Here is a 230686-nt window from a genome sequence, read left to right on the forward strand (position 1 = left end):
GAATCTGTTGTGAAATATGGCAGACGCTGCATACTTATTCCTGGTGACATTAAAGATTCCGCATTTTGTAAGTCTGCAGTAATACAAACTGTAACAGAACTTGGGGGATTAGATATTTTAATAAATAATGCTGCAGTGCAATATGTTCAAAATACTATAGAAAGTATCACAGATGCTCAACTTGAAGAAACCTTTAAAACTAATATATTTTCTATGTTTTATTTAACTCGTGAAGCTCTTTCTCACATGAAAAGAGGATCATCTATAATAAATACAGCTTCCATCACAGCCTATAAGGGACATGAACTCCTTATAGACTATTCATCAAGTAAGGGCGCTATAGTTACTTTTACTCGATCTATGGCAATCTCACTAGCATCTAAAGGAATAAGAGTAAATGCTGTAGCGCCAGGTCCTATTTGGACTCCACTTATACCTTCTTCTTTCGACACTAATAAAGTAAAACAATTTGGTTCAAATACTTCCTTTGGAAGACCAGGCCAGCCTGTGGAACTTGCTTCAGCTTACGTATTTTTAGGTTCTAATGATGCCTCCTTTATAACTGGAGAAATTATTCATGTAAATGGTGGAGAAATAGTCAACGGATAAAGGATAGCATTTTAGCCTGTATCTATAAAGCAAAATAACCCTAGAGATCATTCTACTTTACAGAATGATCTCTAGGGGATTATTTAAAATTTCATCTTAAATCTATTCTCAAACTCATCCATTAAACTTAATCTAAATTTAGGGTGTGCAATGTTAATAAGTTCCCTTGCTCTATCCCTTAAAGTCTTACCCTTAAGTTTTGCTATACCGTATTCAGTTACTATATAATCCACATCGTTTCTTGACGTTGTTACAGCTGCTCCTTCATCAAGAAGAGGTACTATTTTTGATATAGTTCCACCTGCTGCAGTTGAAGGTAGTGCCATGATGGATTTTCCATTCTTACTCATATTAACCCCTCTTACAAAGTCAACTTGTCCCCCAACTCCACTTATCTGGGTAAGCCCTAAGCTTTCTGAAGCAACTTGCCCAGTTAGATCCACTTGTACACAGGAGTTTATAGATATCATATTATTGTTTTTCATGATAACGCATGGATTATTAACATAATCTACAGGATGTAATTCAACCATAGGATTGTTATCTATAAAATCATATAATCTTTTTGTACCCATCAGAAAAGTTACAATAATCTTTCCTGGATGAAGCCTTTTCTTCTTATTTGTTATTACTCCAGCTTCCACAAGTTCTACTACTCCATCTGATATCATTTCAGAATGTATTCCTAAATCTTTTTTATCTTTTAAAAATAAAAGCACTGCATCTGGAATAGCTCCAATACCTAGCTGAAGAGTTGCTCCGTCTTCTACAAGTGATGCACAATTTTCTCCTATAGCTTTTTCAACATCAGTTATTTTAGGAGGTTTTAACTCTATTAAAGGGTGCGATGCTTCTACTATATAATCCATATCAGAAATATGAATAAAACAATTTCCTAATGTTCTTGGGAGCTTATCATTTACTTCTGCAATTACAAGCTTTGCACATTCTGCGGCAGGTTTTATATAGTCACTAGAAACCCCAAGGCTGCAATATCCATGCTCATCTGGAGGAGTTACTTGAATTAAAGCTACATCTACAGATATATATCCTTTTTTAAATAAGTTAGGGATCTCATAAAAATAACATGGAGTATAGTCTGCTCTTCCTGAAGATACAGCCTCTCTAGTTTTAGCACCAACAAATAAGGCATTGTGCCTGAAATGCCTTTCCATGCCAGGCTTTACATACTCCATTTTCCCCATAGGCAGCATATGAATAATCTCAACATTTTCATATTCTTCCTTATTTTCCACCATAGCATCTACAATTGTGGATGGTTCTGATATAGCATGCCCAATAACTACTCTGTCTCCCGATTTGATTTTACTTACAGCTTCTTTTCCAGAAACTAATTTAGCATTATAGAGTTCTCTCCAATCCATGTAAACATCACTCCCCCTATACTGACATTAATATCATAAATTATACTTCTTTTTGAATTTTATGATAAGTTCACGTTACTTATTCTTTAATTTTAAAATAATTCTATATTTAAAATTAAAATTTTAAAGTACTCATTTATAATTTTATATAAAAAAGAAGCTGATATAAATTTACATCAACTTCTCTTTATTCTTTCCCATATCAAAATCAGTGATATTTCTGTTTGTGCCTATAAGCTAAGAATGAAAGAATATTAGCTATTCAAAGTTTCTTTTACAGCTACTTTATTTTTTTTCATATCTGCTAAAATAAAGTGTAATAAGATACCTATTCCTAATCCCCAAGCTGCGCTTTTTGTTACGATAATTGCACCCATAACCCCAGCGATACCTCTGTCTAAATCAGATTGACACATACTCATGGCAAGTCTTGTACAAATAAAACCTTGAACAAGTAATGTAAGTGCCAATGCTACTGGCAATACTGGTTGCACTAACGAAACAATTGGTATACAAGCTACAGATATAAATGTCATCCATCGGAAGGTTCCCATTCCTCCAACTAAAGAGTCCATAGCGCCTCTACCTTCCTTATATCTCTCCCCAACAGCTGCTGTTACTGCCGCCCACAATGGTCCACATAAAGCAACATATGGATTAAATAATGCTTGAATTATATTTCTAAGTGCACTTACTAAATTAGATCGATTAGCACTAAAGTCAATTTTTTCATCCTGTCTTGCTTCATCTGCCTCCTTTATAAGAGACTCACTTGTTACAAAATCACCAAAAGCGATTATATAAACCATTACTGCCATTGGTATTGCCGCAACAAAAACACTAATAGTTGGAAATCCAATACTAAAAGGACTCAAAGTTTTAAATATTCCCCCCACATTTGGAATTTTGAATACAGTTCCGATTTCTATATTAGGTACTGGCAATTCCTTTGCTATTGGTCCAACGATGATACTCAAAGCAACAGCTGGGAGCATTCCATACTTCCCAATACTATCCATAAATTTGTTTCTTTTCCTTAAACTTTTAAAACTTTCAGAAAACAACAAATAGTACGCAACACATCCGCCAATGACAATTGCAATTGGATATTTTCCAAATCTGCCACCTACTTTAAATTCTCCAATAATAGCAGCAAGACCTGCTCCTAAAAGAATACCTGCTTTAATGGATGTAGGAACAAAGTGTATTACCTTGCCTGCTAGGCCTGTTATACCCATGATTAAAAATATAATTCCCACCAAAAGTTGTAGTGCTATCAACGCTTGAACTCTTTCTGGTCCCTGCATATACCCTGTTAAAAATGCAGTTGTAAGCGGTATAGCTGGTGTAATCCACCCCGGAACAACAGGGTCTCCTAGTAAAGTGTGTAATAGATAAAGGAAACCATTGATAATAACCATACTCCAAGCAATTTCATAAGGTACACCAAGTACATCTTCTAGCACCGGAATTGCTCCGAGGCATGTTGCACACATGAGTATTGCTTGTAGACATTCAGACATCTCCCACTTGTAGTGTATAAATGGCAATCTTATTTTAAACGGTCCCGCGGGAATATATGGTTGTTCTTTTCCATATTCTCTTTGTAAAGCCATGATTAATCCTCCCCATCTTTAAATATTAAAACTTGGCTTTAAATCTTTTCTCAAATTCCTCAATTAAACCAGGTCTAAAATTTGGATGTGCAATGCTTATAAGTGCCCTTGCCCTATCCTTTAAACTCTTTCCTTTAAGTTGTGCTATACCGTATTCAGTAACCACATAGTCTACATCATTTCTTGATGTGGTTACTGCTGCTCCTTCATCTAATAAAGGCACTATCTTAGAAACCTTTCCTTTAGCTGCAGTTGATGGCATAGCCATTATTGACTTACCATTTTTACACATGTTAGCCCCTCTTACAAAATCAACTTGCCCTCCAACTCCACTTATTTGCATAAGTCCTACACTTTCTGAAGCAACTTGACCCATGAAATCTACCTGTACACATGAGTTTATAGATACCATCTTATTATTTTGCATAATAACACATGGATTGTTTACATAGTCTACAGAGTACATTTCAACCATTGGATTGTTGTTTACAAAGTCATATAGCCTCTTTGTTCCCATAAGGAAAGTTACAACGATTTTCCCTGGATGAATAGTTTTTTGTTTGTTAGTTATAACTCCTGTTTCTACTAGTTCTACTACTCCATCAGATATCATTTCTGAATGTATTCCAAGATCCTTTTTATCCTTTAAAAATAGTAGTACTGCATCAGGGATAGCTCCAATACCTAGCTGAAGTGTTGACCCATCTTCTACAAGTGCTGCACAGTTTTCTCCTATCGCCTTTTCCACATCACTTATCTTAGGAGGCTTCAGTTCAATTACAGGATGGGAAACTTCGACCATATAGTCTATTTCTGAAACATGTATGAAGGAATCTCCCATAGTTCTTGGCATTTGATCATTTACTTCAGCAATTATAGTTTTGGCACATTCTGCAGCAGGCTTTGTGTAATCATTGGAAACTCCAAAGCTACAATACCCATGTTCATCTGGTGGACTTACTTGAATTAGAGCTACGTCTACAGGTAAATACCCTTGTTTAAACATCTTAGGCACTTCTGAAAAGAAACAAGGCGTAAAGTCTCCCCTTCCTGATGATACCGCATCTCTAGTGGTTCCCCCTACAAATATGGAATTGTGTTTAAAATATTTTTCCATACCAGGTTGAGCATATTCGGCTTTACCCATGGCTACCATGTGTACAATTTCAACATTTTCATAACTTTCTTTGTTTGCCACCATTTCATTTATAAGTATCGATGGTTCTCCTACTGCGTGTCCAGTTACTAATCTATTCCCTGATTTGATTTTACTTACTGCTTCCTTTGCAGAAACAAGCTTACTATTATAAACTTCCTTCCAACTCACACATACCACTCCCCTTAAAGAATGTTTCATAGATATCTTCTATGTCATTTTCAATACCCATATAATCTTTCTCACTTTTCATAAATAGCTTTTTGTATTTAGCTTTTAAATTTTCATGATTTGCACAGCAACTTGTGCATCCACATAAAACTAACACTATATCATAAATAACATTTTCTTTCCCAAGCTCTATGTTGAATTTAGGATGCCTGTCTTTTAATTTTGAGACTATACTCCCTCTATCATACCTTGGATTACATCCTCCACAGTACTTTATCCCTATATTCAATCCACTCACCTATTCAAAATCTTTCTTGCCATTTGGAGTAATTCTTCGCTAACTCCTTGTTCAACAACTACCTGCTTTATTTCAGGTATTTCTTCTTTAAGACTTGATTCTATTACATCTTCTACAGTATATTTTGCAGAAGGGCATCCACTACATTGTCCAAGTAGCCTTATACTTACCACTCCATTTTTCACACTTAAAAGTTTTACATCTCCTGAATGACCTTGCATATAAGGTCGTATCTTTTCTTCGATGAATTTTTCTACTCTTTCAAACATAATATCAACCCTTCCTTAATCTCAGTTTTTAGTCTTTTATTCTAGCAATAGCCTTTGCTAAAGCTTTTTTATGAGCTAAATTGCTTTGTCTTGCTATCATTATTCTTTGAGCCTGTGGTGACCCTGCACCATGCATGGATTCAGTTCTATATCCCACAGCTGCAGTTCCAAGCGTTAAGTTTTCTATAAGTCTTAATACTCTCATTCTATTTTCTAGTGGTACTGATGATACACCCTTTAAGTATTTCTCTATATAATGTCCTACTTCTGGACTTCTATAATCCTTTTCTGATGGCATAGTAACCATTAGTCCACCAGCAATATCTTCTGCAAGTCTTGCTATTTCATATGGAAATCTAGTTACATTTTGCTTACATACATTAGCAAGTAATAAGTCTATTATATAATTTCCTGATTCAGTTTTGGTTCCTTCTGCAGAACAAGCTATTCCACAAGCATATAGTGTTTCATTTAAATGAGTCATTTCTATTAATTTATCTTTTACATGAGATGCCTTATGAGCTCCATTATAATCTGCAGCAAGAGCAGTTGCACCTATAAGCACATCACCAACACCAACTTTACATCCGCCATAACTTTGTCTGTGATATCCTGCAAATCTTTCAACAAGCATTCCTGCAAATTCAGTTTCTCCATTTAAGAATATTCTATCATTTGGTACAAATACGTTATCAAATATAGTTAAAGCTTCCACTCCACCATATACTTTATTTCCTACATCTATATCTGCTCCCTCTTCTAATTTTCTTGAGTCACAAGATTGTCTTCCTATTATCATTGTTATACCTTCTGCATCTGTAGGAACTGCAAATGCTATAGCATAATCCTTGTCCTCTGGTCTCATAGCTATAGTTGGCATAACTAAAACTTCGTGGGAATTACATATTCCTGTCTGGTGAGCCTTTGCTCCTCTAACTACTACTCCATCAGGTCTTCTTTCAACCACTCTTAAATAAAGATCAGGATCTGCTTGTTTACTTGGTGATAACCCCCTATCCCCTTTAGGGTCTGTCATAGCCCCATCTACTGTTAAATCATTTTTTTGTGAATACTCAAGAAATTTTTTAAAGTTTTCATGATAATTTGTTCCATATTCTTTGTCTATTTCAAAAGTTGTACTATATGTTGCATTAAAGGCGTCCATACCAACACATCTTTGGAAACAAGCTGCTGTCTTTTGTCCACAAAGTCTCTGCATTTTAACTTTCTTAACTAAATCATCGGTACTGTGATGTATATGTGAAAATCTGTTTATCTTTTCTCCTGTCATATGTGATGTAGTTGTCATTAAATCCTCATATTCAGGTAACTGAGCTAATTCATATGTTGCTTTTACTGAGTTTAATGATGGACGAAGTACAGGATTATCTACTGGATTTTCCACCTTTTCTCCAAACATATAAACATTTAAATTAAGCTTTCTTAAACTTTCTACATACTGTTCCCCTGTCATTAGTGACATCTTTAACCATCCCTTTCATAAATAAAATAATTCAAGTTATGCTTTTACGCATTACTAAGTTAAAAAATTAAATCTTTACACTTTATATATTAAGCAAGTAACATGCCAAAGTTTAATTAATAAATTATATATGACAAATAATAATAGAAAATCATTTAAAACAGATAGTTTTATACCTATTTTATATAAAATATCAATTTCTAAAGGAAAAAGAATCGTTGCAAATTTACAACAATTCTTTTTCCTCTCATTGATATTTACTAAAAACGGTTTCACAACGAGCTATTTATTGAATTTTGCAAAAACGCAACATGTTTTATTCTTGCAACATATACTTTTCTCCATACTTCTTACGCTTCCTTACTAAGGTTGATGCATCTATTCCTAAAGATCTTGCCGCATCTCTTACATTTCCATATCGTTCAAAAGCATTATTTATAAATTTAAGTTCTATCTTTTCTATCACTTCTTTAAGATTTACATCTTCCTCACAATCTTTTAATTTTCCATCTAAAATCCCAAGTTTATTATGTATAGGAAGGTCACTTTCAAGTATTTTGTCAGAGCTACTCATTATTACTACTCTCTCCACTACATTTTTAAGCTCACGTACATTTCCCGGCCAGTTATATTCTGTAAAACAATTCATCGCACATTTAGTAAAGCTTTTATTAAGTTCATATTTTTTATTTAAGCCTTTAAGAAAATGCTCAACAAGAGGACCTATATCACCTTTCCTATCCCTTAATGACGGAATAACTATAGGCACTACATTTAATCTATAATATAAATCCTGTCTAAAAATCTTTTTCACTACCATATCTTCAAGATTTCTATTAGTAGCTGCAATTACCCTAACATCTATTTTTATAGATTTTACTGAACCGATTCTCTCAACTTCTCTTTCTTGAAGTACTCTTAGAAGTTTTACTTGCATGTCTAAAGGAAGCTCACCTATCTCGTCCAAAAATATGGTTCCTCCATCCGATATCTCAAAAAGCCCCATCTTCCCTTCCTTATTTGCTCCTGTAAACGCACCCTTTTCATATCCAAAAAGTTCACTTTCGATTAAATTAGCAGGTATTGCCCCGCAGTTTATCTTTATAAATTGTTTCTTGCTTCTTTTGCTATTTTTATGTATGTATTTTGCTACTTCTTCCTTACCTGCTCCCGTTTCTCCTAAAAGCAGGACAGTAGTATCTACATTAGCTACTCTTTTGGCCATTCTGAGTGTATTTAACATATTCTTATCTTCTGCTATGATATCTGTCGAGTTCAAAAGTTGACTTCTCATAGCTTCTATCTCCGAATGATACTTCTTAGATAGCTCTCTGTGCTTGGCCAACTGCTCATTAAGTTCATACAATTGAGTTACATCACGAACATTAGTAACTACCATAGTGATTTGCCCACTGTCATTAAATATAGGACTCCCAGAAACTAGAGCCTTCTTACCAGTTTTAAAAGATTGATTAATAGTTATAGACTTCTTAGTTTTAAGAACCTCTAAGGTTGCAGAGTTAGATATAACTCCATCTCTAACAAGTTCTCTCATATTTTTACCCAGCATATCTTCTCTCTTTAGCCCCGTTATATTTTCATAAGCCCTATTTATTTTTATAGTATTTGCATCTGCATCAGTAATATATATACCATCATATGAAGATTCAATTACTGCATCAAAGTCTATCACAGGCCTACCCCCTAAATATATTTTTATATAAACTTATTACATTTTGATTATCATTATTTATCACTTATATTCATAATCAAATTCCATTTTAAGTAATATTATACATTTAATTTAAGTTTCCTTCAATGCAAAATAAAAATGCAAAGGACTTTTCAGAAGCCAATAGGTAGTACACAGTAAATATATATTTTCTAAAAAAAATATTTATAACTAATTACCGTTTACTAGTATAGGTTTCTAAAATTCTTTGCAATTCTTGAAAATTAAAATTTTTAAGAAAATCAATTCTAAATTTCTATAAGCTCTCCCCAAGGCTTAGTGAACACCATCTTAAAAGTTCATGTATCACCATCATTCCATCCCATGGATAATCATATATGTTCATACTTCCTAATGCTATAACCCTATCTACTCCCCTCTGAGTAACTTCCTCTGTAAAACTCAATGCTTTATTTTTATCACTAAAAGCAATACCTATAGTTTGTATTTTAGAAGTTATCAAGTTTTTTATATCAAACACATCGGATACTTCCTTTAAAAATACAGTTCTATATCCTATGGGATCTTCAAGGGCTGTATTGTCATTTACAAGTATTGTGTAATTAAAGCATTTAGAGTTATAAATCATTTTATCTAAGCTTAATCCGTATTCTCCTCTTTTATTTATTATTTTAGCTGCGGCTCCTTGATCTATATACTTTACTGGATACTTTCTGGATATTTTGTTGAACACTTTTACAAATCTATTACATACCTCATCTAAAGATATAATACTCTTTTCTATGAAAACAACATGGGGTGATGAACAAGCCTTTTGATTAAATGTAATTATATCCATTACAAGTCTCTCAAGGTACTTTTCAAGTTCAATACTTTCTACAGCTTCCTTGTCCATTACTGCAAAAGAATACTTAGGTCCAAATACTATGTCCTTACAAGTCGTCTTTTGTGTAAGCTTTTTTACTGAATTTAGCGCTTCCTCTCCTCCCCAAAATATGCGCGCATCAGCCATAGAAGACATTGCATTATTTAGTTTTATATTATCACTTTTAAAATATACTATTGAAACAGCTTTCAGTAAGTCTTCCCCTTTATAATAAATTCCATTTAAATTTACTTGAACTTCTTTTAATGGCTTTAGAAGTCCTAAGGTTATGCTTATAAGTTCTTTAGGTACTCTGATTAAATTAGAATTTCTGCAAAGCAAAGATTGCACCAGAGAATATACTCCTAGAGTTCCAACATTTCCTGCAATCCAATGGCATATAAGTCCCCTTCTTTGTGCTTTCATATATTTTCCATTTCCAACATCCACAAAGGTATTTAAATAATCCTTATTTCCTATATTTAAATCAACCATTTTATTTATATTATTTTTCTTTAAGTAAAAAGTTAAAAATGCTACTCCTTCTTCTCTTAATAGTTCCCTATCTCTAGAGATTTTTTTGCTGTACTCATCTATTAAGCTTATTATTGCCTCTATAGGAAAATCTTTTATATCTTCTTGACCATTATCAAGTTTATTTTTTATCTCATTAAACTCCGTAAAACATTCAGGGCTTTCATAAAATTCTCCACTTAAAGAATAGCATTCAATCATTTCCTACCTTCCCTTCAGCAAAAGTATCTCCACACCCTCTTACTTCAGATTTTTCCACTCTAGATAAAAACTTAAAGTATTTACCCTTTCTTCCGCATTTACAATCATCTACTCCCATAAATATTCCTATATCCTCTGTAAGTATTGCTTGTGCAGGATAGCTCGTAGAAAGGGTGCTCATTACTTCAATAAGACCTATTTCACCTACTTTAACTTCATATAGAGTATTTAAATCTCTTATTATTATTTCCGCAAAATCCGGTACATGCTTATTCCCACATTCACAGTCTATAAATATTACCCCAAGTTGCTCTACCATCCCATAAAAATCAAGTACATCCCTATAATCCATATTTAGTATGTCACTACAACTTTTAGAAAACTCATCTTTAGACACTTTTTTTTGTTCAAGTTTCTTCCATCCACCACTATGCAAAAGTGTTGCCTTTGGAAAGTTAAAACTGATGTTGTTTTCTTTTAACCTACTTAAAAATTCTGTCCATACTATAAAGGTAAAGCCATATATAATAACTTCCTCATCTCCATAGATTCTTTCAAATTCTTTTATTCTATCTAAGTTTATATTTAGTGTATCTTCATATTTATCCATTGCATATACTATCTTACTTGCAAAATTACTTATCCCTCTTACCGCTGCCCCCCTTGCTGTTAAATTAGAACTATTTTTATTTATATCTTCACTATCTATTATAAGTACAGGCCTTCTCTTTTCTCCCAGAAAATTTCTTAAAGTGGATATAAGGGCCTGAGTTTGTCTTATGGAAGTTTGCCTATCTATATATATTTTACTTGGTATACCTGTGGTTGTAGCACTTGATTCTAGTACTCTTATTATTTTTTCTTCATCGCAACTAAATAACTTAAATTGTTTAAACATATTCACAGGTATAAAAGGTATATCTTCTAATCTATTAAAATAATTTGTATCAAATCCTGCCTTATCATACATGCATCTTAAGTTTGGATTCTTCGTATTATTCTCTAACTGTTCTTTGAATATATCTATCAAAACTTGTTCTTTCTTACATTGATTTTTATTGAATTGCTTATCGAATATAAGAGTTTCAATCAAGTTATCACTTTCCATTTTAGTCACCACCTCTGCAATAACCACCTCTGAGGTTACTCCATTTTATTAAAAGGCCTCTGGCGATTCCACTTTATTACAACTTATTAAAAAGAATTTTCCCAGAAGAATTCTTAGGAAGACTTGAAATAAACTTAATATATTTAGGTACTTTATATCTTGGCAGCTTATCCTTACAGTACGTCTGTATATCTGTAACTGTTATGCTACCCTTGCAGACTACTACTGCTTTTACAGCCTCTCCTAAGGTATCATCTTCCACCCCTATAACGACACATTCTAATACATCTTCAATTTCTAAAATTACATCTTCTATTTCCTTAGGACTTATTCTATTCCCCCCACTTTTTATTATATTTTTTTCTCTAGCTATAATATAAATATACCCGTCTTCATCTACAATTCCTAAATCTCCTGTATAAAGACAGCCGTTCTTTAACACCTTATTCGTTTCTTCCTTATCATTGAAGTATCCCTTCATTATATTTTTTCCTCTAGCAACTATATGCCCTATTTCTCCTGGCTTAACCTCTTGCCCATAGTCATTTATTACCTTAAGCTCTGTCCCAGGTATTCCTTTTCCTATAGAGCCTAGTTTATGCTCTAAAAGATCCGGTGGAAGATACGAAAGCCTTGCTGTAGCTTCAGTTTGTCCATACATTATATAAATGTCTACTTCTTTTAGCATATTCATAAGCTCTTTTATAAATATATTCGGAAGCCTTCCCCCCGCTTGAGTAATATATCTTAAAGAAGGAAACTCACCTTCTTTTATATTAGTCATTTTTAAAAGTATTTGAAAAGTACTTGGTACTCCTGCAAATCCTGTACATTTATACTTATTTATATCATCTATAACTGTTTGAGGAAACATGAATTTATTGTTTATAACTAAACTTCCACAAACTCTAAAGTGAGTATGGAGCAGAGATGTTCCATAACAATAGTAAAATGGGAGTACAACCTCTACTCTATCCTTACTAGTAAGGTTTAAATATTGTACTATTGAATTAGTATTATAAATCAAGTTATTGTGAGATAGCATAACTCCCTTAGGCTTTGCAGTTGACCCTGAGGTAAAAAGAATTACCGCAGTATCTTCCCCATCTATATTAGGCTGATCTTCCTCATTTAAATCATCTTTTATATTACTTTCATATGAAATGTATTCAATATCCTTTTCTGTATATACATTTATTAAATTTTTATTGATTTCCTTTATCTTATTTAAAAGCTTATACTGTATAAAAATATCTGTTATAGACAGTTCATTTATTATATATTCTATATCTTCCAAAGATATAGAAGGATTTATTGGTATACATATTCGCCCACTTTTTATCACTGAAAAATAACAAATTATAAAAAATATTGAATTTTCCGACATCAGGAGTACAGGCCCATTATTCTTGCTGGATTTTAGCATATAAGCTGTGTTTAAAACTTTTAAATATATACTTTTATAGGTTATTTCCTCTTTATCAATTACTGCTATACCTTCACTATCTTTAGCATACTGGAATATATAGTCAGTAAAGGTCATATCTCAACACCATACTTCTTAACTATCTTTTTTATATCTCTGATAGTGTACATTCTAGATGCATCTAAAACATCTATGGATAATCCAAACTTTTCTTCAAGCCCTGTTACAAGTTCAACTTGAGCTAATGAATCCCATGACTCAATTTCATCCGGACCTAAATCATCGCTTAACTCTGATTTATCCTTAATATTAAATACATCACATATTAAATCATTTAACTTATCTAAATTTGTCATAATAAATTCCCCCTAAAATAAATATTAATAATCTTACTAATTAAACAAGCAAATCTTATACCAATTGGTATTATAACTTTATGAATTTTAATTAATTCATAAGATCAACTATACTTTAAACCTAATATTATTGAAAATCTCAATTTGATGAATATAAATTAAAAAGAACTCGCTGCATTTTTGCAACGAGTTTTGCTATATAAATCCCTTAATTGTATAATTACTAGTATAAATAATACAAGCTTGATTGTTGCAATATTACATCAAGATGTAATATTGCAACAATTTCATTTAAAAAATATCATATCCAAGTCCTTTAATATAAGTTTCTTGAAAAAAAACAATTGTATTAAATCTATAGTTATATTATTTACCTTTGTATTATATATTTTCTTACTTAAAAGTACCTGTATATCTAAAACATTAAGCACTTCATATTTATCTAGATCTAAATTATTCTCAGTTTCTTCATATACATGAGGTTGATAGTACCGCCTGGTACCTCCGCAAGGTCCTCATCCCGGGTTTATTTCACTGGCCGTTAAGTCTATTATCAGCGACTTAATATTCATTTTGTCTATATAATTCAATGCATGCTGTGTTATATCTATATTCAAAGTAATCACCTCCCATAAGTTATATGTAATTACTTCTGTATATAGCATTTACCATACCAAATTCTAAAATTTTAACTTGAGACAGTAATTTGGGAATTCACGCTACTCCACTTTCCACACCTATCTCCTAAATTACCTATAATTATACCATCACTTTTTATGCTTATTATTTCGCATCTATTAGGGCAACCCGTGCATTCAAAGCTTTCTGAGTTGAATATGCTTTCTGAAACATTAAATCCTTTAAAGTTAGTGTATCCCTGAGCCATTACTCTTTCCTTGCTCAAAATTGCTGCTCCTATTGCACCCATAAGACCATAATGTTTGGGTACATATATATTAGTCTCTAAGGTTTCTTCAAAAACTTTTCTCATGCCTTCATTTGCTGCAACACCCCCTTGAAAAAATATCTTATCTTTAATTTCTTTTCCCTTTCCAACATTATTTAAATAATTTCTAACTAATGCTTCACAAAGCCCCCTTATTATATCTTCCTGTTTATGTCCAACTTGCTGCTTATGAATCATATCAGATTCTGCAAATACCGCACATCTTCCAGCAATTCGTACAGGATTTTTAGACTCAAGGGCCATTCGTCCAAAGTTTTCTATAGGAACTCCAAGCCTTTCTGCCTGCCTATCTAAAAAAGAACCTGTACCTGCTGCACATACCGTATTCATTGCGAAATCCGTTACTATTCCATCTTTAAGTATTATTATCTTAGAATCTTGGCCGCCTATTTCAATTATAGTCTTCACCTGCGAATCAACTTCAAGTGCTGCTATAGCATGAGCAGTTATTTCATTTTTCACTGAATCTGCTCCTACTAAAAATCCAGAAATTTTCCTGCCACTTCCTGTAGTTCCTACAGATTTTATATCTTCATCTGTATATTTTTCTTTAAGTCTCCTAAATCCATCTTGAATAACTTGTATAGGTCTTCCTTTAGTTCTTAGATATAATCCATCAACTACATTATTTTCCTCATCAATTAAAACTATATCCGTGCTTACTGATCCTACATCAATACCCATATAATACATTTTTCATTCTTCTCCTTTCTAACAAGTCAGCAAAGGCTTCTACTCTTGTATCAAATCCAGCATCCCCAGTCATTTCATCTACTACAAGAGTCATAATTGGGAAATTTCTATCACTAGATATTGTTGGTAAAATCGACTTTGATACAATCTCAGGCATGCATCCCATAGGAAGTATTTGAATAGCACCGTCAAATCCATTTTTATGCGCAAGTACAGCCTCTCCAACACATTCTCTACTATGTCCACCTATGTATAAAGGAAGATATTTTTTAGAAGCTCTTCTAATATCTATAGAATTTAGTTTAAATGGCGATAGTACAGTATTTTTTACCCACCAACTTGGAGTTAAAGTTTTTTGAGTAGATATCCCCATATCCATAAGCTTATCTTCAATATACTGATTTGAAAATGGCTCTAATATAGTATATATTTCTCCTATTATAGCTATCTTTACAGGTTTTTTACACATATTTACCTTTACACTACTCAGTTTTTCCTTATAACGCATAAGCACTTTAATCATTTCCTTGGAGCCAAAAGTATTTAATGCCTCTTTCTTACATTCTCTTAAAATCCTTTTACACTCTCCCCTATTCATCTCATAGCCTGAAAGCATCCTTGTTTTTCTTTCTATGTCATCCATTAACCTTATAATTTTATATCCATTTAAAACTGCTAACATCTTTTGCTTTCTAGATTTTTCCGAACTTTTTCCTACTTCTGCTATTCTATTTAAAAGTTCATCTTTCCCTATACTCCCTGGAGTGTCTATTACTATGAATTTAATATTGTATCCTAATTTTCTTAATATATTCATTTGTAACTCACAGTATTCACCATATCTACAAGGTCCACAACTTCCAGGTAAAATTATAGTATCAGCTCCCTTTTCAATACTTTGTATATATGCTCCCATCATTATCTTAAACGGAAAACACATTTCCTCTGGGGAAATTTTGGAACCAATTTCAAGGCAAGTTTTATTACTTACTGGAGGTAAAATATATTCTATACCTATGTCATCAAATATAGCTTTTGCAGCAAAGCACGTATTCCCAAGCTGTGGAAAAGTTACCTTCATATAACCTCTGCCTCCTTTCTTTTTAGCATATCTGTAAATGCTTCTAATCTTGTAATAAATCCCGCTTCTCCTGTTTGCTCGTCTATTTTAAGTTCTAAAAAAGGAAAGTCTTCTACTCTATTCTTTATAAGATCAACTACTACAGAGTCTATGCCACACGCAAAAGAAGATATATATATTATTCCATCAGCTAGTTTATTTTCAGCCATGTATGATCCAAAACCATATGAATTTCTTGCAAAAGTCCAAAATGGCTTTTTAAATAACTTTTCTGATTCTTTGTTTATATAAGAAATTCCGACATGCTCTTCTGTTATAACTCCTATTCCCAGTTTGTTTAACTTTTCTACTAAATTCATATTAATATAGCTATCATACAGATTATACGGATGCCCTATTAGTGCTACCTTTATTTTAGATTTGTTATTATTTAATCCACTCCTATATCCTTGTTGATTCTTTAATGCGGTATTGAAAGCTTTGTTAATTATTAAAATGTTTTTATTAAATTTAATCCCAACTTTAAAAGCCCATTTTTTTAAATTTTTTAAGTTATCCGCATATATAGGTTCTGATATTATAGGCGGCATATTAGGTATGCTATTTTGAACCATTTCTACAAGCCCACAAAACTTAGGACATATATATTCATTTTCATAAAGCTTCATTATTCTAGGTATAAAGATAAAATCACACTTGTCTTTAAGATAAGCACAGTGGCCATGAAATATTTTTATTGGTACGCATGCTTCGTCTACGCAGTACTTAACTCCTTCATTTAATATGTTCTTATTTGTATCAGGAGATAAAACCACCTCTGCCCCAAGGCTCTGAAAAAAATTAACATAAAACTTATGATATTTATAAAACAAAAGTCCCTTAGGAATTCCAATTCTCAATTTTACTCTCTCCCTCTTTATCGTTTAATTTCTTATTAGATTCTTTACAGTTTTCCATTTTTTATACATAAAAAGGTCCCCAAGCCGTATATATTGTATTTTTACTAATGTCTCTTTATTTTTTATGTAAAAAAGAAAAGCCCATTATGGACTTTTCTTTTCAATATACCTATTCTTCTAAATTAAAAACTTTAGCACAAATAATGCTGCAACTATATATGTTGTTATTGTTACATCCTTGTATTTTCCTGTGAGTACCTTTATTAATACATAAGACACTATTCCAAATACTATACCGTCGGAAATACTATAACTTAAAGGCATTATAATTATTGTTAAAAACGCTGGAATAGCCTCGCTAAAATCTTCTAAATCTATTTCTTTTATAGGCGATAGCATAAATAATCCAACTAATATTAATGATGGCGCTGTAGCTGCTGCTGGTATCATTAAAAATAATGGTGATAAAAACAATGCTATTGCAAACATAATTGCTGTAGATACTGCTGTAAGTCCTGTTCTTCCACCTGCTGCAACTCCTGAAGCACTTTCAACAAATGTTGATACAGTACTTGTTCCAAAGCATGCACCCATAGTAGTTCCTATAGCATCAGATAAAAGAGCCTGCTTTGCTCTTGGAACATTTCCTTGATCATCTAACATTCCAGCTTTAGTGGATACTCCCACAAGTGTTCCTACGGTATCGAACATATCCATAAATATCAATGTAAATAATGCTATTGCCATATCGGCACTTAATATATTATTCCACTCAAATTTCATAAATACAGGTGCCATGCTTGGTGGCGCACTTATAATCTCATTAGGAAACTTAGTAATTCCCATAGGTATTCCTATAAGTGTAGTAACTATAATTCCTAAAAGCAATGCTCCATTTACATTTTTCGCAACCAATGCTCCGGTTATTATAACACCCACTATCCCAAGCAGCGCTGTACCAGAAGTTATATTACCTAATGCAAGTATTGTTCCTCCATCCTTTGGGTGAAGTACTATACCTGCATTTTCAAGTCCTATAAATGCTATAAAAATTCCAATTCCAACAGAAATTGCTTTTTTTATATTAGTAGGTATTGAGTTTATTATAGCTTCTCTTACATTAAATACTGTAAGCAATATAAATATAATCCCTTCTAAGAATACCGCTGTTAATGCAAACTGCCAAGTGTGACCCATTCCTATAACTATGGTATATGCAAAAAATGCATTAAGTCCCATTCCTGGTGCTTGTGCAAATGGGAGCTTTGCGTATATTCCCATAACAAGTGTTGCTATTACAGAAGCTAAAGCTGTTGCTGTGAATACAGCTCCAAAATTCATTCCAGCATCCTTTAATATGTTTGGATTTACTATCAATATATATGCCATTGTCATAAAAGTCGTAATACCTGCCAGAATTTCAGTTTTTATATTAGTTTTATTTTCAGATAGCCCAAAATATGAATCTAAAAAGCTGCCTTTTAATTCTTGTGAATTTCGCATCAAATTGCCCCTCTTTCATTATAATTTTATGTAGTAAATTGTATAATTTCATCGAAAATATGTAGTTTTTTGAAACCACAATTTTATATATTACTAGATAACGAACTATAAGTCAATGCTTTTTTACGAACGTTTTTGTTTATTAACTTCATTATTATTTGCCATAAAATGATAAATGCAAAAGTACTTTTGTTTATACTTTTGCATTTAAACCTATAAAATAATCTTTAACTTTTTTACTTTTTGAATTTACCCTTAGCCTTCCCTTTATTTTTATTCGCTTTCTCATCATTGTTCTCATCTTCTTTATCATCATTATCTTCTTTATTATTTTCTTCATTTGTCTTGATATTATTCTTTTCATCAGTATTATTTTCCATAGCAGGAATATCACTTTCTTCTAAATCTATTTTTTCTAGATTTTTATCAAGACTTTCCTTTATATTATTAACATTATTCACATTTGCCTTCGTGTTAGCTTTACCTTCCTGATAACTATATACCAAGCTATACGTGCCTATAATAATCAAGATAATAATTAAAAAGAATATCAGTAAGGTTTTACGTAAATGTTTCTCTTTAGTAGATTTTGAGACAGATTCCTTATCTAAGAATAATCTAGTTCTTAAAATTGTAGCTTCTATTTCCGAAACCTTATGAATTTCTTTACTCATTTCTTCAATAGAACCATATCTTTCTTCAACCTTGATTTTCATTGCCTTTTTTATTATTTCTCTTATGTCTACATTTACATTTTCATCATAGTTTTCGTCATATAATGGTTCTAATGCTGTAGAAGGCGCTTTGCCCGTAAGCATGAAATATATTACAGCACCTAAAGCATAAATATCTGTTTGTATAGATGATTGTCCAGTACCATAAAATTGTTCTGGAGCTGCATATCCTCTTGATCCAATATATACCGTATCGCTCTCTTGGCCTGGCTTATATACTCTTGAAATTCCAAAATCTATTAAAACTACCTCATCTTCTGGAGTTATCATTATATTAGAAGGCTTTAAATCTCTATGTATAATAGGGGGGGCAAAGCTATGCAAGTATTCTACTATTTTACCCATTTCTGATGCAAGTTTACATATCTCTTCAGTATTTAAACTTCCTTTTCTTTTAACATATTCTTTTAGGTTCTCACCCTCTATATAATCTTCTACCATATATAAATTATCATTTTCATAAAATATATCTATAATCCTCGGAATACCTGGATGTTTTAGCTTCTTAAGTATATTAGGTTCTGCTAAAAAATTCACATTACTTTTCGCTTCCTTTGGGACTTCCTTTATCGCCCATAAAGTATCCAAGTTTATATTCTTGCACAAATATACGCTTCCCATTCCACCTTGTCCAATAATCCTAATAACTTCGTATTTTCTATCAAGAACACTTCCTTGTTCAAGCAAAAAAAACCCCCTCTTTCATTCAAAAATACTCCCATAAATTTATACGGAATTTTTTTGTAATTTAAGGGGGTAATTTATTTTATTTTTTAATTTTAATGAACAAGACCTAGCACTGTTGAGTTATTATGTATAATAACTTCTCCAATCTTTGTAGAAGATATTTGCCCATGCTTTTATTGTAATACACTTTTGGCCATATTTCACCATAGAATTCATCATTATCCCAAAGTTCAGCTTACTTTTCATCTTTTATAATTAGATAAACATTGTTAAAATATATATGCATGATTTTCACAGAGGAGTGTTCATATGAATAAAGCAAAAATACATTATTTATATCATGATGGATTTGCAGTAGAAACACAAAACTTCTTTTTAATATTTGATTATTACTATAATTGCCCTCAGAATTCAGATTTAACATTGAAAAATGGGATTATAGATATGCCTTCACTTAAGAGCAAAAAAAATATATACGTATTTGTATCTCATGCTCATCATGATCATTTTAATGATATGATTTTTAGCTGGAGTGCCATAAACCCAAACATTAAATATATTATGAGCTGCGATGTTCCTTTCCGAGATTATCAGAAAAATTATCATTTTATATTCGCTAACAAAGAGCTTGTCTTTCAAGGGATTAAAATAAAAACTTTTGATTCTACAGATATCGGAGTATCCTTTTTTATAGAAGTTGATGGATTAACTATTTTTCATGCTGGAGATTTAAATTGGTGGCATTGGAAACATACCTGTATAGAAAATCAAGAGACTATGGAGCTAAGCTTTAAGAAAGAAGTATGGAAAATAGCTGAGCATAAAATAAATATAGCCTTTTTCCCTACAGATCCAAGGCTTGAAGAATTTTTCCATATAGGAGGAGAGTATTTCATAAGCAGAGTACATCCTGATTTATTTATACCAATGCACTTTTGGGATGATTATTCTATGCCGCAGAAGTTTTATCATAAAGTTAAAAGTGATAAAACAAACATAGCTAAGATTTCAAAAAGAGGAGAAATTATTGAGTTTTAGTAACCAGTAATCAGTTATGACTGTTTTTCATAGCAAAACTAAATTTACTGGAACTTGGATACTAGCTACTGGTTACTAAAAAAGCACATCTGTCTTATACTGTTGTCACTAAGCGAAGATACCGTAAGTCCAATGAGCCTAATACTATCTTCAAACTGTATTGCATCTAATATCTCGCAAGAAACTTTAAATATATCTTCATCACTATCAATATAATTTATTAGTGTTTTGCTCCTTGTGTGATTTTCAAAGGATGAGGTCTTAATTTTTACTGTTATAGTTTTTCCTAATAACCCCTTGTTTTTCAGATAATAAGAGACCTCATTTGAAAATTCTCTTAAATACCTTTTCATTTCATCCTTATTTTTAATATCATTTTTAAGAGTAGTTTCACGTCCTACAGATTTCCTTTCCCTAGTAATTTCAACTTCTCTTCTATCTATTCCACGTATTCTTTCATAAATTTCTATACCAAACTTACCGAAGTATTCAAAGAAAAAATTCTGGGGTAATTTATAGAGATCTTCTACATTATAAATGCCTATGTTATTTAATTTATCTCTGGACTTTTTACCTATTCCATGAATTTTAGAAATAGGTAACGGGAGCAAAATACTTGGGATCATATCTTTTGTAATTATCATTATTCCATTTGGCTTATTCCAATCCGAACCGAGTTTTGCCAAAAACTTGTTATAGGAAATTCCCATAGATATGGTTAGGCCTATTTCTTTTTTTACTCTAGATTTTATATAATCTACAGCATCCATAGTGTTTATGCTCAAATCTGATATATCTAAATAGGCTTCATCGATAGATACCGGTTCCACTTTAGGAGTGAGCTCATAAAGTATATCAAATACCTTATTAGAAATTTCCTTATATCTTTCATGTCTGGTAGGAAGATATATACCCATTGGGCATTTTTTTCTCGCCATAAATATTGGCATAGCAGAATGCACTCCATACTTTCTTGCTTCGTAAGAGCAAGTTGCAACTACTCCTCTTTCTCCAATTCCCCCTACTATTATGGGTCTTCCTTTTAGCTTTGGATTATCCAATTCTTCAACTGATGCAAAAAACGCATCCATATCTACATGCATTATAACTTTATCCATATATTCACCTATATAAGTTTTATATCTTCGTGTTTTTTAAATTCAACAAGTAAAGTCTCAATTATATTATGTTCTAAAGTTCTAAAACTTCTAGAGCCACAAATAAATCTTAATGTAAGAATAACTTTTCCTTCGCACAGCGAGGTGTATACCGTATGTGAAAGATTTTGATAATAAATTGGTTGGGTTTTAGCTGCCATATCTAAAGCTTCTCTTACTTCCTCTTCCATATTTCCAAGAATATCTTCAGCCTTATCAAGTATTATTTCTTTTGCCTTCTCCCAGTTGCTATCTATAGAAAGCTTTATTTCAATTTCATTCCAACTATATGGAAAGCCTCCTGTTCCATTAATGACCTCAATACTTAGGAGCTTTATATTAGGTATATGAATAAGCCTCCCAGTGCTTTGTCCATATGCATTGCTTGTTTGAGTTACTTCTATTATAGTTGTGTAAAACCAATTTATCTCAATTACATCTCCTATGCTGTCGCCGATTTTAATTCTATCCCCTAAAGTAAATGGTTTATGAGAATTTATAATTACCCATCCTAAAAAACTAGAAACTAGATCCTTTAGTGCAAATGCAAGTCCTGCTGAAAATAATCCTAAAAATGTCATTATATCCTTTGTTTCATATATCCACACAGGAATTAAAATCAATATAAAAACAATCCTTAAAATATTAGAAATTACTTTTTTTGTAGTAAGTATTTTTGTTGACTTCCAACTAGTCTCATCGACTTTCTTTATTATAACCTTATTAAAAGAATATAGCATTGCAGCTATGCCTAAAGTAAGTAGAAATTTAGGAAATACTCCAAGCATTCCAAACTTTAAACTTATATATTCAAACCAATGGCTTAATTTAATCAAGAATATATACACCCCTATCCCCTTATTTTAAATTCTGATTACAGCTTGATTACTATTTTATATAGTTTTATTTTCTCTAAGCATTATTTGAAGAACTAGCCTGCTTACATTTACTAAATCTTTTACCTTTATATATTCATCTACTGTATGGTCCTTAGACATTCCAGTCCCTAAATTCACTGTCTTTATTCCTTTAGAGGCAAATACATTTACATCGCTGCCTCCACCTGTTGATTCTAATTTAAAGGTTACTCCTATTTTATCACAAGCTTCCCTTATTATCTCTAATATTTCATCATCTTCATTTATAATGTAATTACTGTAACTCAGTTTACTTTGCACATACACTTCAGCCCCAAATTTCTCTGAAGCTTTCTTAAAACAATCAGTCATATGCTCTATTTGATTATTTAATTTATCCATGTTTAAACTTCTAGCCTCTGCTTTAATTTCAACATATGGACACACAACGTTTGTGGCTTCTCCCCCAATTATGGTGCCAATGTTTGCTGTAGTTTCCTCATCCACTCTTAAAAGCTTCATGTTTGAAATTGCATATGCAGCCACTTGAATAGCACTTATCCCATTTTCAGGTTCAACTCCTGCGTGAGATGCCTTTCCCTTTATTTTAACTGTAATTTGACTTTCTGCTGGAGCCTTTATAATTACAGCCCCTACCTCCTTTGAACTATCGACTATAAAGCCCTTCTTAGATGCCAATCTTTCGTATTCCACACCTTTAGCACCATAAAGACCTTCTTCTTCTGCTATGGTAAATACTACTTCTATTGGCCCATGAGATAAATTCTTATCCTTTATAGTTTTTATAGCCTCTAAAATAGATGAAATGCCTGCCTTATCATCTCCTGCGAGTATCGTATCTCCACTGCTATATATAACTTCATCTTTAATTATAGGTTTTATGCCCTTCCCAGGCTTTACAGTATCCATATGAGCACAAAATAGTATTGGCTCTATAGTTAAATCTCCATCTAAATACCCATATACATTATTTGCATTTGAACCTATGTTTTGTCCTGATGTATCTGTTTCAACCTTCATTCCTAACTCTTTCATTTCTTTTATAAGAGTTTGTGCCATTTCATTTTCATTAAAACTTTCACTATCAATTTTAACATATTGAAAAAATTTATTAATTAGTCTTTCTTTATTTATCATCTTATTCATCCCCTATTTGCATAAGTAACATTTAATACGGAAAATCCCTTTAAAAGAACTTCCCCGTAGGTTTGTTACTTACTATATATATTCATGATTATTTAAATTTATGCTACTTTTTTATTTTTAACTTTTCTTTCATATCTTCCATAGATTATAAGGGCTGCTATAATAAATACTACTGGTCCTACAATCATCCATATGGTTGATATGTAGTCTCCCTTCATTATCGTCGGCTCTATTATAGTAAATAAATTCGCAAATCCAACAGTCAATGTAACAAGAGCCGTTGCTAAGAATGCTATTGAGTAACTTTTAAAGAATTCAAAAGGCTTTCTTATATTAGTATTCTTTTTAAAAGCAGGAAATGCTATTGATAAAAACATGTATGGTAATGTCATGGCCACATTTGTCATAAGTATAAGCCTTGAAAAGAACTTAGAAGCTCCTTCTCCACCAAAGGATACTAATGCAATCATAACTGCTACAATACCGCATTGAACCCACATAGCATTAACTGGTATATTATCTTTAGTTTCTTCAATTTTAGGAGTCCAAAGTCCGTGTGGAGTTCCATCAATAAGCTGCTTTAAGGGTGAGTAAGAAAGTGCAAAGAATGCACCTGTTAAAGCCAGAAACATTGATAGCCCTACAAATCTTGCTACCCATATTCCAATTTGAACTGATACAACTTCTCCAAGTCCAAAGGCTCTTCCAAATTCATATCCAAAGTTTTTCATTAATATATACGCTACATTTCCCATATGAATTCTATTTGAGGATAAAACACCTTGCCAATTAGTAAATACTCCACATAAAAATATTCCAAGTGAATAACCTATAGAAATTACTATTGCAGCTAAAGTTATTCCCTTGGGGAAATTAACTCTTGCATTTTCAGTCTCATCAACTAAACCTCCTACAACCTCTATACCACCGTAACTAAATATAGCAAATACTAAAAATCCCAAAGAAGATATAGTAGTTTGATATCCAGGGTTTGGCGAACTTATAAATGCTCTTCCTCCTTGAAGCGGCTCAGCTAGTGTTCCTCCATTTGCTATAAAAATTAAAACTGCACCTACAATCAAAACTATATTAAGCGCTGCTACTGCAGTACCTCCTATAGAAGTTATTTTAGTTATTTGTCCTACACCTTTAGATGCAATGCGAGTTACCAATACTACCCACATTATACCTAATACCCCGATAACTTGAGTTGAGTTTAGTCCAAATGCTGCCCACGTAGCTGTTCTATCATCTCCAAATATAGATGTTGAAAAAGGTATCCATATACTTGATGATATATTAACCATCCATACGATATAGGACGCGTACCACATAAATGTTCCTACAAAAGCAAACTTTGGACCGACGGATTTACTCATCCATGAATAAATCCCTCCCTTTTCTTTTTCAAAAGCTGATCCAAACTCTGCCATCATAAATGCAAATGGAATAAAAAATGCAAATGCAGCAAATATATACCAGATAATAGCTCCATATCCCATTAAATAATAAGATCTCGGCATATTTGCAAATCCAAATACAGATGTAAAAATCATCAATACAAGTGCCTTAAGACTTAATTTTTTAGTATTCTTTTTATCCATTTAATGAATCACTTCCTTGCATGATTTATAGAATTTATAATTTAGTTATAAATTAGAACTTCTCAACTTACTGAGGCATTCCTTATAACAAAATGTAGTATTAGCTTGTTCCTCCACAAGGTTTTTATACTTTAAGATTAAGGAAACGTACTTAAACAATTCTTGTTTTGGATTTAATTATTAAATAAATGTTTTTATTATTAAAAATAAAAAGTTGCCATAAAAGGCAACTTAAATTATAATTTTGCAACTGAATTTCTTATTATTAAATTAGTATCTAATATAATTTGCTTAGATGGAATCTCCTCTTTATTTATTATTTTAAGAAGTAATTCTACAGCATTATATCCCATTTCATAAGTTGGCTGAGCTACAGTAGTAATCTTCGGAAATGTCACTTTAGTTAAAAATATATTATCAAATCCTGTTACAGATATTTCATTAGGTACTCTTATTCCTTTATTATTTAAAACTTCTAAAGCTCCTATTGCCATCAAATCATTCTCTGAGGCTACTGCTGTAAACTTTAAATTTTCCTCCAAAAGCTCTTCCATGCACTTTATTCCACCGCTTATCTTATAATCTCCATACTTTATAAGGTTATCAACTATAGGTATATTATACCTACTTAGCGCTTTTTTATAGCCTCTAAGTCTCTTATACTCTCCATACATCCCCTTTTTACCTGATATATAAGCTATTTTTGTGTGCCCATTTTGGATTAAATATTCTACTAGTTTGTACATTCCTATTTCGCCATCAGTAGATATAAATGGAACCTCCTCTAGAGGACCATTTCTGTCCATAGATACAAAAGGTATTTTGTACTTTTTGAATAACTCTATATTTTCTCCTTTATTTTCAAGAGTACTTGTATATATTACTCCATCTACAGACTTTTCCTTTAAAATTTGGATATGTTCTATTTCTTTTTCTTCCTTATCATCGGTATTACAAAGTATGATGTTATATCCATATTTACTTGCCGCATCCTCTGCGCCTCTTACTATTCCAGGGAAAAAGGGATTATTTATATCTGGTAATATAAGACCTATTATATGCGTCTTCTTTGTAACCATTCCCCTTGCCAGGCTACTAGGAATATAATTATGCTTTTCCATTATCTTTAGTATATTTTCTCTCGTGCCCTTACCTACGCCATCTTCTTTGTTATTTATAACTCTTGATACCGTAGCAATAGATACCTTTGCTTCTTTAGCTATATCCTTTATAGTAACACCCATTCTTATTCTCCCTTATTAGCTCTCCTTAAAGCTTCAACAGTCCACTTAGATAACTCACTTATTTTTAAATGTTTCATACCTCTAACATAAGTTATTAAATCATCACCAATTGGATCTATCCATTTTTCACCTATTCCCTTAAATCCATAAATCGCACCATATATACTTGCTATCTGGGCTGCATTACAATCAACATCTTGTCCTGCCATGGAAATTATATTCATAGTTTTTTCAAAATCATTTCCTCCAAAGTAAAGAGCCACTACTTCTGCTGCTGCATTTGGATATGCATGAATCCAATTATACATTTTAAACTTTTCCTCACATTTCTTCCATGCCTCTCTCCAATTGTCATTTGACTTGCACTGATTATATGCAAAATCAATTACTGAATAGTATTCTGAATCCTTAGGAATTGCATTTATAGTCTTATCAAGTATAACTTTTACGTCATTTTCTACAAAAGCAAGTGAAACAAGCACAGCATTAAATATTTCTCCTATTACCCCATTATTATGATGTGAAATAACACCATCAATCCACGCAAGTCTTGCAGCTTCCTCCGCATTGCCGGGAGCCACCATTCCACATATAGCTCCTCTCATCTGAGCACCTATCCATTCACGATAATAGTTATTAAACTCCCCACTTAAAGGAGGATATATCCCTCTTTGAATATTTTTTAAAGCGATATCCTCAGCTGACCATCCTGTAGGAATGAGCCCTACCCATTCTTCTGCTATATCTATTGAAGTCACATTATATCCTTTTTCATAAAATGCCTTTAAAAATGCTAATTCATAAGTTATATCGTCATTATAAGTATTTGGCTTTCTGACATAATTTGTTATATTGCCAAAGGTTTTCTCTATATTTTCTGAAGTATAGCCTTCAATGGCTGTTCCTAACGCCCCGCCACATATTTGAGCTATCCAAGCTGCATGAATTTTTTCTTCAAATCCCTCTGCATATATATTACATTCATCATATTTAGGAAATTTTACAGATTTTTTGTATTCTTCCCAAGAGGAATATGTTTTATATTTAAAGTAAGGCGAATCTAACTCTTTTTTTGCATTGTTTAATTCATAATAAACTCTAGCAGTTATCTTACTTAATTCAATTATATTATTTTCTTCTAAAGCCTTAAGCCCAAGCGGAATTAACTGTTCTGCTCTTTCCACATTGTATCCCATACTTTCCATAGATTGAATTGCACCTATTATTACTCTTTCAGGAGCAAATGAACCTGGTACATTGCTTTTCCAGACAAGCCTTGTAGAAAGTTCTATATGACTTTCCATTTCCTGCGCTCCCGTTTCCCAAGTCTGCTCCTCATCACTTAATACAATAGGTATAGCATTACTCATCAATTCATGTTCCATTTCCCATGCCTTTTTCATAACTTTCCTCCTCTAATAACTTATTTTATTTATTCCTTTTCCTTTATTTACAATTTCATTAGAAGTTCTCTCTACTTCATCCCATAAATAAGTATTTTTTAAAACAACTTTCCCATTTCTTTTTACAAATTTACCTTCTACTATAGAATGCAGAATATTTTTACTTTCACTACTGTAAATTATAGATGCTAAAGGGTTATATGCAGGATATGTATTTGGCATATTCAAGTCCCAAACAAGTAAATCTGCATCATATCCTACTTTAATGTCTCCTGTATTAAAATCTAAAGCTTTATGCCCTCTCATTAACATTTCCCACATGCTCTTAAGCTTAAAGTCCTCCGATTTACCTTCTGCCTTTCCTATAAGTGCAAATAACCTTAACTGCTCTAATGGATTTAATGTATTTGAACTTGCTGCTCCATCTGTTCCTATACATAGTGGAAGTTTACTGTAGCTATTCCATAAACCTCCATAACCCATACCTAGTTTCATATATGTTTTAGGACATACCGCAACGTAAGTGTTGTCATTTATATAATTCAAATCATCTTCACTAATCCATAGTCCATGAGCAATTATTGCAGGAATATCAAAACCTCCTGTTTCACTCAATATTTTAAAAGGGGTTTTCCCATAAGATTTTAAACTTTCTTCTACTTGTTCTGAAGTTTCAGAAAGGTGAATATGAATTCCTACATTTAACTCCCTTGCCCTTTTAATAATTTTTTCAAGTTTTCCATTTGGACAAGTATATGGAGCATGAGGGCCCATTCTTAAGCTTAATCTAGTACTTTGATTTCTTCTCTTTTCTATAAGTGACGCTGCATCTTCTAAAACTTCCTCAAAATTATCAGATAGCCCAAAGATTGTAGGTGCTATATCCCCTCTTATTCCGCTTTCTATAACTGCGTCACATACCTTATCTGCAAAAAAGTAATGATCTGCAAAAGAAGTCACTCCATTATCTATCATCTCACTTATACCAAGTAAGGCTCCATAATATACATCCATAGGTGTTAATTTACTTTCATAAGGAAAGATTTCTTTATTAAACCAATCGTTTATATTTACATCCTCAGCTAACCCCTTTAGTATGTTCATAGATACATGAGAGTGTAAATTCACAAACCCTGGTGTTATAAAATAGCTTTCACACTCTATTATTTCACCGTGTCCTCTTTCATATTGATCCAATATTTTTTCTATCTTTCCATCTTTAACGTAAATACTTTTTCCTCTAAGTGTATTTCCTTCCCCATCAATTATATTAGCATCTTTTAAAATCATATCCCAGGACTCAATCCTATTCATATGAATACATCATCTCCCTAAACATTTCTACGAATTCTTCTCTTTTTACATCCATAGCAACTTCTGCATTAGGTTTATTTTTAGTAACATTATAAATATCAACTACAGTTTTTCCATAAGTAAGTTCACCCTTTGTTTCTACCTCAACATAATATTTACACTTTTCAATAATATTAGGATTAATAACTGAGGCTACTGCTAATGCATCATGAACTATTGCTCCTTCAAGACCATAAAGCTTGCATATCCTTGAACAACACCGAAAGAACTCCCTTACAGTTTCACGAATCCTGTTTTCTTTGCTAGTTATATAGTTTATTTCCTCATCTGAAATTAAAGCCTTATGCGTTGCATCAAGCCCTACCATAGTTACTGGTATTCCTGATTTAAATATCATATCTGCTGCTTCTGCATCCACATAAATATTAAATTCTGCTGATGGCGTAGTGTTTCCTATATAGCACGATCCTCCCATAAGCGTTATCTTTTCAATTTTATGCACTAAGTCCGGGTACTTCATTAAAGCTATTGCAATATTTGTAAGAGGTCCTAATGCTATTATATTAAGCTTTTCCTCACACTTTACAGCCTCTTCGTATATGGTATCCCAAGCACTTTTTTCATAAGGCTTTATATTCCCCTCAGGTAAAACTACAGAATGAAGTCCAGTTTCCCCATGTACATATTCTGCAGTATGAAGCTTTCTTAAAATAGGGTCAGAGGCTCCCTTAGCTACTTTTGTATCAGCTCCTATGTAACTAACGAGATCTATAGAATTTTTAGTAGTCTTTTCTAAAGGTATATTACCTCCTACGGAAGTTACAGCTCTTATGTCTAGTTTATCTGATGAAAATGCTAAAAATAGTGCTAAAGCATCATCTATTCCTGGATCTGTATCTATAATTACAGGTATTTTCATACGAAATCCCTCCTTAGTTGTAATACTTCATAGCTTCTACTAGCATCTCCACAAATCTTTCTCTATCTATATCAAAAGCAACATCTATATTTTTTTCTTTTTTAAGCACATCATAATAGTCAACAACTGTTGCTCCTAATGTATGTTCTCCCTTAGTTTCTATATCCACATGGAGCTTTTTTGTAGTCATTATTGATGGATCAATAACCCAAGCTACTGCACAAGGATCATGAAGGGGACTTCCCTTAAATCCCATATCCATATGAAATTTAGCAAAGAAATCTAAAAGCTCTGCAACCATCACAGCAACTTTCCCACCAACATTTCTTATTCTTTCTACATCCTCATCATAAATTAAAGCCTTATGAGTTACATCAAGCCCACTCATTGTTATTGGTATCCTAGATTTAAACACTATATCTGCAGCTTCTGGATCTACTAGTATATTAAACTCTGCAGCTGGGCTCCAATTTCCACCAAAACAAGCTCCACCCATGAGAGATATTCTTTCTATCTTTTCCTTTAATTCTGGATAACATAAAAGAAACTTTGCTATATTTGTTAAAGCTCCTGTTGGTATTAAAGTAACCTTTTTATCACTTTCTCTAATCGTTTTTGCTATAAGCTCAATTGCAGACATATCCACAGCTTTCAAATCTGACTCTGGAAGTTCTGGACCATCAAGCCCACTATCTCCATGAACCTCTGGTGCGATTATTAAATCTCTCATTAGTGGTTTATCGTCTCCCTTTGCTACAGGCACATCTACTCCTGCAAAGCTTAAAACCCTTAATGCATTGTTTAATGTCTTTTCTTGAGTTTGATTTCCAGCAACTATAGTTACTGCCCTTACATCTAACCTTTCACTAGCAAAAGCAAGTAATAGCGCTATTGCATCATCATGCCCTGGATCACAATCTATTATCACTGGTATTCTCATATTTATTTCCCCCTAATTTTCTTAATCTTGTTAGTTTGCTGGATTGAGTATATAACTAGTCCAAATATTGTAGTTAGATATGGTACCATTTGAACAAATTCCGCTGGTACTCTTAAAGACTGCATTACATTGGATAAGGCATCTGCAAACCCAAATATTAATGAAGCTGCAAAAGTTCCTATAGGCGTTCCTCTTCCCATAGCTTCAGCTGCAAGAGCTATAAATCCTCTTCCTGCAGTCATATCCCTTGAAAACCATGATACATATCCCATGGACATATATACACCACCTAAAGCTGCAAATATACCGCTCATTATTAAAGCTAAATATTGTATTTTTATGACACTTATACCTACTGAATCTGCCGCATTTGGGTTTTCTCCAACAGCCCTTATCTTAAGTCCTAGTGGAGTTCTATATAAAAAGTAATGAACAACTACAACTGATATTAATGATAAGTAAGTTAATATGTTATGTCCTGATAGTATTGGTCCAAGCACTGGTATTTTATTTACTAAAGGAATCCATATTTCTGGTACTACAAGACTTTTTAAAGAAACAGAAATCCCCTTATCCTTAGCTACTAGAAATAATAAAAATACCGTTCCCCCGCTAGCAAGTAAATTAAGAGCAATACCAGTCAGTATTATGTCAGATTTTAAATGCAAGGAAAAATATGCAAGGGCTAAAGAAAGTAATACTCCAACTATTATTCCAGCAACTACTCCAACCATTATACTTTTGCTAAAGGCGCTAGCAATTACACCCGCTAAAGCAGATGAAAGCATTATACCTTCAAGTCCTATATTAATAACTCCCGCTTTATCCGATATTAAAGCTGCTAAAGCTGCAAAAAGTATAGGCGTTGTAACCCTGAGTATTGAATATCCAAAACTAGTTGTAAATATTAGTGAAAACAAGTTATCCATTTACTTTCCCTCCTTAGCAGCCAACTGCTCTTGAGAATACTTAACAATTTTCTTATGTTTCCATTTTGCAAGGAATCTGTTTGCTGCAATTAATATGATTATAATTGCTTGTATAACTGATATTACCTCACTTGGAACATCTGTCATTCTTGCCATGATATCTGCCCCAACTCTTAAGTATGCTAAGAATACAGCTGCTACTGGCACTAAAATTGGATTATTTCTTGCTAAAATAGCTACTATTATTCCATCAAACCCATACCCCGGAAGACTCTGCCACTGAAATCTTTGATACATGCCAAGTACTTCTGTACCGCCACCTAGACCCGCAATAAATCCTCCTAGTAATTGCGAGTATAAAATTACTCTCTTTGTATTAATTCCTGAATACTTTGCAAAGTTTTCATTTAATCCTGTCATTCTAAGGGCATATCCCCACTTTGATCTGTACATGAATAAGTAAGTTAAAATTATAAATAATATTGCTACAAATGTTCCAGCATGTATTCTTGTACCTGGAATTATTTTCTGAAACACTGCTGTTTTATTAAATATAAATGATGCCATAAATCCTGAGTTAGGATCTCTTATAATGTTGTTTATCACATAGATACCTAAATACAAACAAACATAGTTTAGCATAAGAGAAGACACAAGCTCATTCGCATTCCATTTTGTCTTAAGTATTCCTGGAATAAATCCAGCTAATGCTCCTATTAGCCCCCCAAACAATATTGCTACTATTGGATGAATTCCCATAGGAAGTATTACTTTAACTGCTATAAAAGAGGCCGCTACCCCTCCAATAAAAAATGCTCCTTCACTTATCATGTTAAATTGTTTTGCCTGAAACATTACACATACAGATAATCCTGTAAAAATAAATGGAATAGACATTTCTATTACATTCCCAAATCGTCTTATTGAAGAAAATGGTCCTGTAAAAAGTGTGGTTATAGCATTTATCGGCTGTTTACTTATCCCTAAAATTATTAAAAATGCTAAAGTCATAGCAAGTAAAATTGCTACAAAGGTTCTTATTACCTCAAATTGAGTTTCAATCTTTTTACTACTCATTTATAGCCCTCCTTATCTCTTCAGGAGATTGTTTGTTTATTCCAAGCATGTATGTCCCTAGCTCTTCTTCAGTAACCTTTGAGCTATCTTTGAAGTAAGCCACAACTTCTCCTCCATACATTACCATTAAGCTATCACTTAGTTCCATTGCTTCATTTAAGTCTGCAGATATTAATAATACTCCCGTACCTTCATCTCTTAGCTCCACTAGTTTTTTATGAATAAATTCTGTTGCTCCTACATCAATACCCCTAGTTGGTTGATTTGCTACTATAAGTTTTGGATTTGATGAAAACTCTCTAGCTACTACAACCTTTTGAATATTTCCACCTGATAACATTTTTACTGGTTGATCTGCACTATCACACTTAACTCTATAATCTTTAATAAGTTCTCTAACCATGGAGTGTATTTTTGACATACTAAGCAGCACACCTTTATTTAATTCTTTACTATCAAATCTATCTGAAATAATATTTTCTTCTATGCTGGCTTCACCGGCTGCCCCAAATATCATTCTATCTTCTGAAATATGAGAAGCCCCTAGGTTTCTTATTTCCTTTATACTTAAATCTTTAATTTCTTGTCCATCTATAAAAATTTCGCCATCATTATACTTTTCAAGTCCTGTTATAAGTTCTATAAGTTCTCTTTGCCCATTACCCTCTACTCCTGCTATTCCAAGTATTTCACCTTTTCTTACAGTAAAGCTTATATTATTTAATATTGTCTTTCCAGTTTCATCAGTATAATTTATATTATTAACCTTTAGTATTACATTACTTGGGTTATTTTTTTCTTTTTCAATTTTAAGTACCACATCACGACCTACCATAAGTCTTGAAATATCTTCTTGAGATACTTTTGCAACATCATAAACCCCTATACTTCTTCCAGCCCTTAAAATTGTTATTCTATCACATATCTCTTTTATTTCTTTTAACTTATGAGAAATGAATATTATGGTATGTCCCTTTTTCTTTAAGTTTATAAGTTCTACAAATAATTCCTTTGTTTCTTGAGGCGTTAATACTGCAGTCGGTTCATCTAGTATAAGTATCTCTGCTCCCCTAAGTAATGCCTTCAGTATTTCAACCTTTTGTTTTATTCCTACAGGCAAATCTGAAACTTTTGCTTTTGGATCAACTATAAGATTATATTTCTTTGAAATTTCTTCTGTAACTTTTATTGCCTTTTCTATATCAATAAGTCCATTTTTCTTCGGCTCCATACCTAAAACCATGTTTTCTGCAACAGTAAGCGATGGAACAAGCATGAAATGCTGATGAACCATTCCTATACCATTTTTTATAGCTGTGCTTGGAGAATCTATACTTATCTTTTGTCCCTTTAATAAGATATCTCCCTCTTCTGGCCTCTCAAGCCCAAATAGTATTTTCATAAGTGTACTTTTACCTGCCCCATTTTCTCCCATTAGAGCATGTATTTCTCCTGATTTAACAGAAAAATTTACATCCTTATTTGCAACCATTCCATTTGGATATACCTTAGTTATATTTTGCATAGCTAAAATTTCTTCTGACAAACTCTTCACCTCTCCCATATTTTATGTATTAGTTAACTAATGCACTGGAAAATTATCCAGTGCATTATAATATTGTAATTATTTATTTAGCTGTTACTTTACAGAATTTCTTATATCATTAAGAACTTTTGTATCCATTCCAATAGCTGAATCTACTTTTATTTCTCCATCTATTATTTTCTTTGAAGTTTCTTGTACAAACTTTCTCATGTCTTCTGAAACATTTTTATTATAGAATTCATTTTCAGCAAGACCAACTGCTTCTTCCTTCAATCCTAAACTTTCTGCCTTACCCCATGGTAATTTCCCTTGAGTTTCAAGTTCAATTGCTCTAACAAGTGAATTATCAACTCTCTTTAGAACTGAACTCATTATTAAATTTGCTTTTGCAGCATCATCTTTAAATAACATTGCCTGATCTGAATCTACACCTATAGCATATTTTTTCTGTAACTTAGCTGCATCCAATGCTCCAAGTCCCGCTTGAGACGCAACTGGGAATACTACGTCAACCTTTTGATTGAACTGTGCTAATGCCATTTCCTTACCTTTTGCACTGTTAAAGAAATCTCCAATGTAAGATATAGCAACTTTTGTATCCTTATCTACATATTGAGCACCCTTTATATATCCAACAAGGAAGTCATTTATAACTGGAATATCCATTCCACCAACAAATCCTATAACCTTATCTTTATTAGCTTGAGGCATAGTGGAAGTTGTTATCTTAGCCGCTAGAGCTCCTGCTAAAAAAGAACCTTCGTTTTGTTTATAGTTTATTGAATATATGTTTTTAAAATTACCTTTATCATAATTTACTGCTGCATCAAATAATATATATTTTTTTTCTGGATGTTCTGGTGCTATCTTTTCTAAATGCTCTTGCATCTGCCAAGTACCACAAATTATTATATCCCAATTTTCTTCAGATACATCTGCTAAAGTTGGCTCCCATTTTGTCTGATCTGATCCAACTTCTATTACCTTTGTTTCAGCTTTAAATTTTTCTTTAATTTGCTTTAAACCTTCATTTGCTGAGTCGAAGAAAGACTTGTCTCCTAAATTTCCGTTAAGAACTAATACTATCTTTAACGGTTTGTCTTTCCCTGCATCCTTTGCTCCCTGGTCTCCTGAATCCTTGCTTCCGCAACCAGTTAACCCAAGTGCAAGCACCATGATAAAACTTAACATTAAACCAAGTACCTTTTTCATCCTATTATTTCCCCCTATTGCTGAAACGTTTTAGTAAAACGTTTACTTATTTTATCTATATTATATTCATTTATTCATCATATTTCAATGAAAATATTGTAAAAATAACATAAAATTTCTTAAATCTTTATTTTCAATGAATTTTAAGTCTACTTTAAGTTATCTCGAATAATTTGTACTATATAATTAGTCGAAATATGCAGCATTTTATATATTTATATTTTTATCAATTTGTTATAACTGATAATACCTTATTTTATTATATTTTATTTATAAGAAATTACTTTGTTTCCAATAATATTTTATTAATTGCCTAATTTTGTTATAATATTAATATATGTAAAATTCATGACAACTTTAAAAGGAGTGATATTTATGCAATGTCCAAATTGCGACACAGAGATCTTAAGCCTAGATTCTAAATTCTGTAGTTGCTGCGGGTATAAGCTTTCTAATTCCGATAATTTGAATTCAACTAAAATAAAATTTCCTATAAATAAAAAAACAATCATATTTTTAGGCCTGGTATTATTAGTTTTATCCTTTACCATGATTCAATCTTATAACTCTGTAAATTCCAATCCTGAAAATGTCATCAATAGATTTTTTAATAACTTACAGAATAAAAATTATGAGAAAGCTTTTAAAAATTTAGATACTACAAAGCTTCAATCTTCCCCATTTTTAAGTAAGGAAAGCTTTGAAAAAGCTTTAAGCTTAGCTCCTATAAAAAACTTTACTATAGAAGAGGCAGATACCGCTCTTTATAAGACTATTGGCGAAAAAGTCCATACTATGTTTTATAATGTATCCATTTATTCTGATGAGGTTCCAAGCAAAAACTTTATTATAAAACTTACCAAGAAAAATGATGATTGGCTGATAGAACCTTTTCCATTTATAATTAAAAAGTCAATATACATTCCCCAAGATAAAAATATTGAGGTAACCGTAAATGATATAAAATTGGATTTAAAGGATACTAATTCTGATAAAGAATATGACTTCTTTATATATTCTCCTGTGGTGGTTAAGTACCAGGGCTCCAATATCAAGCCCCTGGTTGTGGATATGAATAACTTAAATGATACAAGCAGCATAGTGTTTGAATCTGCACAAATTACAGATTCAAAACCAGATACCCAAGCTTCTAAGGAAGATCCTAATAATAAAGACTTAAATAATAATTTAGATTTTATTTTCCCAAATAGTTCTACTAGAGAACTATCTGTATATGATTTGAAAAATCTAACTAAATACGAATTAGGTATTGCAAGAAATGAGATTTATGCACGCCATGGATATGTATTTAGTCAAGAACCCTTCAAAAGCTATTTTCAAGGCAAAGACTGGTATGTTCCAAATCCTGAATTCAAAGGATTAAACAATGACTTGTATCCCGTAGAATATAAAAATGTACAACTTATATTAGAATACGAAAAAAGTAGAGATTAGAACAAAAGTTCTAATCTCTACTTTTTAATTTAGTATTCTTCTAGCAGTAAGATAATCAGATCTCGTAAGCGGAGATACCTTTATTACATCTCCTGTACGCGGAGCATGTATGTACTGATTTCCTCCTATATACATTCCTACATGATGAGGATCATTCCATGTACCAAACAGTACTAGATCACCAGGCTGAAGCTCTGAACGTGATACCTCAACCCCATTATATATTTGATTGTAGGTAGTTCTTCCTATACTAATTCCAAAATGGGCATATACATACTGCATATATCCTGAACAATCAAATCCGTTTGGAGTTGTTCCACCCCAAAGATATGGCACCCCTAAAAAGTTTTGTGCATAAGCTACTACACTACTTCCTGATACAGATCCATTATTACTTTCACCTCTTGAAGGTGTAGATCCATTATTATTACTATTATTATTTGAACTATTATTTGCTGCTGCTTGTCGTCTTGCAGCCTCCTCTGCTGCTGCTTTTGCATTGGCTTCATTTATTGCTTTAATTGTTGAGTTTACTTCTATTTCCGAAGTACTTATCTTTGATGCATAAATTTTCTTTTCATTATTTAGGTCTTGAATGAGTTTCTTTTGCTCATCAGCAGATTCTTTTATCTCCGATAACTTCTTTTCACTATTATTCTTAAATGCTACTAAGTTTTGTTTTTCCTTATCTAATTCGCTTTTCTTAGCATTTAAAACTTCTCTTTGAGATTCCATTTCAGCAAATATTTCTTTATCATATTTCATTACTCTTCTTACATTTTCAACCCTACTCATAAGATCAGAAAATCCTTCAGCCTCAACAAGTACGTCTAAGTAAGAAGCTTGTCCATTTACATATAGAGCTCGCACTCTTTTATTAAACAAGTCCTGCTGTTTTTCTAAATCCTCTTCTGCTTTAGTTATATCCTTATTTACCTGATTAATATTTGCTTCGGTTTTTGATATTTTACTTTTGTAACCTTCGACCTCTGCAAGTGCCTTTTGTATTTTATTGTCTAAATGCTCTATAGCGATCTCTTTCTCTTCTAATTTTTTTGTTATATCCTCATAGGTCTTCTTTTCTTGTTCTAATCTCTGTTTTTGAATTTGCAGCTGCTTTGATAAAGGTGCTGCAGATACCACACTGCTATTAATGAAAATCACTGTTAGTATACTAGCATAAATTTTTAATTTCTTATTCAAGCTCCCACCCCTTGTCCATGTTTCATTACTTAAATTATACTTAGTAATTACCCCCACATTATATGGAATAATTATGAATATTTTATGTAGAAAATTTTACTTTGATATTATTATATCATTTAAACTAATACTTTTTACATATTTTTTTATTATTTTTGAGTTTTTTTCCATAATCTTCGTTAATATAAGAATATGTGATTTATAAGGTGATTATATGCACAAAAATATGAGAACATATATAGATTTGAATTCAAATCTATATATGTTCTCATATAACTTTACTATTATCTTAATACTCTTCTTCCTGTTATAAAGTCTCCTCTAGTCATTGCTGAAAATTTAACTACATCTCCTGTACGTGGGGCATGTATATATGTATTATTTCCCGCATATATTCCCATATGTGTAGGACCAGAATTTCCAAAAAACACTAAGTCCCCTGGTTGAAGTTCTCCTCTAGATACGGAAACTCCGTTATTTATTTGATCATATGTAGTTCTACCTAAACTAACTCCAAAATGCCTAAATACATATTGAGTAAACCCGGAACAATCAAATCCATTTGGAGTAGTTCCGCCCCATAGATAAGGCGTTCCTAAAAATTTCTGAGCATAAGTTAGTACTTGTCCTGCATCTCCACTAACTGTTCCACCTCTAGAAGGCGTTGAGTTTATTGTATTTTGAACTTTAGAATTGCTACTAGTTGCAGCAACCTGAATATTTGCGGCGTACACCCTGGATTCCTGATTTAGCTTAGCAATTAGCTTCTTTTGTTCATTCATATCTTCTCTTGCTTTTCTGAGCTTACTTTCGCTATCCTTCTTTAAAACTAGAAGCTTTTCTTTTTCATTAGTTAACTGTTTTTTCTTATTATTTATTTGCTCCTTATTAGCCTTAATTGAAGTCAATACCTTCTTGTCATGGCCAAGTATACTTTTAACCATGTCAATTCTTGATATAAAATCTCCAAATCCTTCTGATTCAAACAACACCTCTATGTATCCTGTTTGTCCACTTATGTACATAACTCTCATTCTGTCTTTAAATTTCTCTTGTTGTTCCTGTAACTTTTTTTCGGCTTCCTTTAGTTCTTCATCTGATTTCTTAATACTTATCTCCGTTTCACTTATTCTTTTCTTGTAGCCTTCCACCTCTGATAAAGTGCTTTCTATCTTGTTGTCAAATTGTTCTATTTTATTTTCAGCTTCTTGTATTCTGTCCTGTATGCTTCCTGTAACCTGTCTATTATTTATACGCTGTGTTGAATTAACCCTCGGCGCTGCTTGTACACTACTACTCATAAGTACAACTGTAAGTATGCTTGCATAAATTTTTATTCTTTTATTCAAGACATCCCCTCCTTTTCCTTTAAAGTTTATAGTACGCCATCTTTTATTTTAAAAGATATTGAACAATTTATCAACAAAACCATGTAAACTTTTTAATGGTATGCTTTCCTAATATAGGCATACATACCATCCTATATCGGTAAAAACACCTTAAACTCAGTTCCCTTGTTAACATTACTTTCTACAGTTACCTCTCCATTATGAGCCTCTACAATGCTCCTTACTATAGCAAGACCTATTCCAGCTCCCCCTGTTATGCGAGTTCTTGATTTGTCAGCCCTATAAAAACGCTCAAAAATATGCGGCAAATCTTCCTTAGAAATTCCAATACCTGTGTCCCTTACAGTTAGAACAATATTTTTGTTTTCTTCTTCTAAAATAACATCCACACTTCCGCCTTCTTTTGTGTACTTTAAGGCATTTGATAATAAGTTTACTACTACCTGACTTATCTTATCTTTATCACCAGTTACACATTTACTTAAACTTATATATCTTAAATCTACATTTTTATTCATATATTCATTTTCAAAATTCATTATTATATTTCCTATAAGTTCTCCGATATTAAACTTTGACTTATTAAGTAAAAATTTATCGCTTTCATATCTTGATAGTTTCTCCAAATCTCCAACTAACTTGTTTATTCTTATAGACTCTTCATGACAACTTTTAATTCTTTCAATGGTAGGTTCCCATACTCCATCAATCATTGCTTCCATATGACTTTGAAGTGTAGTCAAAGGCGTTCTAAGCTCATGAGCTACATCTTGAGTTAATCTTTTTCTTAAATACTCTTGATTTTCTAGAGTTTTTGCCAAGTCATTTATTGTATCAATAAGATTTTTAATTTCTATTACATTAGATACTTCATTTATCCTATTTTTATACTCCCCTCTACGAATACCCTTAGATGCATTTATAACTTTATATATAGGTCTGGTTAGTGCAGAAGCCATAATAAGTCCAACCATTATAGCCATTAATAAGGATACCGTTCCTACTCCTATAAACAAAGCATTTAGCTTTTTTAAGAAAGCTAAATCATTATCACTATAATAAAACGGTCCATAATATCCAACTTTTACACTTCCTATAATGTTATTTGCATTGACCATGGGATATTTAATTTCCACGTATTTACCTTTCCAATTTGAATACCTATCCATCATATTCTTTGCCATATTTGTTAGTATTGCTTCACACCGTCCACTATCATAAACACTTGCATCCCATATAATTTCATCATTACTATTTGATATACTTATAATAAGTCCATTTTCTAGGGCTTCAACCCCTACAGCTTCTATAAATGCTAAATTTACATCTCCATCTTTACTAAATTGATCAGTAATAGACGCCACTACTCCCTTTACCTTATTTTCATGGGCGGATAGTACATAGCTTTTGAACTGCTTTTCTAAAAATATATTAGAAAATATACTTATTAAAAACACACATATCATTGCCACCATTATGTAAGACATAACAAGTCTTTTTCTTAAAGTTACCATATCTAAGCTTCACCACCAAACTTATATCCTACTCCATGTACTGTTTTTATGTATTGAGGTTTTCTAGTGTCTCTTTCTATCTTCCTTCTTAAATTTTTAATATGAGAATCTATCACTCTATCAAAACCCTCAAAATCCTCTCCTAATGCTTTACAAACTAGCTCCTCCCGAGTAAATACTTTATTAGGATATTTAATCATAGCTACAAGTATATTAAGTTCTGTGCTAGTTAAATTTATTATTTCTCCATCTCTTTTAACCTCATAGGTTGACGCATCTACAGTTAATTCATCATTATTATAAGAATAGTAATTTGAAAGAAGTCTCATATCTTCTTCAGATCTTCTAAGAAGTGCTATAACTCTTGCAACTAATTGCTTAGGACTAAATGGTTTTGTAACATAATCATCTGCTCCTATATCAAATCCATTTAAAATACTATCTTCCTCCACCTTTGCTGTAAGCATTATAATAGGAACTCTAGATACCGCTCTTATACTTTTGCATACCTCCTCTCCGGTTAAATCTGGAAGCATTAAGTCCAATATAACTAACGAAGGATTTAATTCATTAAACTTCTCTAAAGCTTCTATTCCAGTTACTGCTTCATGCACTTCAAATTCTTCTTTTTGCAAATAAGACTTTACTACCTCCAAAATTTTCATTTCATCATCCACTAGTAAAATTTTCTTTTTATTCATGGTATGTCTCCTTAAACTTTCAAGTTATATATTATATTAAAACACTAATTGCTTTTTATACACAATAATCAAATAATTATATATTAAAATAGAGGTAAGCCTTTAAAGGACTTACCTCTATTTTATGTTATGGGGAGTTTTAGGGTTAATGGGTTAATAGATAATACAATTAATATATCAACAAAATGTGTAGAAAATATGAAAAATCACTTGGTAAAACTTACAACAAAATTGTGATAATGCGTGCAATGCCAGTAGTAATAAGGCAAACAGCAAAAGCAATCCCCGTTGGAATTAGTATCCCAAGCAATGTCCACTTTTTACTTCCTGTTTCCTTTTTTATGGTTAAAATCGTGGTTGCACAAGGCCAATGAAGTAAGCTAAATAGCATCATGTTTAGAGCGGTTAGATAGGTCCAGCCATGATTTAATAAAATTTGTCTGAGCGAATCGATACTTTCAAATTCAACCATGGAACCAGTTGATAAATAAGACATTAAAAGTATCGGCAGTACAATTTCATTTGCAGGTAGTCCTAAAATGAATGCCATTAAGATGTATCCATCTAGTCCTATTAGATGAGCTAACGGCTGGAGTAAATTCGCAGCATGCGCTATTATACTTAAATTTCCAATATATACATTCCCAAGTATCCACGTAACAGCCCCTGCTGGTGCTGCAACAGTTATTGCTCTTCCTAACACAAATATCGTTCTATCAATAATGGATGTATATAAAATTCTTCCGAATTGAGGTTTTCTATAAGGAGGAAGCTCCAATGTAAAACTTGAAGGTACACCCTTAAGCAGAGTTTTAGAAAGCGTATACGAAACAAGCAATGTAACTATCACTCCAATTATAACCATTATAGTAATAGCCAAGGTTGGATAGATATTTGAAACTTTATTATTATTTGTAAGCAAAAATACTGAGGAAATAGCCAGCAGCGTTGGAAATCTTCCATTGCAAGGCATAAAATTGTTCGTTAGTATTGCAATAATTCTTTCTCTTGGAGACTCAATGATTCTGCATCCAACAATACCTGCTGCATTACATCCAATTCCCATACACATTGTTAAGCACTGTTTCCCGTGAGCACAAGCCTTTTTAAAGAGATGATCTAAGTTAAATGCCACCCTTGGCAAATACCCTAAATCCTCAAGTAACGTAAACATCGGAAAAAATATTGCCATTGGCGGAAGCATTACAGAAACTACCCATGCTAAAGTTCGATATAGACCAAGCACTAAAACTCCATAAAGCCAAGCTGGTGCATCAATCTGATTGAACCATTTAGTTAGAACTTCCTCAAACCCAAATAGCAAATTTGAGAGAACTTTTGAAGGTATGTTAGCTCCCGTTATTGTAAGCCAAAATATCATTGCTAATATTAGAAGCATTATTGGGATGCCAAAAATTCTTGATGTTATATAATTATCAATAATTCTATCCCTGCTATTTTTACTTTTATCTTTAATTACATATTTGTCCCTAATATATTCTGCTTTTTTGTAAATTTGATAGGTTATATCATCTCTTATTTCCTTTTTTTCATGAGTTAACCTTAAGTTTTCCGCACTATATAATAACTCTTCAGATATATTTGCATCTATTCCCTTTAAAATCGTACTTGTAATACCTTTATCTCCATCAATAAGACGTAGCGAAAGCCATCTTGAGTTAACAACTTGTACTCTTTCCTCTGCAAATGGCTGCATATGATTGATCATTTCTTCGATATAATCTTGATACATTATCTTTTTAGGGTTTGGTTTTATTTCTTCAGAAGAAACCTTATAAACTGCCTCCTTTAATTCCTCTATACCAATATTACTTCTTGCTGCTGAAAGTAGCACAGGTATTCCAAGTTCTTCTTCTATCCCTTTACTGTTAATTATTATACCCTTCTTCTTTGCTTCATCTATTAAATTAATACATAGAATTACGTTGTCCGTAAGCTCCATAACTTGATAGGCTAAATTCATGTTTCTTTCAAGACAAGTTGCATCCGTTACAACAATAACTGCGTCAGGATTTCCAAAGCAAATGAAATCCCTTGCAACTTCTTCTTCCACAGAAGATGCAAAAAGTGAATAAGTTCCAGGCAAGTCTACTAGTATATATTCTCTATCTTTTACCTTGAATTCTCCCCTTGCATTTGCAACAGTCTTTCCAGGCCAATTTCCTGTATGCTGATGAAGTCCAGTTAACGCATTAAACACGGTACTTTTTCCGGTGTTTGGGTTTCCAGCTAATGCTATAACGTATTGTCCTTCCTTTTTGTCCACCTTGTATAGTTCAGTTAGCGCTTCCATCCCTGTGGACTTATAGGTCAGCCCCATCTTAAATCCTCCTATTAATTGCTGCATAATTTATAGAAATCTTTGATTTCGTTATAAATTAGCACATCTCAATTTATTTGAGATGTTTCATTTAACTAACATTTAAGAAATTATTATTAACGATGCTTCTTCTTTTCTTAAGGCAATCATAGCTCCCCTAATATCATATACTGTTGGGTCTCCTGAAGGCCCTCTTCTTATAACCTCTATATTTGCACCTTTGGTAACTCCCAAAGCAAGCATTCTTTCTCTTAACAATCCTTGTGCGAATATATCTTGAACTTCTACAAAGTTTCCTACCTTTGCATTATTTAAAGTCTCCATCTTTTATGAACCCCTCACTTTTTTATAATTGTTAGCTTAGGCTAACTTTTAATATTAGCTAATGTTATCTTATGCATTTTATTCTATAAGGGTGAGTGATTAAAAAAAATTACTAAAACATTTTATAGGTATTGGGTTTTAGGCAAAAGAGTATCTGAACAAAAAAAATAAGGTGATTTCCACCTTATTTTTTCTTATTCTATATATAATTATCATAGTACAAGAACTACTGTACCTAATATATCTTAAAGGCTTGGTGGTTCACACCTAAGCCTTTAACTACGCTTTTAGCTACTATAAAATAGGGCTTAGAAATTTTAAAATCTAATAACATACAAAAGTCTCTATTTTATTTGTATCAATTCCAAAGTATTTCCAACCAGTTCTAGTCCACATATAGCCTGAAACAGAAGTTCCTCCTACAAAGGTTAAATAGGCCCAAAATGACTGTCCATTTGTAAGCCAAATATATATATATCTATTAATGCATGATTTTACAGCACTAGAATCCACAGCAGTTACTTGAGGTCCTGCACTTTGAGGTTTAGGTGGTATAGTTTTGGGTGGCGGTGGAATTTGAACTTCCTGAGAACTTCCCGGCATACCTGGCTGCTCAAGCTGTCTGTTATATTCATTTCTCTCTTGTATAAATGGGCATCTAAATTGTTTTAAATAATATTGATAATAAGGGCACATGTTCCTATCGGGATAAGTGTATTCTCCATTCTTGTCTAGATCTCTAATATCAAATTCATCATAAAAAATTGACAATTAATAATACACCTCTTTATAATATTTCATTAATATTATATGTAATGATGTAAAAATTGCCCTATATTAAAGTAAACTTATTTCATAAAAACTTCATAAATTATTTATTACAAAGCACCCCATAACTAAATTTTCCTTCGTAATATTTATTCTTTATGTTATAATATCGATATCGTAATATTTAAATATAACAATTCAAAGGATGGTGCACATATGGATAAAATACTACTTGCAGTATTTGCAGCTATTGCCCTTTTTAACATAATTAGAAGAAGATCTATTGTAACCAATGAAAATGTAAAGAATCTTTCTCCTGAAGAAACCTATAGATTTATAAATGAAAGCACAGACGTTATTATATTAGATGTTAGAACAAAAGAAGAGTTTAGTTCTGGCCATATACCTAATGCAAAATCTTTTCCTGTACACGAAATTCCTTCTAGAATTAATGAGCTTGAAAAGTTTAAGAATAAGCCTGTCCTTGTTTACTGTGCTTCTGGTGGAAGAAGCCCTATGGCAATTAAGCATTTATTAAAAAATAACTTTACTAATATATATCACTTAAATAAAGGCATTTCTGCTTGGAAATATCCTTTAAAATAACCTTTTGGATTTTTATAGTACTTTAAACAAATTTATGTATATTTTAAATATTAGTTGTTATTTATCATATTTAAAATTATAATTAATATTATAATAGTAAATAATAACTTTCTCTTTATTCGGACTTTAAACTCTTAATAAAGGGATTTAAAAAACATGATTCTAATTGCAAGGATTATTCTAAGCAAAAGGAAAAGGAGTGCTATAGCTTAATTTTGGTAAGACAAAATTCTGCCCTTCTACCCTTTTGAGGTAGAAGGGCTTTTATTTTTAACTTGTAAATTTAAAATAAAGGAGTGTATTAATAATGAGAGAATATAAAGCAGATGAATTTATAATCCATTCAGAAATACTAAAGAATATAGAAGAAGGTGAAAAACTTTCTAAAGATAAAGAATATGTGAAAACACTTTTGGAAAAGGCTAAATTATATAAAGGACTTACACCTAAAGAAGCTGGGGTTTTATTAAGTGTGCAAGATGAAGATATCCTAGAGGAAATATATAAGGTTGCTAAGGATATTAAAGAAAAGATATATGGAAGAAGAATTGTTATGTTTGCTCCATTATATGTAAGTGATTATTGTGTAAATGGATGCACCTACTGTGGATACAAATGTTCTAACTCCTCCTTTACAAGAAGAAAACTTAGTATGGAAGAAATAGCTGAAGAGGTTAAAATCCTTGAATCTATGGGACACAAAAGACTTGCACTAGAAGCTGGAGAAGACCCTGTAAATTGCTCCTTAGATTATATAATAGACTGCATAAAAACCATATATTCATTGAAGTTTGAAAATGGAAGCATACGCCGCATAAACGTAAACATAGCTGCAACTACTGTTGAAGATTATAAAAGATTAAAAGATGCAGACATAGGAACTTATATTTTATTCCAAGAAACTTATCACAAGGATACTTATGAAAAAATACATCCAAAGGGACCTAAACATAACTATGATTATCATACCACAGCTCATCACAGAGCAAGAGCCGCAGGAATTGATGATGTGGGAATAGGAGTACTTTACGGGCTTTATGATTACAAATATGAAACCATAGCTATGCTTATGCATGCTGATCACTTAGAAAAAGCTACAGGGGTAGGTCCTCACACAATATCTTTTCCAAGAATCAGACCTGCTGAGGGCGTATCCTTAGAAGATTATCCATACTTAGTTTCTGATGAAGAATTCAAGAGAATTGTGGCTGTTGTAAGACTTGCAGTTCCCTACACCGGAATGATACTTTCAACAAGAGAAGATACTGATTTCAGAAATGAAGTTATAAACCTTGGAATATCTCAAGTAAGCTCTGGCTCTTGCACTGGAGTTGGAGGATATACAGATTCTCAAAAAATAGAAAATCAAAAACCTCAATTTGTTGTAGGTGATCATAGAAGCCCCCTTCAAATTATAAAGGACTTATGTAAAGATGGATATATTCCAAGCTATTGTACTGCTTGTTATAGAGAAGGAAGAACTGGGGACAGATTTATGAGACTTGCAAAGACAGGTCAAATATGCAATGTATGTCAACCAAACGCACTACTTACATTAAAAGAATTTTTACTTGATTATGGTGATGAAGAAGTAAAATCTCTTGGAAATAAAGTTATAGCAGAAGAGCTTACAAAAATCTCAAATGAAAAGGCTAAAGAGGAAACAATTAATAGACTTAAAAGAGTAGAAAATGGAGAAAGAGATTTGAGATTCTAATCCATATAAAATAGCAATTATTATAACAAAGGAGATTAATTTATGCTAGATACACCTAAAGCAAATAGGCTTCATATAGGAGTTTTTGGAAGAAGAAATGCTGGAAAGTCAAGCCTTGTAAACGCCCTAACTTCTCAAAATTTATCTGTGGTTTCAGATATAGCTGGAACCACTACAGACCCTGTATTTAAGGCAATGGAGCTTCTACCTATAGGTCCTGTTATGATAATAGATACTGCAGGCCTTGATGATGAAGGCTCTCTTGGAGAGCTTAGAATAGAAAAAACTTTAGATATAATGGATAAGACAGATATTGCTCTGCTTTTATTTCCAGGTGATAGCAGTGAATTTTCTATGGAAAGCGCTTGGCTTAATGAGCTTAATAAGAAGAAAATCCCCGTTATTGGAGCTATAAATAAAATAGATTTATACAAATTAAATCAAGATGATTTACAAAAGGAATTTAATATTCCTTTTGTAAGCATTAGCGCTGAAAATAAAATAAATATCTCTGGGCTTAAGGAGGCAATAATTGAAAATGCTCCTTTAGATTTTGAAAGAGAAAGTATTGTTGGAGATATAATAAATCCTAAGAACATGGTGATAGTGGTTGCCCCTCAGGATATTCAAGCTCCTAAGGGGAGGCTTATTTTACCTCAAGTTCAAGTAATAAGAGATATTCTAGACCATGATGCTATGGCTCTTACTGTAAAAACTACTGAACTTAAAGATATTTTAAATTCCTTAAATAAAAAACCAGATTTAGTTATTACAGACTCCCAAGTATTTAAGGAAGTTAATTCAATACTTGATCCTTCTATTCCTTTAACCTCCTTTTCCATACTTATGGCAAGGTATAAAGGGGACATAAATATGTTTAAATCTGGTGCAAAGGCAATAGAAGACCTAAAGCCTGGAGATAAAATACTCATTGCAGAAGGCTGCACTCATCATGCTCTTAAAGGCGATATTGCTAGAGAAAAGCTTCCTAGCTGGATAGAACAAAAGGTAGGGGGAAAACTTCAAATAGATGTAAAGTCTGGTGATGACTTTCCTAGTGATTTAACAGAGTATAAACTTGTAGTTCACTGTGGAAGCTGTATGTTTACAAGGAAACAACTTTTATCTAGACTTTCACGATGCAAGGAACAAAATGTACCTATAACAAACTTTGGAGTGTGCATTGCTGAGCTTAATGGAATACTTGATAAGGTTACAAAGATGTTTTAAAACAAAAGACCATTCCGGAATCCATAAAGAAATTTATATAACCTTCTTTTAAAAAATTTTATATGTAGATATATATTTTACTCATAGAGAGGATAAATTCTAAGGTTTATCCTCTTTTCTTTCTATTTTGGTTTTTGAGTTTTTATTATATTATTCTACTAAACTTAAATCAATTCGTAGTTCATATTCCCTGTTATCTTTTATTTTTGTGTAGCGTCATATCTCATTTGTAATTTTTATTTCTTCTTCCTATTTCCTATATTCTTTAGTAAATAGGAAAGTCAAATAAACTGCACACATGCAAATTAAGTTTACTAATAATAATTTTTCAAGAGAAATAATATTACCTCCCGTACTACTTCCAATAATATAAATTAAGCTATTATTCATACAATGAAGTATACAAATAGTCCATATATTTTCTGTTTTCATATAGACAAAGCCAAAGAATATAGCATATAAAATACAAACAATCAATTGATTTAGAATAGAATAAAAAGGCATCACTTCACTACAATCAAACATATTTAGTGGTAAATGCCATATGCTCCAGATGACCCCTAAAAGAATAATGCCCTTTCGTTTGCCCAACCGCTGCTGAAGAGCAGTTTGTAGAAAATATCTCCAGCCATATTCCTCCCCTAAAAATAATCCCAACTGGATTATAAACCCGAAAAATACAACAGGTATTGCATTTATAAATATCATTATATCCTTGAAAACACTCACAACTTCTTTAACGCCACCTAAAATAATTGTTCTTAAAACATTTACACATATATATAAAATAACATAATATATCGAATGGATACCTTTATGTTTTTTCTAAAACCTAATCCGAAATTATACATTTTTTCTTTTTCATCTGGTAAAGAATACATGAAAAACAAGGTAATACTTCCCACAATAATCCAACCGTCTATATACATCCCTAGGTCTTTGTGAAATACAAACACCTCTGCTAAAAGAAAGAAAACCGAGATAACAGTAAAAAACAAATATGCTCCATAAAATTTTATTGGTAGAGTTTTACGTTTTTGGTTGTTTAATAATAAAGCTGCCATTACACCTATAGCTGGATAATACATCTGTATTATCCCAAAAGCACTAACTGGATATTTTGTATATGCAAAGGCCATAGCACAGCCCATGCCTATAGTAAATCCAAAGGTTACTAACAAAAATGTAGTAAGATCTTTGTTTGAAATACTGTATTCAGGCATTTTTACCCCACTTTCTTTTTCTATGCTATTAACTCAATATATTCTGTTCCATTTGGTAATTACCTACTTGGATATTATATAATTTATTATAAACTCCATTTGAATTAATAAGCTCTTCATGAGTACCACTTTCTACAATAACTCCTTCTTCTAAAACGATTATATTGTTAGCTTGTCTAATAAAGTTATTGAATCTGTGAGCTATAATAATACCTATTTTATTTTTCAACAAATCATTATACATATTAGACAAGTTGTATTCTGATATAGCATCTAATGCTGCATTAGGTTCATCTAATATATATATATCGGCTTCTTTTGCAAATGCTCTTGCTAAAGCAACCTTTTGCCACTGGCCAATGGATATTTGTTTCCCACCATCAAACCAATACCCCAACTGAACGTCTATATTTTTAGGTTCATTGATTGTCAAGTGTTGTAAATTAAACTTATTACTAATTTCATTAATTCGATTGTCGTTCCTCATGATATCTAAATTGCCGTAGCCTATATTTTCTCTAAAAGTAGTTTCAAATTTAGCAAAATCCTGAAATAAAGTACCTATCTTTTTTAATAACACTGATTTATCTATTTCCTTTAAGTTAATTCCATTTATGTATATACTACCTTCATAATCGTTGTAAAACCCCATCATTATCTTTATTAAAGTAGTTTTTCCACTTCCGTTTCTTCCTATTAGTGCAAAAAATTCACCCTTTTTTATAGCTAAATTAATATCTTTTAATACATAATCTCCATCTTCTCTATACTTATAATAAAGATGTTCTATTTTTATTTCTCTTATTTCATCTATTTTCTTTAAATCCGTTACTTCCTTTTTGTTATTCAAATTTAAAAAATTATATAACTGATCTATAAAAATGCTTTCTTTTTGTATACCTGCAAAAGTTTCTAGTACCTTTTGAATATAAGATTTTACATCTATAATTGTCCTTGTATATGTTATAACATTTCCTATTAATATTGTACCAATATATCCATTATAAACAACATAAGCAAACATAAGTGCACTTAAAATCTGTTCGAATACATCCACAATGGATAAATATACTGTAGACTGCCTTGCAATCTTTAAATCCTGTTCATTAAATTTATTAATATATTCTTTGTATTTATTTATAAAATAATCAAATAATCTATAAGTTTTTAATTCCTTATAGTTGTCACCATTTTTAACAAGATAATCACAGTACCATGCCTTTCTCTCCTCATTAGTCCTTGCCTTTATTATTTCAAATTGCTTTACATTTACGTTTTTAACTATAAAATACTTAATAATCGGAACTACTAAAACTACTAAAACAAGCCAAACCTTAAAATAAAACAAAATAATCATATAAGAAGTCATAGTAATCAGGCTACCTATGATACTGATAAACATGTTAAAATATGATAACAGCTTACCTTCGCTCCCATATTGTGCACGCCTAATCATATCATATGTTTCACTATTTTCATAATCCTTCAGCTGAAGATTCCCTGATTTCTCCAATAATTTCTCTTTAATCATTAAATTAAATTTTAAGCTAAACTTAGTATTAAAATATCCTATTAATCCTTGAAATATAGTTTGGATCAAACCTACTGCTGAATAAAGAACTATGTAGATAAACACTATGCTTAAGTTTTTCGTTCCAAGTTGTATTAAGTTAATTATCTTCTGCATTAACAGTAAAGAAATTGTAGGAAATATACCTGTTACTATAGTAGAAATTAAAGTCACACAGATATATATTTTATCTATTTTACAAATGTATTTTGTTGTTTTAATTAAGTTGTCCCATACGTTTGTAGCGTTTTTTTCTTTGCTCATAATTTCTCTCCTATTAAGCTAAATCTTATATAATGATATTAAATTAAGTTATTATAATTTTTGACTATGGAATAGTTATATTTAACCATACTTAAATACCTCTTGATGCTAAGTATACTCTTATAAAATATAAAATCAGTAAATGTAATGGATAAAAAATATAAAAAAAGCACTTTGTCCTTAGCCCTCTTTCTCCATTGTAAAAATAAATTGTAATCAATGAAAGATAGACAATGCCAAAGCTTGCTGGGACCTCATATAGAAATACAATAACCCCTGATAATATTTGAAGTATCCTTTTTTCTCTAAATATATAAAAAAGAGCTATACAGAGTATGCCATAATATTTAAAATCACATTTTATGAACTTAGCTATTGCTCCAAATACTACTATAGTTGCTATAATGGCAAGTATAGTAGCTACTTTGTTTATTTTTTTATTCTCAATAAGTTCAATTATATACATTGTACATATTCCTAAAAATAAGGTAAAAAATACATTATTTAATCGAGAGGCTGACAAAAATATTTTATTAGCAAAAGCTAAGTTAAAGGGTATTTCAGAAATTAATGCAAAGGTAAAAAGTCTTAATGCGTATTTCTTTTTATTGCTTGTATGAATATATCCTTCAACAAGTAAAAAACAAATTATTGGAAAAGATATACGTCCCACTGCTCTCATTATTAAATAGATGACATTTAAATTGACTCCGTAGTTTATCACTGTATTTCCGGCATAGGGTATTAATTTATAATATATGCCCATCAAAATTAATACTGCTGCAATATGATCAATTATCATGGAAATAACCGCTATAATTTTTAATGTACTGCCTGGTATTCCCTTTTTTTCTGATAGTTCTGTTCTTTCAGTTATAGAAGTATTCACTATTATCCCTCCTTCGAATAATATAAATAGCTTTCTAGATGTATTTATAAGGATTTCAGTTTTTTAGATAAAAAACTCTGAAATCCTACTTCAATGTTATAATTGAATTCATAATAAAATATACTTTTAATCAATCATTAATAACCTTCCATATTCCACATCCTCACAAACGACCCCTAACAGTGACAGAACAACTCCACCTATTCCTTGTAAGAGAGACATGTCATCTTTAAAATACCCTTTAATAATTTTATCCATATTATAATGAGCATTATCATCCCTATGAAGTGCATTAATAACTGCGCTTATATCCTTCTCGATTGTTTCAATAAACCGTTTATCTTTTCTATCTCTATAAGCCATTGTTCTTATAGATAAAACGCTTGAATATCCGTGGCATAGTATTGTCTCGTATAAGTTATATTGATCCACAGGTTGATTGATTATATTAATCAAATCCTTCTTATAAACCTCCTCTTTTTGTGAATATTTCATATATTGAGCCGCTTTTTGTAATCCTCTTGCTATACCTGTGTTTCCGTAACACCAACTTGCCATTACAGGCCTTAATTTATCTGAAAACTCTCCTTTAATGTAACTATCAAAAGATAACTGTGTAGGCCATGTAGCAACATTACCATGATATATTTTGAATTGATCATAAATACCAAACAACTCATTAATTGCACTTTCAATTCCTTCTACTTCTATACCTTTACTATATGCTTTTGTTAAGGCCACTAATGGTCCCAACATACCATGAGATAAACCAAAATTAATATTTCCATTTGGAAACTCAAGTTTTTCATCTTCTCTAAACAGATTTTCCTTGGTAAGATGAAAATTGATAACCGAGTGCTCCATATACTGGTGGTATTTTGTTAATTCAACAAGGTATTCAATTAATTTTTCTAATTGTGATTTCTCTTCAGAACTCCATTTAAAATCCAACAAAAAATATATAAAACCAGATACACCAGCAATGGTATCATAATCGTTCATAGTTATATCTTTTTTTCTTCTTAATCTTTCCGTAAATTTAACAGATTGCTCGAGAAAAAGCTTATTCAATGTATTGGAAAACTTAGATAAATTACCAGTTTTTTTATTAAACAAACTGATACAAAAACACTTGTATCCTAATCCACCAATCATCCCCATATGTTCTTCCGAAATACCATATGTTTCTATATCCTGTTTTAATCCCTTACATAAGTCATACCCCATTTTCTCCCATTTTTCTTTATGCTTTACCAATGGATACGCCTCGGAAATAATCATTAGCAAGTCACAATAGTATATAGGGTTTATTATTTCCAAATCATATTGCTCTCCAACATATTCAAAAAAGCACTCTAGAGACTTATTAATTTCATCCTTTGTATTCGCCGAAATGTCTATATAACTGTTTACATTATTATTTATCATAAATTTATTCCTCCATTACTTTTCACCCCTTGCATTCGCCTGTTCTTAGCTGCAAACTCTTGAAATGATTTACATTCCTTAATCCATGCTTGATTCCAATAGCTCCATTCATGCTCCAACTGCCCTACAGCTATATGCTTATCAATTAGAATATTATGATAATTTTGATAATACCCAAAGTAATCCTCCAACACCCGATTTGTATATCCGTAATTGTTTCCTATAGAATTTAAAAACCTAACTGCACTTGTTTCTATGAATTCCTCAATAGTATCCTTTTTTTTAGTAAAAACAAAGCTATCTAAATTCTTAATGCCTATATTACTTTGCATTTTCTTCATATATTCTCTTACAAGCTCCTGTCCACTATCCATTGCAGTAATCATTGTAAATCCCAACCTTCCAGCATAGTTCATTAAATGAGAGGAACTAAATATTCTATCAGCAAAAGTCTTCATAACGCCCGAGATATTGTGAAAATAAACTGGACTAGCAAAAAACACGATATGTGATTCTAATAGTGCTCTTCTTATCTTCGTAAAATCGTCACATTTATCAATTGGACAGAAGCCCTTATCGAAACAAGTTGAACATCCAACACAGTAATCTACTTTATAATCTCTTAAAAAAATTACTTTCGTTTCATAACTTTCATCCAAAGTTTCAATTCTTTTGAGTGTCTCTCTGGTTAAGAAATTTGTAATGGAATTTTTATTATTACTACCAACAATGGCTAATATTTTACGTTTCACAATAATTTCTCTCCTTACTACATATTCTTTTAATAATAATATGTTCACTCTTGTAAAAAATTCTTTGTAGATGATGCTACTATTCTATTTTTAATAGCAAATTCCTGAAATGACCTGCATTCTTTAATCCAAATTTGATTCCAGTAATCCAATTCAAATGTTTCCTGCTTTTCTTTGCCTAAATCTTGATTAATCATGTTACCATAAAGATTTCTAAAAAAGCCAAATCTCCATTCCAAAATTCTATTTGTATAACCATAGTTATTTTCCAAAGATTTTAGAAAGTTAATTCCATTTGTTTTTACAAATTGTTTCATAGTACTATTCTCATTAGAAAAAACATAATTGTCTAAATTCTTAATGCCTATTGCTTCTTGCATTTTTATAAGATATTTTTTTACATCATCTTGACCAGTACTCTCTGTTGTAGTTAATGTAAATCCTATTTTCCCAGCATAATTCATTAAATGTGTAGATGCAGAAATTCTGTCGAAAAAAGTTTTCATAATACCTGAAACATTATGAACATAAACAGGACTAGCAAAAAATATGATATCCGACTCTAATAACTCATTTCGTATAATTGTAAAATCATCCTGTTCATCCATAGGACAAAATCCTTCATAAAAACATATTTTACAACCAATACAGTAATCTATCTTATAATCCCTTAAACAAATTACTTTAGCTTCATAACTTTCATTCAATGTTTTAATTTCATTAAGCAACCCTTTCATCAGCATATTTGTTAATGACTGTTTATGATTACTACCGGCAATAGCCAATATTTTTCGTTTGCACAACAGCATAGCACCTCTTTCTGTATCATCTTTTAAAATATATATTCATTCTTGCACTAAAAACACTTATTACAATAATAAGTTCTATGACAATGCTGAATACTATTGCTGATGCGGTAAAAAACTCCTTGTACTTACTTTTATCCATTTTAAACTGCTTCGAGATGTTTTTCACACTGCACCGGTGAAACAAAGGTTTAAGAATATTGTCTTTTAAACAAAGCAATAATGAGATTATCATTATTATAAAATTGAACACTAATATTCCTAAATCAACGTGAACATCTGTGACTTGAGGAAATTTCAAAGCTATAGTGTTGCTAAGAATTCCAGGAATTCCGCTTCCCATATTAATTAGATAATGAACACAAATGGGCCATTTTATATTACCGCCCATTACATACAAAATGCCCAAAATGATACCCGACATAGATTTAACAATAATTAGCTGGCCATGTACTATCCCGAAAAGTACGCCAGCTGCGACAATGGCAAATACATCCCCATATTTTCTTAAGTTTTCAAGTACAATCCCTCGATAGATAATCTCTTCCCAAACTACTGGTATAAGTATGCTAATTGCCATTATAATTATATTTGATGAATTTATATTAGTGTTGGAGATAAGTGGCATTGCATTATATAATTTATAATATCCCGTGCCATACACGTAAGTAAACGCAATAAGCCTGTCAAAGCTTATAAAAAATATGGTCAATAGTAGTAGACTCTTAAACTTAAAGTTGACTTTCTTCCTTTTACCAATTAACATTTCTTTTGGATTCACTTTTAGTAAAAATAGAGAAGGTAATAATAAGGCTATAATCCATGCAATACTGCTCGGTCTTCGTTTTACTACATTAAAATCAAGAAACTTTTCTACAAATCTTAATGCTGGTCCATATAATAATAGGCGAGCTAATAAAAAAACACATCCTATCTTATTGGCAGTTGTTTCCAAGGTAACTTCTTTTTTTATCTCCACTTCTCTCCTCCCTTTTTTGCTAAGTAGGTCATCAAAAGGGTCGTAAGCCTATATTTTAATTTAACTCATTTGTTTTATTTCTTTGTTATGTTTAGCAACGCAGTACATTTCCTGGTTCAACACCATAACGGCACGCTGTCATATCACTTGGTGAACAATGAGTTGAAGGATTAGAACATTGAGCCTTGGACAGATCTATAATACTTTCAAGGCAATCACGAGTACTAAGTGAAAGAGTCTCAGATTGACTATTATTAATTCTCACTTTCTTTAAATCCAAATCAAAATCTTTGAAATTACTCATAACAATTCCCCTTTCTAATTTCCAATATTTTTTATTTTTTTATTAACTCTTACGACCCCTTGGATGACCTACTTAATCAAATTTACAATATAGTTATTTTATCTTTGTATGATTCCATTTTTCTATTAAAGCCTGAAGAGAATGCCTTATAATTGATAGATATTTTCTTTCATATTCTATAACTCCAGTCAAACGGTTACAATACATATGAGTCATTGAAAACACTATCTCCTTTTTAGTATTCGTTGTCTTTTTATTTCTAATCTGTTTATCAAGTTGGCTTTTGAAGTCACGTAATGTTGCTTGTCTCTTTTTATATACATCCATTACCTCTAACAATCTGTCGTCAATTTCGTTTAACTCTTCCTTAAAAATACATTCTGCAATTCTAATATAGTTGTCTCTTCCTTTTCTAAATTCATCTCTATGTTGATTTTTTAAGTTCTCTTCATCTAGTATTTCAAATAATTCCTTTTCATCATGAGTTAACTCCTTTAATGTGGTTATCATGCCCACCATGTATGCTAGTTCCCTATCCTGCTCATTATCTAAATCAAATAAATTTAACATAGCTATTACAAAAATACTATCAGTATAAAATACCTTCTCCGCATGTTCTATTAACTCTAAGCCACCATATCTATTGGCTTCTCTTTCATACACATCAAATACAACTCTATTAACTAAACAGTTTTCTTGCAATTGGAAAATCCAAGAATTAATACTATGCAATTTATTTAAAGCTATATTTTGGTTTTTGAATTTGAATCTTAATCGTAAATGTTTCCCACCCTCAGAGTATCTAATAAAGAAAAATTTCTCTGGATTCAGATCATCTAACAATATTTGTAATTGTTGTTTTAACAATTCACTATCTTTATTTCCCAATCCATATAACTTCATGTAAATCCAACCATCATCACATAGACTAAATCTATTGTTTTTATTTTGAAAAATTCTATTGTCTTGTACAAAATCCTCTTCCCTGCTTAATTGCAATGGTTTATTGTTTGTTTTATTTTGAATGAATGAGAAAACAAATTCTCCTATGTAATAGCCTGCTTCTAAATCCTTAACAATAGGTTCCGAAAGCATTTCAGTTTCACACATGTGCAATTCATCCCTCTTCTTAACTGATGAGTATATAGCCTGTAAAGACGCTTCCAGCTTTAAGTCAACTAATAATCGATTATCACCTTCACATAGATACACATATTCATCAACTTGATATATACCTCTTACCTTATCAAAACTCTTTTTAAAAGTTTCAAAACTTTCTATATTAAAGTCTTTAATGCTAAAATTCCAACGCCTAGGATGTATTATAATATTTTCGAATTTAATTCTTGGAGTATAAATATATTCATTTTTATAAAGTTCAAGAATTCTAGCTATTACTTTATCTTCATACTCATCAGAAATCAATCTTAATAAATTTATTATCTTGCTGTTTAAACGAGAGGCTAACATATTATCCACAATTACTTTGCACTTTTTCTTTTTACTTATTGATTTTATGTATAATTCTCTCTCTTGTGACAGTCCTATGCATAAATCATTTAGTGGAATTTCTCCAGAAACAGTTTCATCTGTACAGGCTATTGCTAAATAATATTCATGATTTTTATATCTGTTTGTAATGTTATTTGCTCTTCCGTTAACAGCCATTTCTCTTACTTCTATAATTAAATACTCATTTTCAGTTAATTCAATTTCTTTTTCATATATTTCATTATATTTAGCTATTAATTGTTCGTCAAAAGCATTGTAAAACCTTTGAAATATACTACCCGCTTTATTTGAGCATGGAGGTGCAACAGTAATATTGTAATCCTCTCCACTTAAATCCTTATCATTTCTAGTTATATAAAAACCTATATCGAAAGATTTTGAATCTTTCTTGTCTTTTTCTTTATTGAGTATTGATGAGAAGTCCCCATTGTACAAATTAACTTCTTTGTCACCATTCATCAAGCCCAATATAATTTTGTTATCGATGATTTTTTTTATTGTTCTTTCTCTATGCGTTATACCTTGGTTACTACTCCCCATCAAGTCTAAACCATTAAAAACATTTTTATTAATAATATCAATTAATGGTACTTCAACATTTAAACCAAACCTTTCCGAAAATACTTCTTTAAATTTGTTTAATGTTGAATATTCGGCGGCATCCATAGATATTGTGTTTAAACAATTTACAAAGTGCTCTAATTTATCTTTAATTTTATGTGCTAAGTAGTTTTTTTCTAGCACTAAGCCCTTATTAATTTCTAGATAGTTCCTTGATTTATGAATACTCTGCATTTTATCATAAATAACTTCTAGAGTTTCTGACTTGTTTTCAACTTTACAATATTCCTTTAATAATACTTCAATTTCTGTAAGCTTGACCACAAATTCCTTAACATGCGAGTTATCCTTCAATATCTTAATAACATGCCCTAACCCATCATCACAATAAGCAGGTATTCTTAAATTTGTTATCAAATATTCATTTTCTATTAACTGAAGTAAAGTACGGTCAATTAATTCCTCAGGAGCATCTTCATATGCTGCTCTGATGATATCCTTTATTTCTAAGAAAGGTGTAAAATTTTCTGCTTCTCCTCTAATAAGTTCTATTAAAGCTGTATATTTTATATCATTTTCTTCAACCTGATCCTTAGATTCCTTGAGAATACCACTATTGGAAAAATAAGGGTTTTTAAGTCTTTTACCCCATAAATAACAGATTGGATTGAATTTTACTTTAAGTTTAGAAACTACATTAATATCTTTCTCAAGCTCATGTATCACACGAGCTATCCATAGTGCGTCTGCCCTGACATCTTTAATACATTCATTTTGATTAATAATAATTTCAGTTTCATTAGAAAATTCTCCTAGCCCTACCCCTGCCAACAATCCAAAAGGAGTCGGTCTAGTGGATGCTCTTATCATATAATTTAGTATTCCAGAATTTAAATTCCTAATTTTTTTCTCGCTTATTGGAGGATTTTTTAGGCTCTCATATAAAGTTCTACTTGATACCAATAGGCTTTCTTCAATAAAATTTATTATGTTCTGATTTTTATAAATATAATCTAAAACATTATCACCGATTTTGTTAAAATCCCAAAATACTTTAAGAGGTAAACTTGGTACTCTTACCATAAAAATATCATGACACAAGTATTTCATATCCCTTACACTTCCCTTCTTGTTAACCTATCTATAGTAACTCTTACTACTTGCTGATTTTGTTTCTAATTTTCCCAAATACAAGCATACAGTTAAGAGCTATAAGTGCTACTAATATACAAATTGAGACTTGACACCATCCTAAAATTATCATAGATAATAAAATAATCACTTCAAAACCTAAAACTATTCTGGCTCTTCTTCTATATACTTTAACCTCAATTTTGTCCAAAGGCTTGTTCCTGTCTTCCACAGGTACAAGAAAGAATATGCTTGTTCCTATTACAAATAGGACTATGAAACAAATAGTGCTTGTCCAGATTATAAGCTTTATTCCTAAAAGCGCTGATACTATTAATAATATAGAAAACAAATAGCATCTTAACTGTGTCTTAGTATGATATCCTCCTGCATAGATTCTAAGCGGAATATATGCCATCATAAAAGCAATACTTTGCCAAACCATTCGGAAAACAAGACCAATTAATATAGTAGTAACAACATTGACTACCATTAAAAAGCCTTGCTCTAAACCATATATACATACATCTTTATCTTCACAGGCAATTACTTCATTTTTAACAAACGAGTCTGCTATTCTATGAGATAACCTAAATTTTATCAAAACTTGCGAAGCTTCTTAGCTCCCTTTGGTAACTTAGACTGATGTGAGAAAAAACAGCAGGTAGTATTGACATTCAATGCTGTTATCATAAGAGCAAGACTTGCAATAGTGCTTCCAAACTTTAGCACAAAACTTCTCATAAAGTTTTTCAAAGCTAATACCTCCTATCCGTAGTTTATTTTTGTTGTTTTTATATTACCAGAAAAAATCACATTATTTCGAAACGTGGTATAATTCAGAATGTTTATGGTAAAAATAACAACTTTTGTTTTATATTTTCTTAACAATATTATAAAGCAGTATACTTACCATAAAATCACTATCATCATAATCTATATCTATTATTCCATCATATTTTCTTACAACAGTTTCTACGCTTCTTAGACCTATACCATGATTATCCTTATCTTTTTTTGTTGACTGTAATTTCCCATTCCTTGACAGAATTTTACCAGAATAAGAGTTAGTTATTGTAATGTAAAGAATGTTTCTATCAAATTCAATTTCTATTTTTATCCTCTTATTTTCACTGTCTTTTATAGCATAAATAGCATTATCCATTAAGTTACCTAAAATGACATTTAAGTCAAAGGAATCTATTCTTAACTTGTTCGGGATATTTACAATAGCATTAACTACCGCTCCTATCTTTTTTGCTTCATGTATTTTATAATTAAGAATACTATCTACATCTAAGTTTTGTGAGTTTACATACTGATTTGATACATCTATAAATTCTAAGGTGCTTTTTAAATAATCAAGAATGTCCTGTTTTTTGCCCTTTTGAACAATATCTTGAAATTTGAAAATATGATTTTTCATATCATGCCGCATCATTGCTATATTATCCTGTGATTGCTTTATAATTTCAAATTGATTTATATATGAGTTATTTTGCTGTCTAAGTAATTCCTTCTCATACTTTTCTGCATAGAATTTTATGAGCATATCATACAAATAAAAAATCATTACATTTATACCTAATAAACAAGTTACGCTTAAAATACTAGAAATAGTTTTATAATTAGATAAAAGCAGTGTAGAAGCAATAATAATGCTACCTACTGGAATACAAAAAACCGCAAGCCATTGAAAAATGCTGACATTATATTTATTTTTATGATTTATTGCCTTCTCAAATACAAGCACAAATAGATATAATGCTAAATTAGAAATAATTCCAGTAATTATTTCTATATCATATATTATATTTACTGCTTTCATAAAATTATAGGCTATACCATCTAAGCACATATTTACTGAATAAATTAATGCCGTTGCTATTAATCTGGTTGATAGCTTTCCTGGATATATAAAAGTTAACGCAAAAAATAATAATAAATTAGATGATAGGTTTATGAGAGGTGATTCAAAGAATATATGTACAAGACTATTAATTATAAAATATATAGAAAGCCATTTTATCTCAACTCTTTTATTTGTATTAGTTCTATCAAAAAATACATTTATAAACTTAAAAATTATATAAATACGAAATAAATTTGAAATTAAATATAATATATTATTTACGTTTAAAATATTCATAATTTATCTTTTGCCTCTCTTGATATTAAGTAATTTTTCTCTAATAACTTTTCTGTTATTTTGACTTATAGGCAAACTATCCCCATTTGCTAGTTTTATAGAATCATACTGATACTCTACCACATGAAAACAATTTACAAGATACGATTTATGAATATCCAGGAACTCACTGCTTTCAATTGCCGCTTGTACATCAGAAAGCTTACCATAGTATTCCTTTGAATCACTTTTAGTTATAACTCTAATTTTTTTCCTTTCACTTTCAAAGTACAAAATATCTTTAAGAGGTATTTTATAAAATATTTTCCCAATGTTAAACTCAAAGAATTGATTATCTCTTATAGATAATTCAATAAACTTTTTCATAACTTGTGTGATTTTTTCTTCATTTAATGGTTTTACTAAAAAATTCATAGGTCTTATTTCAAATAAATCCATAGCATATCCTTGCTTTCCTGAAATATATACTATTTGAACGGTATTGTTTTTCATCTCCTCTCGTATTTTTATGCCAACTTCAACACCATTTAATAACTTTAATTCAATATCTAAAAAAATCAAATCAAAGTTTGATTGGTTTAACATATATTCACATAGTTCTTCTCCTGAATAAAACACCTCTACTTCAATTTTTTCCCTGATTTCATTACTGACTTTTAATATTATATCTTCAATTTGACCACATACAGTTGATTCATCATCACATATTGCAATACGAAACATAATAAATTCCCCCCTTCTTCTCTAGCCTATCAAAATGCCTGCATGCATAATATATTAACTCTAAAAAATCTCTTTTACAGCGCTATGATGAAATATAATCATATGTGTTAATATTCTAACATATACCATTATTAATGTAAATTTTCAAATAATACCCAATATCATCTCATATCTTCCTTCCAACTCTATAATTAACGTATATATAAATCCCTTAAACCCTAAAATCAGCTGAAAGAATTAATGATGTTTTATAACATCAGAAGCTTATATTCAAATACTTAAAAAAACTGTTTCATAGCGCATATTCATACACTATGAAACAGTTTTTTCTTAGTTAGTTGCTAGATTTTCTATTCTTATTACATTTTCAATTTTTTCTGAATCCTCTAAAGCACTTATCATTTCAATAGATTTATTGATATTTCCTTCTACTGTACTATGAGTTATAAATACTAGAGATACCTGTTTTTCTCTTTTTCCTTTTTGAATAACAGAAAGAATACTTACATTGTTTTTACCGAATATAGAGGATATCTCCCCTAAAACACCAGGCTTATCCTTTACTGTTACTCTAATATAATATTCACATTGAACTTTTCCCATATCCCTTACTTTTCTACATTGTTCATTTTCTAAATATGGTTCTTGTACAAATCCATCTTTATTTCTTATTATTGAAACTATATCTCCTACCACAGCACTACCTGTAGGAAGTTCTCCAGCACCTCTTCCATAAAGCATTAAATCTCCTACTGCATTTCCTTTTACAAAAATAGCATTAAAGGAGTCATTTACGTTAGCTAGTGGATGCTCAGAAGGTATCATAGTTGGGTGTACTCTTAATTCTAACTCACCATTTACTTCCTTAATTATACCTAATAGCTTTATTACATAACCAAATTCCCTTGCATATTCTATATCAATGGGTTTTATATTAGTTATTCCTTCTCTATAAATTGAATTTACATCTACAATTGTATCAAAAGCTAAAGATGATAAAATGCATAATTTATAAACTGCGTCAAATGCTTCTACATCTGAAGTAGGATCTGCTTCAGCATACCCCTTACTTTGAGCTTCTGATAAGGCTTCACCAAAACTTATTTTCTCATGTGTCATTTTAGTTAAAATATAATTTGTAGTTCCATTTATTATTCCTATTACTTCTTCTATCTTATTTGCTACAAGATTATCATTTAAGCCATGGATTATAGGTATTCCGCCTCCAACACTGCCTTCGTAGTGGAACATTACTCCTTCTTCTCTAGAAGTTTTAAAAAGAATTTCTGCGTTTGTAGCTATAGCCATTTTATTTGCTGTAACTATATGCTTTTTTCTTTTCATTCCTTGTATCATATAGTCAATGGCAGGCTCTACTCCCCCCATAACTTCCACAAGAATTTCAATACTATCATCGTCAATAATTTCTTGAAAATTTGAAGTGAATAATTCCTTTGGCACTTCTAAGTTTCTTTCTTTATTAACATCTCTTACAAGAATTTTGCTAACTTCAATATCATATCCGGATCTCTTTAAAATTTCGTCTTTATTCATATTTAGTATTTTCCAAACGCCTTTACCTACATTTCCAAGGCCTAATAAAGCTATTTTAACTTTTTGCATACATACTTCCCCCAATTCATAATTTACAAAGGTTTATTTAGAAAATGCGTTATATATTGATCTTACTGCATTTTCAAAATTACTATTTTCAACTCCTACGATTATATTTATCTCGCTAGACCCCTGACTTATCATGGTTACATTTATATCTTCCTTAGCTAAAGCTTCAAAAATTTTAGCTGATATTCCTATTGTCCTTAACATACCTATGCCAACTACAGCTACTAATGCTATATCAGGATGTATATCTATAGAATCAGGCTTACATTTAATTTCTATTTCCTTTAATATTCTCTCTAATTTACCATCAAGCTGTGATTGTGCTATCACAAGGGATACTGTATCTACCCCCGAAGGTATGTGCTCAAAGGATACATTATTATCTTCTAATACTGAAAGAATTCTTCTACAATACCCCTGTTCTATATTCATCATGCTTTTTTCAATAGTTATAATGGTAAAATCCTTTTTTCCTGCTACTCCTGTAATACTTCCTGCATAGCTTGCTGGTAATAAATCATTTATTATATAAGTTCCTTCATCATCGGGACTATTTGTGTTTTTAATATTTATGGGAATGTTTGCCTTTCTTACAGGAAAAATTGCTTCTTCATGTAAGACTGTAGCTCCCATGTAAGACAGTTCTCTTAGTTCTCTATAGGTAATATTTTTAATATTCTTAGGATTTTCTACTATTCTAGGATCTGCCATCAAAAATCCTGATACATCTGTCCAATTTTCATATAGCTCTGCATCTACTCCTCTTGCTATAATAGAACCTGTTACATCTGAACCTCCCCTTGAGAAAGTTCTTACCTCTCCATTTGGCATAGCGCCATAAAATCCAGGTATTACTGCCTTATCTATCTTTAGTAACCTTTCACTTACAGCTCTTTGAGTTCTTTCTTCATCAAAATTTCCCTTTTTATCAAAGAAAACTATCTCTGCTGGGTCAACAAATTCATACTTAAGAAAGTCAGCTAGTATAAGCCCATTTAAATACTCTCCTCTACTTGCTGTATAATCAGCAGATGCTCCCTTTGCTATATTGGTTTTTATTTCTTTCAAATATTTTTTGATATCAATTGTTACATCTAGCTCTTCTACTAATTCTAAAAATCTATTTTCAATTACCCTAAATACATCCTCAAATGGAATGCTTTGTTCAACATGAGCATGACATAAATAAAGTAAATCTGTAATTTTATGATCTTCTTTATATCTTTTGCCTGGTGCTGATGGAACTATATACCTTCTTTTTTCATTGGCTAGTGCTATAGATTTTACCTTTTTAAATTGATTACTATCTGCAAGAGAACTTCCCCCAAATTTAGCAACTATTATATCATTCATTGTTATTACCCCACTTTTCAAAATTTAATATGCCCTTACTACAGCCCCTCTTAGATCTAAATTAAGTTCTTTTACTATCCATTCCAAGTTTAAACTCTTTAATGATTGCTTTATACTATTAGTAAATATCATATCTTTTTCTTCTAACAATGCCATTATCGTAGGACCTGCACCACTTAAAAATACCCCTAGTGCTCCTAGTTCTTTACTTGTGTTTACAACTTCATCATAAGACTCAATTAGTTTACCTCTATAAGGCTGATGAAGCTTGTCCTGACACGCTACTTTTAACATATCAAAATTCCCGTTTGTAAGTGATGTTATCATAAGTGATACTCTTCCTACATTAAATATGGCATCTTTATAGGCTACTTCCTTTGGAAGAACAGCTCTGCTCTTTTCTGTAGATAATCTAAAATTAGGAATTAATGCACAAAACTTAATTCCTTCTTTTATGTTTATTTTATCGTAGTACACATTATCATTTTCATAAATTGCTGTGGTCATACCCCCTAGAAGTGCAGGCACTATGTTATCAGGGTGCCCTTCTATTTCTGTAGCTAATCTTAATATATCATCTGTATCTAGTTTATTTCCTGCAATAACATTAGCTCCAAGTACCCCTGCAACTATACAAGATGCGCTGCTTCCAAGTCCCCTTGAAGTAGGTATATCTGACTTTATTATTATTTTTATTCCCTTTTCTTTATAGCCTATTTTTTCAAAGCATCTTTTCATTGAAGTATATACTAAATTTTTTTCATTTCTATACTGTTCTTCACAACCTTCTATAATTAATCCTTTTTCTATTTCTTCTATATAAAATTTGTTATATAAATTCAGCCCTACACCTAAAGTATCAAATCCAGGCCCAAAATTAGCACTTGTAGCTGGTACTACTACTTCTACCATAATATCACCTATACCTTAAGAAATTTTTTTATTTCTTCTTTTATTTCTTTCTTTTTACAAACATTATTATGAAGGATATCTTTGCTTTCTATATTGTTTATAGCATCTGGAATCTCTACTCCTGCAAAAGCAGAAAGTTTATGCACTAAATCGAAATCACTTAGCTCATCATTATCTATTTTTAACGCCTTACATACATCTCTAGGAAATTTGAACGGACTAGCTGTAGACACAACGATAGTTTTTCTATTATCTCCAGTAGCTTGTTTATAATCCCTATATGCCTTATAAGCTACAGCTGTATGTGTATCAACCAAATATGATGTATCTTCGAAAATATCCCTTATAGTTTTATAAGTTTCTTCATCACTAGCAAAATTGGAGTAAAAACTATCCAATTCATTTTTCATGCTTTTATCTATAATATATTGACCTTTATCATTTAGTTCTCTCATAAACCCATCTACTTTGTTCTCATTTTCATTACTAATATGATATAAAAGTCTTTCTAAATTACTAGAAACCAATATATCCATAGAAGGAGAAATCGTTACTTTAAACTCTCTATTTTTGTTATATATTCCTTCATTAAAGAAATCACAAAGTACATTGTTTTCATTAGACGCACATATTAACTTATTTATAGGAAGTCCCATCTTCTTGGCATAATATGCAGCCAATATATTACCAAAGTTTCCTGTAGGCACAGCCACATTTATGCTTTCACCTTCTTTGATCTCTCTATTCTTTAACATGCATAGGTATGAATATATGTAATATACTATTTGTGGTACAAGTCTTCCTATGTTTATAGAATTTGCTGATGAAAGCATGCATCCCTTGTCTTCCAATAATTTATTAAAATCCTTATCATTGAAAATTTCTTTAACAGCCTTTTGAGCATCATCAAAATTCCCATCAATTCCGACTACATAAGTATTTGTTCCCTCTTGAGTAATCATTTGCCTCTTCTGAATAGGACTTACTCCCTTTTCTGGGAAAAACACTATTACCTTTGTGCCTTCTACATCAGCAAATCCTTCTAATGCAGCCTTTCCAGTATCCCCTGAAGTAGCTGTAAGTATTACTATTTCATCTTTTATATTTAACTTTCTAGAAGAAGCCTTCAATAAATGTGGCAATATAGATAAGGCCATATCTTTAAATGCTAAAGTAGGTCCATGGTATAGTTCTAAGAAAAAGTCTTCTCCTATTTTAGCCACAGGAGCTATGTATTCATTTGTAAATTTATCATCATAAGCTTTATAAACGCAATCATTTATTTCTTCATCTGTAAAATCAGTAAAATATTTTTTTAGTATATATACTGATAATTGTTTATAATCATAGGAAATGAGTTCTGAGAAAGGTATATCAATTGTAGGAAATTCTATTGGTATATACAACCCTCCATCATCTGCAATTCCTTTTATAATAGCTTCAGAAGAAGTTATTTCTTTTCTGCCCCTTGTACTTGTATATGCTATTTTCAAGAATATCCCCCCATTAATTGTGTAATTTTTTCTTTTATATTATGCTACAATGTTTTCGTGTAAAAGTCAAGTGTATTTTTATAACGAACAATCTTTTTTTATAATTTTATTCATATAAAAACACCTCAATAAATTGAGATGTTTTAAAAGGGAGAAGGCGACCTTAGGGTAAGGTCGCCTTTTATGGGTTTAATGGATGTTTATGGGATTATTATATTATTGAGCTGTGCTAAATTATAGAAATTATGAATTTCAACAAATTATGCATTGCTCTCTGGTTTAGCCTAACATTTTCTGCATATCTGCTTTAGCATCTCCGCTGATTAACTGTAAGTTAAATACATCCTGTAATACCTTTAATACTCCTGGGCTTATGAACTTTGGAGCTGAAGGTCCTACATACATATTTTTAACTCCTAAGCTGAACAATCCTAATAGTATTGCAACAGCTTTTTGCTCGAACCATGATAATACTATTGTTAATGGTAATTCATTTATATCACATTCAAAAGCTTCTGCGAGTGCAATAGCAATTTTTGCAGCTGATCCTGAGTTATTACATTGTCCTAAATCTATATATCTTGGAATATCAGTTCCTGGAACTGTTCCAAAGTCTATATCGTTAAATCTGAACTTACCACAAGAAGTTGTAAGAATTACACAATCCTTTGGTAATGTATTTGCCATTTCTCTATAATAATCTCTTCCTTTAGTTGGAGCATCGCATCCAGCTATTACAAAGAATCTCTTTATCTTGCCAGCTTTAACTGCATCTATTATTTCTGGAGCTATATCTAAAACTGTGCTGTGATGGAATCCAGTTGTAAGTACCTTGTCAGATTGAATGTTTGCTTTTGGTAGTGATAATGCTTTTTCAATTATTGGAGTAAAGTCATTATTTACTATCTTTTGAACCTTTTCAAGTCCTGCTGTTCCATAAGTCCACATTCTATCAGAATAGCTTCCAGTAGTTATTGGCATCAAGCAATTTGTAGTACCAAGAATTGCTCCTGGGAACTCTTCAAATAATTTTCTCTGGTCAAACCAAGCTTTACCTACGTTACCCTTTAAGTGAGCATATTTCTTTAATTCTGGATATCCATGAGCTGGTAACATTTCTGAGTGAGTATATATATTTATTCCTTTTCCTTCTGTCTGCTTTAATAATTCTTCTAAAGCATAAAGGTTATGTCCTGTAACTAATATAGCATGTCCTTCAACTTTATCTTGTGAAACTACAACAGGTGTTGGAGTCCCAAGTTTTGAAGTGTGTGCTCTATCTAATAAATCCATTACTTTAACAGTCGCAGTACCAACTTTTAGAACCATGTTTATGTGCTCTTGTAAGTTGAAGTTTGAATTTGTAAGTGTAGTGTATAATGCTTCATGCGCTATAGCATCAACTTCTGGATCAATATATCCTAATTCTCTCGCATGAGTTGCATAAGCTGCTACCCCTTTAAGTCCAAGTATCATTATGTCCTGTAAACTTGATATGTCAGGGTTCTTTCCACACACACCAAACTTAGTACATCCTGTTTGTGGTGTTTGTTCACATTGATAGCAGAACATTGGATGTGGTTCCTGCACCACTGCCTTATTTAAAGATTCATTTTCTTCTTTGTTCTTAAAAAATCCAAACATATTATATCTCTCCTTCTGATTTAACTATTTATTTTAATTTTTTTAATTTCTTTATTTCCTCGTTGTCTACAAGATATATAATACACTGGATTGTATACAAAATCGGTAACGTATGAAACTAAAATTAAAATTTTATACTTTTTTAGTATAGTTTTTTATCGAATACATTAGTTCAATTATTAATTAATAATTACTATTTAACGAAAGAAAATCGGCTCTTACCGATTTTCTTCTTACACTATTTTTTATTCTTATTATTATCAGCATTACACAACATTTTCACTCTATATAAATAGTAGTTTTCCTCGCGTATCATATGATCTGGAATTATTGGTGGTAATGCGCCCATTATGCTACAGCATTGTCTTAAATCCTTAACTTTATCTAAAAACTCCACAAACTCAGTTAAAGTTTTTTCTACCTGTGTATTTAAGTATGCTATTGCACCGTCATCTAGCTTTGTTCTTTCATACATCTTATACATTTCAAAAGCCTTCTTAAATAGTCCATCAAACTTCTTCACAAATTTTCTTGCCCTTTTGGTAAATTCCACTTCTACTGCATCTAAATCACAAGCTACAGCACTTGCATGTCCAGATGCATCTGCAAGCCATATCTTATGAAGGCGCAAATTTTCTAAAGTCTTATCAAAGCTTGTATTATCTTTTATTATATATAAGACTTTATAATACTCCATAGCTTCATTTATCATATGATTTAGAAAGGATGGTGTTAAATTTAGTCCAATATCACATTTTAAAAGCTTAGTAAGTAGATCTGTCTTAAACCTTATAAATTGTTTAAGTACCTTCATATTATCAGATAATACTTTTTCTAGCCTCTTACCCTTATAATTATCTTGTAACTCCTTTGCTTCTTTATTTAACTCATCAAATGACTTCATAAAATACTCTGTACTTTTAATAGCCTCTACTTCTTTAGGCGATAGAGCATTATACTGAAAAAGTGCGTGGTCTCTCATTATTCCAGTCCAAAATTCTATTTCTTTTTTTACATCAAACATAAAAATCCTCCATATAATTATCCACTAATCATTATATGAAGGACTATTATTCTATATGAATACAATTAGCTATCTACTATCACCCATGAAAAATAATGTAACAGTACCTGGTCCTGTATGTGATCCTATTCCAGGCCCAATTTGATTTATTATAAAATCTTTTACTTTAAATTCTTCAAGTATCATATTTTTTACTAATTCAGCATCTGAGGCACAATCACTGTGACTTATAAAAATCACTTGCTCTTCTGGATTAACAACCTTTTCTCTAAACTTATCAACTAGTGTTTTAAGAGCCTTTTTTCTTCCCTTTACTTTAGCTACAGGTATAAGCCTACCTTCATCATCTACGTTAATCACAGGCTTTATATTAAGTAAGGTCCCAACTACTGCTTGAGTTCCTGATATACGGCCTCCTCTTTTTAAATGATTTAAGTCGTCTGCAATAACCCAATGATTTACCTTTAACTTATTTTTTTCTACCCAATTTACTATTTCCTCCTTGGAGCATCCCTTTTTAAGCATATCATAAGCATAATAAACTATTAGTCCTTCACCCAAGGATGCACTTTTAGTGTCAATTATAGTTATATCCGCATTTTCATATTCCTCTAATATTTCATCTTTAGCTATATTCGCACTATTTATACTTCCGCTTAAAGCTGATGAAAAAGCTAAATAAATTACCGACTTATTTTGTTTAACATGCTTTAAAAATTCCTCTTTGTATACCTCTGAATTTACTTGGGCAGTAGTTGGCATTTCACCCTCTCTTACAGCATCATAAAACTCTTTATATGTTACAGTTTTACCAAAGTCATCAACGAACTCTATTTCATTAAGCTTAACATTTATTCCAAGCGCTGGTATATTATTTTTTTCAACAAAATCTCTCGGTAAATCACTACAAGAATCAATCACTATAACTGTATTCATTAGGACTCCCCCTTATCTCTCTTCTATAATTATACTATAATTCACTCATGCACCCCATCTATTATAACTTATATTCATACAAAATTATATTATACACCCACTTATCTTACTAAATACATATAAATTTACCTACATTGAATAAAATTTTATATAACATATATTATAATTCATCAAGCCTTCTCTCTAGAGATTTAATATATTCCTTTAGCTCGTCTATTTGATCTTGCATCTGCTTAGTATTATCATTATTGCTGGAATCATATTCATCATTTTCTTCACCTTGTTGATTTAATGATTGTATAAGCAAAATGTTTTCACTTATAACGCCTAGAATGTTCCCTACAAATTCCTGCTCATCAGAAGTTAAATTTTCAGCAATTATTATACTTATAAAAGCAATCCATATAAGTAATTGATTGGGATTAATACATTTCTTTTCTGCCATATATTTTTACCCCTTTTATTATACCTATATTTTATATTATTTAAATTTTATTAAAGAGTTCTTAGTTATCATTATAAGTTGTAGAGAATTGTTGTTCCCACCTTGATTGCAACTTCATAGTATATATATAATGCAAAGCATTTCAGGAGGAATTATGAATATAGACCTAGTTTTTGAAGGTGGGGGAGTTAAGGCTATAGGTTATGTTGGGGCACTTCAAGCGTTAGAGGAAAATAATTATACGATAAAGCGATGCGCAGGTAGTTCTGCTGGAGCTATAATTTCTGCTCTAATTATAGCTGGATACACTTCTGAAGAGTTAAAGGACGTAATTGATAATACAGATTTTAGGTTGTTTAATAAAAATACAAAAATAGGAAAGATACCTATTGTCGGGAACTTTATTTCCTTACTAGTGAATAACGGAAAATATGATGGTTCTATAATCGAACAATGGATGGATACCTTACTTAGAAAGAAGGGAATAACAAAGTTCAAAGACGTTATTGTAAATGGTAAAAGCACTTTAAAAATAATAGTTGCAGATATAACCAAGAGAAAAATGATAATAATTCCAGATGACTTGCCTGAATATGGACTCGATCCTTTAGAATTTAGCATTGCTAAAGCTATCCGAATGAGCTGTTCCATTCCATTTTATTTTACTCCTGGCAAATTGGAGTATTCTAACTTTACAAGCTATATTGTAGATGGAGGTTTGCTTAGTAACTTTCCAATATGGATTTTCGACTCAGATAATACTAATTATCCTACCATAGGAATTAAAATTAAAGACTTAGATAGTTATACTTCTCAAGGCAAGACAGGTATAATATCTTTTTTAAGAGATGTGATTGATGCGCCAATAAACGTGGACCCAGAAAACTTTGTAAGAAACAAAGATAGATTAAGAATTTTAATCATTGATTATGGTGCTAAAATAAAAGCTAGCGACTTTAAAAAAATAAATAAATATATAGCCCCGCTAATTAAAAATGGATATGATCAAACTTTGAGTTTTTTAAAAGTTCGATGTCGCTTGAATAATTGATAGTCCCTAGAAGATGAGTATTAACTAAAGGATTTGCTACAAAGTTTATGCTTGATAATTTTAAAAGCCTAAATAATTTATACGTATATGCATTATTATAGGAATGCATCGCTGTGGTATGACTGGCAGTTACCTTAGGCCCAATACTATACTCATAGGCTTTAGCTGCCACAACTTCTAAAAACCTAGATTGTTCATCATCAATTTCATCACAATGTACATCTATGAGTTTATTGTATTTTATTGCAAGTTCAAATATTTTCTCTATAGACTGTACTCCATATTCTCTCGTGAACTCAAAGTGAGGAATCGCCCCTATAACATCTGCCCCTAGTTTTAGAGATTCTTCTAAAAGTTCAAATCCATTTGGATAAGAAAGTATTCCCTCTTGAGGAAAAGCCACTATTTGAAGAGTAACATAGTCCTTTAGTTCATCTTTAACTTCAATCAAGGCCTTTAGAGCAGTTAATTTTTCATCTGTAACATCTACATGGGTTCTTATATATTGAATTCCATTTGCTATTTGCCATTCAATCGCCTTTTTTGCCCTAGCTTTAACATCTTCGGCTGTAAGATATGGCTTTCTCTCTGCCCAGCACTGAATTCCTTCAAATAAAGTTCCACTTTCATTCCATCTAGGCTCTCCGGCAGTTAATGCTGCATCTAAATGCACATGAGGTTCTATGAATGGTGGCATCACAAGGCCGCCTTTTGCATCTATTATATTTTCATCTTTTGAATCTATGTTTTTATGAATTTTATTTATAATTCCATCTGTTATTAGTATATCACAATGTCCTTCTCTTCCTTCTTTCATTTGACACCGCTTGAAGCGAAAAATCCTTATCATAATTTTTATTACTCATAAAAAAACCCTCCTTAATTTTCATATCAGCACCATTAAGGAAAGAGTGATTATAAAACACAAAAGCTTCCTTTCAGGAACCTGAAAGGAAGCTTAATTTTATGCGTTATAAATCACTTAACTTATCAATAATTTAAAAACATATTAAAATATTGATATAACTTTATGTATAATACATTCCGCTAACCTTGTCAGTCTCTCTGGACCGAATTAAAGGTACTGATATCTACTTTTAACCATTATTTCACAGAAAATAAAAATTGTCAAGATAACATGTTTTTATCATTAATTAAATTTATAAATCATTTCTACATGAGGAATTCCATCCTCATTGTAGATTTCTGAACACTCTTTAAAACCAACTTGCTCATATAATCTTTTCGCATATACCTGAGCTGAAAGTTTTATACATTTTTCTCCCATTTCATCTTTAATTATTTCAATTGCCTTTTTAAGCATTTTTGCAGCAATGCCCTTTCTTCTATATTCTTCGCTAATAAGTACTCTTCCTATGGCAGCTTCATTATAAGACACTCCTGGGTACAAAAGTCTACAGTAGGCTGTTATACGCCCTTTATCCTCTGAATACAGGTGTAGTGACTTCAAGTCCTTATCATCGCACTCTTCGTAAGGACAGTTTTGCTCCACTACAAAAACATTTATCCTTTCTTTCAAAATTTTATAAAGATCATGTGGAGTAAGTTCATTAAACTTTTTTACTATCCAATTCATCTTAATATCTCCTTATGTATTTAAGCACTTTTAATATTAATTTTAAGATTTATATATAAAAGTTTCAAGCCACTTGTGAGATGAATTATATCTTACAAGTGGCAATAATATATACTAATGAAAGCTTCTCCAAAATTCTCCTTGCGTATCAATTATATTCATAATCTGATCAAATGGTATTTTAAAAGTAGGAAATCCCGCTACAAAGGGAGCTATTTCATAAGGAGCAAAATAAATATATAAATTGGTTTCATCCACAAAGAATGATTGATTTGGCGCAATTCCCTTATAAGCATCTGGAAATAAATATGAATACTGTTCGTCATTTTTTATTTGATTTCCTATGATGTCACTAATAATTTTTACATAGTCACTGTTAGGCTTAAATAAATTTTTCAATTCATAAAAGCTTCCATTAATAAGATTTATATGAGGATAATTTTTTGTAGGCATACCATGAGCTGCTCCAAAATAGTACTGATAATCATTAAGCTCTAAAACAGCCAAGCTCTTTTTAAAAAATTCTACCAAAAAATCTCCTGTATAGTTATAATCAAGTTTAGCATCACTGTCTATATCCTTAACTTGAGACAATTCCTTTAATCTCTTATTTACTTCCTTCTCTACATTCTTGTCATCCATGTCCTGTACTTGTGGATAATAAACTAAATAATTTACATTAGGCTTAAATTTTTCTTCTATAATTTTATATTTATTATTTAAAGGAATTATTGTATTTTGTCTCCATATTACTTTCCCTGTTTTATCTAAGTAAAACATTCTATAATCTATATTTGCCTTTATTAAATTTTCATCCATAGATACCGTTCCGCCACCACTTAACACGGGTAGGTTTTTTACTTTATTTCCAGTTCTATCAATGAAAAATGTATTTTTATCGTCACTTGCTGAAGCTAATCCATCTTTATAATTTGAAACATTATTATATATAAACTCCGTAAGAAACTTACCATTAATATCTGCAATTGCATATTTCGAACCTATATAGGGCTTTTCAGGGTCTATTGCTTTTCCTACATCCACCATTCCTTCCCCTAGCAAGTTTACATCATTATACTCTGGCTTTATTATAAATTTTCCTTTTTTATCTATAAGTCCATATTTATTTTTAAAATCTTCAGAAGTATTTACCACAGCTCTTCCTTCCTCAAAAGCTTGAACTCCTGAATATTGAGGTACTATAACAACTTCTCCGCTCTCATTAATAAACCCAAAATCACCTGCTGTATTTTCTTTAAAGGCTAAAAGTCCATCTCCTAAATCTCCTACAAAGGTATAATTATAAATTTTAAGCATCTTCCCATTAATGTCTATAAGAGCATATTGATTTTCTCTAATCTTAACTACGGCTTTGCCTTCTTTAAAGTCGCTAGCTGATTCATATTTAAGCGGTATTACTTCTTGTCCTCTCGCATCTAGATATCCGTAAAGTAACTTACCCTCTGCGTTTATATTATAAACTATAACCCTTCCTTCATTGTAGCTGCCTATATAACTATATCCCTTAGGGGTTAGTACTTTGCCCTTTGTATCTATTACCTTAAATATCCCATTATCAACTACCTGTGCAAGCCCTTCTGAAAACTCTGTAATTGTTTCATATTTTGGTGGTATAACAAAATCATTAGATTCATTTATAGCTCCAGCTTTGCCGTTAATTTCTACAACAGCAAGACCATTATCTTCAAAGTCTTTAGCATAGTCATATTGGGGTTTAATTACAATATCGCCTTTATTATCTATATATCCCCACTTTACTCCATTCAAAGTTTTAATAGATACAGGATATAACTTTGAAACTCTATTTCTTGTCATTAATAATGCTTTTTCTCTTAACCTAAATAATTCTTCTTTAGATGGATATTGATATTGAAGTTTCATAGCTGCATCAATAGATTTCAATGCCGCCTTTGGATCTCCGGCTTTTATTTGAGAATCGACCAAGTAATACCAATAGAAGCTTGCTTCGGGCATTTCCTTTACTTTTTCCTTATAAAATGTAACTACCTTCTTAAAATAATAAGGATATAAATCTGGTGCAGAAACTAATTTCCCATTATTCCATCTATAAACTTCAATTTTATATGCTTCTCCTGTATCATGAATCCAAACTGCTATTTCATACTTTCCGTCTTTTCCATTTTTACTTGATATATCTTCTATTTCAATCTTACTATACTCCAAGCCCTTAACTGCATATTTAAATCCTTGTTCTGTCCATTCTAAAATATCTAACATTGCCCATACTGCTCCAAATTGCCATCCTATAATTAAGTTATTAACTTTACTGTTTGTAATTGGGAGAGCATTGAGATAGTTTATATCAAATCCTTTCCCCTTAATACTTGAAAGTATTCTCCACTTTCCAGAATAGTTTTTTAGCACAATAATATGATTTTCTCCATCTAGTTTGTAAGCACCAACTAATTCTTTTCTTCCATCTCCATCTAAATCTGCTGCAATAATTGCGGGCCTCCTATAAGGTAACTTTAAAAATAAAAGTTTCGACTGAGGTGGTAAAAATTCTTTAAAAAAATTAATTAAATACGTCTTACTCCACATCATAGCAAAAACTTTCTCCTACATTTATTTCAAAATATTATATGAAAAAGAATTTAATGTGTGATGACATATTTATGAATTTATTCGCATAAAATATTACACACTTTTTTGCTGTTTTGAATAAGATACTAGTGTAGTTAATATATAAGGAGTGAAATTCATAATGTACTATTTAGACCCTGATCCAATGTCAATGGAAATCTTTGATGACGCTGATGAGACTTATGAAAATGAGGAAGTAATGCCCGTGCAATCTCCTATAGATATGCGTGGCGGAAAATGCAAACCAAAAAAAGCTAGATTTGAACAATCCCGCGCAGCTTGTGCAAATATTAACGTTAGATGTACAAAACTAGGTCAGGCATATGTTCCTGATCAACCTTATTGTAATTTAGTATCTCTAAAAAAAGCATTACGTATGGGAACAATATTTGCAGATCTTTATGATCCTTACTTTGATAAAGATAGTAAATGTTAAAATCGAAGTAACAATTAATTTTATATTTTAATTATATATTTAATAATTTTAATAGGAGGAAATACAATGTCCGATTGCATGAGCAGAAAAGACTTGCTCGATAAAATTAGAGAAATAGAATTTGCTACTCTCGAATTAAACCTATATTTAGATACCCATCCTACCAATAAAAAGGCTTTTGATGACTTTAATTATTATGCAGATAAATTAATGAAGCTAAAAATGTTATACGAAAAGGAATATGGTCCTTTATTAAACTTTGGATTTTCGCAGAATAAAACTTCTTGGCAGTGGGCAAACGAACCATGGCCTTGGGAAACAGGTGAATAGGAGGGGTACGAAATGTGGATTTATGAAAAAAAACTACAATGTCCTGTAGACATAAAAAATTGTAAAGATGTAAAATTAGCTAAGTATCTAATAACCCAATATGGCGGACCTGATGGAGAATTAGCTGCAGCTTTAAGATATTTAAATCAAAGATATTCCATGCCTACTGGAACTACTAAGGCAGTATGTAATGACATTGGAACGGAAGAACTAGCTCATCTTGAAATTATTGCTACAATGGTTTATCAATTAGTTAATAATGCTTCAGTTGAGGAATTAGAAAAGGCCGGCTTAGGTGGTCATTTTGCTGATCATGATAAAGCATTATTCTACGTAGATGCAACTGGAAATCCATGGACTGCAACTTATATTCAGGCAAAAGGAAATCCAGTAACAGACTTACACGAGGACTTAGCAGCTGAAGAAAAAGCTCGTGCTACCTATGAATGGTTAATTACATTAAGTGATAATGAAGATGTAAATAAGGTTCTTAGATTTTTAAGAGAACGTGAAATAGTTCATTTTCAAAGATTTGGAGAAGCTCTAAGAGAAGTTCAGGAAACTTTAGGAACTAAAAAATACTACTAAGTTAGTATAAAATTAGTTAGATTTGAGTTTAAGGCCGTATACATATTCTTATGTATACGGCCTGTTCTTTTTTAAATCACTTTTGCAACTTTCCCAATATCTTGGGCACAACTTGTTAGCTGCTCTGCTGAAGCTGCAATTTCTTCTGTGGCAGATGCTTGTACAAGAATCGATTCACTTGCCTCATTTATTTTATTAAATAAATTATTCATGTCCTTATTAATAACATTAAGTATTTCTTTAATTTCTTTTACCGAACTTGCACTACTTTCAGCTAACTTACGAATTTCCTTTGCTACAACAGCAAATCCTCTTCCTGATTCCCCAGCTCTTGCTGCTTCTATAGCTGCATTTAAGCCTAAAAGATTACAATTTGCTGCCACTCCATTAACAAAATTCAATATTTTACTGGTGCTTTCAATATGCTCCATAACACCTTCCGATAGACTTTGTATATATGCGATGCTCTCAGACAATATTTGCGATGAAGCTGCAATCTCTTCAGACGTAGAAGCAAGCTGTTGTGATGAAGAGATAATAGTTTCAGTTGACTCCAATAAAGTATGTTGAGTACTTAAATTAAGTGCAAGATTTATTGTACCAATTATTCTGCCATCATCACTTTTTATAGGTACTCCTGTGGTTTTAAATGGAACACCATAAGCTTCTTTTGCTACTTCCCCGCTTTTAGGCTTACCTGAATTTAAAACCTGAGGTATGGTACTCCCCTTTGGAAATGGCTTTCCTACTATATCTCCAATATTAATTTCCTCACCAGGAATAGAGTATATAAATTTTTCCTTATCAGTCATTGATATTGTATTATCGAGAGGGATTAAATCATGAAATAGCGGTATAACTTTTTCTATTATATTAAAAATTAACTGATTTTCTTCCTCACTATATCCCACATTAGATTGGCTCATTTTTATATACCTCCGTCCACTTTAATATTTTTATAACATTCCCCAATTTAATTATAATGAATCAGCATCTAAAGAACATCTAATTATTCAAAAACAGCCTTTTTATATGTTTTATGCATAAAACATATAAAAAGGCTGTTAACAAAATATATTGTCAACAGCCTAAAGTAATTATATTTATCATCAATTTCTATATACTAATTTTTAAAACTATGGATTGGAGCCGGAATTTGACCTCCTCTTTTAATAAAGTCACTACTACTGAATTTGCTTACCTGCATAACAGGAGCTCTCCCTAAAAGTCCACCAAATTCAACCATATCTCCCACCACTTTCCCAGGAGCAGGAATTATTCTAACAGCTGTAGTTTTATTGTTTATAACTCCTATGGCAGCTTCATCTGCAATAATGGCAGAAATAGTTTCAGCTGATGTATCTCCAGGAATTGCAATCATATCAAGACCTACAGAACATACACAAGTCATAGCTTCTAACTTTTCTAAGTTTAATGCTCCCTCTAATACTGCATCAATCATTCCAGCATCTTCACTTACAGGAATAAATGCACCACTAAGACCTCCAACTCTAGATGCAGCCATAACTCCGCCTTTTTTTACTGCATCATTTAACATTGCTAAAGCAGCAGTAGTACCTGGTGCACCAGCTCTTTCAAGTCCCATTTCCTCAAAAATATGAGCCACACTATCTCCAACTGCTGGAGTAGGCGCTAGTGATAAGTCTATTATTCCAAAAGGAACCTCAAGTCTTCTAGAAGCTTCTGCTGCGACCAACTGCCCCATTCTTGTAATTTTAAAGGCTGTTTTCTTTATAGTTTCAGCAACTACATCAAAGCTCTCCCCTTTAACAGACTCAAGCGCTTTCTTTACAACACCAGGTCCGCTTACCCCTACATTTATGACGCATTCTGCTTCTCCAACACCATGGAAAGCGCCTGCCATAAATGGATTATCTTCAACTGCATTCGCAAATATTACAAGTTTAGCACATCCAAGGCCATCCGTATCTTTAGTAAGTTCTGCTGTTTTCTTTATAACTTCTCCCATATCTCTTACTGCATCCATATTTATTCCTGCTCTACTTGTAGCTATATTAACAGAAGAACAAACCTTTTCTGTTACGCTTAAAGCCTCTGGAATAGATGCAATTAACTTTCTGTCTCCTTCTGAATAACCTTTATGTATTAGAGCTGAGAAACCACCTATAAAATTAACTCCCACAGTAGAAGCAGCTTTGTCTAATATTTTAGCAAATTCAACATAGTTTTCATCACCAGAGCACCCAGCAACTAAAGATATAGGAGTTACAGATATTCTTTTATTTATGATAGGAATTCCGTATTCTCTTTCTATTTCATTTCCAACACTAACTAACCTTTCAGCATATCTTGTAATCTTATCATATATTTTTTGACGAGCCCTTTTTCCATCTGAATCACAACAATCCATTAGAGAAATTCCCATAGTTATAGTTCTAATATCTAGTTTTTCTTTTTCTATCATTTTAATTGTTTCAATTATTTTGTTTTGATTAATCATATCTGCACCTACCTTATATATTATGCATTGAATTGAATATGTCTTCATGCTGAATTTTAATAGATAAATTCATTTCTTTGCTCTTTAAATCTAAAATATCTTTCAATTCCTTAAAAGACTTTGATGAATTAGATAGGTCAACTAGCATAATCATAGTAAAATACTCTTGTAAAATCGTTTGACTTATATCTAGAATATTTACATTAGCTTCGGCTAATACATTGCTTACCCCTGCAATGATGCCTGTTCTGTCTTTTCCTAAAACAGTAATAATAGATTTCATAAGTATGCCCCCTTAAATTTTTTATAATATTTTGTTTATAAACTTAATACCCCACATCTGCATAATAAGTATATGTATATACAGCAAATACTTATTACCGCATGAAATGTATACCATATATAATATATTAATTAATTTTAAAATACAATATGTTTAAAAAATTCTACAAAACTTTTCTACTCAATATGTTAGAGATTTTAAAATTTAATATAGTAATAACCGCCATAAGTCAATCATATCCTTAATTCTTCTGGTTCTAATATTATGATTAAATCTTTGTAAATTTGGCAAATATATTATACATAATTGTGTTATAATATATCACTGAACGGATTTAATGTTTATTGTAAAACAAAAGAAAGAGGTGCTTTATCATTAAAAAGAAATTTGAAATTAAAAATAATGAATATGAAATAAAAGGAGATATTGCCTACTTAAAATTAGTTAAAAAAGACGGCGCAATAATTGATGCTAAAATAGATGCTGAAGATTTACAAAGAGTCCTTGATAGAGGTGGCTGGGCTGCTCAGTGGCATAAAGATTTTAACAGTTATTTAGCTATGCATTACATACCTCAAGAAAAACAAAAGGAAAGTTTACATTCATTTATTTTAGGTGTATCTACTAAAACTCCTATAAGACATTTAAACGGAGATACTTTAGATAACAGAAAATCTAATTTAGAAATATACAATAAAAATTCCTACAATGACTATAAAGAATTTGATGAAACTGCTGAGATAGTACTTAGAGACAACAACGGTATTGAGAAAGGCCGCGCTATAATTGATAAGAAGGATTTATATAGAGTGCTAAACAATGGATATCCATGGGTTTATCATAGAATAGGCGAAAAGCCTTGGGCTGTTGCAAATACTCCTAAGGGCCGAATCCACTTAGATAAATTTATTATGGGAAATAACCAAGATATAACTGTTCACCATATAAATTTTAATACCTTAGATAATAGAAATAGCAATTTAGAAGTTGTAAACCTTCCTGAAGAACAATCAGAATAATTACATATAAAAATCTTCCAGTTAATATTTTAAATCAATATCAACTGGAAGTCTTTATCTTTATTGAATTTACCATGTTACAACTACAGAAACACCATACAGATATGAGTTTATTGTTACATAATTTTCAGCATATCCTTGGCAGCATTTCTTCTTCATACATATTAAGTATTCTAGTCCCACCAGCTTCAGTTTTCAAGTAAAGTTTATCCTTTCCATCATTTATAACCGCTCCTATGATCTTAGCATCTTCTCCTAAAGAATTTTTCTTCATTACATTTAAAACTGTTTCTGCATCTTCATTCGACACTATCAATACAATTTTTCCTTCATTGGCTACATATAGTGGATCAAACCCTAGCATTTCACACATGCCTAAAACTTCTTTTTTTACAGGTATTTCTTTTTCATAAAGCATTATACTAATGCCTCTTTGCTCCGCTATTTCATTTAAGGTGGTAGCAAGTCCCCCACGAGTTGGATCTCGCATTATTTTCACATTTTTACTTACACTTAATATATTCCTTGTAATATCATTTAATGGTGCACAGTCACTTTTTATGCTTACATCAAAACCTAGTTCTTCTCTTTCACTCATTATGCACATTCCATGATCTCCTAGAGTTCCACTTATTATAACCTTGTCCCCTTGTTTTATTTTTTCTATTCCCAAAACCTCTTTGTTATCTTCCACTATTCCTATGCCTGTGGTGTTTATATATATTTTATCTCCCTTGCCCCTTTCTACAACCTTTGTATCTCCTGCAACTATATAAACATCAGCTTTCCTTGCAGTTTCGGCCATAGATATAACTACTTTTTCTAAAATATCTATAGAAAGTCCTTCTTCTAATATAAATCCTGCCGTAATATATAAAGGCTTGGCTCCACTTACCGCTAAATCATTTACAGTACCACATATAGAAAGCTTTCCTATATCCCCACCTTTAAAGAATGTAGGGCTTACCACAAAGGAATCTGTAGTTACCGCTATTTTGCCGCTTAACTTATGTAGTATGCTCGCATCATTTTGTTGAAGTAGTATATCATTTTTAAAATAGTGATAAAATATATCTTTAATAAGATTGTGAGTCTTTATTCCACCGCTTCCATGAGATAAAGTAATTAAATTCATACTTTTTCCACCTCATATACCTTTTATTTGAATTATCTATTTATCTAATCTAAATTTATAATAAATACCACATGCCCCCTCTTGTGATACCATGCAAGCGCCTACTGGGTTTGATGGATTGCACACCCTATGAAACAATTTACAATCTGTAGGTTCTTTAATGCCTTTTAATACTTCTTCACAAATACAGCCTGTGGCTATATCTAAATTTACCATGTTTAAGTTGAACTTTTCCTTTGCATCATAGTTTTTATATTCTTCATTAAGTTCAAGGCCTGTACCATCTATATATCCAAGCCCCCTCCAACTACTACCTGATGAAGTAAATATCTTACTTATAATATGTTGGGCTTTTTCATTCCCTTCATATTTAACAAACCTGCCGTATATATTTTTAATTTCACTTTCTCCTTTAGCTATAATATTAGCTATCATATAAATAGCATATATTATATCATTATATTCAAATCCTGCTACTACACATGGGATATTAAACTCACTAGATAAAAACTCAAAGGCCCTAGCCCCTATAATCGCACTTACGTGGCCTGGACACAAAAATCCATCTATATTAATTTCTTTATCTTCTACTAGCTTTTTCATAACATTTGGCATGGTTTTTATGCATTGAAACACACTAAAATTACTTATATTTTCATCTTTAGCCTTTAAAATAGAAAGAGCTATAATTGGCGCTGTAGTTTCAAAGCCTACACCCAAAAACACTACTTCCTTATCCAAGTTTTGCCTTGCAATTTTTAAAGAATCCAATGGAGAATATACTACTTTAATCTCTGATCCTAATGCTCTTTGAGTTTTAAGAGAACTTGAACTTCCTGGAACATTTATCATATCTCCAAAAGTTGTAATTATAACATCCTTTCTCTTAGAGAGCTCTATGGATGCATCTATATAACTTTGTGGGGTTACACATACAGGACAGCCAGGTCCCGATATAAGTCTTATATTTTTAGGCAAAAGTTCTTTTATTCCATTTTTACATATAGACATAGTATGGGTACCACAAACCTCCATTATAGTAATGTTATTATCCGTTAAAGCTTCTATTTCTTTTATAACCCTTTGTGATAATTTGTAGTTTCTAAAATCATTTATATACTTCATAACAATCTCCAATCCCTAAGTTAACTATTTTTAATAAGTCTAAGCACTTCAATTGGCTAAAAACTAGAAACTAGAAATTAGTAATTAGCGATTCAAATATCCTTAGAGTCTCCTCTGCTTCTTCCTTATTAAGCTTCTCTATAGCGCATCCTGCATGAAGAAGTACATAATCTCCTAAGGTTATATCTTCTATTAATGAAGTATTCACTTTCTTTTTTACTCCTATAAAGTTTACTAAGGCCTCATTTTCATATATCTCTATAATTTCCACAGGAACTGCTATACACATAAGGTTATTCCTCCCTAAACTTTGAATTAGCTATAACTATTTGCCCAAGACATATTCCACTGTCATTACAAGGTATGGATTTATGGGTATATACTTCAAAGTCTTTATAATTTAATTTTTCATATACCCCCTTAAGAATTATTTCATTTTGAAACACTCCCCCGCTTAATACTACCTTATTTATATTTAAAGCCTCTCGTAAAATACTGCACATTTTCACTGTAAAGTCTATTACAGTATTGTGAAACCTTTTAGATATAATATCAAGCCCTACTCCATTATTTATATCCTGAATTATCTCCTGTATTGCTTTGCTTGTGTTTATTATATAATCCTTATCTTGATATATTATTTCATAATCGTAGCTACCTTGTTCATTTTTATCAGCAATGTTTTCCAAAAATATTGCTGCTTCCCCCTCAAAGGTCACTTTGCCTAGAAACCCTAACATTCCAGACACTGCATCAAATAATCTTCCCATACTTGAACATTTAGGAGAGTTTATATTATTTTTTATCATGGTAATTATGGATTTTATATTATTATCCTTTAAAACTTTAGGAATATTTTTCTGTATGCTATTTATATCTTCAACATAATTTTTGGTACTTAAAATATCTTCATTACTTATTAAAGCCCTAGATTCACTATTCTTATAAGCTTCATAAATATAGCTCACAGCCATCTTCCAAGGTTCCTTGGTTGCTGTATCTCCTCCTGGCATTTGTGCATAATTCAAGTGTGCTATTCTTTTAAAATCCTTATAATCACATATTATAAATTCCCCGCCCCAAATGGTTCCATCTGTTCCATAGCCTACCCCATCATAAGCTATTCCAATAACCTTTTCTTTGATATTATTTTCAACCATACAACTTACTATATGGGCATGATGATGCTGAACTTCCATATTTATTGTGTTCTGATTCTCTACATATTCTCTACACCAATAACTTGGATGCATGTCATAAGCTATTATTTTAGGCTTAATATTGTATATACATTTAATATGCTCTACATTTTTTTCAAAGTTATCATAGGTTTCTATATTTTCCATATCACCTATATAAGGGCTTACTATTATATTTTCATTTTTAGATAGGGCAAAGGTATTTTTTAACTGAGAGCCGCAAGCCAAAATATCCCTTATCCCCTTTTGTTTAATATAAATTGGCGCATATCCCCTAGAACTTCTAATTACCCTTTCTTCATTCAAAATAACTTTGACTATAGAATCATCCACAGGCATATGTATATCTCTATTGTGCAATAAAAAATAATCTGCAATATTCCTTAGCTTATCTAATGCCTCAGAATTCCTATATATCATTGGAAGACCAGCTGCATTTGCACTAGTCATAACTAAAACTTCTATGTCATACTCAAATAAAAGATAATGGAGTGGGGTATAGGGTAACATTACTCCAAAACATTTATTATTAGGTGCTATATTTATTGGTAAATTTTCTTCTCTTTTACTTAATAAAACTATAGATCTTTTATTGTCTTTTAATGTACTCTCTTCTTTTTCACTTAAATAGCAATGATTCTTTACAGTTTCAACATCTTTTATCATTAATGCCAATGGCTTCTTAGGCCTATTCTTTCTATCTCTAAGCAGTTTAATAGCTTCTTCGTTTTTACCATCACAAACTAGGTGAAATCCACCTATGCCCTTTATAGCGATTATCTTTCCTTCTTTAATAAGTTTAATAGTTTCTTTTACTTCATCACCCAAATATATTCTTTCACCTTTGTTATTTATAAGTTCTAATTTTGGCCCACACTCTATGCAGGCATTAGGCTGAGCATGAAATCTTCTATTTAGAGGATTTGTGTACTCTTCATAACAAGCATCACACATTTGGAATTCATCCATGGTGGTAACTACTCTATCATAGGGAAGCTTTTTTATTATGGAAAATCTAGGGCCGCAGTTTGTACAATTGGTAAAGGCATATCTGTATCTTTTGTTTTGACTATCCATTATATCCCTTAAGCAATCTTCACATATGCCTATATCTGGTGATATATATGTTATTGCATTTTCTTCTTCCTTACTATCACGTATTTCAAAACCCTTATAATATATATTTTCTCTATCCTCCACAGATATTTCATCTATTTTAGATAAGCTTGGGGGAGAATCCTTTAGCTTCTGTATAAAACATAAAACATTATTCTTTTGCCCTTCTATGTCTATATACACCCCCCTTGAACTATTATTTACCCACCCATTTAGATTGTTATCTTGAGCCAGCTTATACACAAAGGGTCTAAATCCAACTCCTTGGACTACTCCTTTTACGGTTATATATTTTCTTATAACTTCTTTCATAAGCCCTCCATTCCCTAACTCATTATTTCGGTTACTTATTAACAAAAGGCTTTTATTTAAAATCTATTTTTGATTTATCATCGACTTAATATAATCACATAAATTATCGATTCCTTCTCCGGTTGTACAAGAAACTTCAAAAATTTTTATATCCCCATTTATTGATTTTGCATCTGTATAAAACTCTTCCATATCAAAGTTTGTAAGTTTTATCATATCCATCTTATTGAGTATCAAAATCTTTGAGCGTTGAAACATGGCTGGATATTTTAGCGGTTTGTCATTTCCCTCTGTTACGCTCATAACTATAACCTTCATATCTTCACTCAAGTCAAAGGATGCAGGGCAAACTAAATTACCTACATTTTCTATAACTAAAAGGTGTAACTGATTTACATTTATTTCCTCAAGGGCTTCTTCAACCATAGATGCATCCAAATGGCAGGCTCCCCCTGTGTTTACTTGCACCACATCTACCCCTTGTTTCTCTATTCTTTCTGCATCCTTAGTTGTGTATAAATCACCTTCTATTACAGCCATATTTATCTTTTCTTTAGTCAGCTTTATTATTTGTTCTAGTACTGAAGTCTTTCCAGAACCAGGAGATCCTAACAAATTTATAGTGAACACACCTTTTTCATTTAAAAGCCGTCTATTTTTTGCTGCTATGCTATCATTATTTTTAAGAACCTTTTCACCTATAAACACTCTCTTCAAATTTACTCCCCCTCTATACTCTCTAGGTATAATTCATATCCCTTTACTATATTGCATCCAAAGTTATTGCATTTAGGGCAAAGCCTATTTCTATAGCTAACTTCAAACTCCTCCTTACAGTTATCGCAATATGAAGTAGCTTTTATTTTTTTTATAAAAAGCTGTGCATTTTCACATATGCCTTTTTCCTTCATTGCTTCAAATGCAAATTGTAATAAGGAGTCCTCAATACAGGTGAACTCCCCTACTTGTAGTATTATTTTATCTACTTTTTTTATATTGCTTTCCTTAGCATTCTCCAAAACAATTTGAAGTATTTCCGAAGCCACTGACACTTCATGCATTTTAATCACCCGTCCTAAAATCAACTAAAATCCTCATTATCTTTTCTAACACATTCCTGCATATGTCGCTGAATTTCAATTTTAAAGTATCAGAAATATCGAAATTAAAGTCAATATCACTGGCTTCAATTCCAATAATAATTCCATCCACATTTTTTTTATAACTTATCAACATATTAACAAGATTTAATCCATGTTGAGAGACACAATTTAAGTATCTTTTATATTCATTAAAGGAGAGTGTTGTAATGCTGCCCGGATTTACTCCTAAAGCTGTACTATCTAGAATTATTATAAAGTCATTATTATCAATATTATCTAAACAGTATATAAAATCCGTTTCTCCAATAATCACTTCTATTTCCTCATTTACTTCTCTATCTCCCTTTAGTGTTTTAATATCCTTATCTATATTTTCTAAAACCTTAAGTGCTATTCCATCATCCCCCATAAGCCTATTTCCTATGGCAATAATCTTTATCATACTTAAACAATTTTTATAGTAATATCAGGATTATTGTTACTTATAACATGGGTTGCACAGGAAACGCAGGGATCAAAGGTTCTAACTATTCTTCCAATTTCTACAGGATTTTTGCTATCTTCAATATGAGTTCCTATTAATGCTTTTTCCACCACACCTTTTACTCCCCTTGAATCTGTAGGGGATAAGTTCCAAACCGTAGGAGTTATAATGGAATAATTTTTAATCTTTTTATCATCTATGGCTATCCAATGACCTAATGCTCCTCTTGTGGTATCTCTAAGACCTATGCCTTGAGCCTTATCTGGAATTTGATGCTGAGTTTGATTTGTAGGCTCCATTTTTAATTTATCTAAAAGATTTAAAATTATATCACATACTTTATCTGCTTCAAGTACCCTTGCAATGGTTCTATCCATAGTGGAAATTCCTCTGGTATATCCCCCACTTAAATACATTCTAGCTAAAGGTCCCACCTCCACTGGAAATCCTGCATATCTTGGTGCTTTAATAAAGGTATATGCGTTTTCCTTATACACGTTTGTCTCAGTATATTCTTCTTCAGGTCTTATATTTTCTCTATTTCCTTCATACCAAGAATTATATACCCCTTCTGTAATATACTTTTCATTTAAAGTATACCTTTTTCCACCAATTAAAATCTGTGGCTTCACATATACAAAAGGCTCATCAAAGGAATTATCAAAAACCCCATAACTCATAAGATTTCCAAAGCTTTCTCCATTATAAAAATAATCATTATAATATTTAGCTATGATGTCTACGTCAGTAATCATTACATTTGTTATAAAACTTTTGATTCCTGATATTAAGGACTTTATCTCAATAAGCTTTGAAGCATCTATATTTACTGTAACTCCTCCTACAAATACTCCATGATTGTGAGGAGCTTTTCCCCCTAAAATAGCTAAGGCTTTATGCGCATCTCTACTATATCTTATTGACTCTAAATAATTTTCACTTAGCTTTTTATCTAAAACTTCAGGAAGCCTATAATCTACTCCTCTTTCCTCATAGGCTGGATTAACTTTAAGACCTCTTACATAGTCTGGAAAGGTAAATTGATAAAAATGCCTCAAATGATTTTGCAAAAACTCACATCCATGGATTATCTCCCTGACCATAGAGTCATTGACATTTGGTACTATATTTAACGCATCTTCTACTGCGGTAGTAGATACTATAGAATGTGCAGCAGAACAAATACCACATATTCTTTCAGTAAAATATGTTGCATCAAGCGGGGATCTCCCTTGAAGCATTTTTTCAAATCCTCTAAAGAGCATTCCACTAGACTTGGCATCTATTACCTTATGATTTTCTACAGTAACTTCTATTTCTAAAAATCCACTAATTCTAGTAAGTGGATTTATTACAATCTTTTCCCCCATAAATCCCTCCTAAAGTTTTAATATCTAACGAATGGTTCCATGGAATCTGGAAATCCATTTCTAGCACACCCTATACATGGAGTATTATTACCTATAGGCCAATTTATACTTTCATTCCATCTTCTTATTGGGCAATCTGTTCTAGTTATAGGCCCCCTGCATCCAAGCTTAAACATACATTCCTTATCTCCTAGCTTCTTTGCAAATATACCTTTATCAAAATAACTTCTTCTTTCACATCTATCATGAATAGTCACCCCATAAAAAAGTACAGGTCTATTTTCTCTATCAAGCTCTGGTCTTCCAAAGGATAATATATGAGCTATAGTTCCTACAATCCACTGAGGATGACTTGGGCATCCTGGAACTCTTATAACTTTTCTATTTTCCAAAAATTCAGGTACGCTTTTACTTTCAGATGGATTTGGTCTTGCAGCAGAGGGGCCTCCATAAGCTGCACAAGAGCCCACTGCCAAAACATACTTGGCCTTTTCTCCTGCCATTTTTACAGCCTCCATACCTGTTACAAGCTTACCGTTATATCTAGCCACTACATCATAAAGTCCATTATCCTTTGTAGCAACTGCACCTTCTACCACTAAAATAAATTCAGTATCTAAAGTTTGCAAAAACTTTTCAAAAGCTCTCTTACCCTCTTGTACCATAAGACTATTATTATAAGTTAAATTTACCATTTCACTTAACAAATAAATCGCATCCGGATCTTCTGCATTTAGCAATGAGATAATGTTTCCAGAACACCCACATGCCTCAAGCCAAATAAGGTTCATCTTTTTAAATTTACCTTCCCTTATTCCTTGAATTGTAAAATCTATAACTTTCCTTGGAATTCTGCCCTTGCCCTCCATAATGGGACAGATTTTGTCTTGCATTTCACTCCCCCTCTCTAGGATCTAAGGATTATGTTTTCTAGATTTATTGGCACCAACTAGAAATTAGTGATTAGTGACTATGGATCCTTAACTTCTCAAAATTCCTACCTTAGGTAAATTTCTTAAAACTTCTAAATTTCCATGACACCCTTGAAATGCTCCTGTTAAATCCTTTCCTGCAACTAATTCAAAGTGAGTAGCTCCTCCCCAAGTTTTTTCTAAACTTACATCATAAACAATTCCATTTACCGCTACATAAGCAGGTCTCCCCATAGAACCATCATAGGTTGCTAATTCCTCTAAAGTAAATTCCCTTTGCGGAGTATCACTTACCTCTCTGCTAGTAGCTCTATATTGATTAAATTCATGTCTAATGAAATAATCAGAAAACCTTTCTAAATCACTTATTTCCTTCTTTAGCAAATAATCATAATAGCACTTTTCAAAGGGACATGTAGAAAAATATATTTTCTTGTGTAAATATCTAATCTTATCTGAAGCCTTCCATATCTTGTTTTCTAAATCAGGGAACTCATTCATTAATTATTCACCTCATAATAGCTACTATATAAAATATACTTATCTAATAAAAACTTTATACCTCATGCCATGTTAAATCTCATGCATTAGTTTTTTCATCACATGTATTGACAGATTTTAAAATTGAAACTATAATTTATAACATAATTTAACTTTTAAAGTTGCAATGATGAGAAGAGTAAATTACAAGAAACCTGCAGAGAGGAATTCCATTTGGTGTGAGGAATTTTGAGTAGAAAGTAATTGAAGTGCATCTCTGAGCACTGAATCGAAATCTAGTAGACTTCAGCGGGAATGCCCGTTATAGCATTGAGGTATGTTTGTACCAATACTAAAAAAGAGTTATCATGTATCTTGTTTTTACATGATAAACAGAGTGGAACCGCGGAAGTATACTTCTGCCTCTGTAATGGAGGCAGGAGTTTTTTTGTTTTTTAAAATCCGGAGTTTGAAAAGCAATAATATATTTAAATTCATATTAGATACTCAATAATAAATACCCAATATGAAAGGATGATTTTTTAAATGAATAAAATATCAAAAAGAATATTAAGTATACTTGCTACAGTTACTGTAGCATCAGCTATATTTGTTGGCTGTGGAACAAAAAAAGAAGAGTCAACTAAAGCTTCACTACTAGATCAAATAAAAAAATCTGAAAAAATGAAAGTTGGTCTTATGGGTACATATCCTCCATATAACTTTATGAATGATAAAAATGAAGTTGATGGATTCGATGCAGATATGGCGAAAGAAGTTGCTAAAAGAATTGGTGTACAAGCTGAATTTATAACAAATGACTGGTCTAGCATGATTGGTGGACTTGAAAAAAGTAAATTTGATATAGTAATAAGCCAAATGGCAATTACCGATGAAAGAAAAAAGACAATGGATTTCTCTAAGCCATACATAAAAAATGAGGTTAACGTAATTGTTAAAAACGATAATACAACTATTAAATCTATTGATGATTTTAAAGGAAAGAAAATTGGTGTAGGTCTTGGTACTAATGATGAAAAGTATTTAAGAGATGTTGTAATGCCTAAGGTAGGTACATTTGAAATTGTAACTTATAATGATGTAATAACTACATTACTGGATTTAAATACTGGAAGAATTGATGCAACAGTTAACAACCTTTTTGCCATAAAGCCTGTTGTCGATAAAAACAACCTAAAGATTAAAGCTGTAGGAACTGCTATAAAAGCCGACTTTGCAGGAATGGCTATGAGAAAAGAAAATCCTGATTTTTTGGCTGCTGTAGATAAAGCGTTAGAAGATATGAAGGCTGATGGAACATATAAGGCAATATTTATGAAATGGTTTGGAGTTGAACCTAACATGTAATACTTTAAGTAATTAAGGAGGTCATCATGGAATTAGTTATAAATGAGTTTGGATTTCTATTAAAAGGTGCATATTATACAATGTTTATAACCCTTGTTTCAATGTTTTTCGGATTAATCATTGGTCTGTTAATTGCAGTTGCTAGGTTAAGAGGAAATGGATTAGTTTCTAGGCTTGCTAAAACCTATGTTTCAATAATTCGTGGTACTCCACTGCTAGTTCAAATATTTATAATTTATTTTGGACTACCTGACTTTGGAATATCCCTTGACCCATTAACAGCTGCACTTATTTCACTAAGCATAAACATTGGTGCTTTTTTATCTGAAACTATAAGGGGAGCAATACTTTCTGTTCCTAAAGGTCAAATGGAAGCTGCTGTATCCTTAGGAATGAGTTACTCCCAAGCAATGAAAAGAATAATACTTCCCCAAGCAAGCAGAATAGCAATTGCGCCTATGGGAAATACATTCATTGGTATGCTAAAGGAAACCTCCTTAATTTCTACCATTACAGTAACTGAATTATTACGAGCCTCTCAGCTGCTTATATCAAAACACTTAGTAGTAATGCCTTTTTACATTGCAATTGCAATAATGTATTGGGTAATGAGTACAGTTTTTTCTACTATACTAGATAAAATTGAACAGAGGATGGCAATTAAGTATTAATCATAGATAATGATATATATGAAATAGTTGTTGTGTAAAGTTCTGCTAGATTAGAGCTTTACACAACAATGAAACATTGACTATTAAGTTATAAATATCTATGCTTACTTTAAAACTTACCTTAAATTATATTTGTAATACTTTCTTGTATAATTTCTTTTATTCTATCTAATATAACTTTTCCTTTAGGAGAAAATAAGTATTTATTTTGTTCCAAAACCTTTAACATATCATCTCTGTTAAACTTGCAACCTTTTAGTACATTCTCAGTTATATCAAATTCCTTTGTAAACAGAGAATCTGTATATATTTTGCAGTGAGTTATTTTACCCTCTTCTAAAGAAATATTTAATTCTATTTTCCCTTCATCAAATGCTTTATCTATAGCTACATTAAAACTTGGACTATTTCCATAAATCCACTCATCACTTGAATATTTTTTTATGAAGTTATTAAGATCTAAATTTTTTTCATCCACATAACCCACATTATTTATGTGTCCATAATGTTTTTCATAGGATTTTACTACAGATTCCTTAATGTAATTTATTGTTAAACCTTCCTTATGATTCTTTAAGTTTGTAATTCTACTTTTTACAGAATCTATTCCCTTTGATGTTAACTTGTGAGTTGATGGAGTTAATATTTCAGTTACCTTTTCTACATCTATGTCATAAAGTAATGTTCCATGATGATAATATCTACCTTCGTCCGTATAAAAAGCATTTCCTGATATTTTTTTACCATTAATTAAAATATCATTTCTCCCTGAAAAGGTTGCTTCTATATTCAAATTATTTAAGGCTTTTATAATTACTGAAAGCTGTTTATTTAAATCCTCATTTTCCTCACAAGTTATAAAGGTAAAATTTAAATTCCCTAGATCGTGATAAACAGCTCCCCCACCAGATAATCTTCTAGCTACCTTTCCATTGAATTTTGATAAAAGCTCTAAGTTGCACTCTTTCCATGGGTTTTGATTTCTGCCTATAACTACTGTATTTTCATTTCTCCATAAATAAAGTATTATTTCATCCTTATTTACATTATTAAACAAATGCTCTTCTAGGGATAAGTTAAAGTATGGATTATAACTTTCTGAAACCACTACTGTTCTTTTAGCTATCAAAATGAATTGCACCACCTTCTAAGGACAATACAGCTTCATGAATAGCTTCCCCTGTAGTTGGGTGAGCAACTATAGTTTCCTTTATCTGCTCTTCTGTAATGTTATTTTTAATAGCTAAGGTTAACACCCCAATTAAATCTGAAGCATTAGCTCCTACTATGGAAGCTCCGATAAGTTTATTTGTGTTACTGTCTTTAATAACTTTTACAAAACCCTTGTCTTCACCATGAGTTAAAGCCTTCCCATTAGCCATAAATGGGAACTTACCAATTTTAATATTAATTCCTGCAGCCACTGCCATTTTTTCTGTCATTCCCACTGTTGCAACTTCTGGAGTAGTATAAACTACACTTGGAACCGCAGAGTAATCCATCTCGCTATTTTTTCCTAAGATATTGTCTACAGCCACAATTGCTCCATGAGATGCTACATGTGCAAGTCCTATTTTATTATTTACATCCCCTATAGCATAAACATTTTCAACATTTGTTCTTAATTTATCATCAGCCTTTATTCCCTTTTTATTTTCATTTAATTCTATACCAACTTTCTCAATTCCTAGTCCCTCAATATTTGGTTCTCTTCCAATAGCCACCAAAACCTTATCACAGGTTATAAGTTTTTCCTTGCCGTTCATATCAAAGTACACAATAGCTTTATCATCTTCGCTTTCTTTAACACTTGTTACTTTTGATGATGTAAAGAACTTTATGCCTTTTTCTTTTGCTATAGATACTATTTCATCAGATACATCTTCATCCATTGTGCAAAGAATGTTCGGCATATATTCAACTACTGATATATCCACACCTAAGTTAGAATATATAAATGCAAATTCCATTCCGATAACTCCACCGCCGATAATTACCATACTCCTAGGCAACTTCTTCATATCCAATGCTTCAGTACTATTTATAACCTTAGTTCCATCAAAACCATCTATGTTAATACTTGCAATTTTTGAGCCCGTTGCAATAATTATATTTTTCGTACTTATAGTAACTTCTTCCCTTTTTCCCTTTACAAAAACCTTATTTTTATCTAATATTTCTCCTGTTCCTGAAATCTTTTCTATAGAATTTTTCTGTAATAAAAAATCCACTCCACCTGTAAGTTTTTTAGCTATCCCATTTTTTCTTTCTATAACTTTTTCCATGTCTACCAATGCATCTGATACCTTAATTCCAAATTCTTCACTGTGTTTTATATTATCAAATACCTCAGAGGATCTTACCAATGCCTTTGTTGGTATACATCCTACATTTAAACAAGTTCCTCCTACTTCTTCCTTTTCAATAATAATAGTTTTCAAACCTTGTTTTGCTGCATATATGGCTGCCACATATCCCCCTGGCCCTGCTCCTATAACTGTTAAATCACACTCTAGTTCCCTTTTTACAGGTTTTAGAATTGATCCAAAATAGTCAAAGTTAGATTTTTTAGATTTATTATCTGGTAACTTAGTCTCTGCAGTTTTCTTTATTGCATTTGTATTTTCACAATCTTTTTCTTCTATAACTCCATCTATACGAGCCACTATATCTCCTATATTAACTGTATCTCCTTCTTTAACTTTTAGGCTCTCTAATACTCCAGCACAGTTTGATTTTACTTGAGCATTACCCTTATCACATTCAACTTGGAAAATAACCTGTCCCTCTTTTACTTCATCACTTACTTTTACGCTCATTTTACCCACTTTCCCACTCTTACTATGCCCAGCCAGCTTTTCTATCTTTAAATCTACCATTACTCTTTCCTCCCTATTTAAACAGTTATTAATTCATAGCTACGAATTCAAACCTTTTACTAAAAACTATTTGCATTAGACATATGACCCTGCAAATCTATACTTATAATCTAGATTTACAGGGCCACTATTTATAGAATAATATCTACATTCGTTAAACTATATGTTATTTAAAATCCTTTTCAAATTCATCTATTGAATCTTTAAGTAAAGTTACACTATATGCCATTGATGGGCCACCACCAAATGCAACTGCAACCATTGCAGCTTCCATTATTTCTTCTCTAGTAGCACCTGCTTCTAATGCTTTAAATACATGAAATACTATACAGTATTCACAGCGGTTATAGGCTGCTATTGCTACGCTTATAAGTTCTTTTGTCTTAACGTCTACAGCTCCTGGTGTATAAGCAGCTCCTAAAAGACCCATGAATGCTTCTACACTTGCCCCATTTGTTACTCCTACTTCTTGTAATCCTCCCATAAAGGCATTTAACATTTCTCTTGGATTTTTACTCATAATAAATCTTCCCCCTATTTTAAACATTTACTTTACACGCTAATACTTGCCATGGCAAGTACTTCCGTATAAATTATACCACCTCTCAGTGGTATAAACAATACTTATTTAAACAAAACTGTTACTTATTTAACATTCTTTTTTGTATTTGACACAATTTTGTTTAGAACCTCTTTAAATATATTTAAATGTTCTTCACTTATCCCTTCAATTCCTTCCTTTGAAAAACTTTCACCTATAGGAAGTATTTCTTCTCTTTTATATTTTCCAAGCTTAGTTAAATATAACCTAGTTATTCTTTTATCACTAGTATCCTTAAGTCTTTCTACCGTACCTTCCTTTTCCATTCTATCAACTAATCTAGCAACAGTAGATTCTTTTAAATCCATTTTTTCTCCCAACTTTTTTTGAGTTATTCCTTCTTCTTTTCCTATATAATAAATAGCTATCCACTGTACTCTTGTGATACCACAAGCTTCTACTTTACTACTAAAAGCATCCGTAATTTCTTTAGTACTTCTACTAGTTATAATTCCAATACAATCATCTAAGTCAAACATTAAACCTTTTTCACCTCAATTATTTATTTTATACACTATTATATAGATACAATATATTTACTTGCAACATTAAGTCTAGTTATAATTAAACTTTTTAAATAAATTCAGCTTATTTCACCTTTTTACTTAACTGCTCTTTGAATTCTAACTTTTTTACCTTTAATTGTTTTATCTTGAAGTTCCTTTAGTACAATTTTCCCTTTTCCCTGAAGTATATCTACATAAGAAAAGTTATCTTGAACATCTATAATTCCTATATCTTCAGCGCTAACTCCTTCAATACTTGTAATAGTTCCAACTATGTCTCCTGCTCTTATCTTTTTCTTTTTTCCCGCATTAATATGTATCTTTGTAATTTCTTTATTAAGAGATGCACTTTTATCAACTTTTAATTTAGGCTTAGACTTTGATTTTTCTTTAAAAATTTTCTTACCTTCTTGAACTTCTTCTTCAGATGGAATTTTCCCCAATTGAATCTTATACCCTACATAATCTTCTATAGTGCTTAACATTCTCTCTTCCCTTGGAGATACAAAGGTTATAGCTTTGCCTTTATTACCTGCACGACCTGTTCTTCCAATTCTATGAACATAGCTTTCCTTTTCTACAGGAGTATCATAATTAATTACATGGGTAATATCCTCAACATGGATTCCTCTAGCTGCTACATCTGTTGCTATTAGAAAGGTAAATTCTCCTCTTTTAAATTGCTGCATGATGTCAATTCTATCCTTTTGTTCCATACCTCCATGAAGTGCCTTGCAGGAGTATCCTCTATCTTTCATATCCCTAACTAAATTATCTACTCCTTCTTTTGTACTACAAAATATAATTGAACTATCAGGTCTTTCAGTATAAATAATTTTATTTAAAAGCTGAAGTTTATCACTTTGAAGAGTTTCATAATAAACTTCTTCGATTCTTTCTGTAGTAATACTTTCAGGATTAATTTCTATAGTTATAGGACTCGCCATATAATTTTTACATAGCAATTCAATTTCCTCAGGCATTGTAGCTGATAGTAAGACTGTAACTCTATTTTTAGGCATTCTTTCTATTATAGCTGTTACTTGATCAATGAACCCCATATTGAGCATTTCATCTGCTTCATCTATTATAAGATATTTTATTTCTTCTAAATTTATATTTCCTCTTTCTATATGATCCATGGCTCTCCCAGGAGTTCCTACAATTATATGTACTCTTTGTTTAAGTTCCCTTTTTTGAATTTCCATAGGATGTTTACCAAACACTGCTACAGCTCTTATTCTCTTAAGTCTTCCTATATTGTTAATATCTTCTTTTACCTGTATTGCAAGTTCTCTTGTAGGGGTTAGAACTAATGCTTGAGGTTTATTTTCCTCCCATGTTATTTTTTCACAAATCGGTACTCCAAAAGCTGCAGTTTTTCCACTTCCCGTTTGTGACTTTACTATTATATCCCTATCTTCAAGTATTAAAGGGATTACCTTTTCTTGAACCCCTGATGGATTTTCATAGCCCATCTTATTTAATGCTTCAATAATTTCCGAACTTATATTAAAATCATCAAAATTTAATTTATCCATATTATTATTCCTCTCTATATTATATTATCATCATTTATTATAACCTATTAATACATTGGGTATATAACAATTTTACATATTGTACTATGATTAACTTGTAGAAATCCTTTTTAGTTATAAATAAGTACTTTGGAATTGACTTCAGATTATTCCTCTATTATCATATTTTAGAGATAATTTATCTTAAAAATGATATACTAAGTATAAGTAAAACTTATCTTATTACACAGGAGGAAATTATGATAGATTCATTTGATAAATTAGGATTAAATAGTAATCTAATAGAGGGATTAAAAAAAGCAGATATAATAAATCCTACCCCAATTCAATCAAAGGTTATACCAATAGCCTTAGAAAAAAAGGATTTAGTAGGCCAGTCTCAAACTGGTAGCGGTAAAACTTTAGCTTACTTATTACCTTTATTTCAAAACATAGATAGTTCTAAAAGAGAAATGCAAGCTCTAATTCTTGCTCCAACTCATGAGCTTGTTATGCAAATAGATAGCGAAATAAAACTTTTATCACAAAACTCAGAAGCAGGCATCACTTCAACCCCAATTATAGGTGAAGTTAATGCAAAAAGACAGATAGAAAAGTTAAAAGAAAAACCTCATATAATTGTAGGTTCTGTAGGAAGAGTACTAGAACTTATATCTCAAAAAAAAATAAAAGCTCATACAATTAAAACAATTGTATTAGACGAGGCAGATAACTTACTTGCTAAGGATAAATTATCTACTGTAAGAAATATAATTAAAACTACTTTAAGAGATAGACAGCTTATGGCATTTTCCGCAACAATTCATGAAGAAACATTCGCGCTAGCAAAAGAACTTATGAAGGAGCCAGAAGTTCTAAGAGTTGAAGATACTGATACAGTTAATGAAAATATTGAACATATATACTTTCTTTCAGATCCAAGAGAAAAAATTGAAACCTTAAGAAAGTTAATAGCTTCAATTAATCCTAAAAGAGCTATCGTGTTTTTAAACAGAAATGAAGAAGTGGATTTAGCCACTATAAAGCTTAAATACCATCACATTAACGCTGAAGGAATTTATAGTAATACCTCAAAAGAAGATAGAAAAAAAGCCTTGGAAGGCTTTAGAAGTGGAAAGGTTCAACTTTTAATATCATCAGATATAGCTGCTAGAGGACTAGATGTAAAAAATGTAACTCATATATTCAACTTAAACTTACCGTCAGATCCAAAGGAATACCTACATAGATCAGGACGAACAGGAAGAGCTGGCGATTTTGGTACATCAATATCTATAATTTCACCTGTGGAATTATCCTTAATTAAAAAATATGAAAAAAATCTTAATATAAAAATCCAACCTAAGAAAATACTTAGAGGAAGGATCTTGGATGTTAACTTACATACTAACTAATAACGAGAAGCATACCTTAATTTAATAAAAAACATGGTAGAATATAATGATATGAATTAAGGAAAAATATTTTTACATATAATATAAAGCGAGGTAATAAACTTGATAAACATAGGAAACTTTAATAAATTAAAAATTGTAAGAAGACCTGATTTTGGCTATTTCTTAGATGCAGGTACAGGAAAAACATCAGATGATATTTTGCTTCCAAATGGCAATGCTCTTAATATGGAACTTAGCATAGGCGATGAGGTCGATGCATTCATCTATACAGACTCAAAAGACAGAGTTATTGCCACATTAAAAAAACCTCTAGCTGAGGTAGGTGAAATTGCTTACTTAAAAGTTGTTGCTAATACTAAAATAGGAAGCTTTATTGATATTGGGTTAGAAAAAGATATCTTGGTTCCACTTAAAGAAAAACTTTATGGACTACAAACCGATAAGAATTATTTATTTTATATATACTTAGATAAGACTAAAAGAATAGCAGCTACTACAGATATAGATAAATACTTACAAACTGAATCCCCATATAAAGTAGGAGATACTGTTAAAGGTACAGTCTATGGCTTTCAAACTAACCAAAGTGTTATGGTAGCAGTAGATAACTTATATCAAGGAGTAATCTTAAGACATGAATATTTTACTGAAATAAATGCTGGTGATATACTAGATTTAAATGTAATAAAAATTTATGAAGATGGCAAACTAGGACTCACTCCAAGAAAACGTGCTAAGGAAGAAAGAACTGAGCTTCAAGACACTATATTAGAATATTTAAAATCCCATGATGGATTTATGACTTTTAATGATAAAACCTCACCTGATGACATATCTAAAACCTTTGGTGTGAGCAAAAATAACTTTAAAAATGCTCTAGGTGGGCTTATGAGAAAAGGATTAATAACTCAAGATGAGAAAGGAACTTCACTTAAGTAAAACAAAAAGGAAATTGCACTGCAATTTCCTTTTTAATCCATAGAACAATTCAATATTATCTAGTTTATATACTCAGAAAATATTTCGTCGTAAATTTTGCCGTTTTCCTTATCTACTCCATACCATCCCATAGTTGCAGTGTGAGTCTGCATATTTTCAAATACATGTATAACATAAAAACTTCTTCCATCATGAGTACTGTCATGATCGTACTGATAAATCATATTTTGAGATGTACTTGGAAATTTACTTTTAACTATTTTAATTGCCCCTTCTACAGTAATTCCTTTTTGTGACTCTTGCTGCTTCTTAATTTCTTCTTGTTTTTTCTTCTCTATTTCAGCTTTTAAAGTTTGTCCCTCTTTACTCTCACTGTCAACTTTAAATACTTCTTGCAGATATTTATTTGCATCATCAAGCTTGTTTTCCTTTAATGCCTTATCTGCGTTTTTAATATTTAATGTAGCATACTCTCTCTTACATTCAAGAATCTTCTCTTGAGCATCATTATACATTTTTTTATCTTCTTTTGTTATCTTACTAAACTTTTCTATTGCCTCTAAATATTTTTTTTCATTTAAAAGTTTTATTCCATCATTATATATAATTTTTTCTTCCTTTAAGGTCTCAGCTGCTTTGATACTTCTTCTTACATTTTCATCATCCTTATAATTTAATGATTGCTGAAAAACCTTTATAGCATCATCATACTTTCCTTCATCCATATATCTATTAGCAGTTTTAATTAAATCACTGTATCCTTGATTCTTATTAAACTTATATATTCCAGTTCCTGCTCCTGCTAAAATCACTAAGACTATAATTCCTAAGATAATTTTAGACTTTAAAGTATTTAATTTCATAAATCGCACCCCCTATATTGACTGTATAATACATATTATAATTCTATCATACAAAAACAAAATTGCGAAGGAATTTCCCTAAATATAGTAACAAATTATCGAGCTTCTTCATATACTATAACAACAACATATTACATAGTTTTGAACATTTTTGTAAAGGAGGTATTATGGATAAATCCCTCTATACTCGTTATATAGAAAATTTTCGCATAAACTTATTAGATTGTAAGTTTCTTGGTAAGGGTCATAATGGCATAATTTATATGCTCCCTGAAGATAAAGTCATTAAAATTTGTTTTAATCCTGAAAGTTGCAAAAAAGAGTACGATATCCTAGAAAAGGTAAATGGAAACAAGTATTTTCCTAGAGTTTACGGCATGTCTGGAAATTATATGATACGAGACTATATCGATGGAATACCCTTAAATAAATATATAAAGCGTTTTGGATTAAGTAAAGAGCTGTCATTAAATCTCATAGATTTATTAGAGGAATTTAAAAAATTAGAATTTTCCAAGCTTGATTTACGTTGTAAAGATATAATAGTAAAGCCTGATGGAGAAGTCATGGTCATAGATCCTAAAAAGTTTTATTCAAAGAATAGAGATTTTCCAAGGCATTTAACAAAAGGACTTTACAAATTGCATGTACTTAAATCCTTTATGAAGAATCTCAAAGAAGTACGACCAGATCTATACAATCAGTGGAATAAAAAAATAAATGATTATATTAAAATAATAAAAAGGAAAGCACATAAATAATGCTTTCCTTTTTATTTATGTGCAATTCTTATATAAGATATTAAATATTCATTAAAGGACCATTTCTTCTCCTCTTTTAGCTATCTCCACAACTTTGGTTTCGTAATTTTTCACTTTAGACTGGAACTTCTTTATAACTTCATAATTTCTGCCAAAGTGCATGGGTATTAATATCTTTGGACTTAGCTCTTTTATAAAGTATTCCCCACCCAAATAATGGCTTTCTATAAGTCTTGGATCTACTGGAAAAAATACTATATCTACTTTGTTATCTTTAATGCTTTCAATTTCTTGCTTAAATATCTTTTCTTGGTTTTGATTAAACTCCTCGGATTCATCGAACCAGTGCCACCAATTTAAATCCCCTGCATGAAAAATATTCACACCATCCACTTTAAGCCAAAATGATACCCCTGCATCTGTAGATCCATAAGTCTTAATTAAAACACCCTCAATATTTAAAGTTTCATAAGGCGCTACTATATTTATACTTTGATCTTTATCTTGTATCTCAATATCACTACTTAATATATACGTTATATCTTTCCTTTTCTTTCTCCACTCTAAAACACAAGGATTAAAATGATCTTCATGTCCATGAGATATGAAAACTAATACTTTTTTATTAGTAAATAACTCTTTTTCTGTAATAACACCATTAGTTATATCATTTTGTCCTCCGTCAACGGAATCTAAATAATAATCAAATATTAATAAATAATTTTCTGTTTCAATTAAAAATCCGCTGTTAAAAAGATAGTTTACTTTTATATTATATTTTTCCACAAAAACTCCACCCTTCCTAATAAAAATTCATATTCATTCAGACATTTTCTTTTTCTTATAACAAGGTTATAATGTTTTATATAAATATCATCCCAAAGGAGTGAATTATAATGAAATTTACATTCGACCACAATAACATCAACGTTTTAGACCTTGAAAAAAGTATTGATTTTTATAAAGAAGCATTAGGTTTTGAAGTAATGCGCACTAAAGAAGCAAGTGATGGAAGCTTTATATTAAAGTTTCTAGGCGACGGAGTTACTTCCCACAGTTTGGAATTAACATGGCTTAAAGATAGAACTGAAGCTTATAATTTAGGAGAAAATGAGTTCCATCTTGCTGTTAGGGTTGATGACTTCGATGCAGCTTACGAACATCATAAAAAAATGGAATGTATTTGCTATGAAAACAAAGCAATGGGCATATATTTTATAATTGATCCAGATGGTTATTGGACAGAAATTCTTCCTAAAAAATAGTGATTATAAAAGGTTGCAGAGCAACCTTTTATATCTCTCTTTCTACAATTTTTATAATTTCATCCTTGCTCATATGATCTACATCCATATTTTTTATAATCTCTAGTAGCTTATCCTTTTTAGATAATTTAATCTCGTCACCTTCTCCTATTTCTATCACTTGATTTGGTGCAATTATTTCTGAATCAATATTTTCATTTTCAATGAGTTCTTTAAAACTAAACATACTTTCTGCATCTCCATGAACTAAAAATACCCTTTTAGGCTTTTTTACAAATCCCGTAATCCATTCATAAAGACCATTTCTATCTGCATGCCCCGATAATCCATGTAAATTATAAATCTTTGCATTTACTGCTATTTCCTCACCAAATACTCTAACCTTTTTAGATCCATCAACAATTGTTCTACCTAAGGTACCTTCTGCTTGGTATCCTACAAATACAATTGAACATTCCTTTCTCCATAGATTATGTTTTAAATGATGTTTTATTCGTCCTGCCTCGCACATACCACTTGCAGATATTATTACAGCTCCATTTTGAATTTTATTTAGCTCAGATGACTCCTGCTGAGATTTTGTAAATACTAACCCTTTAAACTCTAAGGGATTATCTCCTCTTTCCAGGTATTTTTTTGCTTCTTCATCATAATATTTTTCATGCCTTTTAAATATGCTGGTAGCTTCTGTAGCAAGTGGGCTATCTACATAAACCGTACAATTTTTTAATTCATTATTTTCCACATATTTATTTAGCATATATAACACTTCTTGAGTTCTTCCAACTGCAAATGATGGTATGATTACATTTCCTCCTCTTTTTACAGTATCCTTTATAATAGATGCAAGGCTTTTCATATCCTCTTCCATTTTTGTATGAAACCTATCTCCATAGGTTGTTTCCATAATTACATAATCTGCATATTTAATTTTGGAAGGATCTTTTAATATAGGAAGTCCCTTATTTCCTATATCTCCACTATAGACAAGTCGTATTTCTTTATTATCTTCTTTTGCAATTAGTTCCACCATTGCAGAACCTAATAGATGTCCTGCATCCCTAAATATTATTTCAAGTCCATCAAATAACTTTATAATATTATCATAAGGGTATCCCTTAAAAAAAGTTAAAGATTCTACAGCATCATTACTAGTATATAAGGGATCAATACCTTTCAACCCTTGTCTTATTCTTTTTCTGTTTTTCCACTCCGCTTCAGCTTCCTGTATATACCCACTATCTGGGAGCATAACAGAACATAGGTCCTTTGTGGCATCTGTACATATAACCTGTCCCTTAAATCCACGTTTATAAAGTAATGGTATTCTTCCTGAATGATCTATATGTGCATGAGATAATATTACATAATCTACTTCATTTGCATTAAAGGGGAAGTACTCATTTTCTTTTTCAATAGCCCCATTGCCTTGGTATAGACCTAAATCCAAAAGTATTAATTTATCTTTAATCCTTAATATATGACATGAGCCAGTAACCGTTCTGGCTGCTCCATAAAATTGAATTTTCATATCGAGCACCTACTTTCTTAGCAAAATAAAAACATTATATATATAATATTAATTCACTAATAAGTTTGTGTAAATATAAATGTATGACTTATTTAAATTTTCATTTAATTTTCAGATTGTTATATCCTGTTCATTTAATTTCTTAATAATAAAAAGCCTGGTAATTTACCAGGCCTTAATATAAATTTACATTGATCTTCCAGGAATTACTGCATCTAATATTCCAATTGCTAGTGCTGCAAGTAAAGCACCTATCATAGATACACTCATGTTAGGAACTATAAACTGTGTTATATATATTATAACAGCTGCAATTAGAAATCCTTTTATACCTTTTCCAAAAGGTGATGCATCTACTCCCATAGCTCTTTCTACTCCCCAGTCTATTAATGTTATAACAACTGCTGCTATTATATAAGACCATAATCCTATGATACTAAATCCTGGAGTTAAAAATGATGCTATAGCTAATATAATAGCAGTAACTATGAGCCTTACTATTATACTCCCTGCACCTGAACCTGTACGTGTATCTTCTCTTCTTCTTTCTTCATCTGCCATAAATTATTCACTCCCTCTAATTAAATGTTAATTTGATATACTATTAATTTGCCCATAAAGATGTTTTTTTATTATACTTACTTTTCCCTAAAATTTTTATTTTATCCTAAATTTATAAATATCAATAAATTTATTAAGAAGTTTTTATGAAAACTTTGTTAAATAGTTGACAATATATATTTTTTTTGATATTATAATACTAACAAGACAGAATAAACAAACAAAACAGAATAAACAGATAATTTAAGGCAATATATTATATTACACTTTAAAATTTGGGAGGAATTAATTATGAAAGAAGTAAAAGTAAGAGATTTAATAGGATCAGAACTAAAAAATGAAGATGCAATAATACTTAAAGGTTTAATAGCTGAAAACTTACAGAATAAAATAATACTTGATTTTGAGGATACAAAAACTATACCTGGAACATTCTTTGCTAGTCTTTTAACTGATTTAATCAGTACAAAAACTAGAGATTATGTTGCTTCAAACGTAGTCGTTAAAAATTTATCAAATGAAAACGACTTTAAAAAAGTTCTTTTGGGTACATCAGTGTGTTAATAAATAAGATATCTCAAATAATTATAAAAATATGTGCTGAATATAAGAAGTAGATGTGAAATTATATTATAAAATTTCACATCTACTTTTTTAATTAAATTTTTCATAATTTAAGAACATTATTTACTATACTATAAAGCCAGATATAATTTCCTCAAGTTTTCTTGCCATATCTGATAATCCTTCCATAGTCTTTTCTATTTCAGACATGGTGCTTAATTGTTCTTCTATACTTGCACTCATGTTTCCAGTGCCCTTTGCAATTTCATTTGAAGAAATTCCAATGTTTGTTATAGCTCTTTCTATCTCCTTGTTACTTTCCAACTGTTCTTCATTTGCAGTATCAATTTGTTCCATTTCATTTACTATATCCCTCTATATTGTGAATTATATTTTGTATGCTTTCTCCAACTTCTGAGGCCTTTATAACTCCAACAGCTACCTTCTCCTTAACTTGATCAACGGACCCAACTGCAGATTCTGTTTTAACCTGAGTTTCTCTTATAAGTATTGAAATTTCACTAGCTGCTTTATTAATTTCATCTGCTGCTACATTAAAATCCTCTTCCTACTTCACCTGCACGAGCAGCCTCTAGAGCTGCATTTAAATTGAATTAAATCCTATAATCACAAGAAAAGTTAAGAAGCTAACTGAAAGTATACTAATTTTTTGAGCTAATTTAATATTCTGTAAAAATTTCATATTTGTTTCCCCTTTAAATCAATTTATCTTCTTTGGCTTTTTCTACATCAAACCAAAACATAACCCCGCCTTCTTCATTTATTACTCCATAATCGTTTTGATGTAGTTCTTGAATTCCCTTAACAATAGAAAGCCCAAGGCCCGATCCACCATAACTTCTAGTTCTAGCCTTATCTACCTTGTAAAAACTAGTCCAAATTTTATCTAATGACTCTTGCGGAATGTGTTTACCTGAATTATATACAAACACCCTTATCTTATCTTCCATGGATTTTACTTCAACTGAAATAATTTTTTTATCATCTACATGATTTACTGCATTATTAATATAATTTATAATTACCTGTTCTATCCTTACCATATCTGCATAAACCAATATATTTTCTCTCTTTAATACTTGTAAATTGACTTCCTTTTGATCAAAAACAGTTGTAAATTTATTAAGTACTGAAGTAATCATAGATGAAATATCAAATACATTTTTCTCTATTTCATAATATCCTGACTCAATTTGTGATAAATTTAAAAGATCCTTTACTAGTTGATTCATTCTAGCTGATTCATTCATAATTACATCGCAATAAAACTCTTTGCTTTCTTCATCCTCTATTACATTGCTCTTTAACCCTTCTGCATATCCCTGAATTAGCGCAATAGGAGTTTTTAATTCATGTGATACATTAGATACAAATTCTTTTCTCATTTCATCTATTTTTCTTTCCCTTTCTATATCTTCCATCAAATTCTGGTTTTTTTCATTCAACTCTGATATAGTATTATCTAATTTATGAGATAAAAAATTTATATTCTTACTAAGTTCTCCTATTTCATCTTCACTTTTTATATTACTTATTTCAGAAAAATTCAATTTCGCCATGTTTTCAGTAATTTTATTAAGTTCTAAGATTGGACTTGTAAATTTTCTAGCAAATAAATACGACCAAATACTTCCTAAAATAATTACTATAATTCCTGTAAACATCATAAAACGATTAGCAATGGATGCATTTTCAGCAATAGCTGGCATTGAAGTTCTAACAATCAAAAAATCCCCTGTTTTTAATACAGTTATCATAGTCAAAAAATCAATTTTCAGCTCAATATCTTTTTGAATCTGGAAATAAGTTTGCTGCCTTTTAGAAGAGTCTTCTAGACCATTTGGATAAACTTCTTGATTTTTATCTGGTATACCCTTCCCGATTTCCTTACGAAACTCCCCTTGAACAAATCTATTTTCATTTATTATCCTAGCAAAGGTACTATACTTAGGCTTTCCTTTATTATTAACAATTAATATATTAGCCCCTGTAGAATTTTCAAACATCTCTAAATCTAAGGCAATATCTCCTGGATTTCCTGTATATATTTCATTTATTTTATTGCTATTTTTTATAAGTTTATCTTTCTTTTCTGACATATAATATTCTTCAAGAAATTGTGTATTGAGCAACCAAAAAAACAGAACAAAAAATATAACCAATACATTAGTTGCAATAAACAGCTTATATCTTATAGACTTTTTCATTTTTTCACCTCGAACTTATACCCAAATCCTCGTACTGTTTGAACGTAATTCTCCTTTCCCAAAAGCTTAATTCTCAATCGATTAATATGCGTATCTACAGTCCTCAAACCACCAAAATAATCATATCCCCATACTTGATTTAATATTTGCTCCCTACTAAGAGCCTTTCCCATATTTTCAACAAGATATAATAGCATTTCATATTCCTTTGGACTTAAATCTACCTGACTTCCTTCAATAAATACGGTTCTAGCTTCTTCATCAACGATTAGTCCATCAAAAGATTTTACGCTATCTTTATTCCCTTCACTTCTTCTTAAAACCGCATTTACCCTTGCAACTAAAATATTAGGGCTAAATGGCTTAGTAACATATTCATCTACCCCAAGCTCAAACCCATAAAGTTCATCAAATTCTTCGCTTCTTGCTGTAAGCATAATAATGGGCACCTTTGACACCTTTCTAACCTCTCTACATACTGTCCAGCCATCATATCCAGGCATCATTACATCTAAAATCACAAGACTTATATCTTCATTTTCTAAAATCATTTCAAGTGCTCGCTTTCCATCTCCTGCTTCAAGCGTTGCATATCCTTCTTTTTTTAAAAAATCCTTTACTAACTTTCTTATAAGCATTTCATCATCTACAATTAATATTTTCTTTGCTGACAAAATTTATCCCTCCAATAAAAGCATATATATTATCGTCCTTATTTTTTGAATTTCTATATTTTTCTATACTTTATTATACATTAACTTTGTTACAGCATTATAACAATTATCATCACTTGTACTAACTTCGTACTTTTCATAAAAAAGACCCATGAAATAAATTCATGAGTCTTCCACGCTTATCTATATATAATTTGAAGGGGGATTCAAACTATTCATTAAGTACTAGCATTTATATTCTAATTTCCAGACTGATTTCCAGTTGTGTTTGTATCCGTAGCTATTTTTTCTTTTTTATCTTTCACTCTTTCCATCTTAGGCATAGCAGCTTTAATTGCATCTACCTCTGTCTGTGTAAGTGTTCCATTATCCACTAGTTCCTTGAATATATCAATTCTTTCCGTATCCTTTTTACTTTCAAAATATGCCTTTCGCTCATCTTCAGTCATATTTTTAACCTTTTCCATTTCAGCTTTCATTGTTTCGCTTTTTTCATTCATAAAGCTAATTATCTTATCTTCTTTGGCCTGTGTTATTCCACCTGATCCTACTAGGGCATCTAAAGTTGTTTTTAAGCCTTCAGAGTTGACTTTTATTTTATAACCAAATCTTTTTCCCGAATCCTTTTCTTGTGGGAATGAAGCTTTTATCTTATCAGCCTGATCCTGACTAATAACTCCATTATCTACTAATGTTTTGAAGATATCAGTTTTTTTTGTATCCTTTTGACTTTCAAAATATGCCTTACGTTCTTCCACAGTCATATTTTTAACCTTTTCCATCTCAGCTTTTCTTTCTTCTTTCTGTGCATTTATAAATTCAGTAATCTTATCTGATTGTTCTTTAGTAATTGTTCCTGATTCAACAAGACTTTCAAGCTGTGTCTTTATATTTTCGCTAGAAATAGCTCTTTTATTGCCTACTTTACCTTGAGTTATAGTAAGCTTTCCATTACTTGCTGCTGCATCGTCACTTTTAGCTGAAGCGGATATTCCTGCTGATAAAGTTAGCCCTGCTGCAATCAATCCTGTCATTACTTTTACCATTAATTTTTTACTTCTCATCTTTTTATACCCCTTTCGGTTTTTAGTAGTTGTTTTCTTTGATGTATTTATTATATGGAAGCAATGACACATTTTTGTTACATCTATTTATAGATTTGGTTAAAGGTTGAAACTTTAGTTTGGCAATTCAACAATAAAAGATGCATCAACATTAGCATTGCTTCGTGCATATATTTTTCCATGGTATCTTTCTACAATTGATTTAGCAATTGCAAGTCCTAAACCATAACCACCACTTTCTCTAGCACGTGAAGAATCTGCACGATAGAACCTTTCAAATATTTTATCAATACTTTCAGATGGAATACCTGACCCAGTATTTCTTATTGTAAGTTGTATATTATTTTTTTCATAATTTAGATATACAGAAATGATCCCATTTTTAGGGGTATTTTTCACTGCATTATCCATTAAAATAGTTACTAATCGCTGAATATCTTCCTTATTTCCATTTAAGTATATATCTTCTTTTATCTCTGTTTTAAGTTCTATATCGCTTTCAAATATAAATGCTTCAAAGGATAGTAGAACACCATCTAAGACTTTACTGAAATCAAAGTTTGCAATATACAAAGGCTGCTCCAATGAATCTATTTTAGCCAGAGATAGCATATCATTTATCAGATTTGACATCCTCTCTGTTTGGGAGTGTATAAAACCAAGCCACTTTGCTTGAGATTTTACATCCATATCTTCGTTTGCTGAAATTACAGATAAATTAGTTTTTATTATTGTAAGTGGTGTCTTAAGCTCATGTGATGCATCCTCAATAAATTGCTGCTGTTTTTCAAAAGCTTCCTTTATTGGTTTAATAGTGCTATTAGCTAAGTGTAGACTAATTAAATACAATAAAATAAGACTTGCTCCACCTGTAATAATAAATATAATCAGGATACTTTTTAGGTTCTCTTGTTGAGGACTTCTATCAACAAAAACTATCTTTTTACCAAATGGGCCTTCTCCCTTAAGAAAAGAATAATTAAAGTCTCCTACCTTGATTTTTGCAGACATTTTGCTTGATTGCATTGCCTTAGAAACTGCTTCTTTGATACTTTCTTCTTCCATAGTCACAAAAGAAAAGGACTTAACTATATTCCCTCTATCATCCATATCCACAACTAAGCTAGTTGTCATTCTAGGATCCCCTGGAGATCTCTTCGGAGGTTCATTTATGACTTTTCTAAGGGTGAAATTTATTTGACGCTCCCCACTTACTGCTGTTAATACATAAATCACAGTAAAAATAGCCACAAAAACGAAGGAAAGAAGAGACATATTTATAATCACAAACTTGTGTTTTAACTCTTTAAACATATTTATTCCTCCAACTTATATCCTACCCCTCTAATCGTAGAAATTTTAGCCTTTGATCCTACATAGTTTAATTTCTTACGTATAAAAGATATATAAACTTCAATATTATTGTTTTCTACTTCAGATTCAAACCCCCATACTTTAGTTATAAGTTCTTCCTTATTGACAACTCTTTGGGGCCTTAGCAAGAAATATTTAAGTATTTCTATTTCTTTAAGGGCAAGCCTTACATTACCACTTTTACTTTCTAATATATAGGTAGATAAATTAAGAGAGAAATCTAAAAAACTTAACACATCATCATTTATAATTTCTCCCTTTCTTCTACACAATGCTCTAAGCCTTGCTAAAAGTTCCTCTGGTTCAAAAGGCTTTGGAAGATAATCATCTGCGCCAAGATCCAATCCCCTTACCTTATCAGCCACTTGCCCTTTAGCAGTGAGTAAGATCACAGGTGTATATATATTTTCCTCTCTTATTTTTTTTAATACTTCTAATCCATTTAGCTTCGGAATCATTATATCTAAAATTATTACATCATAAATATCTGTCAGAGCATAATCAAGCCCATCTTCTCCATTAAAAACTGCATCAACTAAATATTTATCTTTCTTTAAAATTTGAGTTAAAGCTTCTGATAATTGTTTCTCGTCTTCAACTAAAAGTAATTTCATAAATCCATTACACCTCTTATTTTTGAACTGTAGGCCAATTATAACATACAAACCTTAAAGTAAATTTAAATTTCATTATTGAGTGCGAATTGTAATAATTATAAATAAACCATTAAACATTGAGTGCTTAATGGTTTATTCATTCTTAAATTTAACTTTAAGGCATTTAATACTTAAATCTTAAATTGGTTTATTGAGTTAATCATATCCTGTGCTTTAATATTTAAACTTTCTGATGATAATGCCACCTCTTGTGAAGAAGCACTTGATTCTTCAGCAGATGCTGAAATTTCTTGTGTAGCCGCTGAAATGTCTCCTGACTTTTGAATAGCTCCCTCAATATGGCTTACTATTCTTGCTTTTTCTTCATCTATAGTGCTAATATTACTAGCAATTATTCTGATTTGAGGAAAAACATTTTCTATATTAATCATTATATCTTTAAATGAATCTAGTGATTTAGTAATAATATTCATTTCTTCATTTAATCTATTATTCATGCTCTCAGAAATATCAGTCACTACTTCACTTTCTCTAGATACACTTTTTATTAAACTATTAATATTTGCAGATGATTCTTTAGATTGTTCTGCTAACTTTCTAATTTCCTCTGCCACTACTGTAAACCCTCTCCCAAACTCTCCTGCGCGAGCTGCCTCTATAGAGGCATTTAAAGCAATAAGATTAGTTTGATCTGCAATAATATTTATTAAATTTGTAATTTCGTTTATTTGTAATAATTGCTTACTAAAACCTTTTATTTTTTCGCTTACATTATTAAAGGATAAAACAATTTCCTCTAATGCACCTTGCAAAACTTCAAGCCCCTGATTACTTAGCTTAGCTTTTGAATTAATTAAATCTATTTTATTATTAACTTCATCAACTGCTTCTGTTACCTCATGTATTTTATAACTGAAGCCATTTAATGTGATACTTATACCCTCAAACTCTTCTGCCTGGTGAACTGCATTGTTAGCTACTTCTTGCACAGAGTTAGCAACATCTTCAGATGCTGATGTCATCTCTTCCGCCACAGCAGATAATTTCTCCGAATGTTCTACTACACTGTTTGACGTATCCTTAACAATAATCATAGAGTTTCTAAACTTACATCTTAAGTCATTTATGGACTCAGCAATTCCTTCAAATTCATCCTTGCTTTTTATGCTTAAGCCAATTGTTAAATCACCTTCTGATATCTTATTTAATGCATACCTAATCTTTTCAGTGTTTGAAGTTATTTTTTTAGAAAATAAGATACTAGTTAATATAGATAAAATTATAATAACTATTGATGCTACTATTATGGATATTAAAAGTCTTGTCCTAATATTTATAAATGTAGATACATCTTTATCAGCACCAACAACAGCAATTATTTTACCATCTGAATTTTTTATTGGTGCATAGGCTTGCACAAACACTCCATATGCATCCGCAATGGGCTTTTCAGTATGAACGGTTTGTCCATTAAGGGCACTCTGTATTTCTTCTACTAGATCATATTTCTCTCCAAGTTTACTTGGATTAACTAGAGAGCCATCCACCACAAAATATGCATTATTATCTTCTCCTTTAGCCATAGTATACACATATTTTATATCCTCATCATTCTTAAACCTTATCAATGCGTCCTGAATTTCTTTATATTCAGGAGCGTCCATCGTTTTACCATTGATCACCTTATCAAGTTTATCTCCATTAATAACTTTAGCTGCTTCACTAACAGAGTTTTTAGCATCATCTTGTAACTTAGAAAATTCCATTTTAAAAATAACTGTATTCAAAATTATTAATATAATCATAGAACTAATCGATATTGCCCCTATTACTTTTAGAATCTTCACTCCAAGTTTATTCATTGTCGCTTGCCCCCCAGCATAAAAAACTTATCTTCAAATTTAGTAAGACAAGTCTATCATAAAAATATTATATTAAAATAAATTATTTCTTAAGTAATTCTTAAGTTGCATTTTTTCTACAATTTTCTTCCTTATTCGAGTTATATTTTACATAATCGTCATAAAAAATTAAAACTTTAAACCTTTTTAATTTTCAAATCCGATTTATCAAAAATCTCCTCTCCCGTATTTATCAACTTCTACCATTACATTGACCTGTATATTTGATTCCAAAACTATTTTATTCCAGTCATTCCCCATCCTTCTTCCATATTTAGCTGCTGCTACTCTTCCAAGGTCAAGACAATCTACCTTAAGTTGATTCTTCATTTTATCTATAAATTCATTACACTGTTTTTCTACTTGCTTTTTCATAGCATTCTCAAACTCTTTTCTAGAATTAGAGCCTTCTAGCAGATTAGTATATAATGTATTAGAAACAACTTCCCCTTTTAGATTTAAATCTATAATAAAATTATATTTATCACCTTCCTTAAAGCATCTAACTTTCTTCTTTGTTTTAGCAGAAAGATCTATGTATTCCTTTGAATTTTCTTGGATTGTAATTATTCCTCTGACCTTATTATATTTAAGCATGTTCAATATTCTCGAGTCTTTCATATCCGCTTTTGCTAACATTTTATCTCCACTAAATAAGGCTTCACCAGTAATCACAATTCCTTCCTCTGTGAGCTCAATATAAGGAAGTACAACACTTCTTCCCTCAGAGTCCATCTTAACAAAAGTATTCACTGCATCAAACTCGTCCGGAAAAAAATTTGTCCCTCTCTGATTTATGATCATCCCCTCAATAAAGTCTGCTGAGCTTGCATATCCTGGTATACTGTATTGAAGTATGTCTTTACTACTATTTCTGCAAATTACAAATATACCTGTATTATTAACGTGTGGATTTTTAAAAATTATATCAACACTGGAGGCAATACCGTGCATTGCATAGTTTTCATTCAACATGTAAATTTTTTCTAGACCTGAGATTGCCATCTTATCTGCAAGTTGCTGTCTGCTTTCCCTTGCCGCTGCAATAGTATCTCCCTTTGAAGTTATAGTTTTGCTTGAACGCCCTTTTTCTTCAAACACATATGTGCTTCTTGTAATTATATATGTATAATCATTGTCAACTGTCCTTTCAAGATCAGCACCTAATGCAACCTCAACATCCATCTGTTCAGCTGGCTCAACTTCTGATATTACTATAAATAAGCTCACTAAACTAATAATTAATAAAATATGAGATATTTTTTTAATTCTAGCTAGTTTCATCTTTAACACCCTTCTTTATAAATATAAAAAATGCTACTACTGTTATATAAATTAAGTTAAATATAGTTATTTTACCTATTATCATTCCTATTACTTTATTCCTAACTGTAGATTCTCCAATTACTAAAGTAATTGGTACAATTATTAAATATAAAACACCTATTATATTTTTTCTTTTTACTTTCTTAAATATATTTCCGCATATAAATGCAGAAGCAAAATAATAATTTGTTGAACTTTTCAAAGCTACAAAAATCCAAAAAAACGCAAAGATAATTCTGAAATTATTAATAACAGTTAGCCTTAAACTTTCACTTGCAGTTATCAATGGCCAATATGACTTCTCTACAATATCTGCACTTAAGTAGTATATTGTTACTGCTGTAGTTAAGGTATAGATTAGTACTGCTATACTTGTGGCCTTTGTTATTTCTTTGCTCATCCTTGAGTTATTTTTTACATATGGATATATAATAAATAATATTTCTAATCCCGCGTATGAAAATACCGCATCTTTTGAGCTCTTTACTATATTTATAACACCTGCATCAAATACAGGCATTAAGTTCAAGTAGCTTCCTTTCCTTAATGCTGCAAATGTTTCTAGCAACAAAATCATAGTTACATAAAAAGCTACAGTATTTACCCTGCCTACTACTTTTAATCCCCTATAGGCAGTAACTGCCGACATCAAAGTTGTTATACTTATAATCCTTAAAGGAGTTAAAAATGCTGTAGCATATACTTGATATATAATACTAAACTCTGATATTACAAAACATGTATTCAAGATAAAAAAAACTAGAAAAAGTATATTAAGTAATGTTCCTATTACCTTCCCCATATACCTCTTGCTTAAGTCCAAAATATTCTCCGATGGATGCCTTTTTATCATATATATCCCTATGCTGCCTACATATAGTGGATATATGCCTCCTAAAGCTGCACTTATCCAAGCATCCTCATGGACACTTTTTACCAGGGTGTTAGATAAACTAAAAATTCCAATACCAACCATGGTGCCAACTAAAATATACATTGCTTCTGAAGGTACAAGGAAGTTATTTTGTTCTCTATTCACTAATAATCCCCTCTCCCTTGTCTTTCAATTTTTGCTTTAACCTCTACCTTTATATTTGAATTTGCTACTTCTTCATTCCAATCAGTTCCTGTATCTCTTCCATACTTAGCCGCTGCTATTCTCCCTAATTCTAGAAAATCTACCCTATACTCTTCCTGCATTAATTTTAAGAATTTATTACATCTTTCTTCAATCTGTCTCTCTATTTCTTTTTCAAGTTTGCTTTTCTCCTCTTCATTTTCAAATACCTTTCTATTTAGTTCATTTGCGATAATTTCCCCTTTTAGCTTCAAACTAATATTAAAATTATATTTCCCATTTTCTCTTTCACACTTTACTTTCCTTTTACACTCTGCATAATAATCAACATACTCCTTTGAATTTTTCTTTACCGTTATTACACCTTTTCCACTGCCATCACTTAACATATTTAATACCTTGGCATCATGGATTCCAACTTTCCCTATCATTTTATCGCTCTTAAACAAGGCCAGACCTTCTATTTTAAGTCCCTCGTTTGTCAGAACAAGATATGGAACAGTAAAACTTCGCCCTTCAGAATCAAGGCGTACAAAAATGTCAATTATTTTATAGTTATTAGTAAAAAAATTAAACGCTTTAGAATTTTTAATCATACCTTCTATGTAATCTGCAGAACTAGGATATCCAGCAATGGGATATTCCAGTATAGTTTTTGCATCTCCCCTGCACACGGCAACCAAAGCAGTATCATTAGCATCAGGATTATTGAAAAGTATATCTAATAAGTTTCTTATCCCCTCTGTTGCATATTCCTCACTTATTATATCTGTCTTTTCAAGACCAATAAGAAATCTTTTATCTATTTCCAACTGCCTGTTTTGTCTGCTTTGTCCAATAGATTCTTTGCTGCCAGTAGTTACTCTACTTATTGTTTTTTCTTCTTCAAAGACATACGAACTTATAGAAATTTTATAGGATATATTATCGAATCCCTTTTTTTCTATATCAATCCCAACACCAGCTGGTATACTTAAATCTTCAGCCGCCTCTCTTTGTGGTTCACCTCCAATAGTTGTAAATAAAATAAACATTAGAATTGAACAAAAAATAATTATCTTATTCATAGGCTTTTTCCTTCTTAAAATAAACTATTGAAACCATTAGCAGTACGTATAAAACATTAAATATACATATAATACTAGCTAGTGGGTATATAATCTCCCTTCTTTCTATTTCTTCACTTAATAACATAGAAATATAAAGCATTATTGGCACTGATAAAAAATAAAATACATTTCTCTTGAGTTTTTTTAATAAATCTTTTATGATTAATTCACAAGCATAATAATTTACAGTAACAGCTGTAAGTGATACAAATATCCATAAAAACATCAAAATAAATCTAAAGTTATTTATTATTGGAAGCCTCAAGCTTTCAATAATATATAAAGAAGACCATATAGCTTTAGGTATAAACGTATGACCCAGATAAAATATTGTTGCAAATGTTACCCAAGTATAGCTTAGGCATATTAGCGTAGCCGATCGTATACAAGCAGTTTTAAGTTTATTTTTATCATTAATGTACGGATACAGTAGCAAAACAATTTCAATACCTAGATATGCATAAATTCCACCCTTTACACCTTTTACAATATTTACGAATCCGCTTCCAAATACAGGCATTACATTTAGAATACTACCTTTTACTAATGCAATTATTCCAATGGATATCGATAAGATTATATTATAAAATACAATTTCACTTATTCTTCCAATGGCTTTTAATCCTTTATAAGAACACAAAGCAGCTATAACAATATATAGAAACATAACACGAAAACTTGATAGAAAATCAATAATGTATACTCTCAAGAAGTTGCTTATACCTGATACTTCTGAAACTACATAAACTACATAAATAAATAATTGTACTATATTAAGAATATTTCCAAAGGGCTTTCCAAAAAATTTTTTATTTAAAATTAAAATATTCTCATTAGGATAATTACGCGCTATATACAAAGCTCCAGTAACTATATAAAAAGGATATACTACTCCTAAAAGTACAGATATCCATCCATCCTGTTTTGCCGTGATGACAACATCATTAGGAAGGCTTAATATCGATATAGTTATACAGCTAAAAATCATAATCTTGGAAAATTGGTTGTTGGTTAAAAGATTATTCTCCACTTTGTTCATTTTTGTTTCTCCTTGGGACATCCCATTTCTTTCTAAAATCTGTCTGCCTTATCGAATCCCCATTTGGTACTGATTCTGGTCTTTTATTCATCATCCACAATGGAGCTCTTAATAATGTATCCTTAATATCATTTTTCTTAAAAGATAGGTAAGGCACCCCAAAACTATCAGTCGAACATAAGCTAGTAATAATAAAATACCATCCAATTCCTATACCAAAAATTCCAAGAAAGTTTGCAAGTATAAGCATTGGAAACCTAAGTACTCTAATAGATAGAGACATATCATAATTTGGTATTAAAAAAGCAGCTACTACTGTTATTCCTATGATAAACAATGTAGTTGGACTAACGATCTTAGATTCCACTGCTGTATCACCAATTATAATACCACCTACAACACTTAAGGTCTGACCAATTTTAGAAGGTAGTCTTAGTCCTCCCTCTCTTAAAAACTCTACTATTATCTCCATACACAATATCTCCAAAAAAGGGGTTAATGCGATACCTATTCTAGATTGTATTATTGGTGTGATAAACTTAATTGGAATAAGTTCTGCATTAAATTTTATCAAAGTTAAGTATATGGAAGGTGCTGTTATCACTATGAAAACCGCTAGAAACCTTAATATCCTTGTAAAATTGGCTAAAATTGTTCTCTCATTATAATCTTCTACTGTTTGAAAAAACTCTAGGAAATTACAAGGAACTAATATGACATGTGGAGTTCCTGACACAATTATAGCTATTTTCCCTTCTACCAGATTATCTATCACAATATCAGGCTTTTCTGTTCCCCTAGATTGGGGAAATAAGAAGAAAGTATAATCTTCAATATATTGATTTAATGTGCCTGTTGCCATAATTATGTCAACATCTATGCTATTTATTTTTTTTCTTAAATTGTTTACAATATCCATATCTACAATGTCGCTTATATACAACACAGCAATATCAGTTTGAGATCGTCTCCCAACTATGAAGTTTTCTACAACGAGATTCGTATCCTTCAACAATCTTTTTAGCAATAATATATTGGTTTCTAAATCCTCAATAAATCCTTCCCTATTTCCTCTTATTACAGTTTCATTTTCAGGTTCAGTAATATTACGTGACGTTCCGCCAGAAGTGTCCAGTAAAATACTCTCTGCTATTCCATCTATTATTACAGCGGTTTTACCCCTCTTTATCATATTTATAATATTGCCAAGATTACTTTCAATCCAACTATTGCTTATAAGGATATATCTTTTAATTAAATAATCACAAATATCTGGTCGCTCCAGTCTTTCATTTACATCAATCATTAATGGTCTAAGTATATTATTCTCTATGCTATCTTTCTTAACTAATCCATCTAAATATATTACTGCAGCATTAACAGGTTTACCTCTTCCTAAATAAAAACTTCTTACTATTACTTGACTTTGATTTCCTAGAGCTTTCAATATTTCTTCTATATTTTGATGTAAATTAATACTATTCATATAATCACCACAATTCCTATATAATGACATTGTTTTATTTTTAGTAATTTAAACCTATATTATTCATAAGAATCCATATTTCACTTTTTAAGCAAAAGAAAAACAGTCCTTCTCTTAAAGACTGTTTTTTCTATATAACTACTCATTTATATTTTTAAATAAATCTTGGGCAATTTTCACTGCTTCTTGTGCATCCTTTGCATAGTAATCCGCCTTTATCATATCTGCATAATCCTTATTTAACACTGCTCCTCCTACAAACACTTTACAATGTACATTATTTTCTCTAAGACTCTTTATTGTGTCTTCCATACTCTTAACAGTAGTTGTCATAAGGGCACTTAATCCAACTAACTTTATACTTTCCTTTTTTGCTGTTTCCACTATATTTTCTATAGGTACATCTTTTCCCAAATCTATAATATCAAACCCATAGTTTTCAAGAATAATCTTTACAATGTTTTTACCAATGTCATGAATGTCTCCCTTTACTGTGGCTAAAATTATTTGTCCCTTAGAAACCTGTTTTTTTTCTTCGACACTTATATTTTCTTTAATAACAGCAAAGGCACCTTTTACAGTTTCGGCAGATTGAATAAGCTGTGGAAGGAATATCTCTCCCTTTTCATACTTCTTTCCTACCACGTTCAACGCTGGAATTAAATACTCATCAACTATTGTTAAACTATCCTTACATTCTAACAGCTTTCTTACACTTTGTGATGCATCTTCTTTTAAACCTTTTATTATTATTTCTTTTAAATCTCTATTATTATTTGCCTTAGGAGGTTCCCTTCTCTCAATATCTGAATACGTATTTACATATTCCTTTGCTTCTTTATCTATATTAGCCAATACCTTAAATGCTTTTATAGCATCCATTACTTCCTTATTTCCTGGATTTAATATCGGAACATCTAATCCTGCAGCTAGCGTCATTGAAAGAAAAGCTTGATTTAAAATTTCCCTTTTAGGAAGTCCAAAAGATACATTACTTACTCCAAGTACCGTACTTACTCCAAGCTGTTCCTTTACCATTCTTACAGCCTTTACTGTCTCTATGACTTCTTTCTGCTGAGCTGAAGCTGTAAGTACTAGGCAGTCAATTAAAATATCTTCTTTATTTATTCCGTATTCCTTAGCAGTATTTATAATTTTTTCTGCAATTTCGACCCTTTCCTCAGCCTTAGATGGTATGCCACGTTCATCAAGAGTAAGTCCTACTATGCAAGCACCATACTTCTTAGCAATAGGAAAAACTTTTTTCATAACCTGCTCTTTTCCATTAACTGAATTTATGATAGGTTTACCATTATAAATTCTTGCAGCAGCTTCTATAACTTTTTCATCAGCACTATCTATTTGAAGTGGAACATTTAGTATTGATTGTATTTCCTTAATAGCCCTTATCATTATTTCTTTTTCATCTATTTCTGGCAATCCTACATTTACATCTAATACATCTGCTCCTGACTCTACTTGATTTATAGCTTCAGCCAATATGTAATCTATATTATTGGATTTCAATGCATCCTTAAACTTCTTCTTTCCCGTTGGATTGATTCTCTCTCCTATAATCTTTACTTCTTCTCCTAATATTATACTTTTGCTAGATGAGCATATTGCTGTGAGTCTTTTATTATTTAATTTAAATGGTTTTAGATCCTTTATACTATCAACGATTACCCTTATATATTTATCAGTTGTACCACAACAACCACCTAAAATGCATACTCCTTTTTGAGCCATTAACTTCACATATTTTGCAAAATCCTCTGGTGTAATATCATATATAGTTTTACTATTTTCTACTCTAGGAAGGCCTGCATTGGCTTGAACTATAACAGGAATTGTTGAATACTCTAATATTTTTTCTACTATAGGCATTAGTTCTTTAGGTCCAAGCGAGCAATTTACCCCTAGAGCATCTACGCCTAGGCCTTCTAAAAGAGTTATCATAGTAAGGGGATCTGTTCCTGTAAAAGTTCTCCCATCTTCTCCAAAAGTCATAGTACAAAACACTGGTAATCTGCTATTTTCTTTGGCTGCTAATACTGCCGCCTTAGCTTCGTAAAGATCAGAAATGGTTTCTATTAAAATCAAATCACATCCTGCTTTAACTCCAGCCTCTATCTGTCTCTTAAAGATTTCGTAAGCTCTTTCAAATTTTAGTACTCCTATAGGCTCAAGCATCTGTCCAATAGGTCCAATATCTAATGCTATATATTTTCCATCATTAGCTTTCCTAGCTTCTTTAGCAATCTCTACTGCTTTTGTTATTATTTCTTCTACAGAGTAACCTGTATCCTTAAGCTTTAACTCATTAGCGCCAAAGGTATTAGTAGTAATTATATCCGAACCAGATTCCATATATTTTTCATGAATTTCTTTAATTATCTCAGGGTGTAGAATGTTATATATCTCTGGAACTTCTCCAGCTATAAGTCCTCTACTTTGGAGCATTGTCCCCATAGCTCCATCGAAAAATATAAATTGCTTTGCTAAAATATCCTTAGTCTCCACAATGATTGCCCCCTTTTCTATATTGACACTCTATAAATTTATTGCATTTCTTACATCCAGAATGCTGAGCTTTCATGTTCTTATGCTGAAATCCTATTACTGCACTTACTGATTTTCTTGGTATTAAAATATTATTTTCAGTTACTGTAAGACCTATGTTTTTTTGCGCGTCTAAAGCGTTTATTATTTTTGGTTGAATATCTATTAAAAAATCTCCATATCCAGGGCTATATCTATAGGTAATGTCTAGTGTTTTCCTTTGAGCTTCTTTTCTTATCTCTTTTTGGACTTCATCACAAATCCATTCTACACATACAGATGCACATGCATCCAGTATCAATGCCCTGGTCATACTGACTTTTTCATAATACCTTATTTTAGTATCCATATTACTTCCTAGGGTTACTGCCATAACAGCGCACATAGATGACTCCTCAAGATGTTCTAATATATCTTTTCCCTCGAATACCAAATTACTTTCTAACAATCTTACTCGTTCTTCACTTTTATCAATATTAAATATTTTATATATATACTTCGAATCTGAAATTTCTTTTGCTTCATTTATGCATTCATCTATTAATAAATTTATATTTGCATCAATAACTCCATTTCTATATCCAAGGTATCTTAGAACTTCCTTTTTATCTATATGCATCCTTATCCCCCTTAAAGTTACCTATATATCTAATTTAATCTTTATAAAATGTAGTACTAAATCCCTTATCTAAAACATATCTTGCATACTCTTTTGCTCCGAACAAAGACAAATCTCTATAGTTGCCACATTGAAGATTATTAGCTGCTGGTACTTCATCTGATTGTAGTACTTGTTTTAAAGATACTTCAAGAGCACTTTTTACCGTTGTTGATTCTACATCTCCCCACAGTATGAGGTAAAACCCAGTTCTGCATCCCATTGGAGATAAATCAATTACATTATCTAAGTGCTCCCTTAAATATCCTGCAAGAAGATGTTCTAAAGCATGTAATGATGCTGTTGGCATTGCTTCTTGATTTGGTTGTAAAAACCTCAAATCAAACTTTGTTACTTTATCACCCTTTTTCCCATTGAGAACTACTGCTTTTCTTACATATGGTGCAATAACCTTTCTGTGATCTAATTGAAAACTTTCTACTTTTTCCATATAAAATTCCTCCCTATAATTCATATATTAATTATAACCTTTATCTATATCAAATAATGGCTTTTAACATCATTGAAGCTTATTCCCACTATTCAATGCACTTACAATAGAATCTATGTTAGATACTATCTTTTTAGCTACTTCAGGGTTATTCATTGTATATATGTGAATGCCATCTACTCCTGAAGACAGCAAATCAATTATTTGCTCTGTAGCATAAGCAATCCCAGCATCTCTTAAGGCTTGCGGATTATCTATATACTTATTTATTATTTTCGTAAATTTCTCTGGGATATGTGCACCACATAAACTTGCTATTCTAACTATTTGTTTACTATTTATCACAGGCATAATACCCACTTCAATAGGAATGTTTATTTTCTTATCCTCTGACCTTTGTTTAAAGTCGTAAAAAAACTTATTATCAAGAAATAATTGAGTTATAAGAAAATCCACTCCTGAGTTTACTTTACCTTTAAGATTTTTAAAATCCTCGTCTGCACTATTGCTTTCAATATGCATTTCTGGATAACAAGCTGCAGCTATACAAAAATCTTCATGATTTTTTATATCTTTTATTAAATCTTCTGCATATCTAAAATGAAGTGGCTCCGGAAATTTGAAGTTTGTGTCTTGAGGCAAATCCCCTCTAAGCGCTAGTATATTTTTAATATTATTTTCTTTTAAATCATTCAAAATTCCATTGACTTCGTCTCTAGTAGATGTCATGCACGTTAGGTGCGCTAGCGCTTCAATATTATATTTATTTTTTATAATAGAAGCTATCTCTACAGTCTTATTTCTAGTTTCACTATTTCCACCTGCCCCATAAGTTACACTGATATAATCTGGTTTCAAAGGTGCTAATTGATCAATTGTATTATATATAGTATCGATTGAAGATTCTTTTTTAGGTGGAAAAATCTCAAAGGATATTAACGGTTTCTTCTTTAAAAAGATATCTTTTATATACATTTTTAAGCCCCCTACTAAACTTCTTGCCTTTTGATTATAATCTTGCATGCTTAGCAAAAAAATAAGACCTAAAGGATATCCTTTAGGTCTTGATGCCTATTGCTATCCTTATCTTCCAGCTTTCGCTGCAGGAATTGGCACCATTGTATGAATTATAAAATACATACCGGTTGCCGGGCTTCACAGGGCCAGTCCCTCCACCTCTCTTGATAAGAAATATTCTGTTTTTCTTATGATTATATATGTGTATTTTATTAATGTCAACCTTTTGTTTATTTTCCTTAAAACTTTTATATTAACAATCTTTAACAAACCTTTCTATTCTTTTGAGCGCTTCCATAATGTTATCCATTGAAGAAGCATAACAGGTTCTTATGAATCCTTCTCCACACTCACCAAATGCGTGCCCCGGAACTGCTAACACTTTTTCCTTCATTAGAAGTCTTTCACAAAACTCATCTGATGTTAACCCAGTTGATTTTATACATGGGAATAAATAAAATGCCCCCTTAGGCTCGAAACAATCAAGTCCCATCTTTCTAAATCCATTTACCATTACTCTTCTTCTTCTATTGTACTCTCTGACCATTTCTTCAACATCTCTATCACTATTTTTCAAAGCTTCAATAGCAGCATATTGACCCGTTGTATTAGAACACATAATTGCATATTGATGAATCTTTTTCATGGCATCAATTAATACACGATGTCCACAAACATATCCCATTCTCCAACCTGTCATAGCGTAAGATTTTGAAAACCCATTTATAACTATAGTTTTTTCATACATTTCCGGAAAGCTTGCAATAGAAACATGCTCTCCTTCATACGTTAATTCAGAATATATCTCGTCTGATAATACAATTATGTCCTTATCCTTAAGAACATCTACAATTGCTGATAATTCTTCCCTTGTCATAATGGCTCCAGTTGGATTATTTGGAAAAGGCACAATAACTATTTTAGTCTTTGGAGTTATCGCTTGAGCAAGCAACTCTGGAGTTAATTTGAATTCATCTTCAGCTCTAAGATTAATAACCACTGGTTTAGCACCAGTGAAAACAGTGCATCCTTTATATGCAACAAAGCTTGGTTCCGGTATAATAACTTCATCGCCTTCTGCAACCAATGCCCTAAGCGCTATATCAATGCCCTCACTTCCTCCAACAGTAACAAGTATTTGATTATCAGCATTATACTTTAGATTATACTTCCTATTTAAATATGATGAAATTTCATCTCTAAGTTCAATAAGACCTGCATTTGAAGAATAGTGTGTATGCCCTTTTTCTAGGGAATAAATGCCGGCTTCTCTTATATTCCATGGAGTTACAAAATCTGGTTCCCCAACTCCAAGAGATATTACGTCATCCATTTCATTTATCATATCAAAGTATTTTCTTATACCTGAAGGCGGCATATTACTAACCTTAGGTAAAATCATATCTTCTATCTTCATATAAATATAGCCTCCCTATCATCCCTTACTTTTTCTTCAAATATAACACCTTTGTCTTTATACTTTTTAAGTATAAAATGTGTTGCAGTACTTAAAACTCCCTCTTGTGTAGCCAGCTTTTCTGATACAAAAAGTGCTACCTCTTTTATAGTCTTTCCTTCAACAATTACAGTTAAATCAAATCCACCTGACATTAAATAGCAAGATTTAACCTCTGGAAATCTATATATTCTTTCTGCTACTTTATCAAATCCTTCTCCTCTTTGCGGAGTAACTTTTACCTCTATCAGCGCTATAACACTGTCTTTACTTGTTTGATCCCAATTAATTAAAGCAGTATATCCTACAATAACATTATCCTTTTCGTACTTCTTTATAGCTTCTCTTACCTCTTGAGTAGTTTTACCTGTCATCACTGCTATCTCTTCTTCGTTATATTTACTATTTTTCTCTAGAATCTCAAGAATTTCTTCCATAATACTTCTTCCTCCAATCTAATAAAAAATAAAAAAGTCCTCCATCCCATAAAGGGACGAAAGACTTTTCGCGGTACCACCCTAGTTAGTGCTATAAAGCACTCCCTCAATTGGAATAAAAAATTCCAATCCTCTGTAACGTGAGGAAACGTCTGTCTCTATTGTAGGAATTAAATAGCCAATTCCCCTTTCTCGATAAGAAACTCGAGGGCTGCTTTCAATAAAGCTATATTATCGGGCTTTCACCATCCACCGATTCGCTTTGAATTTTCACTTTATTTACTGTTCCCTGTCATAGTTTTTAATACATAATAATTTATCCATTTTTATATATTATACTAGAATAATTTTAAAATTCAATATATTTTATTGTTTTTCTTATAATATAGTTATTACTGACTTATAGTTATTTCAATTCTTCTATTCTTTTGCTTATTTTCCTCGGTGTTATTAGGTGCAATTGGATGATATTCTCCATAACCTGAAACCTCAAAACTTTTTGGATTCAATCGTTGGTCACTAGGAAGTTCTTCAGTAAAATATCTAACAACACTTATGGCTCTTGCAGTAGATAGTTCCCAGTTACTTCTGTATTCACTATTACTTATAGGTATATTATCCGTATGCCCTTCTACCTTAATTATTTTATTGTGTTTTCTTAGTACTTTCCCAAGTCTACTAAGATTATTTTTAGCGTCTTGCTTTAAATCTGCTTGCGCTATATCAAATAAGATCTCATTCTTAAACCTTAAAAGCACGCCTTTATCAACTTTTTTTACTTCTACATCCTTTGTTAATCCTCCAGAATCTATAATGTCCTTAACCTCTTTATATATGTGATTCATTTGATCTTCAGCACTTTTAGCACTATACACATCTAAATCAGCAATTGAATCGCCTATGGTAGGATTTATGGATCCAGTTTGTAACATTATGCCTATATTATTTAAAGATTCAGCAGCTTGTTTAAACTTTGCACTATCTATAACAGACATCGAATACAATAAAACAAAAAAACAAAGAAGCAAGGTAACTAAATCTCCATAGGTTGCAAGCCATTCACTGCCGCCTCCCTCATCCTCATCATCCATATTATAATTGTCTGCCACCGCTCTCTTCCTCCTTCATATTATTTTATTCTTCTACCCTTTGACTTGTTGATTGCAACTGATTAATAGTTTCCTCATCTAAAAACGAAAGCATTCTTTCCTTTAAATTATTTGGATTTTCTCCCGCTTGAATACCTAATAAGCCTTCTATAATCATTTCCTTTTGATAAACTTCTTCAGAGGTTTTAGCCTTTAACTTCTTAGACATTGGCATAAAAACTACATTTGCTATGAACGATCCATAAAGTGTTGTAATTAAAGCAATTGACATCTGAGGCCCTATGCTAGACGGATCAGATAATTGCTTAAGCATATTAATAAGCCCTATTAATGTACCAATCATACCAAAGGCAGGTGCTAGAGCTGCCCCAGTATCAAACATATTTCTATTCTCCTTATGCCTCTCAACTATACCCCTAATTTTCAGTCCTAATACACCCTTTATTGTATCTGGCTCTGAACCATCAACTATCATCATCATTCCCTTTTTTATAAATGGATCAGAAATACTTTCAACTGTATTTTCTAGCGATAACAATCCTTCTTTTCTGGCTTTTGTAGACCATTCTATAAAATTCGTAATAAGTTCAACATTATTAAATTTATTTTCCTTAAAAACTATTCTAAATAGCTTTAATAATATTTTAACATTTTTTCCTTTACTACTCAGTAAAAGCGCACCTATAGTTCCACCTATAGTTATTAGTATAGATGGTATATCCACAAACGTTGTTATTTGTCCACTAGAAAGTATCCCGAACAAAATAAATCCAATCGCTAATACTATACCGTAAATTGACATAAAATCCATTATTATTTCCTCCGTCTCCTTATTAAGATATTTTTATTACATGATACATTTTTTGTCATATTATATTAATAATATTTTACATTGTTTTGATAATAATTGAAAGCAATTTTGTTAAATTTTCGGCATTTTTTGTCTTTTAATGAAGAAATGTAAAATATTATGACATTAAACAGACCAAGCACTCATTATACTTGGTCCATATATATTATTCTTTATTATTCGGTTATCATCTTAAATTCTTTAAATATATTATCAAGTCTTACTTAATCTTCTTATTTAATGTATATATTACATAATTAAAAAGTTTTTGTTTATGCTAGTTAGAAATACATTGATTATCATTAGTATTAACTATAAAATATAAGTTAGAACTTACCTTTATAGGTACCAAATAACAAGTTCATTATAAATAATACCTAAAACTAAGGGGGATAAAAATGATTAGAAAAAACAAATTAATTAACGATGAGCTAATCTCTTCTACTCAATTAAATGAGATAAAGGAAAAAGAAGCTCAATTTCGTACTGAAACTATTGAATTTATAGAATCAATAAATGACTTATTAAAAACAACTGTAGACAAGCATGAAATAGTTAATAATCAACATACCGTATTAACTGAACTTACAGATAATATAAAAGTACATATGAGTAAAATTTCAAATTTAACTGACCTTACAAATAACTCTACAGATAATCTATTTGTAGAAAGCAATAAACTTATAAAAATTACAGAAGATACAGTTCAGAAGTCAAACGAAGGAAAGATGGCCATTGAAGAAATGGATACTATAATTAAATCTCTAGAAAGCGAAAATGCTAACAATACCCGTAGCATTAATGAGTTAGCTGAAAGCTTTAATAAAGTCAATGAAGTTGTTCAATTAATAACAAGTATTGCAAGTCAAACTAACCTTTTAGCATTAAATGCATCAATAGAAGCTGCTAGAGCTGGGGAACAAGGCAAGGGATTTGCAGTGGTAGCTGGAGAAGTAAAGAAATTAGCTGAGATAACTAGAAAGAGTACAAAGGATATATCTGACTTAATACATGGAATTCAAAACGAAACAAAAAAAGTATTAATTAATTCTGATAAATCTAACTCGGTTATTTCAAAGGGAGTTAAAGCCTCAAGTGATGCCATAGAAAAGGTAGAAAAAAGCTTATCTACTATAGCTCAAGTTGAAGAAAAAGTAATACAAGTTATGAATATTGTATCTGCTCAAAAAGATCATATTGAAACTATGACTAAAGAAATACAAAATGTTGATACCATCCTAAAAACTACCACCGACTCAATAATTGACCACATAGAAGAAGCCAGCTTAGTCGATAATCAACTTCATAAAACAGGAGTTGAACTTGACTCTTATAGTCAAAAACTTATTCAAGAAAATAAATTTAATATCAAAGAATAGAAATAAAATTATGGATTTCCTCGCACATTTCAAAAACCACGTCGTATATAACTTCAACGTGGTTTTTAATTATTCATTACTGAATGTTATTTTTCTTTTGTATTTCAGTATTCATTTAGTTGCTCCTAATATATTTACAAAAATTAATATTTAATCAATATAAAATATTAGATTTTATTAAGCTTGGCAAAGGTTTTATTACCAATATTAAGGCTCTTATACATATCTCTACTCTATTATATAGAATAAATGATGATTAGAATAATAAATTTATTAATAAATGGTATGCACAAAATCTTAGCGGAATGGATAAGATGAGCAATCAAGTAATAGATATAGATTTTTAATAAAAGCCCGGTTGCTCACAGCGATCCTTTATTTATTTATTTATTGTTTTACTAATTATATCTATCCTTGAATTTCCTAAAACGCTAGATATCTTTACAGACATTACACCATCCTTATAAATTCTATCTTCATTAGCGTTAATAAGCTTTATTAACTTTTCTTCAAATGCATCCTGCTCAATTAATCCTTCCAAGTAGGAATCTACCAAATCCTTTATACATGTTGCTAATTCTCTTGGGTTTTTATAAGTTAGTCTCATAGTTAAACTCCTTTAATCTTATATGTTTTTTTAATATTATAACATTATTTGAATATTTAAATGCTGAAAATTTACTCATATAATCTCAAAAACTTATTTTTAAAAGAATTGGCATAATTAAGTCCTATAAATTCACAAAGAACACCAATACTATTATTGGTGTTCTTTTAACTTATATATTACACTTGCCTTCAATCTATACTACAACAATTCTTTTCTTAATTGTTCTCCTGATTTTGGTGATAAGTATGAAAATGGAATATCTAATACTGTACGTGCTCCTGATTGGCCTTCCTTGGACATTCTGTAAGCTGCTCTTGCATAAGCTACTAATACACTAGAAGTAAACTCTGGATTACTTCCAAGTTCTAAACTAAGCTCCATTCTCTGCTTAGTATCCTCTCCAGTTACACCTGTACGAATAACAAATCCACCGTGAGGTATACCGCTATGATTTTTCTTTAAATCTTCTTCAGTTATAAAATTCACTGTAGTATTATAATCTGAGAAATAATTTGGCATATTTTTAATTTCATTTTTAATTAGCTCTAAATCAGCACCTTCCTCAGGCACTACATAACAAACTCTTTCATGTTTTTCTCTTGTTGAAAATTCAGGATTTTCTCCTGTACGAACTCTTTCAATAGCAGATTGAACAGGTATAGTATATTGAATACCATCCTTAACACCAGCTACTCTCCTTATTGCATCTGAATGACCTTGACTTACTCCCTTGCCCCAGAAAGTATAGTCTTTTCCAACTGGAAGTATTGATTGGCCTAAAAGTCGACTTAGTGAAAATACTCCTGGATCCCAGCCAACGGATATAAGTCCAATAGTACCAGCTCTTTTTGTTACTTCATCTAACCTATTAAAATATTCTGGTATTCTAGCATGAGTATCAAAGCTATCTACGGTGTTAAATGTTGCTGCAATCTCTGGAGCCTGCTCTGGTAAATCTGTTGCAGATCCTCCACAAAGAATCATAACATCAATTTTGTCCTTGTAACTTTCCATTTCTGAAATATGTACCATTTTTGAATTTGACTGCAATTTATCAGGATTTCTTCTTGTAAAAATAGCCTCTAATTCAAAATCTGGATTTTGTTTTAAAGATAATTCTACACCTTTCCCAAGGTTTCCATAACCTACAATACCTATTCTAATCTTATTATCCATATTATACCTGGCATGCAAAGCCAGTCGCCCCTCCTTTATGTATCTATTAAAAATTTAATAAAGATTTAATACTTTACCTTGTGGTAATTTTATCACAATTGTTTTTGTTTTACTATATTTTTGATTTAAAATTTTCCTATGATAACTTTTTATAAATCCTGTTTAACCGTTAAACTATATTACTTCCTCATCTTCCATCATCTTTTCTTGTCTAAGCTGTCCACATCCACCCTTGATATCTTTCCCAAAATTATGGAATATCTCGCAATCTATTTTATTTTTTAGTTTATTATAAAAGTTTATTACATCACTTTCTTGTGGAGCAATCAGTCCTTCTATATTATTATCATTATACGCTGAAATTATAAGTTTTAGGGGCTTATCTTCCAACAGCATCTCTAATCTTTTTACATCCTCGTCAGTATCATTTATACCTTTAAATATCATATATCTTATTCTGGTCTTTATCTTGAATGTTTCTGCATATTCAACTGCTGCTTCAATTATAGAATTTATATCATATTTCATGGTAACTGGCATTATATTTTTACGTGTATCATTTGATGATGCATGTAATGATAAATTAAGTCTAATCTTAATATCACTGTCTTTAAAATCATTTATCAATCTGCGGATTCTCGGCGCTAAACCTACTGTTGCAATTTCAAAACTGCTTATTTTATACTTGTTATATATGTTAATTATGGCATCTCTTACATTGTCATAATTCATAAAAGGTTCACCCATTCCTGCAAAAACAACTGCATCTATTGGCAATAGCTTCGCTTCTTTGCAGTAATCAACACAAACACCTACCTGTTCAGTTATTTCAAGTGAGGTAAGATTTCTTACCAAGCCTTGTTTTCCTGTTGCGCAGAAAAAGCATCCCTGGCTACAACCCACTTGAGAAGAGACACATACTGTACTATGGTAAGTAAGTTTTAATTCTTTATCATACATATATAAAGTTTCAATAGTGTTACCATCTTTCATTCTTAATAAATATTTTACAGAATTGTCACAGCCTACAAGCTTTTTAATAACTTTCATATTCATCACCTCATTAAATATTTTAGACAAAAAGAAAAAAATTCTTGAATACAAATATTTGTATTCAAGAATTTTGCCATCATTCTTAATATAGCCTCTTAAATCTAAGATGCAATAATGAAAAAGGCAGGTCTCCTGGCTTACGGGCTAACGATACTTTTTCCTTCCCGGTGTAACCCAGTGGATTATAAAAGTTCTACCGTTTACAGTGGTGGGACCGCTGAGGCTTATACCTCATTCCCTATTCTCCCTTTCGGGCACCTTTTTACATGTTTTATATTGTTATTTCATACCATACATTAATTACATAAGATATTATAACTTATAGTGCTTAATTTTGCAACTTGCAATATAAATGGATAAAATTAAATATACTATTTTTCAAGTAGGTATGCCTTATTAAGCTTTATAAGTTATGAGAGGCTTTAGACTTGCAACAACTTTTATCATATCTTCATTTAACATATCTTCTATGACTTTATCAATACTTTTATATGCCTCTGGGGCTTCCTCGTATATAATACTTCTATCGTTATATATTAAATTACTCCCTAAAAGTTTTTCCCTCACAGATTTATTAGGATATACATGTTCAAGCCTTTCTTTACAGGAAAGCCTATTCCATCGTCTTCCAGCTCCATGCGCGACTGAAAAAGCATATTCAAAAGAGTTAGCCTGTGGTTTAACAATATAGGAATTAGAACCCCTAGTACCTGCAATTACAACACACCCTACATCTGCAGGTGCTGCACCTTTTCTATGAACATAAAGTTTTTCTCCATTAAGCTCCTTGATAGCTATTGAATTATGAGTACTATCCAAAAGCTTATTCCCATCCTTTGCACCAATTGCACTTAAAAGCCTATATGCAATTAATTCCCTATTAAGCATCCCAAACTCTATTGCACTATCATGATCCTTAAAGTATTCAATATAACCTTCACTATTTTCTTTAAGTCCCTTTTGGCAGGAATGCTCTTCAATATATTTCCTCAGTATATACTCCCCATAACCTCTTGATCCACTGTGAACTAAAAGATATACGCATCCTTTATTTATATCAAGCTCATCTAATAAGTCTTGATCATACACTTTATCAATTTGCTGAAACTCTGCAAAATGATTTCCCGATCCAATAGTTCCAAGAGCCTCCTTCATAGGCAAATGAATCTCTTCAATTAAATGGGATATATCTATACTTTCAAGTCCATCTAATCTCTCAAGTTTTCCTCTAACTTTATCAAACTTAAACTTGCCCTTGTTTATATTCGTTGAAAATAAAGCCATACCACATCCAATATCATTCCCGATTAAATGAGGATAAATTACATCCTTCGTAATAAAGCTAGCTCCCACAGGAGTCTTACCGATATGAAGATCAGGCAGCCCAACAGCTTTTACTACTCCTTTAAGCTCTGCTACTTTTTTAAGTTGATCAACGGCATTACTTTCCATCCATGATTTTTCGCTTTTTATTACTTTAACTATATTATCCATAAATGCTCCTTTGGTCATAATGTATTTATTTTATATTCTATCTTCTCACCTTAAGTGATTTTTAATTCTTATTTACGCTATATTACGCATTATTAGTATCTTCATTCCCATGATTGTAGTCTTGAAAAGCTAAAAAGATGGCATGCCAATTATCTTCTGGAAGATAATTTATTAATAGAGCTCCATCCTGCCAACTGCTATCATCATCTTCTTTAAATTGATTTATTTCTTGATTCATATGAATAGAATGTATGCCATCACTAGGAGTAAAATCAAAGTATTTATCTTTACCACCTATAGGTCCCCATCGCCTTCCAAAGGCATATAAAATAGTTTCCTGATTTTCAAGTGATTTATGAGTAATATTACGAATTTTTTCATTTAAATCATTATCAGGACCAGGTAGCTTATCTGGTAAAGGCTGCATGTTTTTTATATCGATCAAATTCCCCCGAATATAGTCAAGACCATACTCTTTTTTTACATTTGGCCCAATCGGATAAAATCCAAGGGGCAGTTCTAATAGTTTTTTAGTAAATTCATTTTTTAAATCATAATCAATATAATAAAGTAAATCATAGGGATAAATTTGAGATTTTATATTTATCGCAATCCTAAAGTGAACTCCATCGGCAACGGCATGTATATGAAAGTGAGGAGTATCTCCCCTTATTGGAGCAGTTTCTACAATTGTGCATTTCAATAAACCATAGGTTTTATCCACAGTTTCCATCTCCCTTACTCACATATTATACAATTATTCTGTATAAAAACCTTAGAAGGTATGTAAGTAAATTTATAAATTTATTTCATAATATAATTATTATTAATATTTCAAAAAATATAAAAAGCCTGGTGGGTAGACCAGGCTGCAATTATCGGGTTTGGTGGAGGTGAGCGGTGTCGAACCGCTGTCCGAAAGTAGTAACTCCTGAGCATCTCCGAGCGCAGATTAGTGTTTTAAATTTCCCTAGGTCTAACGCCCACTAACAGGCTTTAAACTTCAGTAGCTTCATAAATTCCGTTTTCTACTCAAAGCTTTGTAGAACTCGGTTCCCTACTAAATGACGCCCTAATCCCAAGCCGTAGGCCTCCCGGGTAGGACGAGCTGCGCTATTAGGCAGCTAACGCTAAATTATCGTTTGCGTTTATATTTTTCCTAGTTTTTTAACGCGGGTCCAGGACCCTCGGCTCGCTTCTCAGGGGCAACTTACCCCCGTCGAAACCATGTACACCCCCATGGTTTAATCAATATTTCATTTTTCAAAGAACGCACCAACAATTTCATTAAATTATTAGTGACAATTTAGCTTTCAGTTATCTTACAGTTATTATAATACAACAATTTTTATTATTTATCAATAGTAATTATTAGATAAATTGATTAATTAAAGAAATTTTCCATTTATATCTTTAGTATCTTGATCTTTCCTTCATTTCACGATCAATATCTCTCTTTGCTGCCTTTTCAAGCATAGCATCTCTCTTATCATAGTTCTTCTTACCCTTAGCTACAGCTAAACTAACTTTAACTCTACCATTTTTCAAATATAATGATAATGGAATTAATGTATAACCAGCTTGCGTAGTAAACTGTTGAAGTTTAAGTATTTCATTTTTATGAAGTAAAAGCTTTCTTTCTCTTAAAGGATCTCTATTAAATATATTTCCTTGTTCATAAGGACTTATATGCATATTGCAAACAAATATTTCATTGTTTCTTATATCAGCATAGCTATCTTTTAGGTTAGCCTTTCCCCCTCTTATGGACTTAACTTCTGTCCCTACAAGTTCTATTCCAGCTTCATAAACTTCTTCTATAAAATAATCATGCCTTGCTTTTCTATTTTCAGCTAATGTTTTGTTTGGTGTCTTTTTTGCCATTAGGAATCACCCACTTTATTTATGGTACTTCTTAAAATAATATTATATTACAAATTTTACTAAAAGTCAAGCTTCACTCGGCTTTAATACTGAACCAGATGTATGAGATTTGCATCTAGTAAAGCCTTCTCTGCGCAAAAATCTCTAATGCTTGCTCAATGCTTTCTACGATGCAAATTCCATACACTTCAAAATTAAAAATTTCATTACTATCTACTGAAGGAGGAAATTCAGATCACTGAATTTCAGTAACTTCCTATTCGTTTTCTTCAAAGTACTCTGTTACTGGAAGCACTGCTTCTTGAACTTCGTCTTTATGTGATTCTTCATACTGACTATCACTATTGTTTGCAATAGCATTGCCATCTAAATTTTCACCATCTTCTAGATCTTGATCTAAGAGTTCAAAGAAAATTTCATGTGCATCTATATCAACCTTATCAACTTTAATTTTTGCTACATCTCCAAGTTTATATTTTTTCTTGGTTCTTTCCCCTATAAGACATAGATGCTTTTCATCATATATATAATAATCATCATTTAGCGTGCTTATATGAACAAGTCCTTCTATGGTATTAGGCAATTCTATAAACATACCAAATGCTGTAACAGAAGAAATTATTCCTTCATAAACCTCTCCTATTCTTTCACTCATATATTCTGCTTTCTTTAGATCATCTACTTCTCTTTCAGCCTCATCTGCTAGCCTTTCCATTTCGGAAGATTGTATTGAAGCTACAGATACTTCGTCGGTGAGCTTATTTATCCTCTTATCATTAATCTTACCATTTATATACTCTTTAATTATTCTGTGTATTATGAGATCTGGATATCTTCTTATAGGTGATGTAAAGTGGCAATAATACCTTGCGGCAAGTCCAAAGTGACCTACAGATTCTGGCGCATATCTAGCTTTTTTCAAAGAACGGAGAAGTAATGTATTTATTACAGTTTCTTCTCTACTACCCTTAGCCTTTTCCACTATTCCTTGAAGAGACTTAGGATGAATTTCCTGTGTCATCTTCACTACGTAACCTAAATTGTGAGCGAACTCATTAAAGTGTGTTAATTTTTCTATATCTGGATCTTCATGAATTCTATATACGAAGGGGATATTTGCCCAGAACATATACTCTGCAACAGTTTCATTACATACAAGCATAAATTCCTCTATAACTCTATTTGCTATAGCTCTTTCATAAGGTTCAATTTTTATAGGCTTACCCTTTTCATCTAAGACTATCTTACATTCTTCAAAATCAAAATCTATGGCTCCTCTACTAATTCTCTTTTTATAAAGTATCTTGCAGAGTTCTTCCATTGTATTAAATTCTTCTAACAAATAATCATATCTTTTCATAAGCTCTTCATCTTTATCTCTAAGTATCTTTGTAACATCCGTATAAGTCATTCTTTCGACAGTCTTTATTATACTTTCAAAGATTTCGTGGTCTACTACCTTACCATTTCCATCTATCTCCATCATACAGGTTAATGTGAGTCTATCAACTTTGGGATGTAAACTACACATTCCATTTGAAAGCTTTTTAGGAAGCATAGGTATTACCCTGTCAATTAAATATACAGATGTCCCTCTCTTTAAGGCCTCTTTATCTAACGGATTCTTTTCCTTTACATAATGAGATACGTCTGCAATATGAACCCCAAGCTTATAATTTCCATTAGGTAGCTTTTCAATAGATATAGCATCATCCAAATCTTTAGCATCTTCACCATCTATAGTTACAATTTTTAATTTTCTTAAATCAACACGTTTTACAAATTCCTCTTCTGGAATTTCTTCTGGAATTTTATCTGCATAACTTTGGACCTTAGGTGGAAATTCCTCAGGAAGTCTATATTTCTTTATTATAGTTAAAATATCTATTCCGCGATCTCCCTTTTTACCTAATATCTCTACAACTTTTCCTTCAGGGCTTCTTCTGGTATCTGGCCATTTTTGTATTTCTACAATAACTATATCTCCGGTCTTTGCTCCCTTAGCCTTTTCCTTTGAAACATAAATGTCTTGATACATTCTTTTTTCATCGGGTACTACAAATCCAAAGTTTTTGCTTTCCTCAAATACACCTATAACACTTTTATTTGCTCTTTCTATTATTCTTACTATTTCTCCTTCACACTTCTTGCCCCCATCTTCTTCTCTTAAAATCTTTACCATTACTCTATCACCGTGCATGGCTCCATTCATATTAGATGAAGGTATGAATACGTCTGGTCTATCTATTTCAGGTATTAAAAATCCAAATCCTTTTTGATGACCTTGAAGCTTTCCAACAATCAATCCCATTCTTTCTGGGACTCCATAATGTTCTGTTCTTGTTCTAACTACAAGTCCGTCTTTTTCCATATAATCTAATGTCTTTAAAAATTCCTCATAGTCACTTTTCTTTATATCAAAAATTCTAGATAATTCTCTAGCATCCATGGGTTTGTATGCTTGCTCTTTCATAAACTCTACTATGGTTTCTTGTAAGTTCATCTATTATTTCCCTCCTTTTATAATGTCTTTGGAAAATACATCTATATGTATATTCTTACTACTAAACATTAAACTTATTCTACATTTACTAAAGTATTATTAAAATATCTAGATGATACTAGATTTACATTTATGCTATAGCAAAATTATCCATATGTCAACTTAATAATCTTTATACTTTTAAAATTATATAAAAAGAGATTTAGTCTAAGCTAAATCTCTTAATCACTAAACCTCATCTTATGTGAAGTATTCTTTATTTAAATATTTCAAGCAATATTCCACCATACTTTAGAATTACTGGTGCAAATACAAGCGAAACTATTGTCATAAGCTTTATTAATATATTCATAGAAGGTCCTGAAGTATCCTTAAATGGATCTCCAACGGTATCTCCTACTACTGCGGCTTTATGAGCATAGCTTCCCTTACCACCATGTTCTCCGCTTTCAATATATTTTTTAGCGTTATCCCAAGCTCCACCGGAGTTTGACATAAGTATTGCAACTAATACCCCTGTAGCAACTGCTCCACCTATAAATCCTCCTAATGCTTCTTTTCCAAGAAGTAATCCCATAGCTAAAGGAATTATTATAGCTAATACTCCTGGAAGAATCATTTCTCTTATAGCTGCCGCTGTAGATATATCTACACATCTCTTATAGTCTGGTTTTGCTTTTTCTTCCATAATTCCAGGTATATCTTTAAATTGTCTTCTTACTTCCTCTATCATCTCATTAGCTGCCTTACCTACAGATTCCATAGTAAGCGCTCCAAATAAGAAAGGTAACATTGATCCTACTAACATTCCAACTAAAGTAATTGGATTTAATAAATCTATAGTAGTTATTTGTACCGCTTGTGCATAGGAAGCAAATAACGCAAGTGCTGTTAAAGCTGCTGAACCTATTGCAAAACCCTTACCTATTGCTGCTGTTGTATTTCCTACTGAATCAAGTTTATCTGTTATTTCTCTAACTTCATGTGGAAGATGAGACATTTCTGCAATACCACCTGCATTATCTGCTATTGGACCATAAGCATCTACTGCTACAGTAATACCAGTTATAGAAAGCATCCCCACTGCAGAAAGTGCTATACCATAAAGGCCCATACTCACATCATTAGCTCCACCCATTATAAAAAATGATGCAAGCACACCAATTCCTATTAAAACTATAGGCCACATAGTCGACTGCATTCCTACAGCAAGTCCTGAAATTATAGTAGTCGCTGGTCCAGTTTCTGATTGACGAGCAATCTTTTTAACATATCCATAATCTCCAGAAGTATATATTTCTGTAATTTTTCCTATAAGCATTCCCACTACAAGGCCTGCTGTAATTGCTGTGAAAGCTTTGAAATTTCCAAAGATTGAGTTACTTAATATTGCTGCTACAGCTATTACTATGATACCACTAATGTAAGTTCCACTATTTAACGCCTTTTGAGGGTTAGCTGATTTACTTTGTCTTGCAACTAGAGTTCCTACTATAGCTGCTATAATACCTGATGCAGATAATAAAAGAGCATATATTACTCCTTCATTATTTTTAAATACTATTGCACCTAAAGTAAGTGCAGATATTATTGAACCTACATATGACTCAAAAAGATCTGCACCCATTCCTGCAACATCACCTACGTTATCTCCAACGTTATCAGCTATTACCGCAGGATTTCTTGGGTCATCTTCTGGAATACCCGCTTCTACCTTCCCTACTAAATCTGCTCCTACGTCTGCTGCTTTTGTATATATTCCGCCTCCAACACGAGCAAATAAAGCTATAGAACTTGCACCAAGTCCAAATCCTGTTATAATATTCATATCTCCTGCAAATAACATATACAATAACCCAATTCCTATAAGACCTAATCCTACCACAGACATTCCCATAACAGCTCCGCCAGAGAAAGCTATATTTAATGCTTTACTTTGACCATGTCTCGCTGCTTCTGCAGTTCTAACATTTGACTTAGTAGCAACGTTCATGCCAAAATATCCTGCAAAAATCGAAAAAAGAGCTCCTATTATAAAACACACTGCAGTTGCCCAATGTACAAACAAAGCTAACGCCACGGCAACTACAATTATAAATACCGTAAGATACCTATATTCTGTTTTCAAAAAAGCCATAGCACCTTCATGAATATACCCAGAAATTTCCCTCATTCTTTCATTGCCGTCGCTTTCCTTTGAAATAAAACTACTTAAAAAGAAAGCAAATATTAGAGCTATAACTCCAGCTCCAACAGTATAAATTAAGTAATTATCCATATAATCATATCCCCCTGACTTTTGTAAATAATTTTACTTAATTACGTTTAAAGATACAGTTATTACAGCAAATAATATAGCACATATTATTGTAAGCTTTGACATGGTTGATTCAAAAGTTTTTGTTTTATTCTTAGCATAAAAAGTGTCTGATGCTCCTGTAAGCAAGCTAAATCCTTGAGTCTTAGCTGGCTGTGCAAGTACAGATATTATTAGTGTGATTGACACTATAACCTGTAAAATTGTCAATGCGTTTTTCATTTCTCTACCTCCTTTATTTTTTGTTAATCTTTAATATTTTTCCCCAGTTTTATATATATCTTTTATTAATTGTAGCATAACTTCATTCTTTCAACAACTTACTATAATTTGTAAATACGCTGAAATACAAGGTCATTGCTCATTATATCCATTTAATTCCATTTTAGTCACATATACGTAAACTTTATATGAATTAAGAGATCCAAGTTTCCCTGAACCTCCCATTTGTCATACTTCTTTATTTATTATCTTTTTATATTATAAAACGCCTTAAGGCCTCTATATTCTGCCATATCAGCAAGTTCTTCTTCTATTCTTAATAACTGATTGTATTTAGCTACTCTTTCACTTCTTGCTGGAGCACCAGTTTTTATTTGACCTGCATTTACAGCTACAACAAGATCAGCTATAGTTGTATCTTCAGTTTCTCCTGATCTATGGGATATTACTGCAGTATATCCTGCTCTTTCAGCCATTTCTATAGCATTTAATGTTTCAGTTAAAGTTCCTATCTGATTTAATTTTATAAGTATGGAGTTTGCTACTCCCTTTTCTATACCTGTGCTTAATCTATTGGTATTTGTTACAAATAAATCATCTCCTACTAGCTGAACCTTATCTCCAAGTCTTTCAGTGATAAGTTTCCAACCTTCCCAATCCTCTTCTGCCATACCATCTTCTATGGATATTATAGGATATTTTTCAACTAGTTTTGCATAATATTCAACCATTTCAGCTGGAGTTAAAACTTTTCCTTCTCCTGCTAAATTATATTTTCCATTTTCATATATTTCTGAGGATGCTGGATCAAGTGCTATATAGATCTCTTTTCCTGGAGTATATCCTGTTTTTTCTATTGCCTCTACTATAACTTGTATAGCCTCTTCATTAGAGCTTAGGTTTGGAGCAAATCCGCCTTCATCACCTACTCCAGTATCATATCCCTTTGATTTAAGTATTGATTTTAATGAATGGTAAACCTCTGAACTCATTCTTAGAGCTTCAGCAAATGTTCTAGCACCTACTGGCATAATCATAAACTCTTGAAGATCTACGTTGTTATCTGCATGCTTTCCTCCATTTATTATATTCATCATTGGAACAGGAAGAACCTTTGAATTAACCCCTCCTATGTACTGATATAATCCTAGTCCAAGATATTCCGCTGCAGCTTTAGCACAAGCGAGTGACACACCAAGCATAGCATTGGCACCAAGTTTCCCTTTGTTTTCAGTTCCATCTAACTCAATCATGGTATTATCTATTGAAACTTGATCAAATACATTCATTCCAATAAGTTCCTGAGCTATTAGTGTATTTACATTATCTACGGCCTTTAATACACCCTTACCATTATATTTTGATTTATCTTCATCTCTTAATTCAACTGCTTCAAACATTCCAGTTGAAGCTCCTGAAGGTACTGCTGCTCTTCCTATAGTACCATCCTCAAGCACTACATCTACTTCTACAGTAGGACTACATCTTGAGTCCAATATTTGTCTTGCAACTACATCTACTATTTCTACATAACTTTTCATTTTATAAGCCTCCTAAATATTAATTATTATTATATTTTAATTATTTTCTAAATTAAACAATACTTTGCCTGTCATTTCCTTAGGAATAGAAATTCCCATCTCTGTGAGCATTGTTGGAGCGATGTCCGCTAGAACTCCACCTTCTATAAAGCTTTTAGAATTAGCATTATCACTTATATACATGAAAGGAACATGGTTTGTAGTATGAGAAGTAAATGCTCCTCCTGTAGAAAAATCCATCATTTGTTCTGCATTCCCATGGTCAGCAGTTACAAATACACTACCATTCATGCATAAAACTTTATCTATAATTTTACCCATGCACTCATCTACTACTTCTACAGCTTTTTTAGCTGCATCAATCACTCCTGTATGTCCTACCATATCAGGATTAGCAAAATTTAAAATTATCATATCATATAAATTTGTATCTAATCTCTTTAGTAGCTCTTCTGTAACTTCATAAGCACTCATTTCAGGCTGTAAATCATAAGTCGCAACCTTTGGAGATGGGATAAGAGCTCTATCTTCACCTTTATTTGGATATTCTATTCCTCCATTAAAGAAAAATGTTACATGTGCATATTTTTCTGTTTCTGCAATTCTTAGCTGCTTAAGCCCTAAACTGCTTACATATTCACCTAAAGTATTTTTATAACTCTCAGGTTTATAAGCTACTTTAACATTTTCTATAGTTTTATCATAAATAGTCATTGTTAAAAAATTAAGATTTAACGTTTCTCTATTAAATCCATCAAACATCTCGTCGTTTATTGCACGGGTAATCTCTCTCGCTCTATCTGGCCTAAAATTGAAGAAGATTACAGAATCATTATTTTGAATCATTCCTGTAGGCTTATCACCTTTCATTATAACTGTAGGAAGCACAAATTCATCTGTTTTATTATCATGATATGATTTTTGCACTGCCTCTATTGAGGATTGTGACTCCTCACCTTTCCCAAGTACCATTGCATTATAAGCAAGATTGATTCTTTCCCACCTTTTGTCTCTATCCATAGCATAATATCTACCTGAAATTGTAGCTATTTTACCTATGCCTATTTCAGCCATATAATCCTCTAAATCTTCAATATATTCTATTGCTGAACATGGTGGTACATCTCTTCCATCTAAAAATGCATGAACATACACATCTTTTAGTCCTTTTTCCTTAGCTAGTTTTATCAATGCTTTAAGGTGTTCTATATGAGAATGTACACCGCCATCTGAAAGTAGCCCTAATAGGTGTAGCGAAGACTTATTTTCAATGGCCTTATCCATTACCTCATTTATTTCTAAATTTTCAAAGAAGTTTCCTTCTTTTATTTCTTTTGTGATCCTTGTTAGTTCCTGATATATTATTCTTCCTGCACCTATATTCAAATGCCCTACTTCAGAATTCCCCATTTGTCCTTCTGGAAGTCCCACGCTTAAACCGCTTGCTTCAAGTTCTGTATGTGGATAACTATTAAAATATTTTGTGAAATTAGGCTTATTAGCCTTAGCTATAGCATTGCCTTCTATATTATCTGTTAATCCAAATCCATCTAAAATCATGAGCATTACTGGTCTCTTATTCATCTTTTTCCCCCTACTACACCTTAAAAGTTTACTATAGCTGCAAAGTCTTCTGATTTTAAACTCGCTCCTCCAACTAAAGCGCCGTCTATATCAGACATAGACATTTGTTCATTAATAGTAGCAGGTTTAACGGAGCCTCCGTATTGTATTCTCACTTTGTCCGCTACATTTTTACCATATATATTTTCTACTATGCCTCTTATAAACGCAATAGTTTCATTTGCTTCTGCAGATGTAGCTGTTTTACCTGTACCTATAGCCCAAATAGGTTCATATGCTATAACAATATTTTCTACTAATTCTTCTGGGATATTAGCCAAATCAAGCCTTACTTGTTTTGCTATAACTTCTTCTGTTATATCACTTTCTCTTTCATCTAAGGTTTCTCCTACACATAATATAGGTATTAAGTCATGATCAAATGCGGCTTTTATTTTTTTGTTTATTGTTTCATCTGTATCATTGAAATATTGCCTTCTTTCACTATGCCCAATTATTACATAATCTATACCCATATCTTGAAGCATTAGTGGAGAAACTTCTCCTGTAAAAGCACCCTTTTCTTCAAAGTGCATATTTTGCGCTCCTACTTTTATATTTGTTCCTTCTACAGCTTTTTTCACTGCATGTAGACATACAAATGTCGGACATACTACTACTTCACATTTCGCATCCTTAACCATAGGTTTTAATTCTCTCACAAGCTTAATTGCTTCATCTATGGTATTATGCATTTTCCAATTACCTGCAATTATAGGAATTCTCATTGATTTCACCACTTTCTAATTACTTATTGCTCAATGCTGTTATTCCTGGAAGTTCTTTTCCTTCTAAGAATTCAAGAGATGCTCCTCCTCCAGTTGATATGTGAGTCATTTCATCTCCAAAGCCTAATTGATTAACTGCAGCTGCACTATCTCCTCCTCCAATTACAGTAACAGCATTGGAATTTGCCATAGCCTTTGCAACTTCTAAGGTACCCTTAGCAAAGTTTTCAAATTCAAATACTCCCATAGGTCCATTCCAAATAACAGTCTTTGAAGATTTTATTTCATCAGCATACATCTTAGCTGTCTTTGGTCCGATATCCAATCCCATATGTCCTTCTTTGATATTTTCATTTTCTGTAGTTACAGGTTCTGCTGACGCATCAAATTTTGCTGCTATTACATGATCTACAGGAAGCATAAACCTTACGCCCTTTTCCTTCGCTTTTTCTACCATCTCTTTAGAATACTCCAGTTTATCTTCCTCTACTAAGGAATTTCCTATTGTATATCCTTGTGCTTTTAAGAAAGTATACGCCATACCTCCACCAATTATTAAAGTATCTACTTTATCTAAAAGGTTATTTATAACATTTATCTTATCTGAAACCTTTGCCCCGCCTAGTATCGCAACAAATGGTCTTTCTGGACTTTCCACCGTGTCTCCTAAAAACTTTAACTCTTTTTGAATTAAATATCCACATACAGATACCTGTACAAATTCAGTAACTCCTACTGTAGAGCAGTGTGCTCTATGAGCTGTTCCAAAGGCATCATTTACGAATACATCTGCCAGTGATGCTAATTCTCTTGAAAAACCTTCTTCATTTTTAGTTTCTTCTTTTCTAAATCTTGTATTCTCAAGAAGGACTATTTCTCCATCCTTCATTTCACTTACTGCCCTTTTAGAATTTTCCCCCACTACAGTATCATCTGCGGCAAATTTCACTTCACTATTTAAAAGTTCCGATAATCTTTTAGCTACAGGTTCTAAAGATAATTCCTTTTTAACTTCTCCTTTGGGCTTACCCATATGTGAACAAAGTATTACTCTTGCACTATTATCCATAAGATATTTAATAGTTGGAAGTGCTCCTAAAAGCCTATTCTCATCAGTTATATTTCCATCCTTTATAGGAACATTAAAATCGCATCTTACAAGTACTCTTTTCCCCTTAACATCTATATCTTCAATAGTTTTTTTATCAAATGCCATAGTTATCATCCTTTCCTTACATTAAAAAGGGTTTTGCCTTATAGCCATAACTACAAATCAAAACCCTCCTTTAGTTTATTGTTTAGCTATAATTTCAAATTATAGTCTATCTGCTACATATTTAGTTAAATCAGCAAGTCTATTTGAATATCCCCATTCATTATCATACCAAGAAATAACTTTAACCATATTTCCTTCTATAGTCATTGTTGACATAGCATCAATTATTGATGATCTTTCATCTCCTCTGAAATCTATAGATACTAATGGTTCCTCACAGAATCCAAGTATTCCTTTCATATCAGTTTCTGATGCCTTCTTGAATGCTGCGTTAACCTCATCTACAGTAACTTCTTTTGAAAGCTCTGCAACTAAATCTGTACATGATACTGTTGGAGTTGGAACTCTTAATGAAAATCCATTTAATTTCCCCTTTAATTGTGGTAATACTAATGCAACAGCCTTAGCAGCTCCAGTTGTTGTTGGCACCATAGATTCTGCAGCAGCTCTTGCTCTTCTTGGATCTCTATGTGGAGCATCTAATAATCTTTGATCTCCAGTATATGAGTGAATTGTTGTCATTAAGCCCTTTACTATTCCAAATTCTCTATCTAAAACTTTAGCAAATGGAGCTAAACAGTTTGTTGTACATGAAGCATTTGATATAATATGATGATTTGATGGATCATATTCTTCTTCGTTAACTCCAATAACTACTGTTATATCTTCATTTTTAGCTGGTGCTGAAATAAGTACCTTTTTAGCTCCTGCTTCAATATGAGCCTTAGCTTTTTCTGCATCAGTAAATAGTCCTGTTGATTCTATTACTATGTCAGCTCCAAGACTTCCCCATGGTAAATTTTTAGGATCTCTTTCAGCAAATATTTTTATTTCTTTTCCATTAACTACGATTGAAGATTCTTTAGCTTCAACAGTACCTTCAAATTTTCCATATAATGAATCATATTTTAATAAATGTGCCAATGTCTTTGCATCTGTTAAGTCATTTATTCCAACAACCTCTAACTGATCTTGATAATTCTTAACCAATGCCTTGAATACATTTCTACCTATTCTTCCAAAACCATTAATACCTATTTTAACCATAAAAATATTCCTCCTTGAAATAAATATATGTAAAGTTAATTTTAACCAAATAAACGATCTATCTTCAATTATAAGTAATTGAATTTTATTTTACAATGAAAAATTGTTAATAATATTTAAAATCTTTCTTGCTGCACCCTCATCAGTAATTAGGACTCCTCTTGGTTTATTTGTAAGAGTTGCAATTATAGCTTCTGCCTTAGATGTACCTCCTGCAACAGCTATAAGATACTTTATACTTTCTATATGCTCATCTTTGAGACCCATAGTAGGCGTAGAGTAAACTTCTTCTCCTATTTTATTAAAATAATACCCAAAGGCTTCTCCTACAGCTTCCTTTTTCTTAAGTATTTCAATTTCCTTATAGCTTAGGCCTCTTCTCTTCGCCATTTCTTCTGCTTTTCCAATTCCATAAATAAGTATATTGGCATTATATATAATATCTAGTACATCTTTTATTCCCTTTTCTTTAAACATAGCAGTTATAGCTTCTGCACTTAAATTATCTGGAACATGAAGCAGCTTGTAATTTGCATTTATTTTATTAGCAAGATTAGAAACCAATGTATTTGCTTGAGTTTCTAAAGTTCTTCCCATTCCACCTCTTGCAGGAACTACCATCATATTAGTTGGAGCATTAAACTTTGGCATATTATCTACTACTTCTTTTATGCTACTTCCACCAGTTAGTGTCAGTATAGTATCTTCCTCAAGAAGATTTCTTATATAACTTGCTGCAGCCTTTCCCATTTCTCTTAAAACATTTTCATCTTCATCTGAGTTTCCAGGAACTATAGTAATACTTATTAATTTTAATTTTTCTTTAAGTTTGCTTTCTAAATCAGCAAGTCCTTTTATATCATAAATGAAGTGTTTTAGCTTTTCTATTATATATTCTCCTTCTTCAGTAATCATCATACCTGGAGTTGTAATTTCTATAAAGTTTTGCTCTTTTAGAAAGTTTACTTCTGTTCTAACTATTCTTTCACTAAGCTCTAAGTTTTTTGAAAGCATTCTTCTTCCAATAGGTTGATTGTAGTATATATCTCGCAATATGGAGTATCTCTTTTCCATAACTTCTAGCATCTCAGGCACTATCTTTTGTTGTAACTTTAATATTTCCTCCAAGCACAACACCCCTCTGGTCATTTATTGTCCCGGGCATATCGTTATTGCCCCACTAATATTATAGCTCATTTGGAACCGCTTTCCAAGAGCTATAAATAATTTTTTTAAAATCTTTTTCTTCCCTTTGAAGATTTTATTCCCATTTCTTCTCTGTATTTTGTCACAGTTCGCCTCGAAATATTCACATTAACCTTCTTTAACTCATCTGAAATATATTGATCAGATAATGGATTTTTTTTATCTTCCTTATCTATTAAATTAGAAATTAACTTCTTCACATTAATAGAAGACATATTATCACTATTAGTTCCTTGTATAGACGTTGTGAATAAGCTCTTTATCTTTATAGTTCCCTTGCTTGTATGAATGTATTTATCTCTTATCGCTCTACTTATTGTTGACTCATGCATATTCAAACTATCTGCAATTTCTTTCAGAGTCATAGGTTTTAAATACCTTTCACCATAATCAAAATATTCCCTTTGTATTTCAACTATGCTTTCAAGAACCCTATATATTGTACTTTTTCTATTTTCTATACTTTTTATCAAGAAAGCAGCACTATCTAATCTATTTTTAACATATTCAACTGCGCTCTTATCCTCATTTTTATTTATTATCCCTTTATAAAGATTATTTATCATAAGCCTTGGAACTAAATCATCATTCATTATGATATAATACTTTTCACCAATCTTTTTTACATACGCATCAGGAATAATATAATTTACTTCTTCGCCAGTATAAAAGCCACTGGATGGTTTAGGCTGAAGTTTTTTTATAATATCCCCATATCTTTGTGCTTCAGTAGAAGTAATATTTAGGCTTTTTCCTATAATATTATATCTATTTTCAGCAATATCTTCTAGATGATTATCTATAATCTGAATCAATTTAAAATTTTCCATTTTTCTTTGAGAAAGCTGTATTTTTAAGCATTCCTTCAAATCTCTTGCTCCAACTCCATAAGGCTCTAAACTTTGAACTATTACTAAAGCCTTTTCTACAACATTTAATGGAATATGTATTTCTTTAGATATATCTTCTGTACTTACTCCCAAATACCCTTTAGAATCAATATTCTCTATTATATAATTACATATATGCTTTATGCAATCCTTTTCACTAAACTCTGCGATTTGTTCTTTTAAATATTCCTTCAAAGACTTTTTATTAGAAATAAAATTAAATGGTGAAACCTCTTCATCATCACCTTTTACATAGTTATTATGGGTATAGTCATCAAATTCCAAATACTTTATTATTTCTTTATAATCTAGCTTGTCTTCTTTTTTGTCGTATTTAGCCTCTAGCAGTGGATTTTCTTGAATTTCTTTTTCAATATACTCCTGAAGTTCAAAAGAAGATAATTGAAGTATTTTTATAGACATCTGCATTTGCTGTGTCATTATTAGCTTTTGTTCTTGATGCATAGATAATCCAAAATCTAAATTCATATACAATACACCCCTTATAATTTTTATTATAACATTTATATGAATTCAATTACAGGGTTATACGCAAAATCCATGCCAAAATTTCAAATAATTTTTAATTTTCAATTATACATTGTTAATATATGTTATAAATTTCAATTAAAAAAGTCCGCACTGCGGACTTTTTTAATAAATATAAATCATTAGTTATTCGATATTAATCGAATTTATCTCTGCCCCTTCTCGTAAGGTACACCATCTGCTGCTGGAGCTTGAGTTTTTCCAACGAATCCAGCAAGAGCTAGCATCGTAAGTATATATGGAAATGCCGCATATACTTCTCCAGGAAGGGTCCACCCAAATCCTTTTGCAAATAACTGAAATGTTTCTGCAAAAGCAAATAACATTGATGCCCACATAGCATTTATAGGCTTCCAATTACCAAATATCATAGCTGCTAGAGCAATAAATCCTCTACCACTTACCATATTTTCTCTATATAAATTCATTATACCTATAGAAAGAGTAGCTCCTCCCAATCCTCCAAGAACTCCTGAAAGTATTACACAAAAATATCTTATTCCGTATACACTTACTCCTAAAGTATCTGCCGCCTTTGGATGTTCTCCTACAGATCTTATTCTAAGTCCTAGTGGAGTCTTATATATTACATAATGAGATACAAATACTAATATAAATGCTATGAACACAAACCAATTTAGTTCTTTTAATATTGATCCAATGAAAGGAACCTTCCCCATCATTTCTGATGGATATGGAATTGATTTTACAACGCTTGTTTGTGAACCCGTCTTAAAGAACTTAACAATTAAAAAGCTTGTTAATGCTCCTGCAAATATATTTATAGCAACACCAGATACAACTTGTTCTGCCTTTAAGTGAATACTTAGATATGCATGTATAGCTGCCATGGCTGCTCCTGCAATCATAGCAAATATAAGACCTATCCAAGGGCTGCCTGTAACAAATGAACCATATACTGCAAAGAAAGCACCCGTTGTCATTATACCTTCTAGAGCTATATTTACAACTCCAGCCTTCTCTGAAAAAACTCCACCAAGAGCTGCAAATATAAGAGGTGTTGAGAGTCTTAACGTTGCGGCAATTATTCCTGTTATAGCTATATATACTCCACTATCCATTTGTCAAAGCCCCCTTTTTTCTTCTCTGTGATATAAGTTTAAATATATACTCTCCAGCAATAAATAGTACTATTATACCTTGAATTAAGTATGATATTGTTTTTGGTATCCCAAATAACATAAGAGTTGCTGAACTGTAATTTAATGCCGCAAATAATATTGCTGAAAAAAGTACTCCTATAGGATTGCTTTTAGCAACTAAAGCTACTGCTATACCATCAAATCCAAAGTTAGGGAATCCAAATAATTGAACCGATTGATGTTGTACTCCCATTACATGTATTGCTCCGCCAATACCTGCTATTGCTCCTGAAATTACCATTGAAAGTATTATATTTTTCTTTATACTTATTCCACCGTATTCTGCGGAAGTTGGGCTTAACCCTACTGCTCTTATTTCATACCCTATAGTAGTTTTCCAAAACAATATATAAACTAAAACTGCAAATATTAATCCTATAAATATTCCTATACTCAATCTATTATTAGGTCCTAAAAATCTAAATAGTTCTGCTGATTTTTGAATAAGCTCTGTACTTGCAGACCCCTGTTTATGAAAAGGTCCCATAGTTAAATAGTTTGTAAAATGCATAGCAATAAAATTCATCATAATAGTATTTACAACTTCATTAGTTCCTATTTTTGCTTTTAAATATCCTGGAATTCCTGCCCATAATGCTCCACCAGCCATTCCCGCTATAAGTATTAATATTACATGTAAAATTGCAGGTATTCCTGGAATCAATCCTATTATTGCCGCTGTAATCATTCCTATAATAAATTGTCCTTCGACACCTATGTTGAAAAGTCCAGTTTTGAATGCGACAGCGTGTGCAAGCCCTGTAAATATTAACGGTGTTGTAAATACAAAGGTTTCTATTAAATTTATTTTTGACCCAAAGCTTCCCTTCCAAATGGAGGTAAATAGTAACTGTGCCGAATCTAAAAAACCAAATCCTTTAGCCCACATTACAAAGAACACAGATATAATAAGAGCTAACAATATAGATAAAAAGGATACCGATAAATTTCTTACTGAATTTAAAACAGTTATAGTTTTTGCATTGTCTTTAGCCATCTACTTTACCTCCCTGCGTACCCTTTTTTAAAGTTCCACCGGCCATTAATATACCAAGTTTTTGATCTGTTGCATCCTTAACATTTAATGTATCTACTATTTCCCCATCATATATAACTGCAATCCTATCTGAAAGAGACATTACTTCATCTAATTCTAATGATACCAATAGTACCGCCCTTCCTTTATCTCTTTCTTGTACCAATCTTTTATGTATATACTCAATTGCACCTACATCAAGGCCACGGGTTGGTTGAACTGCAATTACGAGCTCTGGGTCTTTTTCGATTTCTCTTGCCACGATTAGTTTTTGTTGATTTCCTCCTGATAAAGATGAAGCTAATACATCTTCATTGGGAGTTCTTACATCAAATTCATCTATAAGTCTTTTTACATGTTCTCGTATTTTATGGTAATTCATCATTATGCCATTTGAAAAAGGTTTCTTATGATGTATACCTAATACAGAGTTTTCAAGGAGTGAATATTTTAAAACTAATCCTCTTTTATGTCTATCTTCTGGTATATGACCAACTCCTGCATCTGTTATCTCCTTAGTTGGTTTTCCGGTTATATCATTACCCTTCAAATATACTTTACCTTCTATTGGTTTTATAAGTCCTACTATAGATTCCACAAGTTCTTTTTGTCCGTTACCATCTACTCCTGCAATTCCTAGTATTTCACCAGATTTCACTTCCAGGTTTATGCCTTTTAATGCAGGTAGCTTTCTATGGTCTAATGCCTTTAGATTTTCTATCTTTAATATAGCTTCCCCTGGCTTTGATAGTTCTTTATTTACTGTAAGATTAACTTTTCTGCCTACCATCATTTCTGCAAGTTCATCTATATTGGTTTCCTTAGTATTAACAGTATTTATATACTTTCCTCTTCTTATTATTGTTACTCTATTACTCATGTTCATAACTTCTTTTAATTTATGAGTTATAAGTATTATAGACTTACCTTCTTTTGTTAAATTTTTAAGTATTGATCCAAGTTCTATTATTTCTTGTGGAGTTAAAACCGCTGTTGGTTCATCAAGTATAAGTATTTCTGCACCTCTATATAATGACTTTAATATCTCAACCTTTTGTTGTTGTCCTACAGTCATGTCTTCAATCACAGATCTAGGGTCAATGTGAAACCCATACTTCTCTGCAAGTTCTTTAGTATCGTTTTCTGCCTTTTTAATATCTATGTGGTACATTCCTTTTTTAGGTTCTTGACCCAAAACCATATTTTCAGCTACTGTAAAATTATGCACTAACATAAAATGCTGATGCACCATTCCTATCCCCAGCTTAATTGCATCCTTAGGATTTTTAATATTTACCTTATTCCCATTTACGTATATTTCACCTGTTTCTGGTTGATATAATCCATATAAAACGTTCATTAAAGTAGTTTTCCCAGCTCCATTTTCGCCAAGAAGAACATGTATTTCTCCTTTTTTAAGTTCAAAATCTACGTTGTCATTAGCTATAGTCCCTGGAAAGATCTTAGTTATACTTTTCATTTCTACAACTTTTTCCATCCAAATCCTCCTTTCCACAATGAAGTTTAAGTTCCAAATAATTATGTAAAAGGCTAGATGCGTAAGCACCTAGCCAAACTATTATAGCTGTGGAGCTTTAAAATCCTTAAGCTCATCCCTTGTACCTGGAACTTTAAACTTTCCTTCTTTTATAGCTTCTTTATATTTATTCGCTAATTCTATATATTCTTTAGAAACCTTTTCATTAACTGTAGACGCTATTCCAACTCTATCTTCTTTTATTCCAAGAACTTTATGCTGTCCTCCTTGGAAGCTTCCACCTTTAAGGTCTTTTATAGCATCATAAACTGATTCTCCAACCTTCTTTTCCATTGAAAACGCTATAACATCTTTATAATCTGGAAGTGCTGCCGCTTGGTCAGAGTCAACACCTATAGCCCATTTGTTCATTTCCTTAGCAGCCTTGAAAAGTCCAAGACCTACTCCACCTGCTGCATGGAACACTATATCACATCCACTGTTATATAACATTTTAGCTGCTTCTACACCTTTCTGTTGATCATCAAAGGAGTCAACATATTTAACATTTTTACCTGGAGTTTTAGCATTTACAGGCATTAAAAGTTTTCCTGCTTCTGGATTAACAGACATAACACCAGCTATAAATCCAGATTCAAATCTATTTATAACCTCTCCTTCTTTTCCACCTATAAATCCTACCTTATTAGTTTTAGTCATTTTTCCTGCTAATACTCCCGCAAGAAAAGATCCTTCTTCTTCTTTAAATGTTATTGATAAAGTATTTGGACTGTCAACCACAGCGTCAACTACAACAAATTTTTTATCTGTTAATTGTTTTGAAACATTTGCCATGGCCTGACTCATCATGAATCCACATCCAACTGTTAAATCAGCTGCTCCAGCCATAGTTCTTAAATTTGGTTCATAAGCATCCTGCTGCTTAGATTCTACAGCTGGAATTTGCTCAACACCAAGGTCTTTAGTTGCTCTGGTTATGCCTTCATGTGCAGATTGATTAAAGGATCCATCGTTGATACCGCCCTGATCGGTAACTAGACCTACTTTTAATGCAGTTGCTGCAGGCTTTGTACCACCTTGATCTGCAGGCTTCTTTTCCCCGCCACCGCAGCCTGCAAGTAATGACATTGTCATTATTGTTGCTGCTAATAATGAAACTATTCTTTTCTTGTTCATTTGTAATTCCCTCCTATAATAATTAAATAATGTAATCCTTAACATTACTATTCTACAAATAACCAAATTATCCTTCATTTATAAATATATGAAAAATAATTTTTACATTTGCATAATTCGAGATTAACTTATTCCATTTTATATTCAATGATCGTAATTAATTATGATGAGTATTCCTCTATGAAAAACACTCCGCAAGCTCCTCTCCCTGCATGAACACCAACTACGCAACCCACTTCACATTCCATAAAATCATTGCCATTCTCACAAAGGTACTCTTTAAGTTGTAATCGTACATCATCATTTTCAACTTGGAGAAGTGCCATAGGTTCTCCCTTTTGTATTCCATTTTGGTTCATATAATCTATAATATATCTTGCTGCTTTTCTGCTTCCCCTTACTTTATCTATTACAGTCATTTCTCCATTAACCACTCCAAGTATTGGCCTTATTCCAAGAATATTACCAATAACTCCCGCAGTCTTAGAAAGCCTTCCGCCCTTGACTAAGTTATCTAAATGCTCAAATGCTAATGCAGCTTTAGCATGGGGTATTGTATTTTTAATTTCCATTTTTATTTCATCTATAGAAATTCCCTTTTCTTTTAATATGGCAGCTTTCACAACTAGTATTCCAAGTCCCGAGGTTACATTTAATGAATCTATTACTACTATATTTTCAGTGTCTAACATATCCCTTGCAATACATGCAGACTGATAAGTTCCACTCATTTTAGATGATAAATGTATAGATACTATTTTATACCCTTCGTTTAAATATTTCTTATAATACTCTAAAAACCGCTGTGGGTTTATTTGTGAGGTAGTAGGGAAAGCTTCAGACTTATCCATTCTGTCCAATAGTTCTCTTAAAAATATATCTACGCCATCCTTATAGGTATTTTCTTCAATATTTACTAATAGAGGTATAACTTCTATATCATATTTCTCTACTATAGACTTTGGCAAATCTGCAGTACTATCCGTTACTATCTTTATTTTTTCCAACACCCTGCCTCCTATTTCATATTTGGAAATTCCATTTGCCTTAATGCCTCATAGGTCATTATAGATACAGTATTAGATAAATTTAAAGATCTAGTTGAACTCTCTATCATAGGTACCCTTATACATGTTTCAGTGTTTTCTTTTCTTATGTAATCAGGCAGTCCACTAGACTCTCTTCCAAATACGATAAAATCTCCTTGTTTAAACTTTACATCTGAGTAAAGCTTATCTGCATGGGTAGTTGAAAAATAAAACGTGCTATCTGCATACTTTTCTCTAAGTTCCTCATAGGATTCATAAATAGTTAGGTCTAAGTACTTCCAATAATCCAGCCCTGCTCTTTTTAAATGTTTTTCATCTAAACTAAAACCTAAAGGTTTTATAAGATGAAGCTTAGAATTTGTAAGAACGCAAGTCCTCGCTATATTTCCAGTATTTTGTGGTATTTCTGGCTGAAACAAAACTATATTTAAATTCAATTTTTTTCCCCCTTACTTATTTAACTCATCAGTACAAATCTATAATAAATATATTACTCTAATATTACTAATTATTCAATTACCACTTTGTATTAAGCACCGTACCCCTTTACACTACTTGATTTATATAGTAAATCTTCATTTGATAATTATATTACATATTTTATAATTTTGTTTTCAAATATTGTTTCTATCTGATTTGTAAAAAAGACCTTTATTTCCTCTAACTCTTCCCTTTTATATACAAACTTTCCGTATCCAAACTGCCCATGTTTATATTTTCTTTCCTCATCAATCATTGGTAATGTAGTTTGCGGAAATACTTCTAATATTATATTTTTTGCTCTGGTTGTATACCTATGTGAAATAATTTCAAATGTTATTGGATATCTTAAATCCCTTGGGATTTTATCATGTAATTCTAATAATAAGTTCTTATAATCTTCTTTCCAATTGTCATATAAAAATACTGGCGCTATAATAAAACCTACTGGATATCCGGCTTTTGCTACTTTTGCACTTGCTTCTATTCTTTTATCAATTGGCGCAGTTCTCTTTTCATAGTCGCTGATAACTTTAAAAGTATTTAAGGTAAACCTTATTTCAGTATTGCCATTATGCTTCAAATTAAGCAGTCCATCTACATCATTATATTTTGTAACAAATCTAAACCTGCCATTTGTACTTTCCCCGAAAAACTCTATAGTCTTTGCTAAAGAATGTGTATATGGTTCAATTGGCACAGGATCTGAGGTTGCCGATCCTTCAAATATTGTCATCTCTGGAAGTCTTTCATCTATATACTCTTTAGCTTTAATAAGTATATTCTCTATATTAACATTAACCTTTATATATGGTTTATCCCCTAGATTAGTATTTAAATAACAATACTCACATTGCCCTATGCAGCCTGACACCAAAGGTAATTGATAATGTGCTGATGGCTTACAGGATTGATACTTAAATCCCTTTTTTACCCCTACTACTAAGGTATTTTTCCCTGACCTATAAAACTCATATAAGTTATCTCCAGGAATGCTTTGCTTTATCTTGTTAGATGTTAATTGTATTATTTCTACATCTGACGCACTTTTAAACTTCTCATATATATTTTTACCTATTTCATAATCTAACGAACCCTTCTCAAAAATTATTCTCCTAGGTATAAACATAACTTTCCTCCTAGCTTATAATACAAATTTTTCTATAGCTTTTGCTACCCCATCATTATCATTAGTATCTGTTATATAATGCGCACTTTCTTTTACGAAATCCTCTGCATTACCCATTGCAATTCCAAGACCTGCATATTTTATCATGGATAAATCATTCTCATTATCTCCCATACATATTATCTCACTTCTATCAATGCCATAATAATTTGCAAGCATCTCTACCGCTTTCCCCTTAGATACTCCCTTTGCCATTATTTCAAAATTCTTTTTCAAGGAACTTACTACTTCTAGAGTTTCTATTTTATTAATTTCTTCCTTAGCTTTTTTAATCTTTTCTATATCTTTATCTATAACTATGCATTTTAGTATTTCACCTTCATTTTCCTTTAATACCTTTTGCCAATCTTCTACAATACAAATTTTTATTTTTCTGTCCTCTGGTAAAGTTTCATTTAACCTAGAATAAAACAAGGATGAGTTAATGATCCTTTCTGTAAAAATAGAATCATAGGTATTAAAGTGAGGATATAAATCAAATGTCTTGAGTATTTCAACTACTTTTATGGCATTATCATAACCTAAAAGTGATTTATATATAACCTTATCACTGGACTTCTCTCTTATATATGCTCCATTAGATGCTATAACAGGAGTTTTTACCTCTAAAAGATCTGCAAAGTAATTAGCAGATGCAAATAGCCTTCCTGTAGTAACGGCTACATTTACTCCGTTTTTAGAAGCCATCTTAATAGCCTCTAAATTTCTTTTACTTATTTCTCCAGTTTTATTTAACAATGTTCCATCCATATCTATACATATTAATTTATATTTCAATTCAAACATCCCTTTCATTAATTATTATTTACATAATACTTATTATATAAATAGTGCCTATTTCTGTCCAACTCAGTATCTGTATATATTGTTCTTTATAACTTAATTTTATATGTAATTAAAAAGGAACCTTTGCCTAAGGCAAAAGTTCCCTTGTTATGTGGAGGCACTTTAACTTTGATATTTCAAACTTTACTGGTGCGGATAACAGGATTTGAACCTGCACGAAGTCTCCTTCACTAGAACCTGAATCTAGTGCGTCTGCCAATTCCGCCATATCCGCATTACCATAATATTCTATATAAATATTATAACATGTATACTTTAATTTACAATACTACAAAATAAAAGAATATATACTTAACTTTACTTTGCTTACCTCTTAGATATTTTTCTATAGAATTATAATAACTTATCTTATCTAATCCTTTTAGATTATTATATTGTCCATAATATTCTTCATAAGCTAAAGTACATAAATCGCTCATTAGGAATCTAATATAGACATCATCATAGTTTTTCCAAAACTCTAAATCGCCAGTATTAACTGGAATAATTATTCCCTCAGTTTTTAATCTTAATAATATATATTGATACAGAGGAATTACACTTTGTGATTTTATAATTTTATTTTTTCTGTACTTTTTAATTAACATAAATATACATATAACAAAAAACACTCCTAATACAATCCACAATACTTTATTTATAACAATCTCTTTTAAATCTATGTTTTTTTCTTCTTTTTCCAATTGCTGTTGTATCTTTTGGTCACCTTTATTAATCTCCTGTGACTTTTCCTGAATTTCGTTATTTTCTTTTTCTTTAGCCTTTTCTTCCTGCGTCCTTAAAATTTCCGGGGCACTAGGCACTGCATCAAATACTCCCCACGTGTTATATGTAGGGGATATTAAAACTTCTACCCAAGCGTGAGCATTTTTATTTGTAACCACATAAAGCCCATTTTCATTCTTATTATTGGTCATATTGAATCCTTCTACATATCTTGCAGGAATACCCGCCATTCTAAGCATTACTACAGAAGCTGTTGCAAAATAAGTGCAATATCCCTTTTTTTCTTCAAATAGAAAGTAGTCTACAAACTCCTTATTTTCAGGAATGTTAGAAACTTCAAGAGAATACTTATAATTTTTATTAAGATAATTATATATACTCATTAGACTTTCAGAAGCATTATTATTTTTGGATGTTATTTGTTTCGTTAAATCATACACCCTACTGGGAATGTTTTCAGGCAATTCTAAATATCTTTTATAATTTTCCATTTCTCCTTCCAGATAAGATTTCTTATATTCAAAATCTATAGCATCCATTACTATGGAATTTTTTGTATCAGGGGTTATTTTACTGTATTTTTGGCTATCATCATAAAACCTTATAGTATATGGTGTACTTATCACCTTAGAAGACATTAAATCTCCTTCCTTGTTTATATATAAAGTTTTATTATCAATAGACATTCCCTGTATATATAAAGTTGAAAAAACAGTAGTAGTATAGAAGTTAGTTGGATAAATAGTTAACTCATTTTCCGTACTTTCTGTTTTAAGAAAGAAGCTTCTACCCCCTTCAATCTTTGGAAGTGGATTTCTATCTCCCACTTTTTCAAATGTATCACTACTATTTCTCCAAGAAAATCCATCATAAAAATCCTTAGAACTTCCCCTTAAATAATATGGTCTATCACTTCTTACCTTGAAAACTTCTCTATCATCTACCGTAACAGGGCCTCCAAGCTTTGATTCTGTACTGGGATAACCTGATGATGATATATTATACATATGGCTTGCAGCATTTTTACTAGGAAAAAGTTTATTTGTAATATTATCTCTTACTTCACCATAATGACCTTTATAATTATTAGGAAAAAAACTTTGCAAAGATGAAATTATTAAACTTAGTATAACAATGTAAAGAACAGTCTTTACAATGGGCAACTCTGCTTTTATACTCTTTTGCTTTAGTACTATTTTTTCCTTAAAAAAATTGTTTATTGAAAAAGTTATTATAGTCAGCATAAGATATGAAAACAAATACTTTTTTACTATAAAAGTATATCCGTAATACCAGAAAAAAGCAGTAGCTGCAAAAGTTATAATTAATATAAAATTAATAAATATACTTGAAAAAAATATAGATATTAATATGAGTAACGGAAGTAAAGTTAAAATTAAAATTTTGTACTGAGAAAACTCAGTACCCTCCCTATTATATATGGCATTATTTAAATACTGCATATAAGAATTGTTTTTTATAATTAACTTATTTATATATTCTATGTTGTTATATATACCCAAAAACAACATACTTACAATAAGTAATATTAGCAAAATCTTAATATAGGACTTTTTTATTATAAATTTAAAAACGTATACTAATGCTATTACCATTAAAAATAAGAAGGAGACTGTCACATAAGAAAAGTTACTTATTTTAAAGGCAACCTCCATTACTCTAAATATGAATATGAAATTTAAATAAATTAGTATAATCCTTATCGAAAACTCTTTTATACCTTTCATATCATTCCTCTTCTTTTATAAGTTCTCTATATGACAACGCATTAATATCATTTTTTTTAAGTTGTTCCAGGAGCCTTAGATCTTTAAAGTCTATATTGACGTACACAACTTCTAAATTATATCCCATTCTTTTTAGGCTTGTTATTATATTTACTTGTTCTTCTGTTAATACCCCAGTAATTATTATCAAAGTGCTCTTACCTACACTGTTTAAGGAATCATATACGAAAGATTGAAATTTTCCTTCTCCATTGCTTTTATGAAGAAGGAAGTATTCCATAAGTTCGCTAACGTCTCCTCTTTTTTCAATGTAAAAGCTTCTATTTTCCTGATTTTTTATATAAACCTTTGTTTTTATACATTTATCTTGTAAATAACTTACAAGTGAAATGCAAAGTTCTACTGTTTTTTCCTCAACTACGTCTTCCTCTATAATATTTAATTTATTCATGTTTAATAAAATGCTGTATTTTTCTCCAGAGGAATAATCAAAGTTTTTTATATACAGTTCTCCATACTTAGCACTTAATTTCCAGTGTATGTTTTTCAAACTATCTCCTACTCTATACTTTCTAATGTCTCTTACAGAGGATTCGCCATCTACGTTTTTTCTATTTGAATTTATTATGCTAATTTCATTATATCCATGAACTATTTTAGAATTAAAAGAGTGCACCTTAGGATACACACTTATACATTGATTACTCTTCAATATAAAAGTTGTAGTAAAAATATATAAAAAGTCCTTTATTATAATTTCTGTAACTCCTAAATTATATATCCCTCTAATATTAAAGCATAATTTCTCCTTTATTCTTTTATTTTTATCCCCTGAAAGAATCACTACATCATTTTTAAAATTTCTCCCAAAATCACATAATGTCTTATTAAATATTTGTAAATATGGGATGGGAAGTATACTATAATTTTTGATTATAACTGTAAATTCACATGGCTCCTTGGTATATAACTTATCATTATTAAATCTTATTTCTACTGCAACCTTTTTTCTAATATATATCAAGTAAATAAACGCAATTATTAACGATAAAAAAGCACTATGAAATAATGAGTATGCAAAAATACTTCCATCTAAATATGCATAAGTTAACGTACCTAAAAGCAGTATTATAAAAAACCTCTTTATCTTTATCATTTTATGTCTCTCTTAATTCTAGGTATAGGTATTGTTTTTATAATATCTTTTATGACTTGCTCTTGAGTATAATTATTAGCTCTCCCAACGGGTGAAAGTATAATTCTATGCGCATATACCTTCACTACATTTTCCTTCACATCTTCAGGAATTACGTAAGTTCTACTATTTATAAGAGCTGAAGCTTGAGCTATTTTAAGTAAAGCTAATGAAGCTCTAGGACTTACCCCTAATGATACGTATTTATTATTTCTTGTAGCCTCTGAAAGATTGACTATATAAGTGTTTATATCATCTGATACATATATTCCTCTGCATATTTTCTGAAGCTCTAATAAGTCTTCCCTACTTCCAATTACATTTACTTTTCCAATAGGGTTTTCATTTCTGTAAACCTTAAGCATTTTTTCTTCGTAACTTTTTTCTGGATATCCTATATTAACCTTTATCATAAACCTATCCAATTGGGCTTCAGGCATTATAAAAGTTCCCTCATATTCTATGGGATTTTGAGTTGCGAGTACTATAAATGGCTCTAAAAGTCTATAGGTTTCCCTTCCCTCAGAAACTTGCTTTTCCTCCATTACCTCTAAAAGAGCCGACTGGGTTTTGGGTGAAGTTCTATTTATCTCATCTGCCAGTAGTATATTTGTGAATATAGGTCCTTCTATAAACTGAAATTCCTGAACTGTTTGATTATATATAGAGACCCCTAAAATATCTGATGGCAATAAGTCTGGTGTAAATTGGATACGACTATAGTTTAAATTAAGGGATTTTGCCAAGGCCTTTACTAGTGTGGTTTTTCCTACTCCTGGGACATCCTCTATAAGTATGTGTCCTCCTGCAATTATGCCTTTTAGTATATTAAAAATCTCATATTCTTTTCCTATTATTATATTATTAACATTATAAACTATATTCTTTATAAATTTTTCGCTATCCATATTTCTCCCCCCATTTCTTTATAATTATATCCAATTATAAAGAAAAAAACATACATTAAATTAATTCTTTAATGTATGTTCTTACATTTAACCTTTCTTAGTTCCTACTTTTATTAGTCCATTTACAGGTCTATAAAAATCGTTTGATATAAGTTCTTTATCTATAAGTCTTCCATTTTCATAGATATTTTGATAAACCCTTACTTTATATCCTGTATAAGCCTTTTGAGTTACTTGCTGCTCACCTTCTGGTAATGAGGCATCTTGTACTGTTTGTGTTGTTGATGGAATGGTTTCATATATTTCTGAAGTTACATCATAACTTCTGGAGGTTAATTGATTATTTGAATATACACTAAATGCCACATTTCCTCCTGCAGTATATGCTTCAATATATATAGGATAATTTAATGTATTTTTAAACTTATAATCAATAGTTCCCCAATCCACAGTGGCATCTCTTCCTAATGGCACATAACTAGATGGCAAGGTATGATGAGCCCTTTCAGTAGACTTTAGGTTAGCTCTAAGTATGGCATTGTATAAAGTAGATGATACCTGGCATATTCCGCCACCAAGTCCTGATTCAATTTGATTTCCTACTATAACACCTGCCGCTTGATATCCCCTTGCTACAGTTCTTTCTCCCACAACTCCATTAAAACTAAATGTATCTCCCGGCATTAATACAGTACCATTTATACTTTGAGTTGCCCTTTCAATATTATTAGCTCTTTGTGGAGATGAAATCGCTCCATAATTAGTTGAAAAAGATGAAATCCTTGTATTTATTAATCTAAGTTTATCAGAAGTTATAGTAGGCTTTATTTCTTCTATAGGTGCCTCTATTTCTATATTTACCCCAACTTCTCCATTAATCTTAGATGAGAGATCTTTTTGTAACTTATCACTTGTAAGCTTTCTTCCTGATTGATGCTCTGAAACACTAAATCCTCCTACTTTCGTAAGCTTTGCATTTATAGGTTCCCTATTTATTTCCTTTTCTATATTTGCAATAAAACTTTTAACATTTTTATCGTTATAGGAAAAATCTAGATTAACATTTTTTTGCACAGGATTCTTTATAAGCTTATATTTTGAAATAAGATTTGAACTTTTCCCGTAGTTTAAAGCCTCGTTTGTTGCTTTATCTAAATCAAATTTAGCACCTATTTCCCCAAACTTAATGTTGTACTTTTTTTCTGGAGTATTTATAGCAAGTTCCTTTGTAACTATTTTATCTAAATACTCGCTTTTAAGTATCTTTTTAGCTTCTTCTGGTGTCTTTTTAGATAAGTCCGTTTTGCCCACAACTACCCCTGGATATATTAATCCTTCATAGGCTTTGACTGTGTTATACATGTAACTTATCCCTGCAGATACTATACCTGCAACTGTTATAACTGAAAATAATAGTATTAATATTAGTGCTTTTTTCTTCTTTCTTTTCTTCCTCTTTTTTTCCACATGTATCACCTCTAACTTCCTAATATATTATACTAATAAAAATGTGCTTGTACAACAATCCTACACGTTATAAACACTAAAAGTTTTTACCAAAAATCAAAAAGAATCTCATCTAAGTGAAATTCTCTTACTAATTTAAAATTAATTTTCTACATTTTTTTCAAAAATACATTTGTAGTACCGCATTTTTGAATAATTTTCTAAAGTCTTTCCCGTTTCATAAGATTTATCAGGAAAAACATTCTTTATTTCATTCACCGAAATCTTACAGTTTAAATAATCTATAACAGAACATATCATCTTACTACACTCTTTAACTGCACCTTCATAAATTTCATCAAAATCACTATAATACACTTCGTTAAGATTACAGGGGTGATTCCATCTGCTATGCTGCTTATTTAGATAATCTAAAGTTCCATTTACATATTTAGGATATATACTTGCTTTAACTTTAAATTTTTTACAGAATATCTTTTCACCTACATAAAGCACCTTCCTTTTCCATCCATTCTCATCCATCATGTATTTTAAACTCTTCTTCATATCCTTATACGAGTTTTCTATTAAATTTTCTTCTACACTTATTTTATGGACCTCCCAAAACCCTTTTCGAACCAATTGATTTACACAATGTGGCATTACTCCCCTTATTTCTATTTGCTTAAAAATAGGAGTATTATATGCATCTTTTCCCCATCTATTTTTGACCTCAATTGTTCCAATTATCACTTCTAGTTCCTTATGATATGTATCATATTTTTTAGTACTAGAATATTTAGGGTCATATACTCCTCCAAAATAATAAATAAAAGGATGCCCTAGAGTATCTAATGCGTAATGAGTTATAAATCCGGATACATAAGCAAATACTTTTTCAAATTCTCTGCTGTCATTTGATTCCTTTAGACTTTCTATAAGAAAAATTAAAAACTCTGAGGTTTTGGCGGTATGGAGTACTTGACTTAACTTTTTCATAAACTTACGCTTATAGGGATTATAGAAATTACAATATAACAGAGGATCTGGTCCTTGAGCTCCAAAATAATAAAGTTCCTTATTATTTTTAAGTATATTTATATACATCTCATCTGAAATCCTACTTATAACATCTTCAGCACAAAGAATATGAGTCCAAGCATCTGGCATGTATTAAACACTTCCTTTAATAGATTTTAATCTATATCTAAGATTATATTTCTCATTTCAAGTTATTCTTATTCAATCAAATTTTAACTTAATCTATTATAAATTTATATTAATATTAAAAAAGAGTTTGCAAACGCAAACTCCTTAACTTATTAAATTATTAAAACTTTTTACTGCTATATAATATTTAAGCTGTGCCTGTTTTAATAAGATGCTTGAATTATCCATAGCTTCCTTAGCCTGTCTAGTTTCTGTTTCCGTACTCATTCCAACCTCTTGTCTTTTTACTGCTGATTCCCATAACTTTTTATTTTTTTCATAATCAAGCTTTTTAATTTCAATATCATCCTTTAGATTTAATAAGTTGTTGTAGTCACTTCTTAATTTATATTCTATGGAAATTTGCTTGTCTTTTATATCATAATTTGCTTGAATTATATTATTACCTAAAATCTTTATTTGGTCATCATATAATTCTTCAGCATTGTTATCATTTGTTACTTCCTTTTCCTTTTCTAGGAGCTCCTTATTTTTCTGTAATGATACAACATCATAATTATCTTGAATCTTTTGCTTTATAGTATCATCTAAATTCTTTAATTTTAATTCAGCTACTGGTATCTCCTCACTTGATAAAACTATATTATCGTTCAAATTCTTTCCCATAATATTTTTTAAATTCATTAATAAATTTTGTTTTTCTCTCTGTAGTTTTAATAATTCACTTTTTCCTACCTCAAGATTTAGTTCCTCAGCCATAGTAGAAGTTTTTTCTATAGTTCCTTGCTCTACTTGTTTATTTTTATTTTCAAGTTGCTTATATAAAGTTTCTACTTTATAATTTTGTAAATTTATAAGTTCATCTTCGATAAGAATACTAAAATATTTTTCTTCTACATCTACTTCTAAGGATTTCTTTTTTTCACTTATTTCATTTTCCGAATCTTTGACTGCCTTTTCAGTCTTCATAGGATAGAGATCTTGTCTCTTTGCAGTTTCTAATTCGCTATCTCCTTCTTTATACTTAACATCTACTGCCTCTTCATAATCCAACTTAGCTGTTTTATTTTTTTCAAATAGCTGACCTAAATCTCTATTATTATCTAGCGCAAGTTTTATAGCATCAGTCCTACTTACATTATTATTGGATGCAGTAACATTTATTTTCCCCCCATAAAAAACCGCTGCAATTAATACAGTAATACCGATAAGACTTATAATTTTATGTTTTTTTATATAATATTCTTTCATGTTACTTCCCTCCACTTATAGATTCATAGTAAGATGGTCCTATCTCAGACGCTGATTTTAATTTATTTATAGATTTATTTAAATCAAGCATACCATTTTGATATTCCATCTCTGCAGATAATATAGCTAAATTAAAACTTAGGACCGTACTCATAGGTATCATACCTTGCTTATATCTTTGTTCCATAAGTCCCAACTGTTTCTTTTTATTTTCCAACTTAGCCTTATTCAAACCTATAATGCTTTCTTTTTCGTGTATCTCTAAAAACGCTTTATTTATTTCTGATTTTATATTATTTTCTACATTACTTAAAATTAACTTTTTTTGTGCAACTTCACTTTCTGCTTTTTTTAGCTCGTTATCTTCGCTATCTAAATAACCCTTAGCAATATCAAATTCTCTTTCTTTTACATTAATATCAATTTGAGCACTTTTTATTTCCGACCTTTTAGATAATGCACTATTTACCAGACTTTCTATACTTGGTATCGACTCTAGTGAAATGTGCTGTCCCTCAATACTAACGCTTCTAGTCAGACTTATTCCTAAAAGCTTTTTAAGAGCCATTTCTAAGTTCTCCTTATTTCGCTTTATTGGATCTATCTGAAGTTTTAATTTATTTAATTCTGTTTCAGCTATTATTTTTTCTGTTTCGGGTACTTGTCCTTGGTTTACCTGTATAACTAAATTATCATATTCTCTCTTCTGATTGCTATAAACATTTTCTTGAAGATTTATTGCATCTTTTAATTGAACTATATTATCGTATAACTCTGCTACCGAATTTTTAATACCTTCTGCCGCAGCTTCTTTACTTAAATCTAATTTTTCTATTTCTTTATCCACTGAATACCATACAAAATCTCTGTTTTTTATAAACATATTAAATTCTTCTTTAGCAGTATAATTAGGCGGTTTTCCTCCAAACATACGCTTATAAACTTCTATTTTGACAAATTCCCCGGGTAATAACTTAATTTTTCCCCATTCTTTTTCTTCATCTTCTGACAATGGATTGTTTGATATTTCTTCTTCAAGTTTTTTTATCATTTCTTCATCTTCTGGACTTTTAGGATTTTTGCTATTTAGTAAAATTAATTGTTGTCTTAAGTGATATGCAGGATTTCCCTCTATCTTTTGTTCTCTTGAATAAAGATTTTTGTAATTTTGTATAGCATCTAGAGTCTCCTGCATTTTTTCCTTTAAATCTAACGCCATATCTAGTTGTATATTCATATTTTTAGATAATGTATCTAACTTTTGAAAATTATCAACATTACTTAGAGCCATTTCTACTGCCTTTTCCTTCGTTAAATTTAATACTGTATTGTCTTCTGCGCTAGATGCCTTTATATTTAACATTGGAGAAATAGTTATTACACTTATTAATGCTGCAGAAAGTATCCCTATTAAGAAACGCTTCTTTTTCACTTCTTCTCACTCCCCCTTTTTATATTTATTTTCAAGTTATAAGTTGCCATTAAATTTAATTTAATAGTTATTTTATAAAGATATTAATTGAAAAGAATTTTAAGTAATAGAGGTGAAGGATCTACGTATGCATCCTTCTCCTCTAGAACATAAACTCTTATTTATTACATAGTAATTTCTTTATTAATAGTTCTTTTAAGTCTCTTTTTTATTCTAACTGTTAAGTCATCAAACAATGTATATGTTACAGGTACTATTACTAATGTAAGTAATGTAGAAAGGGTAAGCCCGCCTATAACCACAGTAGCTAGTGGAGCTTGAATTTCTGCCCCATCTCCTATTCCAAGTGCCATAGGTACAAGTCCTAATACTGTAGTTAATGTAGTCATTAATATTGGCCTTAATCTCGTAGGCCCTGCATTTAATATAGCTTCCTCCCTATCTTCTCCTCTACCTCTTCTAGTTTTTATGTAGTCTATTAAAACTATAGCATTATTAACTACTATACCTGCTAAGATTATTAACCCTATAAAGGCTGGTACACTAAAAGTTCTTCTTGTTATAAATAGTCCAAATATTCCTCCGGAGAAAGCTAGTGGGACTGCAAACATAATAGTAAATGGATGAATCAAGGACTCAAATTGAGCTGCAAGTATCATATATACAAGTATTACAGCCAATCCTAATGCAAGTATCAAATCACTAAAAGCATCCATCATCTGCTCATTTTCCCCACCCATTTCATAGGTGTATCCTTCTGGCATCTGAACCGAAGACAACTTAGTTGAAATTTCATCTGTAATGCTTTTTAAGTCTCTTCCATATATATCACTATTTACAGTAATAGTTCTAACTTGATTTTCTCTATTTATTGATGATGTTGATTGATTTATAGAAACATCTGCTATAAGCTCTAAAGGGACATTTATTCCCGTAGGTGTCTGTATAAGGACTTGTTTTAAATTAGATATACTTTCTGAAAATACATCATCACCTTTTATAACAACATCTAATTCGTCTCCATCTATTTTATATTTAGTGGCTACTTTGCCGTCCATTATTCCCTTTATTTGTGTTGAAAGTTGTGCTGCGGTAATTCCATATTGTGAAGCCTTTTCTCTATTTATTTTAACTTGCACTTCTGGTGCTCCCTCAGTCAAACTTAATTTAACTTCTCTTGTTCCATCTACCGATTCAACAACGTTTTTGAAGTTATTCCCTATATTCTTTAAAGTATTTAAATTATCACCCTTTATTTCTATACTAATTGCTGATCCAACGCCTCCCATGCTTGAAGAAGCTGCTTGAATGTTAATTTTAGCTCCTGCCGTATCCTTAACTAGATTTCTTACCTCATCTACTACATCAGCTGTGCTTCGCTTTCGTTCTTTTAAAGGTACCAAATTAACTGTAAGACTTCCTTTATTTTGTCCTGATGAAGTGAAAGACATGCCTCCTCCTCCTCCAGCACTAGAAAATATTGATTTTATCTCCTTTATACCCTTTATCTTATTTTCAATTTTACTTAGGAATTGTTCTGAATCTTTAACTTTACTTCCTTCTGGTAACTCTACACTTACAGTAAATTGTCCTTCGTCTGTTGCAGGGAAAAATTCAAATCCTACTGCTGCCAAAGACGCCATACTTGATATAAATGCAGCTAATGTAATAATAATAGTTATCTTTCTATGCTTTAGCGCTTTAGCTAATAGCCCCTTATATTTACTTTCTACAAATGCAAATACCTTATCAAATCCATCATAAATTTTAGCAAATAACTTATTCTTACCCTCATGATGTCTTCCTTGATATTCATCAATCTTTAATAGTTTTGAAGATAGCATAGGAACAAGAGTTAAAGAAACAATTAGCGATGCTGCTAAAGAAAATGTAACAGTTAGAGCTAACTCCTTAAATATAATGGCAGTAATTCCTTGAGCAAATGCTATAGGTAAAAAAACTGCCACTGTCGTAAGCGTTGAGGCTATAACGGATATCATTACTTCTTGAGTTCCCTGTATAGCTGCATCAACTTTTGAATATCCTTGTTGCCTATATCTATATATATTTTCAAGTACAACTATTGAATTATCAACAAGCATACCAACCCCAAGCGCTAATCCGCCTAATGTCATAAGGTTTAAAGTTATTCCATTAAAGTATATAAGTATAAATGTTGCAATTATAGAAATTGGTATAGAAGTCCCTATAATAAAAGTACTTCTTATATTCCTTAAGAATATGTAAAGTATAAGTACCGCAAGTATTGATCCTGTAATAGCACTACTCGATACATTACTTATGGACTTACTTATATATTCTGACTGATCAAACGCCTTCTCTACTTGTAAATTTGAGTATTGACTCTTTAGTTTATCTATTTGCTTATTTATTTGATTTGCTATTTTAACAGTATTGGTTCCTGATTGTTTTTGTATGCTAATATTTATGGTTTCTTTTCCATTTAACTTTGAAATAGAAGTTTTATCCTTATTTTGGAAAGAAATATCAGCTACATCTGAAAGATAAATTATTCCTCCAGTTTTTAAAGGTATAGGTACTTTCTTTATTTCTTCTAAATTCGTAAATTCACCAATATTTCTTATGAATAATTCTTGATTACCTTTTTTTACCGTACCACCTGGCAAGTTTAAATTTTCTGCTGAAAGTATTTGTGCAATATAGTCAATGCTTAACCCATATCCTTTTAATCTAGCTGCATTAGTGTTTATTACAACTTCCTTTTCATATCCTCCTGATATACTTACAGATGCAACTCCTTCTATTCTTTCTAATGCTGGCTTAATAGTATCCTCTGCAAATGCTTGTACCTTTGCCAAGTCATTCCCTTGTGATACTGAAAGCTGCATTATAGGTTGCGAATTAGGATCTAATTTTAAAACTGTGGGACTATTAGCTTCCGATGGCAGTATTCCTTTTACCATATCGACCTTTTCTCTCATTTTCAGAGAAGCAAAATTCATGTCCGTTCCAAAATTAAATTGGACTATTACTATAGAATTCCCCTCAGAACTTATAGATGATATAGTATCTATATTTTCTACAGTAGCTATTGCTTGTTCTATAGGTCTTGTCACCAGCTTTTCTATTTCCTCTGATCCAACATTGGGATAACTTGTAGATACAATTGCTACTGGGTACTCAATATTAGGTAATAAATCAATGGATATTTTAGAAAACGAAACAAATCCGAAAATTAAGACAATGAAAATACACATTAATGTGGTTACAGGGCGTTTTACAGATAATTTTGATATATTCATTATTTTACACCTTCTACTACCTTTACTTTTTCATCATTTTCTACATAATGCTGACCTTTTATGATTACTTTATCTCCTTGAGCAAGTCCTGAAGTGATCTCTGCAAAATCTCCATTGTCTATTCCGATGGATACCTGTTTTTCTATTGTTTTATTATCTTTTACTATGTAAACTATATTCTTATCTTCCTTTTGAAGTACCGCTTCGCTATTTACAGTTAAAACATTGTTTTTGGAATTTGTACTAAACTTTATATTTGCAAACATACCTGCTTTGATAACATTATCTTTATTGTCTATTTCAATATTTACATCAAATAATTGAGTAGTAGAATTTGCTACAGGCGTTATAGTGCTTATAGTGCCCACAAATTCTTTATTATTTAGTGCTGAAAAATTAGCTGTTACTTTATCTCCGCTTTTTATTTTATTAATAATATTTTCTGTTACATTTATTTTCACATATACCTTACTTAAACTAGATATGGTAATTGGCGCCTGCATACTTGATGACATTTCTCCCACTTCTATATTAAGAGCTGCTACAAATCCATCTATAGGTGCTCTTACAACAGTATCTTCCAAGGCTTGTACCGCCTGCTTGTAGGCCGAAGATGCCTGTCCCATAGCTGCTTGTGCTTGCTTTTGTGATGCCTGTGGTTGCTTATATGCAGATTCTGCTTGAGCTAATTGAGACTTTAAAACTTGAAGTGAACTATCTGATGCAGCAAGTTCTGCTTGCTCATATTGAGACTTTGATATTATTCCTTCTTCATATAGCACTTTCATTCTTTCTAGATTAACTTTTGCATTTTGTATTTTTTCTAAGCTTGCATCATAATTTGCCTTTGCAGTCTTATAAGCTGCCTCCGCTGATGCTACCCCTGATTGTGCCTGCTCAATAGCTGCCTGCGAAGACTGCACTCCTGATTGCGCCTGTTCTATTCTAGCCTGAGCATCGCTATCATCTAGAGTAAATAATATATCTCCCTTATTTACTCTATCCCCAACCTTAACTCTTATATTAGTTACCTTTCCACCTAACTTAGGTGATACATCTACTTCTTGAGTAGGTACTACTTTTCCACTAACCATAGTTATATCCTTTATGGTATCCTTTTTTACTATGGCTACTTGAACTGGTGTAAGATTTACTTCTACATTCTCTATAGACTTAGTGTTAGCTTTTCCTTTTGAACAGCCTGTCAGTACAATAATGACTGACAAAGTCAATAAAAGACCTCTTAATTTTATTTTTCTCATTTACTAAAATACTCCTTCCGAACATATAAATGTAATTTTATCTATTATTTACACTGTATATTATAAATAATGCCCCTATTTTTTACAATAAACATATTATTAATTTTTGTCTAAAATATTAAATCAGTCCTGAAAGTTAAAGCTCCCATGCTATTCCATGAGAGCTTTGACTTTATTGTTATTATCATTTTTAACTTTATATCAATGCCTTAGTTATATTCTACCAATCTCCTGAGGAACCTCCTCCTCCAGAGCTTCCTCCTCCAAAACCTCCAAATCCGCCGGAACCTCCCGAACTACCTCCACCGAAGCCTCCGCCTCCAAAGCCACCAGGGCCTCCTCTTCCGCCCCTTCCACCAAAGAAAGAACTCCAAAACATTAATTCTAACAGCGTCCTCGTTATTCTTCCTCTATTTAATAAAAAGTCTAGAACTAAAAGCCCTATTATAATTCCTGGGGCCTTGGATGTTCTTCTATCGGTATTTGAGGTAGTTCCTTTTAAATTTACAGGTTTATTTTTTTCTAATGTAACGTTATATTCTTTAGCCACAGCATCTGCAAAGGCTGAATAGGAATTCCTTATTCCTTTACTATAATCTCCAGCTTGAAAAGGAGGTTTAAATAGATTCTCCATAATCCTATCACTTAGGGTATCTGGTATAGCCCCTTCAAGCCCCTTTCCTACTTCAACTCTCCTAAGTCTATCTTCCATGGAAATAAGAATTAAGAGACCATTATTTTTCCCCTGCTGTCCTATTCCCCAACTCCTAAAAAGCTTATTCGCATAGGTTTCTATGTCGTTTCCTTCTAATGAATTTATTATAACTGTGGTAACTTGTGCCCCTGTTTTATCTTCAAGTTCCTTTCCTACAGATACTACATATCCTTTAGTTTCCTCGTCAAGCACTCCTACGTAGTCATTTACATACTTTAAACTAGTTGGTGAGGGAAACTTTATTTCTGCACCTTGTACAGGTGCAGGCAGCAACAAGAGAAATACTATAATACATGTTAAAAACTTAAATATTTTTTTCATGTCTATTTGCCCATATTAAAATCTACTTTAGGAACTTCTCTTGAACCCTCATCAATTTTATAGTATTCTCTCTGCTCAAATCTAAATAAAGAAGCTATTATAGCCGCTGGAAATTTTCTTATACTTGTATTATATACATCCACAGCTTCGTTATAGTCTTGCCTTGCTATATTTATTCTATTTTCTGTTCCCTCAAGATTTGTAGCTAAGTCTCTAAAGTTTTCATTAGACTTCAATTGCGGATATTGTTCTACAACTACTAAAAGTCTTCCAAGTGCTCCAGATAGTTCACTATCTGCATTAGCTTTTTCTCCTACAGATTGTGCTCCTCCAAGTTTGGCACGAGCATTCGCTATATCGGTGAATATCTCCTTTTCTTGGGTTGCGTATCCCTTTACTGTTTCCACTAAATTAGGAATTAAGTCCGACCTTCTTTTTAATTGAGTATCTATATTTGACTCTGCCTTTTTAACCTTTTGATCTAATGTAATCATCTTATTATAACTAGATATCACTGGTACCACTAGAACTAAAATTACAGCTAGTACTATTAATACAGTTTTTAAGGTTTTATTCATACTGCCATACACTCTCCTTTTTATTATATTAGATTAATTATCAAGCATATAGCTATAGTTGTCAATTCTGCTATTTGTTAGCTTTTAGTTAATTTTACTCCTTTCTAAGCACTACATCAATTGTAGTATATATTATATTTCCCTTAATCAGTATATGTAATTCTCTTTGAAGTTATCATTATAATTATAGAGCATTAGATTAAACCTAAAATCGTCCTAGATTTTTTATAAAATCTCTACAACATCTGAAAGCTTCTTTTATGATAAAATAATATTACACAATATAAAAATAAGGATGTGATTATTATGAAAGCTGAAATTATTGCTGTTGGTACAGAAATTCTTTTAGGAGATATAATAAATACTAATGCTCAGCATCTTTCAAAATCTCTTGCAGATATGGGCATCTTTGTATACCATCAATCTGTAATTGGAGATAATTCAGAAAGGCTTACAGAAGAATTAAACACTTCTTTTAAAAGATCCGATATAGTAATAACTACAGGTGGACTTGGTCCTACTACAGATGACTTAACAAAGGAAGTAGGTTCTACTTACTTTAATAAAAAATTAGTACTCCATAGGGAATCTTTGGATAAAATAGAATATTTTTTTAAAACTCTTAATAGAACTTTAACAGAAAATAATAAAAAACAAGCTTATTTCCCAGAAGGTTCAATTGTACTTGCCAATAATCATGGCACTGCTCCTGGCTGTATTATAGAAGCTAACGGTAAAATTCTTATTTTACTTCCTGGACCCCCTAAAGAAAATAAACCTATGTTTGAAAATTACGTTGTTCCATATCTTAGAAAATTTCACCAAGGTATTTTAATATCTAAAACCTTAAGAATTTGTGGTGTTGGGGAATCTTCTTTAGCAACTCAAATATCTCATATAATAGAAAATCAAACTAATCCTACTATAGCTCCTTATGCAAAGGAAAATGAAGTTACTTTAAGGATTACTGCTAAAGCCTCAAATAGAGAAGATGCATGTAAACTTATATCTCCTGTAGAACATGAAATACGTAATATTTTAGGTGATAATATTTATGGTGAAGGAGAAACTCCATTAGAAAATGTAGTAGCTCAAATGCTAATCGAAAAAAACTTAAGCTTATCTACTGCAGAATCCTGTACCGGTGGACTCCTTTCAGGAAGTCTTGTAAATTATCCTGGTATATCTAAAATATTTATGGAAGGATGTGTTACTTATAGTAATGAGGCTAAAATGAAAAGACTTGGTGTAAGAAAAGAAACCTTAGAAACTTACGGTGCAGTAAGTGAAAATACTGCGATAGAAATGGCTAAGGGAGTTGCAAAAGCTTCTTGTACTGATATAGGTATTTCAACAACAGGCATTGCAGGGCCAGATGGTGGAACAGATGAAAAGCCTGTAGGTCTTGTATACATTGGACTTTATATAAAAGGAAAAACTTATGTAAAGAAATTAAGTTTTCCTGGTGATAGACAAAGCGTTCGTCAAAGAACTGTAACTTCTGCACTAGACTTTTTAAGAAGAAAATTACTTACAATATAGCTATTATTAAATAGGCAATAGTTTGGGTAAGTTTTTATGAAACTTCGTAAAAACTTAAAATAAAATTGCGGTAAGAAGCTTACCGCAATTTTCTATCAACTATTTGCCATTAAATATTAGCTATTCTTTGCTATCCTCTTTACTTCATTTGCCACGGCTTCACATACTGCTTTATTAAACACATCTGGAATTATATAGTCATCTTTTAGCTCTTCATCTCTAACTATACTTGCAATTCCCTTTGCTGCCGCAAGTTTCATTTCTTCAGTTATTGCTGTTGCTCTTGCTTCTAGCGCACCTTTAAATATTCCTGGGAATACTAAAACATTATTTATTTGATTAGGAAAATCTGATCTTCCTGTAGCTACTACTCTTGCTCCACCTAATTTTGCTTCATCAGGCATTATTTCAGGTGTTGGATTTGCCATAGCAAATAATATGCTATCTTCATTCATGGTACTTACCATTTGTTTAGTCACTATGTTAGGTGCTGATACTCCTATAAATACATCTTTTCCTTTTATAATATCTTTTAATGCCCCTTGTTCTTTTTCTCTATTTGTAACCTTTGCAATTTCCTGCTGTGCTGGGTTCAATGTTTCATCTCCCTCTACTAATGCACCTTTAATGTCACACATAACTACATTTCTAGCTCCTGCATTTAATAAAAGCTTGCATATAGCAATTCCAGCTGAACCTGCTCCATTTATAACTATCTTTGCTTTATTGATTTCTTTGTCTACTAATTTAAGTGCATTATAAAGTCCTGCTAAAACTACTATAGCAGTTCCATGCTGATCATCATGAAATACAGGAATATCTAATTCTTCCTTTAATCTTTTTTCTATATAAAAACATTCAGGTGCCTTTATATCTTCTAAATTAATCCCTCCAAATACAGGTGCTATAAGCTTTACAGTTTTAATAATTTCTTCAGGGTCTTGACTATCTATACATATTGGAAAAGCATCTATTCCTGAAAACTCCTTAAATAATAATGCTTTCCCCTCCATAACCGGAAGCCCTGCAAGAGGCCCTATATTCCCAAGACCCAAAACTGCAGTTCCATTAGTTACAACTCCTATAGTATTTCCTTTTATAGTATATTCATATGCTTTTTCTTTATCCTCTGCAATTTTAAGACATGGCTCTGCAACTCCTGGTGTATACGCCAACGCCAAGTCCTGCCTGTTCTTAACATTCACTTTACCTATTACTTCTAACTTACCCTTCTTTTCACTATGCAGTTTTAATGCTTCTTCTTTAATATTCATTACAACATCCCCTTTATGTAAATTTTAAATATTTGAGACATTTTCTAAGTAATACTTGCAATATGGTGCTATAGGACATATCTCGCAATCAGGCTTTCGAGCTTTGCATATATTTCTCCCATGCCATATTAAATAATGATGCGTAATACTCCACATATCTTTAGGTATATTTGCCATAAGTTCCTGTTCTACTTGTTCAGGAGTATTCCCATGGGCAATTCCTATTCTATTTGATACCCTAAATACATGGGTATCTACAGCAATTGCCGGAACACTAAATGCATTAGATAATACTACATTTGCAGTTTTTCTTCCAACCCCAGGAAGATTTATAAGCTGTTCCATAGTTCTTGGTACTTCTCCACTATGTTCCATTATTATAGATTTTGATGTCTCCAGTATATTTTTGCTCTTATTTTTATAAAACCCACAGCTTCTTATCTTTTCACCTAGTTCCTCTTCTGTTAACCCTACCATTTTTTCAGGCGTATTATATTTCTTAAATAATTCACCAGTAACTACATTTACTCTTTTATCTGTGCATTGTGCAGATAAAATTGTAGCAACTAAAAGCTCATAAGGTGATTTAAAATTCAATTCACATTCTGCATTTGGATAAGTTTCTCCTAAAATTTTAATTACCTTATCTATATTTTCCTTTTCCAAATAAATCACCACACCTTTACTATTTATATATTCCCCTATAGTCCTCAGGTAGTAGCGCTGCTATACTTTTCATAAAACATGTAAGTATTCTTTCTTCATAATCATGCTTATCTTCTTCCTTGTCTTTTAAAGGTACATCTATTGCTTTTCCTACATTTACATATACTTTTGCATGTTGAAATTTTTCACCGCCCATATCACTATCATTTATAGGCAAAAGCTTTTCTGTTCCATGCATTGCCACTGGAATCACTGTGGCCTTAGATAGCTTTTGAATTAAAACTGCTCCTTTTTTCCCTTCTATTAAACTTGCAGTTCTACTTCTTGTACCCTCGGGGAATATAAGTATATTATTTCCCGCTCTTAATGCCTTTATTATACTTGATAAGGCATCCTTATCAGCAGTATTTGGTTTAATTGTTATTGTTTTTGTAATGCTTATCCCAAGATTTGTTAATGGATTGTTTGAAAGCTTTGCTCCTGCTACAAATGTTAAATCATAATCCTTAAACACTTCCATCAAAACTAAAGCATCCGAATTGCTTAAATGATTACATATAAAAAGTATAGGCTTTTTTATGTCCCTTAAATTTTCCATACCAGTAACTTCTATATGTGCATATTTATTCATATATCTATTTACTATCCTTTTAGCTAAGAAACATACCATGCCCTTTGGCAATTTGGATATGATTTTTACAGCTAATGGAGAAATCATACTAGTTCCACCTTTCCTCAAAACAATATATTATAATTAAATTATAATTTGAAATGTTTTAAAAGTCTACAATAATAATCCTCAATGTAAGGCGAACTAAAGGATATAGGCCCCTTATACCTTCCATTTTTCATAAGCTGTATCATGGTATTTCTTGTAAGAATATTTTTCCCTCTCCAACCAGAAGAAGTGCTTGCATATTTCTCCTTAAAGGCTTTATTATTTAAATTTACAATTTCATCTTCATTTATGCTCTCCATATATTCAAAGGGCTTAAACTCATTTATATTAGATAATTCAGCATATCTATTAAAAGGACATAGATCCTGACAGGTATCACATCCAAATATCCTCCCATTAATCTTATCAAACCATTCATCTTCAATATGCTTTTTTTGGGTTATATAAGACAAACATATATTAGGATTAGTCTTCCCTTCATTTATGCATTTAGTAGGGCAAGCTCTCATACATAAATTACATTCATTGCATTCACACTCTATGGGACTGTCCTCTTCTATAAACAAATCTGTTATTATTTCTCCTAAAAATACATAAGATCCATATTTTTTTGTAATTATCATATTATTTTTCCCAAGAAATCCTATACCACATAAATTTGCTATATATCTTTCAGGCAATGCATTACTATCCACAAAATATTTAGCCCTTCCTCCAATATTTTCTATATATTCGCATATTCTTCTTAAATACATTGACACTACTTTGTGATAATCCTCGCCTCTAGTGTATTTAGAGAAGTATATATCTCCATTTATCTCTTTGCTAAAGAGATAAGGAAAGGCAATTGAGATAATTGTCTTTCCTTCCTCCATATAAAGCATTGGGTTTATTCTGCTTTCTATATCTTCTATTTCAAATTCATTTTGTAATCCATTTTGCCTTCTAGATTCCAAGAATTCTTGCAATTCATCAAACCTTCTAAGTCTCGTAAATCCTATAGTATCTAGTCCCAATCTTTTACAAAACTCCATTATATTTGCCTTGTAATTCATATTCATTTATAATCCCTTTATCTTATTTCTATAATCATCTATTTTTATTATAGGATTATCATCACATTTTACAACTTTTGCAGGTATTCCAACAGCAGTACAGTTTTCTGGCACATCCTTTAGAACAACTGCATTAGCTCCTATCTTAGAACTTGTGCCTAACGATATTGGCCCTAAAATCTTTGCTCCTGCTCCTATAACTACATTATTTCCAACAGTTGGGTGCCTTTTGCCTTTATTTTTGCCGGTTCCACCCAAAGTAACACCATGATACATTATTACATTATTTCCCACTTCTGCTGTTTCCCCTATAACTACTCCCATACCATGGTCTATAAATAATCCTTTTCCTATTGTTGCTCCCGGATGAATTTCTATTCCTGTAAAAAATCTAGACATTTGAGAAATAAGCCTTGCCATGAAAAACATGTTTCTCTTATAAAAAAAATGTGCCATTCTATGATTTATCAACGCATGAATAGACGGATATAAAAGTAATACTTCTAATCTATTTCTTGCAGCAGGATCATTTTTTAATACAAAATCTAAATCGTATTTCAATTTACTAAACATAAATCCTTCTCAAACTCCTTTTACTAATCATATAGTCCTGTTGATAGGTACTTCTCTCCTCCATCTGGAGCTACAGTAACTATTTTTCTGCCCACTCCTAGCTTCCTTGCAACTTTAAGTGCAATAGCTATATTTGCTCCTGATGATATTCCAACCATTATGCCCTCTTCACTTGCCATAAGCCTAGCATATTCAAATGCTTCTTCGTCTGTTACAGTGATTACTTCATCTACAATACTATCATCATATATCCCTGGTATAAAATTGGCTCCTATTCCTTGAATCTTATGAGGTGCAGCTTTACCTCCTGAAATTAGTGGAGATTTTTCAGGCTCTATAGCTATGATTTTTATATCTTTTTTTAATTCTTTTAATTTTCTTCCTACCCCAATAATTGTTCCGCCTGTACCTACAGATGCTACAAACGTGTCAATATCTGGAATATCTTTCATTATTTCCTCTGCAGTAGTCTCATAATGCCTTTCTGGATTAGCTTCATTTTCAAACTGTTGGGGTATATAAAACCCTTTGGAGTCTTTAACTAGCTCCTCAGCTTTTTCTATTGCGCCTTTCATTCCAAGCTTTCCATCTGTTAACACTAGCTCAGCTCCATAAGCACTTATTGTATTTCTTCTCTCAATACTCATTGTATCTGGCATAACAATTATAACCTTATACCCCTTTAACTTTCCTGCCATAGCCAGTCCAATACCAGTATTACCACTAGTAGGTTCAACTATAGTGTCTCCCCTTTTTATAATTCCTAGTCTTTCAGCCTTTTCTATCATACCAAGAGCTGCTCTATCTTTTATACTTCCACCTGGATTATATTTTTCAAGTTTTACATATACTTCTGCAGCATTCTTATCATTTATATTATTTAATTTTAAAAGAGGTGTGTTCCCTATCATTTCCAAAGCATTGTTATATATCATATTAACATCTCCTTTTTATAATTTTAATTATGCATAAAGTTTATATTAATGTAAGATTATATATAAAAAAACTTCGCCTCTAATTTATAGAGACGAAGTTATTATTCGTTATTCCACTCTACACAAAAAATTGTGTGACATATTCAAGCACATTATATGCTCTATCAATTTAACGGTTGATGCCGTTGCAGCCTACTTAAAGTTTCGGTGCAATACTCCAGAGGGCACTTCATATAAATTTTTATATAGAAATCCTCTCAGCATACTAGATTCCCTCTCTGTAAATTCCATTTATATTACTTTCCTCTTTCAATGTATTTCCGACTATTTTACTATGAATTATATAATATTATTATATTCCTTATTTTCTATTTGTCAACTATGTAATTTACGACATTTATGGACAATATTAATCTCAAAATATATATGATATCAACTGTTATCTACAAAACCTATGCTTTCCTATAACCTTTATTAATGGACGTGACCATATCCATGAACTAGTTGCTGTAACAGGATTGAAGTAATATACTGCTCCACCTGAAGGATCCCATCCATTCAATGCATCTATAGCAGCATTTATTGAACTTTGCTGCATTTGTGCATTTATTTGGCCATCTACTATAGCTGTAAATGCTCCTGGTTGATAAATAACCCCCGCTATAGTTGATGGGAATCTTGAGTCTCTAGTTCTATTTAAAACTACTGCCCCTACAGCTACTTGACCTTCATAAGGTTCTCCTCTTGCTTCTCCATTTATAAGTCTTGCTAAAAGCTGTACATCTTGATTATCGCTAGTACTTGTTGGCGGTTTGGGGCTATCTACATTGCTCCCCTGAGATGATGTATTACTTTGTGAAGTTATATATATACCTAGAGCCTTTAACGTAGCATCACCTACCACTCCATCGACCTTAAGCCCATTCTTTTCTTGAAACTTCTTAACTGCAGTATAGGTTCCATAGCCATATATTCCATCGACGGTACCATCATAATACTGCCAATTTTTTAACTTTTGTTGAATCTGGGAAACCCTATCTCCCTTTGAGCCATAATAATATGTAATTACATCTAATGCCTTATTATAAGGTGTGAAATAGATGTATATACTAAAATATGCTATAAGTCCTATCATCATATAAAGTACAATTTTTCTGAAGCTTAAGTACTTCCTCATTACTGCATCCTCCTTAAAAATTGTGTATATAAATATATTTTCTGCATATTTCCCAAAAAAATACTCATTAAATAGAAAAAAGCAGACTTAATTTAGCCTGCTTTTTTAAACTTCTTTCTCCAAGTAGGAGCAAATATATCTTCTATTATATCGCTTATTATTATAATTCCACAAAGTTTTTCTTCCCCATCTACCACAGGTAATGCAAGCAAGTCATATTTTATAGACAGTTCAACTGCTTCATTAATACTTTCATTATCTTTTATTTTAGCAAAGTCCTTAACCATTATATCCATAAGTTTCCCATCAAGAGGGGAAAGTATTAGATCTGTTAAGGAAATTGCTCCTTTTAACTTTTCATCTTTATCTATGATATATATATAATGCATAACTTCATGATCTGGCTTCATTTCCCTTAAAATTTCTATAGTTTCCTGAACAGTAATATCTATGTTAAAAGCTATAAAATCTTTATTCATTATACTTCCTGCAGTTTCATCTTCATAGGTCATAAGTTCCCTAACTTCATCTGCATCTTCCTTCTCTAGCGTCAAAAGTATTTTTTCTGCCGTTTCTTCATCTACCTCGTCTAAAAGATCTGCAATTTCATCATTTGGCATACTATCTAATACCTCAGCTCTTTTTGTTTGACTCAAATTCTCTAAGATATTGGCTTGAATTTCTGGTTCAATTTCTTCTAATATATTTGCAGCTAAGTCTTCATCAAAACTCTCAAAAACCAAGCTTCTATATTTTGTGTCCATTTCTTCTAAGATATCTGCTAAATCTGCGGGATGAAGCTTTGATAGTTTTTTATATGGTACTGATAGCTTAAGATTATTATTTATCATCTCTAAAGACTCTACATTATCCCACATAATAATACTATCTCCGGGCTTTCTATGAAAAAAATTATATGTTTTTTTTGCAATTGCCTCCATATTAAGCCTTCTAGCTAACGCAAGTATTCCTGTGTCTACTGCAATTACTCTATATTCACCTGCAATTTCTGCCATTCTAAGGTCATTAACTCTTACTACCTTTTTTCCATTTATATCTACTATTTGCTTATCTAAAAGATGCCTCGATAAGAGATAGGAGTATGCTCTAGGAATTATTTCTCTAGCACCTTTTACTTTGGTTATCATTTTACCATGATCATCTTCAATAAACTGAATTAATTTGAACTCATAATTAAAAATTTCTCCATCCTTTTTAATTTTATAGCCGATTGCCCTTGGCATACCATCTTCTGTGGTAACATAAATATCCCACAGTTTCCCAATGTTATCTCCAAATTCATCATATACTTTTCTATAAAGAATTTTACTCAAGAAGAAACTTTCTACTCTTTTCATAATATTCCTCCTTCCCATGCAGAGGAATACCGTCTTAGTATAAAGAGCCTTCTTAAATCACCTTATGATAGAAGTCCGCCTCCGCATGGCACATATTTAATTTTTTTAAGTTTGTCCGACCACTACGAGGGCCACTTTCCATTTAAATTCACCACCTGATTACTTAATCAAAAAACAAAAAGAGCGCAAGGGCTCTCTAAAACAAACAAAAATAACTTTCGTTGAGTTTTAGCACTATATAGCATGAGGACAAAGTCCAGCTACGTTAAATAAAACCTTAATTCGGTAGTACTTGTTGACCCATTGGCATCTCTCGATGTTTCCGGGCAGCAGCGTATCTCTATATAGGAGCCTCACCTAACCTAAATTTTTAAATTTTATTATATTATTATTATATTACTAAATAAAGAATTTGCAACCATAAAATTTGATATTTCTTTAAATCTCCTTAATAAATAGCTTCACATACATTTGGATCAAAAAATCTACAGTTTTTATCTATTATTTACTGTTTCCTATGAATTATGTATTCATTTTATTAAGAAAACATACTTTTTTACAAATAATTCATTAAAATCCTTATCCCTTATAAAATTCTAGATATTTTTTAAAATATGTTTACTACCTAATAAAATAGATTATAATAGTATAATTAGAAGGCTTTATAGCATGTATACAATAAACTATAAAATTAGAATAGGAGTTTATTATAAATATGAATTTAAATAAAAATTTTTTACCTGTAAATAAACAAGATTTAAAACAACGAGGTATAAGTCAGCTTGACTTTGTACTTGTAACAGGTGATGCTTATGTTGACCATCCATCCTTTGGCTCCGCTATAATAAGTAGAGTTTTAGAAAGCCAGGGATACACAGTGGGTGTAATCGCTCAGCCTGACTGGAAAAGTGCCGAAAGTTTTAAAGCCTTAGGGAAGCCTAAATATGCTTTCTTAATAAATTCAGGGAATATTGATTCCATGGTTAATCACTATACTGTTTCTAAAAAAAGACGCCATGATGATTTATATTCTCCTGGAGGCAAGTCAGGATACAGGCCAGACAGGGCTGTAATAGTATACTCCAATCGTGCTCGTGAAGCATATAAGGATGTTCCTATTATAATAGGAGGAATCGAAAGTAGCCTTAGAAGATTTGCACATTATGATTATTGGGACGATAAAATACGAAGAAGTGTTTTATTAGATTCTAAAGCTGATTTATTAATATACGGTATGGGAGAAAAAATCATTATTCAAGTTGCAGATCTTTTAAAATACGGAATGGATATTTCTAAAATAAATAATGTTTTAGGCACTGTATATTCTACAAAAGATATAAGTCATTTAAATAACTTTGTAGAGATTCCTTCCTTTGAAGAGTGCGTAGAAGATAAAAAGTCCTATGCTGAAAGCTTTAAACTCTCTTATTATGAACAAGATGCCATTCGCGGAAAAACTGTAGTTCAAAAACATGGATATCAATATATAGTTCAAAATCCACCACAAATTCCTTTAACAGAAGCAGAAATGGATGAAGTTTATAATCTTCCATTTGCCAGAACTTATCATCCAATGTATGAAAAAGATGGTGGAATTCCTGCCATAACAGAAGTTAAATTCTCCATTACAAGTCATAGGGGATGCTTTGGTTCTTGCTCGTTTTGTGCTTTAACCTTTCATCAAGGGAGGGTCATTCAAAACAGAAGCCAAGATTCTATAGTAGATGAAGCAAAGCTTTTAACTACTCTTCCTGACTTTAAGGGATATATTCATGATATAGGAGGACCTACTGCTAACTTTAGACATAGAGCTTGTAAAATCCAAGAAACCAAAGGTACTTGTAAGGATAGGCAATGTATGTTTCCAACTCCGTGCAAAAACTTAATCGTAGATCATAGCGAATATCTAGGTCTTTTAAGAAGAGTAAGATCTCTGCCTAATGTTAAAAAGGTGTTCATTCGTTCAGGTATTAGATTTGATTATTTAATGCTTGATAAAAAAGATGACTTTTTCAAAGACTTATGTAAACATCATGTAAGCGGACAGCTAAAGGTTGCTCCTGAACATATAAGTAACAACGTATTAAAATATATGGGAAAACCTAATAATGATGTATATGAAAAGTTTATAAACAAATATAAATCTATAAATAAAAATTTAGATAAAAAACAATATTTAGTCCCTTACCTAATGTCTAGCCATCCTGGTAGTGACTTAAGTTCAGCAGTTGAGCTCTCACAATATATAAAGCAAATGGGCTATACCCCTGAACAAGTTCAGGATTTTTACCCTACTCCTGGCAGCCTCTCAACTACTGTATATTACACAGGAATAAATCCTCTTACAGGAGAAAAAGTATATACGCCTAAAACTCAAAAGGAAAAAAACATGCAAAGGGCTTTACTTCAATTTAAAATACCTAAAAATTATAATACAGTTAAAGATGCCCTTATAGCATGTAATCGTGAAGACCTTATAGGAAAGGGTCCACATTGCCTTATTGGAGATAAAGAGCCTAAAAGCTCATCAAATAAACAGAATAACAAAAATAAGAAATCAAAAAAACGCTAAAATAAATGGATGCAGAATTTTTATTCTGTATCCATTTTATTATTTTAATCTTGCCCGTATAAGCCCAGGTCTTTTTAAACTATGCTTTTCTTCATTTATATCAATCCCAAGCATTTGAATGCCTTCTTTTATACATTCAATTGTAAGTGGAAAATCCGGACCTCTTTCTCCATCTATGTCTGTAACAATATTTTCTTCTGTTTCTACCTGTAAATTACTTGTCTTAAAATACAATATACTTGTAGTATCTTCTAAATGATCCCCTCTTATCATTTTTATAAACAGAGGTATCATATCTCTAATAGTTCCTGCCTTAATTATAATAACATCTAATAAACCATCATCTGTCTGGGCCTTATATGCTAATTTTAAATTCCCAGCTGTTTGTCCATTGAACACTAACATTAGATACATATCACCATCATAAGTTACTTCTTCCGAGGTTACTTTAACCCTTAACTTTCTAAAATTAGGAATCTGCTCTATACCCTTTACATAGTAAGCTAGCTTACCTAAACTATTTTTTAAATTCACATCAGTCTTTTGCGATATATCTGTAAATAAGCCAGTACTTGCTACATTCAAAAAATATTTATCATTAATTTTTCCTAAATCTACACCCTTAGGTTTACTATTTAAAATTTGAATGCAAGCTTCTTCTACATCTTGAGGTATGCCTAAATATTTAGCAAAATCATTTGCAGTTCCTACAGGAAGTATACCAATAGGTTTATCTATATTTAAATTTTTCATATGATTCACTACATTATCTAAGGTTCCATCTCCTCCAGCAACTAATATGTAACTAAAACTTTCATCTATATCATCAAAAGCTTTAGATAAATCATATTCCATACTTATTCTATAAGGTACTATAGAATAGTTATATTTCTGGTGCATTTTTACAATACTGTCCAGATCAGAAATTATTGAATTTTCACCCGAATAAGGATTATAAATAAATTTTACTTTTTTCATACCAGATCTCCTATTATTTTAAATAACCCATGCAGGATTATAAGATGTTTCCTTAATTATTATAGTATATATTTACCAAACCCACAAGATACACAAAACTTGTGGATTTGGTTTTCAATGATAGTTCAAAAATCTTTTATTTGTTATAAATTATTTTTTTAATATATACTTTATTTATAACAAAGGTGTACTTGGTTCTGAAATGTTACTTAAAGCCTCTCCTGCAGTTTCATTTGAAGCTGATTCCACTGAAACATCTCCTAAGGATAGCATCCCTACTAAATTATTACTTTCAACTACTGGCAATCTTCTTATTTGTCTTTCACTCATTATTCTTGTTGCATCCTGTATATCTATATCACTTTTTATAGTTACAGGATTAGATGTCATTATGTCTCTAACTGTCTGTTTTTGAACATTTTCCCCTTCAGCTGACGACCTTATAGCTATATCCCTATCTGTAATTATTCCTATTACTTTCTCTTCATTACAAACCGGAAGAGATCCTATGTTATATTCCTTCATAAGTTGTGCTGCATGTTCTACAGTATCCTCTGGATTTAGACTTGCTACATTCTTTGTCATAATATCTTTTACTTTCATATCATAACACCTCCCATCATAGTTTCTCCTTAATATTTATTTATAATACTATACTTTAATATGATTTATATAAATCTTGATTTATTAGGTCACTTCCTAGTGAAATATTGTTAAAAATTATTAAATTAATAAAAATTTAAATATTTTTTTTAAGTTTTTATTAATTATAAATTAGATTTGAGTTATAATATATATTAACCGCATTTATATTATTGTATTTATTAAAAATTTTTAGGAGTTGATATTTTAATGAACAAAAACGCAGTCCCTAATATTTTTACTTTAAGTAATTTGGCTTTTGGGGTATTGTCTTTGATTATGACTTTTCAAGGTGATTATAAAATGGCCTCTCTATTTATTCTTATTGCTGGATTAATAGATAGATATGACGGTAGGGTAGCTAGATTTTTAGATGTATCAAGTGAAATTGGGAAAGAATTAGATTCATTAGCAGATCTAGTATCCTTTGGTGTTGCCCCTTCTATATTGGTATTTAACTTATATAGCTTTTCAGAATTAGGACTTTTAGGTTATCTTTTATTGCTAATTTTCCCTATGTCGGGAGCATATAGATTAGCAAGATATAACATAACATCTTTTGATGGATTGTTTACTGGTGTGCCTATTACTGCAGCCGGTTCCTTTTTAGCTCTTTATTCATTATTAACTATGGATAGAGCAGTGCAACCTATATTGCCAATAATCTTAGTAGTAATGTTCTCTTATCTTATGATAAGTAAATTAAGATTTAAAAAAGTATAAAAAAGGCTCATTGTAAATTTTAAAAACTTACAATGAGCTATTCTTTTAGATTTAATTCTTCATCCACTTCTGTTTCAATATTTCTTATTTGAATTTTAGCCTTTATAACGTGAGATTTCAGTTTGCAGTAGTTCATATAATTACATCCACATACATCTAAAACATCTATAAGATCATCAATAACGAGTCCTAGTTCATTAGCTCTTTGTAGTGCTTTCTTTACATCATTTTTACTAGCTAGTGCTATCCCATTTAACTCTTGAGCACCTCCAATTAGAAGCCTATAAGAATTGGTAAACTTAGTCAGTAAATCTGCTAAATTATTAATATCTAAATAGTAATCTTGAACTACCTTTCTGTGAGACATAGTCACCTCTTAAATATTTTTCCTATTTAAGTATACTTAGTTAGCTAAAATTTTATTCCTCTGTAGGGCTTATTACTTTGACACTCCCTATATAAGGAATATCTTTTATTTTTTGCACTATATTTTCTTCTACTATGCTATCTGTTTCAAATACCATAGTTGCATTTGCTCCTCTTTTACTTCTATATACCTTCATAAAGGCAATATTTATATTCCCTTCATATAGTAATGCAGTAACCTTAGAAATCATCCCTGGAATATCTATATGATTTATTATGAGAGTAGGGTACGCTCCTGTAAATTCAATCTCTTCACCATTTACTCTAGTTATTTCAATATTTCCTCCTCCTACGGATGAACCCATTACCTCTATTATAGTTCCATCATCCTTATGAATAATAAACTTTACCGTATTTGGATGAACATCTCCTAAATCAGCTTCATGAAATGTTATACCTATATTCTTATCTTTAGCTATTTTTATTGAATCTCTAAGCCTTTCATCCCATGGATCCATACCAAGTATTCCAGCAACTAACGCTCTGTCCGTTCCATGTCCTTTATAAGTTTTTGCAAAAGATCCATGCAAGTAAAACTCCACAGATTTTATTTCCTTGCCTGCTACAATTCTAGCTATCTTTGCAAGCCTTGCTGCTCCAGCAGTATGAGAACTTGATGGCCCTATCATTATAGGTCCTACAATATCGAATACACCAAACTTTTTCATATTAAACCACCTTTTCTTTAGTACTTATAAAAACAACTTCCCCCTATAAATTCTCTTAAAATTGAATTTTCAGGTACAAAACTCACGTCTACGTCTTTAAAGAAGTTTAAAAAGCTCTTAAGCTTTTGCGCCTGATAATAAACACTACTTTCAGGCTGTATTTTATTCAATTCACTTAACGCAAATTTTTTCAGGACACATAACTCATACACTAGCGTTGAATTAAACATTACATCAGCATTTTCCTGATACACAAATATATTTTTTTCCTCTCCCCTCTTTATGGAAGGCCACATTTTTAATGTTTCTTCTCCTCCATATCCTCTTGACAAATAATCTCTTACAATTCTACGCATTATTCTAACATCCGTTGTAGATATTCTATTGTGATTATCAAGATTTAACTGAGTAAGGGCACTTATATATATTTTAAATTTATTTTCAAAAGGAATAGATGCAGTAAGCATTTCATTTAATCCATGTATACCTTCTACTATAAGTATTCCATTAGGCGGAAGTTTAATTTTTTCTCCATTCCATTCTCTCTTCCCCTTTTTAAAATTATAAGTAGGTATTTCAACTTCCATTCCACTAAGTATTTGCTGAAGGTTCTTGTTAAAAAGCGCCAAATCAAGGGCAAATATAGATTCAAAATCAAACTCTCCATTTTCATCCTTCGGAGTGTTATCTCTGTCTACAAAATAGTCATCAAGACCTAGCGGAACAGGAATAAGCCCATTAACTCTAAGTTGTATGCCTAGTCTTCTGGCAAAGGTTGTTTTCCCGGATGATGATGGACCTGCAATTAATATAAGCTTTGTATTCTTTCTTTCACTTATCATATCTGCAATATATGCTGCTTTTTTTTCATGCAGTGCTTCTGCTACCCTTATTATATCTATCATTTCTCCTGATTCAACCTTATTATTTAATGATCCTACATCTGCTACATCTAATATTCTTCCCCATTCCTCTGTTTCCTTAAAAATTTTAGCAAGCTTTTTATGCTCTATCAACTCTGGAATCTTGAATGGATTTTCTTCTGTTGGGTATCTTAAAAGAAGACCTGGCTTATAATATATTAAATCGAACATTTGAATAACTCCAGTAGATGGTGCCATTTGACCATAAAAGTAGTCATATCTTCCATCTAACTCATAAAGACTTACTTTTTCTAAATTAACGTGTTTTAAAAGCCTTATTTTGTCATCCATACCATAGCTGTTAAATATTTTTATGGCTTCTTCCTTTTTAACAGTTACTTTGTTTATTGGAATATTTAAATTTATGAGGTCTTTCATTTTATCTTTAATCTTTATAATTTCTTCCTCATTTAAAGGTGTTTCTTTTTCTATTTCTCCATATATCCCTTTACTTAAAGAATGTTCTATACTTATTTTAGCCTTGGGGAAAATATCTAATACAGCATTTATAAGTATAAACTGAAGAGTTCTTATATAAGCCTTAAGTCCTATACTGTTTGTAATGTCAATCACTTGAAGAGTACCACTTTCTTTTACAGGACTATTAAGTTCATAAGTCTGATAGTTTATCTTTCCCAAAATGGCTGGAAGCTTAATATCACTTAAGTATTTATCTACTACGGATTTAATATCGGTACCTTCTTCTACAATCACATTATTTGATGCTGATAAATTTAATTTAAACTGTGCCATATATTATCCCCCTATATTTATTGTACTAATATTATACTTTAAATTTGTGAAAATTAATCTAACTTTACTAATAATTTTGAAATTTTTAAGAAAAAATATACATTATAGAGGGGTGATATTTTGTTTATAGTACTTATAAGAACTATTATATTATACTTTATAGTAATTATAGCTATGAGAATAATGGGTAAAAAGCAAATTGGTCAGCTAGAGCCTTTTGAACTTGCTATAACTATAATGATTTCAGAATTGGCATCACTTCCAATGCAAGATACAGAAGTACCATTAATTCATGGAGTTATACCTATAATAACTTTAATAGTTTTGCAAGCTTCGCTAGTAATATTACAATTAAAAAGTGAAAAACTTAGAAATATAGTAAATGGTAAACCTAGTATTTTGATAGAAGACGGACAAATAGATATCAATGAACTAAAGCATCAAAAATTTAATATAAATGACTTGATGGAGGAGCTCCGTCTCCAAGGCTTTTATAATATCCAAGATGTTCAATATGCCATTTTAGAAACCAGCGGTCAACTATCTATTATACCTAAAACGAGTTCTGCTCCTGTTACAAAAGAAGATTTGAATATTAAAACAAAACAAGATAGTCTTCCTATAACCTTAATTCTTGATGGAAAAGTAAATCACCAAAACTTAAAACTTGTTAAAATGACTGAAGATAAACTTTTATCAAAACTAAAGTCTTCTGGAGTGAATTCTGTAAATGAAATTTTTATAGCAGTGATAAATTCTAAAGGAGAGTTTTATTATCAAAAAAGGACGTGACTTTTATGAAAAACATATTCCTTCCCCTAATTTTATTTTTAACTATGATAAGTACTATGATTTATTCTATATTTTTTCTTTCGAACACTTGTACTTCCATGTCTACAACTAATAGTAACCTAGAAAAACTTATTATAGAAGAAAAATGGGATGAAGCTAATATTACTGTAAAAAAACTTATGACTGAATGGAATACACACTCTAATAAAATATGTATATTTGTGCATCATCGAGAAATAGATAATATTCATAGTGAAATTAGCAAATTAACACAATATGTTAATTATCATAACAAAGATGAGTCTATGGCTAGCATTTATGCTATAAAATTTTTATTTGAGCATATACTTAATCTAGAAAAAATTAACATTCAAAATATATTTTGATATTTATCACTCATTTATAATATATATGCTACACTTATTTCCTCAAATACAAACATTGTGTAATATTTTATAATAATTGTAGCAAATTATTTTACCATGATTTATAATATATATAGTACAAATACAAATTTGGTGTGGAAGGTGATATAAATGGCTTTAGTTACAACAAAGGAAATGTTTAAAAAAGCTTATGAAGGGAAATATGCCATAGGAGCATTTAACATTAATAACATGGAAATAATTCAAGGAGTAGTAAACGCTGCAAAAGCTGAAAACTCTGCAGTTATTCTTCAAGTTTCTGCTGGTGCTCTAAAATATGCTGGCCCTAAATATTTAAAACATATGGTTGATGCTGCTATTGAAGATACAGGTATTGATATTGCACTACATTTAGATCATGGTGCTAATATGGATCAAGTTAAACTTGCTATAGAATCTGGATTCACATCTGTTATGTTTGACGGCTCTCATTATGAGTATGAAGAAAATGTAAAACTTACTAAAGAAGTAGTTGAATACGCTCATTCTAAGGGAGTTGTAGTAGAAGCTGAACTTGGAAAGCTTGCTGGTGTAGAAGATGATGTTAAAGTTGCAAGTCATGAAGCTACATATACAGATCCTGAGCAAGCAGTTGACTTTGTAAAAAGAACTGGAGTTGATTCCTTAGCTATAGCTATTGGAACAAGTCATGGAGCTTATAAATTTAAAGGAGAGGCTAAACTTGATTTTGATAGATTAGCTTCCATAACAGAAAAACTTGAAGCAGAAGGAATAAATAATTTCCCAATAGTTCTTCATGGTGCTTCTTCTGTAGAGCCTACTTTTGTTCAAATGTGCAATGAATTTGGTGGGGAAATTGCAGGAGCAAAAGGGGTTCCTAATGAAATGTTAAGAAAAGCATCCTCTATGGCTGTTTGCAAAATAAATATGGATACAGATTTAAGACTTTCACTAACAGCTTCTATAAGAAGAGTTATGGCTGAAAATCCTAAGGAAATAGATCCAAGAAAATACTTAGGTGCTGGAAGAGAAGCTATAGAAGGTCTTGTTCAAAATAAAATTAAAAACGTTTTGGGATCTTCTAATAGCCTTTAATATTTAGATAATAATTATTGATTTAGAAAAGGAGTTCATTATTTAATGAACTCCTTAAACTTTAATTATTACTTCTCTATATAATTAATAATTCCCTTTATAACAATATCTATCGTTCCATCACCATTTCTATGTATTTGAAATCTATTTATATCATCATAGGCTTCTTCATTTATATAAAGATCAATGTCTTTATCTATCTTTAATCTTATTCTTTTAAACTTTTTTTCTATCCAATCTCTATCTAACATTATGTTATCTTGAACCCCTTCTGAAGAAACATAATCCACAAAACTTGCTTTTTTTTCTTTGTCTTCACCAAATATATGATCTGTTACTTCATATAAGTTCAAGTTTTCTTCTTGCTTAAGCTTTTTCTTAATAGAACTCCTTACCTTTTCCGCCTTATCTGCATTCTCATTAAAGTTTGTTCTAGTCCATTCTTCTGCCGCTCTTACAAAGTTTTTAGTCATATCTCTTTCATTTTCAATAACTTTACAACCCAGAAACTTATTTATAAAATAGTTAGATCCATACTCTTCTTCTTTATTCTTTTTTTGCTTATCCATAACTAGTAAATCATACTCTTGCTCTGAATCTATAAATTTTATAAATGCACATTTCTGTATCTTTTGACTACTAGCTGGAAGTCCTGTATGATCCGGAATTATATCTATATCAATTTTTTCTCCATTAAAATTTATACTATGTGTATAATTTTTAACATAATCCATCTTTATAATTCCAATCATATTTCCTCTTTCTGTTGATATGCTTACTACTATAAGATCTGCAGAAGGTATATTCCCATTAGACTGCATCAGTATAAACAACTGTCTTCCTATTTCCTTTGATACTTCTATGAAATTTCCTTGAGCAGATAAATAGTCTTGACTTATCTCTTTTACTATATTTCTATCTTCTTTAAACTTAGCATATTTAAGTTCTTCATCCTTTAAACATCTTTGAATGTGCTTAAGTAAAAAAGTATATACTTCTTCATTAAGTGTTAATCTTTGTTCATTCAATATAGGTTCATCTGCATTATTATCTAATACATGTATTATAGCTTCATTTATATTTACTTCACTTATATAATCCACTTTAAACCCTCCATAAATAAAATAATTATAGGTACGTATTCCCCATTAATTATTAAGCATCCTTGAATGATTGTCAATTCACCTTAATTTTTGTATAAATAAAGTAAAAAGGTATATTCCTATAATAAATAAAATCTGTAATTTTTTCAATATTATATTAATATATACTAAGTCATAATTCCTTATAAATATAAAAAAAGCTCGCCATGTAGCACGAGCTTTCTTTTTGCATTTATCTTAACTCTTGTTGCATCTGTGAAGCTTGACTTTTTACTTGTTGAACTTCGTTTTGAGCAGCATCCTTAGTTTGATACCATCCTTTTTGTTTCATAGCATCAAAGATTTTATATTGTGTTCCCTCAACATTTTTAAAGTTATTTACAAGTACTGCTCTTAAATTAGGGCAAGAAGTTTCTGTAATCATTGTACTATAAGATGAAACTACTTGTTTTTCTGTAGCTAGAAGATCCTGCATTAATTCTTTTTCAGTTAAATTTGGTGAAGTATGCATATAAATTACCTCCTAAATTTATTTTAAATTTTATTTATTGATGAGATTCTAAATAAGATCTTAAATCACTGAAATTTTGCTTATGAACCGCTGCTGATTGATGACATAATTCTTTTAGATGTTCATCTGTGCAATATTGAGCATATAAATTAAACTTTTTATTCATTAATGCTTCATAACTAAGTTCATCTTTAATAGCTCTTAAGTTATTTTCTTCTATTTGTTTACTTCCCATATTCATAAGTATTCCTCCTTAAACTTTTTTAAATTTCCTCCGACGTTATATATTTTGTCCCTATTTTATTTTAATATTTGTATATTTTATTAACACAAGTTCCTTTATTTACTTTCTTTTAAAATATTTAATTGTAATAAATTATGATATAATCTTATTTATAGGGAGTGATTACATTGAAAGAACTAGAAGTTAAGATACTTGATATAAATTTAAATGAACTAAGAAATAAATTAAAGATTCTAGATTGCTCAAAAGTAAAAGAAGAAAATCAAATAAATGATTTGTTTGATTTTCCAAATAAAACTTTATTAAAAAAACATGGCTATGCACGAATACGCACTGTAGAAGATTTACTTACGAACTCTACTAACTTTTATTTAACTGTAAAAACCTTAAGTTCTAGCGAAAAATTTAAGGTGATGGATGAAAATGAAGTTGAAATAATGAGTGGTGAAGAAGGAAAATCTATATTAAAAGCTTTAGGGCTTGAACTTACTCAAAGCATAAAAAAGTATAGAGAAAGTTATAAATATAAAAATGCTTTAATTGAAATAGATATTAATGAAGAAAGCTTTTGCCCTTTTCCTTATATAGAAATTGAAGCTCAGACTTCTGAAGAAATAGAAGAAGTAGTTAAAGCTTTAGGTTATACTATGGAAGATACCACATCTAAAAGTATATATGAACTAATAGAATTGTTTAAACAAAGAAAAGGATTGTAATATGTTTGGTTATGTTACTCCTTGTAAAATGGAGCTTAAGATAAAAGATTTTGAAAAATTCAAAGCTTATTATTGCGGGTTGTGCAAGGCAATTAAAAATAACTGTGGAAATATTCCAAGAATGTCCTTAAATTATGATATGACCTTCTTAGGAATTTTATTAGATTCATTAAAAGAAGATACTATAATCAGCACAAGAGAACATTGTGTTGTTCATCCTGTACAAAAGAAATTATTTATAATCGATAATGATGCTCTAAATTATGCAGCTTATTGTAATGTTATGCTGTTTTATTTTAAACTTTTAGATAATGTACAAGATGATAAAAGTATTAAAAGTAAGCTATCTTCTGTTATGCTAAAATATTATTTAAAAAAATATTTTGATAATTATGAAAAAATCACAGATTTTACAAGGGCTAAGCTACAAGAACTTTATAATATAGAAAAAAATTGCCAAAACCATACATTGGATTCATTATGTCATCCATTTGGAGAACTTACAGCTTACCTTTTATCATATACTATAACTGATGAAGACATAAAAAAACATATACATGAATTCGGATATAACTTAGGTAAATGGATTTATGTAATAGATGCATTTGATGATTTACAAAAGGATATGGAAAATAATAAGTTTAATGCTATAAGTTCAGTGTTAAATACTGATAATTTAAATTATGAGCACTTTAAAGAAACTATTGAAGATAGGATAGAATTTACATTATTAAGTTGTGGAAGAACTTGTACTTACTTATTAGATAAGCTGCCTATAAAAAGAAACTATGATTTACTTTATAACATATTGCAATTAGGAATGATTGAAAAAATTAACAAAGTTTTTAAAAGGAGTGTTTTTGAAAATGAGAAATCCCTATGAAGTGTTAGGTATTAAACAAGGAGCCTCTCAGGAAGAAATAAAAAAGGCTTATAGAGAACAAGCAAAAAAATATCATCCAGATCAATATGGTAATAATCCTTTAAAGGACTTAGCTGAAGAAAAGATGAGAGAACTAAATGAAGCTTATGATTATCTTATGAAAAACGGTCAAAGCACTTCATATAGTGGCTCTAATAATAATTACAACTCTTCTAATTCTAATAATTACAGCGATTATAATAGTATAAGAATAGATATACAAAATGGCAACTTTAATTCTGCTCAACAAAAACTAGAAAATATCAATGTAAGAAATGCAGAATGGAATTACCTTATGGGACTTGTATACTTAAGAAAGGGTTGGCATGATTCCTCTTATCAATATATTCGAAACGCTTGTAACATGGATCCTTCAAATTCAGAATATAGAGAAGCTCTAAATCGCATCAATACTATGAATAACTCTTATAGGGAACCTTATTATTCTGCTAGAAGAAATGATAGTGGCATGGGTGACTTATGCCTTAAACTTTATTGTGCTGATTGCTGCTGCGAATGTTTGGGTGGAGACTTAATTAGCTGTTGCTGATTTAGGCACTATAACAAGTTGAAATTAGGAGATGATGACTTTGAAAAGTTCTCATATATCAAAAGGAGGGTTGCTCACAGCCCTGGGTGTTTTATTAGTATACTTAAGCACCATAACACCTACAAATAAAATTTTTATATTAGGAATAGCCTCCTCCTTAACTCCTGTGGCTTTAATATCTACAAGTTTACAAAATACTATCACTGTGTACATTGCTACTTCAATTATAAGCTTTTTATTACTAGGACTTAGAGGTCAAGTTATTTTGTATATTATTTTCTTTGGAACCTATGGAATTACAAAATTTTTTATAGAAAGAATTAGAAATTCAAAGCTAGAATGGTTTTTAAAATATCTATTTTTTAATTTGTGCTTATTTTTGTGTTACCTTTTATACAAATTCTTATTTTTAGGAGAAGTTGACTTAAGTAAAATTAATTTGCCTATACCTCTTTTTATTATAGCCTTAGAAGTAGCCTTCTATTTTTATGACTATATATTAACTTATGCGATACATTATGTTAAGACAAGACTTATAAAAAACTTATAAAAAACTGTTGACACATTTTAATAATTTGATATAATAATAAATGTCGACAATATGGTCGACAAAAAAATAGATATAATGCCCATTAGCCAAATGGTAAGGCACCTGCCTCTGGAGCAGGCATCCTGTTGGTTCGAGTCCAGCATGGGCAGCCATAAGAACTCTTGTTAATCAAGAGTTCTTCTTTTATAACTTCATAGGTATTGACATTAAAATCTATTTAGTATAAAATTTAATAAAATTTTATATTTAAAGGCTTTGAACAGGAGTAGTAGTAATTTTATTACTTTTAGCGAGCTGTTGTGTGGTGTAAAACAGTAGTAATGAATTATGAACTCGCCTTGGGAGCTTATCTGTAGAAAAACAGATACGGTTATTCCGTTAAAATTTTAAGAGAAAGCTAATTTTTAGCTTTAAATAGAGTGGTACCGCGGAGTTTAAACCTTCGTCTCTTTTATTAAGAGATGAAGGTTTTTTGTTTTATAAATAAATATATAAAATTTAAATTAAAGGGAGCGATAATATATGGCTAACTACAGCACAAAAATTGATGAAAAGTGGCAAAAAAAGTGGGAAGAATCAAAACTATATAAATTCGATAAAAATAATCCTGGAAAAAAGCTTTATGTTCTTGAAATGTTTTCTTATCCTTCTGGAAGTAAACTTCACGCAGGTCACTGGTTTAATTACGGACCTGTAGATTCTTGGGCAAGAGTTAAAAAAATGCAGGGATATAATGTATTTCAGCCTATGGGCTTTGATGCCTTTGGTCTTCCTGCAGAAAACTTTGCTATAAAAACAGGAATACATCCTTATGATTCTACTATGAAAAATATTGAAACCATGGAAAAGCAATTAAAAGCTATGGGAGCAATGTTTAATTGGGAAAATGAAGTTATAACTTGTAAAGAAGATTACTACAAATGGAATCAATGGTTATTTTTAAAGTTATATGAAAAGGGTCTTGCTTACAGAAAAAAAGCTCCTGTTAATTGGTGCCCTAGCTGTAATACTGTTCTTGCAAATGAGCAGGTTGTGGATGGCAGCTGCGAAAGATGCAGTACAGAGGTTACAAAGAAGGACTTAACTCAATGGTTTTTAAAAATTACAGATTATGCAGATGAGCTTTTAGAAAAGCTTGATACCTTAGATTGGCCTGAAAAAACTAAATCAATGCAAAAACACTGGATTGGACGATCTACAGGATCAGAGGTTACCTTTAAAATAGATAACTCTGATTTAGAGTTTAATGTATTTACCACAAGAGCAGATACATTGTATGGCGTGACTTATGTGGTGCTTGCCCCTGAAAATGAACTAGTGGATAAGGTTACTACAAATGAATATAAAGAACAGGTAGAAACATATAAAGATGAGACTAAAAAACAATCTGATATAGAAAGACAATCCATAACTAGAGAAAAAACAGGAGTATTTACTGGTTCTTATGCTATAAATCCTGTAAATGGACACAAGGTTCCTATTTGGGTTGGAGATTACGTATTAAATACCTATGGTACTGGTGCAGTTATGGCCGTTCCAGCCCATGATGAAAGAGATTTTGCTTTTGCAACTAAATACAACCTTCCAATTGAAAGAGTTGTAGATGGTGGAGATCTTCCTTATACAGAAGCAGGAGCTATGATAAATAGTGAAGAATTCAACAGCATGAATTCTGAAGAAGCAAGAAGTGCTATTGTTAAAAAGCTTGAGGATAAAAAATTAGGATCAGAAAAAATAAACTATAGATTAAGAGACTGGCTTGTATCTCGTCAAAGATATTGGGGTACACCTATTCCAATGATACATTGCGATAAGTGCGGAACTGTTCCAGTGCCTGAAGATCAGCTGCCAGTGAAGCTTCCATATGATGTTGAATTTGCTCCAGATGGCAAATCTCCTCTTGCTAAATCAGAGGAATTTATAAACACTACTTGCCCAGTATGCGGCGGTCATGCAAAAAGAGAAGCAGATACTTTGGATACATTTGTGTGTTCCTCTTGGTATTACCTAAGATATGTAGATAATAAAAATGATAGAGAAGCTTTTAATTCTGAAATGATTAACGAAATACTTCCTGTGGATAAGTATGTAGGAGGCCCTGAACATGCTTGTATGCATCTTTTATATGCTAGATTTATTACAAAGGCACTTAGAGATATGGGCTACTTAAACTTTGATGAACCATTTACATCCTTAACTCATCAAGGCCTTATACTTGGACCTGATGGACAAAAGATGAGTAAGTCTAAAGGAAACACAATTTCACCTGATGATTATATAACTGAATTTGGTGCAGATGTGTTTAGAATGTATTTAATGTTTGGTTTTGATTATACTGAAGGCGGAGCATGGAGTGACGATGGAATTAAATCTGTTGCAAGGTTTGTAGATAGAGTTGAAAGAATATTAGGCTCTTCTAGGGAATATATCCAAAACCCTATAAATGATAAAAATACCGTAGATAAAACTGAAAAGGAGTTAAACTTTATAAGACACTCCACTATTAAGTCTATAACAGAAGATGTAGAAAAGATGCAGTTTAATACTTGTATAGCAAGACTTATGGAGTTTACAAATGCTTTATCTAAATACTTAAGTGAAGAAAGTAAAAATGCTTCTTTCTTAAAAGAATGTATACTTGACTTTATAAAACTTATATCATCATTTGCTCCACACTTTGGAGAAGAGCAATGGGACCTTTGTGGCAAAGATTTCTCTGTATTTAATGAAAAATGGCCTGAATTTGATCCTAAGGCTTTAATTAAAGATGAAGTTGAAATAGCTATACAAATAAATGGAAAAATCAAAGCAAGAATAAATGTACCTTCTAATTTAACTGAAGATGCCATTAAAGAAGCTGCTCTTACTTGTGATGAAATTCAAAAGAGCACAGAAGGAAAAAATATAGCTAAAGTAATTGTTATAAAAGGCAAACTTGTAAATATAGTTGTAAAATAATACAAATAAAAATCCTGCTAATATTTTAGCGGGATTTTTATTTATATCTATCTAATGTTTTTTCTGTAGCATTTAATAAGTTATTTAATTCGGATACTTCCCCTTCTTCAACAAGTTTATTTAACTGAACTTGATATCTGGTAGATTCCGAAGTTTTACCAAGCGATGATAGCATTAGGATATTGTCCATAATATCTGATACTATATTAGATTTTACCTCAAATATTTTTTGAGCATCTTTTATTTCATCCTTTATTTCAAGCATTCTTTGATCTAGCTGAAATGCTGCATCTGCTGCAACTTTAAGTTTATTTCTTATTTCCTTAGGTATATCATGCTTATATTTATAATTTAATGAATGCTCTATAGTTGCCCAAAAGTTCATGGCTAATGTCCTTATTTGAAACTCTGCTAAAATATCCTTTGTTCCATCTGCCATATTAACAGGATATTTTACAATAACATGATAACTTCTATAGCCACTTCCCTTTACATTCGTAACATAATCCTTCTCATACATGATTCTCATATCACTTCTTTGACGTATAAGTCCTACTACCTTTTCTATATCATCTACAAATTGACACATTACCCTAATCCCTGATATATCTTCCATTTCATATTCTATCTTATCTAAAGGTATGTCAAATTTATTTGCTTTTTCAAAAATACTTGATAATTCCTTAACTCTTCCAGTTACAAATTCTATAGGAGAATATTCATTTTTTCTTCTATATTCAGTTCTTATACTTCTAAACTTAACTTTTAACTCTTCTACAGCCTGTTCATAAGGTATTAAAAAAGTTTTCCATTCCCTTATAGCCATATGAACGCCACCTTCCTTTTATTTCTTTATAATTATACTATACTAAATTTCGAATTCATAAAACACTTTTAAATATTTTTGATATAATAATATATAGATACTACAAAAACATTGGGTTAAACGGTGATTAAAATGAGTAATAAAATTTTTTCAGATTTACAAAGCTTAGGCTTTGATAACTTAAACGATATAAATATATATAAAAAAGATAATAATACTTCAATTGTAGAGGATAAAAAAAAGGAAGTCAACAAATTATCCCATATATACGAAAAGGAAGTATCTTGTCCTGTGTGCAACAATGTATTTAAGGCTAAGGCCGTAAAAACTTCTTCCTATAGGCTTGCCTCAAAAGATTCAGATCTATTTATGAGATTTACCCTTATAAATCCGTATTTTTATGATGTATGGATTTGTGATAATTGCGGATATGCAGCATTAAAAAATGATTTCGGTAGATTAAGCGACTTCCAAATAAATGCTATAATCACTCAAGTTAAAGCTAAATGGAAGGGAAGAAAATACCCCGAAGAATACAATGAAGATATAGCTATTGAACGATATAAACTAGCGTTATTAAATTATATTGTAATAGGTGCTAAATCCAGCAAAAAAGCTATGACTTGCTTAAAAATAGCTTGGATGTATAGATTAAAAACCGATATGGAAAATGAAAATATTTTCTTGAGTGAATCTCTTAAAGGTTTTGAGGATGCTTATTTAAATGAAGATTTACCTATATATGGTATGGACAAGTTTACTTTAATCTATCTAATAGGAGAATTAAATCGGAGACTATCTCAAGATGACAAGGCTTTAAAGTGGTTTGGTGATGTTATAACCTCTAGAGGGTCTAGTACAAAGCTTAAAGACTTGGCACGTGGCCAAAGAGATTTAATCAAAGAAAAGCAAGCTATAGAAGAGTTAAAAACTACCGAATTGCCTCCCTCCGTTGATTTAAGCAATGATGAATCTCAATCTAAAAATATAGGCTTTCTTTCAAAATTATTTAAAAAAGGCTAAAGGCATAAGATAAATTTTATCCTATGCCTCTTAATTACTATATAAATAAATTTACATTTGAATCTTCAGCTTCTCCTAAGTAATATCCTACTCCACCTATCCTAACCCCATCTATAAGTTCCTCATGCTTTATTCCCATAACGTCCATAGACATTTGACATGCTACTATTTCTATACCACTATCTATAGCTGCCTCAATTAATTCTTCTAAGGAGCTTACATTTTTATTTTTCATAACATTTCTTATCATCTTCGCTCCCATTCCCATCATGTTCATGTTTGAAAGTTTCAATCGTCTGCTTCCTCTTGGCATCATCATTCCAAACATCTTATCCATAAATCCTTTTGCTACAGATACCTTTTCATGTTTTCTAAGAATATTCAGCCCCCAGAAAGTAAAAAACATAGTAACTTTTTTACCCATAGCAACAGCTCCATTAGCTATTATAAAGGATGCAATAGCCTTATCTAAATCTCCACTAAATACAACCAAAGTCTTGTTATCTTTAGATGGCATTGTTATGTTTTCTACTCTACTAACCGCATTTTCATTAGTACCCTTTTTAATTACTGCTGTAACCATACCCTTTTCCTTTTTAGCATCTAAAAGTGTATTCTTCGTTCTTTGGCACCATGATTTAATATCTACATAAAAAGCCGGATCAGAAGCTTTAGCTTTTAGCACTTCCCCTTCTTTCATAGCACCCATAGTTGCATTTACTTGCATTAAAGGCCCAGGGCAGCTAAGTCCACATATATCTATTTCTTTAGTTATCTCTATATTTTCCTGTGGATGATTTACCGCTTTATTTTCAGACATATTCACATTATCCACACCTTTATTTGTGCTATTACTTTTTATATGTGTATTATTCTCAAAATCGCTTTCATCTACATCGTCTGGTTTAAACTTAAGCATTTCATAAGTCTTATATCCACCTGCTATATCTTTTGCATTAAATCCATAAGCTTTTAATATTCTTGCTGCAATGTATCCTCTAAGGCCAATCCTACAATATAACCATATTTCTTTGTTTTTATCTAACTTATCTAAGTTTTCTCTTATAGTGTCTACAGGTAGATTTATAGAACCTTCTATACTACCACTATTAAATTCAATAGTTGAGGATACATCAACTAAAGTAACCTTATCCTTATCTCTATTATCTACATCAGAAGTAGATACCATCTCTACCTTCCCTGTAAGTACATTTTCTGCTACAAAACCTGCCATATTTACTGGGTCCTTTGCTGAAGAATATGGCGGAGCATAGGCAAGCTCTAATTCTGCTAAATCATATATAGTTCCATTAAGTCTTATTGCTGTAGCAATATCATCAATTCTCTTATCTACTCCATCATATCCACAGGCTTGGGCTCCAAGTATTCTTCCTGCATCATTAAATATAAGTTTTATAGACATTGGTATAGCTCCCGGATAATATGATGCATGGGATTGTGGGTGAACATATATAACTCTGTATGGTATATTATATTTTTCAAGTGTTCTTTCATTGTTTCCGGTACTTGCTGCAGTTAAATCAAATACCTTTATAATTGCAGTACCTTGAGTTCCCTTAAATGTTGATTTTATTCCACAAATATTATCTGCTGCTATTCTTCCTTGTTTATTTGCAGGTCCTGCAAGAGCTATAGCTGCTTTATTTTTATTTATAAAATCTACTATTTCTATTGCATCTCCCACAGCATAAACATTTTCAATATTTGTTTCCATATTATCATTTACTACGATATGGCCCTTAGGTCCTAATTCAATTCCACTATTCTTTAAAAATCCAGTATCTGGACTCACTCCTATTGCAAGTACCACCATGTCAGCTTTTAATGCCTTTCCACTAGAAAGCACTATTGTAGTTCTTTCTCCTTCTTTTATAAAGGATTTAACTCCATCCCCAAGTATAAGTCCTACACCATTTTCTTGAAGTTCTTTTTCTGCATAAGCAACCATTTCAGAATCAAAAGGTGCAAGGATGTGTGGCGCTGCTTCGACTAGTACTGTTTTAACTCCTCTATGAGTTAAATTTTCTGCCATTTCAACTCCAATATATCCTCCACCTATAACCACTGCATTTTTAATATTATTATTATCTACATAACCTTTGATTTTATCTGTATCTGGAATATTTCTTAATGTAAATATTTTTTCGTTATCTATTCCTTCAATAGGTGGCTTTAAAGGCTTTGCTCCTGGTGAAAGTATTAGATAATCATAAGCTTCTTCATATTCACCTTCACTTTTGCCTTTTACTTTAACTTTCTTATTTTTTACATCTATCTCTACAACTTCACTTTCTGTTCTTATATCCATATTGAATCTTGCAGACATTGCCTCTGGGGTTTGTACTATAAGCTTCTCTCTTTCCTTTATAGTTTCACCAACATGATATGGAAGTCCACAATTTGCAAAAGAAATATACTCTCCTTTTTCAAACATTATAATTTCAGCTTCTTCATCTAATCTTCTAAGCCTTGCTGCCGCAGACGCTCCACCTGCAACTCCTCCAACTATTAAAACCTTCTTACTCATATAATACCTCCATAAAAATTATTCTTTAAATAAAGCTTCAACTAAACCCTGAACTAAAGGGTTTGCCACGGTATATTTTATCTCAAGTCCATTCCGCTCACCTTTTATTATTCCTAAACTTCTTAACTTTTGCAGGTGTTGTGATATGGTAGATTGAGGTGCGTTTAAGCAATTTTGCATATGTGTTACATTACAACCACCATTTTCTAAAAGTCCTTTTACTATACAAAGACGTACAGGGTGGGCAAGAGCCTTTAAGAGTTCTGCTTTTTCCTTAAATAATTCCTCGTTATAGTTATTCATTTTTACACTCCCTATCGCTATATTAATATATTATGTTTTTACGATATACTTGTCAACAATTTAGCCAGTAAAAATTATAAAATTTTTACTGGAATAAAATCCAAATAATCACAAGAGGTTAAAATACATTCTATTTCCTCTATCTTTCCCTGAAAATGGCTTTCTTTATTCGCATTATGGATATGACCATATATTACCTTATCTATACTATACTCATTAAATATTTCTAGCAATCCTGCATCTACTGAATTATTGATTATTGGAGGATAATGTATCATAACTATAAACTTGTCAAATCCACCCTTTTTAGCTGACTCTAGGGATAACTTAAGTCTTATAAGTTCCCTATCATATATCTTTTTATCATGCTCTGTAAATTTGTCTGCCTCTGGCAAAATCCAACCTCTAGTACCACAAATAGCATACTTGTCATAAGAAAAATAGTTATTTTGTATGAATTTCATATCCTCATACATACTGTTCAATTTTGATATACTAGTCCACCAGTAATCATGATTCCCCTTGATAAGTATCTTTCTTCCTGGAAGGCTATGTATCCATTCTAAGTCTATTTTACCATCTTCCATTTTCATAGACCAGGATATATCCCCTGCAATTAAAACTGTATCTTCATTATTTACTGTATCTAGCCAATTCTCTCTAATCTTTTCTTCATGATTAATCCATTTTTGTCCAAATATGCCCATTGGTTTATCTGCTTCAAAGGACAAATGTAAATCCGATATTGCATATAATGCCATATTCTCACCTTCCGTCTAACGTTCCATCCATCTCCATTACATATGCTATTACTTTAGCCACTACATCATAAAGCTCAAATGGAATAGATTCTCCTACATCTACATTAGTAAGTAAATTTGCAAGTTCTTCATCGTAAACTACAGGAACACTATTTTCTTTTGCCTTTTCTAATATCTTATCAGCAAGATGCCCCATGCCTGCTGCTGTTACTATAGGTGCATCATAATTTTGTTCATATCTTAAAGCAGCAGCTTTTCTGTTTTTTTCCATATCATTCACCTCAAAACAGTTTATACCCTTGCATTTACATTACCTAAAAAACTATCATCAAAAAAATCCCTACAATTTATTATATCAAATTTCTCTTCCTTTTTATCTACAGTTATACATATATTATAATTTAAATTTATTAATGATTGTGAAATACTGTTCATATTATCCTTTAATAAGTTGATAAATTCCTTTTGAGATTTAATATTAATATCCATATTAGCATTATTGACACTTATAAATGCATCCACTTCTCCCATATTCCTAGTATTAATGCATGCTGCTATTTTTACGCTTTTACTGTCTATCTTTTTACCCTTTTTCCTTTCATCCTTTATTATTAATTTGCATTCATAATTACTATTATCCACATTCACAGGCACATCCATGTAATAATATTGATTAGATACAGAGTTGAACACTTTAAAATCATTTATATGCTGTTTTAAGAATCCGGCTATTTTCTCTTCTGATAATATATTTTCATCTTTAATACTTTTCATAAGAGAACTTATTGTATTTTTAATTTCCTCAGTTTTCATATCTATGTCTTGCTTTATGTTCTCAGCTAACGTTTCTATCCCCTTGTACTTAAAACTTTCATTTAATTTTTTTTCTATATTTACATCCTTCTCTATTATTAAATTTTCAGATTTAGCTTCCATTACATTTTCTTTGTTTAAGTTAAGACTACTCTCTGATTTAGTATTATCATTATCATTTTGCTTTAACCCTATTTCATTTAATTTTATATCCTTTTCTATACTATCTACCAAATTTTTAGATAAACCTTTAAACTGCTCTGCTACTGAATTACTAGAATTATCTTTTCTTAAACTTAATATACTGCTCTTTACAGGCTCTTGAGGTGTAGTACTTTCCTCATATATGCTACCTTGTTGAGGCATACTATCTTCCCCAGATATATTACTTTCCTTGATAACATTATATATAGATGCGCTTTGCTCCTTGAATATCTTATTAAAACTATCTATATTTTCAGAACTTAATTCTATATTATTTTCTATAAAAGTCATAATCTCTTTTGAGTTTAACTCCGTAAGTTTATTAAAAAATATTTTTAGTTTTTCTACTACATTTTTCCCTTCTGCTGAACTAGGATTTATATTTTTACTTAACAAATACTTATTTATAAATGCATCAATATAGTTTTCATCCTTATTGGCATTTTCTTTAAAGCTCTCTATAGATATAATATTTATTATATTTTCTTTGGTAAGAGATATATTATGTTTTATCATATCCTTTAAAAGTCCGTAATTTTCTCTTTTTATATTTAAACATTCATTCTTTAAAAGTTTTTGCAAGGAAGTATCTTCCATACTTTCCCCTTGACTTTCTTGCCTTACAATTTTAAGCTTAATTTTTCCATCTTCAAAACCTTCAACTTTAAATTTTATTAGTTCTTCTGGGATAAGTTCCAAGGGCTTCTCAAGCTTAGCTGAAAATTGCCATCCGTCTAAAAGCTTTAGCAAAATATCTTGCCCGGTTTCTTCTAGCGATACTATTCTTGCAGCAAAAACCTGACCTATTTCAAAGGATATTTTCCCTTTGATTTTGCTTGAGTTTATATTATAATTATTGTCTATATTTAAGATTCCAGCCATAATGCCTATCCCCCTTTTTATCCTATTATCGATTAACTTAGAATAAACCTAAATAACATAAAAAAGAAAATGGCAGCATCTAGCCCTTACTAGATTACTACCATTTTAAATTAGTTGCTTCGTGCTGCCTTTTTAGCTTCACTGTGAATTAGTGGTGATAGGCTCTTATAAATTCCAAGAGTTATAACTGATACCACAACACCTTTTATAAGATTAAATGGAACTATAGACCATAATATAAATGTCTTTAAATCTTTTATTGCTGGATTAACTGCAGTTCCCATTTGTACAAAGGCTTCCATAGGAATATGAAGTACCTTTTGATATAGTGGTAAGAATAAATAATAATTTAAAACCCCAGCAACTATAGACATAAATATGCTGCCTACTAATAAGGACATTACAGCCATCTTTTTTGATTTATTATATTTGTACATATACCCTGCAACAAAAACCATAGATCCTCCTACCAAGAAGTTAGCTAGTTCTCCAACAAAAGCTGTCTTGGTTCCCATAAGTCCATGTATTATATTTTTAAATAATTCTATAATTACACCTTCTATAGGGCCTAATGCAAAAGCACCTAAAAGTGCAGGTATATCACTTGCATCAATTTTTAAAAACTCTGGAAAAAATGGTAATGGTAATTCAATGTACTGAATTAAAAATGCAATAACACTTAATAATGAAATCTTAATAAGCTTGTTCAATTTAAAGTCTCTCATACTTTAACCCTCCTAATTCTATATATCTTCTTTGGGTTAGGTATAATAAAAAAGCCCTGATGTTAACAAAATAACATCAGGGCGCAAATAGCTAAAGCCATTATACCTTCTTCCATCCAGACTATACTGTCGGCTTCGGAATTACACCGAATCAGCCTTTCGGCTCGCGGGCTTTACCGCCGGTGGGGACTCACACCCCGCCCTGAAGATAAAAATTCATTTTTTTATTACAATCATATTATATTCTATATAAGCATAATTTTCAACTGGTACTTTTAGAAAATATGAACTAATTCATGTCCTTCATACTTAAAGATATTCTCTTTCTCTTTTCATCTACTTCTAATATCTTTACTTGAACGATATCCCCCACCTTAACTATATCTAAAGGATGCTTTACAAAGTTATCAGAAAGCTGACTTATATGAACTAATCCATCTTGATGCACTCCTATATCTACAAAGGCACCAAAGTCTGCTACGTTTCTTACTGTCCCCATAAGCATCATTCCTGGTTTTAGCTGATTTATATCAATGACTCCAGTTTTAAGTATTGGCTTAGGTAATTCTTCTCTTGGATCTCTTCCTGGTTTTTTAAGTTCCTTTATTATATCAGTTAAAGTAGGTGCTCCTATGCTTAATTTTTCTGCTAAAGTTTCTATTCCCATAACTTCTGCTCTTTTGTCTATATCTTGAAGTCTTTTGCACTTTAAGTCATCTTCAGTATAATTAAGAAGTTTTAAAAGATTTTTTGCTTCATCATATGATTCTGGATGCACAGCGGTATTGTCTAGAGCTTCCTTACTTTCTAACACCCTTAAAAATCCTGCACATTGCTCAAAAGCCTTAGCTCCAAGCCTTTTTACCTTTAAAAGCTCCTTTCTACTTTTGAACTTACCATTTTCCTCTCTATAAGCCACTATATTTTGTGCTATTGATGAATTCACTCCTGAAATATAGGATAAAAGTGATGGAGTAGCCACATTTAAATCAACACCTACATTATTAACACAATCTTCTACTGTTCCCTTTAGAGATTCATCTAGTTTTTTAGCAGTTACATCATGCTGATACTGCCCTACCCCTATGGATTTAGGATCTATTTTTACAAGTTCTGCTAGTGGATCTTGTAGTCTTCTTCCTATAGATATAGCTCCTCTTATAGAAACATCTAAATCTGGATATTCCTTTGCTGCAAGCTCTGACGCAGAGTATACTGACGCACCTGCTTCAGAAACTATTACATAGTACAAATCCTTGCCCTTTTCTTCTTTTACTTCCTTTATAAGTCTTCCTATAACTTCTTCGGACTCTCTGCTTGCAGTACCATTTCCTAAGGAGATTACATCTACATTATGTTTATATACAAGTTCCTTTAAAACTCTTATGGAGCCTTCCACATCATTTTGAGGTGCAGTAGCATAAACTGTAGCCTTTTCTAAAAACTTTCCCGTATCATCTAAAACTGATACTTTACATCCTGTTCTAAATCCAGGGTCATAGCCTAGAACTACCTTACCCTTTATAGGAGCTTGCATAAGAAGTGCCTTTAAATTAGCTTTAAATATATTTATTGCTCCTTCTTCTCCCTTACTTGTAAGGTCTGACCTTATTTCTCTTTCTATAGAAGGATATATAAGTCTTTTCAAGGAATCTTCTACACTGTGTTGAAGATATGTATCTGTATTGATATTCCCTTTTAAAACTCTGCCTTTTAAATACTCAATTATTTTATCTTGGTCAACTGTAACCTTGACAGATAAAATCTTTTCTTTTTCTCCTCTATTTATTGCAAGTATTCTATGAGATGGTATATTTCTCACAGCTTCCTTATATTCGTAATACATTTCATAAGGAGTTGGCTCGTTACTTTCTCCCTTAGTTTCTATAAAACCTTCTCTAGTCACTAAACTTCTTATCCACTTTCTATATTCAGCCTCATCAGATATTACTTCACTTATTATATCCTCAGCACCTTGGAATGCTTCTTCTACTGAATTTACTCCCTTTTCCTCATCTATAAACTCTGATGCATATTTACTTATATCCTCTTTAAATTCTCCACTTAATATAGCCTCAGCTAGTGGCTTTAATCCCTTTTCCTCAGCTATGGTTGCACGGGTTCTCTTTTTAGCTTTAAATGGTCTATATATATCCTCAACTTCTGTTAAAGTTTCACACTTTATAACGCTTTGTCTAAGCTCTTCTGTAAGCTTTCCCTGTTCCCCTATGATTCTAATAACATCTTCTTTTCTATTTTCTAAGTTCGTTAAATAATTAAGTCTTTCATAAAGTTCTCTAAGTACAGTATCACTTAATCCACCTGTTGCTTCTTTTCTATATCTAGCTATAAAAGGAATAGTGTTTCCTTCATCTAATAATCCTACTACGCTTTTCACTTGACTTAAATTTATATTAAGTTCCTTTGAAAGTCTCTCATGAATATTACTCATATATATTCCTCCGCTTCTTATTTATCTAACTTATTGGCTGTAAACCTTATTAAATATAAGTTTTCCACTAAAGGTATAATACCCACTTAAATTTAATATATTTCTATGGAAATACTTTATTTAATAAGGAGAATTTATGTTTAAGAAATTCCTATATTATTGTACCACATTATTCCTTATTGTTTTCTATTTTAGCTTTAATTTATTCATCAACATAAAACCCTTTGAAAGCTACAATGTACTTAAAACAATAGAAACGCTATCCTCTGACAAGTATAAAGGACGACTTGCTGGTACTCTGGAAAATACAGAAGCAGCCGCCTTTGTAAAAGAACAGTTTCAGAAAAATAATTTGGTTCCATTTTACGATAATTACTATCAATTTTTTAATGTTAAGTATCCAATGAAAGTAGAAGGAATGCCTATTCTAAGGGTTATAACCACAAAAGGAGATGTTCTAAAAGAATATTCTTACGGAACTGACTACAAAGAGGATTTATTAAATTTCAATGAAAATAAGGTTGTATTCTCAAAAAATGAATCCTTTTTTAAGGATGATTTTATCAAAGTTGATAATGGAAGTACAAATGTAGTATTTTATGTACCAGAAGGAGATAACCTTTCCTTTAGGAGCTCCTTTATGCATGATGCTCCCATGGATATGTATATAATAATTACCTCTTCTACAAAGAAGGATTTAGAAAGATATATTGGCCTTGGATATATGGTTGAATGTTTTATTCCCCTTGAAGTTAAACAAGCTTCCATCCCAAATGTAGTTGCAAAAATAGAAGGTAAAAAACCTAATTATTCTCCAATAGTTTTAGGCGCACACTTTGATCACTTAGGTAATGATTTAAATGGAAGTTTATATGGAGGTGCTTTAGATAATGCCTCTGGAATAGCTTTTATAATCGAAATGAGTAAATATTTAAATTCACTTGGAGTTCCTGAAAAGGATATAACATTTGTAGGGTTTAATGCTGAAGAATTTGGTCTATTGGGTTCTGCAGAGTTTGTAAAAAAATATAAGCCCATACTTACAGAAAGCAAGGTATTTAACTTTGATATGATTGGAACTAACAATTCAGCTCCTCTTTGCATACTAGCAGGGCAAAAGGACTCTGTAAATGACCCCTTTGTAAAATCCATTGCAAACACTTGTACTAAAACTAAAACACACTTTAACTATTTATTTGAAGATTCCAGCGACCATGCTTCCTTTAGAAATGAAAATATAAATGCAATAACTTTTATAGATAATGATACCACAAGAATTCATACTCCTAATGACAAAGCAACATTTATAAGCACTAAAAGTATTGATAGATGCTTCAACGTAGCATCTAAAGAAGTTATAAAATATGCCTTCAGCAACAACCCACTATACTTGTACTATAAACAACTTGCAATAGCCTCTGCTGTTTTGATAATTATATGCTTTCTTATCTTTTCAAAAGTTAATAGAAAGAAGAATAACTCACTTTAGTCTTGCTACTATTAGCTAATCTTCAATCACTAGTCGCTAAATTTAAGTAATTACTGACACTTAGCGACTAGTGATTAGGGACTAGAGGCTTTTTAGGTATTCATTTATAAATAAATCTATTTCCCCATCCATTACAGCACTTACATTGCTGGTTTCAGCTAAAGTTCTATGATCTTTTACTAAGCTATATGGGTGAAATACATAGGATCTTATTTGGCTTCCCCAACCTATATCCTTAAGTTCTCCAGTCAAATCTTCTATTCTTTCTTTGTGTGCAGCTTCCTTAAGTTCAATAAGCTTTGCCTTAAGCATCTTTAATGCTGTTTCACGATTTGAGTGTTGGCTTCTTTCATTTTGGCATTGAACTACTATACCCGTAGGCATATGGGTAATTCTTATTGCGGATTCTGTTTTATTTACATGCTGTCCACCAGCTCCCCCAGACCTATAAGTATCTACTTTTAAATCATCAGGATTTATATCTATATCCTGATTTTCAGTAAGCTCTGGAAGTACTTCAAGGGATGCAAAGGATGTTTGTCTCTTACCATTTGCATTAAAGGGTGATATTCTTACAAGTCTGTGTATACCCTTTTCTGCCTTTAAATATCCATAAGCAAAGTCACCTATTATATTTAACGTAACGCCTTTAATCCCAGCTTCATCTCCTGGTAAAAAGTCAATGGTTTCTACTTTAAATCCCTTTTTCTCTGCCCATCTTGTATACATTCTAAGAAGCATTTCAGTCCATTCCTGTGCATCTGTACCTCCAACTCCTGCGTGAAGAGTAATGATTGCATTATTTCTATCATATTCTCCTGAAAGCATTGTCTCTATTCTAAGATTTTCTATTTCTTCATTTAAGTTAAATATTTCTTTTAATATAGCCTTAACTTCAGATCCATCCTCTTCCTCTGTAATTATGTCTATAAATTCTTCACTATCTTGAACTCTAGTGTTTAAGTCATTGAATTTTCCTATTCTATCTTTAAGAAACTTTTCTTCTTGAGTTATTTGCTGTGCCTTATTTAAATCCTGCCAAAAATCTGGCTCTTGCATTATATTATGAAGTTCCTCTATTCTCGATTGAAGTTTTGGGATGTCAAAGTGAACCACCTATTTCTTTTAAAGTGTTCTGCATCTTTACCAAATCCTCTTTAGCTTCTACTAATTTTATAAGCACCTTAAACTTCACCCCTTTATAATTTTATTTATTGTATAGCACAATGGAGAAGTAGTAATAACATCTTCTCCATTCAAACAACACTTATATTAGACTTTAATTACGCTTCTCTTCCACAGCAATTTTTATATTTTTTGCCGCTTCCACATGGACACAAGTCATTTCTTCCTACTTTATGTTCCTTTTTTACAGGTTCTTTTTTTGCTCCATCTCCACCTTCATAGTTAGTAGCAGTCTCCTTTGCTACTCGCTCTCTTTCAGGAGCGCTTTGAATTTGAACATGGAATAAATATTTTACAGTATCTACTTTAATACCATAAATCATTTCATCAAACATTTCACTTCCTTCAAACTGATAAGCTTGAACTGGATCCTGCTGCTTATACGCTCTAAGTCCCATACCTTGTTTTAAGTGATCCATGTTATCTATATGATCTATCCATTTGGTATCAACAACTCTTAATATTATAACTCTTTCTATTTCTCTCATTTGTTCGGAAGTAAAGTCTTCTTCCTTTTCTGCATACATATTTTCAGCTATAGTTAAAAGTTTTTCCTTTATTTCTTCATGAGATAGTACAGATAGCTGTTCAACTTTTACATAATCCTTTGGTAAATATATATCTTCAAGATAATCTATAAGCTTTGCTATATCAGCTTCAAGTTCATCCTCTACTCCTGAAATATGTGAATCCACTGCAGCGTATATGACTTCTCTTATCATTTGCTGAACTTGGTCCTTTAAGTCCTCACCCTCTAAAACTTCAGAACGCTGTTTATATATTATTTCTCTTTGTTTATTTATAACATCATCATACTGAATAAGAGTTTTTCTAACATCAAAGTTATTTCCTTCTACCTTCTTTTGAGCATTTTCTATAGCTCCGCTAACCATTTTGCTTTCTATTGCTTCATCATCACCTAGCCCTAATTTTTCAACTATTCCCTTTAACTTATCAGATCCAAATATTCTCATAAGATCATCTTCTAAGGATACAAAAAATCTTGATTCACCTGGATCTCCTTGACGACCTGAACGTCCTCTCAACTGATTATCTATTCTTCTAGATTCATGTCTTTCTGTACCTATTATCTTAAGTCCGCCAGCTTCTGTTACTCCTTCACCAAGCTTAATATCAGTACCACGACCTGCCATATTTGTTGCAATAGTCACCATGCCATATTCACCAGCATGCGCTACTATTTCAGCTTCCTTTTCATGATATTTAGCATTAAGTACTTGATGTGGAACTCCCTTCTTCTTTAGCATTTCAGAAATAAGCTCAGACTTTTCAATACTTACAGTACCTACAAGTGTTGGTTGGCCCTTTTTATGTGTTTCTATTATTTCCTCTACTATAGCCTTATATTTACCTTTTGCAGTTTTATAAATCACATCTGGCTGATCTTTTCTTATAACTGGTTTATGAGTTGGTACTACTATAACATCTAATCCATATATTTCTCTAAACTCATTTTCTTCTGTTAACGCTGTACCTGTCATACCAGAAAGCTTTTTGAATATTCTAAAGTAATTTTGGTAGGTTATCGTAGCTAAAGTTTTAGATTCTCTTTCTACTTTAACCCCTTCCTTTGCTTCTATCGCTTGATGAAGACCGTCACTATATCTTCTTCCTTCCATTACTCTTCCTGTAAACTCATCAACTATCACTACTTCATCATCTTTTACTATATAGTCCTTTTCCTTCTTCATCATATAGTTAGCCTTTAATGCCTGAACTACATGATGTTGAACTTCCATATTTTCTGGATCTGCATAGTTTTCTAATCTAAAGTATCTCTCAGCCTTTTCTATACCTTCATCAGTAAGTATTACTGAATTCGCCTTTTCATCTGTAGTAAAGTCTTTTTCTTTTACTAAGGACTTAGCAAAATAATCTGCTACCTTATAAAACTCTGTGGATTTCTCTCCTTGACCAGAAATTATAAGTGGTGTTCTAGCCTCATCTATAAGTATTGAGTCAACTTCATCCACTATAGCAAAATTAAGTGGTCTTTGAACTCTTTCTTCTTTATATATAACCATGTTATCTCTTAAATAATCAAATCCGAATTCACTGTTTGTTCCATATGTAATATCTGAATTATATGCTTCTTGTCTCTCTGATGGTTCTAATTCATGCAAAATAACTCCTACCTTAAGTCCTAAAAACTCATAAACAGGATTCATTATGTCCCTATCTCTTTTTGCAAGATAATCATTTACCGTAACAACATGTACGCCCTTACCTGATAGTGCATTTAAGTATGCAGGTAGAGTTGCAACTAGGGTCTTACCTTCACCAGTCTTCATTTCTGCTATTCTTCCCTGATGGAGAACAATTCCTCCCATAAGCTGTTCTCTATAATGTTTAAGCCCTATGGTTCTCCATGAAGCTTCCCTAACTACTGCAAAAGCTTCTACAAGAATATCATCTAAAGTTTCTCCATTAGCTACTCTTTCTTTGAATTCTAATGTCTTATTTTTTAACTCTTCATCACTTAATACTTTTATTTTTTCATCTAATTCATCTATCTTATCAACTATAGGTACTATTCTTTTTAATTCCCTGTCACTGTAACTCCCAAATATCTTTTCCAGTAAACCCATATTCTTTCATCCTCGCTATATAAAATATTTATTGTATACCTTATAGATTATAACACCTAATTTATTTGTATTCAACTTATTGTGGTTTTTGTTCATTCTAAATTCTTATTTCTATTATCTTAGAAATATAAGATAATTAATACAAAAAAACTCTATAACTAAAATATTTACTTTTTAATTTATCTACACTCCAAATTAAAATAGAGGGATTTCTCCCTCTATTTTACTATCTTTCTGGTTCTATTAAACCATAATCTCCATCTTTTCTCTTATAGATTACATTTACTTTTCCATTATCGTCACTTTCAAACACATAGAAATTATGTCCTAAAAGCTCCATTTGAAGCACAGCCTCTTCTGCAGACATTGGTTTCATTGCAAATCTCTTTGTTCTTACTATGGCTGGTTCTGAAGTATCCATATATTGATCTTCAAAGCTTGAAATATACTGAAATCTTAAAGAATCTCCATTATTTCTTCTTTGAAGTTTTGTTTTTTGCTTTCTTATTTGTCTTTCTAATTTATCTAATACTAAATCTATAGATGCATACATATCATCGCTAGTTTCTTCTCCCCTTAATATAACTCCATTGAAAGGTATTGTAACTTCGATAGTATGATCATTCTTATAAACACTTAGTGTAGCAGCTACCTCAACATTTGGACTAAAATACTTACTAAGTTTGTCCAACTTCTTTTCCACTATACTTTTCAAAGCATTTGTAAGTTCTATGTTTTTCCCTTTTATAGTTACTCTCATTATCTTCAGCCCCTCTCTTTAACTCTTAATAGAGTAATGTCTTGTTGTTAATTCTATTTTAATACGAATCGCAACAAATAACAAGTGGAATTTTTAGAATTTACAAAATATTAAATTAAATTTCAAATTCCAACAAAGTTTCCACAAAAAAATAAAATCTTATTGCTTAAAAACAATAAGATTTTTATATTAAGTTAGCTGACCTGATCTTTGACCCCACACTCGCCTGCTGGAGCTTTTGCTACCCAGAATTACCCTCTCACTACTTACACTCTCGTTAAGATACAAAGCGTATCTCTTCGGCAGGACTTACTTCTAAGCCGCACCATGATCATTAAACATTTTATTTAATTTACGTGGATCGTTTTGCCTGCGACTGGCATCGACTTTCAACCACAGACCTAACTCAATATAATAAAATTATACCTTACTTTTTGCTGCAGTCAAGATATTAATTTTTTCCACTCCAGATTTTATTAGTTCATACGAGCAAAAATATGCCGTAGACCCTGTAGTAAGCACGTCATCCACCAACAATACCTTTTTATTTTTTATCATATGAGATTTCTTAACTTTAAAACAATCCCTCATGTTTTCCCATCTCTGTTTTTTACTTAATCCTATTTGATCCTTAGTTTCCTTTGTTTTTATAAGACAGTGCGCCACAGGTATGTTAAGTTCCTTACTTAATAAATTACACAAAAACTTGCTTTGATTATATCCCCTAGACTTTAATGATCTTTTAGTCATAGGAACATAAGTAATAAAATCTATATCGTAATTTAAATTCTTTATTCTATCCCTCATATAAAAGGCTATTACTTTTCCACTTTGAAAATCACTTTTATATTTAAGTCTTCTTATAAGTTCCATCATAGTTCCTGTATAGTATGCGACACTATAGCAATTTATAAGCTTATCTAAACATCTCATGGTATAAACATTATGAGACAAAACTATATGCTTCTTGCATTGATCACATAGGCCAATTTTGTCTAGATAGCTTTCACATATTATACATTGAGACTTATTATCATATATAACTTCAAAAATACATTCCTTAATAAATTCTAATAACTTAAGAAACCCATATCCCATGCTTCTTTATTAAAACTCCTTGCTAACTCTTTAGCCTTATCCATATCCTCAGTTTCTTCATTTGATACATATATAACTTCCTTAAAATTTGATTCATAAGAATTTATAACTCCACAAAAGTGAAATAATTTTTTATAATCATATAACTTATAATCTGCGAAAAATACCATTAGATTTGTGTTCGCAAAATACGTAGGTATATTTTCAAAGGTATATGTTATAAGAACCGCGCTTTTCACCTTAGCAAATTTTAAAAAACTTTTTTCTTTTCCCTCTTCCCAAGAACATAGCACACCCTTATTTAATTTTTTACAGTAAAATCTTATATAACTAGCTACCTTCAATCCCTTTTCTAGATCAGGTATATATATTACTACCTTTCTCTCCTCATAAAGTGACCATTTTAAATAATCATATATTATATATGGTATATCTTCTTCCAAGTTTATCTTAGTAGTTATAGTTCTAGGTTCAACGATAGGATGAGGCCATTCACTTACAGGTATAATTATTTCCCTTTTTCCTTTAAATATACTTTCTACTCCGCAGTATATAAATTTACCTTCATGCTTACTCATCCTTGCCATTATGTCTATGATTTCATATGAAGTATGATGCGGAAATGCTCTAGTATCATCAAATATAACTAAGTCAAAATCTCTCATGATTTCCAATGCATTAGCAGCCTTAGCTATGATAAATTTGCTTTTGAGTTTAATATCTCCTCGCCTCAAATAACTATATCCTCTAAAACTGCTATTCTTTTTTATTTTTTCTAGAATATCTACATATTCTTCATCTTCATTACTTATATACAATATGCTTTTCCCTTTATTCATATAATCCAAAATACTATATATGAATATATCTGTAGATGCACAGGGAATGGTTATAATATTCAAAAATTGTTCATTTGAATATAACCATCTTTCTATCAATTGAGATGCTTTTTTTCTTTTTTCTCTTATTACAGCATTTTTAGTACTCATATACTTCACTCCATCACTAATCTTCTATAGCATTTTCTAAAACATTAGTTATTCTCCATTTTAGCAAAGAATATCTTTCAAAACTTCTATTATTATCTATCATAAATTTCATAGCCTTTATTGAGCCTACTAGAACTACTAACTTCTTTGCACGAGTTATTCCTGTATAAAGCAAATTCCTATTCATAAGCATTGGAGGTCCCATAAACATAGGTATAATAACCACTGGAAACTCACTACCTTGGCTTTTATGTATGGTTACAGCATATGCTAAATCTATCTCATCTAAATAAGTATCTTCATAAACCACTTTTCTTTCTTCATCAAATATTATGCTTAAAGTGTTCTCTTCCTCATTTATTTCATCTATATATCCTACATCTCCATTAAACACTCCTACCCCTTCTTCTTCCCCATCACCTTTAATTCTCTTCCATTTCAAAGAATAGTTATTCTTTATCTGCATTACCTTATCTCCAACTCTAAGCACATTATCTCTAGATTTCTTTTCATTTTTCCACTTTGCAGGCGGATTTAATACTTCTTGAAGTCCCTTATTAAGATTTTCTACTCCCAATATACCCTTCCTCATTGGTGTAAGTATCTGTATATGTTTTTGTTTATCCCATTCCTTATTAAACTTTGGTAACCTTTCACTTATAAGTGCCATTAATATATCCGATGTAGATGAGCTTTCTTCGCTATTTATAAAATAAAAATCCTTATCCCTTCCATTTAGCAAGGGCATTTCTCCATTATTTATTTTATGCGCGTTTACAGTTATCATGCTCTGCGCAGACTGCCTAAAGATATCTTTAAGCCTGATTACCTTAACACAATTACTATCAATTAAATCTCTAAGTACATTTCCTGGCCCAACTGATGGGAGCTGATCCACATCCCCAACAATTATAATCCTAGTCCCAAGCGCTATAGATTTAAGAAGATTATTCATAAGCATTATATCTATCATGGATGCCTCATCTATAATTACCGCGTCACATTCTAGCGGAGTTTCTTCTGTTCTTGAAAACATCATGTCTTCATCTTCTCCTGCACCCATTTCTAAAAGCCTATGAATAGTTTTTGCTTCTTTCCCTGTAGCTTCCGTCATTCTCTTTGCAGCTCTGCCAGTAGGTGCCCCCATAAAAACCCTAAGTCCATGTTTTTCAAATATATATGTAATGCAATTTATTATAGTTGTTTTTCCTGTCCCTGGCCCCCCCGTTATAATTTCTACTCCATTAGCTACTGCACCCTTTATAGCTTCTATTTGAGAAGACGCAAAAGATATATCTCTCTCCTGCTCAAACTCCATTATTTCTTCATCTACATTCAGCTCCAACTCATCATATTTAGCTATAGATAAGGTCAGTATTTTCTTTGTTACCCCAAGCTCACAATAATAATACGGAATAGTAAATATACATTCTTTATTGTTCACCGTTTCTACTTTTATTTTTCCATGAAATGCACTCTGCATTATTCCTTCTTTTATATTTTCATCACTTACTCCTAATATATCTCTTCCTTCATTTAAGAGTCTTTCTACAGGCATATAAGTATTTCCCAACGCACAAAATTGATTTATTATATAATTTATTCCACTCTCTATTCTAAAGGATGAATTCAAATCTATTCCTAAACTTCTTGCAATCTTATCCGCAGTTTTAAATCCTATTCCTGAAATTTCTTCTGTTAATATATATGGATTTTCCTTTACAATTTTTACAGAATCAGCTTTAAATCTTTTATATATTTTCACACATTGATTAGGAGTAACTCCATAACTTTGAAAAAACATCATTACAGTTCTTAATTCCTTTTGTTTACCATAAGACTCATATATAATAGCTATCTTTTTTTCTCCTACACCTTCTATTCCCCTTAACTTCTCTATATCATTTTCTAATATATTTAAAGATTCTTCTCCAAACTTCTCCACTATTTTTTTAGCAGTGACAGGCCCTATCCCAGCTATTACTCCTGATGCTAAATATCTTTCTATACCACTTACAGAATCGGGTACCATTTCCTCACAACTTTCAACCTTAAACTGTTCTCCAAATTGAGGATGAACCGCCCACTGTCCTTTAAGCTTTAAACCCTGTCCTTCACTAATGTAGGGAATGCATCCAACAAAGGTTGTATAATAACTTTTATTATCTTTTAGTCTTGCTACTACATAACCATTTTCATCATTTTTAAATATTATCGAATCTACAATTCCCTGTATTTCTTCCATATAATCTTCTCCTGTTCTACTTAATACTATAAGGCGATATTTATAATATAATTATAACATAATTATATTGATTAAATAAAAAAACCCCCTTCATGAATTGAAGGGAGTTTTTACTACTATAAATATTTCTTTATTTCTTCTACCTTATTAAGTTTTTCCCATGGTAAATCTAAGTCATTTCTTCCGAAATGTCCATATGCTGCAACTTGTTTATAAATAGGTCTTCTAAGATCAAGATCTCTAATTATTGCACCTGGTCTTAAATCAAATACATTATTTATTATTTCAATAATTTTATCATGTTCAACTTTGTTAGTTCCAAAGGTTTCCACCTCTATTGATACTGGGTGCGCAACACCTATAGCATAAGCTAGTTCTATTTCAAGCTTATCAGCTATTCCAGCAGCTACCAAGTTCTTAGCAACCCATCTAGCTGCATAAGCTGCAGATCTATCAACCTTTGTTGGATCTTTTCCTGAGAAAGCTCCACCACCATGTCTTCCATACCCACCATAAGTATCAACTATAATTTTTCTTCCTGTAAGTCCAGTATCTCCTTGTGGACCTCCAACAACAAACTTACCAGTTGGATTTATATAATATTTGGTTTTTTCATCGAGTAATTCATCTGGAATAACGGCTTTTATAACATGATCCATTAAATCCTTATTAATCTGCTCCTGTGTCACTTCAGGTCCATGTTGAGTAGAAATAACGATTGCATCTATTCTCACTGGTCTATCATCTTCATATTCAACTGTAACCTGAGTTTTTCCATCCGGTCTTAGATAATCTAATGTCTCATTTTTTCTAACTTCTGTTAGTCTTCTTGATAATCTATGAGCCATTGCTATTGGCATCGGCATAAACTCTGGCGTTTCAGTAGCTGCATAACCAAACATCATACCTTGATCTCCTGCACCAACAGACTCAACCTCATCCTTACTAGCACCTCTTGATTCTAATGCGTCATCAACTCCCATTGCAATATCAGGAGATTGTTCATCTATTGAAGTCAACACTGAACAAGTATCAGCATCAAAGCCATACTTAGCTCTTGTATATCCTATTTCTCTCACTGTCTCTCTAACAACTTTAGGAATATCAACATAACATGATGTTGTTATCTCTCCCATAACCATAACCATTCCTGTTGTAGCCGTAGTTTCACATGCAACTCTTGCCTTAGAATCTTGAGCCAATATAGCATCTAATACAGCATCAGAAATTTGGTCACAAATTTTATCTGGATGTCCTTCAGTAACGGATTCTGATGTGAATAATCTTCTCATTTTTGCACCTCCAATGAAAAATATAATATGTAAAATAAAAAAACCTCTTCGATAAGAAGAGGCTTAATTTGCATTCCTCTCTTATCTCGCAGAACAAACCTGCAGGAATTGGCACCTTGGTACAAAGTACTTGGTTGCCGGGTTTCATAGGGCCCTTTCCCTCCACCTCTCTTGATAAGAGTTTTCTATTAAATTCACTAGCATATATTAGCACAATAATAATCTTGTGTCAATATCAAGTTTAATTGTTATGTATGGTATGATCGACAATTTATAGGCTATTAAGCAAATGAATATAAAAAAAGACACCTTTTGGTGTCTTTGGTGGAGGAAGATGGATTCGAACCATCGAAGTCACTGACAACAGATTTACAGTCTGCCCCCTTTGGCCGCTCGGGAATTCCTCCATATAATGGAGCTGGCAATAGGAATCGAACCTACAACCTGCTGATTACAAGTCAGCTGCTCTACCGTTGAGCCATGCCAGCATATGGATATATTAAATTGTTGTGGTGGAGGAAGATGGATTCGAACCATCGAAGTCACTGACAACAGATTTACAGTCTGCCCCCTTTGGCCGCTCGGGAATTCCTCCATTATAAGATTCATAACTTATTCGCCAAGTTAATAACCTTATTATTAAATTATCTCAGTGCGTTTCCGCACTTAATAACTTCAACATGGATTAGTATACAATCTTATGGACTAAATTTCAAATCCAATATAAGACCATTAAACAAGTCCTTCTTTAATATACTCCTTTTTATTCTCATTTACTCCACCTTAAGCCATTATTTTATTATATTTATCATATTTTTTATAGTTAGTTTAGCTAATAAAAATTAACATTATCTAAAAAACATCTTTTTTCTTTTAATATTTATACCACAACTCTCATATAAATTATTAAGGGAGGTGTAACTATTGAATAAAGCTAGAACTCATTTTAACGATTCTTTAGGATATTACGAAATTGGAGAGTTTATAAAAAATTATTTTATGAAAGACACTATAATAGTATGTATAGGTACAGATAGATGTATAGGGGATTGTCTTGGTCCATTAGTTGGCACTCTACTTAAAGATAAAAATTTCCCTCTTCCAGTATTCGGAACAATATCTGATCCTATACACGCTTTAAATTTAGATAGAAAATTATATGAAATAAATTTACTTCACCCTAATGCAAATATAATAGGCATCGATGCATGTCTTGGCGATGAAGATAATGTAGGAGAAATACAAGCTAGGGATTATCCAATCCATCCTGGAAAGGGCGTAGGTAAAACCCTCCCTCTTGTAGGAAAGTCTTCCATAATAGGAATTGTAGACTCAACTGATGCTAATGTATTTAACAATAACAATATACGTCTTAGTTTGATTTTTAATATGTCCAAAGTAATCTGCGACGCCTTATTTCATGCTTATCATTTAAGCTCCAACACTTTATCAGATATAAAAGACTGCCTTCTATAAAAAAATAAGTGCTTTCGCTTATATTTAATAAGACGAAAGCACTTATTATACTTTTATTCCACTAAAGCATATCATTATAATAATGATATATCATCTCCAGAAAAGGATCCATCCAATTTGTCCAAATAATCTAAGAACTTACCTGTGCCCATTGCTACACAAGAAACAGAATCCTCTACAATACAAACCGGTACTTTTGTAACATCCTGAATTAATTTATCAAGACCATTTAGGAGGGCTCCCCCTCCAGTCATAACTATTCCTTTATCTGCTATATCTGCAGCTAATTCAGGTGGAGTCTTTTCTAAGACTGAATGCGTACATTCTGCAATAGAATTTACAGTTTCGCTTAGGGCTTGCCTCATTTCTTCTGAGGAAACATTTATATTTTTAGGAAGACCAGACACCAAGTCCCTTCCTCTTATTTCCATACTAACTTCTTCTTCTCTTACATATGCTGATCCTATATTAATTTTTAAATCTTCAGCAGTTCTTTCTCCTATCATAAGCTTGTGTTTCTTTCTTACATATCTTATAATAGCTTCATCAAAAGTATCTCCTGCAACTTTTATAGAAGATCTTACTACTATTCCTCCAAGAGAAATAACAGCAATATCTGTCGTTCCCCCACCTATATCTATTACCATATTTCCACTGGCCTTAGTGATATCTACACCTGCTCCAATGGCTGCAGCTAAAGGTTCCTCTATCAAAAACACCTTCTTTGCACCAGCATTCTTAGCAGCATCAATAACGGCCCTTTTTTCTACTCCTGTAGCTTCACAAGGTATACAAACCACAACTCGGGGGGAAACCATTTTTTTCTTTCCACAGGCTTTCCTTAAAAAATGTTCTAACATTTTTTCTGTTAAATCATAATCAGAAATAACTCCATCTCTCAAGGGTCTAATAGCTACAATATTACCAGGAGTTCTACCGATCATTTGCCTAGCTTCCTCCCCTACAGCTAAGACTCTATTATTAGTTTTATCTATAGCTACTACTGAAGGTTCTTTCAAAATAACTCCTTTACCCTTTGCATAAACCAGTACTGTAGCTGTACCAAGATCTATACCCATATCTGTACCCATTTTAAAAAACATCCCTATTATCTCCACCTACTCTTTCCATAACATTTTTGCAACAAAAATGCAATTTCATATATTTTACGACATAGTTTTATTATAATCGGAATGTTTTTATCCTTCAATAGCTTTATACTTCATTTTAGTGGCTTTTCCACCTCTTATATGTCTTTCTGCTTTATTATAATCCAAAATAATTTTGGCTTCTTCTGCTATTTGAGGATTTATTTTAGGCAACCTTTCTGTCATATCTTTGTGTATAGTACTTTTACTAACACCAAATACCTTAGCTGTTTTTCTAATTGTTGCTTTTGAACTTATAATATAATTTGCTACTTCAAGAACTCTTTCTTCAATGTAGTCTTTCAAGGTGGTACCTCCTTAACCCTTCTATATTTATAAATATGCTTATTCATATACTTAAATTACATCTGTCTGGCCATTTTCCGTAACATGAACGAAAAATGGCCTGAAGTTTAGTATTTTATATACTTATCTGGATTTACAAAATCTTTATCTTTTAATACTGCAAAATGCAAATGATCTCCATAGGCTTCATACATGGATCTTAAAGTTGTTCTTCCTACAACTCCAAGTTTATCTCCTTTTTTAACCACTTTTCCTGCTGATATACTTACCTTTGAATCTAAATTTGAATATACTGTTTTTAGTCCATTTTGATGATCTACTATTACTTGAATACCATCTACTGTATCATTTTTTACAGATTCAACTTTTCCATCTAATACTGCTACAACAGGCTTTCCTAATTCACATTTAATATCTATACCAAAGTTAGGTCTGTAGCTATTGGTGGATTTCCAAAATACAGGTTCTTCAGAATATTGTCTTCCTATAATTCCTTCTACAGGTTTTCCAAACTTAGTATCTGCTGTTTTAGATACTGTAGCAGTTTTTTCAGTACTTTTTACCTCTTTATTTACCTTTGTTTCTGTGTTAGTTGGCTTTTTTACTTGTTCTGCATTGTCATAATCTGTATAGGGCTTTTCAGCAACCTGTGCTGTATCCTTTTTCTTCTCTTGCTCCACCACCGATGTATTATTTCGTTCAATTTTAGCCTGCCTATTATCTCTTGTAGTTACAACAGCTACTGTAGCAAGTATGCATAGGCATAAAAACAGTACAACGTAAAATCCCTCCCTCTTAAAAAAGTTAAAAATTTTACTAAAGTTTTTATTTTTCATATCAACACCTCCAATTTCTAGTTTGTCCAGAGCTTATCAAAAAATACATTTTATTATAATTTTATTTCCAATTTATTTCTATTTTTTATGACAATGTTTGACATAAAAAAATAGAGCTGTTGCTGACCAGCTCTACACTTTAATTTATTTGTTCTATTTTTACTCCCTGATAATAATGTGTTAATATTTCGTTGTAGCTTTTTCCACCCTTAGCATATACATTGGCTCCCCACTGACTCATCCCCACTCCATGTCCATAGCCAGTACACACTATTTGTATATCTTTTTTACCAAAATTAATAACAAAATTCGTAGAATTAAGTCCAAGCATAGTTCTAAACTGACTTCCTTTTAAAGTTCTGCTCCCAATTTGCATCTCCTTTACTCCACCAGCTTCAGTTTTACTTTTGATTTTTATGTTGGTTTTTAAACTACTTGATGATACTATGTTTTTATCGAAGTATTCATTGATAATACTTGCTAACTTATAATAGCTATATATAGAAGTAGATTTATACTTAGGCGCTATCTCTTCTCCTGGACTTTCAACACTTTTTAAATATGGAAGCGAAGTTGAAAACACATCCTTTACATCCTCAGTTTTTCCACTACTTATAGCGAAATAATACGCACCTTTTACGACTTCTCCGTTGTATTTTAACACTTGTCCCTTAGTTAAATTTACAGCTTCCTCAATTTTGCTCCAGTAATAGTTACCCTTATCTTTGGGCCATGCCTCCATTCTATCGATTTTATCCATAAAAGCCTGGCAATGTACCGTATCACAAATATCTGCATTTTTATCCTTACTACACCCAGAACCTCCAAGGGACTTTATATGCGTCACAGCATAAGTTCTTGCCGCTACGGCTTGAGCCTTTAGTGCTTCTATATGAAATTCTGCAGGCATTTCCGAAGCTACAACTCCCTTAATATAATCCTCTAAACTCATTTCTTCTATCTTTTTTGTTTTGTCTCTATATACTTTTACCTTAATTTCTTTGATAATAACTATATTATCAGGCTTCATATTATATGTTATATTATTATTTAATTTATCTTGAGACAGTTTATTACCGCCCTTCGCCAAAGGTAATGATAAAATAACAATAAAAACTATACTAGCTAAGATAAAAATTAAAAATCTCTTTACAAATAAAAAAACATCTTCTGTTCTCATATACATTTCTCCTTTTTATGTTTATATAAAAATATATGAAAACAGAAGATAAGTTATAACTTACCTTTATTTAATTTTCTTCTCTAAATATGTCTGCACCTAAGCACTTTAGCTTCTTCTCTATATCTACATATCCTCTATCTATATGATATACATCTGTAACGCTAGTGATTC

Annotated in this window: 205 protein-coding genes, 5 tRNA genes, 1 other RNA gene, 1 pseudogene, 5 riboswitches and 4 other annotated features (2 of these 221 only partly in view); of the genes and pseudogenes, 34 read left to right on the forward strand and 178 right to left on the reverse strand. The window is 31.4% G+C overall.

Annotated elements, in window-relative coordinates:
• Positions 1-609, forward strand: the 3' portion of a protein-coding gene (locus JOC70_RS09060; RefSeq protein WP_204598570.1) for an SDR family oxidoreductase. Its footprint begins 273 nt before the window's first position; the window shows 609 of its 882 coding nt (coding positions 274-882); the start codon falls outside the window, past its left edge; it ends in the stop codon at positions 607-609.
• Positions 610-692: 83 nt separating this feature from the next.
• On the opposite strand, the gene JOC70_RS09065 is transcribed toward JOC70_RS09060, so the two are convergent.
• The 16 genes from JOC70_RS09065 to JOC70_RS09140 form a co-directional block, all read right to left on the reverse strand.
• Positions 693-1994, reverse strand: coding sequence for an acetyl-CoA hydrolase/transferase family protein (locus JOC70_RS09065; RefSeq protein ID WP_204598571.1), 1302 nt, complete (start codon positions 1992-1994; stop codon positions 693-695).
• Positions 1995-2248: 254 nt separating this feature from the next.
• Entirely contained in the window at positions 2249-3610 is a 1362-nt protein-coding gene (locus JOC70_RS09070; RefSeq protein WP_204598572.1) for a SulP family inorganic anion transporter, read from the reverse strand.
• Positions 3611-3635: 25 nt separating this feature from the next.
• Positions 3636-4937, reverse strand: coding sequence for an acetyl-CoA hydrolase/transferase family protein (locus JOC70_RS09075; protein WP_204598573.1), 1302 nt, complete (start codon positions 4935-4937; stop codon positions 3636-3638).
• On the reverse strand, positions 4915-5226 hold the full coding sequence (locus JOC70_RS09080; RefSeq protein ID WP_204598574.1) for a hypothetical protein: 312 nt from the start codon (positions 5224-5226) through the stop codon (positions 4915-4917). Before JOC70_RS09080 ends, JOC70_RS09075 begins: the two co-directional genes overlap by 23 nt.
• Before the next feature lie 5 nt (positions 5227-5231).
• Positions 5232-5504, reverse strand: a complete 273-nt coding sequence (locus tag JOC70_RS09085; protein ID WP_204598575.1) for a NifU family protein — start codon at positions 5502-5504, stop codon at positions 5232-5234.
• A gap of 28 nt (positions 5505-5532) precedes the next feature.
• The gene (locus JOC70_RS09090) at positions 5533-6987 is read right to left on the reverse strand and encodes a 4-hydroxyphenylacetate 3-hydroxylase family protein (protein WP_204598576.1); all 1455 of its coding nucleotides are present in this window, start codon (positions 6985-6987) and stop codon (positions 5533-5535) included.
• Between the two features lie 316 nt (positions 6988-7303).
• Entirely contained in the window at positions 7304-8680 is a 1377-nt protein-coding gene (locus tag JOC70_RS09095; RefSeq protein WP_341534875.1) for a sigma-54 interaction domain-containing protein, read from the reverse strand.
• A gap of 295 nt (positions 8681-8975) precedes the next feature.
• Positions 8976-10280, reverse strand: coding sequence for an acyl-CoA reductase (locus JOC70_RS09100; protein ID WP_204598577.1), 1305 nt, complete (start codon positions 10278-10280; stop codon positions 8976-8978).
• Positions 10273-11388, reverse strand: coding sequence for a LuxE/PaaK family acyltransferase (locus JOC70_RS09105; RefSeq protein ID WP_204598578.1), 1116 nt, complete (start codon positions 11386-11388; stop codon positions 10273-10275). Before JOC70_RS09105 ends, JOC70_RS09100 begins: the two co-directional genes overlap by 8 nt.
• Before the next feature lie 76 nt (positions 11389-11464).
• A complete protein-coding gene (locus JOC70_RS09110; RefSeq protein ID WP_204598579.1) occupies positions 11465-12931 on the reverse strand; it encodes an AMP-binding protein in 1467 nt (488 codons plus the stop codon).
• A complete protein-coding gene (locus JOC70_RS09115; RefSeq protein ID WP_204598580.1) occupies positions 12928-13170 on the reverse strand; it encodes an acyl carrier protein in 243 nt (80 codons plus the stop codon). Before JOC70_RS09115 ends, JOC70_RS09110 begins: the two co-directional genes overlap by 4 nt.
• Before the next feature lie 688 nt (positions 13171-13858).
• Entirely contained in the window at positions 13859-14830 is a 972-nt protein-coding gene (locus JOC70_RS09120; protein ID WP_204598581.1) for an acyl-CoA dehydratase activase, read from the reverse strand.
• Positions 14811-15911: an acyl-CoA dehydratase activase-related protein gene (locus JOC70_RS09125; protein WP_204598582.1), complete on the reverse strand. Its 1101-nt coding sequence runs from the start codon at positions 15909-15911 to the stop codon at positions 14811-14813. Before JOC70_RS09125 ends, JOC70_RS09120 begins: the two co-directional genes overlap by 20 nt.
• A complete protein-coding gene (locus tag JOC70_RS09130) occupies positions 15908-16810 on the reverse strand; it encodes an acyl-CoA dehydratase activase-related protein (protein WP_204598583.1) in 903 nt (300 codons plus the stop codon). Before JOC70_RS09130 ends, JOC70_RS09125 begins: the two co-directional genes overlap by 4 nt.
• Positions 16811-16987: 177 nt before the next feature.
• Entirely contained in the window at positions 16988-18313 is a 1326-nt protein-coding gene (locus JOC70_RS09135; RefSeq protein ID WP_204598584.1) for an NCS2 family permease, read from the reverse strand.
• 236 nt (positions 18314-18549) lie between these two features.
• Positions 18550-19734 carry a serine/threonine-protein kinase gene (locus JOC70_RS09140; protein WP_204598585.1) on the reverse strand — a complete coding sequence of 395 codons (1185 nt, stop codon included), beginning with the start codon at positions 19732-19734 and terminating at the stop codon, positions 18550-18552.
• Positions 19735-20043: 309 nt separating this feature from the next.
• Here JOC70_RS09140 and JOC70_RS09145 point away from each other — a divergent pair, with 309 nt between their 5' ends.
• Positions 20044-20772, forward strand: coding sequence for an MBL fold metallo-hydrolase (locus JOC70_RS09145; protein ID WP_204598586.1), 729 nt, complete (start codon positions 20044-20046; stop codon positions 20770-20772).
• 65 nt (positions 20773-20837) lie between these two features.
• Here JOC70_RS09145 and JOC70_RS09150 read toward each other — a convergent pair whose 3' ends face one another.
• The 13 genes from JOC70_RS09150 to JOC70_RS09210 all read right to left on the reverse strand — a co-directional run bounded on the left by JOC70_RS09150 (position 20838) and on the right by JOC70_RS09210 (position 36141).
• Positions 20838-21890, reverse strand: a complete 1053-nt coding sequence (locus tag JOC70_RS09150; RefSeq protein ID WP_204598587.1) for a DNA polymerase IV — start codon at positions 21888-21890, stop codon at positions 20838-20840.
• A gap of 8 nt (positions 21891-21898) precedes the next feature.
• Positions 21899-22765: a mechanosensitive ion channel family protein gene (locus JOC70_RS09155; protein WP_243429088.1), complete on the reverse strand. Its 867-nt coding sequence runs from the start codon at positions 22763-22765 to the stop codon at positions 21899-21901.
• A gap of 57 nt (positions 22766-22822) precedes the next feature.
• Positions 22823-23944: a M20/M25/M40 family metallo-hydrolase gene (locus JOC70_RS09160; protein WP_204598588.1), complete on the reverse strand. Its 1122-nt coding sequence runs from the start codon at positions 23942-23944 to the stop codon at positions 22823-22825.
• Positions 23945-24051: 107 nt separating this feature from the next.
• Positions 24052-25557: a glutamate/gamma-aminobutyrate family transporter YjeM gene (yjeM, locus tag JOC70_RS09165; RefSeq protein ID WP_204598589.1), complete on the reverse strand. Its 1506-nt coding sequence runs from the start codon at positions 25555-25557 to the stop codon at positions 24052-24054.
• Between the two features lie 236 nt (positions 25558-25793).
• Complete coding sequence (locus tag JOC70_RS09170) at positions 25794-26801, reverse strand: LacI family DNA-binding transcriptional regulator (RefSeq protein WP_204598590.1); 1008 nt, start codon at positions 26799-26801, stop codon at positions 25794-25796.
• Between the two features lie 2 nt (positions 26802-26803).
• Positions 26804-28204 carry an ADP-ribosylglycohydrolase family protein gene (locus JOC70_RS09175; RefSeq protein WP_204598591.1) on the reverse strand — a complete coding sequence of 467 codons (1401 nt, stop codon included), beginning with the start codon at positions 28202-28204 and terminating at the stop codon, positions 26804-26806.
• 12 nt (positions 28205-28216) lie between these two features.
• On the reverse strand, positions 28217-29518 hold the full coding sequence (locus JOC70_RS09180; RefSeq protein WP_204598592.1) for an amidohydrolase family protein: 1302 nt from the start codon (positions 29516-29518) through the stop codon (positions 28217-28219).
• On the reverse strand, positions 29511-30437 hold the full coding sequence (locus tag JOC70_RS09185; protein WP_204598593.1) for a nucleoside hydrolase: 927 nt from the start codon (positions 30435-30437) through the stop codon (positions 29511-29513). The genes JOC70_RS09180 and JOC70_RS09185 overlap by 8 nt, the downstream gene beginning before the upstream one ends.
• A 13-nt stretch (positions 30438-30450) precedes the next feature.
• On the reverse strand, positions 30451-31377 hold the full coding sequence (gene rihA / locus JOC70_RS09190; RefSeq protein WP_204598594.1) for a pyrimidine-specific ribonucleoside hydrolase RihA: 927 nt from the start codon (positions 31375-31377) through the stop codon (positions 30451-30453).
• A gap of 2 nt (positions 31378-31379) precedes the next feature.
• On the reverse strand, positions 31380-32306 hold the full coding sequence (locus JOC70_RS09195) for an ABC transporter permease (protein ID WP_204598595.1): 927 nt from the start codon (positions 32304-32306) through the stop codon (positions 31380-31382).
• The gene (locus tag JOC70_RS09200; protein ID WP_204598596.1) at positions 32307-33383 is read right to left on the reverse strand and encodes an ABC transporter permease; all 1077 of its coding nucleotides are present in this window, start codon (positions 33381-33383) and stop codon (positions 32307-32309) included.
• Positions 33376-34938, reverse strand: coding sequence for an ABC transporter ATP-binding protein (locus JOC70_RS09205; protein ID WP_341534876.1), 1563 nt, complete (start codon positions 34936-34938; stop codon positions 33376-33378). Before JOC70_RS09205 ends, JOC70_RS09200 begins: the two co-directional genes overlap by 8 nt.
• A gap of 84 nt (positions 34939-35022) precedes the next feature.
• On the reverse strand, positions 35023-36141 hold the full coding sequence (locus JOC70_RS09210; RefSeq protein ID WP_204598598.1) for a BMP family ABC transporter substrate-binding protein: 1119 nt from the start codon (positions 36139-36141) through the stop codon (positions 35023-35025).
• 375 nt (positions 36142-36516) lie between these two features.
• Here JOC70_RS09210 and JOC70_RS09215 point away from each other — a divergent pair, with 375 nt between their 5' ends.
• Positions 36517-37596: a YARHG domain-containing protein gene (locus JOC70_RS09215; protein WP_204598599.1), complete on the forward strand. Its 1080-nt coding sequence runs from the start codon at positions 36517-36519 to the stop codon at positions 37594-37596.
• A gap of 24 nt (positions 37597-37620) precedes the next feature.
• On the opposite strand, the gene JOC70_RS09220 is transcribed toward JOC70_RS09215, so the two are convergent.
• The 7 genes from JOC70_RS09220 to JOC70_RS09250 all read right to left on the reverse strand — a co-directional run bounded on the left by JOC70_RS09220 (position 37621) and on the right by JOC70_RS09250 (position 45799).
• Complete coding sequence (locus JOC70_RS09220; RefSeq protein ID WP_204598600.1) at positions 37621-38799, reverse strand: C40 family peptidase; 1179 nt, start codon at positions 38797-38799, stop codon at positions 37621-37623.
• Positions 38800-39083: 284 nt separating this feature from the next.
• Complete coding sequence (locus tag JOC70_RS09225; RefSeq protein ID WP_204598601.1) at positions 39084-40148, reverse strand: C40 family peptidase; 1065 nt, start codon at positions 40146-40148, stop codon at positions 39084-39086.
• A gap of 131 nt (positions 40149-40279) precedes the next feature.
• Entirely contained in the window at positions 40280-41662 is a 1383-nt protein-coding gene (locus JOC70_RS09230) for a sensor histidine kinase (RefSeq protein WP_204598602.1), read from the reverse strand.
• Between the two features lie 2 nt (positions 41663-41664).
• Entirely contained in the window at positions 41665-42363 is a 699-nt protein-coding gene (locus tag JOC70_RS09235; RefSeq protein ID WP_204598603.1) for a response regulator transcription factor, read from the reverse strand.
• Between the two features lie 220 nt (positions 42364-42583).
• A complete protein-coding gene (gene feoB, locus JOC70_RS09240) occupies positions 42584-44704 on the reverse strand; it encodes a ferrous iron transport protein B (protein WP_204598604.1) in 2121 nt (706 codons plus the stop codon).
• A 102-nt stretch (positions 44705-44806) separates the two neighbouring features.
• Positions 44807-45028 (reverse strand): FeoA family protein, encoded by a 222-nt coding sequence (locus tag JOC70_RS09245; protein ID WP_204598605.1) that lies wholly within the window; start codon positions 45026-45028, stop codon positions 44807-44809.
• A 324-nt stretch (positions 45029-45352) separates the two neighbouring features.
• Positions 45353-45799, reverse strand: a complete 447-nt coding sequence (locus JOC70_RS09250) for a hypothetical protein (RefSeq protein WP_204598606.1) — start codon at positions 45797-45799, stop codon at positions 45353-45355.
• 213 nt (positions 45800-46012) lie between these two features.
• On the opposite strand from JOC70_RS09250, the gene JOC70_RS09255 reads away from it, so the two are divergent.
• The 3 genes from JOC70_RS09255 to hydF all read left to right on the forward strand — a co-directional run bounded on the left by JOC70_RS09255 (position 46013) and on the right by hydF (position 49349).
• Complete coding sequence (locus JOC70_RS09255; RefSeq protein WP_204598607.1) at positions 46013-46402, forward strand: rhodanese-like domain-containing protein; 390 nt, start codon at positions 46013-46015, stop codon at positions 46400-46402.
• Between the two features lie 307 nt (positions 46403-46709).
• Positions 46710-48119 carry a [FeFe] hydrogenase H-cluster radical SAM maturase HydG gene (gene hydG / locus JOC70_RS09260; RefSeq protein WP_204598608.1) on the forward strand — a complete coding sequence of 470 codons (1410 nt, stop codon included), beginning with the start codon at positions 46710-46712 and terminating at the stop codon, positions 48117-48119.
• 42 nt (positions 48120-48161) lie between these two features.
• Positions 48162-49349, forward strand: coding sequence for a [FeFe] hydrogenase H-cluster maturation GTPase HydF (hydF, locus tag JOC70_RS09265; RefSeq protein ID WP_204598609.1), 1188 nt, complete (start codon positions 48162-48164; stop codon positions 49347-49349).
• A 249-nt stretch (positions 49350-49598) separates the two neighbouring features.
• Here hydF and JOC70_RS19165 read toward each other — a convergent pair whose 3' ends face one another.
• The 21 genes from JOC70_RS19165 to JOC70_RS09365 all read right to left on the reverse strand — a co-directional run bounded on the left by JOC70_RS19165 (position 49599) and on the right by JOC70_RS09365 (position 73070).
• Positions 49599-50078, reverse strand: a complete 480-nt coding sequence (locus JOC70_RS19165) for a CPBP family intramembrane glutamic endopeptidase (protein ID WP_341534877.1) — start codon at positions 50076-50078, stop codon at positions 49599-49601.
• 41 nt (positions 50079-50119) lie between these two features.
• Complete coding sequence (locus JOC70_RS19170) at positions 50120-50572, reverse strand: hypothetical protein (protein WP_243429089.1); 453 nt, start codon at positions 50570-50572, stop codon at positions 50120-50122.
• A gap of 28 nt (positions 50573-50600) precedes the next feature.
• Positions 50601-52406, reverse strand: a complete 1806-nt coding sequence (locus JOC70_RS09275) for an ABC transporter ATP-binding protein (RefSeq protein WP_204598610.1) — start codon at positions 52404-52406, stop codon at positions 50601-50603.
• Between the two features lie 91 nt (positions 52407-52497).
• Positions 52498-53295, reverse strand: coding sequence for a TraX family protein (locus JOC70_RS09280; protein ID WP_204598611.1), 798 nt, complete (start codon positions 53293-53295; stop codon positions 52498-52500).
• A gap of 126 nt (positions 53296-53421) precedes the next feature.
• Positions 53422-54723 carry a lanthionine synthetase C family protein gene (locus JOC70_RS09285; protein WP_204598612.1) on the reverse strand — a complete coding sequence of 434 codons (1302 nt, stop codon included), beginning with the start codon at positions 54721-54723 and terminating at the stop codon, positions 53422-53424.
• On the reverse strand, positions 54720-55475 hold the full coding sequence (locus JOC70_RS09290) for an NAD(P)H-dependent oxidoreductase (RefSeq protein ID WP_204598613.1): 756 nt from the start codon (positions 55473-55475) through the stop codon (positions 54720-54722). The genes JOC70_RS09285 and JOC70_RS09290 overlap by 4 nt, the downstream gene beginning before the upstream one ends.
• Positions 55476-55519: 44 nt before the next feature.
• Complete coding sequence (locus JOC70_RS09295; RefSeq protein WP_204598614.1) at positions 55520-56278, reverse strand: flavodoxin family protein; 759 nt, start codon at positions 56276-56278, stop codon at positions 55520-55522.
• A 22-nt stretch (positions 56279-56300) separates the two neighbouring features.
• Positions 56301-57260, reverse strand: coding sequence for a CPBP family glutamic-type intramembrane protease (locus JOC70_RS19515; RefSeq protein WP_204598615.1), 960 nt, complete (start codon positions 57258-57260; stop codon positions 56301-56303).
• Between the two features lie 397 nt (positions 57261-57657).
• Complete coding sequence (locus JOC70_RS09305; protein ID WP_204598616.1) at positions 57658-60747, reverse strand: lantibiotic dehydratase; 3090 nt, start codon at positions 60745-60747, stop codon at positions 57658-57660.
• 46 nt (positions 60748-60793) lie between these two features.
• Positions 60794-61372, reverse strand: a complete 579-nt coding sequence (locus JOC70_RS09310; RefSeq protein ID WP_207755279.1) for an accessory gene regulator ArgB-like protein — start codon at positions 61370-61372, stop codon at positions 60794-60796.
• Positions 61369-61524, reverse strand: coding sequence for a cyclic lactone autoinducer peptide (locus JOC70_RS09315; protein ID WP_243429090.1), 156 nt, complete (start codon positions 61522-61524; stop codon positions 61369-61371). The genes JOC70_RS09310 and JOC70_RS09315 overlap by 4 nt, the downstream gene beginning before the upstream one ends.
• A gap of 118 nt (positions 61525-61642) precedes the next feature.
• Positions 61643-62917, reverse strand: a complete 1275-nt coding sequence (locus JOC70_RS09320) for a sensor histidine kinase (protein WP_204598617.1) — start codon at positions 62915-62917, stop codon at positions 61643-61645.
• 3 nt (positions 62918-62920) lie between these two features.
• Complete coding sequence (locus JOC70_RS09325) at positions 62921-63640, reverse strand: LytR/AlgR family response regulator transcription factor (protein WP_204598618.1); 720 nt, start codon at positions 63638-63640, stop codon at positions 62921-62923.
• A 330-nt stretch (positions 63641-63970) separates the two neighbouring features.
• Complete coding sequence (locus JOC70_RS09330; RefSeq protein WP_204598619.1) at positions 63971-65263, reverse strand: homoserine dehydrogenase; 1293 nt, start codon at positions 65261-65263, stop codon at positions 63971-63973.
• Between the two features lie 33 nt (positions 65264-65296).
• The gene (locus JOC70_RS09335; protein ID WP_204598620.1) at positions 65297-66616 is read right to left on the reverse strand and encodes an aspartate kinase; all 1320 of its coding nucleotides are present in this window, start codon (positions 66614-66616) and stop codon (positions 65297-65299) included.
• Between the two features lie 24 nt (positions 66617-66640).
• Complete coding sequence (thrB, locus tag JOC70_RS09340; RefSeq protein WP_204598621.1) at positions 66641-67528, reverse strand: homoserine kinase; 888 nt, start codon at positions 67526-67528, stop codon at positions 66641-66643.
• Positions 67529-67536: 8 nt separating this feature from the next.
• A complete protein-coding gene (gene thrC / locus JOC70_RS09345) occupies positions 67537-69015 on the reverse strand; it encodes a threonine synthase (RefSeq protein ID WP_204598865.1) in 1479 nt (492 codons plus the stop codon).
• 285 nt (positions 69016-69300) lie between these two features.
• Positions 69301-70593, reverse strand: a complete 1293-nt coding sequence (gene hcp, locus JOC70_RS09350; RefSeq protein ID WP_204598866.1) for a hydroxylamine reductase — start codon at positions 70591-70593, stop codon at positions 69301-69303.
• Between the two features lie 310 nt (positions 70594-70903).
• Positions 70904-71689, reverse strand: coding sequence for a DUF2935 domain-containing protein (locus tag JOC70_RS09355; RefSeq protein WP_204598622.1), 786 nt, complete (start codon positions 71687-71689; stop codon positions 70904-70906).
• 69 nt (positions 71690-71758) lie between these two features.
• Positions 71759-72625: a DegV family protein gene (locus JOC70_RS09360; protein WP_204598623.1), complete on the reverse strand. Its 867-nt coding sequence runs from the start codon at positions 72623-72625 to the stop codon at positions 71759-71761.
• A gap of 160 nt (positions 72626-72785) precedes the next feature.
• The gene (locus tag JOC70_RS09365; protein WP_204598624.1) at positions 72786-73070 is read right to left on the reverse strand and encodes a hypothetical protein; all 285 of its coding nucleotides are present in this window, start codon (positions 73068-73070) and stop codon (positions 72786-72788) included.
• A gap of 154 nt (positions 73071-73224) precedes the next feature.
• Here JOC70_RS09365 and JOC70_RS09370 point away from each other — a divergent pair, with 154 nt between their 5' ends.
• Positions 73225-74121 (forward strand): patatin-like phospholipase family protein, encoded by an 897-nt coding sequence (locus JOC70_RS09370; RefSeq protein WP_204598625.1) that lies wholly within the window; start codon positions 73225-73227, stop codon positions 74119-74121.
• A gap of 4 nt (positions 74122-74125) precedes the next feature.
• Here JOC70_RS09370 and JOC70_RS09375 read toward each other — a convergent pair.
• The 3 genes and pseudogenes from JOC70_RS09375 to JOC70_RS09385 form a co-directional block, all read right to left on the reverse strand.
• Positions 74126-74938, reverse strand: a pseudogene (locus JOC70_RS09375) (amidohydrolase family protein); the annotation flags it as partial.
• 333 nt (positions 74939-75271) lie between these two features.
• A complete protein-coding gene (locus JOC70_RS09380; protein ID WP_204598626.1) occupies positions 75272-75718 on the reverse strand; it encodes a GNAT family N-acetyltransferase in 447 nt (148 codons plus the stop codon).
• Positions 75719-75832: 114 nt separating this feature from the next.
• Entirely contained in the window at positions 75833-78304 is a 2472-nt protein-coding gene (locus JOC70_RS09385) for a WG repeat-containing protein (RefSeq protein WP_243429091.1), read from the reverse strand.
• Positions 78305-78464: 160 nt separating this feature from the next.
• On the opposite strand from JOC70_RS09385, the gene JOC70_RS09390 reads away from it, so the two are divergent.
• From JOC70_RS09390 to JOC70_RS09400, 3 genes are all read left to right on the forward strand, one after another.
• Entirely contained in the window at positions 78465-78779 is a 315-nt protein-coding gene (locus JOC70_RS09390) for a spore coat associated protein CotJA (protein WP_243429092.1), read from the forward strand.
• Between the two features lie 66 nt (positions 78780-78845).
• Entirely contained in the window at positions 78846-79109 is a 264-nt protein-coding gene (locus tag JOC70_RS09395) for a spore coat protein CotJB (RefSeq protein WP_204598627.1), read from the forward strand.
• A gap of 12 nt (positions 79110-79121) precedes the next feature.
• Positions 79122-79697, forward strand: coding sequence for a manganese catalase family protein (locus JOC70_RS09400; protein ID WP_035304940.1), 576 nt, complete (start codon positions 79122-79124; stop codon positions 79695-79697).
• 71 nt (positions 79698-79768) lie between these two features.
• On the opposite strand, the gene JOC70_RS19400 is transcribed toward JOC70_RS09400, so the two are convergent.
• The 3 genes from JOC70_RS19400 to JOC70_RS09415 all read right to left on the reverse strand — a co-directional run bounded on the left by JOC70_RS19400 (position 79769) and on the right by JOC70_RS09415 (position 82462).
• Positions 79769-80623 (reverse strand): methyl-accepting chemotaxis protein, encoded by an 855-nt coding sequence (locus JOC70_RS19400; RefSeq protein WP_204598628.1) that lies wholly within the window; start codon positions 80621-80623, stop codon positions 79769-79771.
• Positions 80624-80820: 197 nt separating this feature from the next.
• On the reverse strand, positions 80821-82179 hold the full coding sequence (locus JOC70_RS09410) for a PFL family protein (protein WP_204598629.1): 1359 nt from the start codon (positions 82177-82179) through the stop codon (positions 80821-80823).
• Between the two features lie 13 nt (positions 82180-82192).
• Positions 82193-82462, reverse strand: coding sequence for an ACT domain-containing protein (locus JOC70_RS09415; protein ID WP_204598630.1), 270 nt, complete (start codon positions 82460-82462; stop codon positions 82193-82195).
• A gap of 560 nt (positions 82463-83022) precedes the next feature.
• Here JOC70_RS09415 and JOC70_RS09420 point away from each other — a divergent pair.
• Entirely contained in the window at positions 83023-83481 is a 459-nt protein-coding gene (locus JOC70_RS09420; protein ID WP_207755281.1) for a hypothetical protein, read from the forward strand.
• Positions 83482-83608: 127 nt separating this feature from the next.
• Here the strand turns inward: JOC70_RS09420 and hypE are convergent, their stop codons facing one another.
• The 10 genes from hypE to JOC70_RS09470 form a co-directional block, all read right to left on the reverse strand.
• Positions 83609-84616, reverse strand: a complete 1008-nt coding sequence (gene hypE / locus JOC70_RS09425; protein WP_204598631.1) for a hydrogenase expression/formation protein HypE — start codon at positions 84614-84616, stop codon at positions 83609-83611.
• A gap of 36 nt (positions 84617-84652) precedes the next feature.
• The gene (gene hypD, locus JOC70_RS09430) at positions 84653-85741 is read right to left on the reverse strand and encodes a hydrogenase formation protein HypD (RefSeq protein WP_204598632.1); all 1089 of its coding nucleotides are present in this window, start codon (positions 85739-85741) and stop codon (positions 84653-84655) included.
• Positions 85742-85811: 70 nt separating this feature from the next.
• The gene (locus tag JOC70_RS09435) at positions 85812-86030 is read right to left on the reverse strand and encodes a HypC/HybG/HupF family hydrogenase formation chaperone (RefSeq protein WP_204598633.1); all 219 of its coding nucleotides are present in this window, start codon (positions 86028-86030) and stop codon (positions 85812-85814) included.
• 4 nt (positions 86031-86034) lie between these two features.
• Positions 86035-88368, reverse strand: coding sequence for a carbamoyltransferase HypF (gene hypF, locus JOC70_RS09440; protein WP_204598634.1), 2334 nt, complete (start codon positions 88366-88368; stop codon positions 86035-86037).
• A 63-nt stretch (positions 88369-88431) separates the two neighbouring features.
• The gene (gene hypB / locus JOC70_RS09445) at positions 88432-89085 is read right to left on the reverse strand and encodes a hydrogenase nickel incorporation protein HypB (protein ID WP_204598635.1); all 654 of its coding nucleotides are present in this window, start codon (positions 89083-89085) and stop codon (positions 88432-88434) included.
• A 2-nt stretch (positions 89086-89087) separates the two neighbouring features.
• Complete coding sequence (hypA, locus tag JOC70_RS09450) at positions 89088-89429, reverse strand: hydrogenase maturation nickel metallochaperone HypA (RefSeq protein ID WP_204598636.1); 342 nt, start codon at positions 89427-89429, stop codon at positions 89088-89090.
• Position 89430: 1 nt separating this feature from the next.
• Entirely contained in the window at positions 89431-89913 is a 483-nt protein-coding gene (locus JOC70_RS09455; RefSeq protein WP_279381247.1) for a hydrogenase maturation protease, read from the reverse strand.
• A gap of 2 nt (positions 89914-89915) precedes the next feature.
• Positions 89916-91325 (reverse strand): nickel-dependent hydrogenase large subunit, encoded by a 1410-nt coding sequence (locus JOC70_RS09460; RefSeq protein ID WP_204598638.1) that lies wholly within the window; start codon positions 91323-91325, stop codon positions 89916-89918.
• Positions 91326-91342: 17 nt separating this feature from the next.
• A complete protein-coding gene (locus JOC70_RS09465) occupies positions 91343-92218 on the reverse strand; it encodes a hydrogenase small subunit (RefSeq protein WP_204598639.1) in 876 nt (291 codons plus the stop codon).
• A gap of 87 nt (positions 92219-92305) precedes the next feature.
• Complete coding sequence (locus JOC70_RS09470; protein ID WP_204598640.1) at positions 92306-92758, reverse strand: cytochrome b5 domain-containing protein; 453 nt, start codon at positions 92756-92758, stop codon at positions 92306-92308.
• A gap of 157 nt (positions 92759-92915) precedes the next feature.
• Positions 92916-93167: a binding site (T-box leader), on the forward strand.
• Positions 93168-93283: 116 nt separating this feature from the next.
• On the opposite strand from JOC70_RS09470, the gene JOC70_RS09475 reads away from it, so the two are divergent.
• Positions 93284-94105 (forward strand): transporter substrate-binding domain-containing protein, encoded by an 822-nt coding sequence (locus JOC70_RS09475; protein WP_204598641.1) that lies wholly within the window; start codon positions 93284-93286, stop codon positions 94103-94105.
• Positions 94106-94131: 26 nt separating this feature from the next.
• Positions 94132-94776, forward strand: a complete 645-nt coding sequence (locus tag JOC70_RS09480) for an amino acid ABC transporter permease (RefSeq protein ID WP_204598643.1) — start codon at positions 94132-94134, stop codon at positions 94774-94776.
• A gap of 121 nt (positions 94777-94897) precedes the next feature.
• Here the strand turns inward: JOC70_RS09480 and lplA are convergent, their stop codons facing one another.
• The 5 genes from lplA to JOC70_RS09505 form a co-directional block, all read right to left on the reverse strand.
• Entirely contained in the window at positions 94898-95905 is a 1008-nt protein-coding gene (gene lplA, locus JOC70_RS09485; RefSeq protein ID WP_204598648.1) for a lipoate--protein ligase, read from the reverse strand.
• Positions 95895-97655, reverse strand: coding sequence for a dihydrolipoyl dehydrogenase (gene lpdA / locus JOC70_RS09490; RefSeq protein ID WP_204598650.1), 1761 nt, complete (start codon positions 97653-97655; stop codon positions 95895-95897). The genes lplA and lpdA overlap by 11 nt, the downstream gene beginning before the upstream one ends.
• 166 nt (positions 97656-97821) lie before the next feature.
• A complete protein-coding gene (locus JOC70_RS09495; protein WP_204598652.1) occupies positions 97822-98175 on the reverse strand; it encodes a carboxymuconolactone decarboxylase family protein in 354 nt (117 codons plus the stop codon).
• 125 nt (positions 98176-98300) lie between these two features.
• Positions 98301-98735: a MarR family winged helix-turn-helix transcriptional regulator gene (locus tag JOC70_RS09500; RefSeq protein ID WP_204598654.1), complete on the reverse strand. Its 435-nt coding sequence runs from the start codon at positions 98733-98735 to the stop codon at positions 98301-98303.
• A gap of 122 nt (positions 98736-98857) precedes the next feature.
• Entirely contained in the window at positions 98858-100303 is a 1446-nt protein-coding gene (locus tag JOC70_RS09505) for a DEAD/DEAH box helicase (protein WP_204598655.1), read from the reverse strand.
• Positions 100304-100542: 239 nt separating this feature from the next.
• Here JOC70_RS09505 and JOC70_RS09510 point away from each other — a divergent pair, with 239 nt between their 5' ends.
• Both JOC70_RS09510 and JOC70_RS09515 read left to right on the forward strand, forming a co-directional pair.
• A complete protein-coding gene (locus tag JOC70_RS09510) occupies positions 100543-101697 on the forward strand; it encodes a DEAD/DEAH box helicase (RefSeq protein WP_204598657.1) in 1155 nt (384 codons plus the stop codon).
• 102 nt (positions 101698-101799) lie between these two features.
• Entirely contained in the window at positions 101800-102639 is an 840-nt protein-coding gene (locus tag JOC70_RS09515; protein ID WP_204598659.1) for a CvfB family protein, read from the forward strand.
• A 59-nt stretch (positions 102640-102698) separates the two neighbouring features.
• Here JOC70_RS09515 and JOC70_RS09520 read toward each other — a convergent pair whose 3' ends face one another.
• Positions 102699-103502: a tetratricopeptide repeat protein gene (locus JOC70_RS09520; protein WP_204598661.1), complete on the reverse strand. Its 804-nt coding sequence runs from the start codon at positions 103500-103502 to the stop codon at positions 102699-102701.
• A 167-nt stretch (positions 103503-103669) separates the two neighbouring features.
• Between JOC70_RS09520 and JOC70_RS09525 the strand changes: the two genes are divergently transcribed.
• Positions 103670-104263: a protein kinase gene (locus JOC70_RS09525; protein WP_204598663.1), complete on the forward strand. Its 594-nt coding sequence runs from the start codon at positions 103670-103672 to the stop codon at positions 104261-104263.
• Positions 104264-104314: 51 nt separating this feature from the next.
• On the opposite strand, the gene JOC70_RS09530 is transcribed toward JOC70_RS09525, so the two are convergent.
• Positions 104315-105049 carry an MBL fold metallo-hydrolase gene (locus tag JOC70_RS09530; protein ID WP_204598665.1) on the reverse strand — a complete coding sequence of 245 codons (735 nt, stop codon included), beginning with the start codon at positions 105047-105049 and terminating at the stop codon, positions 104315-104317.
• A gap of 110 nt (positions 105050-105159) precedes the next feature.
• Between JOC70_RS09530 and JOC70_RS09535 the strand changes: the two genes are divergently transcribed.
• Positions 105160-105528: a VOC family protein gene (locus JOC70_RS09535; RefSeq protein WP_204598666.1), complete on the forward strand. Its 369-nt coding sequence runs from the start codon at positions 105160-105162 to the stop codon at positions 105526-105528.
• Positions 105529-105556: 28 nt separating this feature from the next.
• On the opposite strand, the gene JOC70_RS09540 is transcribed toward JOC70_RS09535, so the two are convergent.
• Both JOC70_RS09540 and JOC70_RS09545 read right to left on the reverse strand, forming a co-directional pair.
• Positions 105557-107059, reverse strand: a complete 1503-nt coding sequence (locus JOC70_RS09540; RefSeq protein WP_204598667.1) for an MBL fold metallo-hydrolase RNA specificity domain-containing protein — start codon at positions 107057-107059, stop codon at positions 105557-105559.
• Positions 107060-107245: 186 nt separating this feature from the next.
• Positions 107246-107620, reverse strand: a complete 375-nt coding sequence (locus tag JOC70_RS09545; RefSeq protein ID WP_204598668.1) for a phage holin family protein — start codon at positions 107618-107620, stop codon at positions 107246-107248.
• A 291-nt stretch (positions 107621-107911) separates the two neighbouring features.
• On the opposite strand from JOC70_RS09545, the gene JOC70_RS09550 reads away from it, so the two are divergent.
• Entirely contained in the window at positions 107912-108184 is a 273-nt protein-coding gene (locus JOC70_RS09550; protein ID WP_204598669.1) for an STAS-like domain-containing protein, read from the forward strand.
• 126 nt (positions 108185-108310) lie between these two features.
• Here the strand turns inward: JOC70_RS09550 and JOC70_RS09555 are convergent, their stop codons facing one another.
• The 20 genes from JOC70_RS09555 to JOC70_RS09650 all read right to left on the reverse strand — a co-directional run bounded on the left by JOC70_RS09555 (position 108311) and on the right by JOC70_RS09650 (position 130581).
• The gene (locus JOC70_RS09555; protein WP_204598670.1) at positions 108311-108541 is read right to left on the reverse strand and encodes a hypothetical protein; all 231 of its coding nucleotides are present in this window, start codon (positions 108539-108541) and stop codon (positions 108311-108313) included.
• A gap of 359 nt (positions 108542-108900) precedes the next feature.
• The gene (locus JOC70_RS09560) at positions 108901-110412 is read right to left on the reverse strand and encodes a HAMP domain-containing sensor histidine kinase (protein WP_204598671.1); all 1512 of its coding nucleotides are present in this window, start codon (positions 110410-110412) and stop codon (positions 108901-108903) included.
• A complete protein-coding gene (locus JOC70_RS09565) occupies positions 110409-111086 on the reverse strand; it encodes a response regulator transcription factor (RefSeq protein ID WP_204598672.1) in 678 nt (225 codons plus the stop codon). The genes JOC70_RS09560 and JOC70_RS09565 overlap by 4 nt, the downstream gene beginning before the upstream one ends.
• A 239-nt stretch (positions 111087-111325) precedes the next feature.
• Positions 111326-112150, reverse strand: coding sequence for a hypothetical protein (locus JOC70_RS09570; protein WP_204598673.1), 825 nt, complete (start codon positions 112148-112150; stop codon positions 111326-111328).
• A 114-nt stretch (positions 112151-112264) separates the two neighbouring features.
• Positions 112265-113464, reverse strand: coding sequence for a sensor histidine kinase (locus JOC70_RS09575; RefSeq protein WP_204598674.1), 1200 nt, complete (start codon positions 113462-113464; stop codon positions 112265-112267).
• 2 nt (positions 113465-113466) lie between these two features.
• Entirely contained in the window at positions 113467-114138 is a 672-nt protein-coding gene (locus JOC70_RS09580) for a response regulator transcription factor (protein WP_204598675.1), read from the reverse strand.
• A 173-nt stretch (positions 114139-114311) separates the two neighbouring features.
• Positions 114312-116003, reverse strand: coding sequence for a methyl-accepting chemotaxis protein (locus JOC70_RS09585; protein WP_204598676.1), 1692 nt, complete (start codon positions 116001-116003; stop codon positions 114312-114314).
• Between the two features lie 207 nt (positions 116004-116210).
• Positions 116211-117326 carry a Ger(x)C family spore germination C-terminal domain-containing protein gene (locus tag JOC70_RS09590; protein WP_204598677.1) on the reverse strand — a complete coding sequence of 372 codons (1116 nt, stop codon included), beginning with the start codon at positions 117324-117326 and terminating at the stop codon, positions 116211-116213.
• Complete coding sequence (locus tag JOC70_RS09595; RefSeq protein ID WP_204598678.1) at positions 117313-118407, reverse strand: GerAB/ArcD/ProY family transporter; 1095 nt, start codon at positions 118405-118407, stop codon at positions 117313-117315. The genes JOC70_RS09590 and JOC70_RS09595 overlap by 14 nt, the downstream gene beginning before the upstream one ends.
• On the reverse strand, positions 118407-119513 hold the full coding sequence (locus JOC70_RS09600; protein WP_204598679.1) for a Ger(x)C family spore germination protein: 1107 nt from the start codon (positions 119511-119513) through the stop codon (positions 118407-118409). The genes JOC70_RS09595 and JOC70_RS09600 overlap by 1 nt, the downstream gene beginning before the upstream one ends.
• Positions 119506-120594, reverse strand: coding sequence for a GerAB/ArcD/ProY family transporter (locus JOC70_RS09605; RefSeq protein ID WP_204598680.1), 1089 nt, complete (start codon positions 120592-120594; stop codon positions 119506-119508). The genes JOC70_RS09600 and JOC70_RS09605 overlap by 8 nt, the downstream gene beginning before the upstream one ends.
• Positions 120575-122080 carry a spore germination protein gene (locus JOC70_RS09610; protein ID WP_204598681.1) on the reverse strand — a complete coding sequence of 502 codons (1506 nt, stop codon included), beginning with the start codon at positions 122078-122080 and terminating at the stop codon, positions 120575-120577. Before JOC70_RS09610 ends, JOC70_RS09605 begins: the two co-directional genes overlap by 20 nt.
• 138 nt (positions 122081-122218) lie before the next feature.
• Positions 122219-124603, reverse strand: coding sequence for a homocysteine S-methyltransferase family protein (locus tag JOC70_RS09615; protein WP_204598682.1), 2385 nt, complete (start codon positions 124601-124603; stop codon positions 122219-122221).
• Positions 124593-125261, reverse strand: a complete 669-nt coding sequence (locus JOC70_RS09620) for a vitamin B12 dependent-methionine synthase activation domain-containing protein (RefSeq protein WP_204598683.1) — start codon at positions 125259-125261, stop codon at positions 124593-124595. The genes JOC70_RS09615 and JOC70_RS09620 overlap by 11 nt, the downstream gene beginning before the upstream one ends.
• A gap of 34 nt (positions 125262-125295) precedes the next feature.
• Entirely contained in the window at positions 125296-125751 is a 456-nt protein-coding gene (locus JOC70_RS09625) for an S-ribosylhomocysteine lyase (RefSeq protein WP_204598684.1), read from the reverse strand.
• A 69-nt stretch (positions 125752-125820) separates the two neighbouring features.
• Complete coding sequence (gene metF, locus JOC70_RS09630) at positions 125821-126726, reverse strand: methylenetetrahydrofolate reductase [NAD(P)H] (RefSeq protein ID WP_204598685.1); 906 nt, start codon at positions 126724-126726, stop codon at positions 125821-125823.
• Positions 126727-126831: 105 nt separating this feature from the next.
• Positions 126832-126942, reverse strand: a riboswitch (SAM riboswitch).
• A 79-nt stretch (positions 126943-127021) separates the two neighbouring features.
• Complete coding sequence (locus JOC70_RS09635; protein WP_204598686.1) at positions 127022-128185, reverse strand: aminotransferase class I/II-fold pyridoxal phosphate-dependent enzyme; 1164 nt, start codon at positions 128183-128185, stop codon at positions 127022-127024.
• Positions 128182-128661, reverse strand: coding sequence for an Lrp/AsnC family transcriptional regulator (locus tag JOC70_RS09640; RefSeq protein WP_204598687.1), 480 nt, complete (start codon positions 128659-128661; stop codon positions 128182-128184). Before JOC70_RS09640 ends, JOC70_RS09635 begins: the two co-directional genes overlap by 4 nt.
• 49 nt (positions 128662-128710) lie before the next feature.
• Positions 128711-128966, reverse strand: a binding site (T-box leader).
• Positions 128967-129053: 87 nt separating this feature from the next.
• Positions 129054-129770 (reverse strand): flagellar motor protein MotB, encoded by a 717-nt coding sequence (locus JOC70_RS09645; RefSeq protein WP_204598688.1) that lies wholly within the window; start codon positions 129768-129770, stop codon positions 129054-129056.
• Between the two features lie 25 nt (positions 129771-129795).
• Complete coding sequence (locus JOC70_RS09650; RefSeq protein WP_204598689.1) at positions 129796-130581, reverse strand: motility protein A; 786 nt, start codon at positions 130579-130581, stop codon at positions 129796-129798.
• Positions 130582-131018: 437 nt separating this feature from the next.
• Between JOC70_RS09650 and JOC70_RS09655 the strand changes: the two genes are divergently transcribed.
• Positions 131019-131999: a methyl-accepting chemotaxis protein gene (locus tag JOC70_RS09655; RefSeq protein WP_204598690.1), complete on the forward strand. Its 981-nt coding sequence runs from the start codon at positions 131019-131021 to the stop codon at positions 131997-131999.
• A 379-nt stretch (positions 132000-132378) separates the two neighbouring features.
• On the opposite strand, the gene JOC70_RS09660 is transcribed toward JOC70_RS09655, so the two are convergent.
• From JOC70_RS09660 to JOC70_RS09840, 37 genes are all read right to left on the reverse strand, one after another.
• On the reverse strand, positions 132379-132606 hold the full coding sequence (locus tag JOC70_RS09660) for a TIGR04540 family protein (RefSeq protein WP_204598691.1): 228 nt from the start codon (positions 132604-132606) through the stop codon (positions 132379-132381).
• A 201-nt stretch (positions 132607-132807) separates the two neighbouring features.
• Positions 132808-133785 (reverse strand): diaminopimelate dehydrogenase, encoded by a 978-nt coding sequence (locus JOC70_RS09665; protein WP_204598870.1) that lies wholly within the window; start codon positions 133783-133785, stop codon positions 132808-132810.
• A gap of 174 nt (positions 133786-133959) precedes the next feature.
• A complete protein-coding gene (locus JOC70_RS09670; protein ID WP_204598692.1) occupies positions 133960-134835 on the reverse strand; it encodes a radical SAM protein in 876 nt (291 codons plus the stop codon).
• A gap of 108 nt (positions 134836-134943) precedes the next feature.
• Positions 134944-135115, reverse strand: a riboswitch (cobalamin riboswitch).
• Positions 135116-135234: 119 nt separating this feature from the next.
• The gene (locus JOC70_RS09675; RefSeq protein WP_207755282.1) at positions 135235-136332 is read right to left on the reverse strand and encodes an RNA ligase RtcB family protein; all 1098 of its coding nucleotides are present in this window, start codon (positions 136330-136332) and stop codon (positions 135235-135237) included.
• 82 nt (positions 136333-136414) lie between these two features.
• Positions 136415-137056, reverse strand: coding sequence for a DUF2278 family protein (locus tag JOC70_RS09680; RefSeq protein WP_204598693.1), 642 nt, complete (start codon positions 137054-137056; stop codon positions 136415-136417).
• Between the two features lie 161 nt (positions 137057-137217).
• Positions 137218-137571: a transfer-messenger RNA gene (gene ssrA / locus JOC70_RS09685) on the reverse strand.
• A gap of 174 nt (positions 137572-137745) precedes the next feature.
• Positions 137746-138216, reverse strand: coding sequence for an SsrA-binding protein SmpB (gene smpB, locus JOC70_RS09690; protein WP_204598694.1), 471 nt, complete (start codon positions 138214-138216; stop codon positions 137746-137748).
• 256 nt (positions 138217-138472) lie between these two features.
• Positions 138473-140719, reverse strand: coding sequence for a ribonuclease R (rnr, locus tag JOC70_RS09695; RefSeq protein ID WP_204598695.1), 2247 nt, complete (start codon positions 140717-140719; stop codon positions 138473-138475).
• 256 nt (positions 140720-140975) lie between these two features.
• Positions 140976-142997, reverse strand: a complete 2022-nt coding sequence (locus tag JOC70_RS09700; RefSeq protein WP_204598696.1) for a sodium-translocating pyrophosphatase — start codon at positions 142995-142997, stop codon at positions 140976-140978.
• Positions 142998-143030: 33 nt separating this feature from the next.
• Positions 143031-143258 carry a preprotein translocase subunit SecG gene (gene secG, locus JOC70_RS09705; RefSeq protein WP_204598697.1) on the reverse strand — a complete coding sequence of 76 codons (228 nt, stop codon included), beginning with the start codon at positions 143256-143258 and terminating at the stop codon, positions 143031-143033.
• 245 nt (positions 143259-143503) lie between these two features.
• Positions 143504-144799: a phosphopyruvate hydratase gene (gene eno, locus JOC70_RS09710; protein ID WP_186428805.1), complete on the reverse strand. Its 1296-nt coding sequence runs from the start codon at positions 144797-144799 to the stop codon at positions 143504-143506.
• 36 nt (positions 144800-144835) lie between these two features.
• Positions 144836-146383: a 2,3-bisphosphoglycerate-independent phosphoglycerate mutase gene (gene gpmI, locus JOC70_RS09715; protein WP_204598698.1), complete on the reverse strand. Its 1548-nt coding sequence runs from the start codon at positions 146381-146383 to the stop codon at positions 144836-144838.
• A 20-nt stretch (positions 146384-146403) separates the two neighbouring features.
• Positions 146404-147150, reverse strand: a complete 747-nt coding sequence (gene tpiA / locus JOC70_RS09720; protein WP_204598699.1) for a triose-phosphate isomerase — start codon at positions 147148-147150, stop codon at positions 146404-146406.
• A 19-nt stretch (positions 147151-147169) separates the two neighbouring features.
• On the reverse strand, positions 147170-148366 hold the full coding sequence (locus JOC70_RS09725; protein WP_204598700.1) for a phosphoglycerate kinase: 1197 nt from the start codon (positions 148364-148366) through the stop codon (positions 147170-147172).
• 99 nt (positions 148367-148465) lie between these two features.
• Positions 148466-149473 (reverse strand): type I glyceraldehyde-3-phosphate dehydrogenase, encoded by a 1008-nt coding sequence (gene gap / locus JOC70_RS09730; RefSeq protein ID WP_204598701.1) that lies wholly within the window; start codon positions 149471-149473, stop codon positions 148466-148468.
• 90 nt (positions 149474-149563) lie between these two features.
• Positions 149564-150601, reverse strand: a complete 1038-nt coding sequence (locus JOC70_RS09735) for a sugar-binding transcriptional regulator (RefSeq protein ID WP_204598702.1) — start codon at positions 150599-150601, stop codon at positions 149564-149566.
• 104 nt (positions 150602-150705) lie between these two features.
• The gene (rpoN, locus tag JOC70_RS09740; RefSeq protein WP_204598703.1) at positions 150706-152058 is read right to left on the reverse strand and encodes an RNA polymerase factor sigma-54; all 1353 of its coding nucleotides are present in this window, start codon (positions 152056-152058) and stop codon (positions 150706-150708) included.
• A 206-nt stretch (positions 152059-152264) separates the two neighbouring features.
• Positions 152265-153200, reverse strand: coding sequence for an ABC transporter permease (locus JOC70_RS09745; RefSeq protein WP_204598704.1), 936 nt, complete (start codon positions 153198-153200; stop codon positions 152265-152267).
• Complete coding sequence (locus tag JOC70_RS09750; RefSeq protein WP_204598705.1) at positions 153193-154278, reverse strand: ABC transporter permease; 1086 nt, start codon at positions 154276-154278, stop codon at positions 153193-153195. Before JOC70_RS09750 ends, JOC70_RS09745 begins: the two co-directional genes overlap by 8 nt.
• Entirely contained in the window at positions 154271-155815 is a 1545-nt protein-coding gene (locus tag JOC70_RS09755; RefSeq protein ID WP_204598706.1) for an ABC transporter ATP-binding protein, read from the reverse strand. Before JOC70_RS09755 ends, JOC70_RS09750 begins: the two co-directional genes overlap by 8 nt.
• An 81-nt stretch (positions 155816-155896) precedes the next feature.
• Positions 155897-156991, reverse strand: a complete 1095-nt coding sequence (locus tag JOC70_RS09760; RefSeq protein WP_204598707.1) for a BMP family lipoprotein — start codon at positions 156989-156991, stop codon at positions 155897-155899.
• 161 nt (positions 156992-157152) lie between these two features.
• The gene (locus JOC70_RS09765) at positions 157153-157998 is read right to left on the reverse strand and encodes a DegV family protein (RefSeq protein WP_204598708.1); all 846 of its coding nucleotides are present in this window, start codon (positions 157996-157998) and stop codon (positions 157153-157155) included.
• A gap of 11 nt (positions 157999-158009) precedes the next feature.
• Positions 158010-158477: a tRNA (cytidine(34)-2'-O)-methyltransferase gene (locus tag JOC70_RS09770; protein ID WP_204598709.1), complete on the reverse strand. Its 468-nt coding sequence runs from the start codon at positions 158475-158477 to the stop codon at positions 158010-158012.
• Between the two features lie 149 nt (positions 158478-158626).
• Positions 158627-159649: a spore photoproduct lyase gene (gene splB / locus JOC70_RS09775; protein ID WP_204598710.1), complete on the reverse strand. Its 1023-nt coding sequence runs from the start codon at positions 159647-159649 to the stop codon at positions 158627-158629.
• A gap of 15 nt (positions 159650-159664) precedes the next feature.
• Positions 159665-160486 (reverse strand): Cof-type HAD-IIB family hydrolase, encoded by an 822-nt coding sequence (locus JOC70_RS09780; RefSeq protein ID WP_204598711.1) that lies wholly within the window; start codon positions 160484-160486, stop codon positions 159665-159667.
• A 196-nt stretch (positions 160487-160682) separates the two neighbouring features.
• Positions 160683-160769, reverse strand: a tRNA-Leu gene (locus tag JOC70_RS09785).
• 46 nt (positions 160770-160815) lie between these two features.
• Positions 160816-163029 (reverse strand): transglutaminase-like domain-containing protein, encoded by a 2214-nt coding sequence (locus JOC70_RS09790; RefSeq protein ID WP_204598712.1) that lies wholly within the window; start codon positions 163027-163029, stop codon positions 160816-160818.
• A gap of 1 nt (position 163030) precedes the next feature.
• Entirely contained in the window at positions 163031-164185 is a 1155-nt protein-coding gene (locus JOC70_RS09795) for a DUF58 domain-containing protein (RefSeq protein ID WP_204598713.1), read from the reverse strand.
• Complete coding sequence (locus JOC70_RS09800; protein WP_204598714.1) at positions 164182-165132, reverse strand: AAA family ATPase; 951 nt, start codon at positions 165130-165132, stop codon at positions 164182-164184. Before JOC70_RS09800 ends, JOC70_RS09795 begins: the two co-directional genes overlap by 4 nt.
• A gap of 87 nt (positions 165133-165219) precedes the next feature.
• Positions 165220-166599, reverse strand: a complete 1380-nt coding sequence (locus JOC70_RS09805) for a VanW family protein (RefSeq protein WP_341534880.1) — start codon at positions 166597-166599, stop codon at positions 165220-165222.
• A gap of 141 nt (positions 166600-166740) precedes the next feature.
• Positions 166741-167748, reverse strand: coding sequence for a zinc dependent phospholipase C family protein (locus JOC70_RS09810; protein WP_204598715.1), 1008 nt, complete (start codon positions 167746-167748; stop codon positions 166741-166743).
• Between the two features lie 144 nt (positions 167749-167892).
• Positions 167893-168999, reverse strand: a complete 1107-nt coding sequence (locus JOC70_RS09815) for a TolC family protein (protein WP_204598716.1) — start codon at positions 168997-168999, stop codon at positions 167893-167895.
• A 1-nt stretch (position 169000) separates the two neighbouring features.
• A complete protein-coding gene (locus tag JOC70_RS19520; RefSeq protein WP_204598717.1) occupies positions 169001-170431 on the reverse strand; it encodes a TolC family protein in 1431 nt (476 codons plus the stop codon).
• 164 nt (positions 170432-170595) lie between these two features.
• A complete protein-coding gene (locus JOC70_RS09825; RefSeq protein ID WP_204598718.1) occupies positions 170596-173715 on the reverse strand; it encodes an efflux RND transporter permease subunit in 3120 nt (1039 codons plus the stop codon).
• Positions 173715-174977, reverse strand: coding sequence for an efflux RND transporter periplasmic adaptor subunit (locus JOC70_RS09830; RefSeq protein ID WP_204598719.1), 1263 nt, complete (start codon positions 174975-174977; stop codon positions 173715-173717). The genes JOC70_RS09825 and JOC70_RS09830 overlap by 1 nt, the downstream gene beginning before the upstream one ends.
• Before the next feature lie 220 nt (positions 174978-175197).
• The gene (locus JOC70_RS09835; protein WP_204598720.1) at positions 175198-176013 is read right to left on the reverse strand and encodes a TPM domain-containing protein; all 816 of its coding nucleotides are present in this window, start codon (positions 176011-176013) and stop codon (positions 175198-175200) included.
• A 2-nt stretch (positions 176014-176015) separates the two neighbouring features.
• The gene (locus JOC70_RS09840) at positions 176016-176591 is read right to left on the reverse strand and encodes a LemA family protein (protein WP_204598721.1); all 576 of its coding nucleotides are present in this window, start codon (positions 176589-176591) and stop codon (positions 176016-176018) included.
• A 306-nt stretch (positions 176592-176897) separates the two neighbouring features.
• On the opposite strand from JOC70_RS09840, the gene JOC70_RS09845 reads away from it, so the two are divergent.
• Positions 176898-178133 (forward strand): competence/damage-inducible protein A, encoded by a 1236-nt coding sequence (locus JOC70_RS09845; protein ID WP_204598722.1) that lies wholly within the window; start codon positions 176898-176900, stop codon positions 178131-178133.
• Positions 178134-178249: 116 nt separating this feature from the next.
• Here the strand turns inward: JOC70_RS09845 and JOC70_RS09850 are convergent, their stop codons facing one another.
• From JOC70_RS09850 to JOC70_RS09885, 8 genes are all read right to left on the reverse strand, one after another.
• Positions 178250-179407 carry an NAD(P)-dependent malic enzyme gene (locus tag JOC70_RS09850; protein WP_204598723.1) on the reverse strand — a complete coding sequence of 386 codons (1158 nt, stop codon included), beginning with the start codon at positions 179405-179407 and terminating at the stop codon, positions 178250-178252.
• A 24-nt stretch (positions 179408-179431) separates the two neighbouring features.
• Positions 179432-180073 carry an endonuclease III gene (gene nth / locus JOC70_RS09855; protein WP_204598724.1) on the reverse strand — a complete coding sequence of 214 codons (642 nt, stop codon included), beginning with the start codon at positions 180071-180073 and terminating at the stop codon, positions 179432-179434.
• Between the two features lie 19 nt (positions 180074-180092).
• Positions 180093-180791 carry a lysophospholipid acyltransferase family protein gene (locus JOC70_RS09860; protein ID WP_204598725.1) on the reverse strand — a complete coding sequence of 233 codons (699 nt, stop codon included), beginning with the start codon at positions 180789-180791 and terminating at the stop codon, positions 180093-180095.
• A gap of 41 nt (positions 180792-180832) precedes the next feature.
• The gene (queG, locus tag JOC70_RS09865) at positions 180833-181807 is read right to left on the reverse strand and encodes a tRNA epoxyqueuosine(34) reductase QueG (RefSeq protein ID WP_204598873.1); all 975 of its coding nucleotides are present in this window, start codon (positions 181805-181807) and stop codon (positions 180833-180835) included.
• Between the two features lie 6 nt (positions 181808-181813).
• Positions 181814-182380 (reverse strand): serine O-acetyltransferase EpsC, encoded by a 567-nt coding sequence (gene epsC / locus JOC70_RS09870; RefSeq protein WP_204598726.1) that lies wholly within the window; start codon positions 182378-182380, stop codon positions 181814-181816.
• A gap of 23 nt (positions 182381-182403) precedes the next feature.
• Positions 182404-183315 carry a cysteine synthase A gene (gene cysK / locus JOC70_RS09875; RefSeq protein WP_204598727.1) on the reverse strand — a complete coding sequence of 304 codons (912 nt, stop codon included), beginning with the start codon at positions 183313-183315 and terminating at the stop codon, positions 182404-182406.
• Between the two features lie 85 nt (positions 183316-183400).
• Positions 183401-183637, reverse strand: a binding site (T-box leader).
• Positions 183638-183754: 117 nt separating this feature from the next.
• Positions 183755-184492, reverse strand: coding sequence for a spore cortex-lytic enzyme (sleB, locus tag JOC70_RS09880; RefSeq protein WP_204598728.1), 738 nt, complete (start codon positions 184490-184492; stop codon positions 183755-183757).
• A gap of 92 nt (positions 184493-184584) precedes the next feature.
• The gene (locus JOC70_RS09885) at positions 184585-185850 is read right to left on the reverse strand and encodes a magnesium transporter (RefSeq protein ID WP_204598729.1); all 1266 of its coding nucleotides are present in this window, start codon (positions 185848-185850) and stop codon (positions 184585-184587) included.
• A 206-nt stretch (positions 185851-186056) separates the two neighbouring features.
• A riboswitch (M-box (ykoK) riboswitch) is annotated at positions 186057-186222 on the reverse strand.
• Between the two features lie 343 nt (positions 186223-186565).
• Here JOC70_RS09885 and JOC70_RS09890 point away from each other — a divergent pair.
• Entirely contained in the window at positions 186566-188422 is a 1857-nt protein-coding gene (locus JOC70_RS09890; protein WP_204598730.1) for a YgiQ family radical SAM protein, read from the forward strand.
• Positions 188423-188461: 39 nt separating this feature from the next.
• On the opposite strand, the gene JOC70_RS09895 is transcribed toward JOC70_RS09890, so the two are convergent.
• Positions 188462-189400 carry a YegS/Rv2252/BmrU family lipid kinase gene (locus JOC70_RS09895; protein ID WP_204598731.1) on the reverse strand — a complete coding sequence of 313 codons (939 nt, stop codon included), beginning with the start codon at positions 189398-189400 and terminating at the stop codon, positions 188462-188464.
• A 174-nt stretch (positions 189401-189574) separates the two neighbouring features.
• On the reverse strand, positions 189575-190003 hold the full coding sequence (locus JOC70_RS09900; protein ID WP_204598732.1) for a CBS domain-containing protein: 429 nt from the start codon (positions 190001-190003) through the stop codon (positions 189575-189577).
• Between the two features lie 249 nt (positions 190004-190252).
• Between JOC70_RS09900 and pssA the strand changes: the two genes are divergently transcribed.
• Positions 190253-190765 (forward strand): CDP-diacylglycerol--serine O-phosphatidyltransferase, encoded by a 513-nt coding sequence (pssA, locus tag JOC70_RS09905; RefSeq protein ID WP_204598733.1) that lies wholly within the window; start codon positions 190253-190255, stop codon positions 190763-190765.
• Between the two features lie 37 nt (positions 190766-190802).
• Here pssA and JOC70_RS09910 read toward each other — a convergent pair whose 3' ends face one another.
• Genes JOC70_RS09910 through JOC70_RS09920 form a run of 3 tightly spaced genes read right to left on the reverse strand, consistent with a single transcriptional unit; the run spans position 190803 to position 193535 of the window.
• Positions 190803-191132: a hypothetical protein gene (locus tag JOC70_RS09910; protein WP_035304794.1), complete on the reverse strand. Its 330-nt coding sequence runs from the start codon at positions 191130-191132 to the stop codon at positions 190803-190805.
• A 52-nt stretch (positions 191133-191184) separates the two neighbouring features.
• On the reverse strand, positions 191185-191859 hold the full coding sequence (gene sdaAB, locus JOC70_RS09915; protein ID WP_204598734.1) for an L-serine ammonia-lyase, iron-sulfur-dependent subunit beta: 675 nt from the start codon (positions 191857-191859) through the stop codon (positions 191185-191187).
• A 17-nt stretch (positions 191860-191876) separates the two neighbouring features.
• On the reverse strand, positions 191877-193535 hold the full coding sequence (locus tag JOC70_RS09920; protein ID WP_204598735.1) for a nucleoside kinase: 1659 nt from the start codon (positions 193533-193535) through the stop codon (positions 191877-191879).
• A 120-nt stretch (positions 193536-193655) separates the two neighbouring features.
• Here JOC70_RS09920 and JOC70_RS09925 point away from each other — a divergent pair, with 120 nt between their 5' ends.
• From JOC70_RS09925 to fba, 3 genes are all read left to right on the forward strand, one after another.
• Positions 193656-194327: a YetF domain-containing protein gene (locus tag JOC70_RS09925; protein ID WP_204598736.1), complete on the forward strand. Its 672-nt coding sequence runs from the start codon at positions 193656-193658 to the stop codon at positions 194325-194327.
• 5 nt (positions 194328-194332) lie between these two features.
• Positions 194333-194713: a DUF4363 family protein gene (locus JOC70_RS09930; protein WP_204598737.1), complete on the forward strand. Its 381-nt coding sequence runs from the start codon at positions 194333-194335 to the stop codon at positions 194711-194713.
• Positions 194714-194863: 150 nt separating this feature from the next.
• Positions 194864-195808, forward strand: a complete 945-nt coding sequence (gene fba / locus JOC70_RS09935) for a class II fructose-1,6-bisphosphate aldolase (protein WP_204598738.1) — start codon at positions 194864-194866, stop codon at positions 195806-195808.
• A 68-nt stretch (positions 195809-195876) separates the two neighbouring features.
• Here fba and JOC70_RS09940 read toward each other — a convergent pair whose 3' ends face one another.
• From JOC70_RS09940 to JOC70_RS09950, 3 genes are all read right to left on the reverse strand, one after another.
• Positions 195877-196911 (reverse strand): nucleoid-associated protein, encoded by a 1035-nt coding sequence (locus JOC70_RS09940; protein ID WP_204598739.1) that lies wholly within the window; start codon positions 196909-196911, stop codon positions 195877-195879.
• 232 nt (positions 196912-197143) lie between these two features.
• The gene (locus JOC70_RS09945; protein WP_204598740.1) at positions 197144-197422 is read right to left on the reverse strand and encodes a spore coat protein; all 279 of its coding nucleotides are present in this window, start codon (positions 197420-197422) and stop codon (positions 197144-197146) included.
• Positions 197423-197456: 34 nt separating this feature from the next.
• Positions 197457-197663: a hypothetical protein gene (locus tag JOC70_RS09950; RefSeq protein WP_204598741.1), complete on the reverse strand. Its 207-nt coding sequence runs from the start codon at positions 197661-197663 to the stop codon at positions 197457-197459.
• Positions 197664-197833: 170 nt separating this feature from the next.
• Here JOC70_RS09950 and JOC70_RS09955 point away from each other — a divergent pair, with 170 nt between their 5' ends.
• From JOC70_RS09955 to leuS, 6 genes are all read left to right on the forward strand, one after another.
• Positions 197834-198382, forward strand: coding sequence for a class IV adenylate cyclase (locus JOC70_RS09955; RefSeq protein ID WP_204598742.1), 549 nt, complete (start codon positions 197834-197836; stop codon positions 198380-198382).
• Between the two features lies 1 nt (position 198383).
• The gene (locus JOC70_RS09960; protein ID WP_204598743.1) at positions 198384-199265 is read left to right on the forward strand and encodes a DUF5685 family protein; all 882 of its coding nucleotides are present in this window, start codon (positions 198384-198386) and stop codon (positions 199263-199265) included.
• Positions 199249-199854: a J domain-containing protein gene (locus JOC70_RS09965; protein WP_204598744.1), complete on the forward strand. Its 606-nt coding sequence runs from the start codon at positions 199249-199251 to the stop codon at positions 199852-199854. Before JOC70_RS09960 ends, JOC70_RS09965 begins: the two co-directional genes overlap by 17 nt.
• A 40-nt stretch (positions 199855-199894) precedes the next feature.
• Entirely contained in the window at positions 199895-200404 is a 510-nt protein-coding gene (locus JOC70_RS09970) for a hypothetical protein (protein WP_423880671.1), read from the forward strand.
• Between the two features lie 76 nt (positions 200405-200480).
• Positions 200481-200556 (forward strand) — tRNA-Gln (locus JOC70_RS09975).
• 94 nt (positions 200557-200650) lie between these two features.
• Positions 200651-200857 (forward strand) — a binding site (T-box leader).
• Positions 200858-200926: 69 nt separating this feature from the next.
• On the forward strand, positions 200927-203362 hold the full coding sequence (gene leuS / locus JOC70_RS09980; RefSeq protein WP_204598746.1) for a leucine--tRNA ligase: 2436 nt from the start codon (positions 200927-200929) through the stop codon (positions 203360-203362).
• 37 nt (positions 203363-203399) lie between these two features.
• On the opposite strand, the gene yjbM is transcribed toward leuS, so the two are convergent.
• A complete protein-coding gene (yjbM, locus tag JOC70_RS09985) occupies positions 203400-204188 on the reverse strand; it encodes a GTP diphosphokinase (protein ID WP_035304774.1) in 789 nt (262 codons plus the stop codon).
• A gap of 132 nt (positions 204189-204320) precedes the next feature.
• Between yjbM and JOC70_RS09990 the strand changes: the two genes are divergently transcribed.
• Positions 204321-205211, forward strand: coding sequence for a DUF2225 domain-containing protein (locus tag JOC70_RS09990; protein WP_204598747.1), 891 nt, complete (start codon positions 204321-204323; stop codon positions 205209-205211).
• A 37-nt stretch (positions 205212-205248) separates the two neighbouring features.
• Here the strand turns inward: JOC70_RS09990 and JOC70_RS09995 are convergent, their stop codons facing one another.
• The 7 genes from JOC70_RS09995 to JOC70_RS10025 form a co-directional block, all read right to left on the reverse strand.
• Entirely contained in the window at positions 205249-207759 is a 2511-nt protein-coding gene (locus tag JOC70_RS09995) for a DsrE/DsrF/DrsH-like family protein (protein ID WP_204598748.1), read from the reverse strand.
• An 18-nt stretch (positions 207760-207777) separates the two neighbouring features.
• Positions 207778-208062 carry an ArsR/SmtB family transcription factor gene (locus JOC70_RS10000; protein ID WP_204598749.1) on the reverse strand — a complete coding sequence of 95 codons (285 nt, stop codon included), beginning with the start codon at positions 208060-208062 and terminating at the stop codon, positions 207778-207780.
• A 74-nt stretch (positions 208063-208136) separates the two neighbouring features.
• Complete coding sequence (locus tag JOC70_RS10005; protein ID WP_204598750.1) at positions 208137-208823, reverse strand: metallophosphoesterase; 687 nt, start codon at positions 208821-208823, stop codon at positions 208137-208139.
• A gap of 4 nt (positions 208824-208827) precedes the next feature.
• Positions 208828-209094, reverse strand: a complete 267-nt coding sequence (locus JOC70_RS10010) for an EscU/YscU/HrcU family type III secretion system export apparatus switch protein (RefSeq protein ID WP_204598751.1) — start codon at positions 209092-209094, stop codon at positions 208828-208830.
• A 20-nt stretch (positions 209095-209114) separates the two neighbouring features.
• On the reverse strand, positions 209115-210722 hold the full coding sequence (locus JOC70_RS10015; RefSeq protein ID WP_204598752.1) for a hypothetical protein: 1608 nt from the start codon (positions 210720-210722) through the stop codon (positions 209115-209117).
• Between the two features lie 110 nt (positions 210723-210832).
• Positions 210833-211447, reverse strand: coding sequence for an ECF transporter S component (locus tag JOC70_RS10020; protein WP_204598753.1), 615 nt, complete (start codon positions 211445-211447; stop codon positions 210833-210835).
• A 100-nt stretch (positions 211448-211547) separates the two neighbouring features.
• A riboswitch (FMN riboswitch) is annotated at positions 211548-211661 on the reverse strand.
• A 75-nt stretch (positions 211662-211736) separates the two neighbouring features.
• Positions 211737-213899, reverse strand: a complete 2163-nt coding sequence (locus JOC70_RS10025) for a Tex family protein (protein ID WP_204598754.1) — start codon at positions 213897-213899, stop codon at positions 211737-211739.
• A 136-nt stretch (positions 213900-214035) separates the two neighbouring features.
• On the opposite strand from JOC70_RS10025, the gene JOC70_RS10030 reads away from it, so the two are divergent.
• Positions 214036-215388 (forward strand): M28 family metallopeptidase, encoded by a 1353-nt coding sequence (locus JOC70_RS10030; RefSeq protein ID WP_204598755.1) that lies wholly within the window; start codon positions 214036-214038, stop codon positions 215386-215388.
• 81 nt (positions 215389-215469) lie between these two features.
• On the opposite strand, the gene prfB is transcribed toward JOC70_RS10030, so the two are convergent.
• The 10 genes from prfB to JOC70_RS10080 all read right to left on the reverse strand — a co-directional run bounded on the left by prfB (position 215470) and on the right by JOC70_RS10080 (position 226161).
• Positions 215470-216571 (reverse strand): peptide chain release factor 2 gene (gene prfB, locus JOC70_RS10035; RefSeq protein WP_204598756.1). Its coding sequence is split into 2 segments (ribosomal slippage): positions 215470-216492 and positions 216494-216571, totalling 1101 coding nucleotides; the frame shifts between segments, so codons are not numbered across the junction.
• 100 nt (positions 216572-216671) lie between these two features.
• Complete coding sequence (secA, locus tag JOC70_RS10040; protein WP_204598757.1) at positions 216672-219182, reverse strand: preprotein translocase subunit SecA; 2511 nt, start codon at positions 219180-219182, stop codon at positions 216672-216674.
• Positions 219183-219408: 226 nt separating this feature from the next.
• Positions 219409-219942, reverse strand: a complete 534-nt coding sequence (gene hpf / locus JOC70_RS10045) for a ribosome hibernation-promoting factor, HPF/YfiA family (protein ID WP_204598758.1) — start codon at positions 219940-219942, stop codon at positions 219409-219411.
• A gap of 420 nt (positions 219943-220362) precedes the next feature.
• Positions 220363-221040, reverse strand: a complete 678-nt coding sequence (locus JOC70_RS10050; protein ID WP_204598759.1) for a ComF family protein — start codon at positions 221038-221040, stop codon at positions 220363-220365.
• The gene (locus JOC70_RS10055) at positions 221013-222029 is read right to left on the reverse strand and encodes a hypothetical protein (protein ID WP_204598760.1); all 1017 of its coding nucleotides are present in this window, start codon (positions 222027-222029) and stop codon (positions 221013-221015) included. Before JOC70_RS10055 ends, JOC70_RS10050 begins: the two co-directional genes overlap by 28 nt.
• A gap of 16 nt (positions 222030-222045) precedes the next feature.
• Positions 222046-224274, reverse strand: a complete 2229-nt coding sequence (gene recD2, locus JOC70_RS10060; protein ID WP_204598761.1) for an SF1B family DNA helicase RecD2 — start codon at positions 224272-224274, stop codon at positions 222046-222048.
• Between the two features lie 116 nt (positions 224275-224390).
• Positions 224391-225566 carry a methionine adenosyltransferase gene (gene metK, locus JOC70_RS10065; protein ID WP_204598762.1) on the reverse strand — a complete coding sequence of 392 codons (1176 nt, stop codon included), beginning with the start codon at positions 225564-225566 and terminating at the stop codon, positions 224391-224393.
• Positions 225567-225644: 78 nt separating this feature from the next.
• Positions 225645-225747: riboswitch (SAM riboswitch) on the reverse strand.
• Positions 225748-225888: 141 nt separating this feature from the next.
• A tRNA-Tyr gene (locus tag JOC70_RS10070) sits at positions 225889-225973 on the reverse strand.
• 6 nt (positions 225974-225979) lie between these two features.
• A tRNA-Thr gene (locus JOC70_RS10075) sits at positions 225980-226054 on the reverse strand.
• Positions 226055-226076: 22 nt separating this feature from the next.
• Positions 226077-226161, reverse strand: a tRNA-Tyr gene (locus JOC70_RS10080).
• 329 nt (positions 226162-226490) lie between these two features.
• Between JOC70_RS10080 and yyaC the strand changes: the two genes are divergently transcribed.
• Complete coding sequence (yyaC, locus tag JOC70_RS10085) at positions 226491-227042, forward strand: spore protease YyaC (RefSeq protein WP_204598763.1); 552 nt, start codon at positions 226491-226493, stop codon at positions 227040-227042.
• 74 nt (positions 227043-227116) lie between these two features.
• Here the strand turns inward: yyaC and mreB are convergent, their stop codons facing one another.
• The 5 genes from mreB to murA form a co-directional block, all read right to left on the reverse strand.
• Positions 227117-228145, reverse strand: coding sequence for a rod shape-determining protein (gene mreB, locus JOC70_RS10090; protein WP_204598764.1), 1029 nt, complete (start codon positions 228143-228145; stop codon positions 227117-227119).
• 96 nt (positions 228146-228241) lie between these two features.
• On the reverse strand, positions 228242-228496 hold the full coding sequence (gene spoIIID / locus JOC70_RS10095; protein WP_035304740.1) for a sporulation transcriptional regulator SpoIIID: 255 nt from the start codon (positions 228494-228496) through the stop codon (positions 228242-228244).
• Positions 228497-228603: 107 nt separating this feature from the next.
• Positions 228604-229332 carry a M23 family metallopeptidase gene (locus tag JOC70_RS10100; protein ID WP_204598765.1) on the reverse strand — a complete coding sequence of 243 codons (729 nt, stop codon included), beginning with the start codon at positions 229330-229332 and terminating at the stop codon, positions 228604-228606.
• Between the two features lie 139 nt (positions 229333-229471).
• Entirely contained in the window at positions 229472-230512 is a 1041-nt protein-coding gene (gene spoIID, locus JOC70_RS10105; protein WP_243429095.1) for a stage II sporulation protein D, read from the reverse strand.
• A 70-nt stretch (positions 230513-230582) separates the two neighbouring features.
• Positions 230583-230686, reverse strand: the 3' portion of a protein-coding gene (gene murA, locus JOC70_RS10110; protein ID WP_204598767.1) for a UDP-N-acetylglucosamine 1-carboxyvinyltransferase. Its footprint extends 1156 nt past the window's final position; only the last 104 of its 1260 coding nucleotides appear in the window; its start codon lies beyond the right edge, outside the window; its stop codon occupies positions 230583-230585.

The organism is Clostridium pascui (assembly GCF_016908015.1).
In the GTDB taxonomy this organism is placed as follows: domain Bacteria; phylum Bacillota; class Clostridia; order Clostridiales; family Clostridiaceae; genus Clostridium_AK; species Clostridium_AK pascui.

Excerpts from the sequence above, each read along its gene's own strand:
- JOC70_RS09065 (WP_204598571.1), bottom strand. The coding sequence starts at position 1,994 with ATGGATTGGAGAGAACTCTATAATGCTAAATTAGTTTCTGGAAAAGAA.
- JOC70_RS09070 (WP_204598572.1), bottom strand. The coding sequence starts at position 3,610 with ATGGCTTTACAAAGAGAATATGGAAAAGAACAACCATATATTCCCGCG.
- JOC70_RS09085 (WP_204598575.1), bottom strand. The coding sequence starts at position 5,504 with ATGTTTGAAAGAGTAGAAAAATTCATCGAAGAAAAGATACGACCTTAT.
- JOC70_RS09090 (WP_204598576.1), bottom strand. The coding sequence starts at position 6,987 with ATGTCACTAATGACAGGGGAACAGTATGTAGAAAGTTTAAGAAAGCTT.
- JOC70_RS09100 (WP_204598577.1), bottom strand. The coding sequence starts at position 10,280 with ATGATTGAATGCTATTCTTTAAGTGGAGAATTTTATGAAAGCCCTGAA.
- JOC70_RS09105 (WP_204598578.1), bottom strand. The coding sequence starts at position 11,388 with ATGGAAAGTGATAACTTGATTGAAACTCTTATATTCGATAAGCAATTC.
- JOC70_RS09110 (WP_204598579.1), bottom strand. The coding sequence starts at position 12,931 with ATGACCTTTACTGACTATATATTCCAGTATGCTAAAGATAGTGAAGGT.
- JOC70_RS09115 (WP_204598580.1), bottom strand. The coding sequence starts at position 13,170 with ATGACAAATTTAGATAAGTTAAATGATTTAATATGTGATGTATTTAAT.
- JOC70_RS09120 (WP_204598581.1), bottom strand. The coding sequence starts at position 14,830 with ATGTATTATATGGGTATTGATGTAGGATCAGTAAGCACGGATATAGTT.
- JOC70_RS09125 (WP_204598582.1), bottom strand. The coding sequence starts at position 15,911 with ATGAAGGTAACTTTTCCACAGCTTGGGAATACGTGCTTTGCTGCAAAA.
- JOC70_RS09135 (WP_204598584.1), bottom strand. The coding sequence starts at position 18,313 with ATGCGAAATTCACAAGAATTAAAAGGCAGCTTTTTAGATTCATATTTT.
- JOC70_RS09145 (WP_204598586.1), top strand. The coding sequence starts at position 20,044 with ATGAATAAAGCAAAAATACATTATTTATATCATGATGGATTTGCAGTA.
- JOC70_RS09150 (WP_204598587.1), bottom strand. The coding sequence starts at position 21,890 with ATGGATAAAGTTATAATGCATGTAGATATGGATGCGTTTTTTGCATCA.
- JOC70_RS09160 (WP_204598588.1), bottom strand. The coding sequence starts at position 23,944 with ATGATAAATAAAGAAAGACTAATTAATAAATTTTTTCAATATGTTAAA.
- yjeM (WP_204598589.1), bottom strand. The coding sequence starts at position 25,557 with ATGGATAAAAAGAATACTAAAAAATTAAGTCTTAAGGCACTTGTATTG.
- JOC70_RS09170 (WP_204598590.1), bottom strand. The coding sequence starts at position 26,801 with ATGGGTGTTACTATAAAGGATATAGCTAAAGAAGCAAAGGTATCTATT.
- JOC70_RS09175 (WP_204598591.1), bottom strand. The coding sequence starts at position 28,204 with ATGAAAAAGGCATGGGAAATGGAACATGAATTGATGAGTAATGCTATA.
- JOC70_RS09180 (WP_204598592.1), bottom strand. The coding sequence starts at position 29,518 with ATGAATAGGATTGAGTCCTGGGATATGATTTTAAAAGATGCTAATATA.
- JOC70_RS09185 (WP_204598593.1), bottom strand. The coding sequence starts at position 30,437 with ATGAAAATACCTGTAATTATAGATACAGATCCAGGAATAGATGATGCT.
- rihA (WP_204598594.1), bottom strand. The coding sequence starts at position 31,377 with ATGAGAATACCAGTGATAATAGATTGTGATCCAGGGCATGATGATGCA.
- JOC70_RS09195 (WP_204598595.1), bottom strand. The coding sequence starts at position 32,306 with ATGGATAACTTGTTTTCACTAATATTTACAACTAGTTTTGGATATTCA.
- JOC70_RS09200 (WP_204598596.1), bottom strand. The coding sequence starts at position 33,383 with ATGAGTAGTAAAAAGATTGAAACTCAATTTGAGGTAATAAGAACCTTT.
- JOC70_RS09210 (WP_204598598.1), bottom strand. The coding sequence starts at position 36,141 with ATGAAAAAGGTACTTGGTTTAATGTTAAGTTTTATCATGGTGCTTGCA.
- JOC70_RS09215 (WP_204598599.1), top strand. The coding sequence starts at position 36,517 with ATGCAATGTCCAAATTGCGACACAGAGATCTTAAGCCTAGATTCTAAA.
- JOC70_RS09230 (WP_204598602.1), bottom strand. The coding sequence starts at position 41,662 with ATGGTAACTTTAAGAAAAAGACTTGTTATGTCTTACATAATGGTGGCA.
- JOC70_RS09235 (WP_204598603.1), bottom strand. The coding sequence starts at position 42,363 with ATGAATAAAAAGAAAATTTTACTAGTGGATGATGAAATGAAAATTTTG.
- feoB (WP_204598604.1), bottom strand. The coding sequence starts at position 44,704 with ATGGGGCTGACCTATAAGTCCACAGGGATGGAAGCGCTAACTGAACTA.
- JOC70_RS09245 (WP_204598605.1), bottom strand. The coding sequence starts at position 45,028 with ATGGAGACTTTAAATAATGCAAAGGTAGGAAACTTTGTAGAAGTTCAA.
- JOC70_RS09255 (WP_204598607.1), top strand. The coding sequence starts at position 46,013 with ATGGATAAAATACTACTTGCAGTATTTGCAGCTATTGCCCTTTTTAAC.
- hydG (WP_204598608.1), top strand. The coding sequence starts at position 46,710 with ATGAGAGAATATAAAGCAGATGAATTTATAATCCATTCAGAAATACTA.
- hydF (WP_204598609.1), top strand. The coding sequence starts at position 48,162 with ATGCTAGATACACCTAAAGCAAATAGGCTTCATATAGGAGTTTTTGGA.
- JOC70_RS19170 (WP_243429089.1), bottom strand. The coding sequence starts at position 50,572 with ATGCCTGAATACAGTATTTCAAACAAAGATCTTACTACATTTTTGTTA.
- JOC70_RS09275 (WP_204598610.1), bottom strand. The coding sequence starts at position 52,406 with ATGAGCAAAGAAAAAAACGCTACAAACGTATGGGACAACTTAATTAAA.
- JOC70_RS09285 (WP_204598612.1), bottom strand. The coding sequence starts at position 54,723 with ATGATAAATAATAATGTAAACAGTTATATAGACATTTCGGCGAATACA.
- JOC70_RS09305 (WP_204598616.1), bottom strand. The coding sequence starts at position 60,747 with ATGAAATACTTGTGTCATGATATTTTTATGGTAAGAGTACCAAGTTTA.
- JOC70_RS09320 (WP_204598617.1), bottom strand. The coding sequence starts at position 62,917 with ATGAATATTTTAAACGTAAATAATATATTATATTTAATTTCAAATTTA.
- JOC70_RS09325 (WP_204598618.1), bottom strand. The coding sequence starts at position 63,640 with ATGTTTCGTATTGCAATATGTGATGATGAATCAACTGTATGTGGTCAA.
- JOC70_RS09330 (WP_204598619.1), bottom strand. The coding sequence starts at position 65,263 with ATGCAAAAAGTTAAAATAGCTTTATTAGGCCTTGGAAATGTAGGTAAA.
- JOC70_RS09335 (WP_204598620.1), bottom strand. The coding sequence starts at position 66,616 with ATGAATGATATAATAGTTGCTAAATTTGGGGGAAGTTCTCTTGCAGAT.
- thrB (WP_204598621.1), bottom strand. The coding sequence starts at position 67,528 with ATGGTAGAAGTAGTAGTACCAGCTACAAGTGCTAATTTTGGGCCTGGA.
- hcp (WP_204598866.1), bottom strand. The coding sequence starts at position 70,593 with ATGTTCTGCTATCAATGTGAACAAACACCACAAACAGGATGTACTAAG.
- JOC70_RS09355 (WP_204598622.1), bottom strand. The coding sequence starts at position 71,689 with ATGTTTGATGTAAAAAAAGAAATAGAATTTTGGACTGGAATAATGAGA.
- JOC70_RS09360 (WP_204598623.1), bottom strand. The coding sequence starts at position 72,625 with ATGAATACAGTTATAGTGATTGATTCTTGTAGTGATTTACCGAGAGAT.
- JOC70_RS09365 (WP_204598624.1), bottom strand. The coding sequence starts at position 73,070 with ATGGCAGAAAAGAAATGTATTAATCCCAATCAATTACTTATATGGATT.
- JOC70_RS09370 (WP_204598625.1), top strand. The coding sequence starts at position 73,225 with ATGAATATAGACCTAGTTTTTGAAGGTGGGGGAGTTAAGGCTATAGGT.
- JOC70_RS09380 (WP_204598626.1), bottom strand. The coding sequence starts at position 75,718 with ATGAATTGGATAGTAAAAAAGTTTAATGAACTTACTCCACATGATCTT.
- JOC70_RS09385 (WP_243429091.1), bottom strand. The coding sequence starts at position 78,304 with ATGATGTGGAGTAAGACGTATTTAATTAATTTTTTTAAAGAATTTTTA.
- JOC70_RS09390 (WP_243429092.1), top strand. The coding sequence starts at position 78,465 with ATGTACTATTTAGACCCTGATCCAATGTCAATGGAAATCTTTGATGAC.
- JOC70_RS09395 (WP_204598627.1), top strand. The coding sequence starts at position 78,846 with ATGTCCGATTGCATGAGCAGAAAAGACTTGCTCGATAAAATTAGAGAA.
- JOC70_RS09400 (WP_035304940.1), top strand. The coding sequence starts at position 79,122 with ATGTGGATTTATGAAAAAAAACTACAATGTCCTGTAGACATAAAAAAT.
- JOC70_RS19400 (WP_204598628.1), bottom strand. The coding sequence starts at position 80,623 with ATGAGCCAATCTAATGTGGGATATAGTGAGGAAGAAAATCAGTTAATT.
- JOC70_RS09410 (WP_204598629.1), bottom strand. The coding sequence starts at position 82,179 with ATGATTAATCAAAACAAAATAATTGAAACAATTAAAATGATAGAAAAA.
- JOC70_RS09415 (WP_204598630.1), bottom strand. The coding sequence starts at position 82,462 with ATGAAATCTATTATTACTGTTTTAGGAAAAGACAGAACAGGCATCATT.
- JOC70_RS09420 (WP_207755281.1), top strand. The coding sequence starts at position 83,023 with ATGCATTACATACCTCAAGAAAAACAAAAGGAAAGTTTACATTCATTT.
- hypE (WP_204598631.1), bottom strand. The coding sequence starts at position 84,616 with ATGAATTTAATTACTTTATCTCATGGAAGCGGTGGAATAAAGACTCAC.
- hypD (WP_204598632.1), bottom strand. The coding sequence starts at position 85,741 with ATGAAGTATATAAATGATTTTAGAAACTACAAATTATCACAAAGGGTT.
- JOC70_RS09435 (WP_204598633.1), bottom strand. The coding sequence starts at position 86,030 with ATGTGTATAGCAGTTCCTGTGGAAATTATAGAGATATATGAAAATGAG.
- hypF (WP_204598634.1), bottom strand. The coding sequence starts at position 88,368 with ATGAAAGAAGTTATAAGAAAATATATAACCGTAAAAGGAGTAGTCCAA.
- hypA (WP_204598636.1), bottom strand. The coding sequence starts at position 89,429 with ATGCATGAAGTGTCAGTGGCTTCGGAAATACTTCAAATTGTTTTGGAG.
- JOC70_RS09455 (WP_279381247.1), bottom strand. The coding sequence starts at position 89,913 with ATGATAAAGATTATTGCCATAGGAAATAGGCTTATGGGGGATGATGGA.
- JOC70_RS09460 (WP_204598638.1), bottom strand. The coding sequence starts at position 91,325 with ATGGGGGAAAAGATTGTAATAAATCCACTTACTAGAATTAGTGGATTT.
- JOC70_RS09465 (WP_204598639.1), bottom strand. The coding sequence starts at position 92,218 with ATGCAAGACAAAATCTGTCCCATTATGGAGGGCAAGGGCAGAATTCCA.
- JOC70_RS09470 (WP_204598640.1), bottom strand. The coding sequence starts at position 92,758 with ATGAATGAGTTCCCTGATTTAGAAAACAAGATATGGAAGGCTTCAGAT.
- JOC70_RS09475 (WP_204598641.1), top strand. The coding sequence starts at position 93,284 with ATGAATAAAATATCAAAAAGAATATTAAGTATACTTGCTACAGTTACT.
- JOC70_RS09480 (WP_204598643.1), top strand. The coding sequence starts at position 94,132 with ATGGAATTAGTTATAAATGAGTTTGGATTTCTATTAAAAGGTGCATAT.
- lpdA (WP_204598650.1), bottom strand. The coding sequence starts at position 97,655 with ATGGTAGATTTAAAGATAGAAAAGCTGGCTGGGCATAGTAAGAGTGGG.
- JOC70_RS09495 (WP_204598652.1), bottom strand. The coding sequence starts at position 98,175 with ATGAGTAAAAATCCAAGAGAAATGTTAAATGCCTTTATGGGAGGATTA.
- JOC70_RS09500 (WP_204598654.1), bottom strand. The coding sequence starts at position 98,735 with ATGTTTGACTTAGATGATTGTATTGGAATTATAACTAGTAGAAGTACT.
- JOC70_RS09505 (WP_204598655.1), bottom strand. The coding sequence starts at position 100,303 with ATGGATAAATTAAATTTTGATGATTTTAATATAAGTTCGGAAATTATT.
- JOC70_RS09510 (WP_204598657.1), top strand. The coding sequence starts at position 100,543 with ATGATAGATTCATTTGATAAATTAGGATTAAATAGTAATCTAATAGAG.
- JOC70_RS09520 (WP_204598661.1), bottom strand. The coding sequence starts at position 103,502 with ATGAAATTAAATACTTTAAAGTCTAAAATTATCTTAGGAATTATAGTC.
- JOC70_RS09525 (WP_204598663.1), top strand. The coding sequence starts at position 103,670 with ATGGATAAATCCCTCTATACTCGTTATATAGAAAATTTTCGCATAAAC.
- JOC70_RS09535 (WP_204598666.1), top strand. The coding sequence starts at position 105,160 with ATGAAATTTACATTCGACCACAATAACATCAACGTTTTAGACCTTGAA.
- JOC70_RS09540 (WP_204598667.1), bottom strand. The coding sequence starts at position 107,059 with ATGAAAATTCAATTTTATGGAGCAGCCAGAACGGTTACTGGCTCATGT.
- JOC70_RS09545 (WP_204598668.1), bottom strand. The coding sequence starts at position 107,620 with ATGGCAGATGAAGAAAGAAGAAGAGAAGATACACGTACAGGTTCAGGT.
- JOC70_RS09550 (WP_204598669.1), top strand. The coding sequence starts at position 107,912 with ATGAAAGAAGTAAAAGTAAGAGATTTAATAGGATCAGAACTAAAAAAT.
- JOC70_RS09555 (WP_204598670.1), bottom strand. The coding sequence starts at position 108,541 with ATGGAACAAATTGATACTGCAAATGAAGAACAGTTGGAAAGTAACAAG.
- JOC70_RS09560 (WP_204598671.1), bottom strand. The coding sequence starts at position 110,412 with ATGAAAAAGTCTATAAGATATAAGCTGTTTATTGCAACTAATGTATTG.
- JOC70_RS09570 (WP_204598673.1), bottom strand. The coding sequence starts at position 112,150 with ATGAGAAGTAAAAAATTAATGGTAAAAGTAATGACAGGATTGATTGCA.
- JOC70_RS09575 (WP_204598674.1), bottom strand. The coding sequence starts at position 113,464 with ATGTTTAAAGAGTTAAAACACAAGTTTGTGATTATAAATATGTCTCTT.
- JOC70_RS09580 (WP_204598675.1), bottom strand. The coding sequence starts at position 114,138 with ATGAAATTACTTTTAGTTGAAGACGAGAAACAATTATCAGAAGCTTTA.
- JOC70_RS09585 (WP_204598676.1), bottom strand. The coding sequence starts at position 116,003 with ATGAATAAACTTGGAGTGAAGATTCTAAAAGTAATAGGGGCAATATCG.
- JOC70_RS09590 (WP_204598677.1), bottom strand. The coding sequence starts at position 117,326 with ATGAAACTAGCTAGAATTAAAAAAATATCTCATATTTTATTAATTATT.
- JOC70_RS09600 (WP_204598679.1), bottom strand. The coding sequence starts at position 119,513 with ATGAATAAGATAATTATTTTTTGTTCAATTCTAATGTTTATTTTATTT.
- JOC70_RS09605 (WP_204598680.1), bottom strand. The coding sequence starts at position 120,594 with ATGAACAAAGTGGAGAATAATCTTTTAACCAACAACCAATTTTCCAAG.
- JOC70_RS09610 (WP_204598681.1), bottom strand. The coding sequence starts at position 122,080 with ATGAATAGTATTAATTTACATCAAAATATAGAAGAAATATTGAAAGCT.
- JOC70_RS09620 (WP_204598683.1), bottom strand. The coding sequence starts at position 125,261 with ATGCATATAGATAAAAAGGAAGTTCTAAGATACCTTGGATATAGAAAT.
- JOC70_RS09625 (WP_204598684.1), bottom strand. The coding sequence starts at position 125,751 with ATGGAAAAAGTAGAAAGTTTTCAATTAGATCACAGAAAGGTTATTGCA.
- metF (WP_204598685.1), bottom strand. The coding sequence starts at position 126,726 with ATGTATATAAAAGATATCTTTTTAAAGAAGAAACCGTTAATATCCTTT.
- JOC70_RS09635 (WP_204598686.1), bottom strand. The coding sequence starts at position 128,185 with ATGAAGATAGAAGATATGATTTTACCTAAGGTTAGTAATATGCCGCCT.
- JOC70_RS09640 (WP_204598687.1), bottom strand. The coding sequence starts at position 128,661 with ATGGAAGAAATTCTTGAGATTCTAGAGAAAAATAGTAAATATAACGAA.
- JOC70_RS09650 (WP_204598689.1), bottom strand. The coding sequence starts at position 130,581 with ATGGATTTTATGTCAATTTACGGTATAGTATTAGCGATTGGATTTATT.
- JOC70_RS09655 (WP_204598690.1), top strand. The coding sequence starts at position 131,019 with ATGATTAGAAAAAACAAATTAATTAACGATGAGCTAATCTCTTCTACT.
- JOC70_RS09660 (WP_204598691.1), bottom strand. The coding sequence starts at position 132,606 with ATGAGACTAACTTATAAAAACCCAAGAGAATTAGCAACATGTATAAAG.
- JOC70_RS09665 (WP_204598870.1), bottom strand. The coding sequence starts at position 133,785 with ATGGATAATAAGATTAGAATAGGTATTGTAGGTTATGGAAACCTTGGG.
- JOC70_RS09670 (WP_204598692.1), bottom strand. The coding sequence starts at position 134,835 with ATGAAAGTTATTAAAAAGCTTGTAGGCTGTGACAATTCTGTAAAATAT.
- JOC70_RS09675 (WP_207755282.1), bottom strand. The coding sequence starts at position 136,332 with ATGGATAATATAGTTAAAGTAATAAAAAGCGAAAAATCATGGATGGAA.
- smpB (WP_204598694.1), bottom strand. The coding sequence starts at position 138,216 with ATGGCAAAAAAGACACCAAACAAAACATTAGCTGAAAATAGAAAAGCA.
- rnr (WP_204598695.1), bottom strand. The coding sequence starts at position 140,719 with ATGAACTTACAAGAAACCATAGTAGAGTTTATGAAAGAGCAAGCATAC.
- JOC70_RS09700 (WP_204598696.1), bottom strand. The coding sequence starts at position 142,997 with ATGGATAATTACTTAATTTATACTGTTGGAGCTGGAGTTATAGCTCTA.
- secG (WP_204598697.1), bottom strand. The coding sequence starts at position 143,258 with ATGAAAAACGCATTGACAATTTTACAGGTTATAGTGTCAATCACACTA.
- eno (WP_186428805.1), bottom strand. The coding sequence starts at position 144,799 with ATGAAAAGTTATGTAGAAATAGTAGATGTAGTTGCAAGACAAATATTG.
- gpmI (WP_204598698.1), bottom strand. The coding sequence starts at position 146,383 with ATGAATAAGAGACCAGTAATGCTCATGATTTTAGATGGATTTGGATTA.
- tpiA (WP_204598699.1), bottom strand. The coding sequence starts at position 147,150 with ATGAGAATTCCTATAATTGCAGGTAATTGGAAAATGCATAATACCATA.
- JOC70_RS09725 (WP_204598700.1), bottom strand. The coding sequence starts at position 148,366 with ATGGCATTTGATAAAAAAACTATTGAAGATATAGATGTTAAGGGGAAA.
- gap (WP_204598701.1), bottom strand. The coding sequence starts at position 149,473 with ATGGTTAAAATAGGTATTAATGGTTTTGGAAGAATAGGTAGAAATGTA.
- rpoN (WP_204598703.1), bottom strand. The coding sequence starts at position 152,058 with ATGAATTTAGATTTTGGATTATCTATGCATCAAGAACAAAAGCTAATA.
- JOC70_RS09745 (WP_204598704.1), bottom strand. The coding sequence starts at position 153,200 with ATGGATAGTGGAGTATATATAGCTATAACAGGAATAATTGCCGCAACG.
- JOC70_RS09750 (WP_204598705.1), bottom strand. The coding sequence starts at position 154,278 with ATGGCTAAAGACAATGCAAAAACTATAACTGTTTTAAATTCAGTAAGA.
- JOC70_RS09755 (WP_204598706.1), bottom strand. The coding sequence starts at position 155,815 with ATGGAAAAAGTTGTAGAAATGAAAAGTATAACTAAGATCTTTCCAGGG.
- JOC70_RS09760 (WP_204598707.1), bottom strand. The coding sequence starts at position 156,991 with ATGAACAAGAAAAGAATAGTTTCATTATTAGCAGCAACAATAATGACA.
- splB (WP_204598710.1), bottom strand. The coding sequence starts at position 159,649 with ATGTTTATACCTAGGAGAATAATTTTTGAGAAGGGTTCGTTAGATTAT.
- JOC70_RS09790 (WP_204598712.1), bottom strand. The coding sequence starts at position 163,029 with ATGAAAGGTATAAAAGAGTTTTCGATAAGGATTATACTAATTTATTTA.
- JOC70_RS09795 (WP_204598713.1), bottom strand. The coding sequence starts at position 164,185 with ATGATAAAGATAAAGAGGTTTTTTATAATACTGCTTTTAGGTACGTTA.
- JOC70_RS09800 (WP_204598714.1), bottom strand. The coding sequence starts at position 165,132 with ATGGATAGCGAAAAATTTATAAAGAATATAGTTTATAATGTTAATAAT.
- JOC70_RS09810 (WP_204598715.1), bottom strand. The coding sequence starts at position 167,748 with ATGCCAGATGCTTGGACTCATATTCTTTGTGCTGAAGATGTTATAAGT.
- JOC70_RS09815 (WP_204598716.1), bottom strand. The coding sequence starts at position 168,999 with ATGAAAGAATATTATATAAAAAAACATAAAATTATAAGTCTTATCGGT.
- JOC70_RS09825 (WP_204598718.1), bottom strand. The coding sequence starts at position 173,715 with ATGAATATATCAAAATTATCTGTAAAACGCCCTGTAACCACATTAATG.
- JOC70_RS09830 (WP_204598719.1), bottom strand. The coding sequence starts at position 174,977 with ATGAGAAAAATAAAATTAAGAGGTCTTTTATTGACTTTGTCAGTCATT.
- JOC70_RS09835 (WP_204598720.1), bottom strand. The coding sequence starts at position 176,013 with ATGAAAAAAATATTTAAGTTTTTAACATGTATTATAGTATTTCTCTTG.
- JOC70_RS09840 (WP_204598721.1), bottom strand. The coding sequence starts at position 176,591 with ATGAATAAAACCTTAAAAACTGTATTAATAGTACTAGCTGTAATTTTA.
- JOC70_RS09845 (WP_204598722.1), top strand. The coding sequence starts at position 176,898 with ATGAAAGCTGAAATTATTGCTGTTGGTACAGAAATTCTTTTAGGAGAT.
- JOC70_RS09850 (WP_204598723.1), bottom strand. The coding sequence starts at position 179,407 with ATGAATATTAAAGAAGAAGCATTAAAACTGCATAGTGAAAAGAAGGGT.
- JOC70_RS09860 (WP_204598725.1), bottom strand. The coding sequence starts at position 180,791 with ATGATTTCTCCATTAGCTGTAAAAATCATATCCAAATTGCCAAAGGGC.
- queG (WP_204598873.1), bottom strand. The coding sequence starts at position 181,807 with ATGAATTACAAGGCAAATATAATGGAGTTTTGTAAAAGATTGGGACTA.
- epsC (WP_204598726.1), bottom strand. The coding sequence starts at position 182,380 with ATGTTTAGTAAATTGAAATACGATTTAGATTTTGTATTAAAAAATGAT.
- cysK (WP_204598727.1), bottom strand. The coding sequence starts at position 183,315 with ATGATATATAACAATGCTTTGGAAATGATAGGGAACACACCTCTTTTA.
- sleB (WP_204598728.1), bottom strand. The coding sequence starts at position 184,492 with ATGAGGAAGTACTTAAGCTTCAGAAAAATTGTACTTTATATGATGATA.
- JOC70_RS09885 (WP_204598729.1), bottom strand. The coding sequence starts at position 185,850 with ATGAAAAGAGTAGAAAGTTTCTTCTTGAGTAAAATTCTTTATAGAAAA.
- JOC70_RS09890 (WP_204598730.1), top strand. The coding sequence starts at position 186,566 with ATGAATTTAAATAAAAATTTTTTACCTGTAAATAAACAAGATTTAAAA.
- JOC70_RS09895 (WP_204598731.1), bottom strand. The coding sequence starts at position 189,400 with ATGAAAAAAGTAAAATTTATTTATAATCCTTATTCGGGTGAAAATTCA.
- JOC70_RS09900 (WP_204598732.1), bottom strand. The coding sequence starts at position 190,003 with ATGAAAGTAAAAGATATTATGACAAAGAATGTAGCAAGTCTAAATCCA.
- pssA (WP_204598733.1), top strand. The coding sequence starts at position 190,253 with ATGAACAAAAACGCAGTCCCTAATATTTTTACTTTAAGTAATTTGGCT.
- JOC70_RS09910 (WP_035304794.1), bottom strand. The coding sequence starts at position 191,132 with ATGTCTCACAGAAAGGTAGTTCAAGATTACTATTTAGATATTAATAAT.
- sdaAB (WP_204598734.1), bottom strand. The coding sequence starts at position 191,859 with ATGAAAAAGTTTGGTGTATTCGATATTGTAGGACCTATAATGATAGGG.
- JOC70_RS09920 (WP_204598735.1), bottom strand. The coding sequence starts at position 193,535 with ATGGCACAGTTTAAATTAAATTTATCAGCATCAAATAATGTGATTGTA.
- JOC70_RS09930 (WP_204598737.1), top strand. The coding sequence starts at position 194,333 with ATGAAAAACATATTCCTTCCCCTAATTTTATTTTTAACTATGATAAGT.
- fba (WP_204598738.1), top strand. The coding sequence starts at position 194,864 with ATGGCTTTAGTTACAACAAAGGAAATGTTTAAAAAAGCTTATGAAGGG.
- JOC70_RS09945 (WP_204598740.1), bottom strand. The coding sequence starts at position 197,422 with ATGCATACTTCACCAAATTTAACTGAAAAAGAATTAATGCAGGATCTT.
- JOC70_RS09950 (WP_204598741.1), bottom strand. The coding sequence starts at position 197,663 with ATGAATATGGGAAGTAAACAAATAGAAGAAAATAACTTAAGAGCTATT.
- JOC70_RS09960 (WP_204598743.1), top strand. The coding sequence starts at position 198,384 with ATGTTTGGTTATGTTACTCCTTGTAAAATGGAGCTTAAGATAAAAGAT.
- JOC70_RS09965 (WP_204598744.1), top strand. The coding sequence starts at position 199,249 with ATGAGAAATCCCTATGAAGTGTTAGGTATTAAACAAGGAGCCTCTCAG.
- leuS (WP_204598746.1), top strand. The coding sequence starts at position 200,927 with ATGGCTAACTACAGCACAAAAATTGATGAAAAGTGGCAAAAAAAGTGG.
- yjbM (WP_035304774.1), bottom strand. The coding sequence starts at position 204,188 with ATGGCTATAAGGGAATGGAAAACTTTTTTAATACCTTATGAACAGGCT.
- JOC70_RS09990 (WP_204598747.1), top strand. The coding sequence starts at position 204,321 with ATGAGTAATAAAATTTTTTCAGATTTACAAAGCTTAGGCTTTGATAAC.
- JOC70_RS09995 (WP_204598748.1), bottom strand. The coding sequence starts at position 207,759 with ATGAGTAAGAAGGTTTTAATAGTTGGAGGAGTTGCAGGTGGAGCGTCT.
- JOC70_RS10000 (WP_204598749.1), bottom strand. The coding sequence starts at position 208,062 with ATGAATAACTATAACGAGGAATTATTTAAGGAAAAAGCAGAACTCTTA.
- JOC70_RS10005 (WP_204598750.1), bottom strand. The coding sequence starts at position 208,823 with ATGGCATTATATGCAATATCGGATTTACATTTGTCCTTTGAAGCAGAT.
- JOC70_RS10010 (WP_204598751.1), bottom strand. The coding sequence starts at position 209,094 with ATGGAAAAAAACAGAAAAGCTGCTGCTTTAAGATATGAACAAAATTAT.
- JOC70_RS10015 (WP_204598752.1), bottom strand. The coding sequence starts at position 210,722 with ATGGCTGGAATCTTAAATATAGACAATAATTATAATATAAACTCAAGC.
- JOC70_RS10020 (WP_204598753.1), bottom strand. The coding sequence starts at position 211,447 with ATGAGAGACTTTAAATTGAACAAGCTTATTAAGATTTCATTATTAAGT.
- JOC70_RS10025 (WP_204598754.1), bottom strand. The coding sequence starts at position 213,899 with ATGAGTAATATTCATGAGAGACTTTCAAAGGAACTTAATATAAATTTA.
- JOC70_RS10030 (WP_204598755.1), top strand. The coding sequence starts at position 214,036 with ATGTTTAAGAAATTCCTATATTATTGTACCACATTATTCCTTATTGTT.
- secA (WP_204598757.1), bottom strand. The coding sequence starts at position 219,182 with ATGGGTTTACTGGAAAAGATATTTGGGAGTTACAGTGACAGGGAATTA.
- hpf (WP_204598758.1), bottom strand. The coding sequence starts at position 219,942 with ATGAGAGTAACTATAAAAGGGAAAAACATAGAACTTACAAATGCTTTG.
- JOC70_RS10050 (WP_204598759.1), bottom strand. The coding sequence starts at position 221,040 with ATGGGATATGGGTTTCTTAAGTTATTAGAATTTATTAAGGAATGTATT.
- JOC70_RS10055 (WP_204598760.1), bottom strand. The coding sequence starts at position 222,029 with ATGAGTACTAAAAATGCTGTAATAAGAGAAAAAAGAAAAAAAGCATCT.
- recD2 (WP_204598761.1), bottom strand. The coding sequence starts at position 224,274 with ATGGAAGAAATACAGGGAATTGTAGATTCGATAATATTTAAAAATGAT.
- metK (WP_204598762.1), bottom strand. The coding sequence starts at position 225,566 with ATGAGAAGATTATTCACATCAGAATCCGTTACTGAAGGACATCCAGAT.
- mreB (WP_204598764.1), bottom strand. The coding sequence starts at position 228,145 with ATGTTTTTTAAAATGGGTACAGATATGGGTATAGATCTTGGTACAGCT.
- JOC70_RS10100 (WP_204598765.1), bottom strand. The coding sequence starts at position 229,332 with ATGAAAAATAAAAACTTTAGTAAAATTTTTAACTTTTTTAAGAGGGAG.
- spoIID (WP_243429095.1), bottom strand. The coding sequence starts at position 230,512 with ATGAGAACAGAAGATGTTTTTTTATTTGTAAAGAGATTTTTAATTTTT.